Annotated in this window: 223 protein-coding genes, 1 tRNA gene, 2 pseudogenes, 1 riboswitch and 1 other annotated feature; of the genes and pseudogenes, 157 read left to right on the top strand and 69 right to left on the bottom strand. The window is 43.9% G+C overall.

Translation table 11 applies throughout. The annotated features are described in order from the left end of the window. Positions 1-150: 150 nt before the first annotated feature. The 4 genes from MHH63_RS16245 to MHH63_RS16230 all read left to right on the top strand — a co-directional run bounded on the left by MHH63_RS16245 (position 151) and on the right by MHH63_RS16230 (position 4,573). Positions 151-2,169: a Na+/H+ antiporter gene (locus MHH63_RS16245; protein ID WP_341144171.1), complete on the top strand. Its 2,019-nt coding sequence runs from the start codon at positions 151-153 to the stop codon at positions 2,167-2,169. A gap of 2 nt (positions 2,170-2,171) precedes the next feature. Beyond that, entirely contained in the window at positions 2,172-2,696 is a 525-nt protein-coding gene (locus MHH63_RS16240; protein WP_341144172.1) for a GNAT family N-acetyltransferase, read from the top strand. Between the two features lie 2 nt (positions 2,697-2,698). Next, complete coding sequence (locus tag MHH63_RS16235) at positions 2,699-3,160, top strand: DIP1984 family protein (protein ID WP_339248039.1); 462 nt, start codon at positions 2,699-2,701, stop codon at positions 3,158-3,160. A gap of 528 nt (positions 3,161-3,688) precedes the next feature. After that, complete coding sequence (locus MHH63_RS16230) at positions 3,689-4,573, top strand: DegV family protein (RefSeq protein ID WP_076189809.1); 885 nt, start codon at positions 3,689-3,691, stop codon at positions 4,571-4,573. A 108-nt stretch (positions 4,574-4,681) separates the two neighbouring features. Here the strand turns inward: MHH63_RS16230 and MHH63_RS16225 are convergent, their stop codons facing one another. The 4 genes from MHH63_RS16225 to MHH63_RS16210 form a co-directional block, all read right to left on the bottom strand. After that, positions 4,682-5,110 (bottom strand): threonine/serine exporter family protein, encoded by a 429-nt coding sequence (locus MHH63_RS16225; RefSeq protein WP_036685970.1) that lies wholly within the window; start codon positions 5,108-5,110, stop codon positions 4,682-4,684. A 28-nt stretch (positions 5,111-5,138) separates the two neighbouring features. Then, complete coding sequence (locus MHH63_RS16220; RefSeq protein WP_076129956.1) at positions 5,139-5,903, bottom strand: threonine/serine exporter family protein; 765 nt, start codon at positions 5,901-5,903, stop codon at positions 5,139-5,141. Positions 5,904-6,060: 157 nt separating this feature from the next. Further along, positions 6,061-7,323, bottom strand: coding sequence for a DNA polymerase IV (locus MHH63_RS16215; RefSeq protein WP_076189810.1), 1,263 nt, complete (start codon positions 7,321-7,323; stop codon positions 6,061-6,063). An 81-nt stretch (positions 7,324-7,404) separates the two neighbouring features. Further along, the gene (locus tag MHH63_RS16210; RefSeq protein WP_038570150.1) at positions 7,405-8,007 is read right to left on the bottom strand and encodes a YitT family protein; all 603 of its coding nucleotides are present in this window, start codon (positions 8,005-8,007) and stop codon (positions 7,405-7,407) included. A 1,852-nt stretch (positions 8,008-9,859) separates the two neighbouring features. Here MHH63_RS16210 and MHH63_RS16205 point away from each other — a divergent pair. Continuing rightward, a complete protein-coding gene (locus MHH63_RS16205; RefSeq protein ID WP_341171789.1) occupies positions 9,860-10,195 on the top strand; it encodes a hypothetical protein in 336 nt (111 codons plus the stop codon). Positions 10,196-10,292: 97 nt separating this feature from the next. On the opposite strand, the gene MHH63_RS16200 is transcribed toward MHH63_RS16205, so the two are convergent. Further along, positions 10,293-11,159 (bottom strand): helix-turn-helix transcriptional regulator, encoded by an 867-nt coding sequence (locus tag MHH63_RS16200; RefSeq protein ID WP_076280856.1) that lies wholly within the window; start codon positions 11,157-11,159, stop codon positions 10,293-10,295. Between the two features lie 162 nt (positions 11,160-11,321). On the opposite strand from MHH63_RS16200, the gene MHH63_RS16195 reads away from it, so the two are divergent. The 4 genes from MHH63_RS16195 to MHH63_RS16180 all read left to right on the top strand — a co-directional run bounded on the left by MHH63_RS16195 (position 11,322) and on the right by MHH63_RS16180 (position 15,016). After that, entirely contained in the window at positions 11,322-13,289 is a 1,968-nt protein-coding gene (locus MHH63_RS16195) for a glycoside hydrolase family 127 protein (RefSeq protein WP_445321759.1), read from the top strand. A 90-nt stretch (positions 13,290-13,379) separates the two neighbouring features. Then, positions 13,380-13,949: an HIT family protein gene (locus MHH63_RS16190; RefSeq protein WP_341171787.1), complete on the top strand. Its 570-nt coding sequence runs from the start codon at positions 13,380-13,382 to the stop codon at positions 13,947-13,949. Positions 13,950-13,967: 18 nt separating this feature from the next. Next, positions 13,968-14,603, top strand: a complete 636-nt coding sequence (locus tag MHH63_RS16185) for a pyridoxamine 5'-phosphate oxidase family protein (protein WP_076212728.1) — start codon at positions 13,968-13,970, stop codon at positions 14,601-14,603. A gap of 104 nt (positions 14,604-14,707) precedes the next feature. Then, entirely contained in the window at positions 14,708-15,016 is a 309-nt protein-coding gene (locus MHH63_RS16180) for a hypothetical protein (RefSeq protein ID WP_076130570.1), read from the top strand. A gap of 100 nt (positions 15,017-15,116) precedes the next feature. Here MHH63_RS16180 and MHH63_RS16175 read toward each other — a convergent pair whose 3' ends face one another. Further along, positions 15,117-17,552, bottom strand: coding sequence for a GH36-type glycosyl hydrolase domain-containing protein (locus MHH63_RS16175; RefSeq protein WP_036685988.1), 2,436 nt, complete (start codon positions 17,550-17,552; stop codon positions 15,117-15,119). Between the two features lie 176 nt (positions 17,553-17,728). Beyond that, on the bottom strand, positions 17,729-18,784 hold the full coding sequence (locus MHH63_RS16170; RefSeq protein WP_036685989.1) for a LacI family DNA-binding transcriptional regulator: 1,056 nt from the start codon (positions 18,782-18,784) through the stop codon (positions 17,729-17,731). A gap of 288 nt (positions 18,785-19,072) precedes the next feature. On the opposite strand from MHH63_RS16170, the gene MHH63_RS16165 reads away from it, so the two are divergent. Beyond that, on the top strand, positions 19,073-20,095 hold the full coding sequence (locus MHH63_RS16165) for an ABC transporter substrate-binding protein (protein ID WP_339190625.1): 1,023 nt from the start codon (positions 19,073-19,075) through the stop codon (positions 20,093-20,095). A 121-nt stretch (positions 20,096-20,216) separates the two neighbouring features. After that, positions 20,217-21,809 (top strand): helix-turn-helix domain-containing protein, encoded by a 1,593-nt coding sequence (locus MHH63_RS16160; protein WP_341171786.1) that lies wholly within the window; start codon positions 20,217-20,219, stop codon positions 21,807-21,809. 1 nt (position 21,810) lies between these two features. Here MHH63_RS16160 and MHH63_RS16155 read toward each other — a convergent pair whose 3' ends face one another. Then, positions 21,811-22,002: a DUF6199 family natural product biosynthesis protein gene (locus MHH63_RS16155; protein ID WP_076130567.1), complete on the bottom strand. Its 192-nt coding sequence runs from the start codon at positions 22,000-22,002 to the stop codon at positions 21,811-21,813. A 256-nt stretch (positions 22,003-22,258) separates the two neighbouring features. Here MHH63_RS16155 and MHH63_RS16150 point away from each other — a divergent pair, with 256 nt between their 5' ends. Together MHH63_RS16150 and MHH63_RS16145 are read left to right on the top strand one after the other, a co-directional pair. After that, on the top strand, positions 22,259-23,155 hold the full coding sequence (locus tag MHH63_RS16150) for an SDR family oxidoreductase (RefSeq protein ID WP_076141729.1): 897 nt from the start codon (positions 22,259-22,261) through the stop codon (positions 23,153-23,155). A 260-nt stretch (positions 23,156-23,415) separates the two neighbouring features. Beyond that, positions 23,416-23,733, top strand: coding sequence for a hypothetical protein (locus MHH63_RS16145; protein WP_341171785.1), 318 nt, complete (start codon positions 23,416-23,418; stop codon positions 23,731-23,733). Here MHH63_RS16145 and MHH63_RS16140 read toward each other — a convergent pair. Both MHH63_RS16140 and MHH63_RS16135 read right to left on the bottom strand, forming a co-directional pair. Further along, entirely contained in the window at positions 23,723-24,400 is a 678-nt protein-coding gene (locus MHH63_RS16140) for a DUF1796 family putative cysteine peptidase (RefSeq protein WP_076189817.1), read from the bottom strand. The two genes, MHH63_RS16145 and MHH63_RS16140, sit on opposite strands and share 11 nt — an antisense overlap. A gap of 133 nt (positions 24,401-24,533) precedes the next feature. Then, positions 24,534-24,782, bottom strand: coding sequence for a hypothetical protein (locus tag MHH63_RS16135; RefSeq protein WP_076136059.1), 249 nt, complete (start codon positions 24,780-24,782; stop codon positions 24,534-24,536). 119 nt (positions 24,783-24,901) lie between these two features. Between MHH63_RS16135 and MHH63_RS16130 the strand changes: the two genes are divergently transcribed. Beyond that, positions 24,902-25,543 carry a uridine kinase family protein gene (locus MHH63_RS16130; protein WP_248548052.1) on the top strand — a complete coding sequence of 214 codons (642 nt, stop codon included), beginning with the start codon at positions 24,902-24,904 and terminating at the stop codon, positions 25,541-25,543. A gap of 12 nt (positions 25,544-25,555) precedes the next feature. Continuing rightward, positions 25,556-25,981 carry a GNAT family N-acetyltransferase gene (locus MHH63_RS16125; RefSeq protein WP_248548053.1) on the top strand — a complete coding sequence of 142 codons (426 nt, stop codon included), beginning with the start codon at positions 25,556-25,558 and terminating at the stop codon, positions 25,979-25,981. A gap of 118 nt (positions 25,982-26,099) precedes the next feature. On the opposite strand, the gene MHH63_RS16120 is transcribed toward MHH63_RS16125, so the two are convergent. Next, complete coding sequence (locus MHH63_RS16120; RefSeq protein ID WP_341171784.1) at positions 26,100-28,643, bottom strand: Ig-like domain-containing protein; 2,544 nt, start codon at positions 28,641-28,643, stop codon at positions 26,100-26,102. Positions 28,644-28,909: 266 nt separating this feature from the next. Between MHH63_RS16120 and MHH63_RS16115 the strand changes: the two genes are divergently transcribed. The 4 genes from MHH63_RS16115 (at position 28,910) to MHH63_RS16100 (ending at position 31,140) form a co-directional block, all read left to right on the top strand. After that, on the top strand, positions 28,910-29,701 hold the full coding sequence (locus MHH63_RS16115; RefSeq protein ID WP_340395493.1) for an AraC family transcriptional regulator: 792 nt from the start codon (positions 28,910-28,912) through the stop codon (positions 29,699-29,701). A gap of 5 nt (positions 29,702-29,706) precedes the next feature. After that, a complete protein-coding gene (locus MHH63_RS16110; RefSeq protein WP_076130576.1) occupies positions 29,707-30,297 on the top strand; it encodes a DJ-1/PfpI family protein in 591 nt (196 codons plus the stop codon). 79 nt (positions 30,298-30,376) lie between these two features. After that, entirely contained in the window at positions 30,377-30,652 is a 276-nt protein-coding gene (locus MHH63_RS16105; protein WP_076130559.1) for a hypothetical protein, read from the top strand. Between the two features lie 53 nt (positions 30,653-30,705). Then, positions 30,706-31,140: a hypothetical protein gene (locus tag MHH63_RS16100; RefSeq protein ID WP_081386269.1), complete on the top strand. Its 435-nt coding sequence runs from the start codon at positions 30,706-30,708 to the stop codon at positions 31,138-31,140. 33 nt (positions 31,141-31,173) lie between these two features. Here the strand turns inward: MHH63_RS16100 and MHH63_RS16095 are convergent, their stop codons facing one another. Beyond that, on the bottom strand, positions 31,174-32,133 hold the full coding sequence (locus tag MHH63_RS16095) for a hypothetical protein (RefSeq protein WP_339281992.1): 960 nt from the start codon (positions 32,131-32,133) through the stop codon (positions 31,174-31,176). A gap of 134 nt (positions 32,134-32,267) precedes the next feature. Between MHH63_RS16095 and MHH63_RS16090 the strand changes: the two genes are divergently transcribed. Then, a complete protein-coding gene (locus MHH63_RS16090; protein ID WP_076189823.1) occupies positions 32,268-32,507 on the top strand; it encodes a hypothetical protein in 240 nt (79 codons plus the stop codon). A gap of 66 nt (positions 32,508-32,573) precedes the next feature. Here MHH63_RS16090 and MHH63_RS16085 read toward each other — a convergent pair whose 3' ends face one another. Further along, the gene (locus MHH63_RS16085; RefSeq protein WP_256715146.1) at positions 32,574-32,705 is read right to left on the bottom strand and encodes a hypothetical protein; all 132 of its coding nucleotides are present in this window, start codon (positions 32,703-32,705) and stop codon (positions 32,574-32,576) included. A 220-nt stretch (positions 32,706-32,925) separates the two neighbouring features. Between MHH63_RS16085 and MHH63_RS16080 the strand changes: the two genes are divergently transcribed. From MHH63_RS16080 to MHH63_RS16070, 3 genes are read left to right on the top strand one after another with little or no spacing between them, the layout of a single operon-like run. Beyond that, positions 32,926-33,123 (top strand): hypothetical protein, encoded by a 198-nt coding sequence (locus tag MHH63_RS16080; protein ID WP_282579736.1) that lies wholly within the window; start codon positions 32,926-32,928, stop codon positions 33,121-33,123. 22 nt (positions 33,124-33,145) lie between these two features. Further along, a complete protein-coding gene (locus MHH63_RS16075; RefSeq protein ID WP_139330170.1) occupies positions 33,146-33,424 on the top strand; it encodes a hypothetical protein in 279 nt (92 codons plus the stop codon). Between the two features lie 12 nt (positions 33,425-33,436). Continuing rightward, positions 33,437-33,763, top strand: a complete 327-nt coding sequence (locus MHH63_RS16070) for a YolD-like family protein (RefSeq protein WP_076279830.1) — start codon at positions 33,437-33,439, stop codon at positions 33,761-33,763. A gap of 162 nt (positions 33,764-33,925) precedes the next feature. On the opposite strand, the gene MHH63_RS16065 is transcribed toward MHH63_RS16070, so the two are convergent. The 7 genes and pseudogenes from MHH63_RS16065 to MHH63_RS16035 form a co-directional block, all read right to left on the bottom strand. Continuing rightward, positions 33,926-34,753, bottom strand: a complete 828-nt coding sequence (locus MHH63_RS16065; protein WP_076189826.1) for a hypothetical protein — start codon at positions 34,751-34,753, stop codon at positions 33,926-33,928. Between the two features lie 515 nt (positions 34,754-35,268). Beyond that, on the bottom strand, positions 35,269-35,799 hold the full coding sequence (locus MHH63_RS16060) for a GNAT family N-acetyltransferase (protein WP_076183325.1): 531 nt from the start codon (positions 35,797-35,799) through the stop codon (positions 35,269-35,271). 575 nt (positions 35,800-36,374) lie between these two features. Further along, entirely contained in the window at positions 36,375-36,626 is a 252-nt protein-coding gene (locus MHH63_RS16055) for a DUF3951 domain-containing protein (protein WP_036686019.1), read from the bottom strand. 618 nt (positions 36,627-37,244) lie between these two features. Further along, positions 37,245-38,330, bottom strand: a complete 1,086-nt coding sequence (locus tag MHH63_RS16050) for a hypothetical protein (RefSeq protein ID WP_081383511.1) — start codon at positions 38,328-38,330, stop codon at positions 37,245-37,247. A gap of 638 nt (positions 38,331-38,968) precedes the next feature. Then, positions 38,969-39,154: a hypothetical protein gene (locus MHH63_RS16045; RefSeq protein WP_038570197.1), complete on the bottom strand. Its 186-nt coding sequence runs from the start codon at positions 39,152-39,154 to the stop codon at positions 38,969-38,971. Positions 39,155-39,400: 246 nt separating this feature from the next. Continuing rightward, positions 39,401-40,148: pseudogene (locus MHH63_RS16040) on the bottom strand (dihydrodipicolinate synthase family protein); the annotation flags it as partial. 440 nt (positions 40,149-40,588) lie between these two features. After that, the gene (locus MHH63_RS16035) at positions 40,589-40,756 is read right to left on the bottom strand and encodes a hypothetical protein (protein ID WP_248548063.1); all 168 of its coding nucleotides are present in this window, start codon (positions 40,754-40,756) and stop codon (positions 40,589-40,591) included. A 768-nt stretch (positions 40,757-41,524) separates the two neighbouring features. Here MHH63_RS16035 and MHH63_RS16030 point away from each other — a divergent pair. Further along, a complete protein-coding gene (locus tag MHH63_RS16030) occupies positions 41,525-41,863 on the top strand; it encodes an ArpU family phage packaging/lysis transcriptional regulator (protein ID WP_341171783.1) in 339 nt (112 codons plus the stop codon). A gap of 94 nt (positions 41,864-41,957) precedes the next feature. Here MHH63_RS16030 and MHH63_RS16025 read toward each other — a convergent pair. The 3 genes from MHH63_RS16025 to MHH63_RS16015 all read right to left on the bottom strand — a co-directional run bounded on the left by MHH63_RS16025 (position 41,958) and on the right by MHH63_RS16015 (position 43,862). Further along, positions 41,958-42,029, bottom strand: a tRNA-Val gene (locus tag MHH63_RS16025). Positions 42,030-42,181: 152 nt separating this feature from the next. After that, a complete protein-coding gene (locus MHH63_RS16020) occupies positions 42,182-42,484 on the bottom strand; it encodes a hypothetical protein (protein WP_036686108.1) in 303 nt (100 codons plus the stop codon). 163 nt (positions 42,485-42,647) lie between these two features. Continuing rightward, positions 42,648-43,862: a copper amine oxidase N-terminal domain-containing protein gene (locus MHH63_RS16015; RefSeq protein WP_339248311.1), complete on the bottom strand. Its 1,215-nt coding sequence runs from the start codon at positions 43,860-43,862 to the stop codon at positions 42,648-42,650. A 202-nt stretch (positions 43,863-44,064) separates the two neighbouring features. Here MHH63_RS16015 and MHH63_RS16010 point away from each other — a divergent pair, with 202 nt between their 5' ends. The 4 genes from MHH63_RS16010 (at position 44,065) to MHH63_RS15995 (ending at position 46,327) form a co-directional block, all read left to right on the top strand. Then, positions 44,065-45,138, top strand: a complete 1,074-nt coding sequence (locus MHH63_RS16010; RefSeq protein WP_076219152.1) for a site-2 protease family protein — start codon at positions 44,065-44,067, stop codon at positions 45,136-45,138. A gap of 99 nt (positions 45,139-45,237) precedes the next feature. Next, positions 45,238-45,450, top strand: coding sequence for a hypothetical protein (locus MHH63_RS16005; RefSeq protein WP_076219148.1), 213 nt, complete (start codon positions 45,238-45,240; stop codon positions 45,448-45,450). A 107-nt stretch (positions 45,451-45,557) separates the two neighbouring features. Beyond that, on the top strand, positions 45,558-46,001 hold the full coding sequence (locus MHH63_RS16000; protein WP_076129114.1) for a GNAT family N-acetyltransferase: 444 nt from the start codon (positions 45,558-45,560) through the stop codon (positions 45,999-46,001). An 86-nt stretch (positions 46,002-46,087) separates the two neighbouring features. Further along, complete coding sequence (locus MHH63_RS15995; RefSeq protein WP_036686113.1) at positions 46,088-46,327, top strand: DUF3892 domain-containing protein; 240 nt, start codon at positions 46,088-46,090, stop codon at positions 46,325-46,327. Between the two features lie 62 nt (positions 46,328-46,389). Here MHH63_RS15995 and MHH63_RS15990 read toward each other — a convergent pair whose 3' ends face one another. Then, positions 46,390-47,127, bottom strand: coding sequence for an MBL fold metallo-hydrolase (locus tag MHH63_RS15990; protein WP_076303383.1), 738 nt, complete (start codon positions 47,125-47,127; stop codon positions 46,390-46,392). Between the two features lie 164 nt (positions 47,128-47,291). Between MHH63_RS15990 and MHH63_RS15985 the strand changes: the two genes are divergently transcribed. After that, entirely contained in the window at positions 47,292-47,846 is a 555-nt protein-coding gene (locus tag MHH63_RS15985; protein WP_036686116.1) for a copper amine oxidase, read from the top strand. A gap of 80 nt (positions 47,847-47,926) precedes the next feature. Beyond that, entirely contained in the window at positions 47,927-48,238 is a 312-nt protein-coding gene (locus MHH63_RS15980; RefSeq protein WP_036686118.1) for a DUF1292 domain-containing protein, read from the top strand. A 130-nt stretch (positions 48,239-48,368) separates the two neighbouring features. Here MHH63_RS15980 and MHH63_RS15975 read toward each other — a convergent pair whose 3' ends face one another. After that, positions 48,369-49,844, bottom strand: a complete 1,476-nt coding sequence (locus MHH63_RS15975; RefSeq protein WP_036686120.1) for an aminotransferase class I/II-fold pyridoxal phosphate-dependent enzyme — start codon at positions 49,842-49,844, stop codon at positions 48,369-48,371. A gap of 97 nt (positions 49,845-49,941) precedes the next feature. Here MHH63_RS15975 and MHH63_RS15970 point away from each other — a divergent pair, with 97 nt between their 5' ends. The 4 genes from MHH63_RS15970 (at position 49,942) to MHH63_RS15955 (ending at position 54,574) form a co-directional block, all read left to right on the top strand. Next, a complete protein-coding gene (locus tag MHH63_RS15970) occupies positions 49,942-51,231 on the top strand; it encodes an MFS transporter (protein ID WP_076219150.1) in 1,290 nt (429 codons plus the stop codon). Between the two features lie 378 nt (positions 51,232-51,609). Beyond that, complete coding sequence (locus MHH63_RS15965; protein WP_076306296.1) at positions 51,610-52,206, top strand: hypothetical protein; 597 nt, start codon at positions 51,610-51,612, stop codon at positions 52,204-52,206. A gap of 259 nt (positions 52,207-52,465) precedes the next feature. After that, a complete protein-coding gene (gndA, locus tag MHH63_RS15960; protein WP_038570246.1) occupies positions 52,466-53,881 on the top strand; it encodes an NADP-dependent phosphogluconate dehydrogenase in 1,416 nt (471 codons plus the stop codon). A 144-nt stretch (positions 53,882-54,025) separates the two neighbouring features. After that, positions 54,026-54,574: a shikimate kinase gene (locus MHH63_RS15955; protein WP_340395498.1), complete on the top strand. Its 549-nt coding sequence runs from the start codon at positions 54,026-54,028 to the stop codon at positions 54,572-54,574. Positions 54,575-54,578: 4 nt separating this feature from the next. Here MHH63_RS15955 and MHH63_RS15950 read toward each other — a convergent pair whose 3' ends face one another. After that, the gene (locus tag MHH63_RS15950; RefSeq protein WP_036686126.1) at positions 54,579-54,884 is read right to left on the bottom strand and encodes a rhodanese-like domain-containing protein; all 306 of its coding nucleotides are present in this window, start codon (positions 54,882-54,884) and stop codon (positions 54,579-54,581) included. Positions 54,885-54,994: 110 nt separating this feature from the next. Here MHH63_RS15950 and aroA point away from each other — a divergent pair, with 110 nt between their 5' ends. The 7 genes from aroA to MHH63_RS15915 all read left to right on the top strand — a co-directional run bounded on the left by aroA (position 54,995) and on the right by MHH63_RS15915 (position 64,806). Then, positions 54,995-56,287, top strand: coding sequence for a 3-phosphoshikimate 1-carboxyvinyltransferase (aroA, locus tag MHH63_RS15945; protein ID WP_076129118.1), 1,293 nt, complete (start codon positions 54,995-54,997; stop codon positions 56,285-56,287). Between the two features lie 87 nt (positions 56,288-56,374). Further along, entirely contained in the window at positions 56,375-56,809 is a 435-nt protein-coding gene (locus MHH63_RS15940) for a CoA-binding protein (RefSeq protein ID WP_076104783.1), read from the top strand. Positions 56,810-57,190: 381 nt separating this feature from the next. Further along, positions 57,191-57,859, top strand: a complete 669-nt coding sequence (locus tag MHH63_RS15935) for a hypothetical protein (protein WP_340034376.1) — start codon at positions 57,191-57,193, stop codon at positions 57,857-57,859. A 1,193-nt stretch (positions 57,860-59,052) separates the two neighbouring features. Further along, positions 59,053-60,939, top strand: a complete 1,887-nt coding sequence (locus tag MHH63_RS15930; protein ID WP_341171782.1) for a glucose PTS transporter subunit IIA — start codon at positions 59,053-59,055, stop codon at positions 60,937-60,939. Continuing rightward, a complete protein-coding gene (ptsP, locus tag MHH63_RS15925) occupies positions 60,936-62,705 on the top strand; it encodes a phosphoenolpyruvate--protein phosphotransferase (RefSeq protein ID WP_076183352.1) in 1,770 nt (589 codons plus the stop codon). Before MHH63_RS15930 ends, ptsP begins: the two co-directional genes overlap by 4 nt. Positions 62,706-62,882: 177 nt before the next feature. Further along, positions 62,883-63,413, top strand: a complete 531-nt coding sequence (locus MHH63_RS15920; protein WP_094902125.1) for a sigma-70 family RNA polymerase sigma factor — start codon at positions 62,883-62,885, stop codon at positions 63,411-63,413. After that, positions 63,406-64,806: a hypothetical protein gene (locus MHH63_RS15915; RefSeq protein ID WP_341171781.1), complete on the top strand. Its 1,401-nt coding sequence runs from the start codon at positions 63,406-63,408 to the stop codon at positions 64,804-64,806. The genes MHH63_RS15920 and MHH63_RS15915 overlap by 8 nt, the downstream gene beginning before the upstream one ends. A 91-nt stretch (positions 64,807-64,897) precedes the next feature. Here the strand turns inward: MHH63_RS15915 and MHH63_RS15910 are convergent, their stop codons facing one another. Continuing rightward, complete coding sequence (locus MHH63_RS15910) at positions 64,898-65,422, bottom strand: type 1 glutamine amidotransferase domain-containing protein (RefSeq protein WP_076189861.1); 525 nt, start codon at positions 65,420-65,422, stop codon at positions 64,898-64,900. A gap of 269 nt (positions 65,423-65,691) precedes the next feature. Between MHH63_RS15910 and MHH63_RS15905 the strand changes: the two genes are divergently transcribed. The 3 genes from MHH63_RS15905 to MHH63_RS15895 all read left to right on the top strand — a co-directional run bounded on the left by MHH63_RS15905 (position 65,692) and on the right by MHH63_RS15895 (position 68,147). Beyond that, positions 65,692-66,096, top strand: coding sequence for a hypothetical protein (locus MHH63_RS15905; protein ID WP_341171780.1), 405 nt, complete (start codon positions 65,692-65,694; stop codon positions 66,094-66,096). Positions 66,097-66,348: 252 nt separating this feature from the next. Further along, entirely contained in the window at positions 66,349-67,359 is a 1,011-nt protein-coding gene (gene ccpA, locus MHH63_RS15900; RefSeq protein WP_036686140.1) for a catabolite control protein A, read from the top strand. Between the two features lie 92 nt (positions 67,360-67,451). Further along, the gene (locus MHH63_RS15895; protein WP_076183358.1) at positions 67,452-68,147 is read left to right on the top strand and encodes a 5'-methylthioadenosine/adenosylhomocysteine nucleosidase; all 696 of its coding nucleotides are present in this window, start codon (positions 67,452-67,454) and stop codon (positions 68,145-68,147) included. Between the two features lie 3 nt (positions 68,148-68,150). Here the strand turns inward: MHH63_RS15895 and MHH63_RS15890 are convergent, their stop codons facing one another. Continuing rightward, positions 68,151-68,783: a GNAT family N-acetyltransferase gene (locus tag MHH63_RS15890; RefSeq protein ID WP_076183360.1), complete on the bottom strand. Its 633-nt coding sequence runs from the start codon at positions 68,781-68,783 to the stop codon at positions 68,151-68,153. 159 nt (positions 68,784-68,942) lie between these two features. Between MHH63_RS15890 and acsA the strand changes: the two genes are divergently transcribed. Beyond that, a complete protein-coding gene (acsA, locus tag MHH63_RS15885; protein WP_341171779.1) occupies positions 68,943-70,667 on the top strand; it encodes an acetate--CoA ligase in 1,725 nt (574 codons plus the stop codon). Between the two features lie 83 nt (positions 70,668-70,750). Here the strand turns inward: acsA and MHH63_RS15880 are convergent, their stop codons facing one another. Then, the gene (locus tag MHH63_RS15880; protein WP_341144181.1) at positions 70,751-73,666 is read right to left on the bottom strand and encodes a transglycosylase domain-containing protein; all 2,916 of its coding nucleotides are present in this window, start codon (positions 73,664-73,666) and stop codon (positions 70,751-70,753) included. Between the two features lie 244 nt (positions 73,667-73,910). Continuing rightward, a complete protein-coding gene (gene rpsD / locus MHH63_RS15875; RefSeq protein ID WP_036686147.1) occupies positions 73,911-74,510 on the bottom strand; it encodes a 30S ribosomal protein S4 in 600 nt (199 codons plus the stop codon). A gap of 400 nt (positions 74,511-74,910) precedes the next feature. On the opposite strand from rpsD, the gene MHH63_RS15870 reads away from it, so the two are divergent. The 6 genes from MHH63_RS15870 to MHH63_RS15845 all read left to right on the top strand — a co-directional run bounded on the left by MHH63_RS15870 (position 74,911) and on the right by MHH63_RS15845 (position 80,664). Continuing rightward, positions 74,911-76,914, top strand: coding sequence for a sensor domain-containing diguanylate cyclase (locus MHH63_RS15870; protein ID WP_076219420.1), 2,004 nt, complete (start codon positions 74,911-74,913; stop codon positions 76,912-76,914). Positions 76,915-77,517: 603 nt separating this feature from the next. Then, a complete protein-coding gene (locus MHH63_RS15865) occupies positions 77,518-77,670 on the top strand; it encodes a hypothetical protein (RefSeq protein WP_175618950.1) in 153 nt (50 codons plus the stop codon). A gap of 104 nt (positions 77,671-77,774) precedes the next feature. Beyond that, the gene (locus MHH63_RS15860; RefSeq protein WP_341171778.1) at positions 77,775-78,602 is read left to right on the top strand and encodes a hypothetical protein; all 828 of its coding nucleotides are present in this window, start codon (positions 77,775-77,777) and stop codon (positions 78,600-78,602) included. Between the two features lie 95 nt (positions 78,603-78,697). Then, a complete protein-coding gene (locus tag MHH63_RS15855; protein ID WP_036686152.1) occupies positions 78,698-79,813 on the top strand; it encodes an aminopeptidase in 1,116 nt (371 codons plus the stop codon). Positions 79,814-79,919: 106 nt separating this feature from the next. Further along, complete coding sequence (locus MHH63_RS15850; RefSeq protein ID WP_036686154.1) at positions 79,920-80,165, top strand: HPr family phosphocarrier protein; 246 nt, start codon at positions 79,920-79,922, stop codon at positions 80,163-80,165. Positions 80,166-80,367: 202 nt separating this feature from the next. Next, positions 80,368-80,664, top strand: coding sequence for a YlaN family protein (locus tag MHH63_RS15845; protein ID WP_036686156.1), 297 nt, complete (start codon positions 80,368-80,370; stop codon positions 80,662-80,664). Between the two features lie 87 nt (positions 80,665-80,751). On the opposite strand, the gene cax is transcribed toward MHH63_RS15845, so the two are convergent. Then, a complete protein-coding gene (cax, locus tag MHH63_RS15840) occupies positions 80,752-81,822 on the bottom strand; it encodes a calcium/proton exchanger (RefSeq protein ID WP_036686157.1) in 1,071 nt (356 codons plus the stop codon). 153 nt (positions 81,823-81,975) lie between these two features. Between cax and MHH63_RS15835 the strand changes: the two genes are divergently transcribed. Then, entirely contained in the window at positions 81,976-82,341 is a 366-nt protein-coding gene (locus MHH63_RS15835) for an Asp23/Gls24 family envelope stress response protein (RefSeq protein ID WP_019911482.1), read from the top strand. Between the two features lie 87 nt (positions 82,342-82,428). Here MHH63_RS15835 and ftsW read toward each other — a convergent pair whose 3' ends face one another. Both ftsW and MHH63_RS15825 read right to left on the bottom strand, forming a co-directional pair. Further along, positions 82,429-83,670, bottom strand: coding sequence for a putative lipid II flippase FtsW (gene ftsW / locus MHH63_RS15830; protein WP_341171777.1), 1,242 nt, complete (start codon positions 83,668-83,670; stop codon positions 82,429-82,431). Beyond that, positions 83,667-84,014 (bottom strand): YugN family protein, encoded by a 348-nt coding sequence (locus MHH63_RS15825; protein ID WP_036686159.1) that lies wholly within the window; start codon positions 84,012-84,014, stop codon positions 83,667-83,669. Before MHH63_RS15825 ends, ftsW begins: the two co-directional genes overlap by 4 nt. Positions 84,015-84,253: 239 nt before the next feature. Between MHH63_RS15825 and MHH63_RS15820 the strand changes: the two genes are divergently transcribed. The 10 genes and pseudogenes from MHH63_RS15820 to MHH63_RS15775 all read left to right on the top strand — a co-directional run bounded on the left by MHH63_RS15820 (position 84,254) and on the right by MHH63_RS15775 (position 93,543). Then, positions 84,254-85,435, top strand: a complete 1,182-nt coding sequence (locus tag MHH63_RS15820; protein ID WP_076129130.1) for a M20 family metallopeptidase — start codon at positions 84,254-84,256, stop codon at positions 85,433-85,435. A 62-nt stretch (positions 85,436-85,497) separates the two neighbouring features. Beyond that, positions 85,498-85,929: a CBS domain-containing protein gene (locus MHH63_RS15815; RefSeq protein WP_076129131.1), complete on the top strand. Its 432-nt coding sequence runs from the start codon at positions 85,498-85,500 to the stop codon at positions 85,927-85,929. 119 nt (positions 85,930-86,048) lie between these two features. Next, complete coding sequence (locus tag MHH63_RS15810) at positions 86,049-87,761, top strand: DNA repair helicase XPB (protein WP_280752778.1); 1,713 nt, start codon at positions 86,049-86,051, stop codon at positions 87,759-87,761. Further along, the gene (locus MHH63_RS15805) at positions 87,758-89,683 is read left to right on the top strand and encodes a helicase-associated domain-containing protein (protein WP_280752779.1); all 1,926 of its coding nucleotides are present in this window, start codon (positions 87,758-87,760) and stop codon (positions 89,681-89,683) included. Before MHH63_RS15810 ends, MHH63_RS15805 begins: the two co-directional genes overlap by 4 nt. 20 nt (positions 89,684-89,703) lie before the next feature. Then, positions 89,704-90,141 carry a YlbF family regulator gene (locus tag MHH63_RS15800; RefSeq protein ID WP_076308138.1) on the top strand — a complete coding sequence of 146 codons (438 nt, stop codon included), beginning with the start codon at positions 89,704-89,706 and terminating at the stop codon, positions 90,139-90,141. Between the two features lie 40 nt (positions 90,142-90,181). After that, positions 90,182-90,445, top strand: a complete 264-nt coding sequence (locus MHH63_RS15795; RefSeq protein WP_036686170.1) for a YlbG family protein — start codon at positions 90,182-90,184, stop codon at positions 90,443-90,445. Positions 90,446-90,609: 164 nt separating this feature from the next. Continuing rightward, on the top strand, positions 90,610-91,047 hold the full coding sequence (locus MHH63_RS15790) for a hypothetical protein (protein ID WP_076129159.1): 438 nt from the start codon (positions 90,610-90,612) through the stop codon (positions 91,045-91,047). 160 nt (positions 91,048-91,207) lie between these two features. Beyond that, positions 91,208-92,107 carry a selenium metabolism-associated LysR family transcriptional regulator gene (locus MHH63_RS15785; protein WP_076129135.1) on the top strand — a complete coding sequence of 300 codons (900 nt, stop codon included), beginning with the start codon at positions 91,208-91,210 and terminating at the stop codon, positions 92,105-92,107. Positions 92,108-92,130: 23 nt separating this feature from the next. Continuing rightward, positions 92,131-92,583 (top strand): annotated as a pseudogene (locus tag MHH63_RS15780) (GNAT family N-acetyltransferase); the annotation flags it as partial. A gap of 72 nt (positions 92,584-92,655) precedes the next feature. Beyond that, positions 92,656-93,543, top strand: coding sequence for a PHP domain-containing protein (locus MHH63_RS15775; RefSeq protein WP_339282144.1), 888 nt, complete (start codon positions 92,656-92,658; stop codon positions 93,541-93,543). A gap of 87 nt (positions 93,544-93,630) precedes the next feature. On the opposite strand, the gene MHH63_RS15770 is transcribed toward MHH63_RS15775, so the two are convergent. Continuing rightward, entirely contained in the window at positions 93,631-95,520 is a 1,890-nt protein-coding gene (locus MHH63_RS15770) for an Rqc2 family fibronectin-binding protein (protein ID WP_280752780.1), read from the bottom strand. A 291-nt stretch (positions 95,521-95,811) separates the two neighbouring features. Between MHH63_RS15770 and MHH63_RS15765 the strand changes: the two genes are divergently transcribed. The 5 genes from MHH63_RS15765 to MHH63_RS15745 all read left to right on the top strand — a co-directional run bounded on the left by MHH63_RS15765 (position 95,812) and on the right by MHH63_RS15745 (position 103,740). Beyond that, positions 95,812-98,628: a calcium-translocating P-type ATPase, SERCA-type gene (locus tag MHH63_RS15765; protein WP_076189874.1), complete on the top strand. Its 2,817-nt coding sequence runs from the start codon at positions 95,812-95,814 to the stop codon at positions 98,626-98,628. 137 nt (positions 98,629-98,765) lie between these two features. Continuing rightward, positions 98,766-99,602, top strand: coding sequence for a diaminopimelate epimerase (gene dapF / locus MHH63_RS15760; RefSeq protein WP_076129138.1), 837 nt, complete (start codon positions 98,766-98,768; stop codon positions 99,600-99,602). A gap of 146 nt (positions 99,603-99,748) precedes the next feature. Next, the gene (locus tag MHH63_RS15755) at positions 99,749-101,410 is read left to right on the top strand and encodes a spore germination protein (RefSeq protein WP_341171776.1); all 1,662 of its coding nucleotides are present in this window, start codon (positions 99,749-99,751) and stop codon (positions 101,408-101,410) included. Further along, positions 101,328-102,617: a Ger(x)C family spore germination protein gene (locus MHH63_RS15750; RefSeq protein ID WP_341171775.1), complete on the top strand. Its 1,290-nt coding sequence runs from the start codon at positions 101,328-101,330 to the stop codon at positions 102,615-102,617. Before MHH63_RS15755 ends, MHH63_RS15750 begins: the two co-directional genes overlap by 83 nt. Positions 102,618-102,639: 22 nt before the next feature. Continuing rightward, positions 102,640-103,740 (top strand): GerAB/ArcD/ProY family transporter, encoded by a 1,101-nt coding sequence (locus tag MHH63_RS15745; RefSeq protein WP_341171774.1) that lies wholly within the window; start codon positions 102,640-102,642, stop codon positions 103,738-103,740. Here MHH63_RS15745 and MHH63_RS15740 read toward each other — a convergent pair. Continuing rightward, positions 103,713-103,970, bottom strand: coding sequence for a hypothetical protein (locus MHH63_RS15740; RefSeq protein WP_036686181.1), 258 nt, complete (start codon positions 103,968-103,970; stop codon positions 103,713-103,715). The two genes, MHH63_RS15745 and MHH63_RS15740, sit on opposite strands and share 28 nt — an antisense overlap. A gap of 185 nt (positions 103,971-104,155) precedes the next feature. Between MHH63_RS15740 and MHH63_RS15735 the strand changes: the two genes are divergently transcribed. The 16 genes from MHH63_RS15735 to spoVM all read left to right on the top strand — a co-directional run bounded on the left by MHH63_RS15735 (position 104,156) and on the right by spoVM (position 121,211). Continuing rightward, entirely contained in the window at positions 104,156-106,024 is a 1,869-nt protein-coding gene (locus tag MHH63_RS15735; protein WP_248548322.1) for a bifunctional homocysteine S-methyltransferase/methylenetetrahydrofolate reductase, read from the top strand. Positions 106,025-106,062: 38 nt separating this feature from the next. Then, positions 106,063-106,956: a YicC/YloC family endoribonuclease gene (locus MHH63_RS15730; protein WP_076183388.1), complete on the top strand. Its 894-nt coding sequence runs from the start codon at positions 106,063-106,065 to the stop codon at positions 106,954-106,956. 48 nt (positions 106,957-107,004) lie between these two features. Further along, the gene (gene remA, locus MHH63_RS15725) at positions 107,005-107,265 is read left to right on the top strand and encodes an extracellular matrix/biofilm regulator RemA (protein ID WP_006209218.1); all 261 of its coding nucleotides are present in this window, start codon (positions 107,005-107,007) and stop codon (positions 107,263-107,265) included. 19 nt (positions 107,266-107,284) lie between these two features. Further along, on the top strand, positions 107,285-107,854 hold the full coding sequence (gene gmk, locus MHH63_RS15720; protein WP_341171773.1) for a guanylate kinase: 570 nt from the start codon (positions 107,285-107,287) through the stop codon (positions 107,852-107,854). 51 nt (positions 107,855-107,905) lie between these two features. Beyond that, positions 107,906-108,106 (top strand): DNA-directed RNA polymerase subunit omega, encoded by a 201-nt coding sequence (gene rpoZ / locus MHH63_RS15715; RefSeq protein ID WP_036686188.1) that lies wholly within the window; start codon positions 107,906-107,908, stop codon positions 108,104-108,106. A 216-nt stretch (positions 108,107-108,322) separates the two neighbouring features. Then, positions 108,323-109,558, top strand: a complete 1,236-nt coding sequence (coaBC, locus tag MHH63_RS15710; RefSeq protein WP_341171772.1) for a bifunctional phosphopantothenoylcysteine decarboxylase/phosphopantothenate--cysteine ligase CoaBC — start codon at positions 108,323-108,325, stop codon at positions 109,556-109,558. After that, complete coding sequence (gene priA / locus MHH63_RS15705; protein WP_111503664.1) at positions 109,558-112,089, top strand: primosomal protein N'; 2,532 nt, start codon at positions 109,558-109,560, stop codon at positions 112,087-112,089. The genes coaBC and priA overlap by 1 nt, the downstream gene beginning before the upstream one ends. 85 nt (positions 112,090-112,174) lie before the next feature. After that, positions 112,175-112,654 (top strand): peptide deformylase, encoded by a 480-nt coding sequence (gene def / locus MHH63_RS15700; RefSeq protein ID WP_036686193.1) that lies wholly within the window; start codon positions 112,175-112,177, stop codon positions 112,652-112,654. A 5-nt stretch (positions 112,655-112,659) separates the two neighbouring features. Next, positions 112,660-113,595, top strand: a complete 936-nt coding sequence (gene fmt / locus MHH63_RS15695; RefSeq protein ID WP_341171771.1) for a methionyl-tRNA formyltransferase — start codon at positions 112,660-112,662, stop codon at positions 113,593-113,595. Between the two features lie 152 nt (positions 113,596-113,747). After that, positions 113,748-115,064 carry a 16S rRNA (cytosine(967)-C(5))-methyltransferase RsmB gene (gene rsmB, locus MHH63_RS15690; protein WP_254847643.1) on the top strand — a complete coding sequence of 439 codons (1,317 nt, stop codon included), beginning with the start codon at positions 113,748-113,750 and terminating at the stop codon, positions 115,062-115,064. Between the two features lie 151 nt (positions 115,065-115,215). Next, positions 115,216-116,256, top strand: a complete 1,041-nt coding sequence (rlmN, locus tag MHH63_RS15685; protein ID WP_036686196.1) for a 23S rRNA (adenine(2503)-C(2))-methyltransferase RlmN — start codon at positions 115,216-115,218, stop codon at positions 116,254-116,256. Positions 116,257-116,262: 6 nt separating this feature from the next. Next, positions 116,263-117,036 (top strand): Stp1/IreP family PP2C-type Ser/Thr phosphatase, encoded by a 774-nt coding sequence (locus MHH63_RS15680; RefSeq protein ID WP_341171770.1) that lies wholly within the window; start codon positions 116,263-116,265, stop codon positions 117,034-117,036. After that, positions 117,036-119,282, top strand: coding sequence for a Stk1 family PASTA domain-containing Ser/Thr kinase (gene pknB, locus MHH63_RS15675; protein WP_341171769.1), 2,247 nt, complete (start codon positions 117,036-117,038; stop codon positions 119,280-119,282). The genes MHH63_RS15680 and pknB overlap by 1 nt, the downstream gene beginning before the upstream one ends. A 95-nt stretch (positions 119,283-119,377) precedes the next feature. After that, positions 119,378-120,283, top strand: coding sequence for a ribosome small subunit-dependent GTPase A (gene rsgA / locus MHH63_RS15670; protein WP_076129151.1), 906 nt, complete (start codon positions 119,378-119,380; stop codon positions 120,281-120,283). Positions 120,284-120,287: 4 nt separating this feature from the next. Beyond that, positions 120,288-120,953 (top strand): ribulose-phosphate 3-epimerase, encoded by a 666-nt coding sequence (gene rpe / locus MHH63_RS15665; protein ID WP_076280357.1) that lies wholly within the window; start codon positions 120,288-120,290, stop codon positions 120,951-120,953. Between the two features lie 177 nt (positions 120,954-121,130). Next, entirely contained in the window at positions 121,131-121,211 is an 81-nt protein-coding gene (spoVM, locus tag MHH63_RS15660) for a stage V sporulation protein SpoVM (RefSeq protein WP_020431362.1), read from the top strand. A 102-nt stretch (positions 121,212-121,313) separates the two neighbouring features. On the opposite strand, the gene rpmB is transcribed toward spoVM, so the two are convergent. After that, complete coding sequence (rpmB, locus tag MHH63_RS15655) at positions 121,314-121,502, bottom strand: 50S ribosomal protein L28 (RefSeq protein WP_036686205.1); 189 nt, start codon at positions 121,500-121,502, stop codon at positions 121,314-121,316. Between the two features lie 190 nt (positions 121,503-121,692). Between rpmB and MHH63_RS15650 the strand changes: the two genes are divergently transcribed. From MHH63_RS15650 to MHH63_RS15635, 4 genes are all read left to right on the top strand, one after another. After that, a complete protein-coding gene (locus MHH63_RS15650; RefSeq protein ID WP_076136154.1) occupies positions 121,693-123,477 on the top strand; it encodes a DAK2 domain-containing protein in 1,785 nt (594 codons plus the stop codon). Between the two features lie 83 nt (positions 123,478-123,560). Further along, positions 123,561-124,424: a DegV family protein gene (locus MHH63_RS15645; protein WP_076304166.1), complete on the top strand. Its 864-nt coding sequence runs from the start codon at positions 123,561-123,563 to the stop codon at positions 124,422-124,424. A 9-nt stretch (positions 124,425-124,433) separates the two neighbouring features. After that, positions 124,434-126,485 (top strand): ATP-dependent DNA helicase RecG, encoded by a 2,052-nt coding sequence (recG, locus tag MHH63_RS15640; protein WP_036686210.1) that lies wholly within the window; start codon positions 124,434-124,436, stop codon positions 126,483-126,485. Positions 126,486-126,551: 66 nt separating this feature from the next. After that, positions 126,552-126,839, top strand: coding sequence for a stage VI sporulation protein F (locus MHH63_RS15635; protein WP_036686212.1), 288 nt, complete (start codon positions 126,552-126,554; stop codon positions 126,837-126,839). Between the two features lie 806 nt (positions 126,840-127,645). On the opposite strand, the gene MHH63_RS15630 is transcribed toward MHH63_RS15635, so the two are convergent. The 5 genes from MHH63_RS15630 to MHH63_RS15610 all read right to left on the bottom strand — a co-directional run bounded on the left by MHH63_RS15630 (position 127,646) and on the right by MHH63_RS15610 (position 130,556). Continuing rightward, entirely contained in the window at positions 127,646-127,840 is a 195-nt protein-coding gene (locus MHH63_RS15630) for a hypothetical protein (protein ID WP_341171768.1), read from the bottom strand. Positions 127,841-128,382: 542 nt separating this feature from the next. Continuing rightward, entirely contained in the window at positions 128,383-129,243 is an 861-nt protein-coding gene (locus MHH63_RS15625) for a YitT family protein (protein WP_076279779.1), read from the bottom strand. Positions 129,244-129,371: 128 nt separating this feature from the next. Next, the gene (locus tag MHH63_RS15620; protein WP_341171767.1) at positions 129,372-129,572 is read right to left on the bottom strand and encodes a hypothetical protein; all 201 of its coding nucleotides are present in this window, start codon (positions 129,570-129,572) and stop codon (positions 129,372-129,374) included. A gap of 244 nt (positions 129,573-129,816) precedes the next feature. Continuing rightward, positions 129,817-130,038 carry a hypothetical protein gene (locus MHH63_RS15615; protein ID WP_341171766.1) on the bottom strand — a complete coding sequence of 74 codons (222 nt, stop codon included), beginning with the start codon at positions 130,036-130,038 and terminating at the stop codon, positions 129,817-129,819. Between the two features lie 155 nt (positions 130,039-130,193). Next, on the bottom strand, positions 130,194-130,556 hold the full coding sequence (locus MHH63_RS15610) for a hypothetical protein (RefSeq protein ID WP_248548088.1): 363 nt from the start codon (positions 130,554-130,556) through the stop codon (positions 130,194-130,196). A gap of 184 nt (positions 130,557-130,740) precedes the next feature. Between MHH63_RS15610 and MHH63_RS15605 the strand changes: the two genes are divergently transcribed. Together MHH63_RS15605 and MHH63_RS15600 are read left to right on the top strand one after the other, a co-directional pair. Beyond that, positions 130,741-131,154 (top strand): DUF2500 domain-containing protein, encoded by a 414-nt coding sequence (locus MHH63_RS15605; RefSeq protein WP_340395508.1) that lies wholly within the window; start codon positions 130,741-130,743, stop codon positions 131,152-131,154. 126 nt (positions 131,155-131,280) lie between these two features. Then, the gene (locus MHH63_RS15600) at positions 131,281-133,977 is read left to right on the top strand and encodes a calcium-translocating P-type ATPase, SERCA-type (protein ID WP_217696552.1); all 2,697 of its coding nucleotides are present in this window, start codon (positions 131,281-131,283) and stop codon (positions 133,975-133,977) included. 90 nt (positions 133,978-134,067) lie between these two features. On the opposite strand, the gene MHH63_RS15595 is transcribed toward MHH63_RS15600, so the two are convergent. Next, entirely contained in the window at positions 134,068-135,003 is a 936-nt protein-coding gene (locus MHH63_RS15595) for a C40 family peptidase (RefSeq protein ID WP_076125886.1), read from the bottom strand. A gap of 324 nt (positions 135,004-135,327) precedes the next feature. Here MHH63_RS15595 and MHH63_RS15590 point away from each other — a divergent pair, with 324 nt between their 5' ends. The 12 genes from MHH63_RS15590 (at position 135,328) to MHH63_RS15535 (ending at position 149,131) form a co-directional block, all read left to right on the top strand. Continuing rightward, a complete protein-coding gene (locus tag MHH63_RS15590; RefSeq protein ID WP_341171765.1) occupies positions 135,328-136,398 on the top strand; it encodes an ABC transporter substrate-binding protein in 1,071 nt (356 codons plus the stop codon). A 62-nt stretch (positions 136,399-136,460) separates the two neighbouring features. Beyond that, the gene (locus tag MHH63_RS15585) at positions 136,461-137,384 is read left to right on the top strand and encodes an ABC transporter permease (protein ID WP_341171764.1); all 924 of its coding nucleotides are present in this window, start codon (positions 136,461-136,463) and stop codon (positions 137,382-137,384) included. After that, complete coding sequence (locus MHH63_RS15580; RefSeq protein ID WP_076125889.1) at positions 137,377-138,171, top strand: ABC transporter ATP-binding protein; 795 nt, start codon at positions 137,377-137,379, stop codon at positions 138,169-138,171. Before MHH63_RS15585 ends, MHH63_RS15580 begins: the two co-directional genes overlap by 8 nt. Before the next feature lie 223 nt (positions 138,172-138,394). Then, positions 138,395-140,161, top strand: coding sequence for a sensor histidine kinase (locus MHH63_RS15575; RefSeq protein WP_341171763.1), 1,767 nt, complete (start codon positions 138,395-138,397; stop codon positions 140,159-140,161). After that, a complete protein-coding gene (locus MHH63_RS15570) occupies positions 140,154-141,722 on the top strand; it encodes a response regulator transcription factor (RefSeq protein WP_076183420.1) in 1,569 nt (522 codons plus the stop codon). Before MHH63_RS15575 ends, MHH63_RS15570 begins: the two co-directional genes overlap by 8 nt. 121 nt (positions 141,723-141,843) lie before the next feature. Next, a complete protein-coding gene (locus MHH63_RS15565) occupies positions 141,844-143,178 on the top strand; it encodes an extracellular solute-binding protein (protein ID WP_076125892.1) in 1,335 nt (444 codons plus the stop codon). A gap of 143 nt (positions 143,179-143,321) precedes the next feature. Beyond that, positions 143,322-144,242, top strand: coding sequence for a carbohydrate ABC transporter permease (locus tag MHH63_RS15560; RefSeq protein WP_076105030.1), 921 nt, complete (start codon positions 143,322-143,324; stop codon positions 144,240-144,242). Between the two features lie 3 nt (positions 144,243-144,245). Beyond that, on the top strand, positions 144,246-145,085 hold the full coding sequence (locus tag MHH63_RS15555; RefSeq protein WP_038570347.1) for a carbohydrate ABC transporter permease: 840 nt from the start codon (positions 144,246-144,248) through the stop codon (positions 145,083-145,085). 57 nt (positions 145,086-145,142) lie between these two features. Then, positions 145,143-146,255: a rhamnogalacturonan acetylesterase gene (locus MHH63_RS15550; RefSeq protein ID WP_341171762.1), complete on the top strand. Its 1,113-nt coding sequence runs from the start codon at positions 145,143-145,145 to the stop codon at positions 146,253-146,255. Positions 146,256-146,367: 112 nt separating this feature from the next. Further along, complete coding sequence (locus tag MHH63_RS15545; RefSeq protein ID WP_076105002.1) at positions 146,368-147,159, top strand: SDR family oxidoreductase; 792 nt, start codon at positions 146,368-146,370, stop codon at positions 147,157-147,159. Positions 147,160-147,340: 181 nt separating this feature from the next. Continuing rightward, entirely contained in the window at positions 147,341-148,057 is a 717-nt protein-coding gene (locus tag MHH63_RS15540; protein WP_036686231.1) for an MgtC/SapB family protein, read from the top strand. Positions 148,058-148,141: 84 nt separating this feature from the next. After that, complete coding sequence (locus MHH63_RS15535; RefSeq protein WP_076125895.1) at positions 148,142-149,131, top strand: aldose 1-epimerase; 990 nt, start codon at positions 148,142-148,144, stop codon at positions 149,129-149,131. A gap of 81 nt (positions 149,132-149,212) precedes the next feature. Here MHH63_RS15535 and thrS read toward each other — a convergent pair whose 3' ends face one another. After that, a complete protein-coding gene (thrS, locus tag MHH63_RS15530) occupies positions 149,213-151,126 on the bottom strand; it encodes a threonine--tRNA ligase (RefSeq protein ID WP_076125897.1) in 1,914 nt (637 codons plus the stop codon). A gap of 473 nt (positions 151,127-151,599) precedes the next feature. Between thrS and MHH63_RS15525 the strand changes: the two genes are divergently transcribed. Next, the gene (locus MHH63_RS15525) at positions 151,600-152,268 is read left to right on the top strand and encodes a TraX family protein (protein WP_076125898.1); all 669 of its coding nucleotides are present in this window, start codon (positions 151,600-151,602) and stop codon (positions 152,266-152,268) included. 92 nt (positions 152,269-152,360) lie between these two features. Next, on the top strand, positions 152,361-153,878 hold the full coding sequence (locus MHH63_RS15520) for a copper amine oxidase N-terminal domain-containing protein (RefSeq protein WP_340395511.1): 1,518 nt from the start codon (positions 152,361-152,363) through the stop codon (positions 153,876-153,878). 97 nt (positions 153,879-153,975) lie between these two features. Here MHH63_RS15520 and MHH63_RS15515 read toward each other — a convergent pair whose 3' ends face one another. Next, the gene (locus MHH63_RS15515) at positions 153,976-155,373 is read right to left on the bottom strand and encodes a metallophosphoesterase (protein ID WP_340395512.1); all 1,398 of its coding nucleotides are present in this window, start codon (positions 155,371-155,373) and stop codon (positions 153,976-153,978) included. A gap of 272 nt (positions 155,374-155,645) precedes the next feature. Between MHH63_RS15515 and MHH63_RS15510 the strand changes: the two genes are divergently transcribed. Together MHH63_RS15510 and MHH63_RS15505 are read left to right on the top strand one after the other, a co-directional pair. Beyond that, entirely contained in the window at positions 155,646-156,245 is a 600-nt protein-coding gene (locus MHH63_RS15510; RefSeq protein ID WP_076125903.1) for a nitroreductase family protein, read from the top strand. 71 nt (positions 156,246-156,316) lie between these two features. Further along, on the top strand, positions 156,317-156,511 hold the full coding sequence (locus MHH63_RS15505; RefSeq protein ID WP_036686240.1) for a hypothetical protein: 195 nt from the start codon (positions 156,317-156,319) through the stop codon (positions 156,509-156,511). Positions 156,512-156,595: 84 nt separating this feature from the next. Here the strand turns inward: MHH63_RS15505 and MHH63_RS15500 are convergent, their stop codons facing one another. Both MHH63_RS15500 and MHH63_RS15495 read right to left on the bottom strand, forming a co-directional pair. Beyond that, a complete protein-coding gene (locus tag MHH63_RS15500) occupies positions 156,596-157,753 on the bottom strand; it encodes a peptidylprolyl isomerase (RefSeq protein WP_076125905.1) in 1,158 nt (385 codons plus the stop codon). 185 nt (positions 157,754-157,938) lie between these two features. Further along, positions 157,939-158,274, bottom strand: a complete 336-nt coding sequence (locus MHH63_RS15495) for a LytTR family transcriptional regulator DNA-binding domain-containing protein (RefSeq protein ID WP_036686243.1) — start codon at positions 158,272-158,274, stop codon at positions 157,939-157,941. Positions 158,275-158,481: 207 nt separating this feature from the next. On the opposite strand from MHH63_RS15495, the gene MHH63_RS15490 reads away from it, so the two are divergent. Then, positions 158,482-159,588: a lactonase family protein gene (locus tag MHH63_RS15490; RefSeq protein WP_076306341.1), complete on the top strand. Its 1,107-nt coding sequence runs from the start codon at positions 158,482-158,484 to the stop codon at positions 159,586-159,588. Positions 159,589-159,724: 136 nt separating this feature from the next. Here MHH63_RS15490 and hfq read toward each other — a convergent pair whose 3' ends face one another. After that, positions 159,725-159,946: an RNA chaperone Hfq gene (gene hfq, locus MHH63_RS15485; RefSeq protein ID WP_036686247.1), complete on the bottom strand. Its 222-nt coding sequence runs from the start codon at positions 159,944-159,946 to the stop codon at positions 159,725-159,727. Between the two features lie 99 nt (positions 159,947-160,045). On the opposite strand from hfq, the gene MHH63_RS15480 reads away from it, so the two are divergent. Further along, on the top strand, positions 160,046-160,699 hold the full coding sequence (locus tag MHH63_RS15480; protein ID WP_341171761.1) for a phosphatase PAP2 family protein: 654 nt from the start codon (positions 160,046-160,048) through the stop codon (positions 160,697-160,699). Positions 160,700-160,767: 68 nt separating this feature from the next. Here the strand turns inward: MHH63_RS15480 and MHH63_RS15475 are convergent, their stop codons facing one another. After that, positions 160,768-161,271, bottom strand: coding sequence for a hypothetical protein (locus tag MHH63_RS15475; RefSeq protein WP_076189895.1), 504 nt, complete (start codon positions 161,269-161,271; stop codon positions 160,768-160,770). Positions 161,272-161,455: 184 nt separating this feature from the next. Here MHH63_RS15475 and MHH63_RS15470 point away from each other — a divergent pair, with 184 nt between their 5' ends. From MHH63_RS15470 to MHH63_RS15460, 3 genes are all read left to right on the top strand, one after another. Further along, on the top strand, positions 161,456-162,499 hold the full coding sequence (locus MHH63_RS15470) for an FUSC family protein (RefSeq protein ID WP_076125912.1): 1,044 nt from the start codon (positions 161,456-161,458) through the stop codon (positions 162,497-162,499). 219 nt (positions 162,500-162,718) lie between these two features. Continuing rightward, positions 162,719-165,070: an RNA polymerase recycling motor HelD gene (helD, locus tag MHH63_RS15465; RefSeq protein WP_076279786.1), complete on the top strand. Its 2,352-nt coding sequence runs from the start codon at positions 162,719-162,721 to the stop codon at positions 165,068-165,070. A 132-nt stretch (positions 165,071-165,202) separates the two neighbouring features. Next, positions 165,203-166,516, top strand: coding sequence for an MFS transporter (locus tag MHH63_RS15460; protein WP_081387369.1), 1,314 nt, complete (start codon positions 165,203-165,205; stop codon positions 166,514-166,516). Between the two features lie 56 nt (positions 166,517-166,572). Here the strand turns inward: MHH63_RS15460 and fsa are convergent, their stop codons facing one another. Then, the gene (fsa, locus tag MHH63_RS15455) at positions 166,573-167,220 is read right to left on the bottom strand and encodes a fructose-6-phosphate aldolase (protein WP_036686257.1); all 648 of its coding nucleotides are present in this window, start codon (positions 167,218-167,220) and stop codon (positions 166,573-166,575) included. 231 nt (positions 167,221-167,451) lie between these two features. On the opposite strand from fsa, the gene MHH63_RS15450 reads away from it, so the two are divergent. Together MHH63_RS15450 and MHH63_RS15445 are read left to right on the top strand one after the other, a co-directional pair. Then, positions 167,452-167,907 carry a hypothetical protein gene (locus tag MHH63_RS15450; RefSeq protein ID WP_339248384.1) on the top strand — a complete coding sequence of 152 codons (456 nt, stop codon included), beginning with the start codon at positions 167,452-167,454 and terminating at the stop codon, positions 167,905-167,907. Positions 167,908-167,913: 6 nt separating this feature from the next. Next, a complete protein-coding gene (locus MHH63_RS15445; RefSeq protein ID WP_341171760.1) occupies positions 167,914-168,063 on the top strand; it encodes a hypothetical protein in 150 nt (49 codons plus the stop codon). Here the strand turns inward: MHH63_RS15445 and MHH63_RS15440 are convergent. After that, positions 168,060-168,257, bottom strand: a complete 198-nt coding sequence (locus MHH63_RS15440) for a hypothetical protein (RefSeq protein ID WP_076183447.1) — start codon at positions 168,255-168,257, stop codon at positions 168,060-168,062. The two genes, MHH63_RS15445 and MHH63_RS15440, sit on opposite strands and share 4 nt — an antisense overlap. An 81-nt stretch (positions 168,258-168,338) precedes the next feature. Between MHH63_RS15440 and rpiA the strand changes: the two genes are divergently transcribed. From rpiA to MHH63_RS15415, 5 genes are all read left to right on the top strand, one after another. Next, positions 168,339-169,019 carry a ribose-5-phosphate isomerase RpiA gene (gene rpiA, locus MHH63_RS15435; RefSeq protein WP_139330165.1) on the top strand — a complete coding sequence of 227 codons (681 nt, stop codon included), beginning with the start codon at positions 168,339-168,341 and terminating at the stop codon, positions 169,017-169,019. Next, positions 169,016-169,492, top strand: a complete 477-nt coding sequence (locus tag MHH63_RS15430) for a VanZ family protein (RefSeq protein ID WP_341171759.1) — start codon at positions 169,016-169,018, stop codon at positions 169,490-169,492. Before rpiA ends, MHH63_RS15430 begins: the two co-directional genes overlap by 4 nt. Positions 169,493-169,495: 3 nt before the next feature. Next, on the top strand, positions 169,496-169,936 hold the full coding sequence (locus tag MHH63_RS15425; RefSeq protein WP_076125920.1) for a GNAT family N-acetyltransferase: 441 nt from the start codon (positions 169,496-169,498) through the stop codon (positions 169,934-169,936). Positions 169,937-170,107: 171 nt separating this feature from the next. Further along, complete coding sequence (locus MHH63_RS15420) at positions 170,108-170,563, top strand: MarR family winged helix-turn-helix transcriptional regulator (protein ID WP_038570382.1); 456 nt, start codon at positions 170,108-170,110, stop codon at positions 170,561-170,563. Then, positions 170,560-173,721, top strand: a complete 3,162-nt coding sequence (locus MHH63_RS15415) for an MMPL family transporter (RefSeq protein WP_341171758.1) — start codon at positions 170,560-170,562, stop codon at positions 173,719-173,721. The genes MHH63_RS15420 and MHH63_RS15415 overlap by 4 nt, the downstream gene beginning before the upstream one ends. An 85-nt stretch (positions 173,722-173,806) precedes the next feature. On the opposite strand, the gene MHH63_RS15410 is transcribed toward MHH63_RS15415, so the two are convergent. Further along, positions 173,807-174,478: a tetratricopeptide repeat protein gene (locus MHH63_RS15410; RefSeq protein ID WP_076183453.1), complete on the bottom strand. Its 672-nt coding sequence runs from the start codon at positions 174,476-174,478 to the stop codon at positions 173,807-173,809. A 194-nt stretch (positions 174,479-174,672) separates the two neighbouring features. On the opposite strand from MHH63_RS15410, the gene MHH63_RS15405 reads away from it, so the two are divergent. The 4 genes from MHH63_RS15405 to MHH63_RS15390 all read left to right on the top strand — a co-directional run bounded on the left by MHH63_RS15405 (position 174,673) and on the right by MHH63_RS15390 (position 178,253). Beyond that, complete coding sequence (locus MHH63_RS15405) at positions 174,673-176,232, top strand: hypothetical protein (protein ID WP_341171757.1); 1,560 nt, start codon at positions 174,673-174,675, stop codon at positions 176,230-176,232. 89 nt (positions 176,233-176,321) lie between these two features. Further along, positions 176,322-176,915: an LOG family protein gene (locus MHH63_RS15400; RefSeq protein WP_076125930.1), complete on the top strand. Its 594-nt coding sequence runs from the start codon at positions 176,322-176,324 to the stop codon at positions 176,913-176,915. A 138-nt stretch (positions 176,916-177,053) separates the two neighbouring features. Then, positions 177,054-177,947 carry a polysaccharide deacetylase family protein gene (locus MHH63_RS15395; RefSeq protein ID WP_341171756.1) on the top strand — a complete coding sequence of 298 codons (894 nt, stop codon included), beginning with the start codon at positions 177,054-177,056 and terminating at the stop codon, positions 177,945-177,947. A 144-nt stretch (positions 177,948-178,091) separates the two neighbouring features. Next, on the top strand, positions 178,092-178,253 hold the full coding sequence (locus MHH63_RS15390) for a hypothetical protein (protein WP_172628809.1): 162 nt from the start codon (positions 178,092-178,094) through the stop codon (positions 178,251-178,253). A gap of 78 nt (positions 178,254-178,331) precedes the next feature. Here the strand turns inward: MHH63_RS15390 and MHH63_RS15385 are convergent, their stop codons facing one another. Further along, complete coding sequence (locus tag MHH63_RS15385; protein ID WP_076125931.1) at positions 178,332-178,544, bottom strand: hypothetical protein; 213 nt, start codon at positions 178,542-178,544, stop codon at positions 178,332-178,334. 270 nt (positions 178,545-178,814) lie between these two features. Between MHH63_RS15385 and MHH63_RS15380 the strand changes: the two genes are divergently transcribed. The 14 genes from MHH63_RS15380 (at position 178,815) to MHH63_RS15315 (ending at position 194,539) form a co-directional block, all read left to right on the top strand. Further along, the gene (locus MHH63_RS15380) at positions 178,815-180,173 is read left to right on the top strand and encodes an ABC transporter substrate-binding protein (RefSeq protein ID WP_076218205.1); all 1,359 of its coding nucleotides are present in this window, start codon (positions 178,815-178,817) and stop codon (positions 180,171-180,173) included. Positions 180,174-180,276: 103 nt separating this feature from the next. Continuing rightward, positions 180,277-181,230, top strand: a complete 954-nt coding sequence (locus tag MHH63_RS15375; protein ID WP_036686279.1) for a carbohydrate ABC transporter permease — start codon at positions 180,277-180,279, stop codon at positions 181,228-181,230. Continuing rightward, positions 181,227-182,090 (top strand): carbohydrate ABC transporter permease, encoded by an 864-nt coding sequence (locus MHH63_RS15370; RefSeq protein WP_038570403.1) that lies wholly within the window; start codon positions 181,227-181,229, stop codon positions 182,088-182,090. The genes MHH63_RS15375 and MHH63_RS15370 overlap by 4 nt, the downstream gene beginning before the upstream one ends. Before the next feature lie 83 nt (positions 182,091-182,173). Next, positions 182,174-183,898, top strand: coding sequence for a cache domain-containing sensor histidine kinase (locus tag MHH63_RS15365; protein WP_076125934.1), 1,725 nt, complete (start codon positions 182,174-182,176; stop codon positions 183,896-183,898). Between the two features lie 62 nt (positions 183,899-183,960). Then, a complete protein-coding gene (locus tag MHH63_RS15360) occupies positions 183,961-185,280 on the top strand; it encodes an ABC transporter substrate-binding protein (RefSeq protein ID WP_341172006.1) in 1,320 nt (439 codons plus the stop codon). 17 nt (positions 185,281-185,297) lie between these two features. Continuing rightward, on the top strand, positions 185,298-186,896 hold the full coding sequence (locus MHH63_RS15355) for a response regulator (protein ID WP_341171755.1): 1,599 nt from the start codon (positions 185,298-185,300) through the stop codon (positions 186,894-186,896). 14 nt (positions 186,897-186,910) lie between these two features. Next, positions 186,911-188,107, top strand: a complete 1,197-nt coding sequence (locus tag MHH63_RS15350; protein ID WP_076125937.1) for a hypothetical protein — start codon at positions 186,911-186,913, stop codon at positions 188,105-188,107. 143 nt (positions 188,108-188,250) lie between these two features. Further along, positions 188,251-189,315 (top strand): fatty acid desaturase, encoded by a 1,065-nt coding sequence (locus MHH63_RS15345; RefSeq protein WP_076125939.1) that lies wholly within the window; start codon positions 188,251-188,253, stop codon positions 189,313-189,315. 158 nt (positions 189,316-189,473) lie between these two features. Continuing rightward, the gene (locus tag MHH63_RS15340) at positions 189,474-190,610 is read left to right on the top strand and encodes a sensor histidine kinase (protein WP_076179017.1); all 1,137 of its coding nucleotides are present in this window, start codon (positions 189,474-189,476) and stop codon (positions 190,608-190,610) included. Next, positions 190,610-191,212, top strand: a complete 603-nt coding sequence (locus MHH63_RS15335) for a response regulator transcription factor (RefSeq protein ID WP_036686291.1) — start codon at positions 190,610-190,612, stop codon at positions 191,210-191,212. The genes MHH63_RS15340 and MHH63_RS15335 overlap by 1 nt, the downstream gene beginning before the upstream one ends. 620 nt (positions 191,213-191,832) lie before the next feature. Beyond that, the gene (gene asd, locus MHH63_RS15330) at positions 191,833-192,918 is read left to right on the top strand and encodes an aspartate-semialdehyde dehydrogenase (RefSeq protein ID WP_036686293.1); all 1,086 of its coding nucleotides are present in this window, start codon (positions 191,833-191,835) and stop codon (positions 192,916-192,918) included. A gap of 121 nt (positions 192,919-193,039) precedes the next feature. Next, positions 193,040-193,438, top strand: coding sequence for a hypothetical protein (locus MHH63_RS15325; protein WP_076280801.1), 399 nt, complete (start codon positions 193,040-193,042; stop codon positions 193,436-193,438). 116 nt (positions 193,439-193,554) lie between these two features. Continuing rightward, on the top strand, positions 193,555-193,737 hold the full coding sequence (locus MHH63_RS15320) for a DUF3934 family protein (RefSeq protein WP_341171754.1): 183 nt from the start codon (positions 193,555-193,557) through the stop codon (positions 193,735-193,737). Between the two features lie 109 nt (positions 193,738-193,846). Next, complete coding sequence (locus MHH63_RS15315; RefSeq protein ID WP_076125945.1) at positions 193,847-194,539, top strand: pseudouridine synthase; 693 nt, start codon at positions 193,847-193,849, stop codon at positions 194,537-194,539. Here the strand turns inward: MHH63_RS15315 and thiE are convergent. From thiE to MHH63_RS15285, 6 genes are read right to left on the bottom strand one after another with little or no spacing between them, the layout of a single operon-like run. Further along, complete coding sequence (gene thiE, locus MHH63_RS15310; RefSeq protein ID WP_081390612.1) at positions 194,520-195,176, bottom strand: thiamine phosphate synthase; 657 nt, start codon at positions 195,174-195,176, stop codon at positions 194,520-194,522. The genes MHH63_RS15315 and thiE overlap by 20 nt on opposite strands. Beyond that, entirely contained in the window at positions 195,166-195,996 is an 831-nt protein-coding gene (gene thiD / locus MHH63_RS15305; RefSeq protein WP_341171753.1) for a bifunctional hydroxymethylpyrimidine kinase/phosphomethylpyrimidine kinase, read from the bottom strand. Before thiD ends, thiE begins: the two co-directional genes overlap by 11 nt. Before the next feature lie 23 nt (positions 195,997-196,019). After that, positions 196,020-196,814 carry a hydroxyethylthiazole kinase gene (gene thiM / locus MHH63_RS15300; protein ID WP_076183472.1) on the bottom strand — a complete coding sequence of 265 codons (795 nt, stop codon included), beginning with the start codon at positions 196,812-196,814 and terminating at the stop codon, positions 196,020-196,022. Between the two features lie 41 nt (positions 196,815-196,855). Further along, positions 196,856-197,893, bottom strand: a complete 1,038-nt coding sequence (locus MHH63_RS15295; RefSeq protein ID WP_341171752.1) for an ABC transporter substrate-binding protein — start codon at positions 197,891-197,893, stop codon at positions 196,856-196,858. Further along, positions 197,890-198,666: an ABC transporter permease gene (locus tag MHH63_RS15290; RefSeq protein WP_341171751.1), complete on the bottom strand. Its 777-nt coding sequence runs from the start codon at positions 198,664-198,666 to the stop codon at positions 197,890-197,892. The genes MHH63_RS15295 and MHH63_RS15290 overlap by 4 nt, the downstream gene beginning before the upstream one ends. Further along, entirely contained in the window at positions 198,647-199,342 is a 696-nt protein-coding gene (locus MHH63_RS15285) for an ABC transporter ATP-binding protein (protein ID WP_081393938.1), read from the bottom strand. The genes MHH63_RS15290 and MHH63_RS15285 overlap by 20 nt, the downstream gene beginning before the upstream one ends. 198 nt (positions 199,343-199,540) lie before the next feature. Next, positions 199,541-199,644, bottom strand: a riboswitch (TPP riboswitch). Between the two features lie 222 nt (positions 199,645-199,866). Between MHH63_RS15285 and MHH63_RS15280 the strand changes: the two genes are divergently transcribed. The 3 genes from MHH63_RS15280 to MHH63_RS15270 are packed head-to-tail and all read left to right on the top strand — an operon-like array spanning position 199,867 to position 202,191. After that, positions 199,867-200,703: an amino acid ABC transporter substrate-binding protein gene (locus tag MHH63_RS15280; protein ID WP_076183478.1), complete on the top strand. Its 837-nt coding sequence runs from the start codon at positions 199,867-199,869 to the stop codon at positions 200,701-200,703. 53 nt (positions 200,704-200,756) lie between these two features. Continuing rightward, positions 200,757-201,425: an amino acid ABC transporter permease gene (locus MHH63_RS15275; RefSeq protein WP_036686309.1), complete on the top strand. Its 669-nt coding sequence runs from the start codon at positions 200,757-200,759 to the stop codon at positions 201,423-201,425. Positions 201,426-201,438: 13 nt separating this feature from the next. Further along, a complete protein-coding gene (locus tag MHH63_RS15270; protein WP_076189904.1) occupies positions 201,439-202,191 on the top strand; it encodes an amino acid ABC transporter ATP-binding protein in 753 nt (250 codons plus the stop codon). A 95-nt stretch (positions 202,192-202,286) separates the two neighbouring features. Here MHH63_RS15270 and MHH63_RS15265 read toward each other — a convergent pair whose 3' ends face one another. After that, a complete protein-coding gene (locus MHH63_RS15265; protein WP_076125959.1) occupies positions 202,287-202,943 on the bottom strand; it encodes an S-layer homology domain-containing protein in 657 nt (218 codons plus the stop codon). Between the two features lie 318 nt (positions 202,944-203,261). Between MHH63_RS15265 and MHH63_RS15260 the strand changes: the two genes are divergently transcribed. Then, positions 203,262-203,741: a Fur family transcriptional regulator gene (locus MHH63_RS15260; RefSeq protein WP_036686314.1), complete on the top strand. Its 480-nt coding sequence runs from the start codon at positions 203,262-203,264 to the stop codon at positions 203,739-203,741. A gap of 73 nt (positions 203,742-203,814) precedes the next feature. Here MHH63_RS15260 and MHH63_RS15255 read toward each other — a convergent pair whose 3' ends face one another. Further along, entirely contained in the window at positions 203,815-204,495 is a 681-nt protein-coding gene (locus MHH63_RS15255; protein ID WP_036686316.1) for a TIGR00266 family protein, read from the bottom strand. 162 nt (positions 204,496-204,657) lie between these two features. On the opposite strand from MHH63_RS15255, the gene MHH63_RS15250 reads away from it, so the two are divergent. Beyond that, positions 204,658-204,864 carry a hypothetical protein gene (locus MHH63_RS15250; protein WP_076125962.1) on the top strand — a complete coding sequence of 69 codons (207 nt, stop codon included), beginning with the start codon at positions 204,658-204,660 and terminating at the stop codon, positions 204,862-204,864. Positions 204,865-204,925: 61 nt separating this feature from the next. Further along, a complete protein-coding gene (locus MHH63_RS15245; RefSeq protein ID WP_341171750.1) occupies positions 204,926-205,657 on the top strand; it encodes a class I SAM-dependent methyltransferase in 732 nt (243 codons plus the stop codon). A gap of 105 nt (positions 205,658-205,762) precedes the next feature. Here the strand turns inward: MHH63_RS15245 and MHH63_RS15240 are convergent, their stop codons facing one another. Next, positions 205,763-206,581, bottom strand: coding sequence for an AraC family transcriptional regulator (locus MHH63_RS15240; protein WP_076135544.1), 819 nt, complete (start codon positions 206,579-206,581; stop codon positions 205,763-205,765). A gap of 277 nt (positions 206,582-206,858) precedes the next feature. Between MHH63_RS15240 and MHH63_RS15235 the strand changes: the two genes are divergently transcribed. The 6 genes from MHH63_RS15235 (at position 206,859) to MHH63_RS15210 (ending at position 212,119) form a co-directional block, all read left to right on the top strand. Next, positions 206,859-207,626 carry a sugar phosphate isomerase/epimerase family protein gene (locus MHH63_RS15235; RefSeq protein WP_076125967.1) on the top strand — a complete coding sequence of 256 codons (768 nt, stop codon included), beginning with the start codon at positions 206,859-206,861 and terminating at the stop codon, positions 207,624-207,626. Further along, the gene (locus MHH63_RS15230; RefSeq protein ID WP_341171749.1) at positions 207,619-208,716 is read left to right on the top strand and encodes a Gfo/Idh/MocA family protein; all 1,098 of its coding nucleotides are present in this window, start codon (positions 207,619-207,621) and stop codon (positions 208,714-208,716) included. Before MHH63_RS15235 ends, MHH63_RS15230 begins: the two co-directional genes overlap by 8 nt. 22 nt (positions 208,717-208,738) lie before the next feature. Then, entirely contained in the window at positions 208,739-209,809 is a 1,071-nt protein-coding gene (locus MHH63_RS15225; RefSeq protein WP_076125969.1) for a Gfo/Idh/MocA family protein, read from the top strand. A gap of 34 nt (positions 209,810-209,843) precedes the next feature. Continuing rightward, the gene (locus tag MHH63_RS15220; RefSeq protein WP_076101695.1) at positions 209,844-210,812 is read left to right on the top strand and encodes a sugar phosphate isomerase/epimerase family protein; all 969 of its coding nucleotides are present in this window, start codon (positions 209,844-209,846) and stop codon (positions 210,810-210,812) included. 5 nt (positions 210,813-210,817) lie between these two features. After that, positions 210,818-211,789: a phosphotransferase family protein gene (locus MHH63_RS15215; RefSeq protein WP_341171748.1), complete on the top strand. Its 972-nt coding sequence runs from the start codon at positions 210,818-210,820 to the stop codon at positions 211,787-211,789. Positions 211,790-211,861: 72 nt separating this feature from the next. Next, a complete protein-coding gene (locus MHH63_RS15210) occupies positions 211,862-212,119 on the top strand; it encodes a DUF2164 domain-containing protein (RefSeq protein WP_076125970.1) in 258 nt (85 codons plus the stop codon). 19 nt (positions 212,120-212,138) lie between these two features. Here the strand turns inward: MHH63_RS15210 and fabV are convergent, their stop codons facing one another. Then, positions 212,139-213,329, bottom strand: coding sequence for an enoyl-ACP reductase FabV (fabV, locus tag MHH63_RS15205; protein WP_312147881.1), 1,191 nt, complete (start codon positions 213,327-213,329; stop codon positions 212,139-212,141). A gap of 172 nt (positions 213,330-213,501) precedes the next feature. Here fabV and MHH63_RS15200 point away from each other — a divergent pair, with 172 nt between their 5' ends. The 4 genes from MHH63_RS15200 to MHH63_RS15185 all read left to right on the top strand — a co-directional run bounded on the left by MHH63_RS15200 (position 213,502) and on the right by MHH63_RS15185 (position 217,934). Then, positions 213,502-214,464, top strand: a complete 963-nt coding sequence (locus MHH63_RS15200) for a phosphotransferase family protein (RefSeq protein ID WP_076190157.1) — start codon at positions 213,502-213,504, stop codon at positions 214,462-214,464. 67 nt (positions 214,465-214,531) lie between these two features. Then, positions 214,532-215,071, top strand: coding sequence for an HXXEE domain-containing protein (locus MHH63_RS15195; RefSeq protein ID WP_076189909.1), 540 nt, complete (start codon positions 214,532-214,534; stop codon positions 215,069-215,071). A 139-nt stretch (positions 215,072-215,210) separates the two neighbouring features. Next, positions 215,211-216,278 (top strand): ABC transporter ATP-binding protein, encoded by a 1,068-nt coding sequence (locus tag MHH63_RS15190; RefSeq protein WP_076135552.1) that lies wholly within the window; start codon positions 215,211-215,213, stop codon positions 216,276-216,278. A 183-nt stretch (positions 216,279-216,461) separates the two neighbouring features. Continuing rightward, on the top strand, positions 216,462-217,934 hold the full coding sequence (locus MHH63_RS15185) for a family 43 glycosylhydrolase (protein WP_445255216.1): 1,473 nt from the start codon (positions 216,462-216,464) through the stop codon (positions 217,932-217,934). An 84-nt stretch (positions 217,935-218,018) separates the two neighbouring features. Here the strand turns inward: MHH63_RS15185 and fabF are convergent, their stop codons facing one another. Continuing rightward, entirely contained in the window at positions 218,019-219,257 is a 1,239-nt protein-coding gene (fabF, locus tag MHH63_RS15180) for a beta-ketoacyl-ACP synthase II (RefSeq protein ID WP_076308114.1), read from the bottom strand. A gap of 127 nt (positions 219,258-219,384) precedes the next feature. Here fabF and MHH63_RS15175 point away from each other — a divergent pair, with 127 nt between their 5' ends. Then, complete coding sequence (locus MHH63_RS15175; protein ID WP_076279801.1) at positions 219,385-220,245, top strand: helix-turn-helix transcriptional regulator; 861 nt, start codon at positions 219,385-219,387, stop codon at positions 220,243-220,245. 60 nt (positions 220,246-220,305) lie between these two features. On the opposite strand, the gene MHH63_RS15170 is transcribed toward MHH63_RS15175, so the two are convergent. Both MHH63_RS15170 and MHH63_RS15165 read right to left on the bottom strand, forming a co-directional pair. Next, positions 220,306-220,593, bottom strand: a complete 288-nt coding sequence (locus MHH63_RS15170) for a hypothetical protein (protein WP_076125983.1) — start codon at positions 220,591-220,593, stop codon at positions 220,306-220,308. A 162-nt stretch (positions 220,594-220,755) separates the two neighbouring features. Next, the gene (locus MHH63_RS15165; RefSeq protein WP_076183499.1) at positions 220,756-221,901 is read right to left on the bottom strand and encodes an MFS transporter; all 1,146 of its coding nucleotides are present in this window, start codon (positions 221,899-221,901) and stop codon (positions 220,756-220,758) included. Between the two features lie 191 nt (positions 221,902-222,092). On the opposite strand from MHH63_RS15165, the gene MHH63_RS15160 reads away from it, so the two are divergent. Beyond that, a complete protein-coding gene (locus MHH63_RS15160) occupies positions 222,093-222,857 on the top strand; it encodes an exodeoxyribonuclease III (protein WP_076279814.1) in 765 nt (254 codons plus the stop codon). Positions 222,858-222,924: 67 nt separating this feature from the next. On the opposite strand, the gene MHH63_RS15155 is transcribed toward MHH63_RS15160, so the two are convergent. Next, entirely contained in the window at positions 222,925-224,364 is a 1,440-nt protein-coding gene (locus MHH63_RS15155) for a serine hydrolase domain-containing protein (RefSeq protein ID WP_076279802.1), read from the bottom strand. Between the two features lie 87 nt (positions 224,365-224,451). Next, on the bottom strand, positions 224,452-225,588 hold the full coding sequence (locus MHH63_RS15150; protein WP_341171747.1) for a VanZ family protein: 1,137 nt from the start codon (positions 225,586-225,588) through the stop codon (positions 224,452-224,454). A 152-nt stretch (positions 225,589-225,740) separates the two neighbouring features. Here MHH63_RS15150 and MHH63_RS15145 point away from each other — a divergent pair, with 152 nt between their 5' ends. The 3 genes from MHH63_RS15145 to MHH63_RS15135 all read left to right on the top strand — a co-directional run bounded on the left by MHH63_RS15145 (position 225,741) and on the right by MHH63_RS15135 (position 227,987). After that, a complete protein-coding gene (locus MHH63_RS15145; protein ID WP_076219158.1) occupies positions 225,741-226,088 on the top strand; it encodes a hypothetical protein in 348 nt (115 codons plus the stop codon). A 103-nt stretch (positions 226,089-226,191) separates the two neighbouring features. Continuing rightward, positions 226,192-226,650 carry a hypothetical protein gene (locus MHH63_RS15140; RefSeq protein ID WP_341171746.1) on the top strand — a complete coding sequence of 153 codons (459 nt, stop codon included), beginning with the start codon at positions 226,192-226,194 and terminating at the stop codon, positions 226,648-226,650. Between the two features lie 104 nt (positions 226,651-226,754). Continuing rightward, positions 226,755-227,987 carry an aminopeptidase gene (locus tag MHH63_RS15135; protein ID WP_341171745.1) on the top strand — a complete coding sequence of 411 codons (1,233 nt, stop codon included), beginning with the start codon at positions 226,755-226,757 and terminating at the stop codon, positions 227,985-227,987. Between the two features lie 69 nt (positions 227,988-228,056). Here the strand turns inward: MHH63_RS15135 and trpS are convergent, their stop codons facing one another. After that, a complete protein-coding gene (gene trpS, locus MHH63_RS15130) occupies positions 228,057-229,052 on the bottom strand; it encodes a tryptophan--tRNA ligase (protein WP_340918160.1) in 996 nt (331 codons plus the stop codon). Between the two features lie 102 nt (positions 229,053-229,154). Continuing rightward, positions 229,155-229,437: a binding site (T-box leader), on the bottom strand. Between the two features lie 197 nt (positions 229,438-229,634). Between trpS and MHH63_RS15125 the strand changes: the two genes are divergently transcribed. After that, positions 229,635-230,060 carry a hypothetical protein gene (locus MHH63_RS15125; protein WP_036686349.1) on the top strand — a complete coding sequence of 142 codons (426 nt, stop codon included), beginning with the start codon at positions 229,635-229,637 and terminating at the stop codon, positions 230,058-230,060. Positions 230,061-230,210: 150 nt separating this feature from the next. On the opposite strand, the gene MHH63_RS15120 is transcribed toward MHH63_RS15125, so the two are convergent. Beyond that, positions 230,211-230,594, bottom strand: a complete 384-nt coding sequence (locus MHH63_RS15120) for a winged helix-turn-helix transcriptional regulator (protein ID WP_076125996.1) — start codon at positions 230,592-230,594, stop codon at positions 230,211-230,213. Positions 230,595-230,686: the final 92 nt, after the last annotated feature.

Below are 230,686 nucleotides of genomic sequence, written 5' to 3'. Positions count from 1 at the left end.
CACAAATAAATATTTATGTCAATATGTATCTGATGGATTTTTTGTGGAATTTGTAGGGGATTTTAATGTTAAGAATCTTTTGCTAGATTTTGCCCTTGCCTAAAGCTTTGCGATATAATAATCAAATATAAAAAAGGGAGTTGATGTGGTTTGGAGACATTTCTAGTTGTACTCGTCCTACTTGGGCTTATCGCAATATCCAACATCATAAACCGATTCATTCCCTTCGTGCCGATACCCTTAATACAAATTGGCTTGGGTGTAGTGGTCGTACTATTGCCTTTGGGAATACATATGTCACTGGAGCCAGAGTTGTTTTTCGTGTTATTTATTGCTCCGCTTTTGTTCAATGACGGAAAGCGAACACCAAGAAATGAGTTATGGAACCTGCGGGCTCCAATCTTAATGCTGGCACTAGGCTTGGTATTTGCTACAGTGCTTATCGCTGGATATTCCATTAACTGGATGATCCCCACCATTCCACTCGCAGCTGCTTTTGCGCTGGCAGCGATTTTATCGCCGACAGATGCTGTGGCGGTAAGCGCAATCGCTGGGAGAGTACATCTTCCCAAGAGTATTCATCGTATTCTAGAGGGCGAATCATTGATGAATGATGCCTCTGGCCTTGTTGCGTTTAACTTCGCTATTGCAGCAGCTGTTACAGGCATATTTTCTTTGCCGAAAGCCTCCATTAGCTTTGTGATTATCGCTTTAGGTGGGCTAATTGTCGGAGCAATACTCGCGTTCCTCCTGATTCGGTTCAGTGTATTTATCCGCAGACTGGGGATGGAGGACATCACAGTACATGTGCTGCTGCAAATCCTGACTCCTTTCATTGTGTATCTGATCAGTGAAGAAATAGGGGTATCCGGCATTTTAGCTGTGGTTGCAGCGGGGATAATTCATGCGGTCGAGAAGGACCGTGCGGTCTCGCCACAGTATAAGCTACAGCTGGTATCCGCCAGCACATGGTCTGTGCTGCTCTACATCTTGAATGGCTTGGTCTTCCTTATTCTCGGATTGTCGATTCCAGATGTTATTGAAGTGATCTACCGGGATACAGCGGTGGACAATCTTATGGTGATTGGTTATGTATTAGCGATAACGTTACTGCTTTTTGTGCTGCGTTTTATATGGGTATATGTATTTTCCCTGGCTGGCGCCGGCCTGCAAAAAATGGAAAAATCGTCTATAAAGTCCATGCTAATCCTGACCATTTCAGGGGTGCGAGGCGCGGTTACTTTAGCCGGTGCCTTTTCGATTCCTTTTGTGTTAGGAGATGGCTCACCTTTTCCTGAACGTGATCTAATTATCTTTATCGCTGCGGGTGTGATTCTGATGTCACTGCTGATCGCTAGTATCTTTTTACCAATTCTCGCAGGTAAAGAAGAGCCGGTTGCCGAACCAGGGGACACTGAGGTTGAACAGGCGGCCAAATCTAAGGTCGTTGCTGCCGGGATAACGCTGCTTCAAAGTATGATGACGGAGGAGAGCAAGGATTCCGCACAGCCAGCTTTGAGTGAATTTAGAGAAAAGGTTTATAGTCTGAACCGCGAGGATCAAGCGAACGATCCGGCATTTGAGGAACTCCGTCGGCTTGGGGTTGAAGCAAGGATAGTGGGCTTGCATGCTGAACGCAAAGAGCTGACCCGATTGCTTACTAACAATGAGATTCCTGCCTCAGTGGCTCAGAAAATGGAAGAATTCTTGGATCATAGTGAAGTTTTCTTAGCCAGAAGTCTCAACTCTCAAATTAGATTATCCCTTACAGAGATTAGAAGGCTATTTGCGGGGATGTTCTCAGGACAAAACGAACGGGAAGCTAGCCAACAAATGCTGCAACAGGCTGAATGTGCAAGAAAAGCTAAGATTTCTATGTCCCGCGCAGCAATAGCTGCTGTTAATGCAAGTATGAATGAGAACAACCGAAAAGCAGTAGAGAAGGTTGCATGCAGTTATGAGCAACTAATCTCACGCTTCGAGCAGGGTCAAGGCTGGACAAAGGATGGTCTCGTTGATGATCAAAAGCTTGAATTGAAACTGAAAGCTATTCAGGAGCAACGGGATAAGGTGCAGCAAATGTACCAGGATGGAACTATTAACCGCAAGCTAGCCGGTAAATTACGCAAGTTCGTCGATCATTTGGAAACATCCATTTGGGAGGATTAGCTGTGTTGAACAAAGTAATGGGAGAAAGCTTGTTATTCACTGAAATTCGCGAAGAGCATCTGTCGGATGTACTCGATATTTATAACTATTACGTGCTGAACACTACGGTTTCTTTTCATACCGAGCCTTTAAGTTTGGACGAAATGCGGCAATCAGTGATGAATGATGATCCGCGGTTCAAATCATACGTTATATTATCCTGGGATAATGTTATTCAGGGCTATGTTCTGATTGCTAGACATAAGAGTAAGCCGGCTTATGATAGCTCTGGGGAGATCAGTGTGTATTTGAAACCGGCTTGTGTGGGTAAAAGAATAGGACAGCATGCCTTACGTTTTATTGAAAAGAGAGCTGCCGAACTGGATTTCCATGTGTTAGTAGCTACCGTTTGCGCAGAGAATGAACGCAGTCGCCAGCTTTTCTCAAAGAATGGATATGAACAATGTGCCTACTTCAAGGAGATTGGCTGTAAATTTGGTCGAAGACTGGATATCGCCAGCTATCAGAAAATCTTAGGGGGAACTTAAAGATGAAACTTGCGGAAGCATTAGTGAACCGAAGTGATCTTACCCGTAAAATCGCGCAGCTAAAGCAGCGGCTCGATCGGGTCGTTAAGGTGCAGGAGGGGGAAGATCCGGCAGAGCAGCCGGAGGCTCTTTTGCATGAGCTAGAAATAGCTGTTAACGAGCAGACGATTTTGATTCGAGCGATTAATCGAACGAATTCATCTGTTGCCTTCAATGAGAATTGGAGTATTGCCGATGCCCTAGCCGAACGGGATAAAATGCTTCAGCTGCGGAAGCTGTTTAGCGATTTGCTTGAGCAAGCTTCGATCACTCAGGATCGGTATAGCCGCTCTGAGGTTCGTTTCCAGAGAACGGTAGATGTCGCCCAGATTCAGAAGCAGATTGATGAGCTGTCTAAGTCATATCGGGAGTTGGATTTTAAAATTCAGGAGAAAAACTGGACGGTAGCCTTAATCACACCGTAATAAGCTTTATCACAGCAGAAGGTAACTGATCTTCATAAAGGCGAGTGCAACCCGCCAACAGGAAAAGTTGGACAAATTGACAGATGCCGGGCCATATCTGACCAATCATAACTTAGCCCCGTACTGTAACAACTGTAAAGAGTACCTATTAATGTAACTACCAAGCGCTGATTTATGTAAGAAAGGTGAGGGTGGGGACGGGGATATTTTTGCTGTGGTTAGGCTTTTACATAACATGAACTGGCTCTATTAGGATAGGTATATTCGTCATACATAATGTGAAATAATGTCGAATAAAGTTGAAAAAAGTTGAATAAAATTTGCATTATCGGCCTGTTTTGCCTATCTTATCGCTCGTTATCTTGTATAATTTACGAATACGCACGAGGACTTCCTAAACCGCTGATCTATTCGTATGTTGATTGTACAGGATGAGAGAGTGATTCATTGGCCGAGAAGGTTTAGTGGCCCTTGTCTCTTCAAACATTCTACTATTCCTTTCATGAAAGAGAGAAGTGACAAGTGACCATGAAATCAATTGCCTGGGTAACCGACAGTACATGTACAATCGATCCTGAATTCGCCAAGAACAACCATGTGTATATTGTTCCTTTACGTCTGATTATTAACAACGAGTGTTATAAAGAAAATATAGATATTACGATCGATGAGTTCTATGAGAAAATGCGTCAGCATGATCAAGTAGGCAGCTCACAGCCGCCAATCGGTGAGTTTATCGAGTTATACGAACGGTTGAAGGAAGAATATGATGAGATTATCGCGGTGCATCTTTCGACAGGGCTTAGCGGAACATACAATGCTTCCATGCAAGGTGCTGAAATAGCGGAAGCTAATGTTATTGGAATTGATTCCAAGGTTGGCGCTTATCCGATTCGGGAAATGATCACGCGAGGTATTCATTGGCACAAGATGGGCTTTACTGGCCTAGAGATTAAAGAAAAGATAGAGAATATCATTCAAAATATGTCCTTCTACTTAATTCCTGCAAGCTTGTCCCAGCTTCACCGCAGTGGGCGTGTTTCTGGCACACAGGTAGTGCTTAGTCAATTATTGCGGATAAATTTGCTGCTGCGTTTTGACGAGGGGAAGGTCATTGTTGTGGAAAAAATCCGCACGATGAAGAAGACAAAGCAGGCGCTGTTAGATATCTTTAAACAGGATTGTGGACTTGTTAGCGATGTGTGCATCATGCATTCCAATAATTTAGAAATGGCGCTGAAGCTAGAAGAAGACATCAAAGAAATGGCGCCTGATTTACGTACGGAGATTATGACATACATTCCTGCCGTGGCTGTTCATGCGGGTGAAGGTACCGTAGGACTTTCTTGGATTAAAAATAACCGGATCAATAGTATTTATTCGGAGGTTGAACCTGTAGCAGTACTTGTGTAGATAGGACAGTAAACAAAGAAATCGCTTCTTGGAAGAGGGATGGATGATCCTCATTATACCAAGAGACGATTTCTTTTTTTGAATCTATGAGATGACGTTGTAAGAAGGTTATGCTTTGCTTGCACGACGGCGGAACATTTGTCCGATAACTTCACTCAGTACCAGTCCAGCCGCAATTGCGCCAGAGAGCATTAATGCCCGAACAGCGATTTCTACAGCCAGATTATAGTTCTCTTCCACAAATCTACGCATAGCATCGTAAGCAAGGCCACCCGGAACAAGTGGGATAATACCGCCTACACTAAAAATAATAACCGGCATTTTGAAGGATCGGGCAAACAACTGGCTGACGATGCCCACCACTACAGTAGCCGCAAACGTAGCAACAACAGGCCCACACTCTACATCAAGGATTACATACACCATCCAGCCTACCATTCCAGCAAAACCACACTGCAGTAGAGCGCGCTTAGGCGCATTAAATAAAATACAGAAGGTTGCCGCGGCGATAAAACTGGTTATAAGTTGCAAAATCATGAAGGGCTAACCTCTTTCACATGGAAAATTAAAATAGTGATAGTACAAGCCCAATGCCTGTACCGATCGCAAAAGCAGTTAGAAAGGCATCTGCTCCTTTGGATATGCCTGAGACCAGATGACCAGCCATCAGATCACGAACGGCATTAGTAATGAGTAGACCGGGTACTAGAGGCATCACGGAGCCGATGATGATTTTGTCCATTTCTTGACCTATGCCCAGCTTTACAGAATAGAAGGCTAGAAGTCCGATCAGGAAGGAAGCAGAGAACTCTGCAAAAAATCTAGTCTGCACAAGACGATGCAGGTAGATAACCGCAGCAAAACCTAACCCGGAAATCGGCAATGCGGGGAGAGCATCCCACAAGCTGCCCTTAAACATAACGGTGAAGCAAGCGCCGGTAAGCGCCGCTGCTATGATTTGCAGCCATACCGGATACGCATGTGCGGCATCATCGACCTCTCCTAATCGTGTCCGAGCTTCCTCGGCTGTAATCTGACGCTCGTTCAGACGCCGCGAGATATCATTAACCTCCGAGACTTTCTGCAGATCTGTTGTCCGCTCGGCAATCCGATATAACTTAACGGGCTCCGTTCTATTGGTGGTGAACATAATAACGGTTGGCGTCACATAACTGTGTGCCCCTGGAAAACCGAGAGAAGCAGCCATACGTGTCATTGTATCTTCTACTCTGTAGGTTTCTGCACCGTTTTGCAGCATGATCTTGCCAGCAAGAAGACAGAGATCAACGATTTCATAATAGGTAGTGTTAGTGTTGCTCGTGCTTTCCAACTTCTCCGGTCCTCCCCTGGAATGTTACATATCTATGTGTATATACTTATGATTGTCGCTTCATTGTGTGAAAATAACAACCTCAATATAGCATTATAAACGATATGGGATATATTTTAATATAGTTTCAGAAATAAAATGTATAAAGATGCACTGTTTATTTATAGTGCCCGCCAATCTTTCCGGATCTGTCCTTAAGTTGTCCGGCATCTGTGAACGATGCGGCGCGTCCGATGATCGATTCCCCGTATTTATTCTTCAGCGCATCAGTGGCCCGTTCGAGCTCGCGGTAGCGGGGGCGCGACTCAAATAAGGTTAGCTGATATTGGCTTTCGTCAGACAGATTGGACAGGCTTAGATGAATTCGGCGCACAGGCTGACCTTCCCAATGCTGTTTGAAAAGAGCGAGGGCGGCCTCGTATACCAGCTGGGTTGCATTCGTAGGATCGCTCATCGTAGTCTGTCTCGAGAAGCCGCTGGGGTCATCAAAGCTGGCGCCTTGGCAGCCAACAGACACGACTGCACCATGCACCTTCAGTTTGCGGCTGCGCCTGCACACCAGCTCTGACAGCTCCAAAATGATGGTCTTGATCTCTTGCAGTGTATAGTAATCCCGTGGCAGTGTCATTTGGTGCCCGACGCTCTTGGGTGCTACTTCATAGGTAGCGGGACTTACAGGGCTATCGTCGATGCCATTGGCAATTCGCCAATATAGCTCGGCATCGATATCGCATTTTTTATGGAATTTCTCCCGCATGCGCCATTTCAGCTCGCTTAGCGGCATCTGTGCCAAATGGCCAATCGTTGTGAGGCCCATGCTCTGGAAGTGCGCGGACATGCGGCGGCCTACCATAAACAACTCACTAATGGGCAGTGGCCAAAGTACATCTGGAAGCTCTTCCTGAGTGAGGGTAAATAGACCCTCCGGGTTCTTCTTGGCCCACAGGTCGCAAGCCATTTTGGCGGTAACCTTGGAATAACCTATACCGATACGTGCGCGCACACCTGTATTTCTGCGGATTAAGTCCTGAATGGTCGTAGCGATCTGTCTTGGGCTTCCGAATAAGCTGAGGCTGCCGGTGATATCAATAAACTGCTCATCGATGGAATAAGGTTCTACGAGGTCACTGAATTTGCGTAGAATGTCCGTGATTTGGGAGGAAACATCGATATATTGCTGCATATGTGGTCTGACGACGATTACTTCGGGGCATTTCGCGAGTGCTTCCTTCAAAGTCTCAGCGGTAGTAATGCCAAAAGATTTGGCTAACGGACAAGCGGCAAGTACAATCCCGCTTCGTCTAGCCGGATCTCCGGCGACAATAAGCGGTTTGTTGCTATATTGCGGATTAGAGGCCTTCTCCACGGAGGCGTAAAAGCTCTGACAATCGGATAACAAAATAACACGCTCTTTATTCATAGATTCACACTCTCCAGGTGAGGTAGAGATACGGTAGATGATTTTCTTATTATTATAATACGAACATATGATCGTGTATATTCATATTTTTTTCCATTTCTCTTCAGTCTCCAAGGTGCAGAGACCTGTGGCCACACCCCCAGCGATAATCGTGAGGATGGAGTGGAAGAAGGTTTCTTTGGAAATCAGGAGTCCCCCCGCGCCGATAATTATAAAATCTGTCAAAAAAATGATGAGTCCAAGGTTAAGCGGGAGATACCTTTTGATATATTGAGCAAGCAGATCCGTTCCGCCTGTACTGGCTTTGAACCGCAGCATAAGCCCAAGACCCGTTCCCATTAAAAAACCGCCAATAATGGCGCTGGAAATGGAGCCGAACTCAAAATAATACAGAAAGTGGTACTGCAAAGGACCGAGAAGCTCAATCAGAAACGATGAGGTCAATAAACCTAATACACTATTGAAAAAGATATCGCGTTCCTTCAGCCAGGCTAACAGGAAAATCGGAAAGCTGCAGAGAAGGACAGCTATACCGATTTTGGCATCGGATAAATAATTGATGATGAGGGCTATTCCTATTATTCCCCCATCTAGGATTTTATATGGGACTAGAAAAAAATTAGTTGCTGCTGCAATGAGCAAGCTTCCGATCAGGATGATCGCGTATCTTAATAATGACTGCATATTAACATCTCCACATTAAAGGCATGTCTTATAAATATGCTTGTCACTTCCAAAAAATTGCATTGAAGCAAAAAAACTGATTTCGGGCCTAATCATGCGGACCCAGGAGCCGCTATTAGGCAGATACAAGGTATTTTTTCGAGCTAACGGACCCAGTTGCAGCTATTCCCACAAATGTGGTCCGATTGCGAGCAAATTATGAGCAATAAGAGCTATACAGTCCGAAATTTCCGAAAAATGGGCCGAAAATCATAAATAGGTGCAATAGGGTCCGCAACGTTCAATAGATTTGAGTAACTCACCGCCCAGCCTCCATGCGGACCCAGGAGCCGCTATTAGGCAGATACAAGGTATTTTTTCGAGCTAACGGACCCAGTTGCAGCTATTCCCACAAATGTGGTCCGATTGCGAGCAAATTATGAGCAATAAGAGCTATACAGTCCGAAACTGCCGCAAAATGGGCCGAAAATCACAAATAGGTGTAAAAGGGTCCGTTACGATCAAGATCGAGCAAAAGGTAGCTGATTTCGAGACGTAGACAGCTAGGTTGTGCAACAGGTAACAAATTCTGCGCACGGAGTAGCTAGATTAAGCCATAGGTAGCTAATTACGCACACGGAGTAGATAGGTTGAGCTATAGGTAGCTAATTCTGCACAGTGTAGCTAGGTTGAGCCATAGGTAGCTAATTCCGCACACGGTATAGATAGGTCGAGCTATAGGTAGCTATTCCGCACAGTGTAGCTAGGTTGAGCCCCAGACAGTTAGTTTAACAATGGCTAGCACGTTTAGGAGCAAATTTGGCAGGCGGCGTTCTTTTCAGCAACTGTTCGGACTCAGTTGCTCTTATTTCCATGATTCCGCTCGTTTTGTCACACTATCGGACGCAGTTGCAGCTATTCCCACAAATGTGGTCCGATTGCGAGCAAATTATGAGCAATAAGAGCTATACAGTCCGAAATTTCCGAAAAATGGGCCGAAAATCACAAATAGGTGCAATAGGGTCCGATACGATCAAGATCGAGCAAAAGGTAGCTGATTTCGAGAATTAGACAGCTAGGTTGAGCCCCAGACAGCTAGTTTAAACAATGGCTAGCACGTTTAGGAGCAAATTTGGCAGGCGGCGTTCTTTTCAGCAACTGTTCGGACTCAGTTGCTCTTATTTCCATGATTCCGCTCGTTTTGTCACACTATCGGACGCAGTTGCAGCTATTCGCTCAAATGTGCTCTTTTTCTGCGCAAATCAAGGGTAATAAGAACTATACAGTCCGAAACCTTCGCAAAATGAACCCATATGCTGAAATAGCTGCAATACGGTCCGATACGATCAAGATCGAGCAAAAGGTAGCTGATTTCGAGACGTAGGCGGCTAGTTTGAACAACAGGTACTAATTTCTCGCAGAGTAGCTAGGTTGAGCCCCAGACAGCTAGTTTAAACAATGGGCAGCACGATTAGGATCAAATTCGGCAGGCGGTGTTCTTTTTAGCAACTGTTCGGACTCAGTTGCCCTTATTTCCATGATTTCGCTCGTTTTGTCACACTATCGGACGCAGTTGCAGCTATTCCCACAAATGTAGTCCGATTTGGAGCAAATTATGAGCAATAAGAGCTATGCAGTCCGAAACTGCTGCAAAATGGATCGAAAATCACAAATAGCTGCAATCCGGTCCGCAACGGGGAATGCTATGAATGGATGATTAAGCAGACGCATCTCCGGGGGATACAGAGAGTAGTGTGATGGCTATACAGAGAGTTACTTGTTGATAAGCTTTAGAGGGTCGAGCCGCATAATCAGCGTTGATCTATGGTAAGTATGAGTGCGCCACGCCTAGGAAGGTAAACTGGTAAAATTATTGCAAGAAGCAAGAAGCAAGAAGCAAGAAGCAAGAAGCAAGAAGCAAGAAGCAAGAAGCAAGAAGCAAGAAGCAAGAAGCAAGAAGCAAGAAGCAAGAAGCAAGAAGCAAGGAGCAAGGAGCAAGAAGCAAGAAGCAAGGAGCAAGGAGCAAGAAGCAAGGAGCAAGGAGCAAGAAGCAGCAGAAGGATTTAGGACGGATCACGGGTACACAATAAATGTGCCAAGCGGAGTACTGCTCCATCATAATAGTTACTTAAGTTTCTCCGAGCTAGAGGAGCAACTCGCAACTCGCAACTCGCATCTCGCATCTCGCGTCCAATTAATCCATAGTTGATCACGTAAGCCAGCAGCACACAAGAAAGCTACAGCAGCGCATCGCATTAACAACGAAAACAGCACGCCTCCAATTATGAGGCATGCTGTTTTTGCCGTTATCGGGAATACCGCTTGCGGAAGCGAAGCGGAGAGATTCCGATCTGCTGAGTAAAGCGACGCGAGAAGTAGGCGGTGCTCTCGAAACCGATACGTTCTGCGATCGCAGCTATAGGCATCTCTGTTTTAAGCAGAAGCAGCTTGGCCTGTTCCAAACGGTAATCCGTTAAATACTCCATCGGAGTCAGTCCATATACGCGTTTCATGCAGCGGGCAAGGTAGTTATAATGAAAATGCAGCGCATCCGCCAGAGAGGCATTGGAGAGAGGCTCCGCATAATGATTGCGGATATAAGTCTCTGTCCTCTCGGCGATCTCTACCGCATGACTTTCTGAAGTATCATGCTGCGCCAGATCCATCATCCGCAGCATTTCTTCAAAAATCCTTTGCTGCTCCCAAACTGCACTGGAACGTCTTCCAGTGGACAGCTGTAAAAGCTTCTCAGCTTGTCCACTCCGTTTAAAGGGATCAGGAAGGGGACCAAACTGCGGGATGCGAATGGTATATGGATGAGTAAGAAACTGCCGGAAATGTGTCTCTCGGTTGATATACACGGGCTCGCCATCAGAGCTTGACCAATCTGCGAGGGTATGAAAATGAATCCAGATAAACGAAGTCAGCTCCTCGCAACACTTAACGGAATAATGATAGCGGTCAGGCAGCAGAAGCAGCGTATGCCCAGCCGCAACCTCCCATTGATTATGCTCTTCACCGATAAATAGGCAACCTTGCTCTACAATAATCAGATCAAATAAGCCGATATGGCTTCTATTTGGATGCTGCTCTCCGGGTTGATAAACAGTGTGATTGCATTCCAGAAAATATGGAAAAGGCGGCGCTGCGAAATGTACATAGGAAGGACTCACTGTGTTCTACCTCTCTTTTTATCGTAGTCCGAGCTCAAATTGTCCTTGGAATTAGGAGTGTGAAATAGTACAAAAAAGGGGTTGCTTCTGATTATATTTTTTATCTATTGTACGCTCTATAATTGTAATTAGCGAGTATAAAATAAGGCTAAGGGGAAGATGATGATGAATAAAACGATCCAGGATCAGCAAGTTGTAAAAGATCAATCCGTTAGCATTAAAGATGATTTCTGGGGAAGTTATATAAAGCTGGTTCAGGATGTTGTAATCCCGTATCAATACGAGGCATTGCACGATAAAGCAGCGGGAGCTGAGCCCAGTCATGCCATTGCTAACTTTGAGATTGCTGCGGGCCGGAAGAACGGTGAATTTTACGGCTGGGTATTTCAAGACAGTGATGTAGCCAAGTGGCTGGAGGCCGTAGGCTATTCCTTAAGCATCAAACGTGACCCTGAGCTGGAGCGTCAAGCGGATGAAGTGATTGACCTCGTTGGAGAAGCGCAGCAGGAAGACGGGTACTTAAATACTTATTTTACGATAAAAGAACCCGGCAAACGCTGGACTAATCTGAACGATTGCCACGAGCTGTACTGTGCTGGGCATTTCATTGAGGCAGCCGTTTCTTATTACGAGGCTACAGGCAAAAGAAAACTGCTCGACATCATGTGCCGAATGGTTGATCATATCGATTCTGTGTTTGGACCGGAAGAAGGCAAAATGCGGGGATATGATGGCCATCAGGAGATTGAGCTTGCGCTCGTGAAGCTGTATCGGCTCACAGGTGAGGAGCGGTATTTGAAGCTCAGCAGCTTTTTTATTAATGAGCGAGGTCAACAGCCGAATTTCTTAAAGCAACAATGGGATAGTCTGGGGAGTATCAATTTTTTCACAGGTCAGAAGGAGAATTTAGATTTAAAATATTACCAAAGTCATCTTCCGGTAAGAGAACAGGAAGTGGCTGTAGGACACGCTGTGCGTGCGGTTTATATGTATACTGCTATGGCTGATCTAGCCGCACTTACGGGAGATGACACCCTTCGCGAAGCATGCGAGAGACTGTGGAATAACATCACTACTAAGCAAATGTACATTACTGGCGGGATCGGATCTACGCATCGAGGTGAGGCTTTCACCTTCGATTATGATCTGCCTAACGATTCGGTGTACGCAGAGACTTGTGCATCTATTGGGTTGATCTTTTTTGCACAGCGAATGCTGAGAATATCGCCGGATGCACGTTATGCCGACGTGATGGAGCGGGCGCTTTATAACAATGTGTTGGGTTCAATGGCACAGGATGGTAAGCACTATTTTTATGTGAATCCACTAGAAGTATGGCCTAAGGCATGCAGCTGCAATCCAGATAAACATCATGTGAAGTCCGAGCGCCAAGGTTGGTTTGGCTGCGCTTGCTGTCCTCCGAATGTGGCGCGTCTGCTGACTTCGCTTAATCAATATATCTATACGATCCATGGTGATACGCTCTATACGAATTTGTATATTGGCAGTGAGCTGACAACAAAGCTGGGTGGAACAGATATTGCGATTCAGCAAGAGAGTAACTATCCATGGGAAGGTAAAGTCTCGTTGAAGATTAATCCCGCAGCGGAAGCAGAGTTTGGGATTGCCTTACGGATTCCATCATGGAGCCAAGGAATGGAGATCAGAGTCAACGGTGAAGCAATGAATACTGCTGAGAACATCGAGCAGGGATACCTCGTTATCCGGAGACTGTGGAGAGCAGGAGATGTAATCGAAGTGCATGACCCTATGGAGGCACATCGTATCTACGCACATCCAAGTTTGCGTGCTGATGCTCAAAAAGTAACGATTCAGCGTGGACCTCTTGTGTATTGTCTTGAAAGTATCGATAATGGTGAGCCGTTAAGCTCGATTTCTTTAACAGAAGGCAGTGAACTTACTGCGGCTTTTGATGAGACATTGCTCGGCGGCGCTGTTGTTGTCGAGGTAGAGGGGCTACGTGTAGATAAAGAGGGCTGGAGTGGTGAGCTTTACAGCAGAGTCAAAGCACCAGTTCAAACCGTAAAGGTTAAGGCGGTTCCGTATTACTTATGGGGAAATCGTGGCAGTGGTGAAATGAAGGTATGGATTCCGGAAGCCAGCGTTTAAGTTATAGGTAGACATTGATCTCGGGAATGACTGTGTTTTATCAGTATTTTCTAAGGGGACAGCTGTAATTTACAGTCTGTCCTTTTCTTTTTGCAAAAAGGAGAACACACGCAAAATGGCGAAATTAGAAGAAACATAGAAATATTCTTAAATCCTATAACAGTGGAGGCGGGCTATATTTATAATCATGCTCCAGAGGGTTATACTTGTCCCTTTTGTTTGTTGGTTTCGGGCATTGAAAATGAAGATGTGCATTCTAAGCAAGCGGATATTATTTATAAAGATCATTACATAACGGCTTTAATTGCTTCTCATTGGTATCCGAATAATGAAGGGCATGTTTTAATCATCCCTAATCAGCATATCGAGAATATTTACACATTGGAGGTTGAGATCTCAAACCGGATACATGAGCTGGAAATTGAAATTGCTAAAGGTCTTAAAGAAGTTTATAAATGTGATGGCGTTTCTTCTAGACAACATAATGAGCCGGATGGCAGCCAAGATGTATGGCATTATCATTTACATGTGTTTCCAAGATATCATGGGGATAATCTGTATGGCACTTATGGGAAGTTATCGGATGAATCAACAAGAAAAAATTTCGCCCAATTATTAAGCGGATATTTGAGCAAAAATAAGAACATTGGGGCTTATTAAGTTGAGGGAGGGAGAAGTATGAAGTCAAACTTTTTCGAAAAAGTTATAGAGTCAGAAGAAGAGCTGAGGTCTTTATTTGGGTACCCAAGCGAATTGGTTAACAACAAAACCATAACTGTTATAGATCATCATTGCCGTGATTATATCTCAAAATCTCCAATGCTTTTTATGGCTACAAGCGGTTCGTCCGGTGCTTGTGATGTCTCTCCGCGCGGGGACGCAGAAGGTTTTGTTCACGTGTTGGATGATAAACATTTAGTGATCCCTGAACGCCCTGGGAATAGACGGTTTGATTCTTTGCGAAATATACTTGAGAACCCAAAAGTCGGTTTGATATTCATCATCCCCGGACTTGAAGAAACATTAAGAATAAATGGGCACGCGAGTATAGTTAAGGATGAAGATATATTGAAACCTATGGAAGCGCATGGTAAAGTCCCGATCATTGGAATTGGCGTGGAAGTTGAAGAATGTTATATGCATTGTGCAAAAGCCTTTAAGCGGTCACATTTGTGGGATGACGATCATTGGCTTGCGAAAGAAGTCTTGCCTAATCCATCAAAAATACTGGCGCAGCATGCCCGTAAACTTGGAGTTACTCCAGAGGATATCTCAAAATCACTAAAAGAAAGCTATGAAAAACGGCTATATTAACATTTTCGACTTAGAAATGGAATGGGATTTGCCCTTCATTGTATGCTATATTTGATCTGGATAAGGCAACTGATCATTTTACAGATAATAATGGAGGCATCACAATGAGTAAACGTTATCGGATGACAAGAGCAATGCAGAATGCTGGAGATTCAGCAACAACCCTATCTTTAGAAGAGTGTAAGCAATATTTCGCATCCAAACCTGATTTCACCTATACATCAGTTTTTACAGTAACAGGTGCCACTACCATGTCCATTGAGGGAGATTTCTTTATGTGGAGCTATGGTGATACAACAATCCCATTTAGACATTATCAGGGCGATATTTATGTTTCTGGCGCCAATGAAGCCGTGATTCCTAGAATGCTTGAGGTTGCGAGTGATTTAAGAGCAGATATTGTGGAAGGGTAAAAAAAAGATGCCCCCTGAATCCTTCAGGGGGCATCTACTGTTAATTTTAGATCCGATCCGCTCAATCGTTCAAACGAACGGTGAGCGGATTTTTTTTGTATTAACCCAGTTCTACAACTACTTGGTGTACAGCACCGTCTCCAACTGGAGTGATGATGTTACCTTCTACAGCTGCGCCATCCAAGGTAAGACTAGCTACACCTTTGGATACATGGTTCGGGTTCTTGATTTGAATCACATAAGTATCTCCACGGAAGACACGGGTGATTTCAAAGCTGTCCCACTCTGTAGGAATACAAGGATCGATCTTCAGACCATTGAAGTCCGCTTGAATACCAAGGATAGATTGTGTAATCGCTACATAGTTCCAAGCCGCAGTACCAGTTAACCAGGAGTTTTTAGCTTCCCCGTGGCGAACGGCATCTTTACCTGCGATCATTTGCGAGTATACATAAGGTTCAGTACGGTGAATTTCGCTGATGTCCTCCAAGTAAGCAGGAGCAATTTTAGCGTAAATTTCAAACGCTCTGTCGCCATGTCCAAGTACAGTTTCAGCGATCATGATCCAAGGGTTATTATGGCAGAAAATACCAGCATTTTCTTTGTAGCCCGGAGGGTACGTAGAAATTTCACCCAGGTTCAGATAGTACTTGGAATATGGTGGCTGTTGCAATACGATACCGTATTTAGTATCCAAATGCTCTTGCACGGAAGTCAGAGCTTTTTCAGCTTGACCATCTTCCACACCGATACCGGCCATAACACAGATACCTTGTGGTTCGATGAAGATTTTACCTTCTTCGTTTTCTTTGGAACCGATCTTGTCGCCATAGTGGTCATAAGCGCGCAGGAACCAGTCACCATCGAAACCGTGAGTCAGTGTGATTTCACGCATGTTGTCAATCTTAGCTTCTGCATCCGTAGCTACATCATTAAGTCCGCGCATCCGGCAGATTTCTGCATAGTCCGGTCCAACGAAGACGAACAGACCCGCGATAAATACGGATTCCGCTACGCGGCCTTCGATGTTGGCAGTAGTTTGGAAAGATTCGCCCGGCTCTGTAGAGAAGCAGTTCAGGTTCAAGCAGTCATTCCAGTCTGCACGACCAATCAGCGGCAAGCCGTGAGGTCCGAGATTGTTAGTTACATGCTCGAAGGAGCGTTTCAAGTGCTCAAACAGAGTAGCTGTGTTATCCGGATTGCTGTCAAAAGGAACCTGCTCATCAAGAATCGATGTGTCGCCAGTTTCTTTGATGTAAGCAGCTGTGCCGAGGATCAACCAAAGCGGGTCATCATTAAAGCCGGTACCGACTTCATTGTTACCTTTTTTGGTAAGCGGCTGGTATTGGTGATAGGCACTGCCGTCTTCAAATTGTGTAGCGGCGATATCGAGAATACGTTCTTTAGCACGTTCAGGAATTTGGTGTACAAATCCGAGCAAGTCTTGGTTAGAATCGCGGAAGCCCATACCACGGCCAATACCGGATTCAAAGTAAGAAGCGGAACGGGACATGTTGAAGGTAACCATACATTGATATGGATTCCAGATGTTAACCATACGGTTCAACTTGTCGTCGCCACTTTGGATTTGATATTTGGACAACAGGTTATCCCAGTGTGCAGCCAGTGCAGCCAAAGCAGCATCCACTTGAGCGTCTGTAGCAAATTGCTCGATCATAGCCTCTGCTGGTTTTTTGTTGATTACGTTCAGAGATTCCCATTTGTCTTCTTCTGGGTTTTCAATGTAACCAAGGACAAAGATGAAGCTTTGCTCTTCGCCCGGCTCCAGAGTAATGTTCAGGGCGTGCGATCCGATAGGGGACCAGCCGCTCGCTACCGAGTTAGTTGGTTCACCTGCAGCAACAGCTTGCGGGCTTTCCAGACCATTGTACATCCCTACGAAAGCTTCGCGGTCAGTATCAAAGCCGGCGATTTCTTTGTTAACAGAGTAGAAAGCGTAGTGGTTTCTGCGCTCACGGTATTCTGTTTTGTGATAGATAACAGAACCCTTCACTTCAACCTCACCAGTGCTGAGATTGCGTTGGAAGTTAGTCATATCATCTTGTGCATTCCAAAGACAGAACTCTGCAAAAGAGAACAGTTTAACGGATTTCTTCGCGGAACCCGTGTTTTTCACTACAAGACGATGTACTTCAGCGTTATGACCCATAGGTACAAAAGCAAGCTGGTTTACAGAGATACCGTTGCGTTCACCAGTAATGGAGGTGTAGCCAAGACCGTGACGGCATTCGTAGAAGTCCAGATCACGTTTTACTGGCATCCAGCCTGGAGTCCAGAAATCACCATCATCATAAAGATAGTAGTAACGGCCGCCAGCATCCATTGGGATATTGTTGTAACGGTAACGGGTCAATCTTCTGAGACGAGCGTCTCTATAGAAGGTATAGCCACCAGCAGTATTAGAAATAAGTCCGAAAAATTGTTCATTACCAAGGTAGTTAATCCAAGGGTAAGGTGTTTTTGGTGTGTTAATTACATACTCTTTACGAGTGTCGTCAAAGGTACCGAATTTCATGTGAGAAAGTCTCCTTTCGATTGTGAACGCGCGTTTATAAGTTTCAGGAAAAATTCCCTCGAGGGAAGGGATTCTTTCCGTTGTTTCTAAAAGATAGTATTAGGCAGTGATTTCGAGACCCAATGATAGCAGCTCCACAGAAAAATATGTATTCTTCAGTGAATGATGAATCTGTGCTACTTCTTCGGCGGTTGACAGGAATCTCTCTCCACTAAACGAGCTGGAAAGCTGATCGTGCTGAAAGTCGGCTGCTGTGAATCACACAGCTCGATTACTTTTTCCACTGCAGCCTTGGACATTTCATAAATCGGCAAGCGTACAGAGGTCAGCTTAGGCTGAATACGGGATGCCAGCTGAATGTCATCGAAACCCGCAATGGAGATATCCTCAGGGACAATGATTCCATGTTCGGAGAACGCTTCCATCGCTGAAATAGCCATGTCATCGTTGGAAGAGAAAAAGGCAGTCGGCAAAGGTTCACCAGAAGCAAGCAGCTTCTTGACCTCTTCATAAGCCGTCTCTTTCAGAAAATCACCCTTAAGAATAAACTTTTCATTCATAGGCAGACCATGTTTTTTCAGCGTGTCCTCATAGGCCGTGTAGCGTTCTCGACCAGAGTACGTATTCATTTGCCCACAGATGATGCCGATCTCTTGATGGCCTAAGGAGATTAAATGTTCAATCACTTCTGTGGTGCCCTCGTAATCTTTGGAATTCACAATGGCCAAATGATTGCGGTCAAGATGCTCCGACATAATCTCTGAGATATCATAATCAATCAGTACTAGCGGAGAATCGAGTCCCACCATTTCGCGGACGATATTAATATCCTTCTGAGTGCCGACAATTATACCACCGTCAATCCGTTTTTGCAGAAAAGCTTGTTTTACCTTCAGAAAATCGTCCGGAGAGTATACCGTATGAATCAGAACGTAACATCCGCGGGCATTCGACGTGTCGACTACGGCATCGACGAATGGTGCAAAGTAATTGTTCTGATAAATTCGGGTAGTGTTCTCTTTCTCGTTCATACTGATGGCGAACAATCCGATGGTATCGGTTTTCTTACCGGCCAGAGCCCGTGCAAAGCTGTTCGGTTCGTACTGATGTTGCTCAATCACCCGCAGCACTTTGGCCCGGGTTTCTTCAGGAACATTGGAATAGTTGTTGATCACGCGGGATACCGTACTTCGGGAAACCCCGGCCAACTTAGCAATATCTTCGCTGCGCATGTTTCCCCTCTTTTCATAAACGCGCGTTTATGAGTTTATTGTAAGCGAAAGCATCGTATAAATCAATCGTAAAATAAGAAATTTTGCGATTAAATTAATAAAGGATGACATATTTTTAATAGAAGAAGAATCCTACCGAATAATGATAGAGCAGAACAACTAGAAATAGTTTGTATAAGTTTTTTGCGGAGAAAGTGCATTGAAAGCTATGAAAGTCATGCTACTATTGTGATAAAGGTTATTGAGAATGATAATCAATGACAATAAAGCATAGGAGTGAAGGGATCAATGGCAAGATGGGGTCAGAAGTTTTTATGGGCAGCGGTACTTATAATGGCAATAACTGCGCTGGCAGCATGCGGAACGAATAACAATACTGCGAAAGAAAACGTTGCTAAGACACAGAATGCAGAGGAATCTACCTCAGCGAGCACTAGCGCACCAACTGAAGGAAATGGAAATGCCGCAGAAGAGGGTGCAACTCGGACGATTGCCGGGGAATTCGGGGATGTTGAAATTCCAGTTAAACCGCAACGGGTAGCCGGGATCTATGTTGAAGATTATTTGAAGGCATTGGGCATTACCCCGGTGGTGCAGTGGTATCATCCAAGCTGGGGCAAACAGGATTATTTAAATCTTGATGTACCAGAATTTGATATTACCGGTAGTATGGAAGTGTTGTTGGAAAAAGACCCTGACTTGATTATTGTGGATGGAGGTGCGGATGCGGCGAAATATGAACAATATTCCAAGATAGCACCAACCTATCGTCTACCTGAGGCGGTGTTGCAAGACTCAAGACAAGTGCTTACGGCTATTGCAGATGCGCTCGGTATTCCGGAGAAGGCGGAATCTGTCCTTGCAGCGTACGATCAGAAAGTGGCAGAGGGGAAAGCTAAGCTGCAACAGGCCCTAGGTCAGGAAAAAGTAGCAGTGATCCGGCTCAACGTAGCGGATAAAACCTTTGCTCTATTCGGTGTTAAAAACCGTTTCACCGGTGTAATTTATTCTCAATTTGGCCTGACACCTGTGCCTATGGCGGCAGAAATGACCGAATATCAATCTATTATCTCCGAAGAGCTTATCCCTCAGCTCGAAGCGGATCATATCATTGTGTTCCCTGACAACGGGGGCTGGGATACTGAAGGGAATCAGGAAGCGACTCAAATCCTTGATGGCCCGTTGTGGAAGAGCTTGCCGGCGGTGAAGAACGGGAATGTTTATAGAATGGAACGTTCCCACTGGCAGACTGGTGCCATCACAGCCAATTCGATGAAGCTTGATGACTTGCTGAAAGCTATGGTGAAATAAAACGGCAGCCGTCGTAAGGAATAGCATAAAGAAGGTCTATCAGCATAGTTGATAGACCTTCTTTTTTATTCTAAACTATAGTAAAGTGAATGAAAATGGTTCTCAATTGGAGGGCGCTAGAATGGCAGAAGATTTACAAGACAGCAATAAAAAGAGGCTATTCTATTTGATTAACATAGAAGCCCAATCCTTATCGGTGAACGGACAGACCTTAGTGTTTCAAAATCATACCCTGATCATTGTATCGGAAGGACAGGGATGGTTAGAAGCCGAGGAGAAGCGTTTTCCTCTGGAAAAAGGTGTCGGGTTCTTGTTCGAACCTGGGCTAATAAGCAAAATCAATGCCGAGGAGCGAGGACTTAGCTTCTATAGGCTTACGTTTGAAGTCATCGAAACGGGGGGAAGCAGGCAGAGTGGAATGGAAAAGGGGACTAAAGAAGGAATTCTCCAGTCCGGCCCGCTAAGCTGCAGACCTTTTTCACAATGTGCATTACTGCTGGAGGCTATCTATCATAGTCGCAGAAGTACGGAAGAGATTGAATGGTTCGCAGGCCATACCCGCTTTCAAGAGTTACTGCTGCTGATCATGCGGGCAAATTCCTCTGTCATCCAGATGAAAGGAGCCCATGAGGCGGTACAGCGTTCCATCCGCTATATGCAGGAACACTACAATCACGCCATAACCGTCGATCAATTAGCTGAAGTGGCAGGCATTACACGTGCACGCTACACACAGATTTTTAAAGAAGTGACAGGGCGGATTCCCTTAGAGCATTTGAACGGACTTCGTATTGAAAGGGCGCAGCAGCAGTTGCTGCTTACGAATGACCGTATGCATGATATCGCGTTATCTGTAGGGTATAGCAATGAGTATTATTTTAACCGGCGTTTCAAAAGATCGGTGGGCGTTACGCCCGGCCAATACAGAAGCTTCCATCAGGAAGGGCTGCGGGTGTTCGCTCCTTTTCTGGAAGACTACCTGCTGGCTCTGGATATTACACCAGTGGCGCAATATTCTCACGCTCAGTGGGGGAAGCAAGAGTATCTGTCCCTCCTCGATGTGCCTGCGGTTGATATTTCGACTGGCGATTGGCAGGAGCTCTCCCAGTACATGCCCGAACTGATCCTGCTGGATGATGGCTTTCAGCGTTGGCACCTGGATGAGTGCAGCCAAATTGCTCCGTTGTTCAAGCTGCCTTTTCATCAAGAGGATTGGCGGGCCACGTTATTTTCCGCAGCAGCCGTCTTTGGCAGAACGGATCGTGTCCAGGAAGTGATCGGCAATTATGAGCATCGGGCGCAGCAAGCTAGACGAGAGCTAAACCGTTCTGTCCAAGGGCAGACTGTAGCATGCCTTAGAATATCTTCCTACGGAATCAATCTCTACGGATGCGGGCAATTGGGTTATACAGGTAGCGTACTCCATCATGATTTAGGTTTGCAGCCCCATGCCTTGGTTCCGAAGTTGACTCGTGGACAGAAGCGGGTGAGCCTAACAAGAGAAGAGCTTGCGAGCCTCACTGCAGATCATTTGTTCATTACCTTTGATCGACAGGAAGGAGAAGGACGGGAGCTGTTGGATACACCGCTTTGGCGCAATCTGCCCGCTGTTCGTAATCGCTGTGTATATGAGGTGGATTTTATGGCCTGGATGAATTATGGGGTATTGTCGCATCAGCGCAAGATTGAAGATGTGCTAAGAGCGTTAGGGTAAATCAGAAACTAGTCCAGATAAAAAAGAGGATAATAAGTGCCACTATACTGCTGATGCGAGTCATTAATAAATAGGCATCACTGGGCTCTACATCACCTTTCATCATCCAGCCATAGCGCATGTACCATCCCAAATGAGGAAAGAAGATATTAAGCAATGCTAACAGTACAAAGAGGAATATAAAAAAGCCCATGATTTATCACTCCTTTATCTAATGTATACGCCAGACTATACGGGGCGTTCCCTAACTAACAAGCGAGCTTCCATATATTTATTTTTAGGCGGGGGATACCCTAGCCACCTTGACAGGTGGTTGGGGTATTTTTGCGGCACTATTTAAGGCTGTGTTATCGAAGGTGAATGTTTAGAGGCGTGCTTGTTGTGTTTACATAACAAAGAGTTCGGAAAATATAAAAATGTATTTCTAAAAATAAAGGAGGAATTGATCGATGTCTAACCAATATACGATGCAAGATCCTACCACTCAGTACACTAAGGCTGGACCGGAATTTCAGCAGCAACAAGAGGAGCCGGGTCTGCAGAAGAAAATGAATCCAGTACCTGATACAGGAGAAGATACCTATAAAGGAACTGGGCGTCTGACCGGACGTAAAGCGTTAGTTACGGGAGCCGACAGCGGTATAGGCCGTGCTGTTGCTATTGCTTTTGCTCGTGAGGGGGCAGATATTGTTCTATCTTATATGCCCGAGGAAGAGGAAGATGCAAAGCAGGTGGTCAAGCTAGTGCAGGAAGCGGGTCGTACTGCAATCGCCATTCCAGGCGATCTGAAGGATGAGACATACTGCGAACAACTCGTCGATACTGCGGTTAAAGAGCTAGGTGGAATTGATATTTTAGCCAATATCGCGGGCAAACAGCAATTCGTTCCAGACATCGCTGATCTCACTACGAAGCATTTTGACGACACATTTAAGACGAACGTGTATGCTATGTTCTGGCTGTGCAAAGCTGCGGTGAAGCATATGCAACCGGGCAGCACCATTATTAACACTTCTTCTATTCAAGCTTATAATCCCTCACCGATCCTTTTGGACTACGCGACCACCAAGGCTGCTATTAATACATTCAGTAAGTCTCTCGCTCAGCAAGTAGCTGATAAGGGGATTCGCGTCAATGTAGTAGCACCTGGTCCCGTATGGACACCTCTTCAAGTTGTGGGTGGGCAACCGGAGGAAGTGCTGAAGGAGTTCGGGTCGAGCACACCACTAGGTCGTCCGGGACAGCCTGCGGAGATGGCTCCGGCATATGTATTCCTGGCTAGCCAGGAATCTAGCTATATCAGTGGCGAAACACTGAATGCGAACGGCGGAACTCCAACTCCATAAACCGCTCAGCGGAATGTTGATATTGTAAATACGGCGAAGTATCCAAAAGTACCCTGCTAATTTTAGCTGTGGGGTGCTTTTGTTTTTATATATAGAAAGGAGTATTATAGAATTCGAGACTTTTTCTCCCATTATTTTCATGGAATATGATCTATACTGATCAAGATTGTCGAATACATAGTTTTCCTGCGATTACCCAAGAAATAATTTGAACGGCTCTAAGTTATAGGGGAGACCCAGAAAGAATTAGGAGATGTATGATGCGAAAAAAGAAACTAGCGATCCTCACCATTTGCTGTGTCTTATTCATGGCGTGTTTTCAATCGGGATCTGTCCTTGCGGATAAAGGAAACGGAACAGTAGTAGATAGTGGAACCAAGGAAAGGCTGATGGAGAAGTATGATCTTGTAGAGCCTGAACCCGCAAATCCAGCAGCGCATGTGAGTCAATACGATTTTGGAATTAGTAACCCTATTGCTTTATTGGTCAGCATCAGTAGGCTGTATTTGTATCCATATGTTTTTGCAGCAGAGGAAATAATTAATCATATGATCGATCAAAGCGAAATTAGTTATTAGTTACGTGTATGTCTTTCAAAATATAATCCCAGCTATCATAATCGTTCATATCCTCAGGAACTTCTAACACACAAATATCACTTATGTTCCAATTTAATTCTTGTACCGAGATTGATTCACGAACGGGAATAAGAATAAGAATAATAAATTCGTTCGGTTTTAATAAATCAGACAAAATTGACTGTAGCTCTACAGCCTGTTCATATGAGGCAAACCATCTAATGAATAAAGTTTTTTTACTGTGGATTAACTTGTCCCAAAATCTATTAATTCGTAATTCCAGCTTCGCTTTATACGAAGGATAGGTTATAGACCAGTGTTTACCTTGGTGGATTGGAAAATCATGAACTGAGATAATGTTATATAAAGTATCCTGAATAAAATAGGATTTCACTAGTGCATTTTTATTCCCATTAGGATAGACTGGTAATCCATCCTCCAGAAAAAAATGTGTTTCATCAAGAATTTGCAGATTTATTAATTCCATGAAATTTTGAAATCTATTCTTATAAAGTCTATTTACATCAGCCAATGAATAAGAAACCATCCAGTCGAGCGGCATGGAGAATTTCCTCAAGCTATTTCTTTGCAGATTTATAGCAGGAGCACAAGACATCCCTAAGCTTACTATTAAATCATAGCTTTTTTTCACAGCTTGTAATTTCATGGACTCACCCATTTTCAATCAGATTCAGTTTCTAATAAATTATACACACCATTTTCTAGGATTGATTGGACTTTAAGTGCAATGAGATACACAGGAAAAAGAGAGCAGCAATTTTCACTGCCCCCTAAACCTATTAGTTACGTTGTAACAAAATATATCCGCTAATGCTTGAAGTTTTTTTACGAAAGACCACTTTAAAACCAACATCGTTGTCTAATAAGCAAGCCAAAGCGGTGTTAAGCAATCCGTTGGGTCTCAAGCTAGGTCTGCACGGCACGGCATTTCCAATAACACGGGCGGCAATAATCCTACGTGCTGATCCAGCAACCAAAGGATTTCTGCTCCAACTGATCAATACTAAATCTGGCTGACGAGTAGCCATGGAAGATCTACCCCTTTCTAATAAATTTCTTTATATAAAATGCACCATTGATTTTAATGTGCTAAACCATAGCGGAGTAAGGAATACATAGGATCGAGTAAGGGAGAGGGGCTAATAATATGGACAAGGTGTTACATAAGATAGCTAATTTGATTAGCGGTGAGGCTAATAGATTCATCATTGGGATTTCGGGTCATGGTGCATCTGGAAAAACAACGTTTGCTCATAATCTTTTAAAGCTTTTGCAGCAGGATGATGTGAATTATATTAATACAGACCCCTATATTGTTGAATCTAGTCTTAGAAAATACACTTCTATCGACTATGAATATAAGAATGTACATTATCACGATAAAGTGACAGCTTGTCATCCTGCTGCTCATCATATATTTGCTTTAGAGAGAGACATTCATATGTTGAGGGATGGGTTGGATTTTTACACAATTGGCACAGACTATACAAAAAGTATGTTCATATCTTCACAAAACAAGGTAAATATTGTAGAAGGCATGAGCGTTGCCTTTACTGATCCGAATTTGTATGATCTGAAAATCTACTTATACACGGATGGAGAAACTGAGTTGATGAGAAGGAGTATACGTGATGTTTCTGAAAGAGGAACAGATATTAATTATTTAAGAAAATCCCATGAACAGCGTAGGATGCAATATGAGTTGTTTATGCATTCTTATCATCATAAATTTGATATCGTTTTAAAAAATTCCAATGAAGAGTATGTTCTTGAAAAGGGAACATTGTAGAGGGGGAAGAGAATGCTTCCAAATGTTAGGCTAGCAACGATATGTGACGCGGATGTTTTGTCTAGGTTAAATCTTGAGTTCAATGGTGGAGTAAAACGTCCTGTGCCGGAGATCATCAAGTGTTTGAACAGCAATAATGAATTGGTGGCCGTGGCTACTTTAAGGGATGAAGTGGTTGGTTTTGGCTGTGCTCAAAGTCTGAAATCATTTTGTTATAATGAAGCATATGGTGAAATTACTGAAATGTATGTAAAAGAGTCAGCTCGTAGAAATGGTGTCGCTACTGCTCTAATTTCTTTTCTGGAAAGTCAGCTTTATTCTCGTGGAGTCAAAACAGTTAAGATTTTAACAGGAGAAGATAATCGTGTAGCCATTAAAGCGTATGAATTGAGCGGGTATGTTAAGGATGATGAAGTAATGTTAAAGAAAAAACTTTAAAGCCATAGTGAACAGTGAATCAGGCAATTTATTGTGCTGGTCCAATTGGATAGCAATAAAAGGACGGAAGCCGCTTTACTGGCTTCCGTCTTTTTGGAACTGTGGAGATGAACAGACGCTATTTATTTATCGCTGAGTCACCTATTGGAGTGAATGTATTCTCCACAGTAAGGTTAGAGAACTTAGCATAGTTCAGTTGCTCAATCTTATTGGCGACATCATTGCTGTCAACGGCGAATCCGACATATACCGAACCCTCCATAACAATAGTTCGCTCGCCAATTAGCTTCCAGTCTTTTCCGTCCGTTGATCCGTAAGCATAGAAAACATCTCCCTTACGGCCAAGCTTGAGCCAATACCCTTGCTCCACACCATTAATTTTAAATGGAATATCTGAAACAAGTTGAATGCCAGCTTTTTCAGCAGCAGATACGCTGTCTAAAGTTTCAGTTAATTCATCAAATCCTCCGCCCTTAATATTTCTGCCCGTCAGATAAGATGACCAGCTGGTCTCTTTGGACAACTTCACATAGGAGATACCAAGGGCCGCCGCGGCACTGTCTTTATTCAAGTCATCGCGGATCATTAGCCCGGTGAAGGCATGGTTGTCAACGGCCCCGATTTCTTCGAGCTTCGCGGTAAATTCCATATCTCCGTTCATTTCTTTATACACGAAGTGGAAGTCATCTTTGGCTGCATTGTTTGCTTCGGATCGTTCTGTGCCACCTTCACTTTTTCCAAGCTTTCCGTTGCCTTTAACGGTAAGCACATCATTTGTCATACTTCCGGAACCCTTAATGTTCGGATCACCGATATCTGCTGTAGTCCAACCCTTTCCAGCCAGGGAAGAGGTAGCAGCATTGATGTGGATGTTAGTGGCTGTGGTCTGCGTCTCATTTCCTTGGGTATCGGTCACTCTTGCAGAAATATAGTATGAAGCATCCGTTAAATTCTTGAGGGTGTATGTGTATGTGTTGCCTTTTTTGACTGCTTCCCCAAGATATTTAGAACCATTATATACAGCAACTTTTTTTATTTTGTTTCCGGATCTAGGGGAAGCATTGATTTTAACTACGACCTCTTTCCCGGTAACAAATTGTGCATTGTTTTCTGGCGCTAAAAGCTTAGCATCAGGGTTTTCGGCGACGTGTTTCATATCAACTAGGCCGTTAATATAAAGCTCAAGCCAGGTGTAACCATTTTTAGTAACCGTTTTGTATGCATCCTTGCTGCCCCAGATTTTATTTTTCTTTTCCCACTTGTCGTCTATTCCATTTTTATTAGTGTCAAATTGCTTATCATATTGTGCCTCAATGACGCCAAAGTCTGAAATGTAACCCCCGACTTCATGTTCAGTGTTGATATATCTTCCCGAGTTCTGCTCGACTTCTGCCACAATTCTTGCATCGATAGCATCGCGACGTGGATAGGTAGCGCCCGCTTGTTGCAGAATGCTTTTTAATAGTGATTCATTCGCTTGCTTTACGCCGGACTTAACATAATTATCAAATGCTTTATTGGTAATACCATGGTTAACTCCAGTACTGTCCGCGGAAAGATATGGTGTGGCTGCAAGGGTCGTCTTTTGTTCACCACTCTGTACGCCAGAAAATTTCACATAATCTGAAGAATCATTCAGTAAGCCTGTGAGCTTACCGTTAATTCTGTTTCCAGTAATATAGAAACCGCCCAGCTTGGTAGCTTCACCGGCATCAATCACTCGGTTAGTTACATTATCTCTTGTACCTGGGCCGGCAATTTCGATATTGTTCATAAAGTTAGTAAAAGTAAAACCTCCGCCATAAGTGCCGTTAAAGCCCCAATTGTAAATTACATTGTTCGAGAACTGAACAACCGCCACATGATCAGCATCTGCAGCACCTGCGTAACCGCCGCCTAGTCTTGGATTTCGCGAGGTATGGTTCGCATACAGATTGTGATGGAATGTTGTTTTGTCTCCGCCTGAAATACCGCCGTAGCCATGTCTTCCTTTGGAATGCCCGGATAGAGTCAGACTTTCGGAAATAATGGACCACTGGATCGTGCCATTTTCGCCTCTATATAAAGATAGAGTTTCATCTGTGTTCCAACTGAAGGAACAATGGTCAATGAGGAAGTAGTTGTTGTCTCTCCCCCAAAGCGCATCCATTGAATCACTGCCATTATACACATTAGTGGCACCCGGACGGAAAGCGGTGTACCGAATAATGATATTCTCTGAATTGCTGATATTGGTATCCCAACCTGCAATGGTAATTCCGTTGCCTGGAGCGGTTTGCCCAGCGATGGTCAGGTTTTTAATATTATTGAGACTTAACGTGCTCTTCAGTTCAATCGTTCCGGAAACATGAAAAACAATGGTACGACCCTCTTTAGGCGTAGATAAAATCCCGTAGCGAAGGGACCCTGCAATCGGTTTGTCTTTTACAGCGTAATCTTCAAGGGTAGTTACGATGAATACATCGCCCCCTCGACCACCGCTTGTATAGGCGCCGCCACCTTCCGCGCCAGGAAAAGCAAGAATAGAGGCACCCGTAAAACTTTTGTCTCCGTCTGCCTGCCCTGAAGCTGCAAGTGTGTGACCTCCTAAAAATGAAAACGCTACCGAAAAACTCAATAAGACACCTATAACCTTACCTGATTTTTTACTCTTCCATTTCATCTTTTTGACGTATAACATGGATACAGTCTTATCGCTGAATGCTGTTCCTGTTATACTTCCTCCTCTCAGTGAAATGTTACTGGTCTGCGACAAGCAGCTTACTGGTAATACTTTAAAACTTTTAGGGCGTATTTACCTGCCAAAAAAATCTTTTTTTGTGCCAACTATTGCTCTTTGGTTCTTGCGTAAACGAACAAATTCATATTATGTTCTTAGTATTACAGCAGCTATAGTGCTTGGCATTCCATGACGATAGGGAGAAAAACATGAATATTAAATATCAGCATCGTGACCAGGCGTTTCACTCCTTTATTTCTACCAATAACACTTATCCTCTTCATCTACACAAAAATGTAGAGATGACAATGGTTTTGTCCGGCAAAATCAATATCAACATCAATGGAAAAGAGTATGATTTGTCTGAAGGAGACATAGCGATTATTTTCTCCAATCAACCTCACAGCTACAAAACCCTAGAGAAAAGCCAGATCCTGCTGTTCTTTTTTGACGCCACTTTTCCGGGGGATTTTGCGGGGGATTTGCTTAATCATGTTCCGGATAACCCTATAGTTTCGAAACAAAAGGTGCTTCAAGATCTGCTGGAAACCTTGTATAAACTATATAAAGAACAATGTGATGTTCGTCTGCTCAAGGCTTATACCTCTGTAGTATTAGGGCACGCGCTGCCGTTACTGTTAATGAAAAAAGTAGACTATAAAAAAGAAATGGATCTCGTCCCCAAAATCCTAGCTTACATCGACATGCATTTTTTAGATCACATAAATCTGAATACGCTTTCAAGAGAGCTTGGCATTAGTAAATTTATCATTTCCCGAATCTTTTCTGAGCAGTTTCATATTTCATTTCGTGATTACATCAATGGCCAACGGGTAGCCTTTGCTCATATGCTGCTGTTATCCACTACCCATCCGGTCACGGATATCGCGTTTGATTCCGGATTCAATAGTTTGCGTTCTTTCTATCGTGTTTTTAAAAATGAATACGGGATCACCCCCAATGAATTTCGCCGAAAAGTATCGAAGGAGTGTGTAGAATGAAAATGATGAGGATGGCTTATATTCTATTTGATGGGATGACAACGTTAGATTTTGTTGGTTTTTACGATGCGGTTACCCGGATGGGAGTTCTAAAGGCGATAGAAAATGTATCGTGGGATTTTTGTTCCAACAAGGAAGAAGTCACGGATGATCGAGGATTGACGTTGAAAATAAACCAGGTTTCCCCTGATCTGTCAGCCTATGATTTGATATTTATCCCTGGAGGGTTTTCGACTCGACAACTTAGATTCGATACTAATTTTATAACATGGATTCAGACTGCCCGAGAGGTTGAATACAAGGTGTCAGTGTGTACAGGAGCTTTGATTTTGGGAGCTGCCGGTTTCTTAAATCAGAAGAAGGCGACTACCAATCCTTCTGCATATGAACTATTAGCACCTTATTGTTCCGAAGTAGTTAAGGAACGGTTCGTAAGGGATGGAAATGTTTTTACTGGGGGAGGAGTAGCAGCTTCGATTGATCTGGGTTTATATTTCATAGAATCGCTTACTAATGAAAATGTAGTTCGAGAAGTGCAAAAGAAGATGGATTACCCATATTACAAGACAATTAACCCTTCCAAAGGGAAATCATAACTATAATATATGGGAATTAATGATATAATATCCAAAGTGAAATAATTAAGGCGATGAATAGAGGTGTAAGGTAATAGATATGAACTATCGTAAAGTATTCTCACTACTTCCCATGATCATTTTTTTGTTTATTATATGGTACTTTTTGATGGCAGGGACTTCAGCTGTTGTTAATGTAGTGTCAGTAAATAAAAGAGAAATAGTAATACAAAATATGAGCGGTGATCAAAATACAGTCACAATCCCAAAAGGAATATATAAGTTAATAGATGTAAATGAGGAGTACTTTATTTCATATAATAGTAGAATAGGGCAAAAGCCATTCTTAACCTCAATAAAACCAAGTGCGAAATGATGATTTGAAAAATCGGCTGTAAGTATAAAAAGCATAAAGATGGTGGGATTGTTTTGCGTGCAGTTAAGCCTATAATGTTATGGTTTATTTCGACGATTTTATTCACCCTGGCAGCCTTTGGATTGGAGCTTTGGGAAGGAACTAAAATAAGTACAACAGAATATTACGGTTTTCAAAACATTGGGTTTGCTTTTATTTTTCTGGTGTTCCTCTTTTCAGTTCTTCTTTACCCGGTTATACTGCTTCCTTTATCATGGGTTATTCGAAAGATAGTTAATCCTTTAGTAAACCGCATAATGATATTCTTATTGAGTGGTATTGCGGGATATGGTTTCTTTTACGAGGTGTACGATGAACGCTTTATACGGGAATACCATTTGAATAGTAGTACAGCTATTATTTTTTTCGGTATTGCTGGTTTCATCTATGCGCTGGTGGATTACTATTTTGAGTCGCAAGCCATTAAAGCCGAACAAAATCCCTGCTAACCGTGGCGGCCGGCAGGGACGTTATTTTTTAATCTAAGTATTAGGTAATTTGTTAACCTCATCAGTAAAGGCTTCCAAGTACTGGGTGAATATTCCTGTATCTATTTTGGTGGTTGCATCATTTGCAATAGGAGGCGTATCTTGGATTTGTTTGTACATACGATCCATCTCACTTGAGAGCTTAGCCCAGATGCTTTTAATTGAATCATATTTTGCATCAAGGTTGTTGATATAATTATCGTACTCCATTTTTTGGTTCATCGCTTTTCCTAATTGCTCGATTGTAAAATCTATATCTATTGTTTGACCCGTAGAGCCAGTTCCAGAACCTGCATACCAGCTGATATCAACAAATCCATCATTCCAAATATCTGAAACGACAAAATTACTGATTTCTTTAAGCATCGCTTCAGGAGACTGTTCAGTTGTACCTGCATTACCTGAATCTGAAGTATTAATTACAGGTTCCTTGAAGAGTTTCCTCACTTCGTTAAATGCATCCTTATCTTTGTCATTAGACGAATACCCCCAACCAACTTTGTCATTTTTAATAAAAATGATAAGTTCGCTATTGGAGGAAGACTTCTCACCTTGGATAAGCACGAGTTTATCTTTTCCGCCATCTTTGTCCGTATAATCAGCTGTTTCAATTACTGTAGGATTCTTAAGTTTATTATTCTCGGGTGTCTCAGTAGATTCAGCCATTTGGAAAATGGGTTGTACATCTGGAAGTATATTTTCGGATACGAATTTCTTTTTCGCTTCGATATCTGAACCATTGAGGAAAATCTCCACATAGTTGAGAGCCAGTTTCTCGGAAGCTGTAAGTTTCTTTTTTGGCTCAGGAGTGGGCTCTGAAGGGCTGGCTGTTGCTTCGGACGGTGTAATTCCTGTAGACGTTGTATTCTTTTTCTCTGAATTTGTTGTGGAGCTGCCACATCCTGAAAGGATTACAATAGTTGCCACGATACATAAAAAAGCTTTTTTGTTCAATTTTATATCCCCCTAAATCTGCTAATAATTGCTAATTAATTCTACCAGATATAGGAATAGTAATCTATGAATTATAATTTATGGCGGAACCAATATATTAGATTAGCGTGTTTTATTTGTCGGAGGTGAGCATTTTGCTGAAAGTACTAAGAGTGTGCGGTATTTTATTCAGTGCAGCAACAATCATTCTGGGAATCACATTTTTCCGCGGCCAGGATCAAGTGATAGTGTCTTGGACTATGCTGGGGATGTGCGGAGCTTTAATATTTAATGGAGCGGCATTGTATTTGAAAACGAAAGATAAAATGGCTGTGCTATCCTCGATTGTTGGGATTGTATTGTTAATAGTCTCGCTTACTCAGTTTCCTTTTTAAAAATTAAAAACAGCCTCGTCAACCTTAATGGGTCGGCGGGGTGTTTTTACGTTTTCTACTTTATACTTATTTCTTTTTCTTCTTTGTGGGTCCGATCTGACGTCTTACCTTATCGTTCTCATCTACCTCAATGATATAAATCTCCTTCACTGTACCGGAGAGAGTAAACCATTCACGCATAGCTTCAGCCTCAGTCATCGGTCCTAATATTCGTTTCCCCCTATAACATATAAAAAACACTCATACTCCTTAGTTTGTTTGCGGAAATGCAATAAATGCTTATAGAACAAATTATAAACCTGAGCGATGACTTTGTATGTAATAATTCATGCCTGACGGGATATTTTTACATTGATTAACGAACGTACGTTTGGTTATAATACAAACAAATGTTCTTATCCTTGGAAGGTGAGTAATTATGCAAATAAGCATCGGTCAAACCATTGAAATAGTGTATCAAGATAAATCAGGTAAGATATCTCAACGGAAAATTGATGTGAAAGGGATTCGTGGGGGATATATTCGCGCAACTTGCTTATCAACCGGAGCACCGCGCGTATTTCTGGAGGCTAATATTCTTGCTTGGCAGCCTGTGCAAAAAAAGCGCTATGCTTAGTGACACCGCCCGAAAGCTACTAATGATCATGCGCCACTCTGCCGTGCATCATGCTCATATGCCAACTCTACAGGAGTTAGAGATCAAGAGTGGACGGACACCAGATAAGATCATTAGTGGGCTTAGGGAATTAGTTAACGAAAAATATATAGAATGGACCCCACACACTCCACCCGAGAGCGCCCGAATTATTGAAGGCTGGGAAAGGATTGACCCTAGGTTTAAAAAGAGAAAGTCAGAGCCACAAGAACTCCAATGGGGGATAGATGGTAGTAAAACGAACTACTGGACGGATTATTAGGAGGGCAGCTTCATGATGAAAAAATTAGAGAACGTATGGGAGTGTAGCAGAATGATATTGCCCGAACATAAAAACCGGATTATAGATGACAATAATGAGCAGGAACGTCGTGAAAAACCCACTCTAGATCTACAGGAGATAGAGCGCTTTGAAATATTGTTATATCGTTCGATGGAAGAGCACAGCCCGATTACACTCACTCTGTTTGATCCCATGGAGAATATATTAAAACGAGGTATTGTGATGAAGCTGGATAAACAACAGGGAATTAAACTCCGCTGGTCGGAGGAGGAGTGGGATTGGTTCAAGATGGAGGATGTTATTGCAATAACTACATAATGCACTTCATAAAAAACAGGTTAGGAGCAATCTCCTAACCCGCGCTGTACTTCTGATATTAATGTTCTGCTCCGTGGAATAAGACCACTGGTGAGGTACTTGGCAGTGCTGGCGCAATGCTGACGATAGTGAGGACCAACAATAAAGAGACGGCAAATTTTTTCATAGAGACTCAACCCTTTCTTTGAAATTTATTATTTTCTCTTCAAAATCTTTAATCTGAGTAGCATCAGCACATGAACGTAATGATTCGAAGTATACTACTGCTTGTTTAAAGATTTTATCAGAGTTTGTGACCTCTGCAGAATCTAATAATTTCATGCTATATTTGATAGCTGTATTATAATCTTGAATTTTTGTTTTATATCTGATCATATTAATAAAAAAAGTTTCTTGGTAGGAATTTATTATAATTTCATCAGCAGCGGTATCCTCAAATTTTGAAATACTATTAGAGAAAAGTTCTAAATGAGATTCAATGTTTAAGTTGAAATTAGTAGCTGTCTTTAACAAAGTTATCAGTCCCGGTAGAACTTCTTTAGTGTTGGATAAAAGGAAAGAAACATAACGATCTATGAATTGAATATTTCCGGAAAGCACTTCTACTTCTAAGAGATTTGGCTCTGATATGTACTTATAATAGGCTACCTCATTTAATCCTTCAGCATCTAATCCCTTGAACCAACTCAAATCACTGTAAGCTTTAATGTAAGTTCGAGCTTTATCATAATTTTCGATTTCTTTGTGGGCTAGTCCCAACATAAGCAAGCTGTATCCATAATAATAAATTAAAGGTCGTTGATGTTTTAGTTCCAGTTCATTATTGTGTGTGTAATTATTATAAATTTGAGTTATTCGGTTGAAAAAGGTGTCTGCTAGTTTTAGAAGATTGGGCCAGCTTTCAAAAGAATATATCATTTTAAGAACTTTTACGGCTGGATCAAGATCTAGAAGATTTATATCTAAATCTAAATCGATATTTCCATCCAACGGCCTCACCTGCCTTTATTTTACATAATATACCTGTATTATACAATGTAATCAATAGATGGTCAATTAAGTGCTCCATATAAAAAATAGATGATAAATAGGGACCAATAGAGTAAATCTATCCATTATTGCGCCATGATGTGTGCCTGGGAAAGCTTTGGTAGTAGTAGATTACCGCTCTAGATGGCCACATAAAAAGTCATATAGATTATGTAATGCCTCAAGAATAGCAGCAGCTACGACATAAACTAAAAGGTTGCTATTGATTAAATCATTTACCGTATTATGTTTTGTGAGTACAAACTGGAAGAATGTGTACATCGTTTGGAGGATGTGACAACAGTTGCTCTACTTAATACACAGTACGAAGATACAGTTCATTAGACGAGTAGGAGTATCCCTCTTCTCCCAAAGGCTATGACGAAGTAGCCGCAAACTATTCATTTAGTTGAGTTGAGCAACGTGAAGTAAATAAAAAGCCTACACCATAAAAATGTAGGCCCACCCATTAAAAGTTACTCTGTTACTAATTTTGAGAAAATGCTTAAATCAATAAACTTTCCTTTGGACTTTTCGCACTTTCTCATTGTTCCTTCGAATGTATAATTTAACTTTTGCAAAACTCTGATGGAATTATTGTTTTCGGGTTCGACTTTTGCTTCTATCCTGTTGAAATTTAAAGTGTTGAACGCATAATCCATCAGAGATTGAATGGCCTCAGGAGCATATCCCTTGCCCCAATAATCTTTACTAATATCGTATCCGATCTCTGCTTTAGCGTTTGAAGAATCTATAGAATTATAACCGCAGGAACCAATTATGCGATTTGATTCTAACTCAATTATGGAATAACGAATAGCTTTGCTTTCCAAAGACAGGTTATTAAGAATTTTAATCATTTCTACTGCTTGGCTTTCCTCAGTGAAACTATTGATATTCATAAACTTTGTAACCTCAGGATCAGACCAAATGTTAAACAAACTAGCAGAGTCAGATAATTTCATTTTTCTTAATATTAGTCTTTTGGTTTGTATTTCTGTAATCAATATATTACCTCCATTATCTATTTGTTTTGGGGTTAAGATATCGATATCTGCGCATAGTTCAGTCCCTTCAATATTTAATTCAACATTATTATAACGTAAGAGTTTTTTTATGTCACAGTACGAAGATACAGAACATTAAAGGAGTAGGAGTGTCCCTCCAAAGGTCATGACGAAGTAGACGCATATTGCGAAGTATAGAGGCTATCTAGCGGTAATGCAGCCTATTTCTCTTTTGGCAGAAGTAATGTTCTTATAAAAGCGCCAATACAGCCAGAAAGAATAATAATCATTACAACATTTAGTGATTTAATAAGTACCGAAGATGAAAAAATTAATTGAAGGCTTTTTTGTACGATGATAATTCCAAATACCAAAGACATGGTGATTAAGAATGTTTGGATAGATATTTTCAAATCATTAATTCCTCTCTATACAAATTAACAAAATCTAAATTTAGTTTAACAAAAAATGATTGAGTGAAACGTAGTACGAAGATACATGACATTAAGGGATAGAGGAGGTTACAGAAATCCTCTCCCAAAAAAGGCTATGAAGAAGTAGCAGCCTATTGCGCATCAGGGAAGAGAAGGTCGTCGTTTTGATAATGAAATGATGTTTTTGTCCTTATCATCACCATGGTCTGCATTTTCTTCTATCTCTTTTTTCTCATCGTGAAACTCAACAGGAGATTGGGCCGTGATGTAGTCAAATGGAGTGTAATTATTATTTGGTAATTTTCTTGTAAGGATTACCTTTACAATGATGATTCCTAATGAGAGATAGAAAATCGCGCCTACTCCAGCCAACATGAACAGTACTAATCTCATTGTTAACACCGCCTTTGTTTGATTTTATAATCAAATGTTAATATTTACAAGATTCAGGCTGCTGAGTACTATTCATTCGACTGAGATTTGATGCACAGTAGGAAATGCTTGGGCCACTAGATTTTACAAATGGTGGAACCTTCGAACATACGAATGAAGTGTAGCACAATAGTCATACCTACACATGAAGTGGTTTGACAGTTATAAATATTAATTACTTTAAAGCATCACAGAAAGGTTGTTTTACAGACACCATACTCATATGGATATCCGATCTCATCTTTAAATGTAACCTCTGCACCATATCGACAGATACTGCTCTTAGAGACAGAACCTTTAATGTTGTGTATTTCATCTACTGTGCTTCTTGGTAATAAGATAGGTTTTTAGATATATCTGTTTCTAACGATAAGACCAATTTTTATGTAGTTACTACATTGAATAATAATGGAAAGTTAAGTTTCAAACAAAAGCATCAGCTACCCCTCAGAAGGCAGATCAACCTGAATCAGAACCATCTGGTGATCGCGTAATACTCACAATTACATTAATAACTGGTCTTGAAAAAGTCAGTGTGGCGGCGGTGCCCCGACTGCTGTATTTCTGTAACGTTTCCGCTTAATTGGCTTTGTCAGAAGCTTCATAGATTAGGCAGCGAAGGGTCTGATCGGGATAGCGGAACTCCGCGGTATAGCTACTTCCATCTTCCAGCAACAGTTTAACATCCACCATCCCGCGTTTGTTGTTAAATTCGGTATCGGTTAGATAAGCTTTGATAATGGTTCTTGTTTCTCCCTGCTTGTCCGTGATGACCTGCACGGCTTTATGAATCCAACTGGCATCCTTCTGGATGGTGCCGGCTGCGTCGTCGTCGATGGGAGTTCTCTTCAGTGCCAAATTAATGGCTGTCGTATCCTCTACGGCACCGGTTGTTGCATTAATCAACACATCATATTCCCAGAATACCTCGCCTGATCCGAGCAGGGTAAGCGTCTTGTAAGGAGCAAAATGAACTGTCCAGGTTGGACGTTTGGTTAGTCCCAGCTCAATCAGCATTCCCGATGTTTTTAGCTTGGACACGTCGGCATCGAACAGCTTGCGCACACTGTCAGAGGCCAGTGCCTCAGCTTCAACCTGGCTGATTTTCTGAGGCTGAAGCTGAGGTACAGTCGGATTTCGTTTGGACACGAAGTAATTCAGCCGGTAGTACCAGTCAATCAGCTGTAACAGTTCCTCATCAGTCATACTCCTCTCCGGGTAGGTGTACGTATTGGTTTCTAAATCTAGATACAAATCTGCTTGTCCAGCCTTTAACGGCAGCTGCTGCTTGGGGCGGAGGCCGTCATACACATACTTATCGTCCAACACTTGTCTGCGGTTGATTTCGGATTCGGTTTCTTCCCGACCTGAAGTATGGGGATCTTCTGCCTTGTCTATAAAGTCATAGATTTGCTGGATTTGCGCTGCTGTCATCTGTTGATACAGGTCTTGTTGTATGGTGGATACTGGCGCCGGCGCCTCCACCTTCAGCACGGGTATCGTGCTTTCACTCAAAGCCAGCTGGTTACTGCCCTGAATTGATGAACTGTTCTTGGCGAAAACTACGGAATCCATCAGGCTGGGGACGAGCAGCGCACTGGCTGCAAGCACACCAGCTGAAAACAGGATAACAACTAATGTAGCGGACCGCTTTTTCTTGTTCAATCGGATTACCTCCATTGGGATCTAAGATGATGAATCTTTATACATCTTAACACCAAGTTATTATAGAATTAGGAGGATAGTTGTTATGGAGTTGTAAAAAGATCGGATACTTCCCCTTCACCAAGGACAGTCAGGAGTTAATCTCAATTTTGTCCACGTTTTTCTTCAAGAGCCACAGCTACAATGCAAGAAGTGTCTTTACAATAAAGATGTTCCAGAAGCGGGAAGTGTTTACTTAGTGTCGTATTTACATCGATGTGATTAGTCATAACTTTTCACCTAATTGGAAGTATGATTCGTGGGATAATTACATGAACAACAATAAAGTTATTAAGATGGACTTTAAAGCAGAAAAACGATTGGTTGCGAAGAAATAGATAGTTCGGAGAACAAGGAGTTTTTGTACTGATGAACAATAAAGATTTTCAATACAGAGAGACATACTTTATTGTGGGGAATCCAGCAACTCTATGGATACTCATACTTGGATTGGTTTCGTTTGGAACCAGATCCAATAGGTCATCTTATAGATTATGGTGGGATTGTAGAGGGGATGCACCGGATCTATTAAACTTGCTGGATCTCATTTTGTTTGGAAGTGATTTGAATTTAGAGCATGCATTCAATAACCTACGATATCACACTTCTTTAATCCGTTTGATCGCCCAAGAAGGAAAAGAAAATAAACCACTCTTAGTTCTTATTGTGAAGTAACCTGAAGAGTCGCTCTCCTGACAAAAACCAACATATGTCTCTCCACTGACTAAATGTATTTGTAGTTGTAATTCTGTTTCAATTGCGTGAAAAATCAGTGTGAGATTCATATTATAGCCCCCTTGCATAAGATGATTATATTCATAAAATACCCACTTCATTGTTAATGAACGCAAAATAGTTGACAATTGACAATGTTGTAATATTTTAAGCGTGATTTTGGCATAAGCATGTCTATAACAAATACCCCCTCAATCACTTAAGGTTGATGGGGTATTTGTTATATTGATGAAAACTAACGATCCTTACCAGTGTTATAGAGCAGCATATATACTTCCCAATGAATTATATTAAGTTTATACAGTAAACTTTAATTCCTTTAGAATGATATTCAGGTGATTCCTAACGGATTTGTTTAATGGTTGTAAAGGCAAGGGAAGACTAGGACTTTTAATTAAGCCGATTATTTCAGCAGCTGCTGAAATCACTCGAAGGCTACCGTAGCTATTGAATAACTTCCAGATCGGTTCTAGTAATGTTGAAAGGTGTTGTGCTTCTTCTAAATGGCCACTTTGAGTCATTCTTGTGATATCTAGACATAACCTCGGAAATAAACCACCTAGCACTTAGTACCATAAGTCACAACCTGCACTCAAGCCTGGATATGCGGATGGATTCCCGCTTATTCCAAACGTAACATGGAGTGGAATAACAGCTCTGAGTTTTTCTACAGCAATTCTGCTGTGCAGCTCATCACTGAAATGGAAATGTGAAGTGCCGGGATTATCATAAACACAAAGTGGAATGGAGAGTGAACTTGTCACCTGTTCGTATAGAAAAAACACTTCTTCATCTGTTAGCGCCTGAAGGAGATAGGAGCCAAGAGTACTGCACTTGCCCCAGCTTGTTGTGCATCTTCCGCTAATCGAAGTACTTCTGAAGTTCGAATCGCACTTATGCTTGTCATCACGGGAATCCCTTCAGCAGAACTAACAGCAAGCTCAAGGACACGCAAACGCTCCCCTCTACTAAGAGATACGCATAGTTACCAGTTGATTCCAGTACACCAATTGAGTCTACTCCTGCCTTTACCAATTCTTTAATAAAAAAAGGGACCAATTTTAGAGGCTAGGTGTTGTTAAAAAATATGAGTTGCCACGTTTGTCCCGTAGCGATTTAGATTCAGAACAAACATAAAATAACCTGTCAAGCTTATGCCTGAAGGGTCTATTAGTGCTTATACGATAAACTCTGTAAATACTGGGCTTCGAAGCATGCCAGATTTGGTCCGGGACTCCAGATGTACAAACTCCGTATCCTTACCTTTGTATATCAAGATATCAAAGAAGGCGTAATACGCTGGGAGTGTCCCAGTGAGTTGAGTTATTTTATCAGTTTGTCTCGCTTGAAATCGGCTCATAACAGATTCAAAATCGGATACTCTCAGTACGAAGATACATGGACAGAGAGGGTTAATAGCCCTCCTCTCACAAAGGTTATGACGTAGTAGATACATATTGCGACATGAAAAAAGATAAAAATGCTTATGCATCCTTATCTTTTTCAAGTAATTCTATTATTCTGTCTAATTTTTTCTCTATGCTAGTAGTTTTATCTGAAACCTTGTTTTTGGTTCCATAATCACCTTTTAACAGTAAAACCAAGGGAATTGCCAAAACAAATACCAACGGTATTAAAAAAAAATATTGCAAGATAACACCTCATTAAAAGTTTTTATTTAAGTATAACAAATTTCAAAAAAAGACTCTCTCCCACAAGGAGGATATAAGAGATAGTTTGGCTGTACTGAACTTATAAAGGGGATGGATAATCTTCATTTCTTACCCATTAAAGATATACCATAGTAATCCATAAGCTATTCCGAAGTAAGCAATCACACCTAGTAAAGAGATGGATAAAAGAATAGTGATAACTTTCTTACCGTTCATAAAATTCACCTCTTAATTAATATAGCACGGATTTAGGGAGGAACTGACGTCAACGTGGATTGAGATTATTTTAGCTTTTATCGCTATCCTATCTTTTATTTCAGCAGCTGACAAAGAATCTATTCTTTACAAGCAACGTGGCATGCACATGGCAGCAATATGTGTTGCTTCAATTATCGCACTAGCTGCAGACGTTATTTTTTCATAAAACCCAAATTTGAGAGGAGTAATTATAAATGAAAGTTCATATAGCAGCACATTTCAATAAGCAATCTCAAATGAGCATCGAGGAGTTCCGTGGTGATGACGAAGAAGAGGATCATGAAGAGCCAAGAGAAGACGTATGAGGAAGGGTTAATCCAGACGGTACGATTGAATTGGAAGACAAGGACCAACTCACTCTGGAGGAGGTAGCTGCTTCAGGAGATAAGAATGGTCCGGTAATCCCGAAAAATGATGACGATCTGCCGTTTTAAGATGGTACACGCCCCGGCTTCGGTCGGGGGATTATTTACAGTGAGGTGATAGCAGGTGCAACAAAGCTTCCTGCCAGAGATAGATAGAGAACGGACGCAGGCTGCGGTTGAAGCGGCTTTTGATAAGTATCGAGAGAATAAATTCCTAAATTTTGAGGAACGCGAAGCAGCCACGACAGCAGCATGGTCAACTACTCCGAGAAGCGAAACGGGAACAACTTCAGATCAAACCGCGAATATTGCCATACACAATGTTGATAGTTTAGCAGCACGTAAGGAGTACTGTGAGAGAATTGAAAGGATTGTAAATAGGCTTCCACGAATGGAATCATTTTTGATTAAAGAAAGATATATGATAACCGAATATGATTACATCACGGATCAGAAGATATAGGCAAAGCTTATCAAATTCGTATCATGAAGGATTTCAATAGAATGATAAGTGAATAGAAAACAAAAAAAGCCTTGAATATCAAGGCTTTCACGTATAGGACGGATGGGGTTCGAACCCATGACCCCTACCCTGTCAAGATAGTGCTCTCCCGCTGAGCTACCGTCCTGCGACGAAATTTATAATACCATACGATAGAGTAGGATGGCAATTCTTTTTTATAATCAATATAGATGTAGAGTTGTATTTACTTCTTAATTTTCTCCGATTAAGTAGTTAAATAGCTAGAAAGGGGATGACCCTTCATCCCCCTGCACCGAGTCAGATAAAAAACGGGAGTAGAAATAGACTGCTTATTCCGAAAAAAGGGATACGGCGTGGATAGAAGCGGCGTCTTGGGTAAAAGCCGGGCTGGAACCCGAATTGTCTATAGTTCGACTGCTCGGCAGGCATTCCGTTCATACGATCGACCATTTCATTGCTGGGAACCGCTAGGGTGATATAGTTCTGATCCACGTGAGCGATGAAGCCGTCAAAGGATTGACCATCAGTCGTTACTATACCTACATATTTATTCATGCAATTCCAAGCGACCTGTTGATGAAAATTTGTATTTGATTCCATGGATATCCTCCTCGAATGTTTCAATCCTGATAACAGTCTATGGTCCTTTGCCTACAACGTTCACGGCGTTTGCCTATATGTAGGAAGGTTAATTTTCAGGGATAATCACTGAGGAGGATTCGATTTAGTTCTTTAATCTATACACATGCTTGTGCTGTACTTTCTAATCAGTATTATTCTTGGAGTTATTGGAATGAGCTTCAATGGAGTAGATAACTTCTTTTTTGCCAGTAAGCGGGGAGTCATTTATAAAATACAATTTGTCACCGCTCCGTTTTACGAATTTCAAAGTATCTCCTTTAAAAGGAACATCGTTATTTTCCGCATATTCCTGATCCTTTGCTGTGAGTAGCTCCTTATACAAAAGGGTTCGCTCGCCTGTTTGGCGGTCGATTAAGGTTAGCAATCCATTCTGATTTCCACGAAGCAGTATGATTTCTTTATCAATGCTTTCTACATAGTAAGCATCTTCCTCGCCACCCAGCTTTACAAGATCAAGAGTATCTATTACATTGCCTGTGCCGTCTTGGATGAAACGTAAGGTATTACCATCATGCAAGATGAGGTTGCCATCATAAGGTTTGAAATCCGCATCTCCTCTGAACTGGTAAGCGAATGTGGCCTTGCGTAGTAATGCACCATTTTTGAATATGAGTGTGATTTCGCGTGTATTAATATGAGGCTCTCCATAGGAATCAATAATCTTAATGACTAGCAGACCCCCCGCCGTTTTCTCGATCTTCATTCCTGCCCAGTCAAAGTTTGTTTGGAGTGAAGTGAGTTTTATCACCGTATCCTTGCCTTGTGAGACATATAAATCACCATTAGCTTTGACCAGCGTATAGGTACGCCCTCCAAAGGATTCTGTGAAAACATTGTAGGTCTTCAGATCATCTGCTAAAAGTGTGTTCGTTGTGGAGTCCAGACGGAGATGGCTGCCTTCGAAAGCCTTAACGATAAAACGGGCCGGCACATATATCCCATCTTCTTTGGATTTAAAAGGTATTCCTCCTAGATCTACCGCTTTCCCGTCAAGCACGCCAGTTTGACTCCCGATTCGAACAGCAAAACTTTTAGTCCAGCCTTTGAACAGAGCACGTTTGCCGGATTTATCCCATTCCATTTTTAAGCCAGCTTGTTCAGCGATCCCCCGAACATCTACGTAGATTACACCATTTTTGAGCAGCGCAGGTCCGCCTATGTTTCCACCAGGAATGCCAAATTGGTAGTATACTTGCGAAGTATTAGCAGAGGAAGCTTGGGTGAGCGCAGAGGACACCGATACAGTTAATGAAGAGCTTGCTGACATGGTGGCAGGGAGTAAAAATGTTGAGAGCATTAAGACGGATAACCAAGCTTTGGAGTGAAAAGAGAGCATATTAACCAACCCTTTCTTTATCTGGCAGTAAAATTTATCCATGATAGTTGGTTTGACGCTGAAACGTTTCTAAAAGTTGCGTCGTATACTTTCCGAAGGGCTCACTGTAGAAATATATTTAATGCTTCTATGATAAGATAGATGGAACTGTACAGTAGTTTCTTAAAATTGAAAGATAAAGGAGCTTGTGATCTTGCCGCAAATGCAAAATGAGCAGAAAAAGAATACTTCTACTCCGCTGAAATGGTTGGGGGGCGGAGCCGCCATGCTCCTGTTAAAAGGAAAGGCGATTTTGTCTCTGCTGAAAATAGGTAAAATTGCCGGGCCGTTAATTTCCATGATGGTTTCGATAGGGGCATATGCTTTGATTTATCCGTGGGGGTTTGCTATAGGTATCGTCCTGCTTTTGCTTGTTCATGAATTGGGACATGTCATAGCCGCTAAGCGGATCGGGTTACCCGTCAGCGCTCCGTTATTTATTCCTTTTTTAGGCGCGTTAATTACTATGAAAAAACATCCGCTGGATGCGAAGACAGAAGCGTATGTTGCTTTTGGCGGACCGATTCTGGGTACTATTGGGGCTACTGCTGTGTTTGGAGCGGCATATTATATGGATAGTCCACTTCTTTATTCCCTGGCTTATATAGGCTTATTGCTTAATTTGATTAACCTGCTGCCAATCCATCCGCTAGACGGTGGACGTATTGCTACCGCAGTTACGCGCTGGCTGTGGCTTGTGGGTCTGGTGGGTGGCTTAGCTATAATCGTTTACTTGCGTTCGATTTTGTTCTTTATCATCTGGGCAATGTTTGCTTACGATCTGTATAATAAATATGTGAAAAGACGTAACAACAACCGGCCGCAGTCTGTCACTAAGGGGTTCTTAATTCCCGTAGAGCCCTTGCGAGAGGCGGGTTACATGATTCCAGGAGCTGAGCATCGCCGGGATTTACCTTTTACTACCTACAGTGATCTAGAGAGACAGCAGTATGTTGTGGTCAGATGGGACCAGCTGAATTATTATGGCAAAGCTACACTGCCACAGCAATGTATTATTGAAAAGGTAAGAATTTCGCAGCTGGAGCAAGTAACGTTAGAGAATGGTCTTCATTTAAAAATGCAATGTGACATCAGCTGTACCGTGCACGATAATGATAAGTATTACGATGTGCCAGCCAGTACACGCTGGAAATATGGAACAGCTTATTTTGTTTTAGCAGGCTTTTTGGTTGGGATGATGTATCTAGTCCATTTGGTTGGAAACGTCAATCTCTAAGAGGGCAACTGGAATGAATAGCTCCTATTGTTTATAAAGCTCCTGAATCGTCAAAGCTGTAGTGAGTATAACTGCAGCTGCGATGAAAGGAGCTTTTTTATGTCTAAAATTGTGAAATGGGAAGTCGGCGTTTGCCTAGTGTTACTGCTGGGTGTAGTGGGGTGCTCTACGGTGAAACCCGCAAAAGTTATCGAAATCAATGAGATGACCAATCTGGATGGCAAATCTAAAAGTCAGTATCCTCCGTTGTCACCTGTGATGCAAGACGTATATAACCGTTCAATCCCTGAAGAAGTATATTCTGTGGATTAGTCTACTGAGAGGTTACGGATTCCATGTGTAGGCTTTTCTTTCTTGTCATTATTTTATATAATAGACAACTATCGTTGGCTACATAGAGAGAGGAGTTTGCAACTAACATGGCGGCAGAAATCTTACGGGTAACTACAGAGGAACAGCTTCAGATGGGGCTGGATATCCGTACTAAAGTATTTGTTGAGGAACAAAAGGTACCGGCCGAGGAAGAAATTGACGAATATGATGCCATCAGTCCGAATGCGCACCATATTCTGATTATAGATGAAGGGATACCTGTAGCAACGGGTAGATTGATCTATTACAAAGCAGGTACGGCTAAAATGCAGCGCATCGCCGTATTGAAAGAATATCGGGTCAAAGGATACGGACGTGTCTTGTTACTGGCGATGGAAGAGCTTGCTCGGGAGCTTGGACTGGAAGCTTCAATTCTAGATGCTCAGTGTCAGGCAGAGAATTTCTATAAGAAACTCGGCTATGAAGTTATTTCTACAGAGCCATTCTATGATGCAGGTATATTACATGTACGGATGCAAAAAATGCTTTAAAGATTGGTGCACATAATTATTGGACGCTCTACGCAAGCTAGGATGTGCCGAATGATGGCAAATCCAAGTGCAAGGGGCGAGCTAAAGTGCCAAATAACGAACGTGAATCTTTCGTAGCTGTTCAAAAAAATGGGGATGGCGATTTAACAAGCTTCCAGACCTCTACAGGACGTGTGCTGGCGTATGACCAAGCCCTGCAAGAAGTACAGGCCGGAAATATTGCCGGAGTGAACGCTTTTAAAGGTAAGGATGGAGAAACTTATATTCGCGGAGATGCGGATGGAGATCCAACTAACAATCTGGATAATTTGCCGACATTTTCATAGTTCAACACGAAAAGCCGTACATACGTCTACAGACGTTTATGTACGGCTTTTTTTTGTAAAGATCAGAGTTTATAGTTCACATGCTGCTCTAAAAATTCCATCTCTCCTGTAAGTCCGACGAAATCTGGTTGTTCATCGCTATAATGCATGAGCTTGATCCGCTCGCGAACATCTTTAGGCAGAGACATCAGCTCTTCCAGCGTGGTGTGAACAACGCCTGTTCCACCTAGTTGGCAGTCATGCAGGATGATCCGGATCCCGCGCTCCCGCACAAGGCTAATCAGTAGATCCGGCTGAAAGGTCATGTCCGCACTATAAAAAATCTCGTTGTTTATTAGAAGGGAGTAACTGTTTTTGCCGGGAATATGCGGTGTTTGTATGATCTCTAATGAAAGAGTAGGAGAGAGCTTGTAGGTATTTTCAGGCTGCATGGGCTTAACATCGAAGATATCAGATAAGGAAGACACAGCATCTTCTTGGTATAGACCTCCCTTTAACGTATTGTTCCATAAGGGCTCTATAAGTGTCTCGGGAAGAAGTAAGGTCATTTTTTTACCGTGCACATGTTTTAAGGTTAGTGCAAGCTCTTCCAGCCCTCCAACATGATCTGCATGAATATGTGTAATGAGCGTAGCATTTACGTCACTGAAGGATTTTTCAAGTCTATGCATGGCAAGCGGGGCTGTTATCCCGCAATCAATCAGCAGGGTGTAATTTTCATCTAGCAGCAAGGCATTGTTGTTAAAATATTTTTTCGCAAAAGCATTGCCTGTTCCTAGCATTTGTAGGCTTAGACTCATAAGAAAGAACCCTCCTGAAATCGGTTATAGCTAATGTTTCTACTTCGAATATGACCATAATATCATTTTTCGCAAGATCAATGAAATATTTACCTGAAATCAGCGCAACTTGCTGAAACAAAGTAAGTATATATTAACAGCATGAATTATCTGGAGGGTCTCAAATGAATAGATGGAAAAAAATCACTTTGTGCGTGTTTGCTTTTTCCTTAATGGGTGGCTCATTATTATTCGCCGATTCCGTTAATCAGAAAATTAGAGTATGGAGCAACGGAAAAGAAATTGTAGACGGCGGTTATCTAATTGATGGAAAAACGTACATTCCTGCTAGAGAAACAGGCGGGGTTGTTACTTGGGACGGTTCTGGGAAAGTTACGATCCTTAAACCTAATGTCCATATTGTACTTTTTAAAGGGGATACGGTTTTTGGCAATGTCAATGTAGGCAAGCTGAAAATAAAGATATTAACTCAGGTAGATAGTCTGACCGAAGAGATTTCAGCTGTGAAAGTGGCCATGACAGATCCGTCTGGAAACGTTAAGGATATTCAGTCACAGGTGCTTGAAGGCTCGCAGAAGGATAATTTCTGGTTTCCAACCTCGGAGTTTACTTATGATTTTAAAGAAGCGGGCAAATACCGGGTAGGCTTCTATATTAAGCCCTCCAAAAATGCCGATTACGTACTTGTGTCGGAGAAGGTAATAACAGCGTTAAATTAGGTGTTCTAAATTGACCTGAACTAATCTAACGTGGTACGATACCAGATGTAGGATAATACAATTCAAAGTGAGGTATTACAATGAGCGATCACAAACATGAGCATGGTGAAGCATGCGGTTGCGGGCATGATCACGACCATGAGCACGAGGAGTTTGTGCTGACCTTGACGAACGAGCAGGGCGAAGATGTGGAAATGGTGCTTGTAGAAACGTTCGACATAGGCGAGAAATTATATGCTCTGTTGTTAGAGCGCGAGAATCCAGAAGCAGACGGCATTATTCTGCGTATGGAAGAAGAAGACGAAGAAATGGTATTGTATAATATCGAAGATGAAGAAGAATGGAAAGCTGTTGAAGAAGCTTACAACAATCTGCTTGCTCAGCAAGAATAGATTCTAGCGACTAAACTTAAGCTGTTCTATGTGAATGGAACAGTTGATGCTTATATACAGAAACCCGATACTCATTATGGTATCGGGTTTTTGTATAAATGATTTAAGTTTTTAAGGAAAAAGATAGATCTTAGGATATAGGATCGGCTTCAACAATCACCTTAACATTAGTGATGCTGCGGTCCTCAGGCCCTTTAACCGGCAGGCCGATTTCGACGTGGTCGATAATGTAGTCGATATTATCCTGAGTAATGACTTCGCCAGGGAGGAGAATCGGTATCCCCGGTGGATATACATAGATAAACTCTGCAATGATGTACCCAGCAGATTCGCGGAACGGAACTAACTGAGTGTCAGCATAAAAAGCATCTCTTGGAATCAAAGCAAGCTGCGGGATTTCTGGAACCTGAACCTTCAGTTCATAGATTTCACCCTTGCTATAATGGATAGCGGATAGCACCCGTAAAGCAGCTAATAATTTATCTACTGATTCTTGAGTATCACCTGGGGTAATAAGGCAAAGAATATTATACATGTCACTCAGTTCAACTTCGATGTTGTATTTCTCACGCAGCCAGTTTTCGGTTTCGTAACCAGTGATCCCTAAATGGCGAACGTGAATGTTAAGTTTGGTTGGATCTAGATCGAAAGTTGCTTCTGTTCCAAGTATTTCTTTACCAAAGCTGTACAAGCCTTCGATAGTGTTAATGGTCTCGCGTGCGTAGTTGGACAATTGGATGGTTCTTTCCGCCATTTCATGTCCGTTCAGCGCGAGATTGCGTCTAGATGTATCGAGAGACGCTAATAAAATATATGAGGTTGATGTTGTAGTCAGCATGCTCATAATGGTCTGCACCCGTTGTGGGTTAATCAGCCCAGTCTTCGCATTTAGATTCAGTACCGAGCTTTGCGTCATGGAACCACCAAGCTTATGCACACTAGTGGCAGCTATGTCCGCACCGGCCTGCATGGCCGACACCGGCAGATCCTCATGAAAATGAATCAGTACTCCATGTGCCTCGTCCACCAGAACGGGTACCCCGTAACGGTGAGCCAGGTCGACAATCGAACGCAGGTCGGCACATACGCCGAAGTACGTTGGATTGATAACTAGAACTCCTTTAGCGTCTGGATGACGCTTTAACGCTCGTTCCAGCGCACTGGTGGTTATGCCGTGATCTATCCCGAGATTCTCATCCTGTACAGGCGAGACGAACACAGGCTTGGCTCCGGAGAAGATAATGGCCGACATTACGGATTTATGAATGTTACGCGGCACAATTATTTTTTCACCCGGTGAGCAGACAGAGAGGATCATCGTCATGATGGCATTGCTCGTGCCCTGTACGCTAAAATACGTATAGTCGGCGCCGAAAGCCTTCGCAGCCAGCTTTTGAGCCTCCTGGATTACGCCAGTTGGCTGATGTAGATCATCAAGCGGTGCGATGTTGATTAGATCTATGGATAGAGCGTTATCGCCGATAAACTCACGGAATTCGGCATCGGTTCCTAGCCCCTTCTTATGCCCGGGAATATGAAATTGAACTGGATTGCCGGCGGCATGCTTTTTTAGAGCTGTGAAGAGGGGAGTACGGTGTTGATTCATTTAATGCTGTCACAACCTTTCGCGAATAGTTAATTTTTAAGGCAAGCATCAGTATAACAAAACAATCTTCAGAATACTAGGATTTGGATGTGATAGAATGTCCACGAAAGCTGAACAACGGATGAATATTAGTTTAGCATCACCATTTATTGTTGAGATGTGGGTAATTATTTTTTTAGTTGAATTTGTTAAAGGTTCGCTGCTTGTTGCTTTATTGCCAGTGTATATGGAGAATATACTGGGGCTGTCGGTGACAGTAGTGGGATTCGCTTTTGCCCTACAGTATTTGGGGGACAACGTCTTCCGCAGCCCTTCAGGCTGGGTTATGGAGCGCATAGGGTTCCGCTGGACGATGACAAGTGCATTGCTGCTGATTCTAGTAGCCATTGGTTTGATCATCTATGCCAAAACGGCCGTTGCGTTATCCATCGCCTGTCTCATTCTTGGGATCGGGACCTCACCGCTTTGGCCATGTGTGATGACCGGGATTACCGAGCTGGCCGGATCAACCAAAAGCGGCAGCAGTGGTGCGGCCATGGGCGCTGTTGAGATGGCTTCTCTAGCAGGAACAGGAATCGGTCCAATTGTTGTGAATTTTTTAATGGATCAGGGTGGACAAAGCTATCACGTAGCTTTTCTAGTCTTGTTAGGTTGTGCTGCCGCTGTAGTTGTAGTAGCCCTTTTCTTACCTAAACGAATCTCTTCTAGCGGGTCTCATGCTGTCGTGAGGGACATGCATGGACTTGGTGGAGCAATGGAGCGTAAAAAGCTTAGTCCGTTAGAAAGTATAAAAAGAACGCTGCATCAGGTGAGAACTACCCTGAAAGTCAGCAGATGGCTGTACCCGGCGTTGTTCCTACAGGCCTTCGCCATTGGCTTGATGACACCTGTAGTTACCTTGTTCGCACGTACAGAGCTGCATGTTAGTCCCAATCAATTCAGTTTGCTCCTCATTGCAGGGGGAGGGATTACAGTTCTTGCACTTATTCCCGCAGGTAAGCTAGTGGACCGTATAGGGACAACGGTGTTTCTGAATATAGGTTTTTTGTTAGCTGCCTTTTCGCTGGCCTTTTTCTCTCAGGTTCGCTGGCTGCCACTTGCCTTTATCGCGGTGGCACTGGTCGGTATAAGCTACGCGCTTATCCTTCCGGCATGGAATGCCTTTCTGGCTAAGCAAGTTCCTAAGGGAGAACGAGGGACGGTCTGGGGGCTGTTCCTGACACTTCAAGGCTCAGGAATGGTAGCGGGGCCAGTATTGTCAGGTAGATTATGGGATCATGTAGGACATGGTGTCCCATTCCTGGCAAGTGCTATTGTAATGCTGATGCTCTTCGGGCTGCATCTGCTTATCGTGCATAGAACGAAACAGAAATTTAAGACTAGCTGAGGAATAAAAGCCGCTGATAACCGGAGAATAATCCGGCATATCAGCGGCTTTTTTAGAAAATTAGAAGGACATACGATATAACGGAATTAAGTTTCGAAGGTCTTCTGTATGACACTGTGCAGCTGAAGGACTAGAACGTTTATGCTCCAAAAGGACTAAAAGGCATTAAAATTCTCAATCAGCGTTTGGAGAAAGGCTGTTGCGGGTAAAAATAGTCAATAAACCAAGTTACCGCTACATAAACTGAAGTATAAAATAAGATTAAGACGAACGCAAAAAGGAAGTTAACTCAAGAAGAGGTCCGGCAGCCATGATTACTCTGGAATTGAACTAATGAAGGTTGGCTTTACAGATGTGAAGCTGTTAGGGGGGAGTGCCGTGAACAAAAACGACGAGGTGGAATATTGTAACCTGGAACTGCGGTTCGACAGACAGCATATCCAGGACCTGATCAAGGATTTGATTCAAGAAGGTTATTCCCTATATTGGAGCGAGAATGAACAGGTCTTTGTGATTTCGGTCCGTACGGGTCGTAAGTTAGTGAAATTGCGGTTTCAAAGGATTAAAGACGGCTATAAGCTTGTGGGCGATTATATGATCCGTGATGCTCGCTTGTCAGAGTGGATGGAGAAATTAATTGGGGATATGCGCGGGCATGCTATCGTTAAACGTTTCCGGGATCGGCAGATTATTATTGAAAATATTTTGTTTGGCGAAGTGATTCGCCTAGTTGAAATTTCTGGTTATCAGCAGCGTGTGTTATATCAGAAGGGACCTATGCTCACAGATGAGGAGCTGACAAGACTCTTTTATTCTATTGAAGGGGAAGAACGGGTTCGCCAGCGGAGAATTGAAGTGGATGAACAGTTGGATCGGTTAAATGATGCACTAAAGGCTGGAGATACGGTTCGCGCGGAAAAATGTCGAGCTGAGCTTGCCTTTTTGACCAAGGAATTGTTTATGTTAGAATGGTAAGCAAGTGCCGCAAATGTTCTTTCAAGGCACCCCGTTCATCGGGGTGTCTTATATTTGTATTGGAACTTGCAGACAGGGGTTCACTTCTGACGTTAAAAACGTTAAAATAGTCATTGTGATCATTTCTTAGACTGAATTTGTCAATGAAATTGATCTCTATTCGCAGGGCAGGCTTTGCTGTCTCTGATAAAGGGTGGTATTCTTATACTGCGAGAAATGGATTTCACAAAAATATAGGGTGCAAAGGGTGGAGGACCAGATGGCAAAACAACAAATCGGCGTTATTGGCTTGGCGGTAATGGGCAAGAATTTGGCTCTAAATATCGAAAGCAAAGGTTTTTCCGTATCCGTATTCAACCGCTCCCCGGAGAAGACACATGATCTTCTTGCTGAAGCGGAAGGTAAAAACCTCGTAGGCACATTTTCCGTTGAGGAATTTGTAGCTTCGCTGGAAACACCGCGCAAAATTCTGATCATGGTTCAAGCTGGTAAAGCTACTGATGCTACCATCGAGCAACTGCTGCCGCATCTTGATCAAGGCGACATCATTATCGACGGAGGGAATGCTTACTTCCCTGATACAGTTCGTCGTAGTAAAGAGCTGGAAGAAAAAGGTTTCCGCTTTATCGGTACTGGAGTTTCCGGTGGTGAAGAAGGTGCTCTTAAAGGTCCTTCGATTATGCCAGGTGGTCAAGAAAGTGCGTATAAACTTGTAGAGCCTATCCTAACGGCAATCTCAGCCAAAGTGGACGGAGAGCCTTGCTGTACATATATCGGACCTGACGGTGCAGGACACTATGTTAAAATGGTGCACAACGGTATCGAATATGGTGATATGCAATTGATCTGTGAAGCTTATCAGTTGTTGAAAGATGTTCTAGGTCTGGATGCAAAAGAACTTCACAATATTTTCAAAGAGTGGAACAGCGGCGAGCTCGACAGCTACCTGATTGAGATCACTACTGATATCTTTGCTCAATATGACGAAGAAACCGGCAAACCTATGGTTGACGTTATCCTTGATTCTGCTGGCCAAAAGGGTACTGGTAAATGGACAAGCCAAAGCTCACTAGATCTTGGTGTACCTCTGTCCATGATTACCGAATCCGTATTCTCCCGCTTCCTGTCTGCTATGAAGGATGAGCGCGTAGAAGCAAGCAAAGTGCTTAACGGACCAGAAGCAACAACATTTGAAGGCGACAAAGCCGAATTCATCGAGAACGTGCGTAAAGCATTGTTCGCGAGCAAAATCGTATCCTACGCGCAAGGTTTCGCTCAACTTCGCGTAGCTTCCGACGAATATGGTTGGGATCTGAAATATGGCGAGCTGGCTAAAATCTGGCGCGGCGGCTGCATTATCCGTTCCCGTTTCCTACAAAACATCACAGATGCTTATGAGAACAATGCGGAGCTTAAGAACCTGCTTCTTGATCCTTTCTTCAAGAATGTTATGGACAATTACCAATCCGCATGGCGTAAAGTCATTGCTTCTGCGGTAACTTTGGGTGTTCCAGTCCCTGGATTCTCCAGCGCATTGGCTTACTATGACAGCTACCGTACAGAACGTTTGCCTGCTAACTTGCTTCAGGCTCAACGTGATTACTTTGGCGCTCACACCTTCAAACGTGTGGACAAAGAAGGCGTCTTCCACCACAACTGGATGGCAGCGGAATAATCTAATTGACTGTATGACAAGCGGCCCGGACGGCTTCACCAGAAATGGGGAGCCTTTCGGGTCTTTTTTTACTGGAAGAAGCGGATTGTCTAATGTTTTGACCCTGTGTTATGATATGACAAATATCGCGGTTGGAGGATAGTCATGGCTGGGGATACAGAAGAACTAAAAACGATGAGTCAGGAAGATAAGAACAAAAACATTATTTTAGTAGGGATGATGGCGACTGGTAAGTCAACTGTTGGTGCTATTTTGGCCGAGGAGCTGGGCTATGAGCTGGTTGATTTGGATCATGTCATTATTGAGACTGAAGGCAGAAGCATTGCAGAAATCTTCGCAGAAGATGGTGAGGAATACTTTCGAAGCGTAGAAACTGCGGTTCTAAAGCAAATGCTAGAGTCTGAGAATAAATTAATATCCACTGGTGGAGGCGCGGTATTGGCGCCGGGAAATACAGCCTTAATGCTGAGTAAAGGGCATGTAGTTGCGCTAACGGCAACTGAGAAAGAGATTATTGCACGTGTTAGCGGGGATGAGAATCGTCCGCTGCTCGCCGGCAATGCAGAAGAACGGGTCAGACGAATCATGGAAGATCGCCAGGATGCATACCTATTCGCGCATTACACGGTCGATACAACGGGACTGACTGCGGCAGAAGTGTCGCAACATATTTTAATGCATTACCGCGGTTGAGCTTTTAAGAGAGTGTCTCATTCCATTCAATCATACCGCCGCTAAGGTTCGCAGCGTTATAACCAAATTGCTGTAGATATTCGCAGACACGTTGGCTGCGTGCACCGGAACGGCAAATGAAGATCACTTTGGCATCGCTTGGAATATCCTCTGTACGGTGTGGAATTTCTCCCATAGGGATATGTTGTGCACCGGGAATCATCCCAAAGGCCACCTCTTCGTCTTCGCGAACATCGATGAGTACAAGGTCTTCACCTGTCTCTATACACTGCCGTAATTCTTGCGGTGTGATTTGTGGTACATTATGCATGGGTTTGACCTCTTTTCATCAGAAGAATGGTTTAATGATAACACAAGAACAGAATACCCTGTCAAACAAGCATTACATACCCACTACATCTACTAAGGAGAGTTTATATTATGGACGTTATTGTTAGGCCAACGCCATCTCTGCAAGGAGAATTTGGAGCCCTCTCTTCCAAAAACTATACGACACGTTATCTGCTGGTTGCGGCATTGTCTGAAGGAGTAAGTACGATTTATCATCCTGCACATAGTGAGGATAGCGACGCGATCCGCCGCTGCATAGCAGATTTGGGTGCTGTGCTTACAGAAGATGAGGAAAAGATTGTGATTCAAGGCTTCGGACGTCACCCAAAAGATGTAAAAGAACTTAATGTAGGAAATGCCGGAGCAGTGCTGCGTTTTCTTATGGCTGTGGCCGCGTTAAGTCCTGAGGTTACTTTTGTAAATACGTATCCAGACTCATTGGGCAAACGTCCGCATGACGACTTGATTGTGTCGTTGGAACAGCTAGGCGTTCAGGTGGAGCATAATGAAGGGAAACTGCCGATCACGATCCGTGGGGGTAAACCGGTTGGAGGCAGAATTACTGTCTCTGGTGCAGTAAGCTCCCAGTTCTTAAGTGCTCTACTGTTTCTGACACCATTGCTTGAAGAAGATAGTGAAATTATTGTCCTCGATGATTTGAAATCGAAGGTTGTCGTGGGCCAGACCTTGGAAGTGTTGGAGCAGGCAGGTATTGTGGTGCACGCCGCGGATGATTACATGTCCTTTAAAGTTCCGGGTCGTCAAGCTTATGCAGCTAAATCATATACTGTTCAAGGTGACTACCCAGGCTCTGCGGCAATCCTTGCGGCGGCTGCCGTTACAAAGTCGGATGTGAAAATTCACCGTCTTGCAGAACAAAGTAAACAAGGTGAAAGAGCCATTGTTGATGTGCTGCGGATGATGGAAGTTCCTCTTACACATGAAGAGGGTACAGTACATGTCCAAGGGAACGGTATCCTAAAAGCTGTTGAATTCGATGGAGATGCTGCAACCGATGCGGTACTGGCCATGGTGGCTGCTGCAGTATTTGCAGAAGGTACCTCCCGATTCTACAATGTTGAGAATTTGCGCTATAAGGAATGTGATCGCATTACCGATTACTTGGCAGAGTTAACCCGTGCCGGAGCCAAGGTAGAAGAACGCCGCGATGAGATTATTGTTCACGGCATGCCCGAAGGTGTCGAAGGCGGAGTCACCATTAATGCGCATTATGATCACCGCGTAATTATGGCACTATCCGTAGTAGGCTTGCGTGCGCGTCAACCTCTTTTGATTAAGGATGCACATCATGTGGCAAAATCTTATCCGCAATATTTTGATCACTTGCGTGCGCTTGGTGCGAATGTGGAGTGGGTACAATAGGAATAAGGGAGCTAGCGTATCTAGCTTCAGTTCTAGCTTCAGTTAAACAAGGATCATTAAGTGTAACTATGGAAAGGGGCACTACTTATGAGCTTTGAGAATCCAAGTCGGGAGCAGATCGGAGATATTCTTGCTTCCGCAGGTAACATTGCTGTTGTCGGCTTATCAGACAAAACAGATCGTACTTCTTATATGGTCGCGGGCGCCATGCAAAGCCGGGGATATCGGATCATCCCCGTTAACCCAACGGTGGACGGAGAAATCCTGGGAGAAAAGTGTTATCACACTTTAGCAGAAATTCCAGAGCCAGTGGACATCGTCAATGTATTCCGGCGAAGCGAACACTGCGCAAAGGTCGCGCAGGAGGCAGCTGACATTGGCGCACGTGTGCTGTGGCTCCAGCAGGGTATAGTTAGCGCGGAAGCCGCTGAAATCGCCGCTGAGCACGGTATGATCGCCATTATGGACCGCTGCATCAAGGTCGAAGAAGCGATCACAATGCATGGGCGTAGCCGGCAGTAGGTTCGGTTATATAACTGTTAAACTAAACACTGAGTTAAATGTGTAGTGATTATAGTTAGCGTTGACCAACGGACGTCACAAAGAACTGACGAAGAACGAGCAAACTGGCGAAGAATGAACTAGCTGGTGAAGAACGAACTAACTGGTGAAGAACGAACAAAGGTGAAATAAACTAACTAGGTTTAAATTTATGATGCTGTGGCTAATGCAAACTTAGATGATTAAGTTTAGCCAAAATAAGTGGTATTGTGTAACGCAAGGTGCGATTTCTAATGTAAAATGCCTGTTGAGCTAGTTATAATAAGATTAGACGAAGAACGTCCTTTAAACCGCTTTTTGCGGTGAAGGGCGTTTTTTATTTTGTAGGGGAGGCTATAGGTTATGGAGTTTGAAGAAGCGCATGGTTTGTTTATCGACCAGCATATGAAATCAAGAGCAGGTGAAAGAAGAGGCAGGCTGCTTAGAGGACATAATTTTGCGGAAAAGCTGTTTTTGCAGAATGTATGGTGGCCTATGTTTGAGTCCCTAGACGATTTGCATCCAGAATACGAAGTATATGACTGGAATCGCAAATCACAATTTCTGGACTTTGCTTATCTTCCACAGACGGGCAGCAGCTTTGGGATCGAGTGTGATGGATATCAAAGCCATGTGAAAGATATGGACCGCGAGAAATTCAACTATTCAGTAAATCGGGATACTTTTTTGACTGGGATGGGCTGGAGGATGATTCATTTTTCTTTTGATGATATCCAGCAACGTCCCGAGGTCTGCCGGATGCTGTTGCAACTGGTGCTGGCGCCTTACTTGGCTCGTAAATCTGCTAGCGTAACTATTTTATCTGAGGAAAAAGAGGTTCTGCGTTTCGCTTGGCGTCTCGGTAGACCGGTTCGTCCAAAGGATGTGGCCATGCATTTCTGCATTAATTTCCGTACGGCGCGTCGATTACTGCAATCATTAAGTGAGAAGGGGTTGTTGAAGCCGTTTAATCAGGGAGAAAGAATTCGGTATTATGAGGTGAAGGTTCTCAGACCAGATCAAATGTGGTAAGAGGATCTTTAGAGGCTGCGCAAAGGAATAATTGCACTTTATACAACTAAATCGCCGAAATAGCTATCTAAATGCGAAATAGTTGCACTTTGTACACTTAGAACGCATCAAAGATTAGATGAAGTGGAAAATCACTAAAAATAGTTGTATAAAGTGCAGTTAAAAAAGTGCTCAGAGTAACGTCGATATGAATAGTTGCACAAAGTACACTTAAACTAAGGTGGAATTCCTAACTGTGAGTTTAGGGTGTTGGAGATAGTTAATGGGGGAGAAAAGTTCGATGTTATGAAGCGGATGCTCTGAGATCAGATTAGTTCAGACCAGACCAGACCAGACCAGACCAGACCAAATCAAATCAAATCAGATCAAATCATACCTGATCTGATCGGACCAGGTATGCTAGGGACATCTATAGGACAGCTGCGCAAGGGAATAATTGCACTTTATACAACTAAAACGCTAAAATAGCCATCTAAATGCGAAATAGTTGTACTTTGTACACTTAAAACGCCTCAAAGATTAGATGAAGTGGAAAATCACTAAAAATAGTTGTATGAAGTGCAGTTAAAAAAGTGCTCAGAGTAACGTCGATATGAATAGATGCACAAAGTACACATAAACTCAGGTGGAATTCCTAACTGTGAGTTTAGGGTGTTGGAGCTAGTTAATGGGGGAGAAAAGTTCGATGTTATGAAGCGAATGCTCTGAGATCAGATCAGTTCAGACCAGATCAGATCAAATCAGACCAAAGCATACCTGATCTGATCAGACCAGGTATGCTAGGGACATCTATACGATAGCTGCACAAGGGAATAATTGCACTTTATACAACTAAATCGCCGAAATAGCCATCTAAATGCGAAATAGTTGCACTTTGTACACTTAGAACGCATCAAAGATTAGATGAAGTGGAAAATCACTAAAAATAGTTGTATGAAGTGCAGTTAAAAAGGTGCTCAGAGTAACGTCGATATGAATAGTTGCACAAAGTACACTTAAACTCGATTCTAACTCTGTAGTATTCATCAGCTTCACGTAAATACCAGCCGTTCTATGGATACTAATGAATAAATGTTTAGTGGAATGTGAGAATATTTGTTTTAAAAATGTAACGTGAAGATCTCATGAGTTTCTTTTGACAAAAATCCCCGCAGCGCTTACCATTCAATATAGAAAGAAAGGAGAGGGTAGCCTTGAATTGGCTCGGATCATTGCAGCAATTGGGCAGAGCCATAATGCTTCCTACCATGGTACTGCCGGCGGCAGCCATTTTGCTGAGTGTGGGCAGCTTACCTTGGTCTGCATGGGGACTTTCTTCGGTGTCTGAAGTGGCTACTTACGCGGGGCAGGCAATATTTTATTATATGCCTTATTTGTTCGCTGTAGGTGTAGCATGGGGGTTATCCAATCAAGCCGGAACAGCGGGTCTGGCAGCGCTGGCTGGGATGTTCACTTACGACCGAATTGTCACCCAAATGGGAGACGGGCTTGTACAACCTGCAACACTAATCGGAATTTTGCTGGGGATCGTTGCCGGTGTCGCGCAAAACCGGTTTAAAAATATTAAGCTTCCAGAGGCGATCCAGTTTTTTGGAGGGTCGCGTTTTGTTTTGCTGTTCATGGGCTTGTTTTCTGCCGGGTTCGCATGGGTAATGTTAGGAATATCTCCGCTGCTGCAGATAGGGCTGGATAATCTTTTTCAGGCAATATTGCAGACGGGCGGGTTTGGCGTTTTTATCTATGGGGTCCTATATAGGGTTCTGACCGCTTTTGGACTACATCATATTCTTAATAATGTGTTTTGGTTTCAATTTGGGAATTTTACGACTCCTGATGGTAGTGCTGTGGTTCAGGGGGATTTGCCGCGTTTTTTTGCAGGTGATCCTACGGCGGGGATTTTTATGGCGGGGTTGTTTCCGATTATGATGTTTGCGCTGCCTGCCATTGCTTTTGCAATTATTCAGGAAGCGCGCGAGGATTTGAAGCCCAAGATTAAAAAGACTTTTGTGCGGGCGGCGTTGGTTTGTTTTCTGACCGGGGTTTCGGAGCAGATCGAATTTGCATTTTTATTTGCTTCTCCGTATTTGTTCGCGGTACATACTGTAATGTCCGGTCTCGCTATGGTGTTGACCTACATGCTGGGAATCCATCACGGGTTCTCCTATTCGGCTGGAGCCATCGATTTCTTCTTGAACATGCATTTGTCACAGAGGGCTTGGTTGCTGATTCCGATTGGTATCGGCTACGGGATTGTATACTATAATTTATTTCGCTGGGCGATTCGCCGTTTTCAGATCCCGACACCGGGGCGTGAAGAAGGTTCAGAGCTTGGAGATTGGGCCGGCAATATCCCTTATCAGGCACCGCTAATCTTAGAGGCGCTTGGAGGCAAGGAGAATATTGTACAAGTGCAGTCCTGTATCACCCGTCTGCGGCTTACCGTTCATAATGACCGATATATAGATACTGGAGCGCTTAAAGGTTTAGGTTCTGCTGGGATTATCAAGCTGGGCGGCGGAAATGTCCAGGTAGTATTTGGCACGTATTCAGAACTGATCCGCGAGGAGATTAATAAGCTTATGCTTCGTGATTTACCGCAGGTGCTGTTCAGTTCGCCAATGCAGGGTAGAATGATGCCCATTGAGGAAGTGCCTGATCACATTTTTGCGGCTAAGCTAGTGGGCGATGGTGTTGCATTTTTGCCGGAAAAAGGGGAACTTACTTCACCCGTATTCGGGAAAGTCATGCACGTCTATCCTACAATGCATGCCGTGGGTATTTCGACGCCGGAAGGGTTGGAGGTACTCATGCATATAGGGATCGACACTTCACAGCTCAAGGGACCCTTTGAGGCGGTTGTAAAAGAAGGCGACAGCGTGGAGCCAGGTCAATTGCTAGTTAAATTCGACCTCGCTTATTTGCGTGAACATGCGGCCTCATTGGCTACACCGATGGTGATCACGAATCCTGATCGAGTCAAATCATGGAGCTATGCTCCATTTAAAAATGTTAAAAAGGGGCAATCATCAGTAATGTCCGTAGTCTTACACGAAAGTAACGTTGGAGGGATTGAAGGATGATACAAGGCATAGGCGCAGCAGCAGGTGTAGCTATCGGGAAGGCCTTTGTCTTGCCGAACTGGGAATGGAGCTTACCGGATACACAAGTGAACCCAGTGGATCTAGCTAAGGAGTTTGAGCGTTTATACGAAGGTATCCGTACCTCTAAGGACGAGATTGAATTCATCAAAAAAGAGTTCAGAGAAGTGGTAGGTCCGGAGGAATCGAGTATTTTTGATGCTCATCTGGCGATCTTAGATGATCCTGTGTTCATGAGTGAAATCCGCGGGATCATTGAGCGCCAGTACAAGGCGGCAGAAGTAGCTGTGAAAGAAGCGATTGATCATTTTGTAGCGATGTTTGATCTGCTAGACGATGAGTACATGAAGGAGCGGGCGGTGGATATCAAGGATGTCGGAAACCGTCTTTTAAAACATCTTTTAGGCGCTCCAGAGGTTACGTTACCATCGGATACACAGCCATATATTCTTGTTGCGAAGGAGTTGTCTCCTTCCCAGCTAGCTCACTTGAATCCAACTTATGTTCTAGGTATTGTCACCATGATGGGCGGTAAAACCTCACATTCCTCCATTATGGCTCGTGCGCTAGGCATTCCTCTTGTAGCAGGCTTGGAGAATAATCTGTCTAATCCTATTCAGACCGGGGACATGCTTGTGATCGACGGTGATACCGGATCTGTACAAATCCATCCAGATGAACTTACGATAAATGAATACGTAGCGATTCGGGATAAACAGCATAAAAAGAAAGAGCAACTGGAACTGCTCGCCACCGTGGAGGCTGTTACCAAGGATGGTGTGAACCTGCGACTTGCCGGTAATATCAGTTCAGTTAAAGAACTCAACATAGCGCTTAAGTATGGAGCTGAAGGTGTGGGTCTGTTCCGCACAGAGTTTCTTTATATGGACCGCAGATCTTTTCCAACTGAGGATGAACAATTTGAAGTGTATAAACAGGTCGTCGAGAAGGTGGGCAATAACACTGTAGTGATTCGTACGCTGGATATTGGCGGGGACAAGCAGTTGGATTATATTCAGCTGCCTGAAGAACAGAATCCTTTCCTTGGTTATCGGGCGATTCGCATCAGCTTGGATCGATTAGATATGTTCAAAACCCAGCTAAGTGCCATTCTGCGGGCAAGTGCATACGGGAATGTAAAGTTAATGTTTCCAATGATTTCTTCCGTAGAGGAAGTGCAGGCGGCAAAATTTGTTTTAGAAGAAGTGAAAGCAGAGCTGGAGCAACGAGAGATCCCTTTTAACCGGAATCTTCCTGTGGGTATTATGATTGAAGTTCCGGCGGCGGTTATGATTGCTGATTTACTGGCTGAGGAAGTTGACTTTTTCAGTATCGGCACTAATGATTTGGTTCAATATGTGTTAGCGGTAGACCGTATGAATGAACAAATTGCTCATATGTATCATCCGTACCATCCAGCGGTTCTGCGAATGATCCGTATGACGGTAGAAGCGGCACGTAATGCCAAGATTGATATCAGTGTATGTGGTGAAATGGCGGCGGATGAGCGTTCTTTGCCTCTTTGGCTGGAACTGGGAATTAGAGATCTCAGCATGTCGCCGCAGGCGCTGCTGAAGGTTAAACACCGCACACTGAACACACTGGCCAAGGATGCCAAAAGAATCGCCAAAGCGTGTTTCCACCATCGTACAAGCTCAGAGACGGAAGAAATGTTAACTGCGTTTGCACAAAAAAGTGGCCTTACACTTGGATCAAGCGGGGAACTACAGGAGAAAGCCTCATCCTAAAGTTACTGTAACTTTTATTCAATTCATAACAAGGTTCGGCATTTTTGCCGAGCCTTTTTCTTTATTTATGCCATACTTTAAAAAAAACAAAACCGTTTGCCCTGCGGCGCAGTCAATACATAGAGAGTTACACAGAACCGATTTAGATATAAAGGCAAGGGGGGAGGCAGGCCGAAAATGGATCACATTATAAATGACGAAATGGAAATGGCCGCTACGGACGAAGAGCTGTTTTATGAGCAAGTGGCTGGACAGAAAAGAAAACTTTATAGCATTGCTTACAGCTATTTGCGAAATGAAGCGGATTCGCTGGAAGTTTTGCAGGAGGCCACCTGCCGTGCATGGATTAAACGAAAAAGCTTAAAAGATGCGGAGCGTTTCGCTCCATGGTTAACACGTATTTTGATTAATTGCTGTAATGATGAGCTGAAGCGCCGAAAGAGGAATACAGTCGCAGAAGCTGCTCGAAGTGATGAGGGGATCATGGAGATGAAAAGTGACCGCAGACTGGACATGGAACAAGCGCTGGATGGAGTGAAACCCAAATATCGCCAAGTGCTGGTGCTCAAATATTACAAGGATATGACCCTTGCCGAGATTGCAGAGGTGCTGGATAAACCCGAGGGCACAGTGAAGACATGGCTGAATAAAGGATTAAAACAACTGCGTGACAAAATGAAGCGGAAGGGGGAGCTATTTTATGGCTGAGTCTGAAGAGAAGCTGCTTAAAGATTATTTTCAGAAAATCGATGCGGAGGCAGAAGAAATTCTGGATGTAAAACTGGACACTGCGATCCGCAAGGGGATGAAGCAAGGGAACCGTTCACGTTTGTCTTTTAGAAAAAAGTACGCTGTTGTTGTATTGGTAGTCTTGGCATTCGCCTTACTTATAATTGTGCCTTGGGCAAATCAGATGATAAATCCCGTACGTGCGCAATTACCTCCAAAAAGCTGGGGTCAGCTTGAAGTGTTTAGACCCGTTATTGCTAATAATCTGACGATTAAATCAGCACTTGATGCGGGGATGATGAAGGAGGTAAATATCTCTTCTCCTGAGGTGGATGGGATAACATGGATTGTTAATGGAATCATTGCTGACCGGAGAGGCATTGCAGTACTTTATACAATCCAGAACAATACGGATCAGAAGATGCGTCTTTTTGGCTTGTCTTTGAAAAAGACTCCAGAGGATAAATACCACCTTAGTGGATACAGCGGGTTTAGCACTTCTAATGCACAAGAGGTTGGGTCCCCTGGGACGACTCGTATGTATGAGCAAATCGTCTGGGATAAATATCAGGATGAGATACCAGAGGAGTTGAATATCACATTATCGCTTTTTCCAGATGCTCTTGGTCAAGTTTTTAATAACAAGGATATAAAAGAAATGGGTGTCAAAATTCCACTGGAAGCTGATAACAATTATTTTGAAGGAGAACTCGTTGATCTGAAGGATAGTCTGTCTATCGGCGGACAGAAAATTATAATGGACCAGGTTTATATTGGGCCTACGGGTATTTATATGCGACAAACCTTTGGCAGAGAGAATACAATGAGGATTTTCAGTTTGCTTTCACCTAAGCTTGTCCTCGGAAAAGGGGATCATCAAGAGGAACTAATGTGGGCAAGTGGTTCGAATATTTACCACAATGACAATATGAGACCCGATGATCCAATCAAACTTGAAGTTGAGGGAATCTCTGCTCTAGATCAATCGGAGGTCGAACTTGTGATTAATACGGAAACACAGCAGATTTTAAAGGCACCGGATAACTATCTCACGATTTCTAAACGGACCGCGGATGAGGAGAAGGGGATTATATTATTGGATTTATTGATTCCCAAAAAAGTTGAGGAGTTGCATGAAGCAACCGGTTTTGGGATAGACGATAATTTTGTGGATAGTGCTGGAAGCGGACATTGGCTTGTACATGATTCTGAGGGTTATTCTAGATATAGAGAATACCGTGAGGACGCTAAGGGAACTACAATAACTTATTATCTTAACGTAGGCAAAGAAAAGCTGCCTCAACCTTTGACTTTTAGGTTTACAAATTATCCAAATATGATCATGGAGACGGATTCCATGCGGATTAGATAACCATCTGGATTTTAAACGCCTCAAATCAAAAGCCCTGTTCCTCAAATTGTGAGAAACAGGGCTTGTTTGATTTTAACTATATTCCTACTGTTTATTCCCCAGCTAGTGCATCGCAAAAGGCTTTGCCGTATGGCGGAAGATCTGGCGGGCGGCGAGCAGAAATGATATGTCCATCCGTAACCACAGCTTCATCCTTCCAGATGGCTCCGGCATTCTCCATGTCATCACGGATGCCTGGCGTGGAGGTGACGGTTACACCTTCCAGAATTTTAGCAGAAATTAATACCCAGCCTGCATGGCAGATCTGCCCAATCGGTTTTTTAGCCGCATTAAAATCCTGTACAAGCTTTAGAACGGCACTGTATCTACGGATTTTATCAGGAGCCCAGCCGCCTGGAACCAAAATCCCATCATAATCTGCGGCATTAAGCTCGTCCCAGGAGTATTCTGCTTTAGCAGGTACGCCATATTTACCGATGTACGTCTTATCTTTTTCCAGACCTGCCAAGTGAACCTCGGCACCTTCTTCTCTCACCCGATACACGGGATACCAGAGCTCCAAATCTTCAAATTCATCGTCTACGAGTGCTATGACCTTTTTACCGGCTAGTCTCATTTAGTTAAGCTCCTTTCGATTCCCATGATTCTTTCATTATTCTATCAAATTTAAAATATGAAGTCATCTTTAGGGATGTAAATTATAGACAAATTGCCAATTTAATCATTATATGCAATAAAGGAGGGTTTTAATCGAGTGGAGTCGAATATAGAAGTTGAAAAAGTCAAACTTTGTGCGTTATTAATTTTGTGCAAGAGGTGTAGAAGATGTATAAAGATAATTTGATGGAGAAGTTGTGCAGTTGTGGTGGCCTCATGAACTTACATATGCATTCTTTGATTTTTAATACGAAGATGAAGATTACTCATGTTCCTGTCTATACCTGCCCAGAATGCGCTAGTTATGAACCTTTGCAGTTTATTAAAGCAGATCTAGGCAAATTAGTAAAAGAACTCAGTGGAGATGATCCGGGAAAAGATTTTTTGTTTACGGAGAGAAATGAATTGGCCAGTGTATTAAAAGAATCCTTGTCAGAAACTATAATAGGGGGAATATCAGAACTAGAGACGATAATCCGAGAGAGGATTCAGACCCGAGTCGATATGCTTCTCGATATCTATCGTTTAGCTGAGAAGCTGTCAGACCAGCATTGGATGGAAGAAACTAGTCGAAGATTGTCTCAATTAACCTTCCAAATGACTGAAAATGAAGATTATAAAAAAATTGTGTGAAAATAATGAAAATTTTTCACGGAATGTTGGATTTTTCACTCACTTTTTGTTACGATAGATAGAAGTTACATTATTGATGCTCTTGGACAGGTTAACCAGCACTGGTCACAATTTTAATCCAGGGTGACGTTTTCAGCCTTGAAAGAAATTTTGAAAGGAAAATGAAGCGTTATCATTGCACAAATGTACAAAGTGTCGTATCATATTTTTAATTAGTCGAACGATAAAATTTATCGCAATGGAGAGAGTAATTTGACGGTAACCATTTACGATGTAGCTCGAGAAGCAGGCGTATCTATGGCTACGGTATCACGGGTTGTGAATAATAACCCTAACGTGAAACCGCAGACCCGGAAGAAAGTTTTTGAAGCGATTGAACGTTTGGGATATCGTCCCAATGCCGTGGCAAGAGGTCTTGCCAGTAAGAAAACGACAACCGTTGGGGTTGTCATCCCTGATATTTCAAACTCGATTTTTGCAGAAATTGCACGCGGGATTGAAGATATCGCGAACATGTATCATTACAATATCATATTGTGTAACGCGGATAAGCGTAAAGAGAAAGAAATTCGTGTCATTAATACCCTTTTGGAGAAACAGGTCGATGGTCTGCTCTTCATGGGTGGTACAGTAACTGACGAACATATTCAAGCTTTCCAGACTTCTGCAGTTCCGATTGTTCTATGTGCTACACGGGATGAGAAGGGAACTTATCCTTCCGTTGACATCGATCATGAAACCGCTGCTTTTGATGCTGTGAACACATTGATTCGTCACGGTCATCGTGAGATCGCTATGATCAGTGGCACACTGCAGGATCCTGCAAATGGATATGCACGTTTCCATGGTTACAAGAAAGCATTGGAACAGGCAGGAATCGAGTACCAAGAGGATTTGGTACGCATCGGTAACTACCGCTATGAATCTGGTGTAGAAGCAATGAAGTATTTCCTTGGACTCAAGAAGAAACCAACCGCTATTTTTGCGGCAACGGATGAAATGGCTATTGGTGCCATTCACAGTATTCAAGATGAAGGTCTGAAGGTACCGGATGATTTCTCCATCATTAGTGTGGATAATATTCGTATGGCTTCGATGGTTCGTCCTTTGCTGACAACCGTAGCTCAGCCTATGTACGATTTGGGCGCAGTTGCGATGAGACTTTTGACCAAGCTTATGAAGAAAGAAACCGTTGAGAATCCGCGGGTTATCCTGCCTCATGAAACGATTCTCCGCTTGTCGGTTAATCATCTAAATAAGTAATTTAAGAACTGAACAGTTATTCCGTAAAAAGCTCCTTATGGAGCTTTTTATGTTTTTATTTGCTAAATAAATCTTCAAAGGAGGTATTTACTGTGAGTGAAGTCATCGGATTAATCGGAGCTATGGATGAAGAAATCAAGCTGCTTCTAGAGGGTATGGAGGACAAGCGGACAAAAGTTAAAGCAGGTATACAATATTACATAGGAAACATATTAGGAAAATCCGTAGTGCTCTGTAAATCTGGCGTGGGTAAAGTAAATGCAGCAGTTACGACTCAGATTCTAATTGATAATTTTGGCGTATCCCGTGTGCTGTTTACGGGGGTTGCTGGAGCAGTACATCCAGAATTGAATATTGGAGATATTGTTATAGCATCTACATGTGTACAACATGACATGGATGCTACGGGGCTTGGGTTCGCAAGAGGCGAAATTCCTTATCAGGAGACTTCCGTCTTTCAGGCAGACCCTGCGCTAGTACAGCTTGCTGAGAAGGCATGCAATGAGCTAGGTCAAAAGTACTTGATAGGCAAGGTGTTATCTGGTGATCAATTCATTTCTAATGCGGAGATTGTAGCTGAATTAAGAGACCAAATGGATGGAGCTTGTGTGGAAATGGAAGGGGCGGCGGTTGCTCAAGTCTGTCATATGAACGCCACGCCCTTTGTCATCATTCGCTCCATGTCAGATAAGTCTGATGGATCAGCTGAGGTGAATTTCAGGGAATTTACAGTACAATCTTCACAACGCTCCCATTCCATATTAGAATTTATGCTGCAGCATATTTAATGATCAATACATAAAGCGTTGTCTAAAACGTACTCTGTCAAAGGTCTCCTGGGAGGACATGGGCACCTCTTGTCCAATGCGAACCATTAGGCAGTTAGCGGGATGTGAACAAATTTCTGGATCATCCGTAGCATACCAAACCATATTTACGGTTTTCATCAGCCGTTCCATCATCTGGCGATAGGCCCATACGTCCAGCCCACTGCCTTTTAAATCCCAGTGCCAGTAATACTCTGTTGTAAAAACAATACAATTCTCCAATTGCTCCCGCTCAAAAGCAGTAGAAACCAGCAGCCGGCCTAGTCCGGCCCCTCTATAATCATTACTCACCTCTATCGCTCCAAGCTCAATAAGATCCTCCATACCACCCTGTGACCATAACTCCATTTCATCTGGATAATGGAAGGTCACATAGCCTACTATAACGTCATTCTCTACTGCGGTAATTACACGGCCCTCTGGCAAGCTGGCGATCTCTACGAGCGCCTCTTGTTGCTCTAATGGCCTGCGGAAAGCATCAAGGTCCTGATGCATATGCAGGACTTCAAGGTCCTCGGGAGATTGGGGTCCGCTCACAGTTATCGTTCTACCCATATAGGAGAGAGTATGGGAAATAGGGATTTTGCGATGCTCCATGACAGTGCTCCTTTCAGATCAAAAAAATGGTATGTAAACGCTTGCTATGGTATACTAATTCAGACATAAAAAATTCACATTCATTGCATTGACATCATTATTTAAAACATGAGTCTTACCCTTAAAGCTTAAATCAAACGAGTGAGGGAGGCAAGAGTGATGGGTCAAGTCCATAGCGAAATTTTGCCGGGTCGTGTGCAGAGCTCCAATATGTCTGATTATGCGGAGGCAGTAGCCAATTTTGAGTGGGAGGATGTTGAACGTAATTTCTCATGGTATGAAACCGGCAAGGTTAATATGGCCTATGAAGCCGTTGATCGCCATGTGGATGAAGGGCGGGGAGCGGCAACGGCCCTACTCTACAGTGACGCTGTACGGGAAGAATCCTATACATTTGCCGATCTGCAGGAGCGGTCGAACCGGTTCGGAAATGTATTGCGTAAATATGGCATCGGTAAAGGAGATAGGGTATTTATTTTTATGCCTCGCCAACCGGAACTGTATTTCAGTCTGCTAGGTATTCTCAAAATCGGAGCCATAGCAGGACCCTTATTTGAAGCCTTTATGGAAACAGCAGTTAAGGATCGTTTGGAGGATAGTGGGGCTGTTGCGCTGGTAACTACGCCAGAATTGCTGCATCGGGTCAAGCGAGAAGAGCTTCCTGAGCTGCGTCATATTTTTCTAGTAGGTGGAGCAACTGATATTGAGCAAGGAAACTTAGGATTCGCAGAAGAGATGGCTAACGTTTCTGCTGATCTTAATTTAGAATGGCTTGATTTGGACGATGGCCTTATTATGCATTATACTTCTGGTTCTACAGGTAAGCCCAAAGGCGTTTATCATGTGCATAGAGCAATGATTCAACATTATTATACAGGTAGAGTAGTGCTAGATCTACGTCAAGACGATATATACTGGTGTACGGCAGATCCTGGCTGGGTGACCGGAACTTCATACGGCATATTTGCCCCTTGGTTAAACGGGGTGACCAATGTAGTCAGAGGCGGCCGCTTTAGTCCTCAGGATTGGTATAAGACAATCGAACGGAATAAGGTATCTGTATGGTACAGCGCACCTACAGCTTTTCGTATGTTGATGGGTGCAGGGGAGCACTCTTTACAGGGGATTGATTTAAGCAGTTTGCGCCATGTTCTATCGGTTGGTGAACCGTTAAATCCGGAAGTGGTACGTTGGGGAGATAAATTTTACAATCAGCGTATTCATGATACTTGGTGGATGACTGAAACAGGGGCACAATTGATTTGTAATTATCCGTCAATGGATATCAAACCAGGCTCGATGGGCCGTCCGTTACCGGGGATTGAAGCAGCGATTCTGGATGACCGGGGAAATGTTCTCCCGCCTTTTTCTATGGGGAATCTTGCGATAAAAACTCCGTGGCCATCCATGATGAAAACGATCTGGAACAATCAGACGAAGTATGAGGAATATTTCCGGATTCCTGGCTGGTACATTTCTGGCGATTCAGCTTATATGGATGACGAAGGATACTTCTGGTTTCAGGGACGAATTGATGATGTCATCAACTCTTCTGGTGAGCGTATTGGTCCATTTGAAGTGGAAAGCAAATTAGTGGAGCATCCGGCAGTGGCAGAAGCGGGTGTAATCGGCAAACCGGATCTTGTGCGGGGGGAGATTATTAAGGCTTTTATCTCGCTTAGAGAAGGTTATACTCCAACTGCTGCCTTGAAAGAGGAGATCGCCGCTTTTGTCAAAGCGGGTCTGTCTGCACATGCTGCCCCGCGAGAAATCGAGTTTAAGGATAAACTTCCGAAGACACGATCAGGTAAAATTATGCGGCGTGTACTGAAGGCATGGGAGCTGCATCTACCGACAGGAGATCTATCCACGATTGAGGATTAGAATGAATTGTAAAAAAACACCGTTCCCGGATGAATTCATGGGAACGGTGTTTTGCTGTGTAAATTTATTTAATGATCTTTGGGTTAACGTGTCCCTGCATTATTACCTGCTGTGGTATTATTACTGCCCCCAGTACTGTTACCTCCGCCGACTGGTGTTTCCGTCGGTAGTAGCGGGAGAATGTTACCTGGATCCTCAATAATGTCTCCTGGTGTCGTCTCAGGCTCTGTAGGCGCCTCTGTACCAGGTTGTTGATCAGGTGTAGGAGTTGCTTCTGGTGTTGGTGTAATCCCTCCAGCAACGCTGCCAGAAGCCGTCTCATTACCTGCAACATCCACGGCGGTTACATAAAAGGTTGCATTAGCACTTGCAGGTGTACCCGGTGTGAATACCTTGTTCTCATCTGCCATGAGTATAGATTGCTTCTGGAAAGAACCTCCGTTTAATGAACGATATAAGCGGTATCCCACAACATCTGCCGAGCTGCTAGCGGAGAAGCTGATGACCGCTTTACCAGTGCTATAAGAGACGTTAACATTTCCGGGAGCAGCAGGGGAAGCCCCATCGTCCACACGTGGATCAACTTCTGTTGGGAAATCCGTCTTGGCATCGGCTGGCATATAATACTCCAGTGATTTATGATCCTTCATCTTAGGGAAGGCAGCCAGGAGTTCTTTGACTAATTCCTGTATCGGCTTCTCACGTTTAACGACGATTTTTTCCTTTAGGAACTCCTCTGGAGTGCCTTCCAACGGGATATAATTGACGCCTTTGTAAGTAATATACTTGGCTTTGGAAATCCCGTCGTCGCTCTCTTTTGGCACATATTTTGTATTAAATATATCCGTTGTGAATTTATCAGTCAGGGATGTTGGCAATTTGCCGCTATATGCGGAAACTGTCTTTTTGATAATTCCCTCAGGTTGTGCAAATTTGTCTGTGACGAATAGTTCCGGCTGCTTATCAATGACAGCATTCAACACTTTTGCCCATAATGTTTGGGCTTGACGTTTTTGTGTATCTCCCGTAAGAGTGTTGATTTGCTCTTTGTAGCCGACCCACATTCCCAGTGTGACATCAGGAGTGTAGCCCATAAACCATACGTCTCCATAATTCTGGGTAGATCCAGTCTTACCGACAATCGGAATTTCTTTAGAGTGTTTATATTCTCTTTTTACTGTGCTGGCTGTACCCTCTGTAATTACAGTTCGCAGCATATCTGTCATTAGGTAAGCTGTTTGCTTAGAGAATACTTGCTCAGGATTAACCTTGTGCTGATAGATAATTTTGCCCTCTGAATTGACGATTTTCTCAATCATGTAGGCATCATTAAAAGCTCCTTGGTTACCGATAGCGGAATAGGCATTGGTTAACTCTTCTACGGATACTCCGTATTTCAGACCGCCTATAACCCCAGTCTGCGCGCTGTAATCATCATCTGTGAGGGTGGAGATCCCCAGCTTTTTAGTAAAGGCCCAAGATTTCTCTATTCCGACCTTTTCATTAAACAGCTTAAGCGCAGGCAAGTTGAGCGATTTGTTAAGTGCGTAACGGGCAGTGACCAGACCTTGATAGCGATTATTGGCATTCTTAGGAATGTGGAATCCTTTTCCGCCGTCTTTTAGAATAATTGGCGCGTCATCCACAATCCCGGCAGGCTGAATCAGCCCTGCATCTAAGGCTGGTAAATAAGCTGAAATTGGCTTCATAGTCGATCCGGGCTGACGGATCATTTGGGTAGCATAATTCATCTGCTCAATATTGAAGTCGCGACCCTCAATCATGCCGAGAATGGCTCCGCTTTTGTTGTCGATTAACATGCCAGCCGTTTGTTCCATACCTTTGGTTTTGCTGTCTTTAGTAAAATTATTGCTGTCTTCTGAGACACTATGCATTGCATTGTAAACTTTTTTATCAATGGTTGTGTAGACTCGATAACCGCCGGTCATGAGCTGCTGTCTTGCTTCCTCAAGTAACACGGCATTGTCAGTAGTGCTATTGGCATCCGTTGTGCCATTTTTCTCTTCATTCAATGATAGAAGGATCTCGGATGCTTTACGCTCAGTCTCCATCATCAGATATGGATAGGTAGCATAGGCTTTTTTGGTGTGCGGCGCCAGAGAACTCTTGATATCAAATTGAAGGGCTTCATCATATTGAGAGGTAGTAATCTTATTCTCTTCAAGCATACGACGAAGTACAAGATGTTGACGGTCCATAGCTCTGTTGAAAGCTTTTTCGTTGAATTCACCTATGCCATTAAATGCAGAATAAGTGGAAGGGAGCTGCGGAAGACCAGCCAAATAAGCTGCTTGAGCCACGTTCAATTTGTCCAGATCGTCTAGACCGAATATTCCCTTGGCTGCTGCTTTAATTCCGAATACATTGTAGCCATTCGAGCCATTGCCGAAAGGAACCTTATTCAGATAAGCCGTTAATATTTCTTGCTTGGTCAAGAAGCGTTCCAATCTAAGAGAAAGTAGAATTTCTTTTACTTTGCGATCTTCTGTCCGATCCAGATTCAGGAATACACGTCTTGCGAGCTGCTGGGTGAGTGTACTGCCTCCGGTCTGAACGGATTCATTGAGAAGCTTTTGTTTGACGGCACGTAAGGTGCCTTTGAAATCCACGCCATTATGCTCATTAAAATTATTGTCCTCTATAGCGAGAACTGCATCGATAATAAGCTGGGGGATATCGTTGAATTCAATGAGCCTTCGGTCTTCTTCTGTCCGAAGCTGGCCGATCGGTGCGCCGTCTCGGAAATAAGCGAATCCGGTGATCGCATTTTGACTGACCTGCTGCTGAATCATTTCTTCGGAGCGAACAGGTTCATCCTTCACAATGGAAGCGACATAGCCTGCTACAGCACCACCGGCAAATAGAACGCCTATTATTCCAAGAATAAACATCCACTTAACTACAGAACCGAACCTGCTTAGGGCGGATCTGCGGGGTGAAGGCTTCTTAGCGTTTTTTTTCTTGTTCTCTTGAGCCATCGACGATAATTCCTCCTTTTAACGGAATTATTATAGCATAAATTGGCGTTTTTGAATGCGCTTCTACCTGATTCTCATGGTCTTAAGATTCGACTTTTGTGCAAAAATTATAAATAAAGTAATTTAGGGTATGATTTGCGGAAGCATAACCTTTTACAAACGGCATGGAATTTAGGATATTGACATAACAAAAAGCCCCCGGATTAATCCGGAGGCTTTGGTCATACCCGCTAAAAGCGAGATATTAACGGTTGTAGAACTCGACGATTTGTTTCTCATCGATATCCTGGGAAAGCTCGGAACGTTCTGGCAAACGAATATATTTACCTTCGAAAGATCCTTCAGCATATTCCAGGTAAGCTGGAAGGTGGTTACGGTTAGCAAGAGCTTCTTTAATGGAAGCCATGCCTTGGCTCTTCTCGCGAAGACCGATAACGTCGCCCAAGCTTACACGGTAAGAAGCGATGTCGACTTTTTTGCCGTTTACAGTTACGTGTCCGTGGGATACCAACTGACGTGCTCCAGCACGGGAGTTAGCAAATCCAAGACGGTAAACTAGGTTGTCCAAGCGGCTTTCAAGCAAGAACATGAAGTTTTCGCCCGCAAGACCTGGAAGTTTTTGTGCTTTAGCGAAGAGAGTACGGAATTGTTTCTCTCCCAAGCCGTACATGTGACGCAGTTTTTGTTTTTCCAAAAGCTGCATTCCGTAGTTACTTACTTTTCTGCGTTGGTTAGCGCCGTGTTGTCCTGGTGGGAAAGGGCGTTTCAGGTCTTTGCCTGTACCGCTAAGGGAAATGCCCAGACGGCGGCTGAGTTTGAATTTAGGTCCGGTGTAACGTGCCATGTTATAGTAGACTCCTTTATATTTGAAATTTCAGGTTAGGGCTCTATTTGCGCCGCATTTCGTATCCGTGATTAGCATTAATGGCTTCCACACTACCAGGGAAGTTCAGCCGCTGCCCTGGCAGTAACGAAATGCGTGAGGGTGACACAACGTTACGCCCAAGTAAGACTTGTTACAGTCTTGTTCAACAATAAATATTATATGAAAGTAGCATATAAAGTCAAGCGCATATTAAAAGAGTTTTTGTCATTCTTTGTCGTTAGTTCTTTGGTCCTAAAAAAAATCCCGGAAATAAGGAAAATATAATGCAATACACAAAGAAAGGGAGTAAAATATAGTTAATTAGATGTTAATTGGGAAGGTTTTTTTTCTTAAATGAGAAGCAAAGGGGATCTTCGTTATGTCAGAACAGAAAGCATACGCTTCTCAAGACAGTCGTATGCTGATACAGGACAAATTGCACACTAGTAGAGATTCCGAAGATCCCACCGCCTGGCTTAGGGAAACGGAAATAGTGTCCCATGACTTCCCATATTTGGCCAATCTGATTGCAGACAGCTTCGAGGAATGGATCGATGGGCTAGAGGCTCTACCATTCGCTAAATCATGGGATTGGTGTGTGCTGAATTTTGAAGGCAGATATTTTGCTAATATTGCCGATCAGCAAGAACGATGGAGGCACCAATGGGAGCAAGCGGCTGCAGCTAGTTTACTTTCTGGCGCAACCTCATCTGTTCAACTTACGGTGCAGGGTCAGGATATGAGCTTTTTTACTATACCGCTCATCACTCGCGTTGACAAAGAAATTTTTGCCTTCCTGGGCTGTGCTATGCCGACACAACAATATTTAATGGGTGGACGAGATACTGCTGAGGCTATATCTTTGCAGTACCGGACCATATTCTATCATAAGTTTGAACATATTTTTGTAACTGATCTTGCGAGTGTTCATCAACATGCTGAACGTGAGAGCAATCGCCGCTCCTTGTTATTTCAGATCGTTCAGCGGATGCATGACAATATTGATGTGAACGCTGTGCTTACGGAGGTTATAGATAGCATTTCTGCAATGTACCCTGGTGCCAGGCTTGAGCTGTTTATGTCGCAAGATCACCGCAGCACTCATCCGCAGGTCAAACCTTTACCGTTTCAGATGTCCAGTGATGATGTCTGCGCTAGAGCATTTAAAGACGGCCGTGTTGCTCTGAACACCAACACCGAAGATCAACACATTGTAGAGATTGGTCTTCCGCTAGGCGGGAAGCAAGGGGTTTATGGCGTATTCCACATGGTGATGGATAACTCGATCTTTATGGATGTAGATTTACGGTTTCTCTCGATGGTGGCGGATACCGCAGGTACTGCTTTTGAGAATGCCAAGCTGTATGAACGCTCCAATCAGCTCATTCGTGAGCTGCGTATGAGTAACGAACTTACACAACGGCTGAATCAAAGCTTGCGTTTAGGGGATATTTTTCAATTTGCGTTTGAAGAGCTGTTGGAGATGTTTGGTGCAGACTACTGCTGTATTTTACATATGAACGAAGAAAAGGGCGGGCTAGAGGTTATTGCTTGCAATCATTCCTCCTTGCAAAATGAAATTTTAGAAGTAGGACAAGGTTTAGGCGGGAAGGTCTATACTACTGGGGAATCATTAATCATGTCTAACTACATAGATAATCCTAATACTACTTCTCGTTTAATGAATGCTACCGGGTCGCAGTCGCTGATTGCCACACCTTTAAGTGTAGGTGGTGAAGTGCGTGGTGCCATCATGTTGGCCCATCGCGATGCCCATTATTTTTCTTATGACAATTACAGATTGCTTCAAGCGATGGCGGGGCATATTGGACTAGCTGTAGGGAACGCAAGGCTGCATGCCGAAGTTAGACGATTAGCGAACAGAGATAGCCTAACTGGACTTTATGCTCGTCATTATCTGGACGAAGAAATAAAGGAACGGCAGTCTACAGATTTTTGCGGTTGCTTAATCGTTGTGGATATCGATCAGTTCAAGATGGTGAATGATACCTATGGTCATCAAAAGGGCGACAAGATCTTAAAAGAGGTCAGTGAAATTGTGAAGTCCTCCATCCGTCAAGGGGATATTGCTGCGAGGTGGGGTGGAGAAGAACTGTCGGTCTATTTACCATTAATGGGAGTAGAACAGGCAGTAAATGTGGCTGAACGTATTCGTAAGCGAGTGATGAATGAGACCGAACCTAATGTAACAGTGTCCTGCGGTATAGCAGAATGGAGCTGGATGGACGAACGTGTAAGCGTCGAATCCCTGTTCTATCGAGCGGATATGGCACTGTATAAAGCTAAGAACAATGGGCGTAACCAGGTGATCGTTGACACTAAAGAGAATGGCAGCGGTGTGAAGGGATTGCCTCATAAGTAAAAAAAGATAGCAGAGCAGCGGTTCTCCCGTATTTGGAGAGTCGCTGCTTTTTGTTTTGGCAGATGGCTGGTTGCTTCGACTGTGTATCAAATATGCCGCTGCGATGCATTCGGATCCAGATGACGCTATATGCGCGATGTTCGCCTTTTGAGCATGTTATCGGACACCAGAGACACTATTGCTTAGTAATGGGGCATATCGGGCGCAATTCGGGTAAATAGCTGCGCTGGAGTCCGTTGGTATGGGAAATATCGGGAAATGCTGCGTTAAGGGTCAGCTGTGTCCGATAGAGATAACGGTGTGGCGACTGCAACGGTCATATTCGCGCATTAGCATTTGAACAGCGGTTCTCCCGTAATAAGGAGTTGCTGGTCATTGTTTTGTTAGTTGGCTCGCTGCTTCGACTGGTGTATTCATCATGCTGCGAGGCCTTCGGACTCAGATGACGCTATTGGCGTGTATTTTGCCTTTGGGGCATGTTTTCGGACACCAGAGACGCTATTGTTTAGTAAGAGGGGCATATCGGGCGCATTTCGGGTCAATAGCTGCGCTGGTGTCCGTTGGTATGGGAAATATCGCAAAATACTGTAATTAAGGTCAGCTGTGTCCGATAGAGACAACGGCGCGGCGACTGGCAGCGGTAACTTCGTGAGTCTGAAGGTGGTATGTACTGACATTCAGAAGCAAGCGACGAACGCGCATAAGTTAGAGCAATGTATGGAAACCGATTACAGCAACGTATTTGCATCTGTATAAGGCGCGCAGGAAGGGAGAACCCTATAGTGGGCTGTAAAGTAAAATACTCCAAGAAAGGCCTGATGACCGTGAGAAAGTCATTATTACTGAAGGGGTTAGTTCTTATGATTTTTACCTTGTCCTGCGTGTTCAATAGCGGTTGCAGCGTTATTAGAGATAAACCAGCCAAGGAAGATCTAAGTTTGGTGTTAGCGGGTATAACGGGCAGCGATGGGGTTACTTTTAAAGGGTCAACCATGCTTACAAAAGGTGGAAAGACCGTTCCGGAATCCATGATATTTTACGAAGGCACAGTACAGGACCATAAGAAGGTCAATCTGTATACTCTGCTTCCTGATAAATCCTCAGCCACAAGAAAATCAGCAAATAGCGCTAAAGATTTAAAAAGCAGCATCACTTCTATGAAAGCTTTTCATAGTCAGCTAGAGAAAAAAGAGGGGGAATGGGTAGCGTTGACCACCGAAGGTTCCTCTGAGGACGGAAATCCGCTTGCTTTGCTTAATCCGTTGAAACAGCTGGAGGAGCTGCAATCCATGGAGGCTAATGTGACTGAAGATGCGGGTGCAGGAAGAGGGACAAATGTGCTGCGGATCGAGCTGACGCCTGCTGAGGCCAGAAAGCAGCTGACTGCTGAATTGGAAAAAGAGATGCAAGACCTTCGACCTGAAACACCAGATTCTGCTGGAAAAATAATAAAGAACGATCAGGCGGTTACGCAAGCTTTAGTGGAGCTATGGGAGAAGAAAAATAATGAATTACAGCAAAAGCTGAAACAAGCTAATGTTGAGACTGTCTACCATTTAACCGTTGATACAAAACATAATCTGCCGAGAAAACTCACCTTAAATCGTAAGGTTACCTATTCGGAAGCGGGGAATGAATCTGATAATGAAACTTATGTATCACAGGTGAATTTTTCAGGCTTTCGTTGATTTTCACATTATCCCACAGGTCTTGCGCTCCATACAGGGCGTGCTACAATAGAAAAGCTTGCTTATTTTTTAGACAGAGGAAGGAAGAATACACAATGAAAGATCCCAGAATTCAAAAGCTGGCAGCTAACCTAGTCGGTTATTCCGTAAATGTCCAGCCAGGCGAGAACGTGCTCGTCGAAATGATTGGCAATGAAAGAGATTTAATCAAAGCTGTTGTAGAGGAAATCGGCAAGGCCGGCGGTCATGCTTTTGTACAATTAACAGATCGTACAGTCCTGCGCAGCATGCTTAAATACGCAACTCGTGAGAGTCTTCAGACATGGGCTGAAATTGACTTGAACCGGATGAAGCAAATGGATTGTTATATCGGGATTCGTGCAGGTGAGAATGTGAACGATCTGTCCGATGTTCCTGAAGAAAATATGAAATTGTATAACTCGTTGTACTCTCATCCAGTGCATAGCGAACAACGTGTGAAGCATACGAAGTGGGTAGTACTGCGTTATCCGAATGCGAGCATGGCTCAGCTTGCGAATATTAGCACTGAAGCGTTTGAGGACTTTTATTTCGAAGTGTGTAATTTGGATTACGCCAAGATGGACAAGGCTCAGGATGCTTTAGCTGATCTCATGCGCAGAACGGATAAGGTACATATTTTGAGTGCTGGAACAGATCTTAAGTTCTCGATTAAAGGAATCGGTGCAGAGAAATGCTCCGGGCAAAAAAATATTCCGGATGGCGAGGTTTACAGCGCCCCAGTTCGCGATTCTGTAAATGGAACGATCAGCTATAATGCACCGTCAGTATATAATGGAGTGACCTTTGAAAATATCAAATTCAAATTCGAGAACGGAAAAATTGTTGAAGCCACCAGCAATGACTCCGCCCGTTTGAACGAAATTTTGAATTCAGATGACGGCGCGCGTCATATTGGCGAATTCGCTATTGGTTTTAACCCTTACATTCTTCATCCGATGAATGATATTCTTTTTGACGAAAAAATCGCAGGCAGCCTGCACTTTACGCCAGGACAAGCATATGATGTTACAGATAACGGTAACCGCTCCTCCATTCACTGGGATCTTGTGTTGATCCAACGTCCCGATTATGGCGGCGGTGAAATTTATTTTGACGATGTATTGATCCGTAAGGATGGAATTTTTGTGTTGCCGGAACTCGAAGGTCTGAATCCTGAAAACTTGAAATAAAATGTAATAACAAGAAAACTCCTTGCACAAGTAAGCGGATTCAATGTATCATAAGAAATGATAACAAAAGACTAAAGTTTTATAATCAAGTTGCGGAGGGATTTCTATGTCCAGTAACAATGCGGCAATTGTCGATATTGCCCAAACGGCAGGCCAGTTCAACTCTTCAATCGTTCTTCAAGCGGACAACAAGTACATTGATGTTAAAAGTATCCTTGGTTTGTTCACTACTTTGGTATCCAGCCAAAGCTATGAGCTTCATGTTCATGGGGCAGATGCTGAAGAAGCTAAGAAGGCAATGACTGAAGTGTTTGCAAAACACGGTTTGAAATTCACAGTTGTTGCTGAGTAATAGTCGTGCTAAAAACGTCCTACCGGTTTTCGGTGGGGCGTTTTTTCTAGAAGTAGATACGAAACTTGATAGGATAACGCAGCAGGTTCTTTTAAATATATGGTTAGTATAAACTGAATTGTTGTATTGATACCGGATTTCGTCTAATATTAAGTAAAATAGTAAAAGCAGCTTAACTTTTGGACATGGGGGGGATAGAGGCATGACTTCATCGGAATTACAGGAACAGTATAATCTTAAAGCAATCAATCTTCTACAAGAAGATGCCGATAAAATTCAGCAACTTATAGAAGTGCAGATGGAGAATCTGGCAACACGCTACTGCCCTCTCTATGAGGAAGTGCTGGATACCCAGATGTACGGTTTCTCCAGAGAAGTGGATTTTGCGGTTAGAGCAGGTTTGGTCCCAGAGATTACTGGTAAGATGGTACTAAGTAAGCTGGAGCGTAACTTAGCAGTACTCTACGAGGCTTTGAACAACAAAGCGAAGGAAGAATAAATATCGGTTTCTTAAGTATTTATAGAAGCGCACATGAGGACGAATCGCTCATGTGCGCTTTTTGTTGTGTACAATGGTTAATAATGATTATACGAGATAGAAGGAGACTCCTAAAATCAGGTAGACCGTTAATAACAAGAGACCCTCATACCAGTTAGTTGAGCCGTCCTGAGTAATTGATTTGGCAATAAAGACGGCTACACCGATGGCGACAATTTCGATGGTCGTAAAAACTATGTCCATTGTATCACCCATGAAATAACTGGCGAAGATTAGGACAGGTGCTACGAACAGGGCGATTTGCAGACTGCTTCCAACCGCAATTTCTACTGCCGCACCGATTTTGTTCTTCATGGCCAGCATAATGGCTGCACTATGCTCTGCGGCATTACCGATGATAGCTACGAGGAACGCACCTACAAACAGCTCGCTGAATCCGAAACGTTCTGTCAAAGTCTCTAACGTTCCTACCAGCCACTCACTCACGAAGGCTACCATTACAGTGGCAAGCACGAGATAAAGGATGGATTTGTTTTTGGACCAAGCAGGGGCATGTTCATGAGCTAATTCTTCTTTACCCTCTTCTGTAACGTCCTCTAGATGTTTCTTATGCGTGATCATGGAGAAGATTAGCCAAGCTATGTACGAAGCGATGAGCAGCCCGGCAACGATTAAACTGAGCACATCGGTATCCTTCTCCGTAATAGAGTGGGTGGTAAAGAACATAGCGGGAACAAATAAGGCAATGACGGCAACGATCATCAGGGAGCCATTCATTCCGGCAAGGGTTACGTTGAAGTTCTGAACTTTGAACTTCATCCCGCCGGCGAAAATACTCAATCCTAGAACAAGCAACAGGTTGCCGATAATAGAACCGGTAAGACTGGCTTTGACCATGTCGAACAATCCTTCCTTAACCAGGAAGAAGGCAATGATTAGCTCAGCAGCATTGCCGAAGGTGGCGTTTAGGAAGCCGCCCAGTCGTTGTCCGGCATAATGAGCTACACTTTCAGTGGCCCGGCCGAGAAATCCAGCCACAAACACCACAGCGATTGCTGAGAGAATGAACTGCAGGGTATGATCCCAATCGGCATAATGGCCGATCGCACTAAGGATAAAGGCGATACCCATCAGTGATGGTGAAATCCATTTTTTCAATGTGAAGGCACTCCTATCTATGTATTTAGATTGAATTCATAATCAATATACCCAAATTGTTCCTAGGTGTAAACGAGAAAGCGATAAAGTGATTTGCTTTTTAGCCTGTTTTGGAATTACAATAATTGATAATGAGTGTAGGGGGGATATGGCATGGCAGAACAACTTCAACTGGAAATGGGAAATATACGAATTTCAAATGACGTCGTCTCAAAAATTGCCGGTTTGGCTGCCTTGGAGACTCCGGGAATTGCAGCCATGTCTGGTGGCCTGTCAGAAGGCTGGGCTAAACGTCTAAGCGGTAAGAACGTTCAGAAGGGCGTTACCGTTGAAGTAGGACAGCTGGAAGCAGCAGTAGATCTACGAATTATCGTTCTCTATGAAACACCGATCCACGAAGTGTGCCGGATGCTTCAGCAGAACGTACGTGAAGCTGTGGAGAGCATGACTGGACTTCATATTGTTGAGGTAAATGTCAAAGTTGAAGGCGTAGCTTTCAAGAATGATGAAATCTCTTAAAAACTTGTACACAAAAAAGCAGTCCAAGGTTAATTCCCTGGGCTGCTTTTTTATGTGTAAATTCCCTAACCTCCGGCTTTATAAAGCTTACCGGGAACGAACCTGTCTAACCGTTGTTACAGATTTCGTTACTTCCTCTTTGGCAGGAAGGTTGGTTTCTCTTGAGATGCTTAGCATAATTCCCATGCACAGCATGCTGACAAGGAGTGAAGAGCCCCCATAGCTGATAAACGGCAAGGTAACGCCGGTAAGAGGGATTGTATTGGTTACACCGCCGATATTGACAAAGGCCTGAATGGCTATGAGGCCCATAATCCCAATTCCGACGAGCGTACCAAAGGGATCCTTACACCTTAAAGCGATTAGAATACCTCGCCAGATAAAATACAGATATAACATCAAAAATATGGAGGTCCCCAGAAAGCCGAACTCTTCACCAATTACGGGGAAGATAAAGTCCGTATAAGGGTATTTTAGATAGTCCAGCTTTTGAATGCTTTTGCCGAAGCCGGAACCACTTACTCCACCTTGGCCAAGAGCGGTTAAGGATTGAATAATGTTATAACCATCACCCTCAGCAACCTGATAAGGATCTAAAAAGGCAACGATACGACCTTTTCTATAATCCTGAGTGTCAGTGGCTTTATCGGATGGAGATAAGGAATCAATCGCTGCTTTGGCGCCTACAACTAGTCCTACACCCAGCACTAGCAGTGCTATAGAGCCCAGAATATGCTTCATGCTGGCACCGCCGGCATAAATAACAAGTCCGCTGGTAGCTACGAGAATGAGGCAAGAACCTAAATCCGGCTGCATCATTATAAGTCCGGCAACAATACCCACGATGACCATTACAGGGATATATCCTGTACGTAAATCTCTAAACCGTTCACCTTTTTTGGTGATGAGTGCTGAGATATACAGGATAATCGATATTTTGGCTAATTCGGTGGGTTGAATTCCAAGTGTTCCGATACTAAGCCAGCTCTTGGCACCATTAATTTTTTCAGAGAAGGCTACCACGAGCAGAAGTATAACGGTGATGATAAAAATAGGTACATACCACTTCTTAAACTTACTGTAGTGAATGTTCATAGCTATAAACATAACAACGGTTCCGAGTACGATCCAGATCACTTGGCGTTTAATGAAATATAGAGGGTCATTACCGAACTTCGAGCTTGCTAAGGTTAAGCTTGAGCTAGCACTGAAGACCATGACTAGACCGAAACCCACAAGTAGTAGTGTTAAGATAAGTAGTTGGAAATCGGGTGTTCCTCTTTTGGGCAGGCTGACATTTTGTTTCGTCGTTCCCTTTTTGTTACTCAAGCCTCTAACAGCTGCTTTAATTCAAGAATCCGCTTAGCAGCAGTGTCCAATACTGGTTTTGGCACCGGAGATTCATATTCCAGGCCATGAGGGAAGGTTGCTTTTCCTAAGTATACGGCTTCAATTGCAAGTACGGCATCAGACTTCTCTAGCTTTCCCTCGACAGCGCGAGTGTTAATGCGTAGGAAGTATTCGCCACCATCCTGTGGGTCTTCAATTTTGCAGTCGTAAGTGGCACGATAGTATTCCCATTGCCAGCGGATGAAGCCAGCTTTTGTGGCACTCTCGTCCAGATAGAGAAGATCACTCTTCAATCCTACGAGGCCCGTGTTCTCAAAAATCATAGCACGCATATCCCCCTTATGAAGTATAATGATGAATTTCTGATCCGATTGCTGATGTTCTACCTCATGATAGTATGTTTCTAAAGGTTGTGCAAGAGTAGGCAGTGCCTAACAATACCCAGTTTTTTGCGTTTCTGCTACAATAAAAGAATTATAGTCGTTCGCGGCTGGAACAAAGTGAACAGGACTGCTATCGCTTGCTATGGATGCGGGTTTATCGAGAAGGGGATGGAGAACTTATGAAGAGCTTAGCGGTTGATTCGCTCATGCCGGAGATCGTGGAATGGAGACGCCATTTGCATCGTCATCCGGAGTTGTCTTTTCATGAAAAGGAAACGTCAGCATTTATAGCAGATAAGTTAGCCGAATTTGGAATTGAAGTCAGAAAAAGCGGGAAAGGGTATGGTGTGCTTGGCATACTACGGGGAAAGCGGCCGGGGAAAACTGTGGTTCTTCGTGCGGACATGGATGCCCTACCTATTAAAGAGGAGAACAAGAAGGATTACGTTTCGCAAAATGAAGGGGTAATGCATGCCTGTGGACATGATGGCCACACTTCCATACTGCTCGGTGTAGCCTCTTACTACAGCAGCCGGCTTGAGGAGCTGGAAGGGGAGCTGCGTTTTCTTTTTCAGCCCGCAGAGGAAGTATGCCCAGGAGGGGCGCAGGGGATGATTGCCGAAGGCATGTTAGAAGGAGCGGATGCGGTGTATGGTCTGCATCTGTGGACTCCATTGCCTATGGGAACTGTTGGGAGTGCTCCGGGACCGTTGATGGCGTCTGCGGACGAGTTTTTTATAGATATCATTGGCAAAGGCGGACACGGCGGCATGCCGAACCGTACCATTGATAGCATCGTGGCGGGAGCGGCGCTGGTGACCCAGCTCCAGAGCATTGTAAGCCGCTCTGTGAACCCGCTGGAGCCTGCTGTACTCAGTGTCGGAACCATTCAAGGGGGATTCGCCCAAAATGTCATTGCCGAGCAATGCCGGATCACAGGGACAGTGCGGGCATTCGACGAGGAGACACGGCATTTGATACGCCAGCGAATCGAAGAAATGACCGTTTCTATTGCCAGCGCTTACGGGGCAGAAGCTAAGATAGATTACGTTATGGGATATCCTCCCCTCGTAAATCACGATGGTGAAGTGCAGCGGTTTTTCGAGGTGGCTCCAGCGGCTTTAGGAGAATCTGTTGAAGTGATTCGGATGGAAAAGCTGATGCCAGCTGAGGATTTTGCCTATTATGTTAAGGAGATTCCAGGCTGCTTTATGTTTGTGGGTGCCGGAAATCCGGATAAAGAGGCTGACTATCCACATCATCATAGCAAATTTGATTTTGACGAAGATGCCATGCTGCACGGAATGAAGCTGCTCATTGCTATGGCGAATTCCTGTATGCGTGAGAACACAATCGTATAATTTCGTTTCATAGAGGAGAACCTATTCCCATAACATGAGACCATGATTAGGAGGGTTCATTCTTGAAGACAGTGAAAGAGGTTATGACGAAGGAGCCTGCAACGGTTACGCTGCAAGATAATGTGTATGAAGTTGCCGTGAAAATGCGAGATTATGACACTGGATTTATACCTGTTGTTGATAATGAAGAACATAAGACACTGCTCGGTGTAATTACTGACCGCGATCTCGTGATTAGAGGTTATGCGGCTAAACATCCTGGTTCAACCTCAGTGGAAACTGTAATGAGTAAAGAGATTCAGGCCGTCTCGGAGAATACTTCAGTAGATGAGGCTGCAGAGTTAATGGCTGGCTGGCAAATTCGCAGGCTGGCGGTGACACGTGACCAGAAGCTGGTGGGCGTAGTGTCGATTGGAGATCTGGCTGTGCGCGACATTTTTGCGGATGAAGCTGGTGAAGCCCTCCATGATATTTCGCAGCAGCATTTACATTAAATAGTCAGATAGGGAAGCTCATGACCGTTATGCGGGGATGGGCTTTTTCCTGTTATATGAAAATAAACAAAATTACATAGCGCAAGCTTAAATTACTTGAACACTAGGGAGGAAAAGCTATGAATGGATCAGGAGCGTGCATCGTACGCAGGGACCGGACAATTTTACTGGAATGTGCTCATCCGGATTTTGAGGTGGCAAGGAAAAAGCTAGGGACCTTCGCGGAGCTGATAAAAAGTCCTCCTGCTTACCATACCTACCGAATTACCCCTTTATCTCTTTGGAATGCAGCTGCGCTTAATTATACTGCTGAGGAGATTATCACTAGCCTGCATCACCTTGCACGCTGGGGTGTTCCCACAGGACTGGAGGAGGAAATCGAAACTCTTTTGTCCAGATATGGAAAGCTGACTCTTCATGGCCAAGAGACCCAGAATGAGGTCGTTATGTTAAGAGCGGATGCTCCTGAGCTTTTGGATGAATTGAGTGACGAACAAGGTCTAAAATCGCTGGGTCTACTGAGAATAAATCCTCTGGAATGCTCGTGCCCTGCGGAGAATAGAGGGCTTTTGAAACAAGAGCTGATGAGATTGGGTTATCCAGTTCTCGACTACGCCGGATATCATGAAGGGCAAGCGCTTAGCTTGACCTGGAAGGAGAATCTCGATACCTGCAAGGCTGATTCGGCAAACGATTCATTTGGCTTACGTGAATATCAGCAGGAGGCCGTTCAGCTGTTTCAAGGGACAGAAGGACAAGGGGGAAGCGGTGTGGTGGTGCTGCCTTGTGGCGCAGGGAAGACAATTGTAGGAGTAGCAGTACTTGAAAGTCTCCAATGTGAAACCCTAATTTTAACTTCAAATACAACGTCCGTAAGGCAATGGATGGATGAACTGCTGGAGCGAACAGATTTGGCTGGGGAGGCAGTGGGGGAATATTCTGGTGAAAAAAGAGAAGTGCGGCCAGTCACCATTGCCACCTATCAAATATTAACGCATCGTTCGTCCAAAGACGGTCCGTTTCTCCATATGAAGCTGTTTAACGAACGCAATTGGGGCTTGATTATATATGATGAGGTTCACCTGCTTCCAGCGCCTGTATTTCGGGCTACAGCAGACATTCAGGCTACACGTCGACTGGGGCTTACAGCCACTTTGGTTAGAGAAGACGGGAAGGAAGGGGATGTGTTCTCTTTAATCGGACCGAAACGCTACGATTTGCCTTGGAAGGAGCTGGAGCAGCAGGGCTGGATCGCTGAAGTGGAATGTGTAGAGATCATTGTGCCGATGAATCCGGAGCTTAAACAAGAATATATGTACGCGGCGGCAAAAGAAAAATTTCGTATGGCTTCCTGCAATCCTGCCAAAGCTGAAATTGTAGCCAAGCTTCTAAAGGTCCATACAGGTTCTTCGGTGCTGGTTATTGGACAATATCTCGACCAGTTAAGTGAACTGGCTGACAGGATCGGGGCGCCTTTAATTACCGGCAAAACGAAGCAGCGTGAAAGAGACGAGCTATATGCGGCTTTTAACGAGGGAGATATACAGGTACTGGTGGTGTCGAAAGTAGCGAATTTCGCGGTGAATTTACCTGACGCGTCGATTGCTATTGAAGTCTCAGGAGCTTATGGATCACGGCAGGAGGAAGCTCAGCGACTAGGTCGAATTCTCCGCCCCAAAGCGGGGGAGAATAAAGCCTATTTCTATACACTGGTATCTGAAGATAGCCGGGAACAGGATTTCGCTTTGCGACGCAGGATGTTTTTGACTGAGCAGGGCTATGAATATGTCGTTAAAAAGATGCCGAGTGGAGAGGAGCGAACCATCCATTGAACCAGCTGTCTACAGAAGCATTAGAGGTCTTAAAGCGATTATGTGCAGCTTATGCTGCCCAGCCGTTTGAGGAAGGGAAGGAAGAACGATTGCGCCCTGTGGCGCTTTGTCGTGCTGAGCAAAAGCTTGCAATGAACGAATTGCGCCGCGAGGGGCTGTTAACTGCAAGGCATAAAATATTAGGCGAAAAGCTGTACCAGATTCCTGTTGATCAGCTGCCGGCAATTGAACAAGAATTTTTCCCATATCAGCCGCAATTCATTTCCGGGCATTTAGTGAGTCTTACCATGGAAGCAGGAGCCGGACTGGCGATAGATTTGTTTCGGGCTTTGCTGTTCACCGCTTGGGAAGGGTTGCCGCTGACAGCCAAGGGGATTATTCATAAAAAGCATCTTAACCGCTTAGCGGCGCAGCTCTCTTTTGGGGAGGAGCATTTGCAAGGGCTCTCCGTAGGTTCTCTATTAGAGGAACAGAAAACTCTTTCTGTCATTGTGACGGTAGACATCCTGCTGTGTCTTGGACTTATCCACAGGCAGAACACCGGATACACGCTTGATCTGGAGCTGTTGGATCGTTGGCTGCAGCTTCCTGAAGCGACGATGAGTGACATTCTTTATGGGATTGTAATTAATCGCTCTGGAAGCGTGGGGCCAGCCGATCAACATTTTCGTTATATAATTTCTAATGCAGATTTTATCCCCGGGAAATGGATAATGCTGCCCGCACTATTAGACTGGATGATGGCTTCTAATCTCACAGGTAACGTTGCCCGTAATGAGCTTGAGAAGTCAAGCTTGAACTGGTTACGTTGTTTAACAGGCTTTGGCTGGTGTGAACTGGGAGAAACCGCTGAGGGCATGTTGTGTTTTCGCTGGACCGCTGCTAAGCCAATGCTATCTGCTGAGAGGGGATCATTCGCTGCTGTTGGGTCTGGAGATACACAGGAACAGTTTATTGTGCAGCCGGATTTCGAGGTGCTGGTTCCACCGGAGGTCCCCTATTCTGTACGATGGACACTGGCTGGCTGCGCTGAGCTCCAGCAAAGTGATATGATATGGAGCTTCCGGCTGACGAAAGAGAGGTTGGAACTTGCAGCTGAGCGTGGAATGTCACCGAATGACATCATCTCCTGGATAAGTGAGCATGCAATGGGCGGGCTTCCTTCGATGGTTCAAATGTCCCTTGAGCAATGGGTAAAAAGTATTGGCCGTACCTCATTATCGCAAGTAATTCTCTTGACCTGTCAGACGGAAGCAGATGGAGCTGCTATCGCAGCTCACCCGCGTTTACAGGAGAATCTTGAACGTATCGGTCCTTTACATTTCATAGTGGACCCGGAATATATGGAACAGATACGAAAAGAACTGTACTCCGCGGGGCTAGCGCCTTCCAGAATCATTGGAGGACAAGGGGAGGATCCAAACGTAGGGTGGAGTTGGTTTCCTCATGAAACAGGAAACCCCGAGGCAACGTATGTTCTTCCAGAGCTGAATGTAGAACTAGGATTGCTGTCCAAAGGGAATCCTTTTCTTAACCTGCCGGTTATTGCTCCTGAACAAGAGGAGGAGATTCTCTTCGGTGGAGAAAATGTACCGCAGATCTGGAGCAAAGAATGGCGGCATTATCATAGCTCGACTGCACAAAAGGTGATGGAGCAAGGGTTAAGATGGGGAGTCAAAGTGCGTTTTGCACTAAAAGATCAGACGTTAGATTTTATCCCTTCCCGCATAAGCGGAAATCCATGGAGAGTTTCCGGACAGCTGCTCTATCATGATGGTGAAACGGTTGAAGATATAGAGCTCACTCCGGAAGACTGGAAGGAAATGAAGTTAGTTATTCCCAAAGGACGAAGAAATTCCTCTTCTGCTCAAGCGAGTGATTATGGTATGATAGAAAAGTCTACTGAATCGGTAGATCATTAACGAAGAAAAGAGCTGAGTTCATGAGCGTAGCTGAAATAAATACGGTCGATATGGCTGAAGTGCTGACATACGCCTATGAATTAGGCGATATGATTAATCAATCCGCCGAGGTGTCGGATTACTTATACTGGAAAGGACGGGTTGATACGAACCCCGAAATTCAGGCCATGGTCAAACAACTTCAGACTAAGAAGGAGTTGTTTGAAGAAACACAGCGATTCGGACATTTCCACCCGAATTATCATTCAGCAAAGGATGAGGTTTCGGCAGTAGAAGCGGAACTGGAGCGGTTCGAAGAAGTTGTTCGTTTCAAGCTGGCAGAGAAGACCCTTGACGACATTCTGCATTCCATGTCGGAAGCGATTGCTTTTTCAGTATCCGATAGCATTAAAGTACCAAGTAATGATCCTTCCCCTAAAGGTGGATGCGGCAGCGGGGGAAAATGCTCCTGCGGATAAGCTTCCCTTAGGATTTAGAGAGAGAAAGGCGGTTTAGCTTATGTTTGCGGAACGGACAGGATACATCATTTGGGTAAGTGACGTTAAAGCGGCACGTAACCTTGAGAAATACGGAACATTACATTATGTTTCTCGGAAAATGCATTATGCAGTTATGTATGTAAATGCAGAACGGGCCGAGGAAGTTATGAAGAATGTCCGCAGACTCTCCTATGTACGAAAGATTGAAAGATCTTATCGTAACGAAATTAAGACAGAGTATACTAGTAATGGACCGGACAAGTCCCGTAATTACAGTATGTGATTCCAGGAGATAAACAGGCGCTTAAACAGCGCCTGTTTTTTTTATGCTTATTTACATTAAAACGCCATTACTCTCGACGGTAGAAACTTGTACAACTTTCGGCAATGAGGTAAGATGACAACATTAAGTGCATACTAAGACCCTTATGGTGGAGTGTGATGATGATGCGCAACAAGGGGACGGATTGGCCCAGCACTTATGAGCCCTTCCACATCATGCTGAACGATTACAGGGTCGCTGATATCGTTATAACAAATCATGCGAAGAGCCGTTATATGGACCGCATCAGCAATGGTGCAAGCAATGCCGAAGAGGTCGCTGCATGGATGTGGCAGTGCCTAATGCAGAATCGGATCAAGCCCTTTTCAAGCAGTGATTATAACGCATATTTAATTGACGATGACTCTGTAGTAATCGCTGAGTTTACGGAATTGACAGGTGAGAGAGATCTCTCAGGCCAGCCATTATATTCTATGATCATCGTTTCGTTTCTTGGGAGAATCTCGGAGATGCCACAGTTGAGAGATTTAAAGACCTATTTTTCACTGCTGCGTAATTCTCACCGCACAAAGCTGTCGAAGAAGAAACGAAGACGCAAATAGTCTATAAAGAAACGGGCAAGAGGCATGCGGCGAGTCTGCATGTCCTTTTTAAAAATATAAGAATTTATATACTGCACGATTATAATATTCTTAAGTTTCTACGAGAAACGATTGTCGTCTTTAAAGGACGTTCTTTTTGTAATATAAGGAGTTGCGAAGCATGAACTTTCATCAGCTGCATATTTTTTATACGGTCTCCGAGCGGGGAAGCTTCTCGGCGGCGGCGCAGACTTTACATATGACTCAACCAGCTGTGACCATGCAGGTACAGGCACTGGAGGATTATTTTGGCACCAAATTGTTTAACCGTTCCACCAAAAAAATCGTACTCTCCGAAGCAGGGCACACCCTGATGCCATACGCGCTGCGCAGTATTCAGCTGATGCGTGAGACGGATCAAGCGATGTCAGCATTCACACATATGCTGGAGGGGCGGCTGCAGCTTGGGGCGAGTCTTACGATAGGAGAATACGTGCTGCCACGGCTGTTAGGCCCTTTCGGAAAGCAATATCCTAACATTTCAATTATGATGAAAGTGATGAACACCTCGCAAATTATGGAGGAAATCCTCAAGCATCAACTGAATTTTGGCTTAATTGAAGCCCCGGTCACACATCCGGACATGGAGATCGAGCCCGTGATGGGGGATGAACTGAAGTTGATCGTGCCACATGATCATCCACTTGCGGAGCAGCAAGAGGTTACCTTGGAGCAAGTGCTTCAGCATCCTTTTGTATTGCGTGAGCAGGGCTCAGGAACGCGGCGTGTGATGGAGGAGCAGCTGTTCTCCAAGGGACTTGATCCGGGAACTATGAAGATCGTGATGGAGCTTGGAAGTACGGGAGCTGTGAAATCAGCGGTGGAAGCAGGTCTTGGCATAACGATCATATCGACCTCTTCGGTCAAGCATGAAGTTGCGCTGGGACTGTTGAAAATTGTGAATATCTCCGATGCCTCTTTTAAAAGACAATTCTACGCCATTCATCTAAAATCAACACTGCTGCCAATTTCTGCAGTAACCTTCCTGACTTATTTGCGTGAGCATTCGAATCAAATCTGATAGTTAAAGCGGGGGATATTACAATGTCAATTGTTCTACGTGGAGAAAAGCTAGTATTGCGCGATATTACAGAGGCTGATTTTCAGAAGCTTTATTATCACTATCATGAAGCTGAAGACCGTGAACACTTGAAATGGGATGGTCCCTATAAATCTTTGGCACATCAAAGATTCGAAAAGTTTACCGAGGACTACATAGGACATTTGGCGTTAGTTGAGACGGAAACCCCGCGTAACCTGTTGATCATAGAAATAGACGGCAAGGTAAAGGGGAAAGTAGGGCGCTACTGGATATCGCAAGAAACCAACTGGATGGAGATTGGTATAGTAATCTTTGATTCTAGTTATTGGTCAGGTGGTTACGGTACGGAAGCGTTTAAGATGTGGATAGATTATTTATTTAATTCTCTTGATACAGTCCGTCTTGGAATAGGCACCTGGTCAGGGAATAAAAGAATGATCGGGTTGGCAGCGAAATGTGGCATGGTGGAGGAAGCTCGCGTCCGTAAAGCACGAATCGTGCGAGGAGAATACTATGATGCCATAAAAATGGGGATTCTGCGGGAAGAGTGGGAGAATGCAGGTAACCTATCTGCTAAGGATGTATGTGACCTCCATACCCATACTCAAGCCTCTGACGGCATGCAGCCGCCAGCGGAGAATGTACGGCTTGCTAAGGAGAAGGGGCTAAGCGCTGTTGCCATTACGGATCATGATACAGTAGCTGGCGTGAAGGAAGCCTGTGAAGCAGGAGAGAAGTACGGAATAACCGTTGTGCCTGGTGTAGAGATCAGTACGCGTGCTGGTGGCAAAGACATTCATGTGCTGGGCTATTTTGTTGATCCTGAGAATGAACAATTTCTCTCACGTTTGGAAGGGCTAAGAGATACCCGGGCACTTAGGAATGAAGCGATAATCACCAAGCTGCAAGACCTTGGGATTGCGATTACCTTGGAACAGGTTATAGCGGGGATCGGGCGGGAATTGAAGCCTGATGAAAGCATTGGCCGGCCACATATTGCCGACGAGCTGGTTCGGCTTGGGGCAGCTACCGATATGAGAGATGCCTTCAACAAGTATTTGGCCGAGGGTGCAGCAGCCTATGTGTCTCCTCCCAGAATCACACCGGAGGAAGCTTGCGAGTGGATCATTGAGGCAGGAGGGTCTCCAGTATTAGCCCACCCGGGCTTGTACGGGGATGACCTTCTGGTGCGAGATATTCTGGAGCAAGGCGCTTTTAAAGGGATTGAGGTCTATCACTCTGATCACGGACCTGCGGAAGAAGAACGTTATCAAGTTATGGCTGAGGATTATAATCTGTTAATAACCGGAGGTTCTGACTTTCATGGTGCCCGTCAAGGCGTAATTTTTCACGGGGATATCGGCAGTGTTACGGTTTCTACAGAAGTACTGAAGTTTTTAAACAAGAAGGCATGAAATTAGTCGATTTGCGGAGCAAATTATAAAAACCTCCAGCCTTAGATGTTCAACATCTGCAGCTGGAGGTTTCTTTATATCTAGTAGTTAGCTTCTCAAAGTATTTGGAAGACTCTTAATTCTTTCCTCATTAGGTGTGACGAACAGTGTCTTTTGATGATCATAGATTACAAATCCCGGCTTGGAGCCGCTTGGCTTACGTACATAGCGGATCAATGTACAGTCCACAGGCACACTGCTGGACTGTTTGGCTTGGCTGAAATAAGCGGCAAGCTGAGCGGCTTCTTCTAGCGTTGCATCTCCAAATTGCTCACTTCGGATGACCACGTGTGATCCGGGGATGTCCTTGGTATGCAGCCAAGTATCATTCGGAGAAGCCAGCCGATTGGTGACGTATTCGTTCTGCAAATTGTTTTTGCCGATATAAATATCGATTCCTTCCGAAGAGGTGAAGACCTGTAATGTGGGTCTGGTGGCCTTTTTCTTCTTTTTACCCTTTTTGCTCCGGTCACGCAGATAACCTTGGCTTACAAGTTCGTCGCGGATCTCCTCAATGTCGTTGAGGGAAGCGTGGGCAAGTTGCTGCAGCAGACTCTCCATATACAAAATTTCCTCATGCGTCTTCAAAAGCTGTTCATTAATAACAAGCAGGCTGTTTTTATATTTGTTGTATTTTTTGAAATAACGTTGTGCATTGTCCGAAGGATTTAATAACGGATCGAGCGGAACCACCATTTCCGCCTGATTTTCATCATAATAATTGACCAAGGAGGCTTCTTTATCCCCTTTGGATACCGCGTGTAATGAAGCGAAAAGCAACTCACCCCAAATGCGGTAACGATCAGCATCCTGAGCTTCGTCGAGATCCTTCTGCAAATTAGCGAGTTTTTTAACGTTTTTGCTCCGTTCATTGCTGAGGAAACGGATCAAATCACTCACCCGTTGCTTTACAGTATCGCGCTCGGCTTTATCCCCGTAATAATCCTCCATACATTCACTGATGGAGTTGTAATGTTTCGCACTCTCACCCAGAAGTGTTAAGGGGATCGCAGAAAAAATCATTTTACCTTTTGCGTTTGCACCTGCAACAGGAGAAAACTCGTTATCGCATACGGGTCCCATTACGGAATGGAAGGCAACCCATAATTTTGTTGGAAACGCTGCTTCGGTTTCTGTAACTTCGCCTTTATCCAAGGTGTTTCTCAGACGAAGAGCAATTTCACCAGCAATCAGCGGGCTCATTCCGCTGAAAGCATGTACCATCCAGCCCACCGGGTCAGCTGAGGGAGATGGACCGCCAGAACCGTCAGGTTTTTGCTCTACTGCTTCTTTTGTGATCAGATTAGCAAGCTCTCCCTCAATGATTTCTTCTGGCTCAGCTTCCTCCTCAACATCCTCTATCAGCGCAGCTTCTTCAGCAGCCGAGATTAAATTCAGAAATTGCTCCTGGCCGATTTCCAAAGGGTTCAGCTTATGCTGCTGAGGCGGCTCTGTGTAGGCGATGCCGGGCATCACAATCCGATAGCTGCTAATCGATGGAGTTACATGATGAATGCCGTCTATGATCGTTCCAGAGCTGAGATCAGTAAGAATGATGTTACTGTGCCGACCCATCAGCTCTATGATGATCTTTTTGGCAAATACGTCACCAAGCTCATCTCTAGTCTTGACGTTTATGTGAATAATTCGTTCCATGCCTACCTGCGTAATGCTTTCAATGGTCCCTCCCTCACAATGCTTCCGCATAAGCATGCAGAACATGGGGGCTTCCGAAGGATTAATGCTGTTTCTTTCGGTAAAATGCACCCGAGGATACGTAGGATTAGCAGAGAGCAGCAGCTTGCCGCCGCCACCTGCGCCGCGCAGGTTAAAAATTAAATCGTGATTGTTCGGTTGATATATTTTTCCTATACGTGCACCTATGAATGATTGCAATTCGTGCACGATAGCTTTGGTAACAATGCCGTCTAATGCCATGATAAAGCTCTCCTGTCGCCGTGAAATGAATTTCTTAAATATAAGAAAGTAAAAGTTTCACACAATACTTTATGTCTTATATTTCTCGTTCAAACGCCTACCTGTCCTTATAAGGACGCCAAAGACGTTTATGCTTACCTCTCTATGATGCCATACTTTAGGACATTCGCGCAAAAGGGGAATTGGATAGGGGTGATATTATTGGACGACCTTGAATACATTTGTCATGAACAGGTGGAAAAGCTGTGCGCCGCCGGAAGTAAAGAAACGACCGGGAGGGAAAGAAAAGTCATGGAACAAAACAGTTGGCACCGTCTCGGTGCAGAAGAGCTGCAGAAAATGTTCAATGTCCAGCCAAGGACGGGCCTCAGTGATGAGGAAGCCGCGGAGAGACGAAAGGAGAACGGGTACAACGAGCTGTCGGAAGGAAAGACAGTATCTCCGTTTACCCTGCTGTTGAACCAGTTCAAGGATTTCATGGTGCTTGTGCTCATGGGTGCAACGCTTGTATCCGGGTTGCTAGGCGAATACTTGGATGCCATCACGATCATCGCGATTATCCTACTGAATGGAGCGCTTGGATTTGTTCAGGAGTTTCGCGCCGAACGTTCGCTCAGAGCTTTAAAGCAGCTCTCCGCACCTTCTGCGAAAGTGCTACGTGGAGGGAATAGCGAGATTATCCCAGCCAAGCTGTTGGTGCCAGGCGATATTGTCTTGCTGGAGAGTGGTGATCGGATTCCTGCTGATGTACGTTGGTTGGAATGCAGTGCTCTATATGTGGAAGAATCCGCACTTACTGGGGAATCATTACCTGTCTCGAAGCATTCGGAAGCGATCCGTGCAGAAGAGATTCCGCTTGGTGATCAGAAGAATTTAGGCTTCATGGGCACTATGGTAACCAGAGGAACAGGGAGAGCTGTTGTAATCCGTACCGGTATGAATACGGAAATGGGTAAGATAGCAGATCTAATCCAGAATACGGATTCTCAGGAAACACCTTTGCAGCATCGGCTTGAGCAACTTGGAAAGATTCTGATCTACGTATCTCTGGGATTGACAATTGTAGTTGTGGCAGCAGGTATTCTGCATGGACAGCCTGCCACCTCCATGTTCTTGGCTGGTGTGAGCTTGGCAGTTGCCGCGATTCCGGAAGGGCTCCCCGCTATTGTAACTATTGCGCTTGCGCTAGGTGTGCAGCGGATGATCAAACGCAAAGCTATCGTTCGTAAATTGCCGTCAGTGGAAACGCTGGGCTGTGCCTCGGTAATCTGTTCAGACAAGACAGGAACTTTAACGCAGAATAAAATGACGGTGACCCGATTATGGACGGGTGGACGTGGTCTTGAGGTAACAGGCGAAGGGTATGCTCCAAATGGACAGGTTCTGGAGAAAGGTAAAGCAGTGGATCTAAAACATGATCAAAGCTTACGGCGGATGTTGCAGGTCGGCGCATTATGCAGCAACGCGGAAATCATCGAGACCTTCCAGTCTGAAGTGCGAGGCAAACGCAAAGGGAAGGATAAGGATGCTATTCTTGAAAAGTCTGCAGACAACACTTCCGTTTGGGAACTGAAGGGCGACCCGACTGAAGGAGCACTCGTGGCACTGTCAGGAAAGATGGGTCTGACCGCTCAGACGCTTGCTGTAACCTACACTCGTGAACAGGAATTTCCGTTTGATTCTGAACGGAAGCTGATGTCTGTGATCGTAGGCCATCCTGGAGGACGGATGGTATGTACAAAAGGTGCGCCCGATGTACTGCTCAATCGCTGCTCATACATGCTTTGGGAGGGCGGTGTTGTGCCTTGTACGCCGACTTTGCGGCAAAAGGTGCTTGATGCCAATGAGCAGATGGCTTCTGGAGCCCTTCGTGTGCTAGGTATGGCTTACCGGGATATGCGACCAAATGAACATGTGAATAGTGAAAAGGATGCGGAGAATCAATTAGTCTTTATTGGTTTGGCTGGAATGATTGATCCGCCACGTCGTGAAGTCCGCGATGCCATCAGCGTCACACGCCGGGCCGGGATTAAGACGGTTATGATTACCGGTGACCATGGAACAACTGCCGAGGCTATTGCTCACCAGCTGGGAATTCTGCAGCGTGGGGGAACGGTGCTGACAGGTGCTCAGTTAACCCGGATGGATGATGATGAGCTGGATAAGGTATCGGACAATGTGTATGTATTCGCCCGCGTATCTCCAGAGCATAAGCTTCGGATCGTTAAATCGCTACAACGTCATGGTCACGTAGTGGCTATGACCGGAGATGGAGTGAATGACGCTCCAGCCATTAAGGCTGCGGACATCGGAATAGCCATGGGTATCACAGGCACAGATGTGACCAAGGAAGCATCATCACTTGTTCTCGGAGATGATAACTTCTCTACGATCGTTGCTGCCATCGAAGAAGGCAGAAACATCTATGAGAATATTCGTAAATTCATTCGTTATTTGTTGGCATCCAATGTAGGAGAAATTCTGACAATGTTCTTTGCAATGATGCTCGCTCTGCCATTGCCGCTCGTTCCCATTCAAATCCTTTGGGTCAATCTGGTGACAGACGGACTGCCAGCGATGGCCCTTGGCGTGGATCAGCCCGAGAAGGATTTGATGGAGCATAAACCGCGTGGTGCGAAAGAGAATATTTTTGCCCGCCGCTTAGGCTGGAAAATTATAAGCCGTGGACTCTTAATTGGCTTATGTACGCTAGGAGCATTTTGGCTAACTTTACGTATAGCACCAGAGAATCCTGCACAATTGATTCGCGCACAGTCGGTGGCTTTTGCGACACTCGTTATGGCACAGTTGATCCACGTCTTCGATTGCCGCAGCTCGCGCTCAGTGTTCCACCGCAATCCGTTCCAGAATAAGTATCTAGTGCTTGCCGTATTGTCATCAGTCTTACTGATGCTGGCCGTAATGTACGTGCCTGTGCTCCAGCCTGTCTTCAAAACAGTGCCGCTCAATTTCCGCGAATGGTGTCTGGTGTTTGTAACAGCGGGAATCCCAACCTTCTTGATGGGTGCCGGCAGTGTTTGGGGCGGCAAACGTAATCGGGGGCGCAGCGGCAGTACGATGATAAAAAGTACAAAAATTTCAGCATAAAGTCAATACTAATGCTCCATTCCTAAAGGTATACTTGTTGCAGTTAACCGCTCATATGCTTGCGAAATGCTAAATTACACAGAACCTTAAGCTTAAGCGAATGCTAACATAACATAACCTTTAGGAGTGGACTTTTAATGGAATTTACAAAAATGCACGGCCTCGGTAATGACTTCATCGTTGTTTTCGGTGAGCAAGAGCTGCCAAGTAATGCAGCGGAGCTTGCTGTAACCCTATGCAACCGGTTCTTTGGAATCGGTGCTGACGGACTGGTATATATCCTTCCTTCTGAGCGTGGCGATTTCATGATGCGTATTATGAATTCTGATGGTTCGGAGGCGGAGCAGTGCGGAAATGCTATTCGCTGTGTCTCTAAATATGTATATGACCACGGACTGGTAAGCTCAGAGCAGATTGTAATAGAAACGATTGGTGCCGGAGAACAAAAGGTTACATTAAACGTGAAAGACGGTGTTGTGGAGACTGTAACTGTAGATATGGGCGAACCTGTATTGTCCGGTCTGCAAATTCCAGTATCTATTGATGCAGAGCCAGTGCTCTCTCAGCCGATTGAAGCGGACGGAACCGAATTTACGTTCACAGCGGTATCCATGGGAAATCCTCATTGCGTGATTTACGTAGAAGATGCAGTGAATTTTGATCTTGCCACATGGGGACCTAAGCTTGAGGTACATCCTTTGTTCCCGAGAAAAGTAAACGTTGAATTCGCAACGGTACTGGATCGGGGGAGAGTGGATATGCGTGTCTGGGAACGTGGGGCAGGACCTACGCTTGCCTGTGGCACTGGAGCCTGTGCAACCCTTGTCTCCTCTGTGCTGAATGATCTTACAGACCGGGCAGCTTGGATTAGTCTAAAGGGCGGCGATCTCTATATTGAATGGAATGAAGAGGATAATCATGTTTATATGACTGGACCTGCTGAGGTCGTATTCACGGGCAGTGTAGCAATATAAAAAATAATAAAAAAGGCAGTCCAAGAGCGCATTCTTGGACTGCCTTTTTTGTGTTTTTAACCTGATGTGACTTTAAGCAGCCGAATAATGGAAGGAGTAACCGAGAATAATACTACAATGTTTATGAGAGAAAGGAGGGGAGCTTGTTGAACATCAACGGGTTAACTAAAAGAAATAAATCCGGTAAGGGACAGCAAGCAGACCCGGCGGGTTCAGGTTCGGGAGCCAGATTAACCATTCATCTGGAGCAGACACTAAACAATATCATTACCGAGCTGGGAGATAGTCCGGATCTTAGAATCCGCCAGGTAAAGCTTGGTGAGCAATCCTTTGTTGAGGCTGCTGCGGTACATCTTAATGGTCTAGCTAAGACAGAAACCGTGAATCAATTTGTAATGGGTTCATTGCTCTCCATAACAGATGAGATGCTTAAGGAAAGTAATACTGCAGCAAATAATCTGAATGACTTCATTTTAAACCGTGCCCTGGAAATAGGTGAAGCGCAGCTGCAGGAGGATTGGAACGAGGTGCTGCTCGGAATTCTTTCTGGGAAGACACTGATTCTCATTGAAGGTTATGACAGTGGCATCATGTGTGAGACTGAAGGAGGGGAAGCTCGTTCTGTCACTGAACCCTCCACTCAGCTAGTTGTGCGTGGTCCAAAGGATAGCTTTGTTGAATCTTTGGCTACGAATGTCTCATTAATACGCAGAAGAATAAGATCACCCAAACTAAGACTCGAGCATGTGAAGATCGGGGCGGTAACTCAGACCGATGTGGTTTTTATGTACATCAAGGATACTGCGGACGAGAAGCTGGTTGAAGAAGTTAGAAAACGGCTGCAGCAGATTAATGTAGATGCCATCATGGAATCCGGTTATATCGAAGAGCTGATTCAGGATAAGACCTTTACCCCTTTTCCAACGATCAATAACAGCGAGCGGCCAGACGTGGCTGCAACGAATCTGTTAGAAGGGAGGGTAGTGATTGTCGTTGATGGCACCCCCTTTGTATTGATTTTGCCTGCGGTTTTCACTCTTTTTTTTCAGTCAGCTTCGGATTATGCGCAAAGGTTCGATATTGCTATTCTGATGCGAATTATTCGGTATATCAGTTTTATTGTGCTTATTCTAGGGCCTTCCGTGTATATAGCTTTGACGACGTTTCATTATGAGATGATCCCTACGACTTTGCTGATCAACCTGTTATCGCAACGGGAAAATGTGCCTTTCCCCGCTTTTGTCGAAGCTATTCTAATGGAAGGTGCGTTTGAAATCATCCGGGAAGCGGGAGTAAGAATGCCGCGTGCAGTTGGGCAGACCGTATCTGTAGTAGGTGCTCTGATTCTTGGTCAGGCTGTGGTAGAGGCTGGAATTATTACGCCCGTTATGGTGATTGTGGTCGCGTTGACCGGGATTGCGAGCTTTGCCATTCCAGCGTATAACATGGCGATTGCGGGCAGAATTATCCGCTTTGGTTTTTTGATATTGGCTGGTATGTTTGGTTTTTACGGGATTACACTGGGTTTAATCGTACTGGTTGCACATATGAACAGTCTGCGGACTTTTGGCGTTCCTTATTTGTCTCCAATCGTGCCTTTGTCATCCAGAGGTCAGAAGGATGCCGTCTTAAGGCTGCCTTTGTGGGCGCTTGGCACAGCAGAACCAGCTCCTGCTACTGCGCAGCAAGGGAACATTTCAGAAGGGAAGGAGATCACAGCCGGACATGAACAGAACCTATCTCCAAAAATTCTTGATAAGACTAAAGGGACACAGCCGCATAAGAAAGGAAAGCAAGATTCTGAGTAAATGCAATTTTTTCTTAGCAGGACTTTTATTACCTTGCGTATTGATCTGTCTTAGTCTCACAGGCTGCTGGGATAGTGTGGAATTAAACAGAAGAGCCATCGTTTCGGGTGTGTCCATAGATAGAGGACCTACAGAAGAAGAGAAATACGTAGTATCCTTTCAGGTTATCGTTGCTGACGAAATCTCTGGGAAGAACGCTAGAGGGACTTCACCTGTTTCGGTATATAAAGGTAGCGGCCGCTCTATGTTTGAAGCATTAGCCAATGCCTCGCGTCAGACTGCACGTTTTTTGTCTTTAGGACATATTCGGGTGGTCATCATTTCCGAGAAGTTCGCGCAAGAAGGCATCAAGGATATCATGGATGTGCTGGAAAGGGAAAGTGAAACCCGGCTGACAAGCCTGATTTTTATTTCCAAGGGACAGCCTGCTAGTGAATGTATGACGACTATGACCGTGTTCGGAAGAATTCCATCCAACGATTTGGTGGAAAAGCTGCAGACGACCTCTAAACAATTCGGATATAACTATCGGATGGAAGTGGATGATATTATCCGGGGGATACAGGTTCCTGGTGGGGGGCCAGTGATCAATGGCGTGCTAGTGACTGGAGATTTGGAGCAGAGGGAAAGTAATGATAATTTAAAAAAAATAAGACCGGAGGCCATAATAAAAGTTACAGGTCTTGCAGCTTTTAAAGAAGACAAGCTTAAAGGGTGGCTGCAAGGGGAGGAGGCGATCGGTACCGTTTTGCTTAAGAATAAAATCTCTCAGATGCCGGTACTGGTCTCGATAGGTGAGAATGATTATATATCGTTTAATGTGTATTTATCACAGGTACATATCCACGCTGATGCGAAAGACATAGAGCATCCTATCTTCACGATTAACGTCACTCAGCAGGCTGGATTAAAGGAATCGCCCAATGGCTTGGATCTAACAGATCCGACGGTGTTAAATAATCTTTCGAAGCTTTTGGAAAAGAATGTTAAAGAACAGATTCGCGCTGCCATAACAACTGCCCGTTCGTTAAAAAGTGATTATCTAGGTTTTGGTGAAGCAGCAGAAAGAGCTAATCCACGTGGCTGGAAACAAGTAAAAGATCATTGGGACCGTATATTTGAAACCTGCCAGATTAATATCAATACGGATGCTGTGATCAGGCATACGGATATGCGGAGTGATTCCTTTCAGTCCAAGAATAAGTAATGACAATAAAGGAGGGGCAGCTATGGGAAAAATAAAAATAGGACTACTCCAATTTTTCACGTTGACTTTGTTGTTTGAACTAGGAACAGCGCTGGTAGTGAATCTTGGGATGGAGTCTGGTAAAGATGCGTGGATATCCATACTGCTCGGAAATTTGATCGGTTTGATTATTTTTTCGGGGTACACTTATTTGTACAGAAAGTTTCCGGATCTGCCCTTAACAACCTATACACGCAAGCTGCTGGGAAGATCCATCGGTACGGTGATTTCTGTTCTCTACATTATCCTTTTTCTCAATTTAGCGGGTCGTGATTTACGGGATGGAAGTTCCATGCTGGTTATGGCTACTATGCACCGCACACCGTTGTTTATCATATCTACATTGATGATCTTATCTTCTGCGTATGTTTTGCATAAAGGAGTAGAGGTGTTATCCCGAACTTCATTGGTATTCGCAACTCTCGTAATGCTGATAGGTATATTTTGCTCGATCATGCTGATGTTATCGGGCTCCATTAATTTGAATCGATTGCTTCCTGTTTTTGAGAATGGGTTCCAGCCTGTGATCGAATCTGTCATTCGCCAGAACTATATGTTCCCTTTTGGTGAAATGATTTGTTTTACCATGCTAATGCCCTATCTGAACAATGTTAAAAAAGGTCCTTGGGTCATCGGAGCAGGGATATTTGTTTCAGGTTTGCTCTTAAGTCTGACTATGATGCTGAATATCTCCGTGCTGGGCACAGATATTGTGAAACGTTCACCCCTCCCTCTGATGCCCACGATTAGCAAGATTTCAATCTCCGATTTTATTCAACGTGTGGATATTCTAGTAGTTATGGTGCTGATTATCGGCGTTTTTTTCAAAATGTCAGTGTTTTTTGCGGCGGCACTTATAGGGATTTCCGAATTGTTCAAAATTCCTTACCGGAGAATGGTCTATCCCTGTGCTCTGATCATTCTGTTCAGCTCGATGTTGAACGCGCGGAGCTTTACTGAACACATTAATGAGGGAGGGAGATTGTTATATACGATTTTTCCCTTCTTTATGGTGTTGATCCCTGTAATTCTTGTCATCGTTGCGGCGATAAGAAGTCATCTTTCCCCGCCACGTTCTGGTTGATGTCCTGTTTTCCAGTAATAGATATCGGGGATGAACAAGCAGAGCAGTAAAATACAAGCAGTAGCTTTCTCTGAGGCGGTATAGAACAGATAATTAAGGATATAGCCGACGTTACCCAGCCCATAGCCATACAGCCAATCTAGCAAATAAATATACAGTAAGCAGAGAGTGGCTAGCAGTAAAGTTACAGCGTATTTTCGGATCAGAAACTTTCTTGTTTTTTTCTTCAAAGTATTCTCTCCTTTATGGAAATAACAGCATTAACGTTAGTATGAAGCTTTTTATATATGAACATGCATGGTGGATATTTTGGTCTAAATGCATTTCTTTTGGAAAGCTTATCATCCATACCGATTTATGTTACATTAGTATGAAACTAAAGTTAGAAACTAATGTGGCAGGGGAGGATCTTGTTGTGAAGCCGGATTTACGTTCCGCATGGGGAAATAAAGTATTAGTCGGAGACGGAGCGATGGGGACCTACTTATATCAGAAGGGTTTTCCGGTCGGCATTTCCTATGAAGAATTAAATTTGACCTCTCCGGGGGTAATCGAAGATGTTCACCGCAGCTATATTGAGGCAGGGGCAGTGCTGCTGGAAAGCAACACCTTCTCGGCGAACTATGACAGGCTGTCCAAATATGGTCTAGAATCCAAGGTTGAGGAAATTAATCGAGCCGGGGTTAGAATCGCTCGCCGGGCTGCTGGAGATCATGGGTATGTATTAGGAGCTGTAGGATCTATTCGTGCGGGTAAACGTGCGAATCTCTCTTCCACAGAGCTGAAAAAATATTTTACACAGCAGATTGCTGCATTGTTAGAAGAGGACGTAGATGGCATTATGCTGGAAACCTTCTACGATGTTGAGGAACTGCATTTAGCTCTAAGAACACTCCGCAAAATCAGCTCGCTTCCTGTAGTTTGCCAATTAGCTGTCGATGAAACAGCACGCACATTAGATGGATTAACTTTGCCGGAAGCTTTTCGTATCCTGGAAAGCGATGGCGCTGATGTTATCGGATTTAACTGTAACACGGGCCCGAACGGAATGAAGCGGGCGCTCAAAGCTGTACAAGGGAATCTGGTTCTGCCAGCTTCTGTGTATCCAAATGCGGGTGTAGCGGATTATGTAGACGGAGAATACCGGTACGGGGCTTCTCCAGAATATTTTGGGCAAATGGCGCAGACTTTTGCGGAGATGGGCTGCCGGATAATCGGTGGTTGCTGTGGTACAACTCCGCAGCATATCGCAGAAATCTCGTCTGCACTGAAGAATTATGTACCGCAACCGCTTCCTAAATCGTTGCCACCTACTGTGGAGCGTGTATCGCTGCAAGATAATTTTGGCGATGATGATAGAGAGGGTAGAGAGCCGAACCTGGTTGATCTGGTAAAGGAACGACATACGGTTATTGTTGAGCTTGATCCACCGCGCGAATTGGATATCGCAAAGTTTATGCAGGGCGCAGAAGCGCTTAGAAGAGCAGGCGCGGATGCGTTGACACTCGCCGACAACTCTCTGGCTGTTACACGGATGAGCAATATGGCTTTGGGGCATTTGGTGCACGCTAAAACTGGACTTCGTCCGCTAGTGCATATTGCTTGCCGGGATCGTAATTTGATTGGTACTCAATCCCATTTGATGGGTTTTGATGCGCTTGGAATTGATCATGTGCTGGCCGTAACAGGTGATCCTGCGAAATTTGGAGATCTTCCCGGCTCAAGCTCGGTTTATGATTTAACCTCTTTTGAGATTATTAGAATGATCAAGCAGCTGAATGACGGGATTTCCTTCTCAGGTAAACCTTTGAAACAGAAAGCGAATTTTGTAATCGGAGCTGCATTTAACCCGAATGTTAAACATTTGGATAAGGCAGTGCAACGTCTGGAGAAGAAAATTGCCTCTGGTGCCGATTATATTATGACCCAGCCTGTCTATGATCAGGAACTTATCGTGAAGATAGCTGAGGCAACAGCACATCTGGAAATTCCCGTATTCATTGGGGTTATGCCACTGGCAAGCGGGCGTAATGCAGAGTTTCTACATAATGAGGTTCCCGGTATTCAGCTTACGGACGATGTCCGCAACCGCATGAAGGGACTTGAAGGGGAAGCTGGAAGAGCAGAAGGTGTCGCTATCGCTAAGGAACTGTTAGATGTTGCTACTGCCCATTTTAATGGGATCTATCTGATGACTCCGTTCATGTTCTACGATATGAGCGCACAGCTAATGGAGTATGTGTGGGAGAAATCAGGACGCAAATTGTCCCCCTTGTTTCGCTAGTAATAATCAATTACAATAGTGTAATGGATGTGATTCCGTTGTCATTTAGCATGACCGGATACGGTCAATCGTCCCTGCAATTCGGCGGCTACAAGATTATGTTCGAAGTGAAATCGGTGAATCACCGGTACTGCGAAGTTGTACTGCGGATGCCCCGGGATTGGACGGGTTATGAGGATGTGTTGAGAAGAAAGGTTCAACAGCACATCAAACGGGGAAGAATAGATGTTACCATCAATAGAGAGCACGATGAGTCGACTGTTAGACCGGTTCTGAATCACTCTGCTGTAATGACCTATCTAAAGGCAGCAGAGCAGCTTAAGAACGAATATGGTTTGACGGGTGAGTTGACTTTACGTGATATACTTTCTATACCCGGTATTATGGACAGCAAAGACGAGGCTGCGGGTGCCGTGTCTGCGACATTAGAAGACTACTCCGAAGTATTGGAGGCGGGACTTGAGCAGTGTTTGCAGTCTCTGCTGGAGATGCGCGCCCGTGAAGGCAGTTATCTAGCCGCAGATATTGAACAGCGCCTGAACCATCTTGAGAACATGCATACTGAAATGGTTGAACTTGCACCTGTCGTAATCATTGAATATCGAGAGAAACTTCGACATCGATTGAATGAACTAAATGATGGGACGTTCGCTTTTGATGAGCATAAATTCGGGATGGAGATCGCTATTTTTGCAGATCGCTGTAATATTGATGAAGAGTTGACCCGGTTGTATAGTCATTTCGAGCAATGCAGAGCCCTCCTGAAGGGGAAAGGACCGGTAGGACGCAAACTGGATTTTCTCATTCAGGAGATGAACCGTGAGACGAATACAATCGGATCGAAATGCAATCATCTAACTCTCGTGGGTCTTGTGCTAGATATGAAAGCAGAACTGGAGAAGATTCGAGAACAAGCTGCGAACATAGAGTAATCGGGAATAGGTAATAGCATAGAACTTTATGGGGGGAACTACCGGAACATGGCAATCAAACTTATTAACATTGGCTTTGGAAATATTGTGTCTGCCAACCGCATTATTTCTATCGTCAGTCCGGAATCTGCACCAATCAAACGTATTATCCAGGAGGCACGTGATCGGCATATGTTGATCGACGCCACCTATGGCCGACGGACTCGTGCCGTAATCATTACAGATAGTGATCATGTCATCCTATCGGCTGTACAGCCGGAGACTGTGGCGCATCGCTTATCCAGTAAAGATGACGACAACGACGAATAACAACTAAATGGAGTGTATTATGTCAAAAGGATTGCTCATCATATTATCCGGACCTTCCGGCGTAGGTAAAGGTACTGTTTGTACAGCACTACGTCCGAAGATGCCCGAACTTGTCTACTCAGTTTCTGCTACTACTCGCAGTCCGCGTGCGGGTGAGGAAGATGGCGTCAACTATTTTTTCAAAAGCAAAGATGAATTTATGGCAATGATCGAAGCCGATCAATTGCTTGAATACGCGGAGTACGTAGGTAATTATTACGGTACTCCCCGTGATTTTGTGGAGAGAACTCTCAATAGCGGCAAAGACATTATTCTCGAAATTGAGGTTCAAGGCGCTCTCAAAGTCAAAGATAAATTTCCTGAAGGGATTTTTGTGTTCCTTCTTCCTCCATCCATGGACGAGTTGAAGGACCGCATTCGCGGACGGGGTACTGAGCATCCAGATGTGATCGATCACCGCATGACTGTAGCGGAGGATGAGATCAACTTAATGCAGCATTATGATTATGCTGTAGTGAATGATGAGATTGATCTGGCTTGTAAGAGAATAGAAAGCATTATTATCGCCGAACATTGTAAAGTCAGATAATTTAAGCTGAAGGTCAAATGTATTAACAGTAAACTATGAAGAGGTGTCCCAGTGCTATATCCATCCATTGATGAAATGATGACTAAGGTTGACAGTAAGTATTCGCTCGTTGTCGCTGCTGCACGTCGTGCTAGACAATTGCGTGAGGGTGGCAAGACAGATGTGAAGAATCCTAGATCGCATAAATTTGTTGGTGTTGCTCTTGAGGAAATTTACGAAGATCGCATTACTCTAACCCGCGGTGAAGAGTAGTCTCAAGCATAAGTAATAATGACCTATTGTAGAAACGGATGCCGCCTATTTGTTTTGAGGCGCTGCCGTTTCTTCTTGGGTTATGGAGCATTTACGGGTCTTAAATTTATGATGAAAGCCCAGAACCGGGCTCTTTATGACAACCGGAAGGTTGTTATTTTTTTCTCGTCGTAAAGATAGCCATTCGTTGTAAGAGTAGGGAACAGGGGGGAGATCATGTTGAAGAGCTTGAAGGGGAAGACTATTTTACTTGGGATCACAGGAGGAATTGCTGCTTATAAAGCGGCGTCCTTGACCAGTAAGCTTGTCCAAAAAGGTGCCGAGGTCCATGTCATTATGACAGCTTCGGCGAAGCAGTTCATTACAGAATTAACTCTACAGTCACTATCGAAGCAACGAGTATACAGTGATACATTCCAGGAGAGAGATCCATCCTCCATTTCACATATTGATCTGGCAGATGCTGCGGATCTTGTGCTGGTAGCACCCGCGACCGCAAATATGATTGCCAAAATGGCGCACGGGATCGCCGATGATATGTTATCTACAACGCTGCTTGCTACTACGGCTCCTATTATGGTTGCACCAGCTATGAATGTTCATATGTATCAGCATCCAGCTGTACTTAATAATTTGAATATTCTCGCTAGCCGGGGCATTCAGTTTATTGAGCCTGGTGAAGGACTGCTGGCATGTGGATACGTTGGCAAAGGTCGGCTGGAAGAGCCGGAGGCTATTGTGAGTGTGGTTGAGAATTTTTTTGCACACCAAGCAAGCGTCGCATCCAAACCTCTTGAGGGTAAAAAAATCGTCATCACAGCGGGTGGAACGGTAGAACGGATTGATCCAGTACGTTATATCTCCAATGATTCATCAGGTAAAATGGGCTTCGCATTAGCACGTGCTGCACGCGCAATGGGAGCTGAGGTAACGTTGATTGCTGCGCGTACAGATGAGGCTCCTCCACAGGATCCAGAGATTTCAGTCATTCGTGTTCAATCCGCACAGGAAATGTATGAAGCAGTTACCGCGCAGTGGGACAGCTGCGACATTATGATCAAGGCGGCGGCTGTATCGGATTACCGTCCGAAGCATAGTGAGCCTTCCAAGATTAAAAAAAGCGGAGAGACGATGACGCTTGAGCTTGTGAAGACAACGGATATTCTGGAAACACTCGGTAAGAACAAAAACAAGCAGTTTTTGGTCGGCTTTGCTGCAGAAACGGGCAATACGGAATTTTATGCTAAGGACAAGCTGGTCCGCAAAAACTGCGATCTCATCGTTGCTAACAATGTAGCGGCTGCAGGAGCCGGATTTGGAGCGGATACGAATATCGTTTCGATATATGATGTGAATGGATTGGTGCTTGAATTGCCACAAATGTCGAAGGATGAGGTTGCTCGTCGTTTGCTGACGCTCGTGGCAGAGCGAATTACTGGAGCTTCATTATAATGGATATCGCCAAGGTCATTGTGGATGTGCCTGTACGCAGCACTGACCGGCCATTTGATTATAGTATTCCAGAATCCCTGAAATTATGGATTGAAGTGGGCAGTCGGGTAGCCGTTCCGTTTGGGCACCGGACAGTCCAAGGTTTTGTAGTTTCTTTAGAATCAGGCGAGACTCTAGTGAATCCTAGCCTGAAGCCAATCCAAGAAGTGTTGGATCTGCTCCCGCCTTTATCTCCTGAATTAGTTGAGCTTGCGGACTGGATGAGTAAAAGATATGCATGTAGACGAATTTCAGCACTGCAGGCGATGTTGCCCACCGCTCTAAAAGGGAAGGCAGAACGGCTGATTTCACTTGGAGATGTGCAGGAAGAGACAGCATTTCCAGCGGATGAATTGTTCCCAATGTTTGCGGACACAGGGGATGAGGAACGGCTAATCACAGAATTTATTGGACGTAGTGGCGAAGTTTCCATGAAGCAGCTTACTCGTGCATTTCCTGAGGCTGCTGAGACGGTGAAGTTCATGCTGCGGCGTGGAGTACTTATAGAGAGTCAATCCATTAAGGATAAAATGGGCAAGAAAAAGCTCAAGGCAGTCGATCTGGCGATAGGTGTCACTGCTGCCCGTGAGGCTTTGAACAAATTTCCGAAAAAATCAGCACGCCAGAAGGAAGTTCTGAGCTTTTTAGTTGATATGGAAGCTACACTCCCCATGGCCCTTAAAGAAGTTTTGTCTGCACTCCAAGTAACGGCAAGTACTGTAAAGGCCTTGGAGGAAAAAGGATTTATCGAGATCAGTGAAATTGAAGTCTATCGCGATCCTTATCAAGGGCGAGATTTTAAACCTACCGCACCTCTACCGCTCACAGCGGAACAAGAGGTCGTATATACAAGGATTTCTCGAACCGTAGAAGAGCAGCTTCACGAAGTATTTCTGCTTCATGGCGTTACGGGTAGTGGTAAGACAGAGATCTATTTGCAGTGTATTAAACGTTGTTTAGATCAGGGTAGACAGGCTGTTGTTCTTGTTCCAGAGATTGCTTTAACGCCACAAATGGTGGAGCGGTTTAAGGGACGGTTCGGCAGCGGGGTCGCGGTTATGCATAGCCGGCTGTCTGTTGGTGAGCGCTACGATGAGTGGCGTAAAATCCGTGAAGGAAAGGCCACAGTCGCTGTAGGCGCAAGATCGGCCGTGTTTGCTCCTTTCTCCAACTTAGGGCTGATTATTATGGATGAAGAACATGAGACCTCTTATAAACAGGAGGAGAATCCGAAATATCATGCCCGTGATGCTGCTATTCGTAGAGCGGAGCAGTGTGGGGCAGCTGTGATTCTTGGATCTGCCACGCCTTCGCTGGAAAGCTATCATGCTGCAAGATCGCAGAGTGATATTCATTTTTCACCGGTACTGCTGGAGATGCCTACCCGTGCGCTTGGAAATGAACTTCCAAAGGTGAACGTAGTAGACATGCGGGAAGAGCTTAAAGAAGGCAACCGTTCGATGTTCAGCCGAAAGCTTCATTCAGCACTGGAAGAGAGGCTGGAACGCGGAGAACAGACGGTGCTGCTGCTTAACCGTAGAGGTTTCTCAACCTTTGTCATGTGTCGTAGCTGTGGTTACGTAGCCGGTTGTCCAGAATGTGATATCTCACTAACATATCATAGCCGTAGTGACAATTTGCGTTGTCATTATTGTGGCCATGCTGAACCAGCACCTAAGCTTTGTCCGGAGTGTGGGAGTGAACATATCCGGTTTTTCGGAACGGGTACACAGCGGGTGGAAGAAGAGCTTGGTAAGCTGTTCCCAGGCATACGAGTGATTCGTATGGATGTGGACACAACAACAGAAAAAGGCTCACATGAGAAGCTGCTGAACCAATTCCGGGACAAAAAAGCGGATGTTCTCCTGGGGACTCAGATGGTAGCAAAGGGACTGGATTTTCCAGATGTCACTCTTGTTGGTGTAATCACAGCAGATTCAGCGTTGAACCTGCCCGATTTTCGCGCAGCAGAGAAGACATTCCAATTGCTTACACAAGTTGCAGGCAGAGCAGGCCGGCATCAGCTTCCAGGCGAAGTGGTCGTTCAGTCCTATACGCCAGAGCATTATTCCATTATTCATGCCAGCGGACATGACTATCTCTCTTTTGTACGTGAAGAGCTGAAGCATCGTAGAGGCCTCCATTATCCGCCGTATTGCAGACTCATCCTGGTCACATTGTCTCATGAACAGCTGCCGCTTCTACTGCGGATGGCAGAGAATTATGCTCTGAATCTTCAAGGAAAAGCCAGACAGCTAAGATGGTATGGAAGTCTCGATAAGCTAACCAGTGATGTGTTAGATCTGTTGGGTCCTGTGGCTTCACCTATCCCTCGATTAAAGGGTAGATATAGATTCCAGTGTATGATAAAATGGCGCGGCGCCATCGATGTAATTGGACTTGTCCGCCAAGTGGCTGAAGAGTTAGAGGATTCTGTACGGGATACTGGTCTTCAGATCAGCATTGATGTGGATCCGCAGATGTTGATGTAAATCCGTATCATGTTACAATGTAAAAAAAGAGCTTTATAAATTGACTTTAAATATAGAAATGTTCAGAACGGGAAGGTGTTTTGTAATGGCTATACGTTTGATCGTTAAGGAACCGGATGAAGTATTGCACAAAAAAGCTAAAGAAGTAGCTGTAGTTACTCCTAATGTTAAAAAATTGCTGGATGATATGGCACATACGATGTATGACGCTGAAGGAGTAGGGCTGGCGGCACCCCAAGTCGGAATTTTGAAACGTCTAATTGTGGTGGATGCGGATGAAGAGCATGGATTGATCAAAATGATTAACCCTGAAATCATCAGCATGGAAGGTGAACAGCTAGGACCAGAAGGATGTCTTAGTATTCCTGGCTTGAATGGTGATGTACGCCGTGCGGAGACTGTAACTGTACGTGGCCTTAACCGTGAGGGAAAAGAGATTACGATAACCGGCAGTGGTTTACTTGCCCGGGCTTTTCAGCATGAGATTGACCATTTGAATGGAGTTCTGTTTACAGATATCGCTGAAAAAGTGTACGAGATGACTGCTAACGAGACTGAGGAGTGAGGAATATGAAGATTGTTTTCATGGGAACTCCAGCCTTTGCGGTGCCAAGCTTGCAAATGCTGGTAGATGAAGGCTATGAAGTTGTAGCTGTCATCACCCAACCGGATCGTCCGCAGGGGAGAAAAAAGATCTTGGCTCCTTCACCAGTTAAGGAAGCCGCATTAGCTCTCGGATTACCTGTGCTTCAGCCTGAACGCATGCGTCGTCCTGAGGCAGTCGCTGAGCTGGCTACATATGAGCCGGATTTGATCGTCACGGCTGCTTATGGTCAAATTTTGCCTAAAGCTGTGTTGGACTTACCGCGGAATGGTTGTGTGAATGTACACGGTTCGTTGCTTCCTAAATATCGGGGAGGTGCTCCGATTCAGCGTAGTATCATCAATGGTGAGAAAGTGACCGGCGTTACTTTGATGTATATGGCGGAAGGGCTGGATACCGGTGACATGATCTCTCGTGTCGAAGTGGCTATTGAGGCTGAAGATACCTCTGGAACTCTTTTTGAGAAGCTAAGCCTAGCGGGACGAGATCTGTTAAAGTCTGAAATGCCACGTTTAGTGAGTGGAAAAGTTCAAGCTGTTCAGCAAGACGATAGTGAGGCAACTTATGCTCCTAACCTTAATCGCGAGGATGAACGTTTGGATTGGAACGCGAGCTCGCGTGATAACTATAATCGAATTCGTGGATTAGTTCCTTTTTCCGGCGCATTTACGCTCTGGAATGGTGAGACCTTTAAAGCTTGGGCTTCTAAACTGCCTGAAGAGCTGAAAGCAAGCGATAGTGCTCCAGGAACGGTGCTTTCTGTAACCGAGCAAGGTGTCGAAGTGAAAACAGGTGACGGAAGTCTGCTGCTGACAACGGTTCAACCTGCTGGCAAAAAAGCAATGAGTGCGGCCGATTTTAGCCGTGGTGCTGTTATGAAGCCAGGGACGGTGTTAGGTTGAGCGGCGGTGGAAATGGTGTTGGCCGATCAGTAGTAAATCCTAACGCTGGGAAGAGACAGGGGAACAATTCCAAAGCAGTTGGCAACAACGGCAGAGCTGGCAATAAGGGTAAGGTTGCCCCTGCTTCTGCCAGGGAAATCGCGCTTGATATAATGGTTAAAGTTGAGCAGCAAGGTGCATATAGCAATTTGCTGCTCAACAGCAGTCTACAGAAGGCGACACTTAGCAAAGAAGATGCCGGACTGGTCACAGAACTTGTTTATGGCTCTATTTCGCGGATGAACACCTTGGATTATGTGCTTGAAGGATTTGTTAGTAAAGGGATAGCTAAACTACAGCCATGGGTCCGTAATTTACTGCGGTTAAGTTTATATCAAATTATGTATCTGGATCGTATACCGTCCCATGCAGCTGTAAATGAGGCTGTTAATATAGCGAAGAAAAAAGGCCACCAGGGAATCTCAGGGATGGTTAACGGTGTGCTGCGCAGTGTGTTGCGCGCTGGTGATCTACCGGTTCTGCCTGAGGGGCTGAGTCAAGCGCAGCGGATATCGATATTATACTCACATCCGTTGTGGTTAGTGGAACGTTGGATTACCGAGTACGGTGTCGACACGGCGGAAGCGATTTGTGCATCTAATAATGAGCCGCCTGCGGTCAGCGTACGTGTGAATACAACGATGATCAGTCGTGAAGCTCTGCTGAACCAGATGATTGAACAAGGTCTGCAAGCTTCAGCATCTGAGGTTAGTCCCTATGGCATTGTTGTGAAAGGCGGCGGAAACCTGGCGCTCACCTCTTGGTATCGTGATGGATATCTCTCCGTTCAGGATGAGAGTTCTATGCTAGTAGCTGAAGCGGTAGCTCCGGAGCCTGGGATGAGGGTGCTTGACTGCTGCGCTGCTCCGGGGGGCAAAACAGCACATATGGGCGAGCTCATGAAAGATGAAGGATCAATTTACGCTAATGATCTGCATTTGCATAAAGCGAAATTGATCTCAGATCAAGCAGAACGTTTAGGTCTTGATTGCGTATCTACAGGCAGTGCAGATGCGCTGGAGCTGGAGCACACTTTAGAGCATCAATCCTTTGATAGAATTCTTCTCGACGCACCTTGTTCTGGACTCGGCGTAATTCGCCGTAAGCCAGACCTCAAATGGCGTAAGCAGCCGGAAGATGTGGCTAGCGTAGCGTCATTGCAACGGGAATTGCTGCAGTCGGTCTCTAAACTGTTGAAACCGGGTGGCATTCTGGTATATAGTACCTGTACTACTGAACAAGCGGAAAATAGTGAAGTAGTAGCTGACTTTTTGAAGCAGAATCCTGACTTCACCGCTGTAACTTTTGCCTCCCCATTATGGGACAGGCTGGAGGGTACTGCGCTGGCTGAGGGTGAGGGAATTCAGCTGCTGCCTCATCATTATGGGAGCGACGGGTTCTATATTTCCAAGCTGCAGAGAGTCTTGTAATATAGCAAATTTTCTGACAATTGTAGTATCCTCCGCCCGCCGGGCTACCGTACGGCGGGCGTTTTCTTTTACCGTCTCTGAAATTTGTGTTAAAATAGGAAGAATGAGAAATAATACGCATATCCTTATGAAAGAACAGGTGTAGATAATAATGAAACCTTTAATATATGATTTTTCTTTAGAAGAGTTACAACAGTGGGCGAAAGACAATGGTGAGCCTGCTTTTCGTGGTGGACAAATTTTTGATTGGCTGTATGTAAAACGTGTGAATGACTTCGAAGCAATGAGCAATTTGTCCAAAGGGCTTCGCCAGAAGCTGAATGAACAATTCTCTATTGCAGCGCTAACTGAAATTACTAAAATGGAATCTAAAGATGGAACTGTAAAATTCCTGTTTGGATTGCATGACGATCATGCTATCGAAACAGTTATCATGAAACATAATTATGGCAATAGCGTTTGTGTAACAACCCAAGTAGGGTGCCGAATCGGCTGTACTTTCTGTGCCTCCACACTCGGTGGATTAAAACGGGATTTGACAGCGGGAGAAATTGTAGCTCAGGTTGTTCGTTCCCAACAAATCCTTGATGCGCGCGGCGAACGTGTCAGCAGCATTGTTATCATGGGTACTGGTGAGCCGTTTGAGAACTATGATGCAACAATGAGATTCCTGCGTCTTATGATTCATGAGAAGGGCCTAAATATCGGACAACGGCATATTACTGTTTCCACCAGCGGTATTGTACCGAGCATTTATAAATTTGCAGAAGAAGATACCCAGATTAATTTGGCGATTTCGATTCATGCGCCTAACGACGCCCTGCGTTCAAAGCTAATGCCTGTTAACCGCCGTTTTCCGTTTGATGATGTAATTGAATCATTGCGTTATTATCAAGCTAAGACTGGACGACGTGTCAGCTTTGAATATGCCTTGATCGGCGGGGTAAATGACCAACCGGAGCATGCTGAGGAATTGGCCGGGGTGCTTAAGAGCATGTTGTGCCACGTCAATTTGATTCCGGTAAACCATGTGCCTGAGCGAAAATATGTACGTACTTCACGCAATGATATCTTTGAGTTTCAACGTATTTTGGCTGATAACGGGGTGAATGTTACTATTCGCCGTGAGCAAGGCCATGATATCGCGGCCGCATGCGGACAGCTGCGTGCCAAACATATGGAGTTGGGGTGAGGATATTTGATCAGAACAGTTCATGCCAGCGATATTGGCCGAGTGCGCTCTGTCAATGAGGATTCGGTCTGGATCGGCGCGACGCGCCACGGTTATACACTCGGCGTAATTGCCGATGGGATGGGTGGACATCAGGCTGGTGAAACCGCAAGCAGGCTCGCTTTGGAGACAATGAGGAATAACCTGGACGGGTTAGAGCCTGAACTTCAAGACGAAGCTCTGCGTGATGCGTTGTCAGCTGCTATTTTGGAAGCTAACAGCACTGTGTTCAGGGAGGCTTCCGGTGACGATAAGTATCATAATATGGGTACTACTGTCGTTGCTGTTCTTTTGAATGGATCAAACGGATATATTGGCCATATCGGAGACAGCAGAGCCTATTTAATAAAAGACAGTGCGGCAGTTCAACTAACCGAGGATCATACGCTAGTCAATGAGCTGTTCAAGAACGGTCAGATCAGTGTGGAGGAATTGGATAATCATCCGCGTCGTAATGTGCTGACGAGGGCGCTTGGAACAGATGCTGAGGTTGAGGTTGATATGGCGCCTATAGCTCTGTTACCAGGGGGAATTTTGCTTCTATGCAGCGATGGTTTAAGCAACTTTGTCACAAATGAGCATTTAGGCAAAGTAGCAGGTATACATGAGATATCGTTAGAGGAAAGAGCGGACCGTTTACTTCAGCTGGCACTGCTCGCCGGCGGTGGCGATAATATTAGCGTCGCTTTGTTAGAACATCATGGAGAGGCCGCTGTGCCCGAAACAAAGGAGTGGGATTGATGATCGGTCACGAATTGGGCGGCCGTTACCAAGTCATCGAACGGATCGGCGGAGGTGGAATGGCGCTCGTCTATAGAGCACATGACATTCTTTTAAACCGAAATGTCGCCATCAAAGTATTGCGCAATCAGTTTGTGCATGACGAGGAATTTATTCGCCGTTTTAGGCGTGAGGCGCAGTCTGCCGCATCTTTGTCTCATCCGAATGTCGTCAGCATATACGATGTAGGACAAGAAGACGAAATTCATTACATTGTCATGGAGTATATTGAGGGTCAGAATCTTAATGAAATTATAAAAGAACGAGCGCCATTGCAGGTTGATGAATCCGTACGGATCGCTTCACAAATCTGTGATGCCCTAGATCATGCGCATCAGAATCAAATTATTCATCGTGATATAAAACCACATAATATCCTGATCGGACGCAATGGACGGGTGAAAGTAACCGATTTTGGGATTGCCCGCGCAGTTACGTCAACAACCATTACACAGACCGGTTCTGTGGTTGGTTCAGTACATTATTTCTCGCCAGAGCATGCCAAAGGTGTCTCTACAGGAGAAAAGTCTGACTTGTATTCATTAGGTATTGTACTTTATCAAATGCTTACTGGAAGCCTGCCCTTTTTGGGAGAGAGTCCGATTAGTGTAGCTTTAAAACATCTGCAAGAAGAGTTTGAAGAGCCAAAACTTCTGAATCCACTCATTCCGCAAAGCGTTGAGAATGTAATTCTGAGATCAATGCGTAAAAACCCGGAGGAGCGGTACGACTCTGCCAAAGAAATGTTACAGGATTTGGAAACAAGCTTATTGCCGGAGCGCCGCAGTGAGGCGAAGATTCTGTTCAACGATGAAGAAGATGAGGATCGTACGCGGGTTATCCCGGCGATAAAACCGATTCAAAGAAGCAATGGTAATCGTAATCATCGTGAGGAACGGATGGTTCGTGATGAAGATGATGAACCGGTGCCTTCAAGCAAAGGTAAAAAACAATGGGCAAAACCCACATTATGGATTGGGCTTACCTTACTGTTGCTGTTGGCTATGGCCAGTCTCGTATGGTACGTTAAATCACAGCTAGTTGTTCCTGAGGTTTCCGTTCCTTATGTAGTAGGTAAACAGATAGAACAAGCACAAACTGAGCTTGAGGATTTGGGGCTTGAGGTTGCTGATCCTATTCTGTATGACTACAGTCCGAATTTTGAAGAGAATGTGGTCATTAAGCAGAGTAGGGAAAAGGATGCCAAAGTGAAAAAAGGAGCGTCCCTTATACTCACTGTGAATACGGCTAAGCCATTACCCAAGATGCCAGATGTAGTTAACAAGAGCTTTGATGATGCGGTTAAGGCATTGATGGCGCTGGGTGTAGCCCAGGACAGGATTGATAATAAACCTCTCTATGACGAAAATACAGATGAAGGTCTCATTGTAAAATCTGACCCTGCATTAAATACTGAATTCGATCCTGAGACGGTTCAAATCACCCTTTACGTTAGTAAAGGAGAAGAAAGTGTACTGTTGCCAGATCTCATCGGTAAGACGGAGAGTGAGGCAAAGGCGCTGCTTGAAGGTGCCAAGCTTGTTCTTGGAGAAGTGAAGAAAGAATCCAGCTTCAGCATTGAAGAAGGTAAAGTAACAAAGACTTGGGCATTTGATAAAGGGACAGGTACTTCTGTTCCACCTGGAACAGCGATAACGATTTACTTAAGTACAGGTTATCCACCTGAAGCCCTGAATTATACCTTTAATGTGCCAGTCGCTCCTGCTCAGGATGGGAAAAAGAGCAAGATTCGTATCGAATTCGTGGATGCGCGCAATAATGGAGAGAAACAGGATTGGGGAACACGTACCATTGGAAAGAGCCAAGTGTTATCCGTTAATCTAGTATTGGCTCCTAATAAAGATGGTTCGGTTATTGTTACCCGTGACGGTGTGCTTTTGGACACTTATGTCATTCCTTATATCGATGCGAAGAACGGAACCGTTCAGGAGCCTGAACCACCAGTTATAGCAACACCACAGCCAACTCCAACACCTTCTGCTGAACCTACGCCTACAATTGAACCTACGATTGAACCGGAGATCTTGCCGGGTTCAGGTTCAGAGAATGACGGAGGGAATAACGGGGCGGTGAATCAGACAGGGTTCGTAAACAATAGTTCTATAAATAGTGAATCGACTAATAATGGCAATAATAAGCACAACAATAAAGGCAAGGATAAATCTAAAGATAAAAACAACAACTAAACAGGGTTTAACCTGAACGGTTGCGTAGCGAAATGACCCGGGGATATCAGACTTGGGTCATTTTCGCAAAATCAGGAGAGGAAGGCTCACTATGTATGCCTGAAGGAATAATTGTTAAGGCGTTAAGCGGTTATTATTATGTGAAACCGCTCCGCGAAGGATTAATTGCGACTGAAGAGCATTCTGTTCAATGCAGAGGCCGAGGAATTCTCAAGAAAAAAGGGATCGCTCCGCTAGTTGGAGATCGGGTTATTTATATCCTTACTGAGCATGGAGAAGGAATGGTGGATGAACTTCTACCTAGAGAATCTGAACTGATTCGTCCACCTGTAGCGAATGTTAAGCTCGCAGTGCTTTTATTCTCCGTTCGGGAGCCCGATATGAACCTGAATCTGTTGGACAAGTTTCTAGTTCATATTGAGCATTCGGGTCTGGAACCCCTAATTGTTCTGACTAAACAGGATTTGGCGGATGATGATGGTGAAGCTACCCGTTATGTTAAAGAACTTTATGAGGATATCGGATATGAAGTGATGGTTACAAGTTCATTTACTGGTGCCGGAAGCGATGAGCTAAGACAAAGGCTTACTGGCGGCATCAGCGTATTTGCGGGTCAATCGGGGGTTGGTAAGTCCACCTTATTGAATCGTATTGTTCCAGGGCTTAAACTGGAGACTGGAGAGATCAGTTTACGATTGGGACGTGGTCGTCATACGACCCGTCATGTGGAGCTGATGGATATTGGTGGTGGAGGTTTTGTTGCAGATACCCCAGGTTTTAGTCAGCTTGATTTCTTGGAGCTTGGTGTAGAAGAGCTGTCCACTTGTTTTCGTGAATTTGCTCAATACGCATCCGATTGTAAGTTCCGGGGCTGCAGTCATCAGCATGAACCAGGCTGCCGTGTAATAGAGGCTTGGAAAGCAGGGAAAATTGCGGATAGTCGCTATGATCATTACAAACTGTTTTTTAATGAAATGAAAGATAAAAAGCGGAGGTACTAACATCATGATACGAATAGCACCATCTTTATTGTCGGCAGATTTCGCGCGTTTAGGTCCAGAAGTTGCAGAGGCGGAAGCCAGTGGTGGAGATTGGATACATGTGGATGTAATGGACGGTCATTTTGTGCCGAATATCACGTTGGGTCCACCTATTGTAAAAGCTGTATCGTTACATACCAAGCTGCCACTTGATGTTCACTTGATGATTGAGTCACCAGAACGTTATATCCCTGATTTTGCTGCAGCTGGTGCAAGTGTGATCACCGTTCACGCTGAGGCATGCGTTCATTTGCATCGTGTGGTTCATCAGATCAAGGAACTGGGGCTGAAGGCAAGTGTAGCAATTAATCCGGGTACTCCGGCTTCAGCGGTGCGTGAGGTGCTGGAGGATGTGGATATGATTCTGGTGATGACCGTTAATCCAGGCTTTGGTGGTCAAGCATTCATTCCTAACACTTTGCGCAAAATCACTCAAATTCGAGAATGGGCGAATGAAGTGAATCCAGATTTATTGATCGAAGTAGATGGTGGAGTATCGGAAGATACAGCACCATTGGTTGTGGCAGCTGGAGCCGATGTTTTGGTAGCGGGGAATGCAGTTTTTGGCCGGAGTGATCGTGCTGCGGCGATCCGAGGAATTCGAGAAGCAGCCGAATCAGCACTGCGTTAAAAAATAGGCGATTGAGACTAGAGGTATAGGCCAAGTCCTCGGTGCATAAATATGGTTACATGAGCAGAAATCTCATGTAGCCTTTTTTTGTTTTGGCAGGGAGGACTGCAGTTCGTTTCCGTTATTGACAAGAGGAAAGTCTCCTGCGTACGGCATGAATTGATGGGAGGGTAAATCATGAAATTTTACACGTTTAAGCTGCCAAGGTTTTTGGGAGGTTTTGTTAAAGCAATATTGAACACATTTCAGAAGAGTTAAGCCTCTAACAGAAAAGAAAACATGAAAAAAAGCACCTTACAAATGTAAAGGGTGCTTTTTGCTTCATATAAGTTATCGTTCGGTCTTAAAAATTGCTAAAGACTAAACGCGTTCAACTTTACCGGCTTTCAAAGCACGGGTGCTGACGTACACGCGTTTTGGTTTACCGTTCACGAGGATACGGACCTTCTGAACGTTAACTCCCCAAGAACGACGGTTGCGGTTATTAGCGTGAGACACGTGGTTGCCGCTGCTCGGTTTCTTGCCTGTTACTGCACATTTGCGGGACATAGATTACACCTCCTTATTCCTAACACCTGCATAAACAATACTTATCTATAATATCACAGCAAATTTTGCTACGTCAACCGATTCAAAAACATTTATTTCTTTTAATACTTATAGTACAATGTAAATTAGTGCATTATGTCCTGTTAATCATAGAATGATTAGGCATGAAGTTAGGAAGGGGAATTCTCAATTGAGTAAGCGTTCTATAAACGGAACAGATTTTACCGCTATGGTATTGGCTGGAGCGGATAAGCTGCAACAGCATGCAGAACACGTCAATTCCCTAAATGTTTTTCCGGTCCCAGACGGAGATACCGGTACAAACATGAATTTGACGATGACCGCAGGTGCGAATGAATTAAAGAAAAATAACACCACTTCTGTGGGCCAATGTGCAGGTGTACTCTCCAAGGGCTTATTAATGGGAGCTCGCGGGAATTCCGGCGTTATTTTGTCCCAGTTATTCAGAGGGTTTAGCAGGTATGCGGCTCAACATGATGAGCTTAATACACAGCAGTTCGCTGCTGCGCTGCAAACCGGAGTGGACGCTGCGTATAAAGCAGTTGTAAAACCTGTAGAGGGAACTATTCTTACTGTAGCTAAAGAGGCTGCAAGACATGCTGTTTATTATGCCCGCCGTACTACTGACGTTGTGGAGCTGATGACAGAGGTATTAGCCAAAGCAAAAGAAGCCTTAGCTTATACGCCTGAGCAATTACCTGTATTGAAGCAAGTCGGTGTTGTAGATTCTGGCGGTCAAGGTTTGGTCTACATTTATGAAGGGTTTCACCAGCATCTGACGAACGGAAGTACCGGTCTGTCTGAATCTGTGCAAGGACAAACCCACACACCCGTTGCACCAGCGCCTAAACCCGTGTTAACGAAACCTGAAAATGAACTGTTTTCTGTACAGTCTTCTGCACAGTCACAGCTATCTACTGAAGATATAGAATTTCTATATGATATGGAGTTTTTCATTAATCGCCAGTTAGGCGTTAACGTGAGAACTAATTTTGATGAGGAAGCTTTTAGGAAAGCGTTGTCAGTTAATGGCGATTCCATTATTGTAATTTCGGATGATGAGACGATTAAAGTGCATGTGCACTCTAAGGCTCCGGGTGAAGTGATGAACTTGGCTCTTCTTTATGGGGAGATCACGCAGATTCATATTCTTAATATGCGAGAGCAGCATCGTGACCTGCTGACTGCGGGTATGGATATTGCACCGATGCCTGATGTGTTCGCTGATATGCCGAATGAGAAGAGTGCAGTGCAAATGTCTCCTGCTGAGCCACCAGCTGATGATTTGGCACCTTACGGCTTCATTGCGGTATCTTCTGGCGCAGGTATTGCTGATATTTTCAAAAGCCTTGGAGTGGACGTAGTCCTTGCTGGTGGTCAAACAATGAATCCTAGCACGGAGGATTTCGTGAACGCGATTTCTTCTATATCTGCGAAGCATGTTTATATTTTGCCGAATAACTCGAACATTGTTCTTGCCGCTCAACAAGCTAAAGATCTTCTAGAAGGCGAACGTGAGATTACGGTGATTCCAAGTAAAAGTATTCCACAGGGAATAGCAGCAGCTTTTGCGTTCCAAGAGGAAGATGCTGTGGAGACTAATTCTGAGAATATGCTGGAAGCAATTTCTCATGTGAAGTCCGGACAAGTAACGAACGCTGTTCGTGATACAAGCTTTGATGAGCTGGAGATTAAGTCGGGCCAATTTATTGGGATTTCTAATTCCAAAATTGTTGCTGCGGCAGATGATCTTTTAGCTGCAAGTCAGGCGCTGTTATCCAACATGCTGGAGAATGGCGACGAAATCGTCACGATCCTTATTGGTGCAGAAACAGAATCCGAGGCTACTGATTCTTTGAGTGAGTGGCTGGAAGAGACTTATCCGAATGTGGAAGTTGAGATTCATGAGGGTGGCCAACCCCTGTATTATTATCTGTTCTCTGTAGAGCCATAGGTAGGAATTAATGGTTCTTTAACAATGGAGTAGAAATTTGCTATTGCGTAGTTGGCAAAATTATAGCTTGGGGGAGAAAATCCATGAATCGTACCATTATCGTCACCGACAGCACTTCAGATATCCCGCCAACAATGGCGGAAACGTACGGAATTGAGGTAGTACCGTTGACCTTAATGTTCGGCGAAGAGGCTTTTAGGGACAATCTGGATATGACTCCGGAGCAGTTCTATGAGCGTCTTCCCCGTACCTCACAGCTGCCGACTACTTCTCAACCCTCACCGGTTGAATATATGAATGTGTACCGCAGTATTCTGGAGCGTAACCCGGGCTGTTCTATCCTTTCCTTTCATATTTCTTCTGGACTGAGCGGGACTTATCAATCTGCATTGCTGGCTAAATCGATGCTGGAGGAAGAGGGAGAAGGAATCACTGTTGTGGATTCTCTCTCCGCTTCTTATGGTTTTGGATTTATGGTAGTGGAAGCTGCCAGAATGTCTGCTGAGGGCAAAGGACCTGAAGAGATACTTGAGGCTGTAGAAAGCCTACGTCAATCGCGTAAGCTTTACTTCTTAGTAGATACACTTGAATATTTACAAAAAGGCGGGAGAATTGGGAAAGCCTCCGCTATTCTGGGGACACTTCTGAATATTAAGCCGATCCTGTCCATTGATGCAGAAGGAATTATTTATGCGGTGGAGAAAGTTAGAGGCCGTAAGAAGGCTGTCGCCCGTATGATTGAACTGTTCAAGCGGGATCTGCAGGGTGTAAACAAAATCAATGTGGCCGTGGGTCATACGGCTGAACCGGCTTCCGGCGAGGAGTTCCTGAATGAGCTTGCAGGACACTTCACCTTGGAAGAAAAAGTGCTGACGAACGTCGGCCCTGTCGTGGGCAGCCATGTCGGTAACGGTACATTAGCTGTGTTCATTTGGCCTGCAAAATGAGGGATAAATATGACACTGGCATTAAATCAAATTGAAGTAAAAAACATAACTGGCGTGAGTGCTCAAAAGCAAAGCGAGCTTCACGCCTTTGGCGTCTTTACAGTAAAGGATTTATTAGAGTATTATCCGTTCCGCTACGAGGATTATCGGCCCCGCTCGCTTAGCGAGACTAAACACGGGGATAAAGTGACCGTTGAGGCAAAAGTGATCGGTATCCCTGTGCTGCAGCGCTTTGGCGGCAAGTCACGTCTCAGCTGTAAGATGGTTGCAGAGCCCTGGATGTTCACAGCAACCTGGTTTAACCGCCATTACGTAAGAGAGCAACTCACTGTGGGACGGGAAATTGTGCTGACCGGAAAATGGGATCAGAAGCGCAATCAGATTACAGTGACTGATTATGAATTTCCGGATCGTGGTGAAGGGAAGACGGGAACACTGCAGCCAGTCTATTCAGTAGGTGGTAAGATCACGCAGTCATGGATCAGGAAGGTTATTAATCAGGGACTTCAGCAGTATGGGGATCTGATTCCAGAAATTTTACCGCATTCTATTATGAGGGAATATGACTTCATGCCGCGTAAACGGGCCATTGCCACTATTCATAGGCCTGAGGACACTCGTGAAGGGCAGCAGGGGCGCCGTAGGATGGTGTATGAGGAACTATTCCTGTTCCAGTTGAAGATGCAAGCGTTCAGGGTTCTGAACCGCGGGCGGATGGATGGGGTAGTCCACACAGTGGATAACGCGACGGTACGCCAGTTCGTACGCAGTCTGCCCTTTGAGCTTACAGATGCGCAGAAACGTGTAGAGCTGGAGATTTTACATGATCTGCGTTCACCATATTGCATGAATCGTCTGCTACAAGGAGATGTTGGCTCAGGTAAAACAGTGCTTGCGGCAGTGGCGCTTTTTGCTACGGTAAGATCTGGTTTTCAGGGTGCACTTATGGTGCCTACAGAGATTTTGGCAGAGCAGCATATGCGTTCACTTACCAGAATGTTTGAGCCGTTTGGGATTACTGTAGGACTCCTTACGGGCAGTGTGACTGGCCGAAAACGTAAAGAATTATTGGCCTCGTTGCAAATGGGGATGCTTGATATCGTGGTAGGAACACATGCTTTGATTCAGGAGGATGTATTTTTCCGTGATCTGGGTCTTGTAGTAACTGACGAGCAGCATCGTTTTGGTGTGAATCAGCGTGGTGTATTGCGGCGTAAAGGATATAATCCGGATGTACTGACGATGACGGCGACGCCTATTCCTCGTACGCTTGCTATCTCTGTTTTTGGAGATATGGATGTATCCACTTTATCTGAGAGGCCGAAAGGCCGGGTGCCAATAACTAGCTATTGGGTAAAGCATGATCTCATGGATCGTGTGCTGAATCTGATTAAGCGTGAAATTGATCTCGGTCGTCAAGCTTATCTGATCTGTCCGCTTATTGAAGAGTCCGAGAAGCTGGATGTGCAGAATGCTATTGATTTGCATATTCAGATGAGCCAAGCTTTCCCTAGCTATAAAGTTGGGCTTTTACATGGTAAAATGACTCCCGCTGAAAAAGATGAAGTGATGCGGGCGTTTTATAACAATGAGCTACAGCTGCTTGTGTCCACTACGGTGGTGGAGGTGGGTGTAGACGTTCCTAATGCTACATTGATGATCATTATGGATGCGGATCGTTTTGGCCTGTCACAGCTGCACCAGCTGCGTGGACGGGTAGGAAGAGGGCAGCATGCCTCTTTTTGTGTGTTGGTAGCTGATCCAAAATCTGAAATTGGACGTGAGCGAATGACTGCCATGACCGATACGGATGACGGATTTGAGATTTCCCGAAGGGATTTGGAGCTGCGTGGTCCGGGGGACTTTTTTGGGACAAAGCAGAGTGGATTGCCGGAGTTTCGGCTGGCAGATATGACGGCTGACTTTGAAATTCTCGAGCAGGCGCGGGATGATGTTGCTGAGCTGCTTAAGGATGAAGCCTTTTGGACATCACCTGAATATGCATCTCTTCGGCATTATTTACAGAGTGAACAAATCTTCCAAGGAGAATTAATTGACTAACTAGGCACATGTAGCACCGAAGGCTCATATACTGTGAAAGATTGGATATGACGGGAGGTGCTACACTTGGGTTATCAACAATTCGGAATTAGCCCTCAGTTGGTGGATCGCATCAAGCTGAAGATGAAAAACTCGACTGTGAAGGATCGTATCAAAAGTATGATTGAGGGCATCTCGAAACAGGAGCTGCAGGATCCTGCGGTTGTTCGCAGATTGGTACGAAAAGCGTCAGGTGTATTGAACGAGAAATTGACCTCGACACAGGAAGAACAAATTGTGAAGTTTATCATCGCGCAGAAAATCGATCCGAACAACACCTTTCATTTGATCCGCTTGTGGGGAATGTTCCGTTAAGTAGCGTATTAAATGAAAAGTAGGGGTTGTCCATAGATGTTTTTTTCATCGTATGTGACAGTCTGCAAGCAGCGATCCTCCTATTACTGGAGGATCGCTGCTTTGCGTTTTTGGTCGCAGTTACGGCAAGCTGCAATACGTTTCTATTCTGGACAACCGATGCCACCGAATCGTGGTCATTCGTCGTCCGGTACCGTTGAATGATGTTCATCCATCGTTTGATGCCACCGAATCATGGTCAACCTTCGTCAGATGCCACTGAATCATAGTCAACAGTTGTCCAATACCGTAGAAATATGATCATTCGCTTTCCAATCCCGCCGAATCAAGTTCATCCACTGTCCGATCCCGCCGAATCAAGTTCATCCACCGTCCGCTGACCCCGAATCAAGTTCATCCGCAAGTCGATCCCGCCGAATTATGTTCATCCGCTGAGGTATTCTGACTCCAATGACGTTATTTACAAATATATCGCCTTTGGAGCAAGGTTTCGGACTCCAGTGCAGTTATTCATAAGAAATAGACTCGTAGTTGGTGTTTTTTGTGCCAATTGGAGCTATGCGGTCCGATAGCATTCAAAATTCAGGATAATTCCGCGTATAAGGTCCGCTGTGTCCGATGCCACCGAATTCCATTCATCTGCCGTGGGGTACCGCTGAATTATGTTTATCCATCGTCTGATGCTACCGATTCATGTTCATATATAGTCTGATGCTACCGTATCAACTTCATCTGCTGTCGGGTACCACCGAATCTTGTTCATCCGCAAGTCGATCCCGCCGAATCATGATCATCCGCTGTGGCATTCAGACTCCAATGACGTTATTCGCAAATATATCGCCTTTGGAGCAAGGATTCGGACCCCAGTGCAGTTGTTCATAAGAAATAGGCTTGTAGTTGGCGTTTTTGGTGCCAATAGGGGCTATGCGGTCCGATAGCATCCAAAATTCAGGATAATTCCGCGTATAAGGTCCGCTGTGTCCGATGCCACCGAATTTCATTCATCTGCCGTGGGGTACCGCTGAATTATGTTTATCCATCGTCTGATGCTACCGAATCAAGTTCATCTGCTGTCGGGTACCACCGAATCTTGTTCATCCGCAAGTCGCTACCGCCGAATCATGATCATCCGCTGTGGCTTTCGGACTCCAATAACGTTATTCACAAATATATCGCCTTTGGAGCGAGGTTTCGGACCCCAGTGCAGTTATTCATAAGAAATAAGCTCATAGTTGGCGTTTTTTGTGCCAATAGGAGCTATGGGGTCCGATAGCATCCAAAATTCAGGATTATTTCGCGTATAAGGTCTCCTATGTCCGATAGCTGCCTCAATCGCGCAAACATGTTAGATTAAGCGAAGTTTGAGGCCTCACACAAGGAGTTTGAGGCCTCGATCAAGAAGTTTTGGGTCTCAAACAAAAAAAAGGAGTCTTCGCTCAAGAAATTAGGTCTCGCTCAGAAAAATTGGTTGCGATCAAAGGCTAAATTCAAAAAGAAGGGAGCGCTCCAGCCATTTTGATGGCTTAAGGGCGCTCCCTTCTTTTTATTCGTGTAAGCGTGTTTGTCTATGATCTTTAGTGGCTGATCTAAACACAATTTGGCTCTCTGAATCACACTGTAGAACGAGTGCCCGAAGATGCTCTTCTTCCATTCTGTTCGTCAGACAAAACAACGTGCTAACCTCTCCATCTTGCCCTGAACCTTCAGCAATCGCAGCTTCTCGGTTTAGGGAGGTTGCGATTGCTTGCTGAATGTCCAAACATCGGCTGCTGGTAATCCAAGCAGTGCGGGAGTGGGATAATCCCCGTAGTGAGATACGAACACCTTCGAAAGCCAGCAGGTAGGCAATAATAGAATACATTGCTTGCTCCCAACCGAACAATGTACCTGCAAAAAGCAGAATTGCACAGTTCAGGATCATAATAACGACTTCCGTTGATTTTGGAGGTCCGCCGCTCAGCAGAGAATACCCCTGGTCACTGGCTTGTTTATTTACACCGCCGAATCTCACAGATATTCCGATACCTACTCCAAGACAGATGCCTCCTGCCATTGCGGCAGGTAAAGGATCGCTAATCACAGCAGGAAAACGATGCAGCGCAAGAGACGCGATGGTTAGGCAGGTTAATCCCAAAACAGTGTAAAGAGCAAAGCGGAGATTTACTTGCTTTCGCGACATAAATATAAAGGGCAGATTGAATAGAAATAGAAACAATCCAAGCTGCATTTCAGTAGTATGAGCGAATAATGCGGATAAACCTGTAATCCCGCCGACAACAAGGCCATGTGGCATTAAAAATAATTCCAATCCTACAGCAGCAAGCAATGCGCCGGCAATGACTGTGAGAACTCGGAAGGTAGAGCTTCTTTGTAGCTGTTGACGTTGATTTATTTTGTTCTGCATAGTTTTTCCTCCTTCAACAGGGGAAACGACCTTACTTATTTTCAGTGGCTATGGCAGATTTTTTGGATATTCGTGCATCATGTCGTTTCTCAAAGTTGAATACTTTATCCATTATTTTATAAATCTATTTAGATTCCTTCGTCAGACAATGTCCAAGGACAACATGGATCAGCACGTAAATGTCTGCGAATGGCTGCAAATGGTTGCAAATCTCTGCGAAAGGCTGTAAATGGCTGAAAATGGCCGCAAATAGCTGCAAATAGCTGTAAAGGGCCGCGAATGGTTGCGAATGTCTGCAAATGGTTGCAAATAGCTGCGAACGGCTGCAAATGGCTGCAAATAGTGAAGACTAGCCAGCACTCCGCTTTCTTTACCCAAATTGGCTAAAACAATTTAAAGTTTATCCCGTGAGACTATAGGCATCCAATGATAGATGAAGCATGAAGGCTGTGACCAACGCTATGTCCGGCCAGTAAGCCTGCAACGAAGTTGCGCCAATCAGTATAACGATAACTGCTGCAAGGGAGTACCAGAGCGCCTCACCGCCTAAGGTGGGTGGATGTACCTCAGTCTCTAGCTGAAGAAGAAGATGGCACCTAAGAAATAACGAAATAGGATCACGAGCTTTTCAATTCGTCTAACATGTTCGGTTTCAGCGAGGACAAGTCCACTAGTAGTGCGCCAATAACTTCTGTCTGCTAGATGAATGGTGTCGGTGAATCCAGCAATCAAGAATAGTACTGCGAATATTACTAATGTACACCGGAACGGATATCCAGAACATGGTTCAGCCAAGATACTTGCTTTCTTCCAGTGGATGATGAGCAATGCGAGCATGTATACCCACCGTGAAATCCGCATCTCTATAATTCATGATACATAAGATTTTTATCAATTGAAGTTCTAAATTCCCTTCAGCCGACATTCATTTAGGGCAGAGGTGAACTTCGTTAGTGGAGTAAAATTAGAAAATGAGACGTGAATTTTAACAGGTACAGCCGTAGTCGAAGCAGGAATTTATAAATCACTGGACGGAACAGTAAAGAAAGTACAGGGAGTATTGCAACGACCGCAAGTGACTTCGTTCCCCACTGTTCAGTTATTTTGATGGCTCCTACCTGAGGGGTTATTTGAGGTGCAATCCTTACGGGAGGTGTAAACTTTCGCTCGTAGCGTTCAATTTCGGATGTCGTTGATTCTTGCTCCGTAGTGAATATTCCTCCAGACCAGGCAGGTGGAAAAGAAAACATCATTCCCAGAATTAGGACGATACGAAGAAACCAATGTAGTGATAAACGCGCTATATATTGCACCGAAATAACACCTCCCAACTGTATGTGGTATAAAAAGCATACCATACCTTTTCCTTTGAATCCAAATTGTTTTGTGAAAAAAATTCATATATAGATGATGAAAACATGAAACCGAACGGGAAAAATGACGTATTTCGCAGCATAGATAACTTTTATTATCTAGTTTCAGTCAGGAGGGATAAATTTGAGCGAATGGCAGGATTTTAACGGTTTTGATGAGCGCAGCTTTTTCGGAAGTTTCATTCATGAGATGCCACTGTTTTTTAAATTATTTGCTTTGCTTTTTCTTGGCCTTTTCGTTTTTATAATTGTTAAATCAGTGAGAATCTGGATGTCCAATAACGCAAGTCCTTTGATAAAAGCAAACTGCACAGCGGTCACCAAACGAACCGAGGTATGGGGTGGATCCGGTGAATCGAGAGCAAATACTAGTTATTACGTTACGTTTGAGTTTGCCGATGGCTCTCGTTTAGAGTTGCAGGTAAGAGATCAGGATTTTAGCCTGATTGTAGAAGGGGACCGAGGCGAACTTCTGTATCAAGGGACTAGGTTTAAAAGCTTCAATCGCGATTTGAAGAAAGAACATCTAAATTTCTAAAAAAGTACATACCATTCAAGAATCACCATGCCTGTTTTGGGTAAAACTCATATGAGAGGTTTTACCAGATCTCAATTCTGGAAGGAGGCTATGGTCTTGAATTCAAATAATTCACAATCGCAAGGGCTGGTACCCTTCCATACACTGAGCGAGGAAGAAGTGCTGAATAGGCTGGAAACTCGGAAAGAGGGTTTATCTTCCGATGAAGCAGCTAAACTTCTGGAGCGATATGGGAAGAATGTACTGCAAGAAGCGAAGACTAAATCGCTATTAGAAAAGTTTATCGAACAATTTAAAAATGTAATGATCTTTATTTTGCTAGTAGCAGCTGTATTGTCAGGAGTTTTGGGGGAATGGACGGATACGATTATTATTTTGCTTGTAGTCATTCTGAACGCGGTGCTTGGAGTTATTCAGGAAAATAAGGCGGAGCAGGCACTCGATGCGCTTAAAAGCATGTCCTCTCCGCATGCCAGAGTAAGACGTTCCGGTCAGGTTACTGAGATAAAAAGTGAAGACCTCGTTCCCGGGGATATCGTATTACTGGAAGCCGGAAATGTAGTTCCGGCGGATATAAGACTTTTGGAAGCCGCATCGTTAAAGACGGAGGAAGCCGCGCTTACAGGAGAATCATTGCCATCAGAAAAGCGGGCCGGTGTGCTTGAAGGCAGCGACATTGTAATCGGTGACCGCACCAATATGGCTTACATGAGCAGCAGTGTTACTTATGGCCGGGCGGTTGGTGTCGTTACAACAACAGGAATGCAGACGGAGGTCGGTAGAATTGCCGGTTTTATCTCGGAGGAAGATAATGATGTAACACCGCTGCAAAAAAAGCTGGATGAACTAGGGAAATATTTCACCTTTATTATTCTTGGCGTTTGCGTGATTATCTTTGCCGTTGGGATCTTCGAGGGAAGAGAGCTAATGGATATGCTACTCACCTCGATCTCACTTGCGGTAGCGGCTATCCCGGAAGGGCTGCCAGCAATTGTTACGATCATTCTCGCGCTTGGTGTGCAGCGAATGGCGGGACGAAAAGCGATCATTCGCAAGCTTCCTGCCGTGGAGACACTCGGAAGTACAGAGATTATATGCTCCGATAAGACAGGTACTTTAACATTAAATAAAATGACTGTCGAAAAAGTACATGTCAACGGAAAGACCACTGATTCCAGTGCAGGACTTGAAGGGATTCCTGGTGGTGAGTTATTGCTTCAAGCTATGACGCTTTGTAATGACTCCAGCATTGACGAAGGAAAGACTCCTAGTGAAACTGAAGCAAAAGCTGGAAACAAGGATCCCCAAACCAAGAGCGGAAAAGCAATCATCGGCGATCCGACGGAGACCGCGTTAGTCGATTATGCGCTTAGTATAGGTACTGACAAAAGGGAGCTTGAAAAGAAATATCCACGTAAAAATGAGCTGCCTTTTGACTCTGATCGCAAGCTGATGACAACGATTCATGAGGTAGAAGATGGTCGATATCGTGTGCTGACAAAGGGTGCACCAGATGTACTTTTGTCTAAATGCAGCCATATTTATGTGGATGGAGAAATTGTACCTCTACAAGACGAACATAAGCGGAATATCATGGAGAGTAATAAAATGCTCGCAAATGACGCACTTCGAGTGTTGGCGTTTGCTTTCCGAGATGAGGAGCAGCTGCCGACCGATCTTTCACCAGATACCACGGAGATAGAGTTAGTATTTATTGGTTTGGTTGGTATGATAGACCCTCCGCGTGAGGAAGTACGGGATGCGGTAGCCATCTGCCGTAAAGCGGGAATAAGACCTGTAATGATTACAGGGGATCATCGTGATACAGCAGCGGCTATTGCCAAAAGATTAGGGATTATTGAAGATGAATCAGGTGTATTAACGGGCAGTGAGCTGGATAAATTCAGCGAAGAGGAATTTGCGGAGAAGGTTACCGATTATTCGGTTTATGCACGCGTCTCTCCTGAACACAAGGTGCGTATCGTTAAGGCTTGGCGGCAAAAAGGAAAAATTGTGGCGATGACCGGAGATGGTGTAAATGATGCTCCTGCACTTAAATCATCCGACATCGGTGTGGGCATGGGGATAACCGGAACGGATGTTGCCAAGGGTGTATCAGATATGGTGCTTGCCGACGATAACTTTACGACTATAGTTGTTGCCGTTGAAGAAGGACGGAAAGTTTACAGCAATATCCGCAAAGCAATCCAGTTCCTTCTCTCCGCTAACCTTGGGGAAGTGCTGACATTATTTATTGCCACTATGATTGGTTGGCGTATTCTAGAGCCGATCCATATCCTGTGGATTAATCTCGTTACGGATACTTTACCTGCACTTGCCCTAGGGCTTGAGAAAGCCGGTGAGGATGTAATGGCGAAGAAGCCGCGTAAAGCAAGCAGTAGCATTTTTGCTGGCGGCGTTGGGATCGGGATAATATATCAAGGGATTATAGAAGCGGCACTTACGTTATTTGTGTACCAATGGGCGCATACGCATTACAATGAAGGTATTGCGGTTACAATGGCCTTTGCCACATTAGGATTACTGCAAATTGCCCATGCTTTTAACGTCAGATCCAATAAAAAATCGCTATTCCAGATCGGTTGGTTCAGCAATCGGTATATGTTATGGGCGTCGCTGATCTCTATACTAATGCTTGTGCTTGTGATCATCATCCCGGGCTTAAACGACTGGTTTGGTGTCTCACATTTAAGTGGATTACAGTGGGGAATAGTATGTGCAGCAGCCGTAGCGATTATTGTCATAGTAGAACTTGTAAAGCTGTTTGTCCGGATAAGCGGAAGGGGCAAGAGCTGGGATTAAGAATTTGGTTAAGAGTTGTAGTCAAAAAGCCTGAATCCCTTCAATAGGGATTCAGGCTTTTTGAATGATTTCTTTTAAAGTATGGGAAGCTTATAAAACACGTTGCATGTGGAGGATTACATTACTCCAATAACCCGAGTCGAGGTCACTGATCTGAACTCCGGGTTCACCCCAAGTGTGGATAAACTTTCCGTCTCCAATGTAAATACCGACATGACCAGGTATAGCATCACTTTCAAATCGGCCGGGAACGGTAAAAAAGATAAGATCCCCTACATCCAGTTCGCTTCGACTTACACGAGTACCTAAATTATCTTGATCTTTAGCTAAACGAGGTAAGCTGACACCGAATTTTTTGAAAACATGCCTTGTAAAAGAAGAGCAATCAAATTTTTTGGTTTCTTCATAAGATCCAGCGCCAAAGTCGTAGGGTACACCTAAGAAATTTTTGGCAAAAGCGACTAACTCCTTTTTATCCGCTTCAGAAATACTTTGAATGCGTAAAGATTTAGATTCACTCGTGGATTCGACCGTCGATAATTTTTCGATAGTCTTACGTTCGGACGGTGTAGCAATGTTTATCTCACCCGACTGGGGATTCCAGCCTACTTCTGTTTGCAGAAATTTGGACAAGGCTAAAGGGGTGATATAGATTTGCCCTTCTTGCCGTCTAGGGGCTTGTGGCAGTGTGATTTTTTCCCCAAGTGAGAATACCTGTGGTGAGCCAGGGCGCAGCATATACATAACATCGCTATAACCGATTTTAGTGTATCCATCACTAGAACCATCATCTTTCATCCGATATCCGAGCGAAGTAACCGCAGGCTTAAGTGGAATCCAATACTTTCCCTGAGCGTCGGTAATTGCAGATTGTTCATAATAACTGGAGGCATTTGTTCCATCAGGAGTTAGCGCGTTAACCTTAGGTTTTTGCGATTGAGATGAATAACCGCAGGATGAACTCGTTAAAGCGACAGCAAGCAATACAGTAGCGGTGGTTAGTAGTCTTTTGTGATTATTAGCCATTTAACACGCTCCATCTTCAAACTGTAAATTCAGTTTGTGCAGGGCGATTTTTTTTATGTAAAAGAAACGAAGGCAATCGCTGTAAGAGACAACCAAGCATTACCTGTTTTGATGTCATATATTCTTCAGAATTTGAAATCTATGGAAATATGATAAGTGATTGACGGATAAACAACCTCCATATAATATAGGTTTAATAGATTTCTATCATTAATGTGAGGTACGTGTAAGCTTATGCTTTAATGCTTTTATCGATAAAAGTGATAATGCTGAGTCGCTCACCTTGATGTATGCGTTAATAAACTAATGAAATGGGGTACTTTGATGAAAAAGAGAAACATTTTGGTGGGATTAAGCTTATGCTTCATGCTCGTAGCAGCTGGTTGTGGTAACAATAACACTGCGGGAAACGCAGGAAATGCAGCGAATTCCGGTAATTCCCCTACGAATGCAGGAGCAGCAGATTCAAAAACGTACAAAATTGCGATCTCGCAATATGTGGAGCACCCCTCACTTGATGCTACACGTGAAGGAATTCTCGCTGCTTTGAAGGATGCAGGAATCGTTGAAGGTGAGAACCTGAAGGTTGACCTTGAGAATGCTCAGGCTGATCAAGCGAATAACTTGTCCATTGCTCAAAAGATTGCCGCTGACTCTAATGATTTGGTATTGGCAATTGCAACGCCTTCCGCTCAATCAATTGTTCAAGCACTCAGCAAAGCAAGTAAGGATACACCGATTTTATTCGCAGCAGTAACTGACCCACTCGACGCGAAGATTGTCACGGATCTGGAGCATCCAGGTGGCAATGTATCAGGGGTATCGGACACCAATCCCGAAGCGATTAACAGATTAATGCAATTTATAGCTACCCAATTTCCTAACGTGAAAAAGCTGGGCATCGTTATTAATGAAGGTGAACCAAATGCAGTAATTATGGCTGAGATTGCTAAAAAAGAGTTAGATAAACATGGAATCGAGCTAGTGAAGGCTGCCATCACGAATACCTCTGAAGTCAAACAAGCTGCAGAATCACTTGTGGGTCGTGTAGATGCATTCTACATTACTTTGGATAACACAGTCGTAAGTGCAGTGGATACCATTATTCAAACAGCTAATGACAAGAAAATTCCCTTCTTCTCCAGTGACCGTGATACGGTTGAAAAGGGAGCTTTCGCCACCGTTGGTTTTAAATATTTCGATCATGGCTATCAAGTGGGTCAAATGGCCGTGGATATTTTGAAAAATGGTAAAAAGCCAGCTGATATGAAAGTAACCATGCAAGAAAAACTCGATCTCATTCTTAACCTGAAATCTGCAGCAGCGCAAGGCATAGAAGTGACTGATGCAATGAAGGCAGAAGTTGCCGATCAAGCTAACAATATTATTCAATAAGCCATTATATAGGGGGCGATTTCGTGAGAACGCCCCTTTCCGCTCGAAGGAGGAAGTCATCTATGTTAAATTCGATGCTCGGGGCCGTTGAAATGGGACTGCTTTACGCATTTATGGCTTTAGGTGTATACATTACCTTTCGTATTCTTGATTTCCCTGATTTGACTGTAGATGGGAGCTTTACCACTGGTGGTGCCATTGCCGCTGTTATGATTACTAACGGTTATGCACCATGGCTTGCTACCCTGGCCGCTATTGCTGGTGGAATGCTGGCAGGAATGTGTACGGGCCTATTACATACGAAAGGCAAGATTAATGGACTGTTATCCGGGATTCTGATGATGATTGCACTCTATTCCATTAATCTGCGGATATTTGGTGGCAAACCGAACTGGTCTTTAATGGGCGACACTACCTTGTTCACTTCCATTGATCCTCTGCTCGTACTGCCGTTTGTAGTTATTTTTGTGAAAATAGTAATGGATTTATTCCTGCGTACAGATCTTGGACTTGCGCTGCGGGCTACCGGAGATAATGCAAGAATGATCCGTAGTCTGGGTGTGAACACGGATAATACCACTATTCTTGGTGTCAGTTTATCCAATGGAATGGTGGCGCTCTCGGGGGCGTTAATCACTCAGTATTCTACTTTTGCGGATTCCTCTATGGGTATTGGGATGATTGTAATCGGGTTAGCTTCGGTGATCATCGGTGAAGCCATATTCGGTGCTAGAAATGTATTTCGGGCCACATTGGCTGTTGTGCTCGGATCCATAGTTTACCGGATCGTAGTTGCTCTTGCCTTGCGGGTACCGTGGCTGAAAGCTTCGGATCTTAAGCTGATCACAGCAATTATCGTTATTTTCGCTCTTGTATTCCCGTCGATTCAGCGTTTCCTGAAGCAGAAGAATATGGCGCGGAGGCGTTCCGTTGAATTAGCTGAGCAGGCGCTAAGCAGCAAGAGAGGAGGCACCATCGATGCTTAAACTGGAGAACGTATCTAAGCTGTTCAATCCCGGAACACCCGATGAGAAAATAGCGCTGCTCGGCATTGACTTGGAGCTTCTTCCCGGTGATTTTGTCACCATCATTGGAAGTAATGGAGCTGGTAAATCTACGTTGATGAACATTATTTCCGGTGTCATGAAGCCGGATCTGGGTACAGCCAGCATTGAGGGAAATTCAATCAGCCATTTGGCGGAATTTCAACGGAGTCGTTGGATTGGCCGTGTCTTTCAGGACCCAATGGCGGGTACGGCTCCACATATGACGATTGAAGAAAATTTAGCTATGGCTTATAAAAGAGGCAAAAGCAGAGGGTTAACCTTTGGCGTAAATAAAGCTAAAAGAGCTTTGTTTCGCAATGAGCTAAGCCGTCTGGGGATTGGGCTGGAGGATCGCCTGCGGGCAAAAGTAGGGTTGTTGTCAGGTGGAGAGAGACAAGCGCTAAGTCTGCTAATGGCGACCTTTACTCAACCGCAAATTTTACTTTTAGATGAACATACAGCAGCCCTTGACCCTTCTCGTGCGGAGCTGATTACTAAACTTACAGAGTCCATTGTCCGTGAGATGAAGTTAACCACCCTAATGGTTACTCATAACATGGAACAGGCCATTCGTCTTGGCAATCGTCTGATCATGATGGATAAGGGCCGTATTATTTTGGATATCGATGAGGAACGTAAAAAAGATCTTACTGTAGAACGGCTGCTCGGAGAATTCGAGACAATCAGCGGACATAAATTGGCAGATGACCGAATGATGCTTGGCTAGTCAGTTGTAGGTGTGAAGGTAGCTCAATATAAGGGCTTGAAGTGAAGTCTGATTCTGGATTTCATTTCGAGCCCTTTTTTACATAGGAATTTTTTCGCCGAGCCATTATACTATCCTTATCTTTCAGTTCACGTAAATTTACCCAAATGGAACATTATGGTTTATAATGGAATTATAGTGATAATAAATGAAAATTATCATATTTAGGGAGCGGAGAATGCAGATGATTTGGAAAAATGTTAGCGCTTACAGAAGTTCGGGCATTTTCAACAAAATGATACTGATTATTTCCTTTTTGCTTCTACTTTCCTTTTTATTCTCTTTGACCGTTTTACAATATGTGTATCGTATCTATGACAAGCAAATTTATGAAAAGGCCTCTGAGGTACTGGGGATGTCCTCCATTAGCATCGAAAATGCCCTAAGAGAATTGGATCAGCTTTCTTTTACAGTGGTGTCTGATGAGCAAATTCAAGAATGCCTGCGCCAATTGCAGAATGATCCACAGCCTTATGAAAGACAAGTTCTACATAACAAGATCATAAACAGGCTGGTTGCTTTTGCAGGGGCAGAGAAATACGTTTATTCCATGATGCTGATGGATACGAGTGGCGGAGTAATGACTGCGGGCAATCGTGAAGGAGTATCACAGGATCTGCAGGATCAGTTAAAGCCGTTAGCTGCGGAAGCTAGCGGGAGTATAGTGTGGTATCCGCAAGGAAACAGAAATTCACTTTTGGCGGTTCGGCAGATTAAATCTTATACAGGGTCAACGTTTACGCTGGATGATCTGGGAACACTCGTGATCCGTATTCGGATCGATCTAATCATTGCGGATAGTACGAGCGATACTGACCAATTAATCGCAGTTGATGCCACGACGGGACAGGCAATCTATCCTGAAACACCGATTCTTTTGCCAGAAGAGCTTAAAGAAGAGACAGAACGTCCGGAGCTATATCGCACGGCCAAATATCAAGAAGGTACTTATTTTATAACCAAGACGAAATCATCTTATATAGATTGGATCTACATCAATGCCACTCCATTTAATGAGATGTTCAAACATATTACTTTTGTCAAAAAGCTGGTCGTCATCATATTCGCACTAATCTTATTAATTGGTCTCCTTTTAGGCTACAGGCTTGCTCGCAGTATTGTACGTCCGATCTCTAAGTTGACCAAAAAAATGAAGCAAATCGAGAAAGGCGATCTGGACAATCTGGAGGAACAGTCATTAGGTGTGGTTTCACAGACTGCGCAGGACGAGGTTAGTCAGCTAAACCGGACTTTTAAAATGATGATCCGCAGGATCAGAGAGCTTATTGATGAGAACTATGCGAAGCAGCTGATTATTAGAGAGACAGAGCTAAAAGCTTTGCAGGCACAGATTAATCCGCATTTTTTGTACAATACACTGGAATCGATCAACTGGTTAGCCAAAATGAACAAACAAGCCAAAATCTCAGAAATGGTAGAAGCCCTCGGTTACTTGTTCCGCAGCTCTATTGGTCTAAAGGATCCGCTGATTACACTTGAAAAAGAGATCACTATCGTGCGCAATTATGTCATTATCCAGAAAACACGGTTTGATGAGAGGCTTGATTTCCGGATGGATGTACCTGAACATCTGCATGACGCTTTGATTCCGAAGCTGACCTTGCAGCCTTTAATCGAAAATGCTATCCGCTATGCACTAGAGCCTAATATTGAACCGTGTACCATTTCTATAACAGTTAGTGAAGATGAGCAGGGGCTCGATATCAGAGTCAGTGATAATGGACCGGGAATGAGCGCTGAATTTATCAAAGATTTGCAGATGGGAAGAGTTAAGACACGTGGAGAAGGCATCGGCTTAGCTAACATCGCGGAACGGATTCAAATCGTCTTTGGCCCTGAATGGGGTACAGTCATAGAAAGTGAGCCGGGTCAAGGAACAACTATACATGTGCGTATACCTTACTTAAAAGGAGTGCTAGAGAATGTATAAACTGCTGCTGGTGGACGATGAACGCTTGATTCTGGAAGGGATATCGCAGGTTGTGGACTGGGGACGAGCGGGAACAGAGCTTGTAGGCACGGCGTGGAACGGGATTGAGGCTTTGGTAAAAATAGAGGAGCTTAGCCCCGAAATTGTGATCACGGATATTTCTATGCCTGGTTTAGATGGTTTGGGACTGGTGCAAAAATGCAGTGAACGATTTCCAGACGTGAAATTCGTTATGCTGACTGGTTATAAGGATTTTGATTATGCTTGTATTGCTATGCAGAACGGGGTCAAACATTATCTTTTAAAGCCGTGCAATGAGAATCAGATCCATGAAGCGCTGGTTGAGCTGGTAGCAGAGCTCGATGAACAGAAGAGCCGGGGCGAATTCGTAAATAGCATGAAACAACGTCTTCAGAAGGTATTGCCCCATGTGAAAGAACAATTTTTGAAGGAATGGATCTCTAACAAAACTTATGGAAGTCAGGATCTAGAGTACTATCAGGAATTATTCGGCATTGAACTCAATGACAAAACGGTACGCTTGCTCCTGTTCCGACTAGAAGGTTCTTACGAATATGAGCAATTGTTCGCTCTGCAAAATATTGCCCAGGACGTACTTCAGGAAACACTCCTGAGTGCGACGATAGGCGGTCATTTATTAATATTACTGGAAGACGAAGGAAATACGGTGCAGAATAGCCCCTTGCTTAAACGTATCGCTGAAGTAAGAGAGGTATTCTGCAAGTTTTATAAAATGGATGTGACAATCGCGATTAGTGATGCTGACCTTATGATTCATTCCCGGAGATTGTATCGTCAGACCTTGCAATGCCTGAACCATCGTTTTTATTTGGAGGCGGGCGGTTTGATTACCGGGAGTGATATCCCAAGTGATGAGCTAAGTGGAAGAAATGATATCGAGCTAGATGAAGAGCATATTTGTCTACTTATAAAAGCAGGCGATCAAAATACGGTAGAGCTGGAATTGGAACGATTATTCAACTTGCTCGCGGATGAACGGTTAGATATTAACGTGACGCGTTCATATGTTTTACAGTTATATTCCGCTATGATTCGTTTAGCAGTCCCTGATGAAAGAAATAGCTTCACATCGGGCTTGGCGGAGCTTGCCGAAATTAGAACCTTGGGAGGTTTAAAAGCATACGTCAAAGAGGCAGCGGTTCGCTTAACAGCGATGTATGACCGACATTTTAGTTCCCGGCAATCGCTTATTGTAGACAAAATGTTCAAAATTATCGCAGAGGATTACAAGAATGCAGAGCTGTCGCTTAGCTCGGTCGCTGCTGAAATGTTATATATGAATCCCGACTATCTCGGCAAAATATTCAAGAAAATTACCGGAGAGAAATTCTCGAATTACGTAACCAATTACCGGATTGCTAAAGCATCGGAGCATATTTTGAGAAGTGGGGATGTAAGAGTATTTGAGCTGGCTGAAATGTTCGGCTTCGGTGGAAATGCACAATATTTCAGTCAGGTTTTTAAAAAAGTAACCGGCCAGACCCCTACAGATTTCATGAAACCCCCTCAAGCGAACTGATTATTGAACAAACAAGACGGTTTTTTGTATTCAATAATCACGGAATATTTGAGAAAATTTAACCAATGAAAGCGCTACCTAAAGGGATCAGAGCCTTTACACTATCATAGGAAAAGGGGACATGAAATTGAAAAAGAGATTCGCTTTACTAGCCGTACCATTATTGTTGTCGTCGATGTTAGCTGGTTGTGGAGGTAACAACAATAACAATGCTGCTGCTACGGATTCCGCTACAAATACTCCTTCGGAGACGAAACCTGCGGCCACGACCTCAGCAGAACCAGTAACCCTGCGTATCGCATGGTGGGGTGGAGATACAAGACATTCTTATACACAACAAGTTATTGATATGTATGAAGCCAAATATCCGAATGTAACCATTGAGCCTGAATATGCATCCTTTGATGATTACTGGAAAAAGCTTGCTCCGCAAGCTGCTGCAAATAGACTTCCTGATATCGTTCAAATGGATATTTCCTATATTAATCAATATGGATCTAACGGACAGCTCGAAGATTTGAAACCTTATTTGAACTCTCAGATTCAAGTCGGCGATGTGAATGAGAACGTGCTGAGTACTGGAGTGATCGGTGAGAAGCAATACGGAATTCCGTTAGGGGTTAACGTACTTGGTTTTCAATATGATCCAGAATTGCTGAAAAAGGCAGGTGTTGATTCTATCCCAGAGAACTGGACTTGGGATCAATACAAGGAAATCGCCGCGAAAGCTAAGTCGGCTGGACTGTATATGGACGGTTCCATGGCAGCAGACGTGTTCTTCAACTATTATCTGCGTACAAAAGGGCTGGCACTCTATAACAATGATGGTTCCGCACTTGGCTATGAGGACGATGCGTTGTTCACTGACTTTTTCGGAATGTTGTCTGGTTTGATTAAAGATGGAGCGGTCCCATCACAAGACAAACTGAGCCAAAATAAAGGGGTTATTGAAGAGTCGGATATTGTTAAAGGGACAGGTATCGGTGTATGGCAATGGTCGAACCAATACGTTGCTTTGCAAATCGCTGTAAATCGTCCTATGGAGCTGGCACAAATGCCTGGTCCAGATATGGATAAAGGGCTTTACATGCAGCCAAGTATGTACTGGTCAATTACTTCTAACTCTAAAGTGAAGGAAGAAGCAGCGAAGTTCGTTGATTTCTGGATTAATGATGTGGAAGCTAACAACCTGATCAAAGGTGAACGCGGAGTACCGATTTCAAGCAAAATCAAAGAATCTGTAGCTACACAATTAACTGATTCCGGTAAGCAAGTATTTAAGTTTGTTGCTGACATGGAGCCTACTACTTCACCTATGAGTCCACCGGTAGGTTCCCCAGAGGTTGTAGCCCTGCTTACAGACCTTGCTGAACAAATGAACTTCGGAAAAATAGACCCAGCAGCAGCAGCAGCACAGTTCCGAAAAGAAGCGAACTCTATTCTCTCCAGCCGTTAATCGTAGGGTAACAGATAACTATACTGCGTCTCACATGGGAAACGGCATGCCATTTCGCTAGGCGGCATCCCGTTTCCCATATTATTCACATAAAAAGGAGTTGGAGACCCTTGGCATTAACGAATCCCCTACCTTCGAATCCATTGGCTGTTAAGAAAAAGAACCTCACCGGCCGGCGGTTACGAAGCAACCTTACAGGATATGCCTTCATCAGTCCGTTCGTCATTGGCTTCCTTTGCTTCACACTGATCCCGATGATCATTTCGCTGTATCTTTCTTTTACCAAATACAATTTATTCGCTCCACCTAAGTGGATTGGATTTGATAATTACATCAAAATGTTCTCAAATGACCCGAAATATTTGCATTCACTAAAGGTAACGTTGCTTTACGTATTTATCGGTGTGCCTTTACGTCTAACCTTCGCATTATTTGTGGCCATGATTCTAAATACGAAATCACGTATGGTAGGAGCCTATCGGACAACTTATTATTTACCTTCTATTATAGGGGGTAGTGTGGCGGTCTCCATCATGTGGCGTAATATTTTTAGTGATACAGGAATTATTAACGGCATGCTTGGCTTTTTCGGAATTGGACCGGTAAGTTGGTTTGGCAATCCGAACGCTGCGCTTATCATGTTGATAACTCTATCTGTGTGGCAGTTTGGCTCATCCATGTTGATCTTTCTTGCAGGTCTTAAAAATATTCCTGGTGAAATGTATGAGGCAGCTAGTGTGGATGGAGCCGGATTCTTCAGAAAGTTCTTCAAGATTACTATGCCACTCTTAAGTTCAGTGATTCTGTTTAATCTAGTTATGCAGACGATCAGCGCATTCATGACCTTTGTTCCAGCTTATATTATCTCTAAAGGTGAAGGCGGACCTATGGACGGCACTATGTTGTATTCTCTCTATTTATTCCGTCAGGCCTTTATGTTTAATAATATGGGTTATGCTTCGGCTATGGCTTGGGTAATGTTGTTGCTTGTCGGCATCATGACCGGAATCTTGTTCAAGACATCCAAATCGTGGGTCTTCTACGAGTCGGAAGGAGGAAAATAATCCATGGCGAAAATTAAACTGAAATGGCCGCTTTATCACATCCTTATAGGTGGCCTCGCTATCGTTATGCTGTATCCGATTCTGTGGATGATCATGAGTTCTTTTAAAGAGAGCCGGCTTGTGTTTGTTACAGCGCAGCACCTTATACCTGATCCATGGGAATGGGGGAACTATGCTAAAGGCTGGGAAGGTATTGCAGGTTACTCCTTTGGTGTCTTCATCAAGAACTCTTTTGTAATTGTTATTGTCGCAACACTGGGCGCAGTCATTTCATCTTCACTGGTTGCCTTCGGTTTTGCCCGCAATAAATTTGTAGGCCATGGCTTATGGTTCGGAATCATGATGATGACCCTGATGCTTCCTTCCGATGTGGTGCTCGTCCCTCAATACATTATCTATGCCAAATTGGAATGGCTCGACAGTATCAAACCGATCGTTGTTCCACAGTTCTTCGGTGTCCCGTTTTTCATTTTCCTAATGCTGCAGTTTATTCGGACCATTCCTGTTGAACTTGATGAAGCGGCTACCATCGATGGTTGTGGGAAATTTGGACTTTATTTCAGAATTATACTTCCACTTATTCGTCCTTCTATGGCTACTGCGGCGATCTTCTCCTTCTATTGGCGCTGGGAAGACCTGCTTGGACCGGTATTGTACTTGAACTCACCTTCTAAATATACAGTTTCGATGGGGCTTAAAATGTTCCTGGACAGTGAGTCCGTATCCAACTGGGGTCCAATGTTCGCCATGTCTGTTCTAAGTTTGGCACCAGTCATGATTATCTTCTTTATCTTCCAAAAGCAGATTGTAGAAGGAATCAGCACCAGTGGTTTGAAAGGTTGATTTCAGCAAACGAATATAAATGTTTTAAATCTCTAATTAAGAAAGGTGCGGCTGAATTTGGATAGCTATCGTTTTGATTTTGGGATTAAGGAAGCTGAGCCTGGCTACACCAAAATTCGGCCGGACACATCTTATTCTAAGGGAATAGGGTATGGTTTCACTTCTGATTCCTCCGTCTTTGGTCGTTTCAGAGGGGGAACAGATATACTGCGAAGCGATTGCTGCATCCCACAGAAAGCAGTTTTTCTTCTGGATCTCCCGAATGGGATCTACCGTGTTACGATGCTGTTGGGTGATGCTCTGGCAGATACCAGCACATTTATCAAAGCTGGAGAAGGCAAGTTCGTATTGGACACGCTAAATGTGCCTGCGGGCCAATATTTGCGCGAATCCTTTGCAATTAGGGTTAAGGATGGGCAGCTAAAGCTATCGTTCTCGGGTGCGGCACCGCGTATTAACGCCTTGGACATTCAGATGGACAATGAAGCGCTAGTCTTATTTCTGGCGGGAGATTCCACGGTGACCGATCAAGGGGAAGAAGGTTACCCCTATGCGGGGTGGGGCCAACTGCTGCCACGCTGCTTCAAAGCCGGAATAGCTGTAGATAATCGAGCACTTTCTGGACGCAGTTCCAAGAGTTTTATTGAGGAAGGGCATTTGGAGGGCATTGCCGCAGATATCAGACCCAGAGATTATCTGTTCATCCAGTTTGGACATAATGATTCCAAAACTGATGATTTAAGACATACCGAGCCCTTTACTACATATAAAGAACATTTGCTCCGGTTGATTACAGTCGCCCGAGAAGCGGGGGCCTATCCGGTTCTTGTGAGCTCTGTACATCGGCGAAGATTTGATAGTGAAGAAGCAATTGTAGACACGCATGGAGATTATTTAATCGCCATGCGGGAACTCGCAGATACCGAGCAGGTTCCACTGATTGATTTAGCCGAGAAGAGCCGCAAGCTCTTTGAAGCTTATGGCTCAGAGGGCTCAAAAGATTTATTCATGTGGAGCTATCCAGGAGAATTTATTGCGCATCCAGGTGGGGTGCAGGATAATACACATTTTCAGATTTTAGGGGCTCGTCTTCTAGCTGAGCTTATAGTGGAAGGGATCCGGGAAGTTGGATTAAACGATCTCATCATTCATCTTCGTCAGGGAGAATAATAATCCTAAAGGAAAAGTAAATATCTGTCGGTTCAACTTCTGTATGCAAGGTTAAGGTTAAGGAAAGAACTTAACTGGAAGACTTGCATGATAAGAAGGAGGATATCACGATATGGCAGATAAAAAGCTTGTAGGTAAGGTTGCAGTTGTAACCGGAGGCGGCTCAGGAATTGGCCGGGCAACCGTGCTTGAGTTCGCACGTAACGGAGCCAAAGTTGTATTATTGGACAGAACTGTAGAAAATGCTGAAAAGGTTAGACAGCAAGTGGAGAAAGAGGGCGGAGAAGCCCTAGTTATCGAATGTGATGTTGCTGAACCACCACAAGTGGAAGCGGCGATAAATAAGGCGGCCGCGAAATGGGGTCGTCTTGATGTTGTTTTTGCCAACGCAGGGATTAATGGGGCGATGACGCCTATTGAAACGATGGATATTGAAGCTTGGGATCAGACCATTCATATTAACCTGCGTGGAACCTTCGCGACTGTTAAATATGCGATACCGCATCTAAAAGAAAGCGGAGGCAGCATCCTGATCAACAGCTCCATTAACGGAAATCGTGTATTTTCTAATGTTGGTTTTTCTGCTTACAGTACGACAAAGGCAGGACAGGTTGCTTTTATGAAAATGGCGGCACTGGAACTGGCTCAATTTCAAATCCGCGTAAATGCGATCTGTCCTGGGGCTATAAAGACCAATATAGATGACAACACTTTTCCATCAGAGGATCTGAAAGAAGTGAAAATCCCAGTAGAATTTCCTGAGGGAGATCAACCGTTGGAAGAAGGTCCGGGGCGACCTGATCAAGTAGCGAAGCTGGCGCTGTTTCTGGCGTCTGAAGATTCAGATCATATTACGGGGACGGAAATTTATTGTGACGGTGCAGAGTCGCTTCTGCACGGTTAGTTTTTCAACATAATCTTGGCCTCTCATAACGGATTCCATCCTCGTCGCTATGCCGGACCACACGGGTCGAAAGAGCATATGCGCTGAGGATGGTTATGCCGTTTTTTGTTGTAAAATAAAGCTAATCATTATCTCCAATTTCCGTTATAATGGAGTATCTCTGGAGAAAGGAGATTGCGATATGGATTTTCAATTGGAATCATTAATGAAGTTACTAGTGGCCATGCTGTTCGGGCTGTTCATCGGGATTGACCGACAGATCAAGCAGAAACCGCTGGGGATACGGACCAGTATGGTCATAAGCATTGCGAGCTGTCTTGTCACAGTGGTGTCTATCCATGCCTTTGATAAGTTCGCAGGACCAGAGCATCCCAACATGGACCCAATGCGGCTTGCGGCTCAGATTGTCAGCGGGATTGGTTTTTTGGGTGCGGGTGTTATTCTGCGTAGAGGCGGAGATGCCATTTCGGGCCTTACTTCGGCAGCACTCATCTGGACAGCTTCTGGAATTGGTATAGCTGTGGGTGCGGGATTCTATATTGAGGCAGCATATGCGGTTATTCTGCTGATGTTTGCTGTGAATTTAGTTCCTCATTTAATCCGTTCGCTAGGACCAGAAGTACTGAATAAACATGAAGTTTCAGTGAGGATCATTATGGAAGCTAATTTTGTGCTTACAGAAGTGATCCAAAAAATCGAGCGGCCTCAGGTCAGCTCGCAGCGCAGTACTAGAGGTCCATCCCGAGCGATTCGAAGAATGAAAATTAAAGATTTGGAAGATGGCAGACAAATGATCGATATGGTGATCTCAGCACCGGATCGGGATTACGCAACAGAAATCTATTACGATGTGAAGAAAATTGAACATGTAATGAGCGTAGAAGTGGAGCAATTGTAAAAAGAGCATGTCACCTCATGACTAGATGTGGTAATCTATCAAGTGGAGACAATTATCAGACACTGGAAGGGAGAACAATATATTATGTCAATCACAGCGTATGAAGGACAATATGAAGGAGAAGCAGCTATCTGGTTGAAAGCCGGTCGTTATGAGGCAGCTATTCTGCCAGGTATTGGCGGCAACCTGATCTGTTTCCGTGATACCGAAAACGGATATCGCTTCCTGCATGAGCCTGGAGCTGAAGAAATGGAAGCCTTTAAGGCAAGTCCGGGGATTCACGGAATTCCTGTATTATTTCCTCCAAATCGTTATGAGGATGGTAAATTTCCATGGAATGGTCAAACTTATCAATTCCCAGTAAATGAAGTTGCAACGGGCAACCATTTACACGGATTTTTACATACTGCAGCTTGGGAAGTCGAAGAATTTGGCAGCGGTAAGACTGAAAGCTTCGTAACCGTATTCATCAAGGTGGATGAGAATCATCCTTCTTATCAGTATTTGCCACATAAGTATACGATCAAATTGCGTTATACCCTCGGCGAAGGAGGATTATCTCAACAGGTGCTGGTACACAATGATGGAGAAGATGTGATGCCTTGCTTGCTGGCATTCCACACTGCCATTAACGCACCTTTCGCACCAGAAAGCAGTGCACAAGATTACCGCGTAAAAGCTACTATTGGCGAGCGCTGGGAGCTCAACGACCGTATGCTGCCAACAGGCAAATTCCAGGCGTTGGAGCCAGGAGAAGTTCAGCTTCGTGAAGAAGGTGTGAATCCATATTTTGCATCGATGGACAATCACTACACGGCTGTACCTCAGAACGGACGCAACCGGATGGAGCTTACCGATAGCAAAGCTGGAGTAACCTTGGTGTACGATGTAGGGACTTCGTACAAACAATGGATGATCTGGAATAATGGTGCTACAGAACAGTTCTTCTGCCCTGAGCCACAAATTAACTTGGTGAATGCGCCAATGGTAGATCTTCCTGCTGATGAAATCGGCTTGTTCAGCCTGAAACCAGGTGAATATTGGGAAGAGAGCAGCCGCCTGTACGTAAAATAGAGTTCATGTGAATATGAATAGGTTATAAAGAAGGGGGCTGTCTCAAACGTAGTTTTTCTACGATTAGACAGCCCCTTAAATTTATCTCTTACTAATAATCTCTTCATTAATCTGTTCAATGATGTCTTGGATACTCTTCGAACCAAGATCACCTTCACCACGTTTTCTTACAGAGACAGTGTCGGAATTTTTTTCGTTCTCTCCAAGTACAAGCATGTAAGGTGCTTTTTCAAGCTGAGCTTCACGAATTTTGTAGCCTAACTTCTCATTTCGGATATCTACTTCGACACGAATGCCAGCCTTCTCCATGTGATGCTTCACTTGCAGTGCATAGTCAACATAGTTCTCAGAGACTGGCAATAACTTCGCATGAACAGGTGCGAGCCACAGTGGGAAAGCCCCAGCGAAATGTTCAGTAATAATCCCCATAAAACGATCGATCGACCCATAAACAGCGCGATGGATTACGACCGGGCGATGTTTAAGATTATCTTCCCCGATGTAAGTAAGATCGAATTTCTCTGGCATTTGCCAATCTAGTTGGATTGTTCCACATTGCCAGCTTCGTTTTAGCGCATCTAAGATATGGAAATCAATCTTAGGTCCATAGAACGCGCCATCCCCTTCATTCACACGATATTCGATCCCGAGATTGTCTAATACATTTTGTAAAGATTGTTCAGCCTGATCCCATAATTCTTCAGATCCCATATAATCTGCCGGCCGAGTAGATAATTCAATCTTATACTCAAAGCCGAACACTTGATAAATATGGTCAATCAGTGAGATTACCCGTCTTATTTCATCCTCAATTTGCTCTGGCAACACGAAGAGGTGAGCATCATCCTGGCAGAAAGTGCGGACTCTCATCATCCCGTTCAGTGCTCCAGAATATTCATGGCGATGCACTTGACCGAATTCCGAGATACGGATAGGCAGTTCCCGGTAGGAATGCAGATTATTTTTGAAAATTAGCATATGCCCAGGGCAGTTCATCGGCTTAAGGGCAAATTTTGTTTCATCTACATCTGTGAAATACATATTGTCCTTGTAGTGATCCCAGTGTCCTGACTGCTCCCAAAGCCGATTGTTCATCATCAGCGGTGTACGAACTTCATCGTAATCTCTCTGTCTTTGTAATTCCCGGGCAAAGTTCTCAAGCTCTGTACGGATTGTCATTCCCTTGGGAAGATAGAAGGGCATGCCTGGAGCTTCTTCAGAGAACATGAACAACTCAAGTTCTTTGCCGAGCTTACGGTGGTCACGTTTTTTAGCTTCTTCAAGAAACAGTAAGTGTTCCTCTAACTGCGCTTTTTTAGGAAAGGCAGTTCCATAAATACGTTGCAGCATTTTGTTATTGGAATCTCCACGCCAGTAGGCACCCGCTACATTCAACAGCTTAAAGGCTTTGACCAAGCCAGTAGAGGGAAGATGTGGCCCACGGCAAAGATCGGAGAATTCACCTTGATCATAAATAGTTAATACTGTGTCTTCCGGCAGATCATGAATAAGCTCCAGCTTTAAAGGCTCATTCAGCTCTTCAAAAAGTTTAATGGCCTCTGCGCGGCTCACCACACGGCGGACAATCTGGTGATTCTCTTGGATGATTTTCGCCATTTCTTGTTCGATTGCAGCAAGATCATCAGTGGATAGAGGTTTCTCAATATCAATGTCATAGTAGAAGCCATCTTCGATAACAGGACCTATGCCTAGCTGGACAGCTTTATCTCCATATATACGTTTTATGGCCTGCGCCATGATATGTGCAGTACTGTGTCTATAAACCTCAAGACCGTCTTTGCTATCCAACGTAACAATATCGAGCCGGCAATCATGTTCGATCGCTTGGTTTAGATCAACAGATTTTCCATCAATTTTTCCAGCTACAGCATTTTTTTTCAGACTGGTACTTATGGCACCTGCTGCTTCTTTAATCGTTGTTCCTTGCAGTACCTCTCTAATTGTTCCATCTTGCAGTGTTACCTTGATCTTCATGATTTTAGCCTCCGTTTCTCAAATATTGTTAATTGTGAACGCAAAAAAACGCATCTCTCCCAGAAAGGGACGAGTGCGTTCAGCTCGTGGTTCCACCCTAATTCGACCTGTCATATAGACAGGACCTCATTGGTATCCGATATCGGGGATAAATCGGTGCCGCATACTACCGAAAAAACAAAGTTCTACGGATTCAGCGCCACGGCTACAAAGGGGTAACTTCACAACCGGTAACTGGAGAAGCTTGCAGCCTGGACTTCTCTCTCTGGACAGTTCGTGTAGGAAATCATGTCTTTGATCATTGCCATATTCTGTTGCTAGTTAATATTACTCAATAGTATTCGATAAAGTCAAGGGGGGAGGTGCACAGAAATCGGATGATCGTTTCTCCGCGGTCTTCATTTGCTTATTGGTAAAGGAAATGAGGATGGACTTGGCGAATTTATATTTCAACATGCTTAAGGGGGATTGTAATGCAGATTATTGCCATGCTGACGATGCTAATCGACCATATTGGCTATATCTTTTTCCCGGAGAATCTTGCTTGGAGATATGTAGGGAGAATAGCTTTTCCGATTTATTGTTATGGGCTTGTGCAGGGACATATCCATACTTCATCCAGACCTAAATATTTATTTCGGTTGCTCTTGATTGCGATTATTGCCCAGATTCCCTATAATCTAGCGCTAAATTCTGGTGGCTGGAACGTGGTGTTTACGTTATTGCTGTCAGCAATCGTACTGGTAATTTTGGACAAGCTGCCTTCACTATGGCTTGGTATACCTGTGGTAATTGCGGCTATAGTGTTAATGGATTATTACCCTATAGATTATAATGCGTACGGTTTGCTCTTAGTATTGATTTTTCGTTATACGAAATCGTACTGGCTTGTTGGAGCCCATCTGGCACTGAATCTTTTCTATATGTTTTATAATTATTGGGTTGTACAGATGCTCAGTATTTTACCTACCTTGCTGATTGCTTTTACGCCTTTAATTTGGGATCGCTTGGAGCGGCACCGGGTTCCGCGCTGGATGTGGTGGTCATTTTATCCTGCACATTTACTGATGTTGGCGATAGTTAAGGCTGTAATTTACAAGGATTGGGCTCAGATCGAATGGCGAAGTTTGTTGAATATCTAAACATTTTACAATAAAAGGAACTTTGATTTACAAAACTTACCTTAGCTGAGATAATGGATTGATTTCACAAAATAAGATGAAGGAGACATGCTATGAGTAGAGTTAAAGCGAAATTGAAGTGGTTTTTGCCTTTTGTCGCACTGATGCTAGTTCTTGCCGGCTGTCAGTCGGTAGGGGGGTTCGATGTTAATAAGGCGTTGATTGGGGATGTTGATGTTAAATCATCAGAATCCAGTATGACTTTTTCCATGAATGCTGAGCCCATAGAGGGAATTAGCGCGGAAGATAAGGAAATGGTTGATCTTATTAATTCTTTTTCCTTGAATATTAGTAAAGCTAAGTTACAAGATAATGGGAGTTTATCGGCCCAAGGAACTGTTGGTTATAAACAATTGAATATTCCATTCACCTTGTTTATGGACAAACAAACACTTGCTTTTACAGTTGAAGGAGCAAAACAACCGTTCTACTTCCCTGTACAAGGATACGATGAAATCTTAGGTGAAGTAGGCTTGGATACGGCAAAAGCTGAAGATGTCAGTAAGCTGTTGACGAAATTCGTTGTTAAGAATCTTCCGAATCCTGGCGTAATCAACATTACACCGGTTAGTGATGCTGTGTATGGTGAGCAGTTGAACATGACGAAGCTGCATGCAGAAGTGACTGGTGATGAGCTTCCTGCATTGTTAAAAGGCTTCCTGAAGTCTGTTTCCAAAGACACAGAAGGTTTTACTGAATTGGTGGGTGGTCTTTACGACTATCTGTACCCTGTGATCAAAGCTATGGATGAAGACGGTTCTGGCGATATTTTCAATCTGGGATTCGGAGATATTCCACTGGATGATAAAGAAGCTGTCGTAACTGTATTGCATGATGCTGCCAAATTGGCTGTTGATGCATTGCTGCTAGTATATGACAATCAAGTGGACAGTCTTTACAAATCAACTCCTGAGATGAAGACCGTGTTGAGTAAGGATACGAAGTTATCTGTTGATATTTTCGTTGATAGTGCTCTGCATGTGCGTAAACAGAATGTTGATCTGAAAGTGGCGCTTCCGGGTACCGAGGATTTCCCATTGAAGAGCCTCTCGCTTAAAGCTTCCAGTCAGATTTGGAACATTGGCGGTGCTGTAACTGCTGATCCAATCAGTACTGAAGATGCACTTGATATTTCTTCCGGACTTACACCTGGAGAGACTTTGAGAAATTTTGCCCCCGATTCTGATGTATATCGTATATTGAAGGATGATCTGGGCATTACGAAGAGAACCATTGTTATCGAACCTGATGACGAATATTATTACCCGATTGTAGACAAGAACACTACTTATATCCCCCTGCGTTATTTGGCAGAAGATTTAGATGCTATTGTAGAATGGGATACGGCCAATCGTGCAATTAACGTTACTGATGGTGTGTACGGAGATAAACTGGTATTCAAAATCGGTTCTTCCGAAGCCTTGATTAACGGCACGGCTGTAAAGCTTGCCCAACCTGTATTTGTTGACGAGTATGGCGATGCATATGTATCCTTGCGTATGCTTGCTGAAGCGCTTCATGCTACTGTGTCGGTAGATGAAGATGGTTGGATTACTATTGTACGGAAATAGTTGTATCTTAACGATTAATTAACACAATAAACCCAGCTTCCATCTGACGCATAAATGCGGGTGGAGGCTGGGTTTTTCATATGAATACATAATCCAGTTATTGCTTCGTTAATACCACCTCTAAAGCTATATTACTAAGCTCTTTATCCTCTGTCATACTTTGGATGTATCCACCTAAGAAACCTTCTTGTAGGCCTTCCCAAAGCTTGTAGCCTGGCATCGCTTTAATATCTTCTGAGGAGCTGCCGGCTGTCCCCGCGAAATATCTTACATTTAGCTTGGCCATTACCTCTGCCATCGATGCCTTTTCAGACTGCGTAAAGGAACTCTCCTTTAAACCATCCATAGCTTTGTTATAAGAGTTTGTAGCAAAAGTATCCTCAGCATAGGTCTTGAAGTTTAAAAGATTCTGATCTGTATTGCCATTAGCTTTAGCCCATCCCTCTACATTTAAGGGCGTTGCTTCATAATTGACGGTTCTGCTCAGGGGATCGAAGGTCATCGCTCCGTATTGATGTGGATAGACAGCCATTGCACTTGTTGCGATATCATAAATTGGCGTTTCTTCCGAAGAAGTTACCGGGTCTACCCGGATGTCCTGCATATGGATATGGCCTGACAAGACTAAATTAAGTTCATTTTCACGAAGTACCTTTATTGTTTCCTGACTGTTGTTAAGCTTAAAGCCTGAAACAGACATAGAGGTGTGGCTTAGTAGATTGTGGTGCATAACCGTGAGAACAGAAGCATGCTCCTTGGCAGCCAGTTTAACAGAATTATCTATCCATGATAGGGTAGAGGCGGTCAGGCGTCCGTCCGTTTGGGGGAAACCGTATTTCTGATTGTTATGATATTGGCTGCTGTCAATCATAAGGAGCCATAAATTTGGCGCTGCCTTAACGATGTAACTTAGTGATTCTTTATCACGTGATACAGCTTCTTTGTAACCGAAATCCTCATACATCTTGGTAAAATCTTTGTCTGTAATGGAATCCGTAACAAGCTGCTTATCCCCGCTGAAGGATCTGGCCCAAGGATTAAATAAATCGTGGTTGCCTGGAATGACATAAACAGAGGTTCCTTGTGCTTCGATTCGCTTTAATTTTTGGGTTAGCTCCTGATGGCTGCTGCGTTCTCCGTTATTTGTTAAATCTCCACTCAGGATGAGAAAATCAGGCTTCTGCTGCTCAGCGTCATAAACCAAGGTTTCAAGGATTTCATCACTGTAAGGCAGCATTTTTCCATCACCGCCAGTTACATATTTTTGAAAAGCTGTACCGCCATCCTGTAGCTTCTTATCTAAGAAGTGAGTGTCCGTTGCCACCCAGAAAGTGAGGGGGTGAAGATCATTCGGATCTTGTGCTGTTGAGGTTAAATTAGACGAATTTGTGTCTTTACAGCTAGTTAGAGCCAAGCTCATTGAAAGGAGCAGCAATAATGAGATTAAGGCTGATTTTCTATGCCGAACAAGGGCTTTGTCGCTTGGGAATTTCATGATTATAACCTTCCTTCTATACATTTGCTGCACTATTGTAGCGCATTTTAGCTCGTGGTGTATATCGGAAAAGGAAGAGGGCAGTTTCTAGCACGCCTGAAGTGATTAATGATTAATAGATCAAGTGCATAATTAAGCCCATAAATGCGACAATAAGAGTTGGCAACGAATATATCCGACAAAATAAGTTGTGAATAACTGTTGTGTTTTCAGAAAAAAGGTGCTAAGATATACAAAAGTAAGTTACTAAAATTAATGGAGGTAGTTATTTTATGTCTAACAATTTCTTTGAAGCAGTAAAAGGAAGACGTTCCATATATGCCCTTAGTAAAGAATCTACGATTTCGGATGCACAAATTGTAGAAATCGTTGAACAAGCGGTGCTACATAGCCCAACTTCTTTCAACTCCCAAAGCTCAAGAGCCGTTGTTCTTCTTGGAGAACAACACGATAAGCTATGGGATATCACTACAGAAACATTGCGTAAAATCGTTCCTGCCGAACAATTTGAAGGAACAGCGCAAAAATTAGCGTCTTTCAAAGCAGGTTACGGTTCCGTACTATTCTTTGAAGATCAAACGGTAGTGAAGAGCCTGCAAGAGAACTTCGCTCTATATGCTGAGAACTTCCCAATTTGGGCTAACCAATCCTCTGGTATTCTGCAATTTGTAGTATGGACAGCACTTTCTGAAGCAGGTGTAGGTGCATCCTTGCAGCACTATAATCCACTGATTGATGATGAAGTAAAAGAAGCATGGGGCATCCCGCAAGAATGGAAATTGATTGCTCAATTGCCATTTGGTAAAACAGTTACTCCTGCTGGTGAGAAACAATTCCAACCGATTGAAGATCGTGTTAAAGTCTTTAAATAAGTGAAATAAGCGTTTGAAACCTCCTTAACCAGGCTAAGTATGTATATAGACTGGTTAAGGAGGTTTTTGGTATGCCATGGAACAAAGAGGATTATCCAGAATCATTGAAGAACTTCACAGCACCTGTTCGCAATAAGGCAATCGATATTGCGAATGCGCTCCTCGAAGATGGTTATGAGGAGGGGCGGGCGATTTCAATTGCCACAGCGCAGGCGAAAGAGTGGGGGGAGAACCACGATAAACAAATCCGTAAAAAAGGTCATTAAGGCTTAATCAAAGGCCTGAACATAGAAATAAAAAAAAGCAGGACAGCGTTTATTAACGCTTGTCCTGCTTTTTGACGGGCACAATTATTTAGTGGATTCATTTCCTGCTGCTGCGCTTGCAGTTGGCTCAGCTGTTGCAGCTGCATCTTCTTTAGCGTCAGTAAGTGTGTTCGTGATTTTTGCTTTTTCAGTTGTTTCTGACATCCAAGTGGAGGACAGAGTGGAAACCTTTTGCGAAACTAGTGTTTTACGAATTTCATCTTTCTTTTCTTCCAGTGTATAGTCTTTAGCATCTTTATGGTCGGTTACTTTAATGATGTGATAACCATAATCGGATTTGACAGCATCACTGGTTTCACCAACTTTTAGCTTAAAGGCTACATCAGAGAATTCAGCTACCATATCGCCACGTTTGAAGAAGTCTAGATCTCCGCCATTATCCTTGGAACCCGTATCAGAGGATTTTTCCTTGGCAAGAGTAGCGAAATCTGCGCCTTCTTTCAGTTGTTTCAGAATTGCATCTGCTTCTTCTTTAGTCTCAACGAGAATGTGGGAAGCGCGAACTTGTTCTTCTTCACTGAAAGTAGCTTTATTTGTGTCATAGTATTCTTTGATTTCATCATCCGTTACAGTGACTTGTGGCTCAAGGATTTTACGCAGCTTTACTTGCAGCGGCATTTGCTTTTTCAAGTCGTCTACAGTCATTGAGCTTTGGGACAAAGCAGCATTAAAGGCAGCTTCTCCGCCGAATTGTGCTTTAAGATCTTCAAGTTCAGTGTTGATGTCTTCATCTGTAACAGTTACGTTAGCTTTTTTAGCCTCTTGATCAACAAGCTCAGTTGTAATCATAGATTGCAGCGTGCTTTCTCCGCCTGCTTCGATCAATTTATCATAAAGTTGTTCTTTTGTGATTTTTGTTCCGTTTACTGTTGCAACAGCTTTTTTGCTGTCGTCTTTTTGGACGACCAGAACAATGATTAGTGCTGCAGCTAATACGATAGAGGCAATCATCCAAGCTTTATTGCTTCTAGGAGCAGTCGGAGGTGTAGGTGGCGTAGCGTTGTTCGCACCGACTTTGTTCATTACTGGAATACTGTCTGCTTTTGTTGTATTCACAGGTTCCTCAGCAGCAACTTGCGCTACTTCAACCTCTTCATTGATAATCTCGGAAGTGTTCAATTCTTCTTCCGTGGTACCGTTGTTTTCTAAGTTCTCATTTCCATTCAGATCTTTTTTGTCCATTATTAGTAATGACTCCCTTCAATATAGGTGTTGCTTGTCTATTTACAACTTTAACAGAAATCCTAATCCTAAACCTTAAGAAAGTATAAAAAAAGGCAGGATCTTTTTAAGTTTCTATTAATAAAAAGCAAAAAGCCGGAAATGGCATCAGTAACATGCCCTTCCGGCTAATGGGAATAAGATGTCTACTTCAGTCCTTTCAGAAGATGACGAATGCTTTCTTGTTTTCGTCTTGGGACACGTACGTTTTTAGCATACAGGCCCATTTCACCGAAATAAATGCAGTCATCTGCGATAGAGCTGATCTTGTTCAGGTTGACATAACAGCCACCGTACACATGATAATAACTTGAATTGGACAACAATCGATTTAATTGCTCGGCAGTCATTCTCTTTTTTATGTTATAGTTTCTGCCGTGAAAAATGACCAAATCATGGTCCCCGACCTTAAAGAACAGAATGTCTGTTTCCACCTCGAAGTCCTCGTACACATTTCTGGCTTCCAGCAGGATGCTACTCATTCATGTTCCCCCTTTATACGGAATAAAAGACTAATGTTAGCGCTTTCATTATATCACAACAGTTAATCGTTGGAAAGACCCATTTTTGAATTGTTTCGTACATTTCTAACTTTATCGTTTGTAATTAACGTTTAAAAATTGTAGATTATATAGATGATCACATCTAATGAGTGTGAAGTAGCAATACTTTTGAGGAGGAATATAGAGATGAATGAGCAGAATAAGTTATTGCTGTTTACAGGTTCTTATGCAAGTGCCGCGGAAAGCGGAGTGCAGGTGTTTGAATTCGATGGAGCTGCAGGTGGTACGCTAAAGCTGCTGGATTCGGTGCAGGGCTTAACTAATCCTACCTTTGTTAATGTAGATACCGCTGAAAAACGTCTATATGCTATAGGAGAAAAACCGAATGGTGAGGGTGGAAAAGAAGGCGAGGTTGTTACCTTTGCCATTGATCCAAAAGACGGGAAATTGAGTGAACTGAAACGCATTCCCTCCATGCCTGCTTCTGGCAACCGTCAAACAACCACCTGCCATATCAATAGAGATTTGAATGATGAATACGTTGTTGTATGTAGTTATCATGGTGGAAGCGTTGGTTTGATCAAATTAAATGAAGAGAAAGCTGCGGATCAATTAGTTGATGTGGCCGTACATTCAGGTCATGGCCAGCATCCTGAACGGCAGGACCGCCCTCATCCCCATTCCGCTATTTTCAGTCCGGACGGGCAGTATGTGTTTGTATCTGATCTTGGGCTTGATTTAATTCGTGCCTATAAAATCAATAGAGAAACCAACAAGCTAGAAGTGCATGGTGATACGGCGCTGCATCCAGGAGCGGGACCACGCCACTTCACTTTTCATCCAGACGGAAAGTCTGCTTATGTAATTAACGAGGTGGATTCCACCATTACATCGTTTACATATGACAGTACCGCAGGCACTCTGCACACTGTAGATACAGTGCCGACGCTGCCTGATGATTTTAACGAAGAGAATACTTGCGCTGAAATCGCCATTTCCAAGGATGGAAAATATCTGTACGCTTCAAACCGTGGGGCTGATAATATCGCTGTGTATGCTGTGGATAATGCATCTGCTAAGCTTACACATCTGGAATATGTATCTACTCGTGGGGGACATCCACGTCACTTCGCATTGACACCAGATGGAGCTTATCTTATCGTGGCAAATCGTGATGCGAATAACCTGGTTGTATTTTCAATAGAAGCGGCAAGTGGCCGACTCGAATTTACTGGAAATACAGCTGAAGTATCCAAGCCGGTATGTGTGAAGCCCGTAAATGTTCCTGTATAAAGTTACTCCATTTGAAGAGTGAATCAGTGATCTTGGGAAATGCTAAAGGGAACACCGGATATAAAGTCCGGTGTTCCCTTTTTTTGAAAATAAAAGCCTGTGATTATCTGGTTGATGAGGTGAATGAGGGAGTAGACTATTTGAGCGAAACGGGCTTAAGAGGTACAATAGTGGATACTGCAGATTTGAATAGTACATTTTGCCTGCCATCACCTTGACCTTGTAAAGTGATTGTGAAAGCATCGTACGAGGTTACGAGCCCTTGCATTTTCACACCATTCGTCGTAAAAATCGTCACAGGCACCTTTGTGGAAATGAACTGGTTCAACAATCGTTCTTGCAATTTTAAACTCTCCACTTTGGCAGCACTCCATCTTCTGTGAATTTTTTTCTCTCAATAATTATAACATGGGTTAGTCCCTCACTGGAAATGAGGTCAACAGTCACCTGAATAGACATGGAGGTATTTATGCTTTATTATCAGAACTGGTCTAGAGCTTTTCGCTTTTTTTTAGGGTTTGCTGCTTGTTTCGCCGTTATAGCTGTCCTTGTAAGTATGAATAAGGTATCAACCTTTGATAACTATATTATTGATGGGGTGCAATCAGCGGAATCACCGGCGTTGACCTCATTCGCCAAAGGTTTATCTCTGATTGGTTCCTCTAAGATCGCTATAGGCATATCTATCGTTACCATGGCACTGCTCTATTTTTTGCTGAAACACCGATTTGAATTAATCTTGTTCCTGTGGGTTGGATTAGGCTCACAGCTCTTGAATACAATAATGAAGTTATGTTTTCACAGAGAACGTCCGAATTTACATCGCATTGTTGAAGAGATTGGTTATAGTTTTCCGAGCGGGCACTCAATGGCAGCATTCTCTTTGTACGGCGTTATTGCCTTTTTAATGTGGCGTCATCTGCGGCGGAGGCATGAACGGGTCTTATTAATAATGTTCGCCGTATTCATGACCGTGGGGATTGGCTGGAGTCGAATCTATCTGGGTGTTCATTACCCGAGTGACGTAATTGGGGGATATATGGCTAGTGGTGCTTGGCTGATGTTGTCCATTTGTTTATTTCAAATCTACAAGAGCTCGCGTAAGAATTAGGACAGATACAAAAACGGATATCTTTCATAACGCATGAAGATATCCGTCTTTATGTGTAAGAGGATTGTTTAAGGAGTCGTCACATGTTGTTCAGATGTTTTGCGATCCTGGAATTGTCCCATTTTGCTTATTCTTTGCTTCAGCATCGCAGGAAGTCCTGCTTTAAGCTTTTGGGCTTCGTCTTTTGTCAGACGTCCTTCGGTGATGGCTTGATCCAGCCGTTGGTTTGCCGATTCGCAGAGCTTCTGAATATATTGATCTTCCGTCCAGCCTTTTTTCTCAAGAGCAAGCTGCGGGAGCGTTTTGCCTGCTTTCAGGCTATTGATTAGCTCTGTACGATCCATTTCCAGCAGTTTAGCCGTTTCAAAAATAATGAAATGTCCACCAGCCCTAACCTTTCCGTCTTTTCCTGGATGGTGACCGTGACCTTTCTCTGAAGGATGGGCACCAGGTGCGGTGGCTGTAAGGGTTACTTTCTCAGCAGAAGCACTTCCGATTGGCGCAAGAGCTGGAGACAGGCTGAGAAAAATAACGGTCGTGAAAGTCATTAATCTTTTGATATTGTTATTCATTCACTCACCTCGTATGTTATGTGATAGGCACTACTCGAATTAGTATTCCCTGAAAGCTGAAAGAAACATGAGTGAGAGCTTAAATGTTCTTAAAATTCATCAACTCCAGGCTGGGGTAATTAGAAGTACGAGGGTTCGCTGATGTTCATATTGTAGCGTGGGCTAATTTTTAGGAGGGATAGGTTTGGCTTTAGGAGCTCGCATATTTAAAACAGGTTTGGCCGTTACGCTAGCCCTGTATTTAGCTGTAATGCTTCAATTTCCTTCTGCCGTGGGTGCAGGGATTGCGGCGATTTTCGCTATGCAGCCCTCTATTTATCGCTCTTGGCGTTATTTTCTTGACCAGCTCACGACTAGTACAATGGGGGCCGTCCTGGCTTTACTTGGAGGGATGCTGTTATCCAACAGCCCAATAGCAGTCGGTTTGGTCTGTATTCTAGTCATTATGATCAGTATGAAAATCAACCGGGCGGATACGATAAGTCTTACGTTAGTTACTGTAATAACAGTGATGGAGGCTTCGGGTGAATGGCAATTCGCACTTAATCGTTTTTTATTAACTTTGACAGGTATTGTTTCTGCATTTCTAATCAATATTATTGTCGTTCCTCCAAAACCTCGTAAGCAATACATTAAGCAAATTGAGAATGTTTTTTCAAGCCTCTCTTTATTGCTGAGAACAGCGGTTTCTCATGAGATGAAGGAAAGTGTATTTCGTGATGAAAAAAATGCTTTGCATTCATCCATAAAATCGTTGGCTGATAAGTATGCATTGTTTGAGGAGGAGCAGAAGCAGTTAAAACGGGCCAAGTATAGCCAGACAAGACAAATGGTTGTGTATAAGAACCTGTTAGCTTCTTTGCAAAAAGGTTACGATGTTCTCGAGGCCGTAGATCGGCATTATTTCCAGGCGGATCGGACCGAACATACAGATGCTCTATTTGATAATCATTTGGAACATTTAATCAAATATCATCAGCATATCTTACTTAAGTTTGAAGACAAATTAAAGCCCAATGCCAATGAATCCGAACCCTTGGGAGAAGACAATGATGAATTCCTGAATACCGCGATTTTGGGGTATAATGCAGAGAAAATAGGTCAGCTGCGTTTATATGTTGTGGCTGCTGCGATTTATGATTACGGATATCAATTGGAGCGCTTAGATAAAGTGGCCGATCAGATGAATCGTATAGCGGAGGATAAAGAATCTGTGCATGAAGCCTAAACATAACCTTGTGAAGAGCAACATATAAGCTTTGTAACAGCAAAAAATCCGGTTCCACAGGGACCGGATCATCTATTTAAGAGAATACTTGAAATCTCAAACTGAAATTGCTAAAATGGTAAGATATCGAATAAGTATGCATTTAAAAACATAAATATGCAAATTTATCATATCATGATTCAAATGGAATGTCAACCTTCCAAAAGGGGATGAAATGTAGTGGATAACAATGAAAGTCAGTGGAAAGAGGAACAGGAACGGGTTGACGGAGTAACCAAGCTTTTGTCCGCCCATATTCGCAATTTATCAGAGGAGCTTGGACTTCATCGCAGTGATGTAGTGGATATGCGGAAAGACTTCTGGGAAGAGGTAACCGTAAACTTCAGTAGCCCGGATGATTTGGGAGAAACCTCAACAAGTCTTCGCCAACAGTCCCAAATCCTAAATGAACGGGAACGTCATCATTTGCAATCAAGCAAGGCGCTGAAAAAATATAAAAAGCTGGTTGTCTCTCCTTACTTTGGCCGCATTGATTTCACAGAGGAACCAACGGGCGGGCTGGAAAAGATTTATCTAGGGATTGGATCTTTGATGGAGGATGATGGCACCTTTTTGATCTATGACTGGCGTGCGCCGATCTCCAGTCTGTATTATGACGGGGCACCAGGTCCTGCAGCTTATGAAACACCTGGAGGATTAGTCTCCGGAACAATGAATCTTAAACGCCAGTTTGTTATTGCTGACGGTGTAATTGAAGTTATGTTTGACACTGGGGTTACGATCGGGGATGAGCTGCTGCAGCAGGTGCTAAGTCATAGCGCTGACGATCGAATGAAAAGTATTGTTGCTACAATTCAAAAAGAGCAAAATGCGATAATCCGCAACGACAAAAGCCGGATGCTAGTTGTGCAAGGAGCAGCGGGAAGCGGAAAAACCTCTGCTGCATTGCAGCGGGTAGCTTATCTTCTATATAAATACCGTGAAGTATTATCAGCAGATCAAATGCTGCTGTTCTCACCGAATCCGCTGTTTAACAGCTATGTATCTACAGTGCTCCCGGAGCTAGGCGAAGAAAATATGCAGCAAACAACGTTTCAAATGTATTTAGAACATCGTCTTGGACATGAATTCCTGCTGGAAGATGTCTTTAGTCAGACCGAAAGTTTACTTAATGCTCCTGAGGGTCCTGAGGTTGCTATACGCAGAGAAGGCATTGCCTATAAATCGTCTGTCCCTTTCCTTGATGTGATTCGGCGGTATGCTACGTTGTTGGAACAGGAGGGCATGCTTTTTAAGCCTTTAATGTTTCAAGGGAAAGCAGTGGTCAGTAAAGAAGAAATGGAACGCCAGTTCTATGCGTACGATCCTGCCATAAAGCTTGCAAATCGTGTGGATTTGATGATCCGCTGGCTGCTTAAGAAAATTGCAGATTTTACTCATGAGGAAAGAAATGCGAAGTGGGTCGAAGATCAGATCGAGCTGCTGGATTCCAGCGATTATCACCGTGCATATCAGATGTTGCGTCGGAAGAAGAAAGCTTCGCAGGATAGCTTTGACGATTTTGATACGGAAAAAGAAGTGTTATCTCGTTATGTAGTCAGCCAGCGGCTCAAACCCCTGCGGGGTTGGACTAAACGGGGTCGTTTTGTGGACGTTAAGGGCTTGTACAGCACGTTATTTACAGATCGCGAGCTTATGGTGCGCCTCAATGGAGATTATCCTTTACCAGAGGTGTGGGATGATATCTGTGAGCAGACATTGGAATCCATTGGAGTGAACGAGCTTGCTTATGAGGATGCTACGCCATTCCTTTATCTGAAGGAGTTAAGCCAAGGCTTCCGAACCAACACACTGATCCGTCATGTGATTGTAGATGAGGTACAAGACTATTCTCCATTCCAATTAGAGTTCATGCGGCGTTTATTTCCAAGAGCAAAAATGACCGTATTAGGGGACCTGAACCAGGCCATTTATGCGCAAGGTGAGGTACTGGGGGATTTGTCTAGTCTCGTAAGTATATATGGTGAAGAGAACACAGAAGTGATCTCGTTAACCCAAAGCTACCGTTCAACGTATGAGATCGTGGAGTTTACGCGGTCAATGATCCCTGGAGGAGAACGAATCGTACCTTTTAATCGGCGGGGAGAAGAACCCCAGATAAGTGTGGTATCCAGCGAGAAGGAGCTTCTGAATGCTGTGGAACAGGATATCCGCAAGCTGCATTCTGAGGGATATCATTATGTGGCGGTCATCTGCAAAACAGCGGAGGAAAGCGCAAGGGTTCATGCTGAACTGAATCGTAGCCTGCCGGTGAGACTTGTTACAAAGGAAACACCGAATTTTCAGAAGGGGACACTGGTTCTGCCTGCTTATTTAGCCAAAGGCGTGGAGTTTGATGCGGTCGTCATCTATGATGGCTCGGCTGAACAATATGGCAGAGAAAGTGAACGCAAATTGTTTTATACGGCGTGCACTCGGGCTATGCACTTGCTGCACATTTTTAGTCTGGGTGAACCTAGCCATTTTATACCGTCCGCTAATGTGGCATCTTTAAGCGCCGGGTCGCTGTAAGCATAGATTTCTTCATTTTAAGATCGTCCTTTCCGCAGCAGCGGAGGGACGGTCTTTTTGTTTTCATGAATAAAGAAGGGCGAACAAACCACAATAAAGAATGTTGTACACAATGACAAAGGTGGTCAGTTCATGAAGGAAAGAAAATGGGATCTGCTTGCCTTAGCATCAATCCCACTAATAATGACCCTCGGTAACTCCATGCTGCTGCCTATTCTGCCGCAGATCTCCAAAGAACTCGGCATTAGCGCTTTTCAAGTCAGTATGCTGATTACCGTGTATGGATTGATGGCAATTGTAATGATCCCTATTGCAGGTTATCTGTCAGACCGTTTTGGGCGAAAGAAGGTTATTCTTCCGAGTTTAATCATTGCCGCAATTGGCGGTGCTGTCTGCGTGGTGGCTGCTTGGTTTATGAAGGGGGTTAGCGCTTATTGGGTGATCTTAGCGGGGCGTCTGTTGCAAGGAATTGGTGCAGCGGGTGCTTTTCCAATTGTAATCCCCTTTGTAGGCGATTTGTTCAAGGAAGAAGAAGATGTGAGCAAAAGTCTGGGAATCATTGAGACCTCCAATACGTTTGGTAAAGTACTCAGTCCAATTCTTGGTGCCTATCTTGGGATATGGCTCTGGTTTGCTCCTTTTATTGCAATTCCCATTCTATGTCTAATTTCATTTTTGTTAGTCTTATTTCTGGTCCGAAAACCCGAAGCAAAGGATGAACCTGAGAAACAGGAACTTCGGGCGTTTTTATCTGGAATTGTGAGCGTTTTACGTAAAAAGGGACGTTGGTTGTACGCTATTTTTGCCATAGGCGGCATCTGTATGTTTGTGACCTTTGGTGTCCAATTCTATTTATCAGAAATGCTGGAAACTAAATATAAAATGCACGGGGCGACGAAGGGGTTTGTGCTGGCGATACCGCTTGCCCTCTTATGTCTGTCCTCCTATGGAACAGGAAAGATCATTGGTCAGAATAAAACGCTAATGAAATGGCTGGGTTTTGGGGGCATGGTGTTACTGACTGCGGCGATGATTTGTGCGGGGTTCAACAAAGGTATTTATTTTTTAGTAGGGTTTATGGGGTTAGGTTGTGTTGGAATCGGAATTGTACTTCCCTGTATGGATGCTTTAATCACGGAGGGGATTGAGAAGGAGAACAGCGGCACAATAACCGCTCTTTATAGTAGTATGAGATTTATAGGGGTAGCGTTGGGGCCGCCGGTGGTATCGTTGCTGCTAAGCAGCGGGCATTGGGTCTTGTTCGCGTTGATGGCTACAGTAGGGGCAATTGGTGGATTACTGACCTTGTTTGCAGTAACTCCGAGTAAGGGGGAAAAGGGGGAGCCAGGCGTTAAAGACAAAGAGAAGATAATTCCTCCGATCTGGCCGAAACGTGTTCGCCAAACCTCCTCAATGTCTCTGGATGGAAAAAAGGGCTATCCCTAAGCTGCGTAGCCGCAGCTTGTGGGATAGCCCTCTAGATAAAAGAATAAAAGATATTCTTAGGCTTGTGGAACAGATTCCCAATCCTTCAAGAAACGTTCAATACCGTTATCTGTCAGCGGGTGCTTCCAGAGGGTTGGCAGAAGTGAACCTGGGATTGTAGCGATGTGTGCACCAGCAATAGCTGCTTGTTCAACATGAGCAATGTTGCGGATACTTGCTGCAATGATCTCGGATTTCAAGTTGTAGTTAGTCAGGATAGTCTTCAGATCCTTGATCAGCTTCATTCCGTCAACACCGATATCATCCAGACGACCTACGAAAGGAGAGATATAAGTTGCGCCTGCTTTAGCAGCCATCAAACCTTGAGCCGCGGAAAATACTAGTGTAACGTTAGTTTTGATGCCTTTTTTAGTAAGCTCATAACAAGCTTCCAAGCCATCTTCAGTCATAGGGAGTTTAATTACAACGTTTGGAGCCCATTCAGCAATTTCGTATGCTTCTTTAAGCATTTCTTCTGCTGTAAGTCCGATTACTTCTGCGCTTACAGGTCCTGGAACGATTGCAACGATTTCTTTGATAACATCCTTGAACAATCTTCCTTCTTTAGCGATCAGCGAAGGGTTAGTCGTTACGCCATCCACTAGTCCTAGGCGAGTAATACGTTTGATTTCTTCAATGTTTCCGGTATCCAAGAAAAACTTCATTTTAAATTTCCTCCCTTGATTTCCATATGGATTGACAAGCAACATTCATATTTACATTATGAGACATGCAAATCAAAGTTTCAACTGTTATTTTGAATATTTCAAAATAACTTTATAGAATCAGTATTACCTGTATGCGCTGAATTTCAGATAATATAAGATTGGCTTAGGCCTCCCTCCATGATAATATATAACCGGAATTGTTATTTTGGAGTGGGAGGTGGGGATGGGATGATGTATGCGATATTGGTTATTTTACTTGTGCTTGTGCTGGCAGCAGCGGGATTCCTTACCTACCAAAACAGCAAGTTGGTGTCTAATCAGAAGAAACTCGGTACTTCATCAAGTGATCCTTCCCTTATGTATTCTATCTTTGACCAATCTAGTGCAGCTGGTGTTGAAGAACCTGAGGCCATTCCGTTATTTCAATACACTGTATTTGCGCGGTCGAATGGAGCGGTTGTTGTGAACAAGCCTGTAGCTTTGATTATTTTGTGCAGAGTTGCAGCGGGAAAAGGGGATTACTTACTGGCTGATGTCGAGCGTAATATGCTTGACAAGATTAGTAGGCCAATGCCTTTGGATGCGTATTCTGAGCATAAAGCCTACTTACACAGGACGGCTAATCACACAGAAAAAGAGATGATTCTCAATCTAGAGGATGCAGTGAATTTACAATATACATAGAGTAGGGTGAAAGATATTGATTTTTTGCTCTGCGCAAAGCATAATACAAATTTGGATATAAAAAAAGAATCAAACAGCCGGAAGCAATCGCGTTTTATGTTAAACACAGCTACCGGCACATTGATTGGTAAAATAATGGATGGCAGTCAGCCTTAGGCATGATATCTCCCTACGGGTGCATTAAGCACCCATTCCAGCATCATGACCATATCTTCAACTCTAGTGAGCTGAGCTTGCAGGTTATCTTGCTGTGGGCTGTTCTCTGTTAATGAAGCTAATCTTGATTCCAGAGATCTGCGCTGCAGTGTCAATTCGTTGATTTTAGATTGAATTTGGTTTTCGGTTCTCATCCGGAATCCTCCTGAACAATAGGTGATTTCAACATCATCATAGATCATTATAACGGATAACATGGGGGTAATAAAATGAGTATCAATGTTAAACAATTAGCCGCGGAAAAAGCAGTGGAATTTGTAAAAGATGGCATGAAGATCGGCCTTGGCACTGGATCTACAGCCTATTGGGCGATCAACAAGCTTGGTGAGCGCGTCAGTGAAGGTCTAAAGATTACCGCTGTAGCAACCTCCCGTGCTTCCGAAGAACAGGCGCGTGAACTTGGGATTCCAATCGTAGCTTTTGGAGATATTGATAGTCTGGACCTGACCATTGACGGAGCGGACGAGCTGGATAGTAGTCTACAGCTTATTAAAGGCGGCGGTGGCGCGCTGCTTCGGGAGAAGATTGTTGCGAGTAACAGTACTCGTATGATCGTTATTGCTGATGAGAGTAAAGTGGTAAACACACTTGGCAAATTCCCGCTGCCTGTGGAAATTGTTCCTTTTGCATGGGAATGGACTGTGGCTGAACTTGCCAAGCTGGGTTGCAATCCTGAATTGCGTCGTAGCGGAGAAGAGCTGTACAAGACAGATAACGGCAATTACATCGCAGACTGCCGGTTCGAAGTCATTGAGTCCGCACCGAAGCTGGCACTGACCATCCAAAGTATTCCGGGAGTTGTGGAACACGGCTTATTTATTGGAATTGCAGCAATGGCTATTGTGGGTAAAAAAGATGGAAGTATTGAAATTATAGAAGCTAAGCCGGGCAATTGATCATTCGTAGATCTGGAGAATCTAGCAGTTTACGGAAGCTGAGAGCATTGACACGGATAGGGCTGACTCTGTATAGTGCTACTGTTATCTATTGGATGTTCATCGGTTTTGGGCGTGAGATCCATACAGGTGGCCCGCTTCAGTACAATTTGATTCCATTACGTACGGTGTCACTTTATTTCGACATGAATAACGGGATATCGCTGATCAGCCGGTTTGTGAATCTGCTTGGAAATGTTGTTGTGTTTATTCCATTTGGAATACTAATTCCACTTGCAAAGACACGGCCAATTTCTTGGAAAAGAATCTCTTTATATGCTGTTCCTTGCATCCTGCTTTTGGAGTTTCTGCAAATGCTGCTGCATGTCGGAAGCTTTGATATTGATGATCTATTGTTAAACATGTTAGGGATATGGACAGGTTACTGTATGTTTCGAATCGGGTACAGAAGCAACAGAGAAGGAGGAATGTGAACAATGTTGGTAGATCTTAAATCCCTTATTGGTTCGCCTGAGGTGAACGAGCTGTTGACGTATGCGGTCATTGATGACCCCAACGCGTTGGAGCAGACATCGTCTGAGTACAGCGAACAAGCCGGGCTGCAGTTATATGGCTGGGAAGAAGAAGAACTCCTGCTTGGTCTTGTAGGATTCGAAGAAACCGAAGACGGTTCTTTGGACATTCGGCATATTGCCGTCTTGCCAGAGAATAGAGGGAAAGGTTATGCGCGGGGGATGATTCTGGAGCTGCTCGCTACTCGTCAGCCGCGTTATCTGGTAGCTGAGACTGAGGATGAAATCGCCGCAGATTTTTATCGCAGTCTAGGGTTCATGGTGTACAGCTTAGGAGAGAATGAAGCCGGAATTGAAATGTTAAGATGTGTATACGAAGTTGAAGAGACCGAGGATGAGGACTAAAAAGTCTTTGAAGGTCATAAAATGGCAGGTCGAGAGGAATCTCGGCCTGTTTTTTTTGCGTTTTGCCTTTAAATGCCCGAAAAAAAGCCAATTGACTTTTATAAAAGCAGGTATTATAGTTTGACAATGAAACTGTTCGATAGTTGAACTATATTTTGGAGGTAGGAAGCTTTGGATAACGAAGTGCAACATTGGATCAATCGCTACATGGATGCTTATTTGATTGTGACAAGACAAGTAGCAGCAAGAATTAAAGATAGTATTGCTGCGGAGACAACGAATGATCAGTATCAAATTCTTCGGTTGATTAATGCTCAGGAACAATGTACGTCTACATATCTTGCTGAATCTTTTTGCGTGGGTAAAAGCTCCATTACTGCAATCATCAACAGATTGGTGCAAGCGGGTATAATCGAGCGAACTCGTGACGAGAATGATCGCCGCCAGGTGTATTTGTCGATGTCTGAGCACGGAAAAAAAGTTTTTGAAGCAGCGGAGACGCAGGTACATGAAGTGATTTCCCCGTATTTGTTTCATTTTGAAGAGAAGGATATTGAAATGTTCGTCATGATGTTCGAGAAGCTGGCGAATTTAATTCAGAATGATGATGGAGGGAAGAATCCATGAAGACGATTCTAAAAGCAAGATGGGCGGTTATCGCAATCTGGCTCGCTGTGGCCGTAGTTTTGGTCATGACGGCCCCTTCGTTCTCTGATCTTGTACGTGAGAAGGGGCAGGTTACTGTACCTGATGGCTATTCCTCATCTAGAGCGGCAGAAATCTTAAAGGAAGCGGCGAATGATAAGGGCGGAGAGACACTGCATCAGGTAGCTCTTGTATTCAATAATCCAGAGGGAATCGGAGCCAATGAAACAGCTAGTATCCAGCAGGGCGTTGAGAAGTTGGCTGCGAATAAGGAGACGCTGCAGATCGATTCCATCACCGATCCTTTTTCACAAAGTGAGCTTAAGGATACGTTGATTGCCAAGGATGGCAAGACGATAATGGTGGCGTTGTCTATCAAAGGCGGAGGAGAGTCTGTCACCGCACTTCCTGATAAAGTGGATGAATTACTCACAGATGTTAAGGCGGATCATTATTTAACCAGTGAGGGTTTGATTACTGAGGATATGATTGCTAGCTCGGAAGCCGGGCTTAAGAAATCGGAATATATTACGGTAGTCTTTATTTTACTTATCCTGTTCGTGGTATTCCGTTCGTTCGTGGCACCGTTTGTTCCGCTACTGACGGTAGGACTCAGCTATATTGTTTCTCAGTCCGTTGTGGCTTTTTTAGTGGACCGTTATGATTTTCCATTATCTACATTTACTCAAATCTTTATGGTTGCGGTCATGTTCGGGATTGGTACGGATTATTGTATCCTGTTAATCAGTCGTTTTAAAGAAGAAATGATGACAGCAGAAGATACCAAAAGTGCTATTATTGCAACCTACCGTAAGGCTGGGGGAACGGTGTTCTATTCCGGACTTGCGGTATTCGTAGGTTTTATAGCGATTGGATTATCCAAATTCATTCTGTATCGCTCGGCGGTAGCCGTTGCCGTGGGGATTGCGGTTATGCTGCTGGCGCTTGTAACCATTGTTCCATTCTTCATGGCGGTACTTGGCAAAAAGCTCTTCTGGCCTTCACGCGGCAAGCTGGAGCACAGTGAGAGCCGTATTTGGGGAGCAGCAGGTTCTTTTTCCTTAAAAAGACCATGGGCCGCGCTGCTAATTGTTGCAGTAATCGTAGCTCCGTTCCTTGTTACCTATAGCGGAAAGCTGTCCTTCAACAGCTTGGAGGAAATTGGCTCAGAATATGCCTCGGTAAAAGGATTTAACATCATTTCGGATAGCTTCGGGCCGGGTGAATCCATGCCTGGCAAGATCGTAATCAAAAATGATGATCGGATGGATACTTCAGAATATCTTGGACTTGCAGAAAAAATCAGCCGCGAGCTGGAAAAAGTGGACAGCGTAAAATCGGTGCGCAGCATGTCTCGTCCAACCGGAGAGCTGATCAGTGATTTCTTAATCCCGAATCAGGTGGGGACTTTATCTGACGGTCTGGATCAGACCAGTGAGGGACTGACCAAGATTCAAACGGGATTGTCTGAAGCTAGTAAACAGCTGAGTGAAAATGCACCTAAGCTTACAGAGGCTGCTCAAGGCAGCGCTAAGCTGACGGAAGGCACAGCAGAACTGAAAGATGGAATCGTCGCGTTAGGCGATGGGCTGGCACGTATTGAGAGCGGAATAAAAAGCGGCTCAGCTGGTGCAGGAGAGATCAAAGCAGGACTTCAACAGGCAGCTGCTAGTGCCAAGCAGCTTGCGGATGCCAATACGAAGCTACTGGAGGGATATAAAAAAATCGGCAGCGGTTTAACTGCGCTGGATCAAGGGCTTGGGCAGCTTCCGCAGCAGCTGCAAGGTGTGGCAGAAGCGTTGAAGGGACTTGATGGTTCTTTTAATGGTCTTGAGAGCAGTTATCCGGAAATTCTGCAGGATGTTAATTATCTGACCATTAAAGGCACCGTAACGCAGAGTGGTACTGGGGCTGCTCAGCTGGCAGCGGTTCTTGGGCAGATCTCAGAGCAGCTTAAAGGAGCAGCAGCAGGCTTAAATGAGGCGAATGCTGGCTATGCCAAAGCTTCGGCTGGGCAAACTGCACTCGCACAAGGTTTAGCTAAGCTTGTTGCGGGCATCGGTCAGCTGCAATCTGGGCTGGAGCAGGCCGCAGCAGGTCAAGGACAGATCGTAGATAAAATTCCATCCATTACTAGTGGCCTAGATCAATTGCAAGGTGGACAGCAGCAGCTTGCGGATGGGTTTGGTCAATTAACAGGGCAGATAGGAGCCTTAACTACTGGATTAAGCGACAGTGCAAACGGATTGGAACAAATTACCAGTGGGCTGGGCTCTGCACAAGATTATTTGAATCAGATTCAAGCGGCTAAGGATGATGAGCTGAGTGGATTCTTTGTACCGGCTGAGGCTCTTGAAGCTGAAGGCATAGAGCAGGTATTTAATACCTACTTGTCTGACGACCGTAAGGTAATGACGCTGGATGTAGTATTCACTGAGAATCCATATAGTTCAGAAGCTATTGACAGTGTTGATGATATTCAAGCAGCAGTAGATCGTGCAGTGAAAGGTACGAAGCTGGAAAATGCAGAGTCTGCAATCAGCGGGGTTACAAGCAGCCAGAACGATTTGCGTAATATTTCCAACGAAGACTACACACGTACAGTAATCTTGATGCTGGGTGGGATCTTCATTATCTTGGTGTTGCTGCTTCGTTCAATCGTAATGCCGATTTACCTTATTATTTCTCTTTTGATTACTTATTTTTCAGCATTGGGTGTTACAGAGGCTATATTTGTTCACCTTCTGCACTTTGAAGGGATTACCTGGACAACGCCATTCTTCAGCTTTGTTATGCTGATTGCACTTGGAGTAGATTATAGTATTTTCTTAATGGCCCGCTTTAACGAATATAAAACTTGGGATGTGCGGGAAGCGATCCTGCATGCTATGCGAAATATGGGAACAGTCATTCTTTCGGCGGTAGTTATTTTGGGCGGTACCTTCGCTTCGATGTACCCTTCAGGCGTATTGTCGATGATGCAGATTGCAACAGTGGTGCTTGTAGGATTGGCCTTGTATGCACTAATCTTCTTGCCGTTTTTTGTTCCTGTTATGGTACGGATCTTCGGCCGTGGGAACTGGTGGCCATTTGCGGTCAAACAAAGTGGAGAACCCACTAAACAAGATGTAAACATGTAATCACTCTACACAGCAAAAAACCTCTAGTGTTTGCCTAAATAAATAGGCGGCTAGAGGTTTTTTTGTGAAAATATAAGTACAAAGTTTATTTCATTTTGGCGAAAAAGCTACGTAACGCCCAGCCGCGTTCTTGCCGTTTTTTATATTTGGGTAGCGAACGGTAGATGGCGGTGGATTCGTCGAAAGCACGTTTAGCATCCTCAGTTCTGCCCAATGCTTTGTACATGGAGCCGGCTAAATAATAGGCTTCACTAGAGGAAGACTGAATCTCTTGAAATTGAGTAACGTAATGCAACGCTTTATCGTGATCTGTATGGCGGAAGGTTTCCGCTAACCGAAGATATGGCTGACCATATTGGGCTTTTCGGTTGATTTCTAGACCTCGAAGCATCTGATCTTCGCCTTCTTCCAAAGCGCCCAGCTTAAGATTCACATGACCCAGCTCCACCCAATATTCGGCAGATTGTTCGTAACGGTCTTCGATCTGTAGCAGGATATCCTTGGCTTCCTTGTATTTTTTACGTTCTGACAGATTCCGGGCTAAATCAAATTTAGCAGAAACATCATTTGGATTCAAAGATACTGTTGTGCGCAGCTTGGAGATTTGCCGCACTCGTTTGAAGGGCTTTGTAATACTAGGGAAAATTCCCACGTATCGCCGATCTAAGAAATATAAGATAACAAGCAGGATGAATAAAGCCAGAAAAGGGTTGCCCACTAATCTGAAAAGCATCATAATACCTATAAATTTAAGCATGATTTCCCTCCATGATCATTTGGTTCCGGTATTGCGGTTGAATAAGAGCAGATCTAAGGCAGCGTAATTATATCATAATTCAAACCAATCTGAATCCCGGGATTTAAGATAAACTACAACTTTTGTCAGCTTTATAGCGTCTTAGTGTAATAGTAATAATAATTACAATAATATCATAAGAAGGGAAAATCAAGATGCACTTATTTTCAAGGAAGCTAAGGCTGTTTAGTTTGTTGGTTTGTTCAAGTCTGCTGACTGCATTGTCTGTCCCTCAAGTTATAAGTGCAGCTCCATCACCTGGGAAGTTGGGTGGGATTAAGGAGATTGTTGCTTCGCCTGGTTTTTGGGGTGGAAGCTCTTTTGCGGTGGGAACTGACGGAAATGTTTGGTCCTGGGGGAGTAATGTTGTTGGTCAATTTGCTAATGGTACCGCCGGGCCTGAGGGGTGGACGATTACTCCCCATAAAATAGCTGGGCTTGAACATACGAAACAGCTGGCGATCGGCGAAGCGTACTATGTAGCGCTGAACGAAGACGGCACGGTTAAGGCTTGGGGAGATTATCGGGATAAGAGTGTAGCAGAAGCTGGCAATGGGGCAAGTGCTAAACAACACAAGGTTCTGCTTCCTCAAAGGATCTCAGGAATGAGTGATGTGGTTAGTATATCGTCAGGATTGCATAGTGCATTAGCTTTGAGAAACGATGGAAGTCTACTCCAGTGGAATCCTCCAGAAGCTTCAGATGTGGGCTATACAGAGCTGCCCGCTGCCACTAATGTACAGGGTTTGAGCGAAGTGAAGTGGATCGGAAGCAGTATTTATCATGCCGCCATTCGAACTAACGGTACCCTGTGGATTTGGAGTGCTATCCCGCAAACAGAGAACACGAATGTGATGAAGAAACCGACCCCAGTTAAGGATTTATACCATGTAAAGTCCGTCTCTATGAGCGATCGCAGTATACTGGCTTTAACCGAGAGCGGGAGCGTCTGGGGAACAATTGACAGCAATAATTATAACGAAGTCACGATGAGCAAGATGCCAGGTCTTACGGATATTGTATCTGTCCAGACGAAAAACGGGTTCAATCTTGTTGGCAATAAAAAAGGAGAATACTGGGTATGGAAAGCTGGTACCTCACTACAAGGTCTGCAAAAGATTACAGCCGTAAAAACGATCTCAAAACTTACGCTGGATTTAGACAACTTTGCAGCTGTTAAAAAAGATGGCACCGTGTGGACTTGGAGTACCCAACCATCAACCGACAACCGTTTAGTTTTTACGCAGCCTAAGTTAATAAAAGGATTGAGTGATCCTGTTTCTTTTGCCATGGGTGAGAATAGTAAGTATGCAGTCCTGAAGGATGGAACAGCTGTGGCTTGGGGAACAAATAGGTTTGGTCAACTCGGAATTAGCGCGGTTGATTCACGTCCTTTTGCTATATCTCCTATTTTAAAGCCTGTTACTGTAATTGTAGATGGTCAAAAAATGGATTCCGTACAGTCTGCTATTTTTATGGATGGAAGTGTAAAAGTACCGATTAGGGATATAGCAGAAAGTCTGGGATATAGCCTGTCTTTGGAGGGGGAACTGACGTTGACGAAAGCTGGGAAGAAAATTTCATTACCGTCAGCAGAATCCATTAAAGTAAGCTACACTTCTCTGGTGCCAGCAGCGGCTTTGGCCAGAGCTACAGGTCTATCTGCGGAGTGGAATAGTACGCTGTACCAATTAACATTACAAACAAAAAGATGACTTACATTTAACACATATATTAATATTCTGAGGTACAATAAGTGAATTAATCTCAATTTCACCATAATAACCAGTCTGGAGTGATAGGAATGGCTTTTACAATATGTGTGTTTGCCGGATCGAATCCAGGTCTTAACTCTGAATATACGGAAATGGCTAGGGAATTAGGTTATCATATAGCGGCACAAGGCTGTAGGTTGGTCTATGGAGGTTCGCGGAATGGCCTTATGGGACAGGTTGCGGACGGGGTACTCGCTAATGGTGGCGAAGCTGTAGGAATTATGCCAGTGGATCTTTTTCAAGATGAAATCAGACACTCCGGATTGACGAATCTGATTGAGGTCTCTAGTATGCATGAACGTAAGGCGGTAATGAGCGGTATGGCGGATGCTTTTATTGCTTTGCCGGGAGGTCTTGGAACCTTCGATGAGCTATTTGAAATTCTGTGCTGGATGCAGATTGGTATTCATCAGAAGCCTATAGGGCTGCTGAATGTTCGAGGTTATTTTAATCCACTGCAAGCCTTGATCTCCCATAGTGTGGCTGAAGGTTTTGCACCAAAAACTGCACTTCAAATGCTGCATATGAACTCAGAACCCGAATATCTGCTTGAACTGATGAGAGGGCGAGTGGATCATAATAATGATGAGAAGGGGAAAGCAAGGTTCCCGTCTCAGCGCTAGATTCAAGGTTTCCACTGCTCTAAGGTGCGAATAATTGGTTTAGCACGCTATTCAAAATAAGGACGCAAACACTTCACGGTGTCTACGTTCTTATTTTTTTTCTTTTTGTAAAATCATTTAGTAATAGGGGGAAGGCTTATGATTCGAAAATTAGGCTTTGCGGCTGACGACCGTCTGTTAATAATTAATGCCGACGATTTCGGAATAACTAAAGGAACTAATGAAGCTATTGTTAACTTATTTGAAGGAAAAGCTATAACATCCACATCTATTATGATGCCTTGCCCAGACTCAAATGACGCTATAAAGATAATTAATTGGAAAGGAATAAAGAATATTGGAATTCATCTAACGCTAACGAGTGGCGAGAAATATCCGTATCAACCAGTATTCAAAGAAAAAATCTTGAGTAGCTTAATTACGGGGGAAGGGTATTTTCATCAAGATGCCACTCTTCTGGAAAGAAACGCTGCTGATGACGAGATTAGATTAGAGTTAGAATCGCAAATCCAAAGTGCAATCATACAAGACATTGATCCAACTCATCTAGATAGTCATGGGGGGAGTATCATGGGGTTATACACTGGACGAGATTTTATAGAAATAATATTTGATTTGTGTGAAAAGTACCGCCTGCCCTTTAATTTACCTATTAGGATATTAGAACAACCCTTTTTTAATAATGATCAGTTGAGATTGTTTCAAAAAAGAATTTCTTCAGCAAAAGAAAGGGGGATTTTATTAATCGATGATATAATTTCTCTTCCTTACTGTTTTTACCCTGCTGCGGAATATAGCAAAATGAAAATGAGATTAACTGAATTGTTAAAGAATTTAAAACCTGGAATAACACAGTTAACTATACATCCATCTAAAATAACAGATCAATTAATAGCAATAACGAAATGTTATACAGAAAGAGAATTGGAATATCGTCTTCTAAATGATATTGAAATTAAGGAATTGATTATCAATAAGGAGATTAAACTTATTTCGTGGAAAGACATACGTGATTTACAAAGATGTATTTAGCATATTCTAAAAGCTGCACTTTTTCATTTTTTAATATGAATCTGATAAAACTGTTTAAACTTTGGAGAAGCTGGGTAAATAAGCCGTAAGTAACCAAGCAGAAATGCAAATTTCAGGAACATCACGGAAGGAGGTTGAAATCCAATGAATGTGATCGTACATAATCTTATGGCTTACAATCATCAGTTTTTTAGACCTCAGCCCGTGGTCAATCCCAAGCAAGGAAAAGCAGACAAGAAGAGAATGAGTTTCCAGGAAGTTCTGAATGAGAAAATGAAAGCGTACAGCACCTACAACAAAAATTAAAGATGAAAGCTATACCCTATGTCTGTTAAAGAAAGCCGGAACGCGATGATCCTAGAGATCATTGCATTCCGGCTTTCTTTAGGGTCTGACCTCAAAAAATTCGCAGCTCTTGCGTGAGTAGTAAGTCAGATCACTAACTCTAGATTGAATAACAACATCGAAATCAGTGAAGCGGACAACGGTTGCTCCTGAATTTACTAAATGATCGTCCTGAAATACACGAACAGGTAATTTGCGGTCAACGGCTTCTTGGAAATCGCTGTCGCTTAGCAGCGGGCGGTTAATGGGCATGGGTAATAACTCCTTTGATCATGTAATGAAGTAAGAAATAAAAATAGTATACCTGCGGAAGCACAAGAAATCCAATTTAAGATGAAGTACACGTATTCTGTGAGGAACATATTTGGACGAAATTTTATACTCCCTCCTTAGACATTACATAGATATGAATGGTTTCGTAATTATTTCCACCATAAATCGGAAGTTTACCTCCTCAAAAAAAGAATTTAAACCCTGTACACTAATTCTTGTAAGAGAAACCTTTGAAAGGGGTACAGGGGAATGAATAAAGTAAAACACTTGGCGCTATCGTTAGTCGCTATCATGCTCGTAGGTTCACTGGCAGCATGCGGAGGCAACAACGCCGAGAACAACAACACATCAAACAAAAATGCAGGTAACAACGCAGCAAGCACAAGTGAACCTACTAAGGATGAGGGAACAGAACCGGCTGAGAAAATCGAACTTTCTTTCTGGACACTGGGCAACGTGAACTACGAGGATTTAGCGAAGGAGTACACTAAGGAACATCCAAACATTACGATCAAAGTGCAAAATACCGGTGACCAAACCGCTCACCATAATAATTTGACCACTGCTTTGTCGGCTGGATCGGGTGCGCCTGATATTTTCCAACTTGAAATCGGTTTCATGGAACGTTTCATCAACGCTCAGGACAAGTTCTATAACCTGAATGATCTGGGTGCCAAAGATATTCAAGCCAACTATCTGGATTGGAAATGGAAACAAGCTTCTTCCGTAGATGGCAGCTTCCAGCTAGGTCTTCCAACAGATATCGGTCCAACGGTTGTATATTACCGCACAGATTTGGCTGAAGAAGCTGGACTGCCAAGTGATTCAGAAGGATTCGGCGCTGCTATTGATACTTGGGATAAGTTCGCAGCTGTTGCCAAAGCTTTCAAAGAGAAAACAGGCAAACCATTTGTAGACCTTACGGATCTTACCTTTAATGCTTTGCGTGATCAATCTGCTGATGAAATCTATTTCAGCAAAGCTGATGGCAGCTTTATCGGAGATACCAATCCGCAAGTCAAAAAAGCTTATGATTTCACGGTTAAAGGTATTCAAGAAGGCTGGATCAGCAATGTTATGCTCTGGTCTCCTGAATGGGGTCAAGGCATGAACGACGGTTCATTTGCAGTAGTTATGGGACCAGCTTGGATGGCGGGAAATGTTAAGAGTAATGCTCCAGACTCCTCTGGCAAATGGAAAATTGCTCAGCTCCCTGAAGGTGCTGGTAACTGGGGTGGCTCGTTCCTGACGCTGCCAAAAGAAGGCAAACACTCGAAAGAAGCTTATGACTTTATCGCATGGATGGATAACAAGGAAAACCAACTGGAATCTTTCAAAACCAAAGGCCTTATGCCTTCTATTCCTGCCCTGTATGAAGATCCTGCATTCGTAGACTTCAAAGATGATTTCTTCGGTGGACAACAAACCGCTGTAGAATTCGGTAAAGCAGCAAACCGGGTAAAACCTGTATACTACGGACCGCTTCATGACCAAACCGATACTTTCTTCAAAAACGCATTGAAAAATGTGTTGGAGAAAAAAGCAGATCCGACCAAAGAATGGAACGAAGCAGTAAAACAAGCGAAAACATTGGCTGAACGCAGCTAAGATTTCAAGCTTATGAAATTCAATTTCTAGAAGGTCCGGATTCATAGAGTGAAACATTCTCTGTGAATTCGGATTTACACGTTAGATTACCTGGAGGTGTGACATGGCACAACCTGTTATTTCAAGTCCGCATGCCGAGAGCAAGCGCCGCTTTTTAACTGAACAAAGAAGGAGCCGCATCACTGCTTACACGTTTATTTCGCCCTTTTTTATTCTGTTCTCGATATTTGGACTATATCCGATCTTTTTCACGATCTATCTCTCGTTCTTTAAATGGGATGCCCTGAATCCTATGAAATTTGTAGGGTGGAAAAACTATGATCTGGTCACAAGTGATCCGACCTTTTGGATTTCTTTTAGCAACACGTTAATTATGGGGCTTATGGGTACTGTTCCACAGATATTACTAGCTCTATTGATTGCTGTTTTGTTGAATTCGGCGATGACTCGCTTTAAGAAGACGTTCCGGGTTTTATTTTTTATGCCTAATATTACGTCTATCGTTGCGGTTACGCTCGTGTTCAGTACACTGTTTGGCAACAACGGAATGATCAACTGGATACTAAACGGCTTGGGACTGGATAGTATGGCCTTCAACTCTGGCTGGTGGGGCGTTAAAATCGCCATTTCTACAATGGTAATGTGGCGCTGGACGGGATATAATGCCATTATTTTTCTATCAGGCTTGCAAAGTATCCCTACGGATCTATATGAGGCGGCACGTATTGACGGTGCGAACAGAAGACAACAGCTAACCTTTATAACGTTACCGCTATTGAAGCCATTCATTGTATTTGTTACCTTGCTTTCAACTATAGGTGCCTTGCAGCTGTTCACTGAGCCTTATGTATTTTTGGGCCAAGCGGGAACTGGATCTACACGTCAGGAAGGAATCACTATGGTTACTTATTTGTATAGCGAAGCATTCCGCAACGGATTTTTTGGTACGGCAGCAGCTACGGCAGTCTTGCTGTTCCTGGTCACGATTATTTTCTCTGTCCTCAATATGCTGGTCTCAAATCGCATGGGTGGAGATACGGGAGGGGGTAAAGCGTGAGTACGCTGCGTGTATTTAAAAAAGATCCGGATGATCTAGGGATCATCGGCAAGTTAGGATTTTATCTGCTGCTGATTGTTGGTGCGCTCGTGTCCATCTTTCCTTTTTATTGGATGTTTGTAGTTGGCACTAATGACAGAGGCGCAGTATTCCATGTGCCACCTTTGCTTACGGTTGGAGACCAGTTTTTTGAGAATTTCCAGCGGGTACTGGACAAAACAGACTTCTTTCAAGCCTTGGGCAATTCTTTATTTGTCTCATCTATGGTTACAATATCAGTCGTGTTTTTCTGTACACTGGCAGGTTATGCCTTTGCCAAATATGAATTTCCGTTTAAAAATTTTCTGTTCTACTTTGTAATTGCTACATTATTTGTGCCACAGCAGCTTGGTGTATTACCTACTTACGTAATTATGGCCAAGCTCCACTGGATAGACTCTTTCAAGGCACTTATTGTTCCGGCGATGGTTAATGCCTTCGGGATCTTCTGGATGCGGCAGTATATCACTACAGCTGTACATACGGAATTGATTGAAGCAGGTCGGATCGATGGCGGCGGACATTTCCGGATCTTCTGGAACATCGCTATCCCGGTCATTACTCCAGCTATGGCTACACTAGGTATACTGAATTTTATGACCGTTTGGAATGACTTCTTCTGGCCTTTAGTGGTACTGAAGAATCAAGAGCATTTCACAATTCAGATTGCGCTCCAGCAGCTGTTCTCCAATCGCGATGGTCTAGACTACGGAATGATCATGTCAGCAACGTTTACGGCAACCTTGCCACTGCTGATTGTATTCCTGTTATTTAGCCGCTGGGTGATTGCTGGACTTACTTCAGGAGCTATTAAGAGCTGATCTTACTTTTTGATCTTTACAGGGAATAGGCGGTTTTGTGAAGAATACTAGAGGACAGAGACAGCAGGGGGAAGGGGAATATCATGAAACTCCGCCGTAAAATCTTGTTCGCTATTATTCTTCTCGTCTTTATTCCGGTTATTCTGATGGGGATCGTCACTTACGTTAATTTTTCTAATGCAATGGAGAAAAAATCAAGCAACTTCTACTGGATTTCACTGCTTGAAACGGATCGAAAGCTTAAATTCGCGCTTAGTGAAATCACCTCGATCACGAATTCAAAAATTACGCAGCCGGTTGTTCAGCAATCACTGAAGCAGAAGAACTTTGTAATCACTTATGATCGAAAGCAGGAGCTTAGCAGTTATCTCATTGATCATCCAATGATTACTTCATTTAGTTTTTATAGTAAAGATCGTTTAATTTATCAATACAATGCATCGATGTCTTTTGAGGACTTGAAGAGACAAAGCTGGTTTGACGCGATGGAAGGCGCCGAAGGGCGGCCCGTGTGGTCAGGACCGGGAGAAAATGGCTCGGAGATCTCCGGCAATCCGGTACTTGTACAAGCAAGAGTAATCAAAGATTCATATTCTCTCGAAGATATCGGATATCTGGTTGTTAATGTAAAACCTGATTTATTGGATCAGATTTTCTGGGAAGCAGCAACCCTCAAGAAGGGGGATATTTTGCTGGTCAACAAGCTAGGCAATATCGTTTTTAATAAATCCGGTGAACATATTGGACAACGCACAGAGTTCCCCTTTTTACAGAATGATTATGCTAAGGAACATGACTATTACATCGACAACTATCAGGGGGAAAAATCACTCATAACCTTCCTACCTTCTCATAATGCAGCCTGGTATTTAGTAGCCATTACACCTATGAATCTCATCTCGTCAGAATCTGTATCCATCCGGAATATTGCGATTATTTTAAGTACAGTTTCGCTGTTGTCCGCCATTTTGTTCGACCGCTATTTCGTTCGGAGGCTCGTTCATAGTATTAATAGTGCGGTTAACGGGATGAAGCGGGTGAAGCAAGGGATATTTACGCCGATCACTACACCCTATCGTGCTGATGATGAAAGTGATTTGCTGATTGATGGCTTTAATCGGATGAGCACGCAGATCAATGAACTGCTTGTGCAGGTGGAGACTGAGCAGGGACGTAAGAAGGAAGCAGAAATGCAAGCGCTAATGGCGCAGATTAACCCTCATTTTATTTATAATTCACTCGAATCGATTAATTCGATGGCAGTGCTGCAAGGCAATAAAGATATTAGCAAAATGGTCATCTCACTCGGCAAGCTGCTGCGAATCAGCATCAGTCAGAATCAGGAGCTGATTCCGCTGCATATGGAGTTCGAGCATGTCCGTCATTATTTGGATATCCAGAAGTTTCGTTTTGAAGATAAATTCTCGTATATCATAGATCTTTCGGATGGTCTTAGGACGTTCATGACACAAAAGCTGATCGTTCAGCCGATTGTTGAGAATGCGCTGTATCATGCGATTGAGCAGATGGAGGACCCAGGGGTCATTGAGATTACGGCCTATGAAATGGGCATGGATATGATCATTATCGTAAAAGATAACGGCCCCGGCTTTGACCTTGCCAAGATGATGAGTCTTTGGGATAACGAGGGAAGTGCTCAGAAGAAATACAGTGATAGCGGCGTGGGGCTTAAAAATGTGCATGAACGCTTGAATATTCGGTTCGGCAGTCCATACGGCATACTAGTGTGTTCATCCCCCGGCTTTGGTTCAACCATCCGAATCCGAATACCAAAAATACTGCCGTAATCGACCGTACGGAAAGAAAGGGGGAGAATGTTATCAAAAAATGGTTATTGAAATGGGGCTGGATGTGGTTATATCTAGTGCTGATTTCGGGTGCGGTTTTATTTATAACTTTAGGAAAGCAAGAACCCATTGAAGATGATTCACCAGAGAAAATCACATTAACTTTCCGTCATTTCTGGATTAAAGAGCATGATCGGCCACTGTTGACTATTTATGAAGATATCGTGGACAAATACCAGCTAGAGCATCCAAATGTGAAAGTTAACTTTGAAGGTTTAGACCAGACGTTGCACCGTGACCAAAAGCTGAAGAACGAGATGGTTACTGGCACCCCGCCAGATATGTTTGTTTTGTTCGGTGGAGCGGAGATTGAGCCATATGTACGCTCTAAGCGTCTGATTGATCTGACTGATTTCGTCCGGGAGAATGCACTAACCAATCAATTCAAGGATCTGGATCTCTGGACCTTTGACAACCATATTTATGGCTTGCCCATTGAAGGGAATGCTGAACCTTTATATTTTAATAAAACCATATTCGAAAAGCTGGGTTTGAAGCCGCCAGAAACGCTGCAAGAGCTTGATGCTGCCATAATAAAGCTGAAGTCGGCAGGATATATTCCATTTGCATTTGGCAACGAGGATCGTTGGCCCGCAGGGATTTTTGCACATTATTTAATGGATCGTTATGCCGGTGCTGACTTGATCGAGAAGCTGATCACTGGTGAAGATCAAGCCAGCTTTCAGAATGAGGCGTATTTAAAGGCTTTTCAGCACTTGGAGCAATGGATCAAAGAAGGTGCCTTCAGCACGAAATCGAATGCGTTATCCACAGAAAATGCGGTGGGACTATTTACGAGCGGCAAGGCTGCGATGTATCTGAACGGAAACTGGGATATCAATTTATTTGCCGGAACAGCAGCTCCTACGGATTTTCAAAATGAGGTAGGTGTTATTCCGTTTCCCACATTGAAGAAGGGGGAACAACCTTCGATTGCCGGCGGTTATACATTTGGCATCGGTCTTTCCTCCGAACTAAGCGGAGCGAAGCGGGAGGCTGCACTCGATCTAATGAAAGCTTTTTACACCCAGGAGGTTCAGACTCGGATTGTATATGAAGGGTTGAGAATTCCGTCCATGCGCATCGCCTTTGATCCTGAGAAGACAGGACCCGTATTCGCGCAAGTCATGAATATGATGGAAGTTAACCGCAAGAGCTTTGTCCCTTATGATAATGTATTGTCACCAGAAGTGAAAAAAACGTTCCTGAGTGTTATAGAACAGATGATTAACGGAGAAATGTCTGCTGAGCAAGCGTTAAAGCAAGTGCAGGCATCCTCCATTCAATATTGGAATTTGATCCAAAGCTCAAGTGTACAATGATCCTGGAGGTGCAGGGAATGGATGAGTTACAAGAGAAATATAAAGTAATAATCGTGGATGATGAGCCGATTATTCTTCGTAGCTTAAAAGCAGCCATTCCATGGAATGATCTTCAGATGGAGATTGTGGGAGAGGCCCGAAATGGAGAATTAGCTCTCCGCTTGATAGAAGACACTTCACCACATATCGTAATTAGTGATATTCGCATGCCCGTAATTGACGGGATTACGTTGATGAAGGAAGTATTGTCTAAAAACCCGAAGCTGGTGTTTATTTTTATAAGCGGGTACGGAGAGTTCGAATATGCAAGAGAAGCATTACGTCAAGGCGCTTTTGATTATTTATTGAAGCCGATCGATCATGATGAACTGGTTGAAATGCTAAACCGCGCCAGAACCAAGCTGGATGAACAGAAGCAAAATGATCAGCTGATTCATTCTGTACAGATGCTGTCATTGCTTGCACGTGAACGTCTGTTTGCAGAAATCACTTTGGGAAATGCAAGGCCGCTTGAGCATCTGAAATGGCTGGAGAACAGTGAACTGGAGAGCGGATATTTCATGGCTGTTGTCCAGTTAGATGACTACACCACACTGAGCAGTCAATGGAGTGTAGAAGAAAAACGGCTATGGCTGTTTGCAATCCGCAATATTGTGGAAGAATGGTCACTGGAGCATGGCGTGCTGACGGTTTTCCCGTTTCATAATGGAGAGTGGATACTACTGTTCCCTGGATCTTTAAGCGCCAGCAGGAGAGAACTTGGTGAACATTTGATAGCGGGAATCAAGAGATACTCCAAGCAGTCTTGTTCCGTAGGCATCAGCCGCACCACACAAGGCATTGATCAATTAAGTACGGTTTACCCTCTGGCCGCGAAGGCCTTATATCAACGGTTCTATTCGGGGCTTGCCGGGGTCTTTATTGATGAAGAGATATCGTTCCCAAGCAGTAAAGAGGTGAAATACCCAAAAGAGCTGGAAACCGCGCTGATTGAAAGTATACGTACCTTAAATAGAGACCGGATGTGGTCTTTATTTGATGAGCTTGCTTTATTTATTGAGTCACAAGCTGTTCCTAAGGATATGGCTGAACGTCTTCTTGTTGAATTGATCGTTGTGTTATACAGAAATTATGAGTATTTGAATATAAATTCAGATTGGTCCTTGCATGGATTACTTAGCAAGATGCACAATCTCGGCACTTTAAATGAAGTGATCTCTGCTCTGAAAGAAGAGTTTGGTGTGCGATTGGAGCAAGGGAACAAGCCTGTGAACCGCGAGGATACGCGTAGCGCCATCGAGAAAGCGAAACGTTATATTGAGAGTAATTACCATAAAGATTTAAGTATTGAGGAAGTAGCGGAGCTGGCTGATCTCAGCATCAGTCATTTCTGCACTTTATATAAGCAAATAACAGGCTATACCTTTTTGGAGTATGTTACACACTGCCGGATGGAGCGGGCGAAGTATATTTTGCAGAGCAGCAACGTAAAAGTGTATCAGATAGCTCCTCTTGTCGGTTATCAGGACCCGCGTTATTTTACACAGGTTTTTAAAAAGGCTAGTGGTCAAACACCAACAGAATACCGAGAAGAGAATACTAAGCAGATCCATTAAAGAGGAGGTAAGGGATGGAATTTCATTTGGAGATGATTGTTAAGTGTTTAACGAACCACAAGCTGCAGAAATATTGGAAGGGGTTCGAGGCTGTTTCTTTTGCATTTTATAATAAGGATAACGTGTATCTGTACAATCATCCCAAATTCAAAACGGTAGGATATCATCCACATTTGCTTCCTTGGAGTAATGAATTCTCAGGAGATACCATCATTTTATATGAGGATCACCCTACAGCCATCGTTAATCTGGAATTACATGAAGAATTCGAAGACTTGTACGCCATTTGTGTACACGAATTATTTCACGGTTATCAATTCCTGATGGGAGATGAACGTTATGCAGATGAATTATTGATGATTACCTACCCTTTATCCCTCGAAAATATGGAATTGCGGATTCAAGAAAGACATCATTTATATCTTAGTGTAATGGCAGCTACTATTGAAGAGCGTAATCACGCAATGTACAGATTTATTGCCATCCGTCAACAAAGAGAACAACTGCTCGGGGAGTACGTGCTAAATGAATATCTTATTGAAACGCTGGAAGGACCCGCTTGGTATGTTGAATTAAATGCCTATGCCGAAAAATCCACCCTACCAAATGAGGAAGTATTGCACAAATTCAGTTCGTATTTAATAGATGAACTTGAATCTTCGGCTAATATCAGAAGAAGCTGCTACGGTTCTGGTCTGTTTATATGTTTGCTGCTGGATGAGCTTCGGACCGATTGGAAAGAAGAGTTTATGAAGTCGGAGTTAAGTTTATATGCGTTTTTTAAGCAATTTGTGGATCAAGTCATCATTCCCTTCGAGGAGATATCCATCAGCAAAGAAACGGAAGATATTATGCAATCGGTCAAAACAATCAGGGAGAAGGAATTCATTGATTTTATCAGCCTGGAAGGGTACCACCTGTATATTGAAGGAGATATAAAATCTACGGGTTTTAATCCTATGGGTATTATTGGTGGAGATGAGAAATGCATTCATAAGAATAATTTACGAATCCAAATCAATGATGCGGAGTATTTTCTGGAAAAGCCAGTGATTAGCTACTATACAGCTGACCTTCGAAATATTAATAAACTGCACCTCGTACTAGATGAACCTCCAACTTTTAATAAAGATTCGTTAATCCTTAATGGAATTGGTGAGATCAAAGGTCAATACGAAGTGAAGGAAGATGGATGTTGGCTGCAATGCTAACGTAATTTAAATGAGAAGGAGAGTATGACATTTGTCATACTCTCTACTTGATGTTTATGACTTATAGGATGACACTTTATCTTCTATACTTAGAGTAGATGAAAAGATCCTTAGCCGGACACATCAAGGAGGAAACGATATAGATGACTACAAAACAGACATCACAGCTCTCCAGCCTTAAAAAGAGTGTAGCCCCTTACGAGAAAAATGACCGCAACGCAAGTATAAGACAGCTCATCAATACTTTAGGACCACTTGTGCTGTTATGGGGCGGAGCTTATTTCTCTTTATCCGTTTCCTATTGGCTCACCCTTCTGTTAGCTATTCCTGCAGCAGGATTTGTAATTCGAACCTTTATTATTTTTCATGATTGCACACATGGATCGTTTTTTAAGAATCGTAAAGCGAATGATATTATCGGAACGATCACAGGTGTGCTGACACTGGTTCCTTATCGGCAGTGGAAACATAGTCATTCCATTCACCACGCCAGCTCCAGTAATCTCGATAAAAGAGGGATCGGCGATATTTGGATTATGACGGTCGAGGAATACGCAGCGGCATCCTTCTGGAAACGTCTATATTACCGGATTTACCGCAATCCCATCGTGATGTTTGGTCTTGGACCGATTGCTGTTTTTATGATTCAGTATCGTTTCAATGTTAAAGGTGCTAGACGCAAAGAGCGGATGAATACCTATTTGACGAATATTTCAATCGCAGCGCTTTATGGCTTGCTAATATGGGCTATTGGCTGGCAGGCATTTCTTATGGTGCAGCTGCCTGTAGCATTTGTATCAGGGTTTCTCGGCATATGGTTGTTCTACGTCCAACATCAGTTTGAAGACTCTTATTTCGAGAATGAATCTGAATGGAGTTATGTGATGGCCGCGGTTGAAGGTAGCTCATATTATAAGCTGCCGAAGGTGCTGCAATGGATTACGGGCAATATCGGCTTCCACCATGTGCATCATTTAAGTCCAAAGGTGCCAAACTATAATTTGGAAAAAGCGCATAACGCGACGCCACCGCTACAAAAAGCAACAACGATTACGATTGGTACCAGCTTGAAGGCCCTTAATTTCCGTCTTTGGGATGAGGAAAATAAACGATTCATTAGCTTCAAAGAGATGAAGTCCATATTAAATAAACCGAAAACTGCAGGCGAGGTCCTGCAAGTTCATAAGCCCAGACTCCAGGGAGAATAATAGCTACATTGTAATCAAATAGCAGCAAAATGGAAGGTTAGAGCCGGAGAACTCATTCGCGCTCTAATCTTTTTTCTCTTTATCGTTGTGGTTCACCGGATTTTACCGGATTTATGCTAGAATAAGGTGAGTGGCATATGGCAAAAAGGAGAGCGAACATGCAGAAGTGGCATCATATTTTTCATAAAAGTACAGGTCTTAGCCCTTATGTATGGGTCGTATTTTATATTCTACCGTTTTATTTCATCTTTCGGTCCTCTTCTCCCTACCAGGTAGTTTCGGGAATCTTGATGATCGCTGTGTTTTTTGTTTGTTATGTGCTTTCTTTTGTCTCCAAGGGTTGGTTAGTTTATTTTTGGACGAGCGTGCAGATACTGGTCTCTATAACGATGACGTTGTTGTTTGGATATATGTATTTTGCGCTTTTTTTAGCCTTTTTTATTGGGAATATCCAGAACCGAGTAGGGTTCTTCACCCTGTACTCCATTCATTTGCTGACTACGATTATTACGATCAATTATGAGCTGCTGTCGCGTAATCCCGTATTTATCAGCCAGCTTCCCTTTGTTCTTGTTAGTATGATTGCAGTGATCCTGCTGCCAATCAGTACCTATAACCGCAATAATCAAGGGAAGCTGCAAGACCAATTGGAGGATGCTAATAAGCGTATCTCAGAATTGGTTAAGCTCGAGGAACGCCAGCGGATTTCACGTGATCTTCACGATACATTAGGTCAGAAGCTTTCGTTAATTGGTCTGAAAAGTGATTTGGCAGGAAAGCTTATCGACAGTAATCCGACGCAAGCCAAAGCCGAGATCAATGATGTACGCCAGACGGCAAGAAGTGCACTGAAAGAGGTCCGGGAGATGATTACGCGAATGCGCGGCATTCGGCTTGAGGACGAACTCGTTCATATTCAGCAGTTTCTTGCGGCTGCGGAGATTGACTATGTTTTGCAAGGCAATCCTAAACTGTCTAATACTTCATTGATTACGGAGAATGTGCTCAGCATGTGTATTAAGGAAGCTGTCACAAATGTTGTGAAGCATAGTAATGCACAATCTTGCGCAATTATCATTGAACCCACACGCACAGATCTCATCATTAAAGTGAAAGATGATGGAACTGGCATCCCGGGCAATGATCTTTATTTTAAAGGACATGGGCTGCAAGGTATGCGGGAACGTCTTGAATTTGTAAATGGCTGTATGGATATCGTGCGAGATGAGGGGACTACGATAGTGATTAAGGTCCCAAATGCATTTAAGCATCCGGAACAGGAGGTAACCGTATAATGATTAAGATTGTAATCGCTGAGGATCAGCGAATGCTCCTTGGAGCGCTGGCATCTTTGTTGGATTTAGAAGAGGATATGAAGGTCGTGGGCCGGGCAAGCAACGGGGAAGAAGCTGTAGCGATGGTTCAGCAGCATAAGCCGGATATCTGTATTATGGATATTGAGATGCCAGCGATGAGTGGTCTCGACGCTGCGGAAGCGCTGAAGAATAGCGGCTGCAAAACGATGATATTAACCACCTTTGCCCGTGCGGGATATTTCGAACGTGCGCTCAAGGCGGGAGTTCATGCTTATCTGCTGAAAGACAGTCCTAGCGAAGAACTGGCACTTTCGATACGTAATGTGATGGCAGGCCGACGCATGTATGCACCGGAGCTAATGGATGAAGCCTACAGCGGTGAAGTAAATCCTCTGACTCAGCGGGAGAAGGAAGTACTTGGACTCATTGCCGACGGTAAAAATACAAAAGAGATCGCCAGCCAGTTGTACATTACCACGGGAACAGTCCGGAATTACATCTCAGTTATACTAGATAAGCTGGATGTAGGTAACCGCATCGAGGCAATCACTCGATTTAAAGAAAAGGGTTGGTTTAAGTGAGCGGGGGTAAGAAACGCTTAGTTGGTTGAAGCAGCTTGTAAACGCGAATAGCAGATCGCTGAACGCTGAACGCTGAACGCTGAACGCTGAACGCTGAACGCTGATCGCTGAACGCTGAACGCTGAACGCTGAACGCTGAACGCTGAACGCTGAACGCTGAACGCTGAACGCTGAACGCTGAACGCTGAACGCTGAACGCTGAACGCTAATCGCTGAACGCTAATCGCTGATCGCAGAGCGCTGATTCCTAATTTATACTCACCAATCGCAAATAGATGTATTTCCTACAACTATATGCTATAAAATGCTCGTCAGATGCGATTTAGTTGCATTTCTTACATCTAAAAGTTCACTTAGAGGGCATTTCCATTATTTTTCGGGGAAATAGTTGTAGAGAATGCAGTTAAAGAGTTGTCTAAGCAGAAAATATACTTATAATTGTACTGAGTGCAGCTATTTCTTTTATTAGCATTAGTGAAATTCAATATAATCCGCTAAAAATAAAATTTTTAATGTTATTTTGATGTTAACACTCGCCAAATGTTCCCGCGCCGTATATCATTAATTATCGGCCTATTATCCACAATAGGACAGTTAATCAAAAGGAAGTGTATTTTCTGATGTCAAGAAAGCTAAGAGCCGGCATAGTTGGCGGCACAGGTATGGTAGGACAACGTTTTATTGCCCTTTTAGAGAATCATCCTTGGTTTGAAGTAACTGCGATTGCTGCCAGTGCTAGATCTGCTGGAAAAACGTATGAAGAATCGGCCAAGGGCAGATGGAAGTTATCTACTCCAATGCCTGAGAACGTAAAGAATATTATGGTCCAAGATGCTTCTAAGGTAGAAGAAGTTGCTGCGGACGTGGATTTGATTTTTTGTGCTGTAGACATGAAAAAAGATGAGATTAAAGCGCTCGAAGAGGCTTATGCTCGCACCGGAACACCAGTAATCTCCAATAACTCAGCGCATCGCTGGACGCCTGACGTGCCTATGGTCATTCCTGAGATTAATCCGGAGCATCTTGAGGTTATTGCACAGCAAAGAAAACGTCTGGGAACAGAGACAGGTTTCATTGCGGTTAAACCTAACTGCTCCATTCAAAGTTATGTGCCTGCACTTCATGCGCTCAAAGACTTCAATCCATCTAAAGTGGTGGTCACCACCTACCAAGCCATTTCTGGTGCAGGAAAGACTTTTGCAGACTGGCCAGAAATGCTGGACAACGTGATTCCTTACATCGGTGGCGAAGAAGAGAAAAGCGAGCAAGAGCCTTTGCGGATCTGGGGAAGCGTTCAAGAAGAGGGTATCGTAAAGAGTGAAGCGCCAACGATTACTTCGCAGTGTATCCGTGTGCCTGTAGCGGATGGACATATGGCTGCTGTATTTGTTTCTTTTGAGAAAAAACCGTCCAAAGAAGAGATTCTGAATCTCTGGAAGAGTTTTAAAGGACGTCCTCAGGAGCTTGAACTGCCTAGCGCACCTAAACAGTTCATTACCTATTTTGAAGAGGACAATCGTCCACAGACTAAGCTGGATCGTGATATCGAGAACGGAATGGGCGTATCGACGGGCAGACTTCGGGAAGATGCCCTCTATGATTACAAATTCGTAGGTCTCTCCCATAACACCCTGCGCGGAGCAGCTGGCGGTGCTGTGTTGATCGCAGAGCTTCTGAAAGCAGAAGGTTATATTCAACCGAAATAAGTCCATGCATGAGCTGCAAAGCTGATGTGAATAGACACCTCATCAAAGCTTAGTCTTTGGTGGGGTGTTTTTATTTTAATTTTGAATTTGGTAAAATAAGTTATGGAAGGAGAGGATACCATTGAATAAATATTTATTAGCTTTTATATGGTTACCATTAATCCTGTTTACAAGCGGTTGTACATCATCAACTCAAGAGGTACAAGAGTATGGAGTATGTTCCATTAATGCTGAAATTCCTATTCCTAAAAAAGCCAAAGAAATCGAAGTGACAACGACTTCAAGTAACCCCAATATAAAAATAGGTGTAAAGTACGAATTGGATAATATAGGAGGAGAACAAGGTCTTTATCGGCCTGACGGCTATTTTAATAAATTAAACGATGCTGGATGGATAGAGCTGGAGGACAAGCGGTTAGGACATGTGCAATTTTTTGAAAAAAAGGACACCGTCATCGCCATCGAAATACATCAGGATACCTTTGATATTCATGAAATGAATAAAGATGCTAAATTCTAAACAGTGGCTAGTTAGATGAAGCATTTGTTATTACTTAAACAGAAAGGTTGAGAGTGTGGTAAGATAGGTAAAGTGTATAAACTATACGAATTCTGAATGACTGACGGAGTGATATGATGGGTGCAAAAAGTAAAGGTGGCGGCACAGGCAGAGGTACGGGGAGTAAAGGCTGGACACGCTGGAACAAAACAGCAAAACCAGTTAAACCTGCTAAAAGTGATCCAACGACGGGTCCAGGTGCTAAAGGTGCAAGTGGAAGCAAGGGCAGTAACGTGAAAAAAAGCGGAGGCACCAAATAGCTCCCTTAAACTGGGTTATTCCTGAAGGTTAACATCTGATTTTGATCGTTAAAATCAGGTGTTTTTTTATGACCAGATGTAAGTATATAGAGAGAAAGTAGGATCAGCAGTGAGAATCGATAAATATATAAGCGAAACAGGCTTTTGTTCCAGAAGGGAAACCAAGCGATTAATTGCAGCAGGTCGAATCGCTGTGAACGGCATTGTCTGTGAGGCGAACATTCTTATAGAGCCAGAGGATATCGTATGGATCGATGGGGAGCCGATAACAAGCAGTAAAGGGGAGCCAGTGTATCTCGCTTTGAATAAGCCGATAGGCATTACCTGTACAGCAGCCCCACATGTGGCTGGGAACATTATTGATTTTGTAGGGTATCCTTCACGGATCTTTGCGATCGGCAGATTAGATAAAAACTCGGAAGGCCTCATTTTGTTAACCAACGATGGAGAGATCGTAAATAAAATGATGCGTTCCGAGAATGGGCATGAAAAAGAATATGTAGTTCATGTAGACAAACCGGTTACGTCAGAATTCTTACAAGCGATGTCTAGCGGCGTGAACATTCTTGGAGTCACAACGAAACCTTGTGAGGTCTATCGGATTACAGAATGTCAGTTTAGAATTATCCTAACTCAAGGTCTCAATCTGCAAATACGCAGAATGTGCAAGGAGTTAGGATATAGAGTACTAAAGCTGGAGCGCATAAGAATTATGAATATTACATTAGACGGCTTGGAGCTGGGACAATGGCGGCATTTAAGCAGTGAAGAGCTGTATGAGCTTATGTCCCGCTTAAACTGACTTTGTCAACAAAGCCTCTGGCAGTTGTGGTAATATCTTCAGCTCCGGCAATCGCTGAGATAACAGAAATCCCATCCGCACCAGCTGTTAATACTGGTGCAAAATTTTGCAGCGTGATTCCCCCAATGCCAACCAATGGGATGGTAATGCCTTTATTTCTTAGTTCTTCAATCATCGCAGTGCCTTGAACAGCTTTGGCATCCTCCTTGGATGACGTAGGATAGATGGGACCCACGCCCAGATAGTCGGCTCCATCGGCAATCGCCTGCTGAGCTTCAGCGAAGGAGTGAGCGGATACACCAATGATTTTATTCTCTCCAAGTAGCTGGCGGATCGCCAATGCAGGTGTATCCTCCTGTCCTACATGAATTCCGTCCGCATCAAGCGCGATCGCTAAATCAATGTCGTCATTCACGATAAAGGGCACGCCATTGGCATGACAGATCTTTTGAAGTCGTCTGCCAAGATTAAGTCGTGCCTTATCGCTTAAGGATCCGGTACCCTTTTCACGGAATTGAAACATGGTTATGCCCCCAGCTACCGCTTCCTGCAGCACCTTAACGGGAGCTTTACGGCAATTTACGCTGCCCATTATGAAATAGACTTTTAATAGATCTCGCAGATGTTCACTGTTCATTCGTTGCACTGTTTATCCCCCGCAGTCTGTTTTGATAAGCAAAATGATTGGTTGGTCCATGCCCAGCCCCTATGCCCAGCTCGTCCTCAATCGCCGCTTGTATAAATGCTTTGGCAGTTTGAATGGACTCAGCTACGGATTTGCCTTTGGCTAGCTCGGCGGTAACTGCTGCTGAATAGGTGCAGCCTGTACCATGCGTATGTCTGGTCTGAATCCGGCTACTCTCCAATAAGGTATATTCGTGACCATCATATAGAAGATCGGTTACGGCTGTGGTTGAGGTATCATGTCCCCCTTTTAGCACTACATATTTGGAGCCCATGCCATGAATGATTTTGGCTGCTTTTTTGCGTTCTTCTATGGTGGAGATCGTCATCTTTGTGATCATTTCGGCTTCGGGAATATTGGGTGTCGTCACCAATGCTAAGGGCAGCAGATGGCTGATTAAGGATTGAACCGCCTCCTGCAGCAGCAGTGTGGACCCTCCTTTAGCGACCATCACAGGATCAATTACAAGATTAGACCAGCCGTAATACTTAATTTTATCTGCCACAATGCGGATGATGTCGCTGTTAAATAACATCCCGGTCTTTACGGCATCTGGTTGCAGGTCAAGTCCTATAGAATCAAGCTGCTGATTTATAGCTTCCAGAGTCACTGGATAAACCCCTTGGACACCCAGCGTATTCTGCGCTGTCACAGCTGTAAGGATGGACATGCCATAGACAGAAAGCTCCTGAAAGGTTTTTAGATCGGCCTGAATGCCAGCACCACCGCCGCTATCGGAGCCGGCAATGGTTAGAGCTTTGGATATAATCATCGATTTCACTCCTTTGAGGGTCATTAACTGAGCTGTTTGATGCTAGATCTTTCTAGGAAGACTTCTGGCGTGACCCATGTCAGTTGATTTAGAAACTCAACCTGAAAGCTTCCCGGCCCTTGACCAGTTGTTAATTCAGCGGCGATTTCAGCGGCTACTCCATAGAAGGAGAGGGCTTCCACTGCGGCCTCCAACGAGGCACCTCCACTTACCGCGAGAAATGCACCCACAACAGCGCTGAGCAAGCAGCCAGTTCCTGTAACTTTCGTGAGAATAGGGTGACCGTTGCTGGCAATATAAGTGTTTTTTCCATTCGTGATCACATCGTCTTTTCCAGTTATGATGACCACACAGCTTAACTTCCTCGCAGCAGCTTCAGCCAAAAGGACTACATCGCCTTCACCTTCGCCAGCATCCACCCCTTTAATGGACCAACTCTCTCCAATGACATTAGCGACTTCAGCTACATTCCCCCGCAGTGCGGTGATTTGCATCTCATTCACTAGCTTTTGAGTGACAGCGGTCCGATAAGAAGTTGCGCCTGCACCTACCGGGTCAAGCACTAGGGGAACCCCGTGTTTATTAGCGGATTTACCAGCGAGCAACATAGATTGAATGGCGTAGTCATTGAGTGTGCCTATATTTAGAACTACAGCAGACGACATAGCGGCGATGTCGATCACTTCTTCGTGGGCATCCGCCATAAAGGGAGAGGCACCCAGCGCCAACAGACCGTTGGCTGAGAAATTGGCTACTACAATATTAGTGATGTTGTGGATCAAGGGGTTGGATTCCCGTACTTTGGCTAAGTAACTCATCATAATTCCTCCTCAAGCTTGAATGAATAACCAACTAAACGTTACAGATTGATAAAAGCTTCTTGTGCTTTAATATCTTCTGGTAGAAGATCGTTGGTGGATAACCACTGCTGAACCTTTTCCCAAGATGTCGGGTCTTGATAACCAAAAGATTGATCGCCAGCATTCATCAGTGGCAGTAGAATCTCAAGACTTTTTTTCTCAATCTCCTTGTCGAGCGGTGAAGTTGCATCTTCATGTGCAACCAGTAAATCCAGGGCTTGTTCAGGATTCTGCTCCACAAATTCCTGTCCTTTTGTTATGGCATTTAGAAATTTTTTAAAGTAGGCTTCAGAATTTTGCAATCCTTGTTCGCTGGCCACCAGCACAAGCTCATAATAGTCAGGTACTCCGTAATCCGTTGGATTAAGCGAGGTGACCGGATGTCCCTCTTTTTCAAGGATCAGTTGTTCATGGTTGATGAACCCGCCCATTATTGCGTCCACTTGTCCTGTAGAGATCGCAGGGATAAGGTCAAAACCTACGTCAATTAGCTTGGCGGATGAAGGATCGCCTCCATCACTCTGGATCATTGTCCGAATCATTGCTTCATAGAGCGGAATGGAGGAATAGCCGATTTGTTTTCCTGCGAGCTCTTTGGGACTATGAATACTGCCTGCCTGAGGAACCATCAGATGATTCAGTGGATGCCGCACGATAGCTGCAATCGAACGTACAGGAATTTTCTCGCCGCGTGCCATAAGTACCTGAGGCTGATAGCTGAGCGCTAGATCAATTTGATTTGCTGCTACAAGCTTTAGGGCGTCATTGCTGTCCGCAGGCATTTTGATCTCGACATCCAAACCTTCCTCTTGGAAAAAACCTTGCTGTTGCGCAGCGTATAGAAAGGAATGAACGGCATTGGGATACCAATCAAGCATAATCGTCAGCTTGTGTGACTGCTTATTTTCGGTGTTGGAGGAACCGGTTTGGGAGTTGCTATTTAGCTTGTCTGCCTTCCCGCAGCTGCTTAAGAGCAAAAGTGTGCATACTAGAAATACAGAAATAAGTCCTCGTTGTGGGGATTTTAAATGATTCATTGGTTAGATCCTCTTTTCTTTAAAAATAATTGTTCGAGTAAAGCTATCGCCAGAAAAAGTACAACACCAAGCGCGGACAGCAGAAATACAGCCGCGAACATTTCATCGCTCTGCATATTTCCGGCCATTCTGCGGCTGAAGTAACCGAGTCCTTTACTGCCGCCGAGCCATTCCCCGATAGTAGCTCCGATGACGCAGTATACAATGGACAGCTTTAAGCCAGAGAAAAAAGCAGGCAGCGCCAGTGGAATTTGGGTTTTGACAAGCAGCTGCCAGCGGTTTGCACCAAATGTTAATAATAAGTCCTTGTAGGTCTGGCCACTTGTACGAAGTCCATCAAATGTACTCACTACGACTGGAAAAAAAGCCGTCAAAAACACCACAGCCACTTTGCTCCACAGCGAATATCCGAACCACATAATAAAAATGGGCGATAGCGCAATTAATGGGACCGTCTGGCTAATGATAAGGAAGGGATAGATGGCCTTTTCTACGGGGCGAAACAGGAACATTCCAATACCCAGCAATACACCACAAACCACAGAAAGGACAAAACCTACCAGTATCTCCTGCAACGTCGCTAATAAATGTTGTCCGAATAACAATTGCCTTTGCTCGATCAATGCGATGCCAATAGATGAAGGTGCAGGGAGAATAAAGGCTGGAATCAAGTGAAGGCGAACAGCTGACTCCCAGATTACAAGAATGAGCAGTACCAGAAGAAGGAAGGGACCATAGTTGTCTAGATGTTTTTTAAAAGGTATAGGTTGCATGCAATCTTCGCTCCAACTCTGCCCGTAGTGCTATAAACCGGGGTTCATAGTTCATCTTATAATGTCTTGGTTTTGGTAGATCGACAATGATCTCCTGTAATTCGCTGTGCGCACCGCCAGATAATAAATAAATCCGGTCACTGAGCAATAGGGCTTCTTCCAGATCATGAGTGATGAGCATAATCGTCTGATTCAGTTCACCCCATAACTCCAACAGCCAACGGTGTATCTCACGTTTGGTCATGGCATCGAGAGCGCCAAAGGGCTCATCCAGCAGCATAAGACCACTTCCGCCTCCAGCCACTAAGGTGCGCAGAAATGCTACTCGCTGTTTCATACCTCCCGAAAGTTCATGGGGATAAGCCTTCTCTACATCTGTTAAGCCGAAGCGGGCCAACATTTCCCGAATCTGAGTGATCGTTTTCTGTTTACTAAATCTGGGCTTGATCTCCCAGGGCAAAAGGCAGTTATCGAGCACTGTTCTCCAAGGCAGCAATAAATCCTGCTGAGGCATATAAGCGATCTGACCTAAACGACTAGCGGTTGAGGGGAGCGTAGGGAGTTTTATTTTTCCATGAGTAGGTTCGAGTAAACCGGCAACCGTTTTGAAAAATGTGCTTTTCCCGCATCCGCTAGCACCTACTACGGAGACGAATTCCCCTTGCCTGATATCCATGGATAGATTTGCGAATACAGGGGGTTGTTCAGTTTCCGGAAAAGAGTAGGTTAGGCCTTGAATAGATAAAATGGTCGTGATGATCTAACCTCCTAATATTTTTGTGGAGCGCCTAAACAAATAAAGACCCATCCATTTCCAGAGGAAATGAATGGGTCAAAAAGTTCATTCTGCATAATAACACTTAACATGCTTGATGAAAATTCTGCTCCACTTCCCTCCGCTGGTATGATCCAGATCAGGTTCCAAGGGTCCGGAGCTTGAAGCTCCGTCTCAGTCGGCCGACTCCCCTAGTGAAATAACAGGTCCATATTAATTTGTTTATAAATATACCATATCTTTCTGAGAAGTAAAGAGAGAAAGAAGTGAAGGATTAATCCAAGATTGGGTAAGATATAAGTAGAAATCTAGTTAATATTACAATTCCGATGTATATAATCGGAAAAAAGTATTGACGATCATGTGATGGCAGTGTACTATTCAATTTACCGGAAAAAAACCGGATAGAGAGAGGGGATTTAATAATGAAAAAATGGAGTTTAACTATTATATTGGCGTTAACCGTGGTCCTTGTAGCGGCTTGCGGCAATAATTCGAATACCAATACGGCTGCTGAACCAACAGCTGGAACGAATGGTGGAGCAGCATCTTCAGCGCAAAACAGTTTGGAGGCTGTGAAGGCCAGCGGCAAATTGCGGATAGGTACAGAAGGGACTTATGCACCTTTTACTTATCATGACACTGCGGGGAAATTGACGGGTTTTGACGTGGAAATTGCCGAAGAAGTAGCCAAACGTTTAGGTGTTGAAGCTGAATTTTTTGAAACTCAGTGGGATGGTATTTTTGCTGGGATGGATGCGAAACGGTTTGATGTCATTTTTAATGAAGTTTCCATTAACGAAGATCGCAAAGTGAAATATGATTTCTCTGAACCCTATATTGTATCCAAGGCAGTATTGATCGTGAGCGAAAACAATGAGGATATTAAGACCTTTGCTGATCTAAAGGGTAAAAAAGCCGGACAATCCCTGACCAGTAACTTATCCGACATCGCTCGTGAGAACGGTGCTGAAATCGTAGCTACGGACGGTTTCAATCAAGCGATGGATCTGCTGACTTCGGGACGTATTGATGCAACTGTGAATGATGGCTTGTCTTATCTGGATCTGAAAAAACAAAAACCAGATGCAAAAATTAAAGTGGTTGATGAGATTCCTGAAGGCTCACAAAGTGCTGCGGTATTCCTGAAAGGCAATGATGAGCTGGTGAATGCGGTCAGTGATGCGATTAAAGAGATGAAAAGTGATGGAACGTACTTGAAAATTTCCGAGAAATACTTTGGAGCTGACGTTTCAAAATAATACAAGGCTAGCAAGGCTAATTAAGCCTAGAAGCTAAAAAGGATGTCTGAATAATGGATGACCGCAAAATACAAATTTTCTTAGATACACTGCTACCCCTGCTTAAAGCCGGGGTGGCTTTTACCATTCCGTTGGCTCTACTTTCCTTTGTGCTTGGATTGATTTTGGCGATCCTAACCGCGTTGGCACGTCTTTCACCGTGGGTAATTCCGAAGCTAATCGCCCGTTTTTATGTATGGGTCATTCGGGGAACCCCGTTGTTAGTGCAGCTATTTATTATATTTTATGGTTTGCCGGCTGTTGGTATTGTACTCGACCCTTTCATTGCCGCCACCATTGGATTTACCCTTAGCGTAGGGGCTTATTCATCGGAAATCGTACGCGCTGCTATCCTGTCGATACATAAAGGCCAGTGGGAAGCTGCCTTCTCAGTCGGGATGACTCGTGGGCAGGCTCTGCGCCGCGTAATTCTGCCACAAGCTGCACGCGTTTCTGTACCGCCGTTATCCAATTCTTTTATTAGCTTGGTCAAAGATACATCGCTTGCAGCGATCATCACCTATACGGAGATGTTTAGAACTGCTCAGCAGGTAGCCTCTACCACTTATGAGCCTCTGCTGGTATACTCCGAAGCAGGATTGTTTTATTTAGTGTTCTGTTCTGTGCTGTCGGCGCTGCAAAATTACTTGGAGAAACGACTCGATCGTTACTCTGCGACCTAAAGGAGAGATACTTGTGATTGAAATCATTAATTTGCATAAATCCTTCGGCGCACTCCAAGTGTTAAAGGGTATTGATCTGAAAATGGAGCATGGAAAGGTACTTGTCATTATTGGGCCATCCGGCTCCGGAAAGACTACACTGCTGCGCTGTTTTAATCTGTTGGAAATCCCGGATCAAGGCAGCCTGTCACTCGGGGATATCACCATCAATTTTACAGATCATAAGAAAATTCCTCAGAATTCCGTATTAGCTCTTCGGCAGAAAACAGGGATGGTCTTTCAATCGTATAATTTATTTCCGCATATGACTGCGCTAGGCAATGTGATGGAGGGACAGGTAACTGTCTTGAAACGAACCAAGGAAGAAGCGCGTAAGCGGGGCCTTCAACTGCTGGCTAAGGTGGGTTTGGCTGATAAAGCTGATAACTATCCACATCAGCTGTCAGGTGGACAGCAGCAGAGAGTGGCCATCGCCCGGGCTATGGCAGTAGATCCAGAAGTGCTGTTGTTTGATGAGCCCACTTCGGCGCTCGACCCCGAGCTGGTAGGGGAAGTGCTTAAGGTCATCAAACAATTAGCAGCAGAAGGTATGACTATGGTGATTGTGACCCACGAGATGAAATTTGCCGCCGATGTAGCGGACCGGATCATTTTGATGGATGGCGGTCATATCTTAGAGCAAGGAACTCCGCAAGAAGTGCTGGAGCATCCGAAGAATCCCCGGGCTCTGCAATTTCTGAATAGACTGAATGGTGAAGAAGAGTAGAAAGACAATATATATGAAAAAGCAGCTCGGGAATCATCCGGAGCTGCTTTTTCGTGTGTAGATTATTCAAATGAGAAGAGTAACTGAAATTTGGCTTATCCTCCAGTTTTCAGGAACTCCAAAGCGTTGTAGAGCATAATCGCAGCTTCGGCACGGGTGAGTTCGCTTTTTGGATTAAACTTTCCGTTAGCGTCTAGAGTATTGATCTTGTATTTCAGGGAGCGCTGAATACTGCCTTGATATGCAGGGGTCAGTGACGCTTCATCAGCGATATCTACTGGAACGATATTGATCATCGGCAGATTACCTACGCCTTCGATCGCTTGCACTAGATAGTTAGTGAATTGCTCTTTGGTCATAATTAGGCTAGGATCAATGTCTTTTGGTAGCTTAACTTGATTGTAATAAGCATTGATAAAGGCTTCAGCGTACCAGGCTTTGTCTTTTACTTTTGTGAACAAGCCGCTGGCAACAGGAGCTTTGTTAAAGTCAATGGCTGCGAGGCTGAGCTGAAGACCGCCGGAGATAAACTGAATCCCTTGGGCTGTAGTTACCTTAGAGCCAGGGAGAAATTGAGATTCGCTGACACCTTTAATTAACCCTTGATTTTTTAAAGAAATGATTTTTTCTTTGCCGTTTATGTTATCAATATCCTTAAAGGTGTTCCCAGCTGCAAACATCTGACCACCCAAAGAAAAGGAGAAAATGGCTACGGTTGTGATCGCTGCTAGTGTGCTTTTTTTCATGTTCATGTCTTTTCACCTCGTTGTATGGATAGGCTCCTTAGCCTTTGTCACTCCTTTAACGTTGTAAATTATGGAAAGGTTGCGGTCTAATCTGTATTATTTCACGAAAAAGTAGATTTTAATAGAAATATAGGCCAGATTGGGGTGTAGTACTTTGGATAAGTGGCATGAAATGATATAATGATGTCAGGCTCTTTTCATTCGTGGTTAATTTTGTTATGATTATATCGTAACGATTACTATTTATGGTTTGTCTTAACTGCATAAATAGGAGCGTCTCAGAGGGTACGGATGTTAAATCGTTCCGGGAAGGTAGGAGACCAAATGGATCAAATATCAAATATCAGTCAATTGTTTGCGGCGCAAAAATATAAATTAACGCCTCAGCGTGAAGCTATAGTGAACGTTCTGCTCGACAATGAGAAGGATCATTTAAGCGTAGAAGAAGTATATATGCTTGTTAAGAACAGCTATCCACATCTGGGCCTGGCAACGGTATACCGTACACTTGAGCTTTTATGTGAGCTACACATTGTAGAGAAGATGAACTTCGGAGACGGAGTTGCCCGTTACGATTTGCGCGGGAACGATCATTCGCATATGCATCATCATTTGATATGCAGCGTATGCGGTCGGTTGGAGGAAATTAAGGACGACTGGCTTGTGGAGCTGGAGAGAAGAGTGGAACGTGAATATGGCTTTAACGTCACGGATCACCGCCTTGATTTCAAGGGTACTTATGGAACATGTAAACGTACTGGCTGCAAAAAAGCAAAAGCAGAAGCAGATAAAGCAGTCTCGTAAGATTGCTTTCTAACCTAAAGACACAGGCTTTCTCCAAGCCTGTGTCTTTTTTGATTACTGCGTTCTAGGAAGTCTAGCTTCGAGTAGGTACAAAGGATTTGATCCACGTTCCGAAACTGCCAGGGTTACGGCTCTGAACGAGAATTACACCTTCTCCACGGAAGCGGCAGACAAGTGCTTCACCACTGGTTATGCTGTTAAGCCAGCCAGAGGCTGCCTTTTCCACCTTGTAGTCCATATAGTCTGGCCATGCTACGAGGTGTCCGTTATCGATAATCATTTCTTCACCAGGTCCTAAATTTATTGCATGGATAGCACCGAAGGAAGACAGGAACACCGTTCCTCTGCCACTGATTTCTACAATGAAGAAGCCTTCACCGGAGAAGAGCCCTCTGGTTAAATTCTGCATTTTGGTATTTACTTGAATGCCTTCAGTTCCGGCGAGAAATCCGTCTTTTTGAACTAACAGTTTATACGATCCGTCTAATTCTATCGCCTGAATATCGCCGAGTGAGCCAGGTGACAGCAATACCTCACTTTGACCACGGGTCGCTCTAAGTTCTTGAAAGAAGAATTTCTCACCGCTCAGCATTCTCCCGAGACCGCGCATTAAACCACCATCCACGGTTCCTTTTAATTCTACGTTAGGTGACATCGCGACCATTGCGCCCATTTCAGCCTTTACGCTTTCACCGGGATTTAGTTGGACCTTTAACATAGCAAAAGCACCTTCATACAAAACCTGGTAATTCATCCTTTAAACCTCCGCATCTATTTAGATAAGATAGAATACTAGCTTTGCTCTAAGTGTAACGGAATTCTTGCTTCGCTCATAGTCTGGAATATGTTAAAATGAAGTTGTCTTATAGATGTAAGATCAATAATCATTCACCCATGAATAGGAGAGTGGTGTCACATGGCACGAACCAAGACACAAAAAGCCTTGCGTAAGGCAGAGCGCTCCGGAGCCTGGTGCGCAGCACAGAGTCGTAGATTGAATAGTGATTATGGAGCCATTTCACAGCATGTACGATTAACACCAAGCAAGCAGGAACAATTGAATAAGAATAGATATAAGGGGCAGATCTTCCAAGATGATGCTCCTTTTTTATTGGCTATTTGATAAGAGAACATCGCTCAGCGTATAGTAATTGAAGAAATAATATATAGGAGATGTATCCCTGATGAAACAAAATAAATATGACGATTCGAATTTCTTCTCCGCCTACCAGCAAATGCCCCGTTCTATTGGAGGGCTTGCAGCAGCAGGAGAATGGCATGTATTAAAGGCGCTTCTTCCAGACTTACATAATAAAAGTGTGCTTGATCTGGGCTGCGGCTTTGGCTGGCATTGCCTATATGCCCGTGAGCAGCAGGCGAGTTCAGTTATAGGTGTGGATATCTCTGAAAAAATGCTGCAACAGGCGCGTGAAAAAACGAACGATCCTGCTATAACTTATATCCAGCTGCCGATTGAGGACATTGATTTTGCGAGCGAGCAATTTGATGTGGTTCTCAGTTCATTGGCTTTCCATTATATTGAATCTTTTGCATCCATCTGCCGAAAGGTGCATTCGTTTCTTAAGCCTGGCGGGAGTTTTATTTTTTCAGTGGAGCATCCAATCTTTACTTCACGTGAAGAGCAAGACTGGTATGCCGATGAACAAGGAAACCGCCTGCATTGGCCCGTAGATCATTATCAATCAGAAGGACTTCGTGAAACGAAATTCTTAACAGAAAATGTGATTAAATACCATCGCACGATTTCCACCTATTTCAATGACCTGATTGAAGCTGGCTTTACTATTAAAGCGGTTAAAGAACCAAAGCCTTCAGCAGAAATGAGTAATGATCCATGGATGAAGGATGAGGAGCGTAGACCGATGTTCCTGATCATTTCGGCTGTGAAAGAATAATCTCATGCTCACGAGTTATGTTCGAATATAGAAGCAGGGGTTGTCCTAAAAGTAGCTTTTTCTACTAAGGGACAACCCTTTTGCAATGAAACGGGGTTTCTTCATTTACACCTGCTCTCTGCTGTGCACACGATATTCTCTTGGTGACATCCCGAAACGACTTCGGAAGACCCGGTGAAAATAGGTGTAGTTCGCAAAACCACAAGTTTCTGCTACTTGCTCCAGCGGCATGGGACTGAAGGTTATCCGTTCTCTGGCCATTTCCAGTCGGACATCGTTTACATATTTAATAATACTGGTCCCAAAGGCTTCCTTAAATAAATGAACGGCCCGCGAGACGGATATACCCACAAAACCTGCTACATCTTCCAATAGAAAGGGTAGGGTTGCGTGCTCCTCAACATATTGCTTCATTCGGTATGCCAGATAACCTTTTGGAGTAATTGCTGGCTGGTCTGTAATTAGCCGGTCGATTTCCATACATAGAATTTGCAGATAGCAGGCAGATATTTCTGGAGAGAAGTCGGAAAGTCGACGGTGCTCCAGAATCAATTGGCGAAACAAGCCAAGAAAATTCTCACTAAGCGGCACACTTAGGCGAGTGGGTCTTTGTGAACGTTGCCACCATTCATCAATCCATGTTCCTCCGCAAAAGATATGATAATCTCCGCTTTCAATTCGTGGCTTGCCTACAGGGTACTCTTCTTTATCTATGATCAAATAGTAAGGATCATTTGGAGCGAATAACATAATATCCCCGCTTTCCACAGGTGACATTACACCATCGATCAATGCACGGCTTCTTCCTTCTGTTTGCAGACGTATAAGAAAGTTCTGGTTCCCTTGACTTTGAGACATATGAAAAGGCTTGCGATGAAAAGAAAATCCGGCTGATAATACGTGACAGGTAGCAGAATGAGTCATAGGTCCTCCTGGGTGTATTGAAATGATAAGCAGATTGTTCATGTTTTAATCATATTATTCATTTTAATATATACGCTTTCATATTACTATGTAGCTAAGCAATAAAGAAAGAAATCGACCATCAACGCTAGAAACAGTCGGTATTAGCTGTGCTTACAAGAATGACAGTTTAAGGAAACTGATGTGAATCAGATTAGTCAATTCTGTTACAGCATTATTGTTCAAGTGATTGTCACTACAGAAAGCTAACTTTAAATCCAATTGGAGTGATTCGAAAATGCTGAAGATAGGCCTGCAATTGTATACGCTCAGAGAAGAACTGGAACAGGATTTTGAAGGGACACTGCGTAAAGTAGCAGCCCTTGGTTATAAAGGTGTGGAGTTTTTCCATTACTTCGGCCGTAGCGCAGCAGAAGTCAAACAATTGCTTGATGAACTTGGACTAGTAGCGTTGGGCGCACACCGTCCCTATGACGCGTTGTTGAATGATACAGAGGCAGAGATCGCGTACAACCTGGAGATTGGAAATCATCATCTAATTGTGCCGTATCTGTCAGAAGAACAACGTAACTATGAAGAAGTTGCTGCGAATCTGAAGATTATTGGAGAAAAGTGTAAGGCGCGTGGAGCGGTTCTTTTGTACCATAATCATGACTTTGAGTTAACTGATCGATATGGTGACCGTACAGCGTTTGACGGTTTGTTTGAAGAGGTGCCAGCTGATTTGCTGCAAGTTGAAATGGATACATGCTGGGTACATCACGCAGGTTATGATGCCGTAGAATATATCAACAAATACGCTGGCCGGTTGCCAATCATCCATCTTAAAGATTTGAAGAAACATGAGGATGGTTCACCGGAAACGGTTGTTCTAGGTGAAGGAGAAGTAAACCTTACAGCAATTCTTGATGCGGCTGTACAGGCAAAGGTAGAGTGGGCGGTAGTGGAGCAGGATTATTGCAGCCGTTCACCATTAGGAAGTGTAGAAGATAGTTTGAAATGGGTAAAAGCATACGCTAATCAAGGGGGAAATGTTCATGTCTAAAAAGTTGAGAATTGCTATTGTCGGTTGCGGTGGAATTGCTAATGGAAAACATATGCCAAGTTTGTCACGTCAAGCAGATGCTGAAATGGTAGCCTTCTGTGATATCGTCGAAGAACGTGCACAGGAAGCAGCAAAAACCTATGGTGTTGAAGGCGCGGCTGTATATACAGATTATCAAGAGCTTTTGAAAGCCGGAGGATTCGATATCGTGCATGTATGTACACCGAATGACAGTCACTCCGTGATCACAATCGCAGCATTGGAAGCTGGCAATCATGTAATGTGTGAGAAGCCAATGGCGAAGACTACAGCTCAAGCACAGGAAATGTTAGAGGCTGCCAAACGTACAGGCATGAAATTGTCTGTAGCTTATCAGAACCGTTATCGTGCGGATAGTGAATATCTTAAAGACGTTTGTGAAAACGGTGAGCTTGGTGAGATCTATTATGCAAAAGCGATTGCCGTTCGTCGTCGTGCGGTTCCTACATGGGGCGTATTCCTGGATGAAGAAAAGCAAGGCGGCGGTCCACTGATCGATATCGGTACGCATGCGCTTGATCTAACATTATGGATGATGGACAATTATAAACCGCGTAGTGTTATGGGCTCGACTTTCCATAAGCTTGGTAACCGTAAAAACGGCGGAAATGCCTTTGGTCCATGGGACCCTGAACAATTTAAAGTAGAAGATTCAGCATTTGGATTTATTACCATGGAAAATGGTGCTACAATTGTACTGGAATCAAGCTGGGCTCTTAATGTATCTGAATTTGGAGAAGCGAAGACGCTCCTAGCAGGTACAGAGGGTGGTGCAGATATGAAGGACGGGTTACGCTTAAATGGTGACCGTGGTGGCCGTCTATACGAGACTAAAATTGACTTGTCCGCAGGGGGAGTAGCTTTCTTTAACGGAGGACAAGAGAGTGAATCCGATCGTGAAGCTCGCTTGTGGCTTGAAGCAGTTCGGGAAGATAAAGAACCAGTAGTTAAACCTGAACAAGCCCTTGTCGTTACCCAAATTTTGGAGGCTATTTACGAATCTTCCCGTACAGGTCGTGCTGTGTATTTTGACGGAACATCAGATAACTAAACGAGAAGCAGGTGTGAAGTTCATGAGTTCAAACAGACATTCTGTAGTCATTGTTGGTTTTGGAGGAATGGGAAGTTATCACGCAGGATTGATAAAAGAGACCTCTACCTTAATCGTAGTTGGAACGTACGATGTGCTTGAAGCACGTCGTACCAATTCCAACGACGCTGGCTACAAGGCGTACCAAAGTTATGAAGAAGTATTGGCAGATTCTTCGGTCGAAATTATTCTAATTGCCACACCGAACGATGTGCACAAAGAAATTGCGATTCGTGCATTACAAGCTGGCAAACATGTCATTTGTGAGAAGCCAGTTGCTCTATCAAAGGTTGAATTTCAAGAAATACTGGCGGCGGCTGATCAAGCTGGACGTGTGTTTATGGTGCATCAGAACAGACGTTGGGATGAAGATTTTCTAACTATCAAAAAAATGTACGATGAGGAGACGATTGGATCCCTATTCCAGATCGAATCCCGCGTGCACGGAGCGAACGGAATTCCTGGAGACTGGCGTCATGTTAAGGCACAAGGCGGAGGGATGCTGCTGGATTGGGGCGTTCACTTATTGGACCAGCTATTATTCATGATTGATAGCAAAATCACCAGTGTGAGCAGTAGTCTAAGCTTTATTTTAGGAAACGATGTCGATGACGGTTTTGAAGCTATTCTGCAATTTGAGAATGGGATTAAAGCGATCGTAGAGGTTGGGACGACTAACTTTATTACTTTGCCAAGATGGTATGTGAAGGGTATCGAAGGCACTGGAATTATTGAAGACTGGTCTTTAACAGGAAGATTGGTGACCAGAAATAACGCAGGTGAAAAAATCGAACCGAAGCCGATTCGTGCAGGTGTAGGACTAACTAAAACTATGGCACCTCCATCGGAGGGGGCAACGATCACTGAGGAATTACCTCAGCCATCGGAGTTGAGCTCTAGCTTTTATGATAATTTCGCTGCTGTCATTGAGGGAACTGCAGAACCTATCGTTAAGAACGCTGAGGTTATGCGGGTACAGAATTTGATAGAAGTTATTTTTGAAGCTGCTGAGAGTAATCAAGTGGTGAAGAATTTTGATATCTACGATAAATAATAAGTAAACTATTTCCAAGAGGAGGTGGCCTACAATGAAACTTGGAGTATTTATGGTCTTGTTTGGAGGTCGTAAGCTGGAGGATGCTCTTGATTACGTAGTATCCAAAGGGCTAAAGGCGGTAGAAATCGGTACGGGAGGCAATCCTGGCAACAGCCACTGCGACCCTAAAATGCTGCTGGAGAATGAAACAGCCTTACAAGAATTCAAACATGCCGTGGAATCTCGCGGACTTACAATCAGTGCTTTGAGCTGCCACGGTAACCCATTGCACCCGCAAAAAGAACTTGCTCAAAAGGATCATGAGGATTTCGTAAACTCGGTCAAATTGGCGCAGAAGCTAGGGGTTCCGGTTGTGAATACCTTCTCTGGATGTCCTGGAGATCATGAGGGTGCTAAATATCCGAACTGGCCTGTAGCTCCATGGCCCAATGATTATCAAGAAATTCTGGACTGGCAATGGGAGAACAAGGTTATTCCTTATTGGAAAGAATGGGGTGCCTTTGCCGCTCAGCATGATGTAAAGGTAGGTCTTGAGCTGCATGGCGGATTCTCTGTACACACACCAGGTACTCTGCTGCGGCTGAGAGAAGCAGCAGGTGAAGTGATCGGTGCGAACCTTGATCCGAGTCACATGTGGTGGCAAGGAATTGATCCTGTGCAAGCGATTCATATTTTGGGACGCCAAGGTGCAATTCATCACTTCCATGCGAAGGATACCGTTATTGATCCTGTGAATGTCAATATGCACGGATTAACTGATATGCAGTCGTATACCAAGATGCTTGACCGTGCTTGGCAGTTCCGTTCTGTCGGTTTTGGACATGATCTTAAGACTTGGGCTGACATTATTAGTGCACTTCGTTTGGTTGGGTATGACTATGTGGTTAGTATTGAGCATGAAGATGGGCTGATGTCTATTGAAGAAGGTTTCTCCAAAGCTGTAAGTAACCTTCAACAAGTATTGATTGAGGAGCCACTGACAGAAATGTGGTGGGTTTAAACGAAATGGAGAGCTTCACGAAAGTTAAATTAAATGATGAACAGCTGGATATTTTGGTGAAAGCGGTTTTCGGTTCAGAAACTGCGGTTAACCTTAGTTCAGAACTTACGGGAGGCTTTTTTAATACAGCCTATGATTTGGAACTCAGCACTGGGAAATCTGTCATTCTAAAGGTTGCCCCTGCTGTGGAGACAGATACGTTAAGTTACGAGAAGAACATTATGCGAACTGAAGTGGAAGCTCTCCGTATGGTTGCAGATAAGGGTGTCGTGCCCGTGCCTGCCGTCTACCATTATGATGAAAGTCTGCTGCTCATTCCTATTCCGTATTTCTTTATGGAGAAGGTGGAGGGCCTGCCCTACAGTGATGTGAAGGAGAGTCTTTCACTTCCGGAGAGAGACGCTATCGAAACTGAGCTGGGGCGTTACAATCGCATAATCAATGAGATACGCGGAGAACGTTTTTGCATTTTTGGAACGGATTCAGAGGAGCCAAGAGCCTCGTGGAGAGAGACCTTTTCATGCCTGATGGAAAGTGTACTTGCTGATGCCAAGAGACTGAATGCACAGCTCCCTGCGTCCAGTGAAGAGATAATGAAGGAGGTTTCCAAGTATCTCCCAGCATTAGATGCTGTAACCGAACCACGACTGGTGCATTGGGATTTATGGAATGGGAATGTATTTGTGAAGGATGGAGTCATCGTATCGCTGATTGACTGGGAGAGAGCCCTATGGGGCGATGTGCTGATGGAGTATTATTTTAGGCATTTTGAGAATTCTGCCGGTTTCTATAAGGGGTACGGAACAACCTACGACAGTCCGAACGAGATTCAGCGGAAGAAGCTTTATGATCTTTATCTTGATCTTATTCTTACTATCGAATGTTATTCACGCAAATATGCAGACGAAGGTTATGTCCGTTGGACGCATGATAACTTGACTGAGGGTTGGAACCGTTTTAAAGGCAGCAGTGAATGAAGGTTATAGGTGTGAAAAATGACGTGCGAAAGCACGTCATTTTCCTGTATCTAAATAGATTGGAGGATTACCATGCAGCCGTTAAAAATACCGAGAGAACATAAGCTTCAGATTACAGCTAGTATTCAAGAATATTTTGACACAGAGCTGTCCAGTGAAATTGGGCAATTAGCCAGCGAGAACCTTCTCGATTTTATGCTCAAAGAACTTTCGCCTTATATTTACAATCAAGCGTTGGCAGATGCACGAAAAATGATTGAGCAAAAGATGATTTCTCTGGAAGAGGAGATTTATGCTCTCGAACAACCCTTATCCTCAGGCAGAAGATAATCCAAAAACACGATTAATTTTAGCGCAGATTTATAACAGTTACGTCTGGATCAGTATCAGCTTCGTAATCTACACCTTCAGTCTCGAATCCAAATAGCTGGAAGAATTCCTGTTTATAGCTATGCAGATCCGTTAGGTCGTAGATATTGTCTGAAGTAAGCTGGTCCCAGATTTCTATTACTTCTTGCTGGACTGCCGGAGACAATTCCCAATCATCTATACGGATACGCCCTTCTTCATCCACAGGAGTTCCTTTCGCTGCGTAGAGATGTTCAGCAAACAACCGATAGGTTTGCTCAATACAACCTTCATGAAGACCGTGCTCTTTCATGACTTTGTAAAGGGCGGAAATATAGAGGGGCACGACAGGAATCGCCGAGCTGGACTGTGTGACAAGACCTTTTGTGACCGCTACATAAGCTCTACCGTGAGTAACAGCTAACGCTTCGTTAAGTGTTCTTGCCGTAGCTTCGAGATGGTCTTTAGCAAGTCCAATCGTTCCCTGGCGATATACGGCTTGAGTAAGCTCTGATCCGATATACGAATAAGCAATAGTGGTTGCGTGATCAGCTAATACTCCGGCTTGCTGGAGTGCTTCTATCCATAACTGCCAATCATCACCGCCCATCACCCGTACGGTATCATGAACTTCCTTATCGGTCGCGGGTTCGATGGAGATTTGAGTGACTTCACCCGTATGAAAATTTACAGTTTTGTTGGTAAAGGTGTCGCCAATAGGTTTGAGAACAGAGTTATATACTTCACCTGTCTCCGGGTCTGTACGGCGCCCAGAAGCAACACTGTAGATGACCAAATCGACTTGTCCTAATTCGCTGCGAATCAGCTGAATCGTTCTTTCTTTGGTCTCTTTGGAGTAAGCATCTCCGGTAACGCTGTAGGATTGCAGGCCTGCAGACTCCGCAAGTTGTTCGAAGGCGGCGGAATTGTACCACCCAGCAGAGGCTGTACGGGCTCCATTGCTGCTGCTCGGCCGATATACGCCTACTGTGCTGGCTCCAGCCCCAAAGGCGGCTGTAACCCGTGAGGCGAGGCCGTAGCCTGTGGATGCGCCAATGACAAGCACCTTCCGGGGTCCTTTGATCGCGGGTTGTGCCTTAATATACTCAATTTGCCGCTTGACTTGACGAGCGCAGCCTTGCGGATGTGCGGTTGTACATATAAAGCCACGTGTTCTAGGTTTTATGATCATAATAATAGTTTCCTCTCTTTCATGAAAAGCAGCTAATGATACGTGTTATTTCTAATTTTAACAATTTTCATTCCAATGGAGAAGGATTGTTTATCTTTCTTGTATCAAATACAATGAATCCCGGGCTTTTATGAGGTTGGATTTTTACTTAACTCTGTATGGTGGTGAAGTCTTGGAAAGTCAGACTAAAACAAAATTGACGGTTGAGCAGCAGGACATCCTGGTGGGTGCTGCTTTTGGAAGCCATGTGAAAATCATTCAAAGTACGGAATTGACGGGAGGTTATTTCAACGCAGCTTATGACCTCCTATTGTCAGATGGCAGAGCTACGATCCTTAAAATATCGCCATCCGATGAGACAGACACGCTAAGTTACGAGCACGATATCATGGCTACAGAGGTTGCGGCAATGCAGCTAATGAAGTCTAAAGGAACGGTACCTGTGCCTGAGGTATACGCTTATGATAACAGCAGAAATTTAATATCGAGTGACTTTTTTTTCATGGAGAAAATAATCGGCCAGCCCTATAATGAAATTAAGGAAGAGCTTAGTCCGCAGCAAAGAAGTTGTATTGAGGAAGAATTAGGTCGTTATAGCCGGATTATCAATGAGATTCAAGGGGATCATTTCGGATTATTTAATGTATCCTCGAAGATAAAGGGGACTTCTTGGCGGGAAACCTTTCAAAATTTGATTGGCAACCTCCTTGATGATGCTCGGCGCTTAGAGGCAAAGATGCCCATTCCTTTAGAAAAGATTGAGGCGGAGATCAACAGCCGTATACATGTGATGGATGTGGTCACTGAGCCACGTTTAGTTCACTGGGATCTATGGGATGGGAATGTGTTTGTGCGAGAGGGAAGCATTGTTGCCTTAATCGATTGGGAACGGGCGTTATGGGGCGATCACCTTATGGAATATTATTTTCGCTATATTGAGGATTCTGAGCATTTCTGTAGAGGTTATGGGGACAGCTTTGATAGCCCTAATGAATGTGCACGCAAAAAGCTCTACGACTTATATATCGATTTAATTTATTTCATTGAGTGTTATTCGCGTAAATACGATAGCCAAGGCCATTTCCAGTGGGCACAGGATAATCTGCTGGAAGGTTGGGAACGTTTCATGGGTTAGGACATTTTCAGCAAGATTACAACATAAGAAGGTAAGGAGGCTGAGCAGGAGAAGGGAGAGGATTCTCATGTTTGAGTGGCTAAGTGTACATATAGATATCGTAAGTTTGCTGTGGCTGTTGCCGATCCTATTTATGTTTCATGATTTTGAAGAAATATTAACGATTGAAGCATGGGGGGCAAAGTATAGAACCAGGTTAGAGGACGCAATTCCTTCGTTTATGCGCAAGACGTATCATTCGATGTTACAAATGACTACACGTAATTTTGCAATGGACGTATTATTCGTGTATATTTTGATAGTGACGGTAACTTGTATTGCAGTATTCTTTTCTAATTACTTATTGTACTTGGCAGTGCTTGCGGTATTTTTCTTACATGTATTTACTCATCTAGGACAGACGATATATTTAAAGATATATACACCAGGGGTAGTTACAGCAGTACTAGTAGTTCTTCCCTATTCTCTTTATGCGTATTATCGACTATTGAATGACAACTTGGTATCCCTTGGAGATATCGGATGGTCTCTGCTGTTAGTTCTTTTGCTGCTTCCGCCAATATTGTGGTTGTTAGTGAAGAATAGAACTCGCATTAAACAGAACTAGTACATAAGGCTGCTGCTGGCCATATCTTTTTCAGAAAAATCTTGACTAGAACCCTTAGAACTAGATAAAATAATACTTATTGCTTACAACTTGGTGAGAATCATTATCATAATTGACGAGGAAATGAGAGGGTGACAAGATGGAGCGCCTTTTAGAGGTAAAAGATCTAGCGATATCATTCAAAACACACGGTGGAGAAGTACAAGCGATCCGTGGTGTTAGCTTCCATGTAGATAAAGGTGAAACTCTAGCGATAGTTGGGGAATCCGGTTCCGGTAAAAGTGTAACTTCACAAGCGGTAATGAAGCTAGTTCCAACGCCGCCAGGAGAATATAAACGTGGACAAATTTTATTTGATGGACAAGATTTGATCGGTAAGACTGAGAAGCAAATGCAGAAGATTCGTGGTAAAGAGATCGGTATGATTTTTCAGGATCCGATGACTTCCTTGAACCCGATGATGAAGGTCGGCAGACAAATTACTGAAGTACTGCACAAACATGAGAAAATCTCCAAAGAAGCTGCCAATAAACGTGGGGTTGAACTGCTTACGCTAGTAGGTATTCCTTCACCAGAGCGCCGCTTCAATCAATATCCGCATGAGTTCAGTGGCGGTATGCGTCAACGTGTCGTTATCGCAATGGCACTTGCAGCAAACCCTAAGCTTCTGATTGCGGATGAGCCAACTACAGCGCTCGACGTTACCATTCAGGCACAGATTCTTGACCTGATGAAGGAATTGCAGAAGAAGATTGATACGGCGATTATTTTTATCACCCATGATCTTGGTGTTGTAGCAAGAATGGCGGATCGTGTAGCGGTAATGTATGCCGGACAAATTGTTGAAATGGGAACTGCAGAAGAGATCTTCTACGATCCAAGACATCCTTACACTTGGGGATTGCTTGCGTCCATGCCAAGTTTAGAGAGCAAAGGTTCTTTGCTTACCGCTATTCCTGGTACCCCTCCAGATTTGATCAAACCGCCTAAGGGTGATGCCTTCGCACTTCGCAGCACCTATGCTATGCAAATCGATATGGAGAAAGAGCCTCCAATGTATAAGGTTTCGGATACCCATATGGTGAAGTCTTGGTTAATGCATCCGATGGCACCTAAGGTGGAACCACCAACAGTCGTTAAGAATAGACAACGTATACTTAAGAACGCTTATCCAGAGCCAGTTTTAGTGCAAGAAGGCGCTAAGTAAGCAACTTGTTTTAACTAAATAATAAGAGGAAACGCTAGGCCATTTAGTTGGCTTAGCGTTTTTTTTATTTTCTACAACGTTCACTATTATTTAAATAAATATGAATTAATACGAACTTAATTAAATAAAAGGGTTGACTATTTATCGTTTTCATCTCAAAATGAAAAGGCATACATAGGGGGTATAACGATGAAGAAGATAATTATTACTACTTTACTTAGCGTTTCATTATTAGCTGTAACCGCGTGCAACAACGACACGGCTAATTCTGGCAACACAAACAGCGGACCTGAGCCTGTTCAGCCTGTCTTCAAGAATGTTTCTGTACATGATCCTTCCATTATTTTGGCTGATAATAAGTACTATGTGTTTGGCTCACATTTGGCTTCTGCTAAATCCGACGACCTGATGTCCTGGACTCAATTGTCCTCTGGAGTTGTTGATGGAAACGTACTCATCCCGAATGTCAAAGAGGAATTAAAAGAGGCCTTAACCTGGGGAAAGACGGACACTTTATGGGCACCGGATGTCATTCAATTGGCGGATGGTAAATATTATATGTATTACAACGCGTGTAAAGGTGATTCCCCATTATCAGCACTTGGTATAGCCGTGTCAGACCATATTGAAGGACCTTATAAGAACAAAGGGATCTTCTTAAAGTCAGGTATGGTGGGTGTAGGCGATGACGGAGAAACTTATGATGCCACACAAAAGCCGAATGTTGTAGATCCGGATGTGTTCTTTGATAAAGAAGGCAGATTGTGGATGGTGTATGGTTCTTATTCCGGTGGTATTTTTATTATGGAACTGGATACAAGCACAGGATTCCCACTGCCAGATCAAGGTTATGGCAAAAAGCTTCTAGGCGCAAATCATGCGCGGATAGAAGCTCCCTATATGCTGTACAGTCCTGAGACGGATTACTACTACCTGTTCCTATCCTACGGGGGGCTGGCTGCTGATGGCGGATATAACATCCGTGTAGCTCGCTCGAAGACACCTGATGGACCATTTGAAGATTCTGAGGACCAGGATATGATCGATTCACAGGGCACAGCTGGCGTATTGTTTGATGATCCTGCTTATGCTCCTTACGGAGTTAAACTCATGGGGAATTTCGAATTCCTGAATAATGACGATGAGCTCCCAGTAAGTGGGGAAGGATATGTATCACCAGGACATAACTCCGCATTTTACGATGAAGAGACTGGCAAGTATTATTTGATCTTCCATACACGGTTCCCGAATCGTGGTGAAAAGCATGAGGTTAGAGTACACCAGATGTTCATGAACGCTGATGGCTGGCCGGTGGTCGCACCACACCGTTATGGTGGCGAGACCATTGATAAATATACGAAAGAGCAAATCGCAGGCGAATACAAATATGTGAATCATAATAAAGAAATTACGGCAGATATCGTGCAATCGGAGCTAATTCAATTGACGAAGAGTGGTAAAATCAAAGGCGCAGTAAAGGGCAAGTGGAAGCTTATCGACGATCATACTGCAGAGTTAACGATAGGTGGTTCTACTTATAAGGGTGTGTTCCTGAAAGAGTGGAATGAAGCTACAGCCAGTAATGTTATGACGTTCACCGCGGTTTCTAATGAAGGGATCTCTATCTGGGGAAGTCATGTATCACCTTCGGAATAAGATAGTTTAAAAGGATTAACAGCAGAAGGGGTTTCAACTAGTCATGTGTAATGGCTAAGTTGAAACCCCTTTTATAATGTAGGATTAGTCTACGAACTTTCGGATCACAATAACAGCATTATGGCCGCCGAAGCCAAATGAATTGGAGATGCCTATTTCGAGATTAGCTTTTCGCGCATTGTTAGGTACGTAATCTAAATCACAGATGGAATCAGGCGTGCCCTGATTGATGGTAGGAGGAATGATCCCTTCTTGGATACTCTTAACTAAAGCGATGGCTTCTAAGCCGCCAGCGGCCCCTAAAGCATGTCCAGTCATGGACTTATTAGCGGTTACGGGGATGTGGTAGGCATGCTCGCCAAATAATTTTTTAATCGCTAGGGTTTCAGAATGGTCTCCTACTACTGTACTTGTCGCATGCGCACTGATTACATCTACGTTGTGGGGCTGGAGATTAGCTTCATTTAGCGCTAACTTCATAGCTTGATAGGCACCAATCCCCTCTGGATGAGTGGCAACCATATGATAAGCATCAGAGCTAGCACCATACCCGATCACTTCGCCGTGAATCTTGGCGTTTCTACGTTGAGCATGGGAGAGTGACTCAAGAATGACTATGCCGCCACCTTCACCGATTACAAAGCCATCCCGTCCTCCATCGAAAGGGCGGCTCGCTTTAGTAGGCTCTTCATTTCGTGTAGATAAAGAGGTGGCATTCCCGAAGCTGGCCAACGAGATTTCAGTAATAGCAGCTTCAGAACCCCCGGCTATAACAATGTCCGCACCGCCATAACGAATTAAACGGAAGGCCTCACCAATCGCAGTATTTCCAATAGAACAAGCTGTTACTGGAGACATGGTCGGGCCGAGAGCTCCAAATTTAATGCTGATCATCGCCGCAGCCATATTGGAGATCATCATGGGAATTAAGGTAGGGCTGACTCGATCAGGTCCACGCTCTTTCAGGACCGTACCTTGATCCATCAAGGTCTGAATTCCTCCAACACCAGATCCTACATAAACGCCAAGTCTCTCCTTGTCAATCTTATCAAGCTGGAGGCCAGAATGTTTCCAAGCCTCTTCAGTAGCTGCGAGGGCAAACTGACTGAATCTGTCCATTCGCCGTGCCTCTTTACGCCCAAATCTGCCTTCTGCATCGAAATCACGTACTTCGCCGGCAATTCTCGTCTTAAAACCTGTTGTATCAAATGAAGTGATCGGGGATATACCCGATTCACCAGAAATTAGCCGATCCCAAAATTGCCCGATTGTATTTCCAAGTGGTGAGATTAAGCCCATGCCTGTAATCACTACGCGTTCCATAATGAACCTCCTCAGCTAGTGTATACTAGTATTTTTCCACTTTATTTATCCTATTACAAGTTATCGTTTATCCTAGTATAATTTGTACTATACTAAAGGAACAGGAATCCCAAAGTGGAGGTAGCTTATGGCTAATCAAACAAGATTACAAGCATTATCCGATTTTTTGAAAGCACGACGTGCGGCTATTTCACCAAGCGCTGTAGGCTTACCAGAAGGCACACGCAGAAGAACGCCAGGACTCCGCAGGGAAGAGGTTGCACAGCTTGCAGGGGTAAGCAGTACCTGGTATACGTGGCTTGAACAAGGCAGAGATATAAAAGTCTCGTCCTCTGTTTTGGACTGTATTGCCACTGCACTTAGGCTGACTAAAGATGAGCGGAAGTATCTTTTTGCACTGGCTTTAGAAACTGGAACCGGCACCACACCCTATCCGCAAGATGAATCTTCTGTAATTAGTCCTTCGCTGCAGAAAATTTTACAAGAACTTAAATATTGTCCTACGATAATCTCTGATAGACGTTGCGGGATCGTCGGTTGGAATGAAGCTGCCGCCCATGTTTTTCTTGATTTCTCAAAGCTGCCCATCGAAGAGCGGAATATGATCCGATTGTTATTTGTTCGTAAGGAGTTTAGGCGCTTAGCAGTGAATTGGGAACAATTCGTCAGCGGTTATCTTTCTATCTTCAGAGCGTATTACGGACAGTATGTAGAGGATCATTGGTATGATGAATTTATAGAGGAATTGAAAGAATTGCATCCGGCTTTTAATGAGATGTGGGAGCAAAGTCGGGTTAGTTCGGCCCCGGATGTGTTACTAGAATTCAGACATGCCAAGGCGGGAAAAATGTTATTTCATCTAACCTCTTTGCAGGTTCATGGCAGTGCAGATTTACGCTGCAGCATCTATACTCCTGCGGGAGATTCGAATACTGAAACCAAGCTGAAGCAGCTTATGGAGCAGCATATAATAGAAGGATTAAGCTAGATTCACATAGAGAAGCATCCCTAGCTGAACTTCCAGCTAGAGATGCTTAATGCTACACTATTAGAAATCTGATGTTGAAATTTCAATAGTTCCGAATGTGGTGCCAGCAGGAGTGCTTAAGAGTGCAGCTACCAAAAGGGCATGAACTGCAAGCGTAAGGCTATTGAATGCTGGAATCGTGTATGTGATAACTGGAGCATTCACACGAGTGATTACTAAATCTACTGGGAAGTTGGAGTTGTTGTTCACAGTAACAGCAGCGTTAATTCCACCTGCAAGGTTTTCATAATAAGATTTACCAATGACAGGGGCTAAATTGAAATATTGAAGCGGTAATACGATGGCCATAGTAACGACCTCCTTTTCGTTTGATAGGATATTCTATGTTGAAAATCTATTAATGCTAGAGCGAATGCCATGGTGAATTAGCACTTTTTAATAGAAAAAACCGGGGATGTCCAATAGCCACTTAGAAAGCGGCTGGAACATCCCCGGTTTATTTTCGTACGCTTATTCCGTTTTTTTACGATAAATCAGATACAGTATCAATCCGAATAGCATGCCGACAAACGACATTGCGGATATCGTTAAGTAAAGAGCTTTACCCCCAAAGGCATCATATAATGCCCCACCAGCATAAGAAGCCAGGATACCTGATACACCGAAGAACAATAGTGCAAGGACGGTTTGCCCTGTAGCACGCCATTCCTCGGGTACAATGCTGTACAGGTATTGAATAGCAGCCGAGTAGAACACAGGGAAGGTAAGAATTTGCAGAATCTGCAAATACGCTAACAAGTGTGGATCAATGATCCAAGCTGAAATCAAGAAACGAAGGAAATAGAAGGCTCCGGAAATCGATATGATAATCAGTTCTTTTCCTTTTCGCAACCACCAGAAGCTTAATGCAAAGACAATGATTTCACTTATTGCCGCGAGGAAAAATGATTGGCCTACCAGTTGAGGACTGCCACCAAGCTCACGAATATAAACTCCAATAAATGTATCGTTCATTCGTGCGGGTACAGAGCTAATAAATATGAGCACCAGAAACATTAATGTCTTTTTGTTGCCAAAAAAGTGCTTGAGGCTATCCAGCGTGACCGGCTTACCTGTGACGGGGGCATCTGGCATGTTCCAGCTTACTATAAAGCTTATAAGGCAAATGGCAACAAACAGAAGAGCTATTCCATGAGAGCCGAAAAAACCAAGCACATAGCCAGTAATCAGAGCCATTACACCATAACCTAGCGCACCATATGTACGGATAGAACCATAGCTAATTCCAGCCGCCTCAGAGACTCGGAAATTCAAGCTTTCTGTCAGCGGATCAATGGGCATCAAGAAGAAATACAGCAGCATAGCAAAAAGAATGAGAACAACGTAACTGCTGGAATCGAACAAAAAGTATCCGGTTACCGCTGAGCATAACAACAGAGCTAACAGCACTTTGCGGATGGTTTTGGTTTTATCACTGATCATCCCCCATAAAGGCTGGGCAACGATGGTAACAAAACCACCAGTTCCAATAATGAAGCCGATTTGCGATGGGCTTAGACCTTGTTCACTTAGATAGACTGGCAGAAAGGGAATAAACATGGCTAGTAGAGCAAAATACAAAAAGTTAAACCCTCGTAAAAGATTTGGTGCATTCATAAGTTTTTTTACCTCACGTGTTAGAAAATTTGTATAGAGTCAATTTTGCTATTGTATCATGGATAATAAATGATTAGGATATAAATCTATTCGCGGAATTGCTCAAGATGACCCTAACCCTCTATAAATTTCTGGCCGTAATATGATAAACTGGTTACTATTAAAGCAAAATGCAAGGAGAAACGTTAATGATAAAGTTGGTATCATGGAATGTGAATGGTCTTCGGGCCTGTGTGAAAAAAGGGTTTGATGATTATTTTAAGGAAGTAGAAGCAGATATTTTCTGTGTTCAGGAGACGAAGCTGCAAGAAGGGCAGATTGTTCTGGAACAGGGTGAAGAATACTATCAATATTGGAATTATGCAGTGAAAAAAGGGTATTCAGGCACAGCTATATTCACCAAAATCAAGCCGATCTCTGTGAGATACGGAATGGAAGAGGATGAAGAAGCGGAAGGCCGGATTATTACGCTGGAGTTCGAACATTTTTATCTAGTGAATGTGTATACACCAAATGCCAAACGAGATCTGGCTAGATTGGATTACAGAATGGAATGGGAGGACCGTTTCCGCAATTACCTTCTGGAACTGGACAAGCTAAAACCAGTCGTTGTATGCGGCGATATGAACGTAGCCCATCAGGATATTGATATCAAAAATGCTAAAGCTAACCGCGGAAACTCTGGCTTTACCGATGAAGAAAGAGGAAAAATGAGTACGCTGCTGGAGTCCGGCTTCATAGATACCTTTAGATATTTTCATCCAGAGCTTGAAGGTGTTTATTCATGGTGGTCTTATATGCCCAAGGTGAGAGAACGGAATGTAGGCTGGCGGATTGATTATTTCCTAGCTTCTTCTAGACTTGCACCTAATCTGCTGGATGCCCAAATCGATTGCCACATTATGGGGAGCGATCATTGTCCGGTCATCCTCAAGCTTGCTGATTTCACAGATTAGAATCGAATATTTAAAAGGCCGCTAAGTCTCTTTAAAGGACGAAGCGGTCTTTTGTATTCATTAAGAATTATAGTCTGCCAATGATCTCAGGGAATTCAGTCGGTCCCATATTCACATTAAACTTTTGTTTAAGAATTAGCTGATTCTCTAGTAAGATTATTTCAAGAGTTATGCAGAAAGGCATTTCAATAAACAATAAAGTAAGCTGTAGCTGATCATCAGCAACCCAAGTAAAGCTGGACATGATTCGGTTCAAGGAAGCATCAATGACCTGTGCGAAGCTTTCGAGCCATTTCCCTCGACCAAGACAGATCACAGAATCCTCTCCAGTCTTAAATTGTAAAGTAACTGCAGCTTCGTTGTTATTGAAAGAGATAGAGAAGGTGTCCAAGGCAAATTGGTTGTCATCGAGCTTATAGGTTAAGCCGTTTATTCGTTCTTCTTGTGATGAAGAGGGCTGCAGTTGTGGCGGTTGGATAGATAAATTCTTTAATTTTTCAACCAAGTGGGCAGAAGCAGCCGGCTCTAATGGCAAGGGAGCTGGCTTCATCGCGGGAAGCAGATGTTCCCACACAGCATTCAACATTCCTTGTATACTGTCTGATGCAGCAGTAGTAATAATTACGGCATCTTGCTCCGGAAGCACAACACAGAGTTGACCGAAGGCGCCATCTGCCCGGTAGCCACCGTGCTGGCATTGCCAGAACTGATACCCATATCCCATTGCCCAGTCATGATCACCTTCGCCATTGGAAATATGTTTGGAAGTAGCCTCATTAATCCACTTTTCAGGCAGAACCCGTTGATTATTCCAGATTCCTTTTTGTAAGTATAGCTGGCCGAATTTAGCGATATCCTCGGTTGTAATGTTTAAGCCAAATCCCCCTGTGTTAATTCCACGTGGACAAGACTCCCACGTTGCACCGTGAATGCCCAGAGGAACGAAGAGGCGCGGTTCTAAATATTCTAGCAGTGTTTGGCCAGTAACCCGTTGAAGGATCGCGGCCAGCATGTAAGTAGCACCGGTATTATATAGGAAATGTGTACCCGGTTGTTTCTCGACGGGGACGGAGAAGAAAGCTTTCACCCAATTCCCGTCGGTACTTTTGCGAAGGGTGTCCATAGTATCCACGACATGCCCGGTACCCATCATCAATAGATGTCTGATTGTCATATTGGATAGATTCTCCGTGATAATCGAAGGAGCCTCTTCAGGGAAAAAGGAGAGGACAGAATCATCGAGGGTGACAAGTTTCTCAGTAACAGCAAACCCGATTGCGGTTGAGGTGAAGCTTTTGCTAAGGGAAAATAACATATGCGGAAGAACGGACCTGTAAGGAGCCCACCAGCCTTCAGAGACCACATAACCATGTCGTAATAGCATAAAGCTGTGCAGGCCTAAATTTTGTTCTTCTACTGCACTAATAAAGCAGGATATTGCGGTTGATGAAATCCCCTGTTCTTCTGGAAGACTTCTAGATAACTGCAAGCTGCTTGTAGTTTCCATACGCTCATCTCCTAAATTTTGAGAATGCTCACCTCCTAATTCTATAATAATTTCCAATGTAAAAATACCATTTAAAAAATAACTAGTTTAGCTTTCTACAGGGCTGTTGCTGGATACATCAGATTGGAGCCGTTTCTCTGGCCAAGAAATAACATGAGAAGTTCGACTTAGTTTCTCATATATTAGCTGAGTTTCTTTTTTGAATATACTAATGACTAAATGAATAAAGAAAGCCAAGTCTATCAATAGAACAAACAGATGAATAAGCATATTCCATACGGAGGAAAGATGCCCTAGAAGGGCGGAATCAAGCAAAAGAGCGTGAATCCCAAGCAGCACCCAATATAGCAGGCCATATCTGATCATCAGAGCCCAGAAAAAAGCATGATTTCCGCTGCTCTTCACCCGAATCCGCACCATCCATTTCCCTAAGGTCCGTCCGCCCGTGAGAGCCGGAACAAGCATGAAGTAAATACCAGTTACAATCCAGAAGGCAGCTTTTATATCGAATCCGAAGAGTACCCCAAACCCGATGCTCCACACCATACTATCGATTAGAAAAGCTATTCCTCTGCGGGTATAGGAGACTCTTTTGGCAGAGCGGTCAATGTTTGTATCCAGTTGTTCTATACGTGGCAATAGCCCGGAGATCCAAATGGAAATTCGAAATCCAAAAATCCCTCCGATTGTGTTGGTAATGAGATCATCGACATCAAAAAGACGGTAAGGATGATCGAAGAAACCATAAATTCCTGTAATCTGCGTGATCTCAAAGGACAAGGAAAAGGCAAAGGATAGTAGAATGCACACGACCCAGCGTGTACGAAAATAATAGCCCAAAAACATTCCAAACGGTACAGTCAATGCAACGTTAAAAATGACCTGTAAAAATGCAGGCTCACGCAGTAATGACCAGTAGGTCGAGATTTGTTCAGGGATGATTGACGATCCATCCACAATATCCTGAATAAACTGAAGGGGAATGAATTGGACGACACTCCCAGAAGGTGCAGCATTGTGCCGGGAGGATGGAAAAGGAAGCAAGACAAGAAAATAAGCGTTCATCAGATAGAGCAGCAGCAGATATAGGATTAAAGCTCTAAGCTTATGTATATAGCCATGTCTGCGGTATTGTACGATAAGAAAAGGTAGTGTGAAGACCAGCGCTGCTATTGGAAACATCATGAACGCATACGAAATTGGAAAAAAGTACGAATGAAACATAAGTCACCTGCCGTGGAATTGTTTTTATAAGAAATTTGACTCTACTTGGAAATTAGCTATCCCCGGCTCATTATAAGTTTTTATGATAGGGAACTCAACTAATTTATCCAACGTTTCCGGCATACATATGTCTATGAAGGAGCGTGAAGTGGATGGAGAAAAAGGTTCAGCAGTATTATCGGCTCAAGCAAAAGCAAAAGGATATTGAAAAAGAATTGGCCGAGCTTCGTCAGGATATTTTAAATTATTGTAGTGAGCAGGAAACTAACGAGACTGAAATTGGCCGCTATAAAGTGAAGCTGGTCGTGCAAAACCGCAAAGAATATGATGATGCAAAGTTATATGAGACCTTATCAGACCCCGAAGTGTGGCGTTTGCTCTCCAAATCAGATCCGGCAAAGGTGGCAAGCTTGACCAAGTTGAATGTAATTTCAGAGGATAAAATCATGCATACTTATGCTTTGAAGACAGTGACACTGTTACAGGTGGATAAAAAATAGGGATTGAAGTGAGCGGTTCCTCGCGGGAGCCGCTTAATTTGGCTCATAACTGTCCAAATTAAGGAAATATGTTACAGTATTAGGGTGGAAGGGAGGTTGAATAGTGAAAAAAATAATCATCGGAGGCGTCATGGGCTTAACGATTTTACTTTTTTTCTTCTTTATTTTGCGGCATAATAATCAATCACTTGAGGTAAAACCGGATGTTATGTTCCCAACAGCGGAATACAGGGTGACTGATAGTAGTGCTCCAGGATTACCTATGCTTATAACTGCTGAAGGGGCGGATGTTATTAAGATACAGGCTACATCCGGCAATTTATTGTTATGGACTCCCCCTGACTACAAGGTGCATAACAAAGGTCTTGAGCTGAAAATCAAATCTGGAGATCAAATTTATTGGAGTCCAATGGATGGGGGGAATAAGCAAATAGATGAACCTCAGGATACCAAGATCACAGTGATTGCTTACCATAATGATAAGCAGATCGGAACGTCCAATGTAGAGATTCATAAGAATGATCTAGGTGTCTATACAGGTGAAATACTTGAAGTGAAGTAGCTGAGAATCTAAATCGAATCGCAACTATCCTCGTTTTGCGTTAAAATAAGAAGTGAAGCTGACCGAGTGCTTATAGCAACCCTAGAGATGGAGGAAGAGAATTCATGAAAGATTTTGAAGTAATGCTGGAGAAATATGCGAACCTAGTTGTAAAAGTAGGAGTAAATGTACAGCCTGGACAAGTCCTTATGGTACATGCACCGATAGAAACCGCAGAACTTACTCGCTTGATTGTAGCGAAAGCCTATGAAGCGGGAGCTAAATATGTAATTGTTGACTGGGACGATGAAGCAACTACACGGATCCGTTATGAAAAAGCCCCAGAGGATTCTTTCGATTACTATCCACAGTGGCAGGCTGAGATGATGGAGAAATTCGCGGAAGAGAATGGTGCCATCTTACATATTAAAGTACCTGATCCTGAACTGTTTAATGGCATTGATTCTTCTAAGGTATCTAGAGCAGTCAAAGCAGCGGCTGTTGCTCGCAAGAACTACTCCAAATATACTCGGAACAGCAAAATCAGCTGGTCTCTGGTCAAAGCGCCAACACGTGCTTGGGCGAACAAGGTTTTTGCCGATCTTCCTGAAGAAGAGCGGGTAGAGGCGATGTGGGAAGCTGTATTCCAGATGAATCGTGTGGGCAGCAATGATCCGGTAGCTGCTTGGAGAGAGCATATTGGTCAGTTGAAAGAAAGTCAGGACAGAATGAACACTAAACGTTATAAAAGCTTGCATTACCGTGCTCCGGGAACGGATCTGCATGTAGAGCTTCCGGAAGGCCATTTATGGCGCGGGGGTGGCGGTGAGAATGATAAAGGCGTTTATTTTGTAGCTAATATGCCAACGGAAGAGATTTATTCCATGCCCCATCGGACTGGCGTTAATGGCACAGTTAGAAGCACGCTCCCTCTTAATTTGAATGGACGGTTAGTTGAAGGACTTTCATTCACTTTTGAAAAAGGGAAAGTCGTAGCTTATGAAGCTGAATCCGGACGCGAACATTTAACCTCACTGCTGGCAACGGATGAAGGTGCATCTTATCTAGGAGAAGTAGCCTTAGTGCAGCATGATTCTCCAATCTCTCGCTTGAACCGCATTTTTTACAATACAGGGATTGATGAGAATGCCTCCTGCCATTTCGCGCTAGGAAGTGCTTATCCTGTAAATATTGAAGGCGGCACAAAGCTTACGAACGAAGAGCTTGTGGCTAGAGGAGCTAATGTCAGCTTAACTCATGTCGATTTTATGATCGGTTCAGCAGAGCTGGATATTGACGGAGAGCTGGTGGACGGCACGATTGAACCCGTATTCCGTAAGGGAAATTGGGTGTTGTAAGGAGAAGAAAAAAGCCGGATCTCTTCCAATGAGATTCCGGCTTTTTTTGAGTGCCTATATTGGTCATTTTTAGATTGAAAAATAGTTAAGACTCATAGCCTCACGTACTTCGGCCATTGTTTCTTGAGCAATGCTGCGGGCATGCTGTGTTCCAGAGATTAAGATTTCCTGCACAAGCTTGGGCTTAGTAGCATAATAGGAACGACGCTCTCGCATCGGTTCTATAAGCTGATCTAGAGCTGTCGAAATCAACTGTTTGCAAGCAGAACAACCCATGGTACCCCGCTCACAGCCTTCACGAATTTCGGTTACCCCCGCTGAGCGAAAAGCACCATGATAAGCAAAAATAGGACAGATATCTGGATGTCCAGGATCATTTTTATGCACACGCGCTGGATCGGTTGTGGCTTTTCGTATCTTAAAGATAATCTCTTCCTTAGTGGAGTCCAGCTCGATGGCATTGCCAAGGCTTTTACTCATTTTAGCGTTGCCATCCGTACCCACAAGCCTCGGAGTCTCACTGATCAGTGCTCTGGGTTCCACCAGTATCGGGCTGTACAGCTCGTTGAATCTGCGGACGATTTTGCGGGTTAAATCCAGATGAGGGAGCTGGTCTTCCCCTACAGGAATGATCGTTGCTTTACAAAATGTTATGTCAGCAGTCTGACTAACTGGATAACCAAGAAAACCGTAATACAATTCATCTAAGCTCGAATTTTTCGATTCGGCTTTAATCGTGGGATTATGCCGTAAAGAATTCACAGTAACAAACATAGAGAACAAGAGGGTCAACTCTGCGATTTCAGGGATCATCGATTGAATAAATATAGTTGTTTTCTCCGGATTTATACCCGCAGATAAATAGTCCAGTGTGATCTCATGCAGATGTTGACCCAGCAGCTGTGGACGATCAAAATGGGTCGTTAGGGCTTGAATATCCGCTAAAAACACAAAAGTTTCATATTGCTCCTGAAGGGCTACTCGGGTCTGCAAGCTGCCGGCGTAATGGCCAAGGTGAAGCTTTCCAGTCACTCGATCTCCAGTTAAGACACGTTCGTTCATCATATAAATTCCTCCTGTTATTTAGCATTTGGTTACACTCGAGTCGCCACCACCAGCCATCATCCATGGCCATCACCTCCTTTAAATGACAAAAAAACCTCATCCAATAAGGACGAAGTTGTCGTGGTACCACCTTAAATGATCGTGTCACCTTACGATTCTTGGCTTTCGATCTTCTCTTACCTGTACGGAGAGGTTGAATTTATTCTCGATACAGGTCCCTTGATAACGGCGGGAACCCCGGTTTTCCCTACTGCATCCATTAAGATAGTTCGGAAAAACAACTATAAAGGCCATTCGAGCATACGCTGGTCACCGGTTCGCACCTACCACCGGCTCTCTGAAGACCATGTTCGTCTGTCTACTTACCCTTTGTCATCGTTGTTCATGATATGTGAATTATTGTAATTCTGAACAGGGGTGTTGTCAATGAGTAGAAATCGTATGGTGATTGACGAGGTATCTAGGTTTATATGATCTAGCAAAGTATACCTTAAATGTATATAATCATCAGGAATTAAGTCCAATCTATCATTGTGGATTCACAATATACTACTCTATAACCTTGAAATGGAGTGATGATAAATGGCGACAATAATAAGTTATGGGTCACAGGCAAAAATCCCGTTAGATCCGTTTACTACTGCTATAACGGTTGCAGGGATTCCTGGAGCTGGAGCGGGTTTAGCTACAGCGCAAGTAAATATTAGTCCGGCTAATCCGGCTTCTTTCTCCAGTAGAGTCGAGTTAAATGGTAGTTTTAGTCTTACTGCACTTGCTAATAGCCAATTTCTTGTTATCATCCGACGAGCTGGAGTCGATATTTATAGATCCTTTTATCGTTTTACTACAATTACTGATATTCAATTAAGTGCTCAGTGGGTCGATGGTGCTTATATTGGAGTCCACAACTATGAATTGGTAATTCAGAATGATAGCAACTTGCCTATCAATCTATTTGGACCCATATCATTCACAGCAACTGCTATAGGAGGTGAAGGCGTAATTTAAGTTATGTTCCAATGCGCCATTCAAGGGACGGGTGAATCAAAGCTTTGGACAGTTGAATCGATCTGATTCAGCTGTCCTTTTTTCGTGGGCGTATAATTGAAGTACAACTCTCACAGCATAAATCTCCAACCATTTTCTTGATATAGCGGTTTATTTATTTAAGATGTTATCCTCTAAAACAGCGTATTTATCACCGTATTGCTTAATGATATGTTGTTCTCCCCAATTACATAATGCAGTCAAAATATCGCTTAAACTATCCCCATATTCACTAAGCTCGTATTCTACTTTTGGTGGAACCTGATTATAAACAATTCGGTTGATGATTCCGTCTGCCTCAAGCTCGCGTAGCTGCTGGGTTAACATTTTTTGAGTAATGCCGGGCATCAACTGTTTTAACTCGGAGGTGCGTTTTTTGCCATGAGTTAAATGACATAGAATTACGCATTTCCATTTCCCTCCGATGACCTCTAGGGTGGCTTCAACAGAAATATTGTATTTTTTCTTGACAGTTGTTGTAGATGTTGTTGTCATGATAACCTCCAAGGTATGGGTACTTTTTAGCACCTATGGCACTTTTGAGTGCGTACTATTAATTATGTCCAATTTAACTCATCATAACATTT

The organism is Paenibacillus sp. FSL H3-0310, assembly GCF_038002785.1.
GTDB lineage: Bacteria > Bacillota > Bacilli > Paenibacillales > Paenibacillaceae > Paenibacillus_AQ > Paenibacillus_AQ odorifer.
The sequence above is the reverse complement of the archived record's forward strand: the minus strand, read 5'-3'. Positions and strand labels throughout refer to the sequence as shown.

Bases quoted from the DNA above. Each gene is read 5' to 3' on its own strand.
- MHH63_RS16235 (WP_339248039.1), top strand. From the start codon at position 2,699: ATGAAACTTGCGGAAGCATTAGTGAACCGAAGTGATCTTACCCGTAAA.
- MHH63_RS16230 (WP_076189809.1), top strand. From the start codon at position 3,689: ATGAAATCAATTGCCTGGGTAACCGACAGTACATGTACAATCGATCCT.
- MHH63_RS16225 (WP_036685970.1), bottom strand. From the start codon at position 5,110: ATGATTTTGCAACTTATAACCAGTTTTATCGCCGCGGCAACCTTCTGT.
- MHH63_RS16215 (WP_076189810.1), bottom strand. From the start codon at position 7,323: ATGAATAAAGAGCGTGTTATTTTGTTATCCGATTGTCAGAGCTTTTAC.
- MHH63_RS16210 (WP_038570150.1), bottom strand. From the start codon at position 8,007: ATGCAGTCATTATTAAGATACGCGATCATCCTGATCGGAAGCTTGCTC.
- MHH63_RS16195 (WP_445321759.1), top strand. From the start codon at position 11,322: ATGATGAATAAAACGATCCAGGATCAGCAAGTTGTAAAAGATCAATCC.
- MHH63_RS16185 (WP_076212728.1), top strand. From the start codon at position 13,968: ATGAAGTCAAACTTTTTCGAAAAAGTTATAGAGTCAGAAGAAGAGCTG.
- MHH63_RS16180 (WP_076130570.1), top strand. From the start codon at position 14,708: ATGAGTAAACGTTATCGGATGACAAGAGCAATGCAGAATGCTGGAGAT.
- MHH63_RS16175 (WP_036685988.1), bottom strand. From the start codon at position 17,552: ATGAAATTCGGTACCTTTGACGACACTCGTAAAGAGTATGTAATTAAC.
- MHH63_RS16170 (WP_036685989.1), bottom strand. From the start codon at position 18,784: ATGCGCAGCGAAGATATTGCTAAGTTGGCCGGGGTTTCCCGAAGTACG.
- MHH63_RS16165 (WP_339190625.1), top strand. From the start codon at position 19,073: ATGGCAAGATGGGGTCAGAAGTTTTTATGGGCAGCGGTACTTATAATG.
- MHH63_RS16160 (WP_341171786.1), top strand. From the start codon at position 20,217: ATGGCAGAAGATTTACAAGACAGCAATAAAAAGAGGCTATTCTATTTG.
- MHH63_RS16155 (WP_076130567.1), bottom strand. From the start codon at position 22,002: ATGGGCTTTTTTATATTCCTCTTTGTACTGTTAGCATTGCTTAATATC.
- MHH63_RS16150 (WP_076141729.1), top strand. From the start codon at position 22,259: ATGTCTAACCAATATACGATGCAAGATCCTACCACTCAGTACACTAAG.
- MHH63_RS16145 (WP_341171785.1), top strand. From the start codon at position 23,416: ATGCGAAAAAAGAAACTAGCGATCCTCACCATTTGCTGTGTCTTATTC.
- MHH63_RS16140 (WP_076189817.1), bottom strand. From the start codon at position 24,400: ATGAAATTACAAGCTGTGAAAAAAAGCTATGATTTAATAGTAAGCTTA.
- MHH63_RS16135 (WP_076136059.1), bottom strand. From the start codon at position 24,782: ATGGCTACTCGTCAGCCAGATTTAGTATTGATCAGTTGGAGCAGAAAT.
- MHH63_RS16130 (WP_248548052.1), top strand. From the start codon at position 24,902: ATGGACAAGGTGTTACATAAGATAGCTAATTTGATTAGCGGTGAGGCT.
- MHH63_RS16125 (WP_248548053.1), top strand. From the start codon at position 25,556: ATGCTTCCAAATGTTAGGCTAGCAACGATATGTGACGCGGATGTTTTG.
- MHH63_RS16120 (WP_341171784.1), bottom strand. From the start codon at position 28,643: ATGAAATGGAAGAGTAAAAAATCAGGTAAGGTTATAGGTGTCTTATTG.
- MHH63_RS16115 (WP_340395493.1), top strand. From the start codon at position 28,910: ATGAATATTAAATATCAGCATCGTGACCAGGCGTTTCACTCCTTTATT.
- MHH63_RS16110 (WP_076130576.1), top strand. From the start codon at position 29,707: ATGAGGATGGCTTATATTCTATTTGATGGGATGACAACGTTAGATTTT.
- MHH63_RS16105 (WP_076130559.1), top strand. From the start codon at position 30,377: ATGAACTATCGTAAAGTATTCTCACTACTTCCCATGATCATTTTTTTG.
- MHH63_RS16085 (WP_256715146.1), bottom strand. From the start codon at position 32,705: ATGACTGAGGCTGAAGCTATGCGTGAATGGTTTACTCTCTCCGGTACA.
- MHH63_RS16080 (WP_282579736.1), top strand. From the start codon at position 32,926: ATGCAAATAAGCATCGGTCAAACCATTGAAATAGTGTATCAAGATAAA.
- MHH63_RS16075 (WP_139330170.1), top strand. From the start codon at position 33,146: ATGATCATGCGCCACTCTGCCGTGCATCATGCTCATATGCCAACTCTA.
- MHH63_RS16070 (WP_076279830.1), top strand. From the start codon at position 33,437: ATGATGAAAAAATTAGAGAACGTATGGGAGTGTAGCAGAATGATATTG.
- MHH63_RS16055 (WP_036686019.1), bottom strand. From the start codon at position 36,626: ATGAGATTAGTACTGTTCATGTTGGCTGGAGTAGGCGCGATTTTCTAT.
- MHH63_RS16045 (WP_038570197.1), bottom strand. From the start codon at position 39,154: ATGAATCTCACACTGATTTTTCACGCAATTGAAACAGAATTACAACTA.
- MHH63_RS16020 (WP_036686108.1), bottom strand. From the start codon at position 42,484: ATGGAATCAAATACAAATTTTCATCAACAGGTCGCTTGGAATTGCATG.
- MHH63_RS16015 (WP_339248311.1), bottom strand. From the start codon at position 43,862: ATGCTCTCTTTTCACTCCAAAGCTTGGTTATCCGTCTTAATGCTCTCA.
- MHH63_RS16010 (WP_076219152.1), top strand. From the start codon at position 44,065: ATGCAAAATGAGCAGAAAAAGAATACTTCTACTCCGCTGAAATGGTTG.
- MHH63_RS16005 (WP_076219148.1), top strand. From the start codon at position 45,238: ATGTCTAAAATTGTGAAATGGGAAGTCGGCGTTTGCCTAGTGTTACTG.
- MHH63_RS16000 (WP_076129114.1), top strand. From the start codon at position 45,558: ATGGCGGCAGAAATCTTACGGGTAACTACAGAGGAACAGCTTCAGATG.
- MHH63_RS15990 (WP_076303383.1), bottom strand. From the start codon at position 47,127: ATGAGTCTAAGCCTACAAATGCTAGGAACAGGCAATGCTTTTGCGAAA.
- MHH63_RS15985 (WP_036686116.1), top strand. From the start codon at position 47,292: ATGAATAGATGGAAAAAAATCACTTTGTGCGTGTTTGCTTTTTCCTTA.
- MHH63_RS15980 (WP_036686118.1), top strand. From the start codon at position 47,927: ATGAGCGATCACAAACATGAGCATGGTGAAGCATGCGGTTGCGGGCAT.
- MHH63_RS15975 (WP_036686120.1), bottom strand. From the start codon at position 49,844: ATGAATCAACACCGTACTCCCCTCTTCACAGCTCTAAAAAAGCATGCC.
- MHH63_RS15970 (WP_076219150.1), top strand. From the start codon at position 49,942: ATGTCCACGAAAGCTGAACAACGGATGAATATTAGTTTAGCATCACCA.
- gndA (WP_038570246.1), top strand. From the start codon at position 52,466: ATGGCAAAACAACAAATCGGCGTTATTGGCTTGGCGGTAATGGGCAAG.
- MHH63_RS15955 (WP_340395498.1), top strand. From the start codon at position 54,026: ATGGCTGGGGATACAGAAGAACTAAAAACGATGAGTCAGGAAGATAAG.
- MHH63_RS15950 (WP_036686126.1), bottom strand. From the start codon at position 54,884: ATGCATAATGTACCACAAATCACACCGCAAGAATTACGGCAGTGTATA.
- aroA (WP_076129118.1), top strand. From the start codon at position 54,995: ATGGACGTTATTGTTAGGCCAACGCCATCTCTGCAAGGAGAATTTGGA.
- MHH63_RS15940 (WP_076104783.1), top strand. From the start codon at position 56,375: ATGAGCTTTGAGAATCCAAGTCGGGAGCAGATCGGAGATATTCTTGCT.
- MHH63_RS15935 (WP_340034376.1), top strand. From the start codon at position 57,191: ATGGAGTTTGAAGAAGCGCATGGTTTGTTTATCGACCAGCATATGAAA.
- ptsP (WP_076183352.1), top strand. From the start codon at position 60,936: ATGATACAAGGCATAGGCGCAGCAGCAGGTGTAGCTATCGGGAAGGCC.
- MHH63_RS15920 (WP_094902125.1), top strand. From the start codon at position 62,883: ATGGATCACATTATAAATGACGAAATGGAAATGGCCGCTACGGACGAA.
- MHH63_RS15915 (WP_341171781.1), top strand. From the start codon at position 63,406: ATGGCTGAGTCTGAAGAGAAGCTGCTTAAAGATTATTTTCAGAAAATC.
- MHH63_RS15910 (WP_076189861.1), bottom strand. From the start codon at position 65,422: ATGAGACTAGCCGGTAAAAAGGTCATAGCACTCGTAGACGATGAATTT.
- MHH63_RS15905 (WP_341171780.1), top strand. From the start codon at position 65,692: ATGCATTCTTTGATTTTTAATACGAAGATGAAGATTACTCATGTTCCT.
- MHH63_RS15890 (WP_076183360.1), bottom strand. From the start codon at position 68,783: ATGGAGCATCGCAAAATCCCTATTTCCCATACTCTCTCCTATATGGGT.
- acsA (WP_341171779.1), top strand. From the start codon at position 68,943: ATGGGTCAAGTCCATAGCGAAATTTTGCCGGGTCGTGTGCAGAGCTCC.
- MHH63_RS15880 (WP_341144181.1), bottom strand. From the start codon at position 73,666: ATGGCTCAAGAGAACAAGAAAAAAAACGCTAAGAAGCCTTCACCCCGC.
- rpsD (WP_036686147.1), bottom strand. From the start codon at position 74,510: ATGGCACGTTACACCGGACCTAAATTCAAACTCAGCCGCCGTCTGGGC.
- MHH63_RS15870 (WP_076219420.1), top strand. From the start codon at position 74,911: ATGTCAGAACAGAAAGCATACGCTTCTCAAGACAGTCGTATGCTGATA.
- MHH63_RS15860 (WP_341171778.1), top strand. From the start codon at position 77,775: ATGATTTTTACCTTGTCCTGCGTGTTCAATAGCGGTTGCAGCGTTATT.
- MHH63_RS15855 (WP_036686152.1), top strand. From the start codon at position 78,698: ATGAAAGATCCCAGAATTCAAAAGCTGGCAGCTAACCTAGTCGGTTAT.
- MHH63_RS15850 (WP_036686154.1), top strand. From the start codon at position 79,920: ATGTCCAGTAACAATGCGGCAATTGTCGATATTGCCCAAACGGCAGGC.
- MHH63_RS15845 (WP_036686156.1), top strand. From the start codon at position 80,368: ATGACTTCATCGGAATTACAGGAACAGTATAATCTTAAAGCAATCAAT.
- MHH63_RS15835 (WP_019911482.1), top strand. From the start codon at position 81,976: ATGGCAGAACAACTTCAACTGGAAATGGGAAATATACGAATTTCAAAT.
- MHH63_RS15825 (WP_036686159.1), bottom strand. From the start codon at position 84,014: ATGATTTTTGAGAACACGGGCCTCGTAGGATTGAAGAGTGATCTTCTC.
- MHH63_RS15820 (WP_076129130.1), top strand. From the start codon at position 84,254: ATGAAGAGCTTAGCGGTTGATTCGCTCATGCCGGAGATCGTGGAATGG.
- MHH63_RS15810 (WP_280752778.1), top strand. From the start codon at position 86,049: ATGAATGGATCAGGAGCGTGCATCGTACGCAGGGACCGGACAATTTTA.
- MHH63_RS15800 (WP_076308138.1), top strand. From the start codon at position 89,704: ATGAGCGTAGCTGAAATAAATACGGTCGATATGGCTGAAGTGCTGACA.
- MHH63_RS15795 (WP_036686170.1), top strand. From the start codon at position 90,182: ATGTTTGCGGAACGGACAGGATACATCATTTGGGTAAGTGACGTTAAA.
- MHH63_RS15790 (WP_076129159.1), top strand. From the start codon at position 90,610: ATGCGCAACAAGGGGACGGATTGGCCCAGCACTTATGAGCCCTTCCAC.
- MHH63_RS15785 (WP_076129135.1), top strand. From the start codon at position 91,208: ATGAACTTTCATCAGCTGCATATTTTTTATACGGTCTCCGAGCGGGGA.
- MHH63_RS15775 (WP_339282144.1), top strand. From the start codon at position 92,656: ATGGGGATTCTGCGGGAAGAGTGGGAGAATGCAGGTAACCTATCTGCT.
- MHH63_RS15770 (WP_280752780.1), bottom strand. From the start codon at position 95,520: ATGGCATTAGACGGCATTGTTACCAAAGCTATCGTGCACGAATTGCAA.
- MHH63_RS15765 (WP_076189874.1), top strand. From the start codon at position 95,812: ATGGAACAAAACAGTTGGCACCGTCTCGGTGCAGAAGAGCTGCAGAAA.
- dapF (WP_076129138.1), top strand. From the start codon at position 98,766: ATGGAATTTACAAAAATGCACGGCCTCGGTAATGACTTCATCGTTGTT.
- MHH63_RS15750 (WP_341171775.1), top strand. From the start codon at position 101,328: ATGAACAGAACCTATCTCCAAAAATTCTTGATAAGACTAAAGGGACAC.
- MHH63_RS15745 (WP_341171774.1), top strand. From the start codon at position 102,640: ATGGGAAAAATAAAAATAGGACTACTCCAATTTTTCACGTTGACTTTG.
- remA (WP_006209218.1), top strand. From the start codon at position 107,005: ATGGCAATCAAACTTATTAACATTGGCTTTGGAAATATTGTGTCTGCC.
- gmk (WP_341171773.1), top strand. From the start codon at position 107,285: ATGTCAAAAGGATTGCTCATCATATTATCCGGACCTTCCGGCGTAGGT.
- coaBC (WP_341171772.1), top strand. From the start codon at position 108,323: ATGTTGAAGAGCTTGAAGGGGAAGACTATTTTACTTGGGATCACAGGA.
- priA (WP_111503664.1), top strand. From the start codon at position 109,558: ATGGATATCGCCAAGGTCATTGTGGATGTGCCTGTACGCAGCACTGAC.
- def (WP_036686193.1), top strand. From the start codon at position 112,175: ATGGCTATACGTTTGATCGTTAAGGAACCGGATGAAGTATTGCACAAA.
- fmt (WP_341171771.1), top strand. From the start codon at position 112,660: ATGAAGATTGTTTTCATGGGAACTCCAGCCTTTGCGGTGCCAAGCTTG.
- rsmB (WP_254847643.1), top strand. From the start codon at position 113,748: ATGGTTAAAGTTGAGCAGCAAGGTGCATATAGCAATTTGCTGCTCAAC.
- rlmN (WP_036686196.1), top strand. From the start codon at position 115,216: ATGAAACCTTTAATATATGATTTTTCTTTAGAAGAGTTACAACAGTGG.
- pknB (WP_341171769.1), top strand. From the start codon at position 117,036: ATGATCGGTCACGAATTGGGCGGCCGTTACCAAGTCATCGAACGGATC.
- rsgA (WP_076129151.1), top strand. From the start codon at position 119,378: ATGCCTGAAGGAATAATTGTTAAGGCGTTAAGCGGTTATTATTATGTG.
- rpe (WP_076280357.1), top strand. From the start codon at position 120,288: ATGATACGAATAGCACCATCTTTATTGTCGGCAGATTTCGCGCGTTTA.
- spoVM (WP_020431362.1), top strand. From the start codon at position 121,131: ATGAAATTTTACACGTTTAAGCTGCCAAGGTTTTTGGGAGGTTTTGTT.
- rpmB (WP_036686205.1), bottom strand. From the start codon at position 121,502: ATGTCCCGCAAATGTGCAGTAACAGGCAAGAAACCGAGCAGCGGCAAC.
- MHH63_RS15645 (WP_076304166.1), top strand. From the start codon at position 123,561: ATGAATCGTACCATTATCGTCACCGACAGCACTTCAGATATCCCGCCA.
- recG (WP_036686210.1), top strand. From the start codon at position 124,434: ATGACACTGGCATTAAATCAAATTGAAGTAAAAAACATAACTGGCGTG.
- MHH63_RS15630 (WP_341171768.1), bottom strand. From the start codon at position 127,840: ATGAAATTCGGTGGCATCGGACACAGCGGACCTTATACGCGGAATTAT.
- MHH63_RS15625 (WP_076279779.1), bottom strand. From the start codon at position 129,243: ATGCAGAACAAAATAAATCAACGTCAACAGCTACAAAGAAGCTCTACC.
- MHH63_RS15595 (WP_076125886.1), bottom strand. From the start codon at position 135,003: ATGGCTAATAATCACAAAAGACTACTAACCACCGCTACTGTATTGCTT.
- MHH63_RS15590 (WP_341171765.1), top strand. From the start codon at position 135,328: ATGAAAAAGAGAAACATTTTGGTGGGATTAAGCTTATGCTTCATGCTC.
- MHH63_RS15585 (WP_341171764.1), top strand. From the start codon at position 136,461: ATGTTAAATTCGATGCTCGGGGCCGTTGAAATGGGACTGCTTTACGCA.
- MHH63_RS15580 (WP_076125889.1), top strand. From the start codon at position 137,377: ATGCTTAAACTGGAGAACGTATCTAAGCTGTTCAATCCCGGAACACCC.
- MHH63_RS15575 (WP_341171763.1), top strand. From the start codon at position 138,395: ATGATTTGGAAAAATGTTAGCGCTTACAGAAGTTCGGGCATTTTCAAC.
- MHH63_RS15570 (WP_076183420.1), top strand. From the start codon at position 140,154: ATGTATAAACTGCTGCTGGTGGACGATGAACGCTTGATTCTGGAAGGG.
- MHH63_RS15565 (WP_076125892.1), top strand. From the start codon at position 141,844: ATGAAATTGAAAAAGAGATTCGCTTTACTAGCCGTACCATTATTGTTG.
- MHH63_RS15555 (WP_038570347.1), top strand. From the start codon at position 144,246: ATGGCGAAAATTAAACTGAAATGGCCGCTTTATCACATCCTTATAGGT.
- MHH63_RS15545 (WP_076105002.1), top strand. From the start codon at position 146,368: ATGGCAGATAAAAAGCTTGTAGGTAAGGTTGCAGTTGTAACCGGAGGC.
- MHH63_RS15540 (WP_036686231.1), top strand. From the start codon at position 147,341: ATGGATTTTCAATTGGAATCATTAATGAAGTTACTAGTGGCCATGCTG.
- MHH63_RS15535 (WP_076125895.1), top strand. From the start codon at position 148,142: ATGTCAATCACAGCGTATGAAGGACAATATGAAGGAGAAGCAGCTATC.
- thrS (WP_076125897.1), bottom strand. From the start codon at position 151,126: ATGAAGATCAAGGTAACACTGCAAGATGGAACAATTAGAGAGGTACTG.
- MHH63_RS15525 (WP_076125898.1), top strand. From the start codon at position 151,600: ATGCAGATTATTGCCATGCTGACGATGCTAATCGACCATATTGGCTAT.
- MHH63_RS15520 (WP_340395511.1), top strand. From the start codon at position 152,361: ATGAGTAGAGTTAAAGCGAAATTGAAGTGGTTTTTGCCTTTTGTCGCA.
- MHH63_RS15515 (WP_340395512.1), bottom strand. From the start codon at position 155,373: ATGAAATTCCCAAGCGACAAAGCCCTTGTTCGGCATAGAAAATCAGCC.
- MHH63_RS15510 (WP_076125903.1), top strand. From the start codon at position 155,646: ATGTCTAACAATTTCTTTGAAGCAGTAAAAGGAAGACGTTCCATATAT.
- MHH63_RS15505 (WP_036686240.1), top strand. From the start codon at position 156,317: ATGCCATGGAACAAAGAGGATTATCCAGAATCATTGAAGAACTTCACA.
- MHH63_RS15500 (WP_076125905.1), bottom strand. From the start codon at position 157,753: ATGGACAAAAAAGATCTGAATGGAAATGAGAACTTAGAAAACAACGGT.
- MHH63_RS15495 (WP_036686243.1), bottom strand. From the start codon at position 158,274: ATGAGTAGCATCCTGCTGGAAGCCAGAAATGTGTACGAGGACTTCGAG.
- MHH63_RS15490 (WP_076306341.1), top strand. From the start codon at position 158,482: ATGAATGAGCAGAATAAGTTATTGCTGTTTACAGGTTCTTATGCAAGT.
- MHH63_RS15480 (WP_341171761.1), top strand. From the start codon at position 160,046: ATGGAGGTATTTATGCTTTATTATCAGAACTGGTCTAGAGCTTTTCGC.
- MHH63_RS15475 (WP_076189895.1), bottom strand. From the start codon at position 161,271: ATGAATAACAATATCAAAAGATTAATGACTTTCACGACCGTTATTTTT.
- MHH63_RS15460 (WP_081387369.1), top strand. From the start codon at position 165,203: ATGAAGGAAAGAAAATGGGATCTGCTTGCCTTAGCATCAATCCCACTA.
- fsa (WP_036686257.1), bottom strand. From the start codon at position 167,220: ATGAAGTTTTTCTTGGATACCGGAAACATTGAAGAAATCAAACGTATT.
- MHH63_RS15450 (WP_339248384.1), top strand. From the start codon at position 167,452: ATGATGTATGCGATATTGGTTATTTTACTTGTGCTTGTGCTGGCAGCA.
- MHH63_RS15440 (WP_076183447.1), bottom strand. From the start codon at position 168,257: ATGAGAACCGAAAACCAAATTCAATCTAAAATCAACGAATTGACACTG.
- MHH63_RS15425 (WP_076125920.1), top strand. From the start codon at position 169,496: ATGTTGGTAGATCTTAAATCCCTTATTGGTTCGCCTGAGGTGAACGAG.
- MHH63_RS15415 (WP_341171758.1), top strand. From the start codon at position 170,560: ATGAAGACGATTCTAAAAGCAAGATGGGCGGTTATCGCAATCTGGCTC.
- MHH63_RS15410 (WP_076183453.1), bottom strand. From the start codon at position 174,478: ATGCTTAAATTTATAGGTATTATGATGCTTTTCAGATTAGTGGGCAAC.
- MHH63_RS15405 (WP_341171757.1), top strand. From the start codon at position 174,673: ATGCACTTATTTTCAAGGAAGCTAAGGCTGTTTAGTTTGTTGGTTTGT.
- MHH63_RS15400 (WP_076125930.1), top strand. From the start codon at position 176,322: ATGGCTTTTACAATATGTGTGTTTGCCGGATCGAATCCAGGTCTTAAC.
- MHH63_RS15395 (WP_341171756.1), top strand. From the start codon at position 177,054: ATGATTCGAAAATTAGGCTTTGCGGCTGACGACCGTCTGTTAATAATT.
- MHH63_RS15390 (WP_172628809.1), top strand. From the start codon at position 178,092: ATGAATGTGATCGTACATAATCTTATGGCTTACAATCATCAGTTTTTT.
- MHH63_RS15385 (WP_076125931.1), bottom strand. From the start codon at position 178,544: ATGCCCATTAACCGCCCGCTGCTAAGCGACAGCGATTTCCAAGAAGCC.
- MHH63_RS15380 (WP_076218205.1), top strand. From the start codon at position 178,815: ATGAATAAAGTAAAACACTTGGCGCTATCGTTAGTCGCTATCATGCTC.
- MHH63_RS15375 (WP_036686279.1), top strand. From the start codon at position 180,277: ATGGCACAACCTGTTATTTCAAGTCCGCATGCCGAGAGCAAGCGCCGC.
- MHH63_RS15365 (WP_076125934.1), top strand. From the start codon at position 182,174: ATGAAACTCCGCCGTAAAATCTTGTTCGCTATTATTCTTCTCGTCTTT.
- MHH63_RS15360 (WP_341172006.1), top strand. From the start codon at position 183,961: ATGTGGTTATATCTAGTGCTGATTTCGGGTGCGGTTTTATTTATAACT.
- MHH63_RS15355 (WP_341171755.1), top strand. From the start codon at position 185,298: ATGGATGAGTTACAAGAGAAATATAAAGTAATAATCGTGGATGATGAG.
- MHH63_RS15350 (WP_076125937.1), top strand. From the start codon at position 186,911: ATGGAATTTCATTTGGAGATGATTGTTAAGTGTTTAACGAACCACAAG.
- MHH63_RS15345 (WP_076125939.1), top strand. From the start codon at position 188,251: ATGACTACAAAACAGACATCACAGCTCTCCAGCCTTAAAAAGAGTGTA.
- MHH63_RS15340 (WP_076179017.1), top strand. From the start codon at position 189,474: ATGCAGAAGTGGCATCATATTTTTCATAAAAGTACAGGTCTTAGCCCT.
- MHH63_RS15335 (WP_036686291.1), top strand. From the start codon at position 190,610: ATGATTAAGATTGTAATCGCTGAGGATCAGCGAATGCTCCTTGGAGCG.
- asd (WP_036686293.1), top strand. From the start codon at position 191,833: ATGTCAAGAAAGCTAAGAGCCGGCATAGTTGGCGGCACAGGTATGGTA.
- MHH63_RS15320 (WP_341171754.1), top strand. From the start codon at position 193,555: ATGGGTGCAAAAAGTAAAGGTGGCGGCACAGGCAGAGGTACGGGGAGT.
- thiE (WP_081390612.1), bottom strand. From the start codon at position 195,176: ATGAACAGTGAACATCTGCGAGATCTATTAAAAGTCTATTTCATAATG.
- thiD (WP_341171753.1), bottom strand. From the start codon at position 195,996: ATGATTATATCCAAAGCTCTAACCATTGCCGGCTCCGATAGCGGCGGT.
- thiM (WP_076183472.1), bottom strand. From the start codon at position 196,814: ATGAGTTACTTAGCCAAAGTACGGGAATCCAACCCCTTGATCCACAAC.
- MHH63_RS15295 (WP_341171752.1), bottom strand. From the start codon at position 197,893: ATGAATCATTTAAAATCCCCACAACGAGGACTTATTTCTGTATTTCTA.
- MHH63_RS15290 (WP_341171751.1), bottom strand. From the start codon at position 198,666: ATGCAACCTATACCTTTTAAAAAACATCTAGACAACTATGGTCCCTTC.
- MHH63_RS15285 (WP_081393938.1), bottom strand. From the start codon at position 199,342: ATGGATATCAGGCAAGGGGAATTCGTCTCCGTAGTAGGTGCTAGCGGA.
- MHH63_RS15280 (WP_076183478.1), top strand. From the start codon at position 199,867: ATGAAAAAATGGAGTTTAACTATTATATTGGCGTTAACCGTGGTCCTT.
- MHH63_RS15275 (WP_036686309.1), top strand. From the start codon at position 200,757: ATGGATGACCGCAAAATACAAATTTTCTTAGATACACTGCTACCCCTG.
- MHH63_RS15265 (WP_076125959.1), bottom strand. From the start codon at position 202,943: ATGAACATGAAAAAAAGCACACTAGCAGCGATCACAACCGTAGCCATT.
- MHH63_RS15260 (WP_036686314.1), top strand. From the start codon at position 203,262: ATGGATCAAATATCAAATATCAGTCAATTGTTTGCGGCGCAAAAATAT.
- MHH63_RS15255 (WP_036686316.1), bottom strand. From the start codon at position 204,495: ATGAATTACCAGGTTTTGTATGAAGGTGCTTTTGCTATGTTAAAGGTC.
- MHH63_RS15250 (WP_076125962.1), top strand. From the start codon at position 204,658: ATGGCACGAACCAAGACACAAAAAGCCTTGCGTAAGGCAGAGCGCTCC.
- MHH63_RS15245 (WP_341171750.1), top strand. From the start codon at position 204,926: ATGAAACAAAATAAATATGACGATTCGAATTTCTTCTCCGCCTACCAG.
- MHH63_RS15240 (WP_076135544.1), bottom strand. From the start codon at position 206,581: ATGACTCATTCTGCTACCTGTCACGTATTATCAGCCGGATTTTCTTTT.
- MHH63_RS15235 (WP_076125967.1), top strand. From the start codon at position 206,859: ATGCTGAAGATAGGCCTGCAATTGTATACGCTCAGAGAAGAACTGGAA.
- MHH63_RS15230 (WP_341171749.1), top strand. From the start codon at position 207,619: ATGTCTAAAAAGTTGAGAATTGCTATTGTCGGTTGCGGTGGAATTGCT.
- MHH63_RS15225 (WP_076125969.1), top strand. From the start codon at position 208,739: ATGAGTTCAAACAGACATTCTGTAGTCATTGTTGGTTTTGGAGGAATG.
- MHH63_RS15220 (WP_076101695.1), top strand. From the start codon at position 209,844: ATGAAACTTGGAGTATTTATGGTCTTGTTTGGAGGTCGTAAGCTGGAG.
- MHH63_RS15215 (WP_341171748.1), top strand. From the start codon at position 210,818: ATGGAGAGCTTCACGAAAGTTAAATTAAATGATGAACAGCTGGATATT.
- MHH63_RS15210 (WP_076125970.1), top strand. From the start codon at position 211,862: ATGCAGCCGTTAAAAATACCGAGAGAACATAAGCTTCAGATTACAGCT.
- fabV (WP_312147881.1), bottom strand. From the start codon at position 213,329: ATGATCATAAAACCTAGAACACGTGGCTTTATATGTACAACCGCACAT.
- MHH63_RS15195 (WP_076189909.1), top strand. From the start codon at position 214,532: ATGTTTGAGTGGCTAAGTGTACATATAGATATCGTAAGTTTGCTGTGG.
- MHH63_RS15190 (WP_076135552.1), top strand. From the start codon at position 215,211: ATGGAGCGCCTTTTAGAGGTAAAAGATCTAGCGATATCATTCAAAACA.
- fabF (WP_076308114.1), bottom strand. From the start codon at position 219,257: ATGGAACGCGTAGTGATTACAGGCATGGGCTTAATCTCACCACTTGGA.
- MHH63_RS15175 (WP_076279801.1), top strand. From the start codon at position 219,385: ATGGCTAATCAAACAAGATTACAAGCATTATCCGATTTTTTGAAAGCA.
- MHH63_RS15170 (WP_076125983.1), bottom strand. From the start codon at position 220,593: ATGGCCATCGTATTACCGCTTCAATATTTCAATTTAGCCCCTGTCATT.
- MHH63_RS15165 (WP_076183499.1), bottom strand. From the start codon at position 221,901: ATGAATGCACCAAATCTTTTACGAGGGTTTAACTTTTTGTATTTTGCT.
- MHH63_RS15155 (WP_076279802.1), bottom strand. From the start codon at position 224,364: ATGGAAACTACAAGCAGCTTGCAGTTATCTAGAAGTCTTCCAGAAGAA.
- MHH63_RS15150 (WP_341171747.1), bottom strand. From the start codon at position 225,588: ATGTTTCATTCGTACTTTTTTCCAATTTCGTATGCGTTCATGATGTTT.
- MHH63_RS15145 (WP_076219158.1), top strand. From the start codon at position 225,741: ATGGAGAAAAAGGTTCAGCAGTATTATCGGCTCAAGCAAAAGCAAAAG.
- MHH63_RS15135 (WP_341171745.1), top strand. From the start codon at position 226,755: ATGAAAGATTTTGAAGTAATGCTGGAGAAATATGCGAACCTAGTTGTA.
- trpS (WP_340918160.1), bottom strand. From the start codon at position 229,052: ATGATGAACGAACGTGTCTTAACTGGAGATCGAGTGACTGGAAAGCTT.
- MHH63_RS15125 (WP_036686349.1), top strand. From the start codon at position 229,635: ATGGCGACAATAATAAGTTATGGGTCACAGGCAAAAATCCCGTTAGAT.
- MHH63_RS15120 (WP_076125996.1), bottom strand. From the start codon at position 230,594: ATGACAACAACATCTACAACAACTGTCAAGAAAAAATACAATATTTCT.